We start from the raw sequence: 164,814 nt of genomic DNA, 5'->3' as shown, positions 1-164,814 counted from the left end.
GCTGACGCTCTAAAAGCATCGCTTGATTAAAAACTAGCTCCAACGCACGCCCTATAGCGCCGTCCTCTCCAGATAATAGTTCCAAAAGTTGGCTAGTTAGACTAATATCATCTTGTGGCTTAATCATTTTTTATTCTCTTTCATTATCCAAATAAAAGAGTAGAAAATGGTTGGCCACTCCGCCAATCAAAAATAATTTACAGAACTAATGATGCACTAACTCTTAAACCTAATTGAAAATGAGAAAAATATAAACGAATTTCTTCATAAAACACTTAAATTAATAGGTAGCGGTTTGCGTGTTGAGTTCAGTGGATTATGGTTAATTGAGGAAAACAGGTTACGCTGTGTTGACACATGGTATGAAAAGAACAAGCTTCTTATTGAATTTAATAAGAACATTTACAAACATGCGTTTAAATTTGGAGAAGGTTTTCCAGGAGTAGTCTGGAAAACAAAAAAAGCCTACTGTATCCCGAATTATTCAGATGACCCTGCATATCTTCGATCTAGATACGCAAAAGAGGCTGGATTAAACAGTGTTATGGGCATACCTATTAGTTATCAAAACAAAATTTTTGCCATCTTGGAGTTTTTCTGTCAGGACACTAGGCAACCTGATGCTGAATTATTAACCATGATGGATGACATAAGTAAAACTATAGGGAAATTTATTGTGCATACGAACGCAATGGAGCAAATACAACGTATTTCTCACTATGATTTATTAACAGAACTCTTAAATCGCCCTGCATTGGAAGATGAATTAAATAGCCTGATAGAAAAGGAAAAAACAAAATCAATCGGCGCTGTAGTAATTGATATTGATCGTTTTAAATTAATCAATGAAGCGCTAGGACATGAATTTGGTGACAAAATATTAAAATCAGTCGCAACAAGATTAATAGAGTCAATGGCTGACGGGAAAATTGGCATAGGTCGATTGGGGACTGACAAGTTTATCCTGTATTTCCCAGATGCAACGAGACAAAACACCTTTGAATATGCTCAAACAATTCAACGTATATTCAAAGCTCCATTTCAAGTTGACCAAGATACAATGCATTTGACGGTATGCATAGGAATTGCTACGTATCCAAAAGATGGATTGGACAGTAAATCATTAATAATAAATGCTGATTTAGCTGTGGCCAATGCGAAACAAGAACGAGGAAATAGAATTGGTTTTTTCACTAAAGAATTGCCTTTCTATGCTTCAGAAGCGATTGCTATGGTAGCCGACTTACGAGAAGCGATTAAGAGCGAGAATCAATTTATTTTGGAATACCAACCGCAAGTTGATTTAAAAACGGGTGATATTTGCGCTGTGGAAGCTTTAGTACGATGGCAGCATCCGACAAAAGGATTAATGTATCCTGATAAATTTATTCCGTTCGCAGAAAAAAATAATTTAATTATCCCTTTAAACGAACATATTTTGTATATGGTTTTTCAGCAAATTAGTTTACGGAAATTAAAAACTCCAGTATCTATCAATATTTCTGCGCAACAATTTGAAGATGGTTTCCATCTAGTGGAATTTCTTGAGTCGATGAGGAAAGAATTCACAGTCAATACAAAACAGATCGAGCTAGATGATATAGGCGCGGATTTTTGGACGAAAAAAAGGTATTTTTAAGAGCTATTCTTCTAATATAAGAGGAGAATAGAATGACCAAAAAGCGAAATTATTACACTGCATCAAAAAAATCAAAAATCGCACTTGCTGCAATTGAAGGGAAATTGACACAGGCCCAGTTAACCAGCGAATATGGCGTACATGCTACCCAAATTAAGGCTTGGAAGCAAACGGCATTACAAGCGATATCTGATGCGTTTTCCAACGCCCGAGACAAAGATAAACAAATACAAACAGAGCTTGTCGATGCCTTATATGAGGAAATTGGTCGGCTCCAAGCACAATTGTCTTGGTTAAAAAAAAAGTTTCCACCTGAGCCTAGATGACAAACGAAAGCTAATCGATGGTAGCGCTGAAATAACGATCCGAGAGCAGTGCATGCTACTCGGATTGAGCGTTTCCAGTTATTATTATAAAGCGTCTCCGATATCGGCAGAAGATGAGCGATTAATGGCGCTGCTGGACGAACATTATCTTCAATATCCATGTGAGGGTAAAATTAAGCGCGCACAGTGGCTATCAAAAGAAGTTGGTTATCCTGTTGGTAAACGTCGTATCAAGAGACTTATGGGGGTCATGGGGTTAGAAACCGTCTACCCAAAGCCAAATACAAGCGTTCCGAATAAAGAGTACACCGTGTATCCCTATCTATTGCGAGATATCGATATCACAAAGCCCGATCAAGTATGGGCGGCTGATATTACCTACGTTCGGATGAAAGGCAGCCACGTTTATTTGCTCGCCATTATGGATTGGTATAGTCGCTACGTGATTCAATGGGCGGTTTCACCAACGCTTGAGGCTGAATTCTGTGTGGAAGCACTTAGAAATGCTTTGTTGCAAGGACGATGTGAAATATTTAATACCGATCAGGGGGCTCAATTTACCTCAAATGATTGGATTAATACGCTAAAAACTCACAAAATCTCTATTAGTATGGATGGACGAGGCCGGTACCTAGACAATATTTTCATAGAGCGCTTATGGCGCAGTGTTAAGCAAGAAAAACTCTATCGGTATTCCTTTGAAACAATCGGTGAAGTTGAGCTGGCATTAACTGAATACTTTGATTATTATAACAACCGAAGACCGCATCAGTCTTTTGGATACATCACACCAGCGAGTATGTATTTGGGACATAACCAAAAAGCATGAGTTCCGTGTGTCATGGCTTACCCACAGGGTCCACAGGCCTATCCGAGACGATGAAAGCTCTCCTGGCCTATGGACTTGTGGATAAGCCATTCTGAGAGTGAGGTGATTAAACTAACAAACCGGGAATAGCTCTTATTTTTCCTGAATTTTGTTCCAGATCCCCGGACCTATTTAAAGAAATCACTGAAAACATGCTTATGGAAGATACAGAGCATAACATCGCTGTTTTAACAGCAATTCATCAGCTAGGATTTCAGATAGCAATTGATGATTTTGGTACCGGTTTTTCATCATTCAACTATCTTAACCGTTTACCGGTTCAAAAAATTAAAATAGACAGGATTTTTATTAGTGGAATACCTACTAATTTGAACAATGTTAAAATTGTAAAGGCAGTGATAGCACTTTCACATTCGCTTAATAAAACAATAGTGGCAGAAGGGGCGGAAACAAAAGAGGAAATTGAATATTTAAAGCAGGAAAATTGCGATATTGTTCAGGGGTTTTATTATTATAAACCCATGTCATTTGATGATTTGAAGGTCGTTTTAGCAAAAAACAAAAAACATTGAGCCTGATTTTTGGCAACATTCCAACCAAAGCCGGCTGTATGCAGACAGAAACATCAACGAAAGCCTATGAGCTAGTTTTTTTAAGATAGCAAGTCTTCAAAAAACCAATGAGTATATTAAGAGTCTTTTTGTGTATATTCCATTTAGCCAGGCAAAAAGCCCCGTAAAAACGGGGCCAATATATTATAAAAAAATATTACTTTAAAAATATAATTACTCAGCTGGTTTTTGAGCCTCATCTTGCTGTCCAGTTTGCTCGGCAGGTTTAGCAGGTTCTGCCGCTGGTCTAGCTTGCTCTTCAGCAGCTTTAGGTTGTGCAACAGCTTCATTGCCAACTTCAGGCTGCTTTGGTTTCTCTTCACCACCACAAGCCGTCAGTGCTAAACCCATTACACCAGCGGCTAGTAATATGGCCAATTTTTTCATTTTTTATCTCCCTATTTTTTGATTTTTTTAAAGAAGTTCCCTACATCAGTCTAGCAAATATTTTCAGTATTGGAAGGATTATCGTCTTACTTTATCATTTTAATCAACGTTTTGATATGCTGCTGCTTAGTACCTGACAAAAAACACCCGGGTCTGTTGCTTCTCGATCAATTTGAAAGCGGGTGAGAAAAATCAGCTATGTTAGGAGCGTCAACTCCCTTTTTTCAATGCCGAAATAACCCCAAACTGGGGTTACGCTCATGAAAATCGTGACTCTAGAATTGAGCAACAAGTTTCCCCTTTTTTAATTAAAAGCTATCAAGTCTAATGATGGGACACCTTGGCGCACATATCCTTACTGCTTCACTGAAATCCATAGTCAGCAATTGTTGGCTGGGCATCTTCGTTTCGCTGCAGGCTCAGGTCGGTTTGAGAGCGGGTCTGGTGAGGTGAAAAACCTAAAGCTCGCTCCCACACCTGAACTCAACCCTTGAAAAGGGTCAGGGCCAGCAGGGTCAGAGTCAAGGATCGATGGCAATATATCCTGAGTAGTATCCATAAGAAAGTCAACGGTCGGTATTCCTGTAGCTAAAAACCCTTCTAGCCAAGACAACTCATCCTCTGGTTGTTGGTTCAACAAATCCAGGTAAGGTGCAACGAGCTGATCGCCACTTTGCTCGGAACTCTTCCGCTCTATCAGACGATTTAAAATTTGCCCCCGTTGGATTCCGTTAACACCCAAAAGTGCCTCTCCTGTTAAGCCCAAAGAAAGCAAGAGCCTTTCATGCTGCACAATCTCCTCAATGTTTTTAGAGCCGCCAATATGCCCCACAATCTTGACAATGTCCTTGCTAGTAAACTGCAAGTCGCGAAGCGTTTTAAAATTCACCAGCACCGCACCTAGGTTTTTAGAGCCACCGATATGTCCCACAATTTTGACAATATCCTCGCCCGTGAACTGTAATGCGCGAAGTGCCTCAAAATGCTCTAGCACAGCGTTCAGGTTCTTAGAGCCGCCATCGTGACCCACCATCTTCAAAATGTCCTGGCCCGTGAACTGTAATGCGAGAAGCGCTTCAGAATGCGCCAACACTGCGTTCAAGTTTTTAGAGCCGCCCTGATGCGCCAAAATCTTGACAATATCTTCGACCTGGAACTGTAACGCGCAAAGCGCTTCAGAATGCGCCAACACCGCGTTCAGGTTTTTAGAGCCTCCGCCATGCCCCACAATTTTGACAATGTCCTTGCAGTTGAACTTCAATGCGCGAAGCGCTTTAAAATGCAATAGAACGGCGTTCAGGTTTTTAGAGCCGCCATCATGGGCTACGATTTTCAAAATTTGCTCGCCGGTGAAATGCCAATCGCGAAGCGTTTTCTCATGCTCAAGGAGCATTTCTATATTTTTCTCGCCGCCACTACGCGCAGCGACTCGCACGATCGTTTCATTAATATCAAGCTCCCAGCCAGTAATCATCTTTGTTAAAGAGGCGTAATTAGCTAACACCACATTAGCTACAGCAGAAGGTAGTTTTTTTTTAATAAACTTATTTGCTTGAACTAGAGTAAAGCCTGCTTTGACAAGCTGCTCAACGTCAGAAGGTCCACATTTTTGTTTTATCACATCAACTCCTGTTATATACCCGTAATCTTTCAAAATGCGTGTTTTTAGGCGCCTTTATTTTTTGTCCTGCCGCATTTTAAAAAGCGAGTAATGACTCATTCCCTTGCGAGTTTTTTAAAATGCGGCAGGGCGAAAAAGAAAAAGCATAAATCACGCATTTTGAAAGATTACGGGTATATACCCAATCTAGCCATTTAGGCTCCGCGTTGTGCCACAGGTTGCACACTTCCTCTGGTTATTTTAAAAGCAATGAACTCACCGAATTAATTAATAACCACGTGAATTGTTAAACCAAAAACTAACTTACAGACATGCAGCCATGCTGCTATTTCCTGGTAAACTTTATTACTTTGGGGAGGCTTTAAAAATTGCATAAGCCTGCGCTTGAAGCAGCCCATCGAATTCTCCTTACGAGCAAAGATAATACAAAACAATTTGTAGCATTACCGTGTAAAAAAGATGCGTTACTGACTTCAAAGATATCCTTTGTTAGAATCCAATCAAGTTTTTATAACCTACTTTGTCGATTATGTCATCCAACCACACCCCCATGATGCAACAATATTTACGGATTAAAGCGGATTATCCTGATATGTTGCTTTTTTATCGTATGGGCGATTTTTATGAGTTATTTTTTGATGATGCGAAACGAGCAGCAACGTTACTGGACTTAACCTTAACCCACCGCGGTCAGTCCGATGGTAAACCCATACCAATGGCAGGAGTTCCTTATCATGCTGTGGAGAATTATTTAGCTCGATTGCTCAAAAAAGGAGAATCCGTCGCCATTTGCGAACAAACCGGAGATCCGGCTACGAGCAAAGGTCCTGTTGAACGACAAGTCACTCGGATTATTACCCCTGGAACGGTGACGGATGAAGCGCTTTTAGAGTCGAAACGCGATCATTTGCTCTTAGCTATATATGAAAGCGAGCAACATTATGGGCTTGCCTGGGCTGATTTGAGCGGTGGCCGATTTCACTTGTCTCAATTAGATAATAAAGAGCAATTAATTGCTGAGCTAACCCGTTTAAATCCCGCTGAGATCTTATTACCTGAATCTAAAATCCACCACGATTTAGCAACAATCTTTACTGTAAAACAAAGGCCGATTTCTGATTTTGATTTAAGCCAAGCTGAAAAAAAAATAACACGGCAATTTTCAGGCCACTCCCTTAATGACTTGGGAAAAGCCGAATGCCCCAAAGCTCTTCCAGCAGCAGGCTGTCTCTTAAACTATTTGCACATCACCCAAAGACAAGCATTGCCCCATTTGAAAGCAATAACCATTGAGCGAACCTCAGATTTTCTGCAATTGGATGCCTCTACCCAAAAACATTTAGAATTGTTCGATACCCATCAAGAGCAACGCGATTTAAGTCTCCTTGCCCTTGTAGATAATACCGCGTCCGCGATGGGTAGTCGTTTACTAAAGCGCTGGCTTGGACGACCACTTCGTCAACATTCAGCCATTCTTAGACGCCAACAGGCGATTCATGATTTGCAGCAATCTAAGCAAGAAGGTGCCATTCACCATCTTCTCAAACAGATGTGTGATGTGGAACGAATTACAGCTAGAATTGGATTAAAATCCGCTCGACCACGAGATCTAGTTCTCTTAACAACAACGCTAGCCTTATTGCCTGAGTTGACTCAATTGCTAACCCACTGCCAATCTAATTTAATTACCCAATTACAAGCCGAATTAAACCCCTTACCAGACCTTCATGTCTTGCTACTTCAAGCCATCAATGAAAACCCTCCCATGCTGATTCGTGATGGCGGCGTCATTGCCAAAGGCTTTGATGAAGAGTTAGATGAATTGCGTGAATTAAGTGAGCACGCCACTGATAAGCTGTTGCAATTAGAACAAGAAGAAAAAAAACGTTCTGGCATTTCTGCATTGAAATTTGGTTACAATCGTGTCCATGGCTACTACATTGAGCTCAGTCGATTACAATCAAACAAGGTTCCAGATTATTATCAACGCAAGCAAACCTTAAAAAATGTTGAGCGATTTATCACGCCGGAATTAAAAACGTTTGAGGACAAAGTATTATCGGCGCAATCAAAAGCGTTGGCCCGTGAAAAATGGCTTTATGAGCATCTATTAGAATCCATTCAATCGTATCTATATCCGCTCCACAAAATAGCTCAAGCCATTGCAGAGTTGGATGTGTTGAATAATCTTTCCGAACGCGCGCAATCTTTAAGCTGGAATTCACCAAGCTTAACTGATAACCCTGGAATTCACATCAAGGCAGGAAGACACCCTGTAATTGAACAGTTATTACAAGAACGGTTCATTGCAAATGATTTGGAACTTGAACCTTCAAAACACGTTTTGTTGATTACCGGACCCAATATGGGCGGTAAATCAACGTATATGCGCCAAACCGCATTAATTGTACTCTTAGCTCATATTGGCAGCTATGTTCCTGCTGAGGCAGCCACCATAGGGCCAATTGATAAGATTTTTACACGCATTGGTGCCAGCGATGATCTAACCTCCGGTCGCTCAACGTTCATGGTTGAAATGACGGAAACTGCGCATATTTTAAATCATGCCACAAGCCAAAGCTTAGTTCTTATTGATGAAATTGGCCGTGGCACAAGCACCCATGATGGTATGGCGTTAGCGTATGCGTGTTGTGCTTATTTAGCAAACGACATTAAAGCCTACACATTATTTTCTACGCATTATTTTGAGCTAACCCATTTGCCTGAACAATTCCCTTCTATTCACAATCGGCATTTGCAAGCGTTGATGACTGAACAAGGCATTGCGTTTTTATACCGTGTAGAGCCTGGCCATGCCACGCAAAGCTATGGCCTTGAGGTTGCGGCCTTAGCAGGAATCCCCAAAGCGGTACTGACATTAGCGACCCAGCAATTGCAACAAGCAGAAAATCAAGTCAAACCGACTAAAGCCAGCAATAAGCCATCACTTGATTCAAGGATTGAAGCTCTACTCTTTGAAGTGGATGCCGATGCTCTTACCCCAAGAGCGGCATTAGAGTTGATTTATCGTTTAAAAGCGCTAAAGGCTGCTGATATAACGGAATAATGTTATAGTCATCTAAATCATGCTTGACAAAAACAAAGATTTAAAATTGATTAATAAATTTCTAATATACACGCTACTTATACTAGTCTGTTGGCTTATGGAAGCCTCAGCTTTTGCTGTGAAGTTAGACATTACAGGGGTCAAAAGTAACGTTCAACAAAACATTCAGACTCGTCTTTCTGAATTATATCGTAACGAATCAATAGCGCAGGATCCCGAAGAAGCCGTTCGAAAGCAAATTGAAAAAGCCATGTATCCGTATGGCTATTTCGCTCCTAGAATACGTGTTTTAGCCCGTTCTCATCAGTATCTAAGGGTTCATATTAACCCCGGACCTAAAATGAGAATAACAAGTCTATCGATTCAAGTTACTGGCGAAGGAGCGAACAATCCTGAGTTGTTAAAAGCGTTACAAGACCTCCCTATTAAACAAGGTCAACTTTTTTTAAGCCCCAAATACGATGAAGCAAAAGAGTCCTTATTAAGCGCGGCTGAACATGAAGGCTATCTTCATGCTACGTTTGAACAATCCGAAGTATTAATTGATCGTAAACAGTATACCACCCACATCACACTGGTATTTAACACAGGACCACAGTTTTATTTTGGTCAGGTTAAATTTGATCCCACGTATGTTAGCCCAGAGCTATTAAGACGCTATCTTCCTTTTCAACCAGGACAACCCTATTCAACAGAACAACTTCTAACCCTTGAATCGACTCTTTCAGCAAGCGGTTATTTTAGGTCCGTTGTGGTCAAGCCACAAATTGATTCGGATCGCACCGTACCCATTGATGTACATTTAGAACGGGTTCATCGTATTAATTATACGTTAGGTGTGGGTTATGGTACGGACACCGGGCCAAGAGGACGAGCAGCCTTACATGTGGTGCCAGTTAACCGGGCGGGCCATAAATTCAACGCCATTGCCCAAGGCTCTTTTAATGAAAACGCCTTATTAGCGCAATATGTGATTCCAGGAAAAAATCCCATCACCGATAATTACAACATCACAGGGAGTGTTTCAAATCTGGATTACTCTAGTGGTTACAGCAATTCGTTTCTATTCTCGCTCGCTCACCAACATATTAAAAAAAATCATCAAAGAGTCTTATCACTGAATGCTTTATCAGAACGGTTCAACTACACCGGCTTCCCTAAAACCACAAAATCCCTCTTCTATCCAAAAGCGGTGTTAACCTGGTCTCATACGACCGATCCCTTATTTACTCCAACGGGGTATAATATTACCCTCAATGGATTCATCGCTCCCAGCATCGGCCAAGCGACAATCGATGCAAAAGGCGCATTAACCATTGATGTCATACGAACCCGTTTGTATCTTCATGGCATTCAAGGGATCACTGGAATTAACAATATATATGAGTTGCCGGTATCGCTTGCCATGTTACTCGGTGGCGCTGAAAATTTAAAAGGTTATGGCTTTAACTCAATTGGTCCTGGCAAAATTATGACTTATGGTGGCGTTGAGGTACAAAAAGAATTCATTGATAAATGGTATCTGATTGGATTTTATGACGTGGGAGACGTATATAAGCCAACACCACAAGCAATGCAATATGACGCCGGGCCTGCTTTAATGTGGGTGTCTCCGATTGGACCCATTAAAGTTGGAGTAGCGTTTCCAATGACCAATCGTTTTAAACGCGTGCCAGGAAGGGATCCAAAACTGGTTATTAACATGGGGCCAGATATCTAATGATGCGATATTTAAAACAGTCAATATATATTTTGTTAAGTGTTTTTATCGCCTTCGTTGCTGTATTAGCCTTTTTCCTAGCAACTACCGCAGGACTTTATACGACCATTAAGCTGGTTGATGCGTTTATCCCTGGGCATTTAACCATTAAAAACCCCGAAGGACGTTTAATTGATCGGTTCTCTTTTCAGGAGTTAGTGTATGAAGATGATTCAAAACAAATCAAATTGGTACAAGGTCAAGTTAATCTAAAACCCCTGCCTTTAATCCGCCAAGCATTAACAATTAAACAACTCCATAGCGAGAAGCTCTTTATCAAAATCAAAGACACTTCTGAGGTGATCGAAGAAACGGCGGAAATTGACTTTGAATTTCCAAAGCTTCCGGTCGAGATTCATATCCATGATCTCACACTCGATGCCGTCGAAATTGAGCAGCTAGGCACAACTCGTATAATCAATCATATAAATTTGCAGGCAAAACTTAATAATCAACTGTGGTCCATTAACCATTTGGGAATCAAACATGTTGGGTTTTCATTTGATTTAAATGCTGAAATCCAGCCTAACCCCCCTTATCATACAATGGCTACTTTAACGATTTCAGAAGTTAAAAAACATAAACGAGCGCTGCAAGGGAACATTCAATTATCGGGTGATTGGTCTCGTTATCAGTGGAAAGGTCAGTTTTCTGGTCCCCTAAAAGGCAAGTTACAAGGTAACTTACAAAATGGGCATCAAATTCAATTAAACGCGCAATGGCAAAATGCCAAGTGGGCTTTAAATCCTAATTATGACTTACTCAGTAAAACAGGGTCTTTAGAAGTTACAGGAACCTGGCTTGATATGAATATTAAAGCCAACACTGCATTTGACCGTCCAATCACTGCGCAATTATCCCTAAGAACCCAAGTAAAACACCAAAAGGTTACAGCTCGCGGCGTTTTAAAAATGCCTCAAGGCAATATTATTAGTAATATTTCATTTGATCCCTCCGCTAAAACGCAGTTCTTTGGCGAAGTACTTTCAAAATCCCTTTCTTTTGAATCAGAAGATACTCCCATTTCTCATTTAGAATTCACAACCCACTTCTCGGGTAACTCATTTGCTTCTTTATCCTTAAACACATCTTTTTTAGCACAATATCAAGCGCATCTTTTACGTGGCGAGATCCAATATCAAAAAAACGCCTTTAACGGCAAAGTTTCACTCGGACCGAATGAACTCACGTTCAAGGGCAAAAGCCCCTATCAATGGGATGCTCACGCGTTACTTCCACAACCAGAGAGTTTGCATCCCGCTTTAACTGGACTCAATACCATCATCAAAGCCGATGCGAACATAACAGGGCCTCAAAATGGACAAATAGAACTAACTGTAAATCCAGGGAGTTATCGCGCTACCGATCAAGAACAGTTACCTTCAATATCTTTTGCTGGTGGCAAAATAACTGCTCAGTTAACGCCAAAGGGGTTATCTGGTGACGGCAAGCTAACTATTGATCGCAATAAACATATTAATCTTAACGTTTCGATGCCACAATACAGCTTAGTCAACCCCTACTCATCTAATCAGCCTATTCAAGGGGCTATTCATCTTAATATTGACTCTCTTCAATTCTTAAATGGAATAAGCCCCACCGTTGAAAAACTACATGGCCAGTTAACCATGAAATTAACCGCGTCAGGTACGCTTGGAAATCCGGCTCTTAAAGGACTCCTTAATCTGCAAAATGCTAGTGTTTACTTTCCCAATCTGGATGTCACCTACAATCCAGTCAATCTTGAGATTCAAACCGAGAATAATCAATGGAACTCAACCGGAAGCATTGTTTCCCAAGGTAATACCTTAACGGTAAACGGCCAAGGTCGGTTTTACCCAACGGTCATGGGAGAAGTTACTCTTAAAGGCGAAAACATTCCGGCCATGAATACCGCTGAATATTCCATCAATATTTCGCCTAACCTAATTATTCAGTTTGAGCCTAATGCGATCGCAATTAAAGGCTCGGTTTTAGTTCCCAACGCTGAAATAAAGCCCATTACCTTTAGCGATACGGTTAGTCTTACTGAAGACGCTGTGTTTGTAAGCCAAAAAAAGGAAACCACGCCGCTTACGATCACAACCGATATTAATTTGAACATGGGAGAAAATGTTCAATTAGATGTCAAAGGTTTAACCGGGAATTTAGTTGGAGGCATTCGAATTCAAAAGCTCCCTGGTTCCGATCCATTTGCCGTAGGAGAGCTTAGAGTTCGCGATGGAAAATACCAGGCTTACGGTCAAAACCTCACCATTAAAGAAGGACAATTAATTTTTACCGGGGGGTTGCTTACCAATCCTGGTATCCGAATCAGAGCCGTACGCTTTTTCAAAAACGCCAGCAGCTTCGCTCCTTCCAATGAAATGTTTGACTTTAGCACCGGAAATCTAGAGACCTTTGATTTAGGTGGCAAAGTTACTGTTGGGGTTGAGGTTACCGGACGAATTAATAATCCCAAGGTAAAACTGTTTTCAATTCCATCCAATCTATCGCAGGCCGATATTCTTTCCTTGATGATCTTAGGTAAGCCTGCTAGTCAAGCCAGCCAGTCCGGAGGACAATTGCTCTTAACGGCCATATCAGCGATGGATCTTGACTCAGGCACTAAGGGCGCGCAACTCATTAATCAGTTAAAAAACACGCTTGGATTTGACTTTAATTTGCAGCGCTCAGCCTCCTATGATCAAGCCACTAACGAGGTAAATCAGAGTACGGCTGTGGTCATTGGAAAATCTATCACCAAACGGTTGTATCTGAGTTATAATATGGGCTTATTTCAAAATGATGGTAATGTTTTAACCATTAAATATCTATTAAATCGGTACTTCAGCATTCAAATAAGCGCTGGCGATACTGGCAATGGCATTGATTTTCTATACAACCATACGAAGGATTAACATGACGTCTTATTCCATCCCTCTTCGCTTAAAACGCTTAAGACAATCTTCACCCATTCGTACGCTAGTCCGTGAAAACCACTTGCAGATAAGCCAACTCATCGCGCCTTTGTTTATTAGTGAAACGTTGCAGGTAAAACGCGAAATTAAATCCATGCCCGGTCATTACCAATTAAATTTAGCGTCGCTTTCAGAAGAAATCGAATCGTTGACTGACTTAGGAATTTCTGCAGTAATCTTGTTTGGCATCCCGGCCCACAAGGATGCCGAAGGAACCGCTTCGTTAGATATAAATGGCATTATTCCCCAGGCTATTAAAACCATTCGTCAAATCAATCCCAATATGATTATTATCGCCGATGCCTGTTTTTGTGAATACACTGATCATGGTCATTGTGGTGTTTTAAAACACGATCACATCGACAATGATAAAACCCTAGCGTTACTTGGCCAACAAGCGGTTTGCTTCGCCGAGGCAGGCGCCGACTGGATCGCCCCTAGCGGCATGGCCGATGGCATGGTCGGAGCTATTCGGCAAGCCTTGGATCAAGCAGGTCATTTTAATACAGCCATATTAAGTTATGCGGTGAAATACAACTCAAGTTTTTATGGTCCCTTTCGCGAGGCGGCTGAAGGCGCTCCACGATTTGGTGATCGCAAAACCTACCAAATGGACCCCGCCAATGGCTTAGAAGCCATCCGTGAAGCAACACTCGATCTCGAAGAAGGAGCTGATGTCTTAATGGTTAAGCCCGCTATGAATTATTTAGATGTTATTTTTCGACTCAAACAAACTTTCCCGGAAATTCCCCTTTGCGCCTATCAAGTCAGCGGTGAATTTTCTATGATAAAAGCCGCGGCAAAACTTGGCTTAATTGATGAAGAGCAAGCGATGTATGAAAGCTTAATCGCCATTAAGCGGGCTGGAGCCGACATGATCATTACCTATTTTGCCAAGGATATTGCTAGACTTTAAATCTTTTCCAAAACTTCTTGTAAATGCTTAACGGCATCGACTTCCATTGCCACCGTATGTTTAGGCGCGTTGGCAAAGGGCACAATAGCGCGTTTAAACCCGTGTTTTGCGGCTTCTTTTAAACGCTCTTGACCACTTTGTACCGGTCTTATCTCACCAGCTAATCCTACTTCACCAAAAATGATGGTTTTACTATCAAAGACGCGATTCCTTAAGCTTGAAACAATTGCGGCTAACAAGGCTAAATCGCTACCTGTTTCGGTGACTTTTACTCCACCAACCACATTGATGAATACATCTTGATCATAAGTTGCGATCCCCCCATGGCGATGCAATACGGCTAATAAAATCGCCAAGCGATTTTGCTCAAGCCCCGCCGTAACTCGCCTGGCTTGCGGGGCATGAGTTTGATCCACCAAAGCTTGGATTTCAACCAACATTGGGCGCGATCCCTCCCATGTCACCATGACTGCACTACCAGGAGTAGGTTCGGGTTGGCGGGATAGAAAAATTGCAGAGGGATTTGCCACTTCTTTAAGTCCGCGATCGGTCATTGCAAACACACCCAACTCATTGACTGCACCAAACCGATTCTTAATGGCTCTAATCACACGAAATCGGCTATCGCTTTGTCCTTCAAAATACAACACACAATCCACCATATGCTCTAAGACACGCGGGCCTGCCAAAGCCCCTTCTTTCGTTACATGTCCTACTAGAAATAAAGCTGTTTGTGTGGATTTTGCGAAACGAACCAATTGCGCTGCTGATTCGCGCACCTGGCTAACGCCACCTGGGGCGGATTGTATTAAGTCGGTAAAGATGGTTTGAATCGAATCAATTACCATCACTCGCGGCTTTTCTTTTTGAGCTTGTGCAATGATGGTTTCAACATTGGTTTCAGCTAATAGTCTTAATCCACCAAGCGGCAGTTGCAGGCGTTTCGCCCTTAAAGCAACCTGTTGCAATGACTCCTCGCCCGTCACATAAAGAATGGTTTGCTGTTGAGAAAGATTCGCTAACGTTTGCAACAATAATGTGGATTTGCCGATACCAGGGTCGCCCCCAATTAAGACCACCGAGCCATCGACTAATCCTCCACCCAAAACCCGATTCAACTCAGATAGCCCACAATCCATTCTAGATTCTCGATCCATGATCACATCTTCTACGAAAGTGACTTCGGAGCGTTGATTTGCATAATTGGCTATACGGCTATTTTTTCCAGCAGCAGGATGTATTTCTTCGACCAAGGCATTCCAAGCACCACATTGCGAGCACTGCCCTGCCCACTGCGAAAAATTAGCCCCACATTGATTGCAGGTATATTTAGTTTTTTGTTTCATTGTCGTTAAACGGATTTGTTGCGTTGCCTTATCATATACGCAAGATACTAAAGAATAAATTAAATCTACCCATTAAAATTTCCATGATAACGTTAGCTCCTCTCTCCACCACACACAGCGTAGGGAAAGGAAGCAAGGATGAAGGGCGTATTTTTTTATGATTCTTGCAACCTTAGACTATGCCAGTATAATGGCTTGATTTGTCCAAGAGAGAATGGCGATGACCAAGCCCACTCAGTTTGAAAAATCCTTATCTGAACTTCAAAAAATCGTCGCCCAGCTTGAACAAGGGGATTTAACGCTGGAAGAATCTTTAAAACAATTTGAAAAAGGCATCACTCTCGTAAAAAAATGCGAAGAGGCTTTAAATCAAGCCGAACAAAAAATTGAATCGCTTTCCGAGAGCAAAACGGCCACAAGTGATGAATCAAATGAATAAGCGTTCTCCATCCACTACCCGCGTCCTGAGCAAGGAAGCTAGCGATATATCAAGAAGCTTAGATCCCGCGGTCAAGCCGCCGGGAATCGGCTTGGAAAAATCCGTTATGAATGAGCAAACGCTGCAGGAATTAATCGCTCGTCATGAGACTATTTTAAACCGCGTTATCGAGCGAGCTGATATTCCGGCAACCAAAATCAAAGATGCGATTCGTTATTCTCTATTTCCCGGTGGAAAACGATTACGACCCATGCTGATTTATTTAGTTGGGACTATGATTCATGCTTCTTTGGATAGCTTAGATTACATCGCGGCTGCCATTGAAATCACTCATTGCTACTCATTAATCCATGATGACTTACCGGCCATGGATAACGATGATATTCGTCGCGGCAAGCCAAGTTGCCATTGTGCTTTTGATGAGGCCACAGCCATATTGGCAGGTGATGGTATGCAAGCCCTAGCCATTGAAATTCTATTCACCCACCTTCCAAGGCATTTATCTGAAAGCAAAACCATCATGATTGCAAAAGAGCTTGTAAAAGCCAGTGGACCCTCTGGAATGGTAAGTGGGCAAGCGTTGGATTTGACGGAGTTATCAAATCCCAACATTGATGAAATAAATCTTTCTCGTATTCATCAGTTAAAAACAGGCAAGCTAATCCGCGCTTGCGTATTAGCCGCTCTGGCGGCGGGAACACCCACCGCTGAGGAGGCTCGTGCTTTAGAAAGGTTTGCCAACCATTTTGGATTGTTGTTTCAAATGCAGGATGACTATTTGGATCGTTATCAAAGTAAAAACTTAGGCAAAGGACGCTCATCTGATTTGGCAAATAAAAAAGTTACTTATGCAACCTTATTTAAGCAGCACGATTTGATCCAAAAAATCAGCGAACACTACGATAAAACGTTTAATGCCCTGAGTTGTTTTGGTAATCGAGCAAAAACTATTTTGGGCATCTTACATGAGTTAAAGCAAAACATTAAATAATAGACGTAGTTGGAATTCCATTGTAATTTTTGATGTTGTCATAAGGTGATTTTATGAGTAGTTTTTATTTGAAGGGTTTAATTGCATTAACGACATTAGCCATTGCGACGATCGCTTTTCTTGCATTCTTAACAAGCACTTCAGTAGCGACAACCGCAGCGGTCACAACTGGTGCTTTGACGCTAACGGCAGGAATTGGAGCCAGTGTTGCAGTCGGGGCTTTAATACTAGTTCCTTTATTGTTGATTATTGGCGGCGTCTGCTTACTTCCTTGTTTATTTGGCAACAATCGTCATCATTACGTCCACACACACTCATATTCCGGTCCCAGTGTAAACGTCACTGGAAGTCGGTTTTTTCATCCCTACCCTGGTGGCTATCATTATCATAACGCAACTCCACATCATCACAGAGGCGACGCTCATCACAGCCATAAATTTACCCAAGTTTTCCCTTCTTCTCATGTTCATCATCATGACGCCCACCCAAGCGATGGAAGAGCTGGCCATTCTCACCAAGGTCCAAGTTCTGGCGTAAGAGTAAGATAAAGGATTTTTCTTTCGCTTGATCCATCTTTAAGCCCTTCGTAAGGAAGGGCTGTGAGGCGACTCAATGAGCGCTTTCAATTTCTTAAAAACCAGCCACCGACAAGGTCACACTCACGGGCACGTAATGTTCAATGATTTTTCGTCCTGTAAGAAGCAAAAAAATCTCTATACATGACAAAAAAATCTGTCATGCCCGCGCAAGCGGGCAACCATTCATAAAAATAAACCAATACCCAAGTCAAGCCACTGAGGATTGTTTTGCTCAATCAGGTATATTTTCCATTATCTGTTCCACTTTAAACAACACATGCCAATTGACTTAAATTGACAATGCGCGTAGCAAATAATGCGAGCAACATATTTACAAAACATGTCATTCTCGCCTTGTTCCAGCTAAAATACGTGTTTAAACTATCCTTCAATTCGCTAATTCACTCTATATACCCGTAATCTTTCAAAATGCGTGATTTATGCTTTTTCTTTTTCGCCCTGCCGCATTTTAAAAAACTCGCAAGGGAATGAGCCATTACTCGCTTTTTAAAATGCGGCAGGACAAAAAATAAAGGCGCTTAAAAACACGCATTTTGAAAGATTACGGGTATATAATCTCCTTTTGGCGATCGAGATTATATGATTTTTATTGTTTGTCAGCGAGTTACTTCTTCTTGACTCAGTGCCAAATCAGAAATGGTTGCCCGCCTTCGCGGACATGACAGATTTTTTGTCATGTACAGAGCAAAAAATTAAAAAATCCTTGACAGAAAAGGAAGTGCTCATTAAACTTCGATTCTCATTTTAGAGAGTATGTTCCAGTTCATTGGGGTTATAGCTCAGCTGGGAGAGCGCTTGCATGGCATGCAAGAGGTCGGCGGTTCGATCCCGCCTAGCTCCACCATCAGTATAATCTTGATGGATACGTTCCAGGTCCCCATCGTCTAGAGGCCTAGGACATCGCCCTTTCACGGCGGTAACAGGGGTTCGAATCCCCTTGGGGACGCCATTCATTGGCACATAACAAACGATGTTTTTTAAGCCAACGCTTTAAAAACATCCAATAAAGCTCCAGGTCCCCATCGTCTAGAGGCCTAGGACATCGCCCTTTCACGGCGGTAACAGGGGTTCGAATCCCCTTGGGGACGCCACTTCTCAATTTGTTAAATCCAATAAACACCACCCTACTGGCTAGAAACGTAGACTGTTTGCTTACGAACAAGGTAATACTTTACAGCGAGCTTAGATCTGGCTCCTGTAAACTCATGCCAACAGATGACCCTCGCTTTTTCTTCAATGCTTGGTCAAAACAATGGATAGTATAAAAGCCGCATTTTTGAAATATACCCGTAATCTTTCAAAATGCGTGTTTTTAGGCGCCTTTATTTTTTGTCCTGCCGCATTTTAAAAAGCGAGTAATGGCTCATTCCCTTGCGAGTTTTTTAAAATGCGGCAGGGCGAAAAAGAAAAAGCATAAATCACGCATTTTGAAAGATTACGGGTATATACCCATGATCGTTCAAAATGCGTGTTTTTAGGCGCCTTTATTTTTTGTCCTGTCGCATTTTAAAAAGCGAGTAATGGCTCATTCCCTTGTGAGCTTTTTAAAATGCGGCAGGGCGAAAAGAAACAGCATAAATCACGCATTTTGAAGTTGATTGGGTATAGAACTAAAGTCGCTCAAAAATTGTTCGCGTATTAAATCCAAATAATCGCTCATGCATTCGATACGCATATTCATCCGTCATATTGGCGATGTAATCGCACACTACGCGTAGTGCTTGCGCTTCGTCTTTTTGGTTGTTAAACAACATGCGGTTTTTGTTATCCAACAAACTGCTGGGGTTGGAGCTTATGGCTTCAAAAAGTCGTAATACAACCGTCTGACCGCCATATTCAAAGGTTCTGGCTTCTTGAGAATCAATGACATGCTCATAAATAAACTGCATCAAATAATCCAGCAACGCTCTCGCTTCTGGGTTTAAGATGATGTTGTACTTTAATACTGGGTTTTCAAAGTCCGAATGGGTTACTTGAAGTTTTGACTCAGTGATAAAGTAATTGACCATCTCGCCAATCACTTGCTTACGAATATACATTTCCGAATTAAATAATTCATCCAGAAGCTGAGAGATATTCTGCCCCAATGGGGTTTGGGACAATAATAATCGTAATTCATTCGTATCAAACTTACTGCGATCAATTAACCTCAAATGAATAGCGTCTTCTAAATCGTGAACCCCATAGGCAATATCGTCGGCAATATCCATCACCGAACAATCAAAGGAGTGATAGGCAGCCTTACCATGAGTATCGTGATTGGGCTTTTGACTGAGCGATTGAAACAAGATTTTATCGGAGCCAGAAAACGGCGATAACAGCCAATCCACTTCCTCCTGTTCACAATCAAAATACCCTTTGGGAGGCAGCCAATCGTTGATGCGGATCGTTTTCATGATAGATTCTTCAACGTGCGGCAGATGAGTGGCAACCACCGTAGATCGTCGAACAGGGTATTTCAATATACCTAATAAAGCGCGGCGAGTTAAATCAAGCCCGTAAGCGCCATAGCTGTTCTCTACTTTTGTTAATAAGCGAAGCGTTTGACCATTGCCTTCAAATCCACCGTGATTGCGCATTTTGTAATTTAAGGCCACCTCTCCCCCATGACCAAATGGAGGGTGGCCAATGTCGTGCAACAAACAAATGACGGTAATCAAATCATCATTAGGCAATAAACCGGAAAGAATAGTTTCCTGCTGATTGATGGTGAGGTTGCGGACTAAACTGCGGCCAATGGATGCCACTTCAAGAGAATGGGTTAAGCGCGTGCGATGGAAATCCCCTTCGTCGGTTCCTAGGATCTGAGTTTTACGCTGCAAGCGTCGAAACGCTGGGCAATGAATCACTCGAGTTCTATCACGCTCATAGGGATCACGATGATCACGGGTGCCCCGCTGGTTGGTTTGCCCGGAACGTCGATGTGTCCACATAAAATACCTTCAAAATAAATCCGCTAAAGAATCATTTTATTAAAAAAACTTCGATTACTAAAGTTTTAATGCAATCTGCAGATAAATTAGATAACTAAGAATAATAATGAAATACGGGAGCGATGTCATGAGGAGCAAGATTCGAGTCGTTACAGTAATTAGCGCCGTACTAATCTTAAATGCTTGTACATCTTATAACCCGCATGGATATATGAATTATCAAACCTATACATGGGGCGGAGAACCGCTGTATCCCGAAAGTTATGATGCAAGTTACACCTCTCGAGATTATGAGCAAGAGAAAAAACCAGTCGTTGTTCCAGAAACGTATCACGTGGGAGCTTATCACTCTCCGGCTCGGGCAAAAGACAGAGACCGCAACTGGGTACAGAGCCAAAGTCCTTCCAACTACACCATAGAACTGGCCGAGGGTGATAAGGCATCAAAAGTCGCCGGAACCTTAGTGAAAGCTCCTAAAACGGATCGACGAGCACAAATACGTTATGAACAAAATGGGACAACGCGTTATAAAGGGTTATACGGTAGCTATCCAACTTATGAAGCAGCCAAACAAGCACTTAATACACTCCCAGATGACGTGCGTGCAGGAGCTAAAATTGAGTCTTGGGGAAGTGTGCAGCGGGTTACAGAATAAGATTTGCTTAGGGACGTTTGGCCGAAAGAATTAATGAAACTTTAGCCAATCCCGCTGTATCAATGCGTTGCGCGTTAAATTGTTTAATGCTAAACGCATAGGTTTGATTCAATTGCTTAAGCCATTGAATGAATAATATAAAAGGAACCGACTCAAACGATAGCTGAATATCTCCCGCACTAAGTTGCTGGAGTTGATAAGGAAAAGGTTGAAACATAGGTATTTTTAGCTTTCTAGCAAGTAGAGATAGCAGTTGGGTATTTGTTAATGGCTGTTGTGGTTTAAGCTGGCTTTTTTGTCCACGGATCTGCTTCATCCAAGCTAAGGTTTCGCGTTTTTCTTTATGTTGTAACGATTTTTGCTCCAAAGCCGTATACAGTGGTGAGAAGATAATCAAATACATTAAATAAATAATCACCGCTGCAATACCGAGCACTAAGGCCACGCGGTCTCTTTCATTTAAGTTCTGCCAATAATGTTTCAACGTTTTAACTCCAAAGTAGCCATAACCTGTCCGTCTTGAGTAGAGGCTTGCGTCTGAGTGACTTTGATATTGGAATTTTGTAACACTTGCTGTAAGGATTCGAGCGCCTGAAAATCTTTACTGGTTAAAGTCACCATTAACGTTTGATTTTGAAATAGCAATTGTTGAATGGTAATACTTTGAGGATTATACGCATTGCCTAAGGTTGAAAGTAACACCCAGAAACGTTCACTTTCCTGTGCTCCGCGACCGGCTTTTAGCGATTGTTCTATTCGAAATCTTGGGCTTATTACTTGTTTCGCTTCAGGAAAAAATTCTTTATAAATTTGTTCAATGCCTTGATCGAACTGCTGAATTTTATGATTTAAAACCAATACCTTAGCAATATTGATTACCAAAACACTAAGCACCAAAACCCCTAGAAGACCAGCCGTGGCAATATACCAGAAGCGAGTTCGGTCTCGTTTCCCCCCTCGCTGAAACTCCCCTTGGCATAAATTAATGATTTTGGCATTGAGCAGACGCTTAGCGATCCACTCATGAGCCTTTTGATCAATCTGATTCGTTGGATGTTCAGCGGATAATTCGGGACTATCGTTAAAGACAAGTAATTCCGTCTCAGGATTATTAGCCAGATACACTCTTGAAAGCTCAAGACTTAATGCGCCTTTAAATTTAGAATCATTCACCAAAAGAACCTCTTTGGTAAAACAATGCTCACCGTTCTGAAGTGCGAACCAGTCGAGTGTAATCGCGTCAAATTTGATTTCAGATGATTCAAGTGTATCAATCGTAGCGGCTAAATACGCTTTATCAATCACCGCCACTAGATATATGTTGTGTTTATAATGCTGTCGATCAAATGCGAAATGAAGAGAAGTGACGTTTTGAGCCAGTTGTTCTTCAAGGGCGTAAGGAATGGCGGAACGAGCTTTACGTTCTCCTAGCCAAGGAAGGGGCACCTCATGCAAGCCACAGGTTTCTGTCGGGAGTACCACCAACGTGGTTGCTCCTGCCTGAAGTTCTTTAATTTTCTCTATGGTACGCGACGATAAAGGGGCAACAATATGCCCTTGGCTATCGAGCGTTACACTTAGGATCGTCTCCTCATTAGGATAACGAATAAACAGGAAACAGGTATTCATGAAATTCCTTATGCATAGGCGTAATCATGAATTTTATGCGCTGAAGCCCAATAATGTTTTAATTGCTGTGATAATAAATAGACCACCAATGCGTATTGTGGGCTAGTATTATAACGGGTAATTACGTAAAAATTTGGATAAGCAACCCAGAATACCTCACCTTCATCTGTATTTAGCTCAATTAGACCCGCTTTTTTAGGATTATTGGAGAAAGAGTGTTCAGGTTTAATGCCAACCGAAATCAATTTATTCAAATCATAATCAGCAGTCCTGCTGTTGGTACGAATCCCCTTATAACCACTTCCTTCAATTTTGGCAGGTTCTGCAACTTGATCGTTTAATTTCCAACCGTGCTTATGAAAATAATTAGCCACGCTGCCAATCACATCTTGATCATCATTGATTAAATCCCGTTTTCCATTGCCGGTGAAATCAACGGCATAGTATCGATAGCTGCTGGGCATAAATTGCGGTTTTCCAATGGCTCCCGCGTAAGACCCTTTAAACTCAGTTGGAGAAACGCCCTGTTCTTTGCAAAGAATTAAATACTCTTTTAATTCTTTCTTAAAGAATGGCGCACGCTTAGGGTAATTAAACGCGAGGGTTGTCAAAGCATCCAAGACACGATAGTTGCCTTGACGCTCACCATATAAGGTTTCAACGCCTATAATTGCCACAATAATGTGCGGAGGTACACCAAATTTCTGTTCGGCTTGTTCCAACGCTTTTTGATTGGCTTGCCAGAAGGCGATTCCCTTACGAACGCGTTCAGGTGTTAAAAATAAAGCTTTATACACATCCCAGCTTTTCTTTTCATAGGGCCGATTCATCGATTCAATAATTTGGGGCTGGAATTGTGCTTCTTTAAGCCATGTGACTAATTGCTGTCGATTAAATCCATCTTGCTTCACCATGGAATTAATAAATTGTTGCACTTCTTTTCGTTTAACCAGTGCCTCATCCGCCTGCGCTGAGTATGAAACAATGAGTAACCCAATCACAATCAATCGTCCAAGTATATACATGCGACATCCTTAAAAAACGGCCATTTTAGTCATTCAGACATTTTAACGTATTTGTAACGCCGAGACCACCTGGAGTCAGCATAAACGGATCTAAATGAACATTGTCGATTCAAAATGTCTACTTTCGGAGCTTTATGCGCGGAATCCAGTTTCAACATTTATTCAAGATCGTATGGATGCCGTGCACAAAGCACGGCAGGTGGGCAAAAGAAACCTTAATAATGTCTAAAAATTAGATGCGTTTATCCTGCACCTGGGGTTTTTACGTTTGATTTGGAGCGGTTTTGATATAAAATGGCTGAATTTATCAGCAGGTTTTCAATTGAGCGACTTAACGCATATTCGTAATTTTTCCATCATTGCACACATCGACCATGGCAAATCCACCTTGGCGGATCGTTTTATTCAACTTTGCGGTGGATTAACTGACCGTGAAATGGCAGCGCAAGTACTTGATTCCATGGATATTGAGCGGGAACGTGGGATTACTATTAAAGCGCAAAGTGTTTCATTGAACTACAAAGCGCGCAATGGTGAAACCTATCTCTTGAACTTCATTGATACCCCAGGACATGTGGACTTTAGCTATGAAGTGTCTCGCTCTTTGGCGGCTTGCGAAGGTGCCATATTAGTGGTTGATGCCGCACAAGGGGTCGAGGCGCAGACGGTTGCCGTTTGCTATACCGCCATCGACCAAAATCTAGAAGTCTTGCCCGTACTTAACAAAATTGATTTACCACAAGCCGAACCCGAGCGCGTGATTGAAGAAATTGAAAACATCATTGGCCTTGAAGCCAAAGATGCCATTAAAGTCAGTGCTAAGGTAGGCTTAGGGGTTGACGATGTTTTAGAAGCGCTAGTGCACCGAATTCCTCCACCAAAAGGCGATCCGGATGCGCCCTTGCAAGCGTTAATCATTGATTCATGGTTTGATAGCTATTTAGGCGTCGTGTCACTCGTTCGTATTGTCAACGGCTCGCTGCACAAAGGCGATAAAATGCATGTGATGTCAACGGGGCGAAATTATGATGTCGATGAAGTTGGTATATTCACCCCTAAACGAACCAAAAAAGAATGCCTGCAAACGGGGGAAGTGGGCTACGTGATTGCAGGGATTAAAGAAATACAAGGAGCGCCAGTCGGTGATACCTTAACTCTTGAGAAACCACGGGCTGAAAAAGCGCTACCTGGATTTCAGCGGATAAAGCCTCAAGTCTATGCGGGATTATTTCCCATCAGCGCCGATGATTTTGAAGCGTTTCGAGAAGCATTAGCTAAATTGAGCCTGAATGATGCCTCATTATTTTATGAACCTGAATCTTCTGAAGCACTTGGATTTGGCTTCCGATGTGGCTTTTTGGGCATGCTGCATATGGAAATCATTCAGGAGCGTTTGGAGCGTGAATATAATCTTGATTTGATCTCAACCGCTCCTACCGTGGTTTATCAGGTTGTCACAGCCAAAGGTGAACCCTTAATGATTGACAATCCCTCGCATTTGCCACCCTCACCGCAAATTAAGCAAATGCTAGAACCCATTGTTCGTGCGAACATCTTAGTGCCTCAAGATTATCTTGGACAAATTATTAGCTTATGCGTTGAACGCCGCGGTATACAAGTGAACATGACCTACACCGGTCGTCAGGTTTCAGTGGTGTATGATCTTCCGATGAGTGAAGTCGTCTCCGACTTCTTTGATCGTTTAAAATCGGTCAGTCGAGGATACGCTTCTTTAGACTACAATTTTATAAAATTTCAAGAAGCTGATCTCGTCAAAATGGATATATTAATCAATGGAGAGCGGGTTGATGCCCTTTCGGTAATTGTGCACCGCAGTGTGGCGCATACTCGGGGTAAAGTTCTGGCTGAGAAAATGCGTGAATTAATTCCACGACAAATGTTTGATGTAGCTATTCAAGCCGCTATTGGTAATCATATCATCGCTCGCCAGACCGTCAAAGCGTTACGAAAAAATGTAACCGCCAAATGCTACGGCGGTGACGTCACACGCAAGCGTAAGTTGCTTGAAAAACAAAAAGCCGGTAAAAAACGCATGAAACAAGTGGGTCAAGTTGAAATTCCACAAGAAGCGTTTATGGCCGTATTTCAAACGGATAGAAAAAAATAAGGTATATTCATGAATTTTGCACTGCTATTAGTTTCATTAACCCTGGTAACGGGGTTAATCGCTCTTGTGGATATTCTTTACTGGTCCAAAAAGCGAAAGCCCAATCTAAAGCAAGCTAAAATTATTGAGCTTTCACGATCATTTTTTCCAGTATTCCTTATAGTACTGTTACTGCGCTCTTTTATTATTGAACCGTTTCGAATACCTTCCGGATCGCTAGAACCAACCCTTATGGTGGGAGACTTTGTCGCGGTAAATAAATTCGCTTATGGATTACGTTTACCGGTTTTAGAAACCACAATATTGCCCATATCCAATCCGAAAACTGGCGACGTTGTTGTATTCCGTTGGCCGCCAAATCCTTCTTACGATTACATAAAACGCGTTATTGGTGTGCCTGGCGATAAAATCGTTTATCATAATAAAATGCTGACCATCAATGGTCGTGAAATGAAGCAAGACTTTGTAGAATACACCATGGATGAAAGCTCTGGAAAACCAGTAGCAAAATTTAAAGAGACATTAAACGGGATTGAGCATAATATTTTTGTCCGTCCAGATGTAAAACCGGTTGATTTTGAAGTTGAAGTGCCCGAAGGCTATTACTTTGTAATGGGTGACAATCGCGATGATAGTGCTGACAGCCGTTACTGGGGGTTTGTTGCGGATGAATATCTTCGCGGCAAAGCTTTTTTGGTATGGATGAGCTGGAACAGCAATACGGGCATGGTTCGTTGGTCAAAACTAGGCAGTATCATTCATTAATAACGAGGCGATATGAATAAACAATCAGGGATGTCTTTTCTTGGAATGTTGTTCACCATGGCGGTGGTCATTATTATTTTGGTCACATTAATGCGCATTGTGCCAGTTTACATTCAACATTATACGGTAATTAAATCAATAGAGATCTTAGACAAAATTCCTAAAACCGAATTTTCAGACGATGCCATGACGAATGCCAGTATTTTAAGGAAGAAATTGACGAATCAATTATATGTGAATGGGGTGGAGATTCCTGAAGATAAAATTCTGATTAAACCCAGCGGTGATGGACGTTATACTGTTGCCATTACTTATAAAGTCACGAAATCTCTTGTCGGGAATATGAGTCTTTTGTTCGATTTTGATCTATCCCGTGAGGTAACCATTGGTCGAGATTAACTTACAACCGTTGTGCAGAAAGTTAGGGTATAGCTTTAAAAACATTAGTCACCTTAAACAAGCCTTAACACATTGTAGTGCTGGCGCAGTCAATTATGAACGTCTGGAGTTTCTAGGCGACTCTATTTTAAGTTTTGTCATAGCCAATGCCTTATATAATAAATTTACGGATAAAAGCGAAGGGGAATTAAGCCGCTTGCGCGCTTATCTCGTAAAAGGAGAAATGTTGGCCGAAGTCGCTTTGGAAATCAACCTTGGCGATTATTTATACCTAGGCCAAGGAGAATTAAAAAGCGGTGGCTTTAGAAGAGCTTCAATTTTAGCCGACTCCTTAGAGGCCGTATTTGCGGCTGTTTTTTTAGATGGCGGAATGGAGCCTTGCCAAACTGTTATTTTGAATTTATTTAAGACACGTTTAGACGACGAAGGATTACATGATAATTTAAAAGATCCTAAAACGCAGTTGCAGGAATTTTTGCAAGCGAAAAAATTCCCTCTGCCTAATTACACCTTACTAAAAATTGAGGGCGAGGAACACAATCAAGTCTTTCATATACATTGTGAAATTCCCGACTTAAATCTCACTACGCTAGGCAAAGGCCCCAGTAGAAGAAAAGCAGAACAACGAGCGGCGAAAGAAGTATTAAAACTGGCCCGAAAAATGAGTAACTCTACTACCCGCTGATGCGCTGACAGAGACAGCGCTTATCCCACTGCCTCTGAATCCTGTTCAGCCTGTTCTCTTTGCGAGCCATCAATTCTCAATTCTAGCCACATGGCATTTAGCACAGCAAACGTACAAGCTAAGCCTGTACCTAATATCCATGAAAAGTACCACATAATATATTCTCCTAATAAGCCGATTCTTTATTTTCTAACAGCGTATCAGCCGTGACTTTACCCCTCAGAACACGATATACCCAAGAGGTGTACAGTAAAATAATCGGTAAAAAAATCACAGTCGCAATCAGCATAATAAACAAAGTCAAATGACTAGATGAGCTATCCCAAACCAATAAACTCTGAGAGGGATGTGAGGAAGAAGGCAAAATAAAGGGGAACATGCTCACACCAACCGTTGCAATAATCCCAAACACCGATACGCCGCTAAAGAAAAAAGCTATCCCCGAAAACCGAATCAATAGTGGCGCTAATAAGGCTCCAAGGATCCCGGCGATTGGGGCAGTTTGGGTAATAGGATACTGTTGGTAATTTGAAAACCAAGCATGCGATTTACGAATGGCCGATTTATACAGGGGGTTTGATGGACCTTCATGAAGAACCACGTTCGTTAGTGCGTAGCCATCGATACGAAAAAAGAGCCAAAGTCCACCGGCTACAAATAGAAGTACGGTTAATAAGGCACCCCCTCTCGCAGCAATGTTAGCTCTGCGTTGTAGATGACCTTCCGTTTTAAGATTTAAGTAAAACGCTCCATGCATAGCCAACATTGCAACCGATAAAAGACCACACAGCAGAGCAAAAGGGTTTAATAAACCAAAGAACGTCCCGGTATAAAAAGGACGTAATGTCAGATCAAAATGAAATGGCACGCCTTCTAAGACATTCCCTACCGCAACCCCAAAAATTAAGGAAGGAACTAACCCACCGATAAACAGTGAGTAATCCCATACATTTCGCCACACTCGACTCTCAAGTTTGGAACGATACTTAAATCCTACCGGTCGTAAAATTAGGGCTAACAAGATAACCAACATGGCCAAGTAAAACCCGGAAAACGATAATGCATATAAAGCAGGCCAAGCTGCAAAAATAGCTCCACCCCCTAAGATAAACCACACTTGATTTCCTTCCCATACCGGCCCAATGCTGTTGATCATAATGCGTCGTTCAGTATCGGTTTTGCCCAAAAAAGGTAACCACATCGCAACCCCTAGATCGAAACCATCCATAATGGCAAACCCAATAAGCAATACCCCTAACAGTACCCACCACACCACGCGTAATAATTCATAATCTATTGGCATAATTTTCTCCTAATGGGCGTAATTATCGGGGCCAAGACGAATGTATTTGACCATCAAGTAAACTTCCACAATGGCTAAGACGGTGTAGAAAATAATGAATCCTGCTAACGAGGTTAATACTTGCGCTCCTGTGACCGAGGACGTGCCGAGCATGGTCGGTAAAACGCCTTGTACAACCCATGGCTGACGTCCATACTCGGCAACAACCCAGCCTAGTTCAGCAGCAAGCCAAGGTAGCGGCAAGGACCAGAAAGCCAGGTGCAAATACCAGCGTGATGTATGAAGTTTGCGCTTAACCGATAAATAAAACCCAGAAGCAAACAATAAAATAAAAAAGAAACCACATGCCACCATGATGCGAAACGAGAAGAATAAAGGACTGACATGCGGCTTTAAATCGTTAGCCGCTTGATCAATTTGAGCTTCAGTTGCATCAGTTACGTTTTCTGTGTATTTTTTTAACAACAACCCATAGCCAAGGTATTTCTCATGCGCCTGAAAATCAGCTTTAGCTTGTGCATCATTCCTATCCTGTTGCAATCGAGTTAATGCATCATAAGCTAAAATGCCTTCACGAATACGTTCTTTGCCCTCAGCCACCAATTCGGTTATGCCCTCAAGCGGTTGATTAAAAGAGCGCGTTGCAATGATGCCCAGTGCATAAGGGACTTCAAGACCATAATTTGTAGACTTCGTTTTTTCATTGGGAATGCCAAATAAGGTTAAACCTGCTGGGGCTTTTTCGGTATGCCACATTGCTTCCATCGCAGCCAGTTTCATTTTTTGGTTATTATTGGCCACATAACCGCTTTCATCCCCAAGAACCACTACAGACAAAGCAGAAGCTAAACCAAAGGAAACGGCAACGGTCATTGAACGTTTTGCAAATGGAATATTTCGCCCTCTTAATAAAAAGTAAGCGCTGACTGCTAACACAAAAATAGCACCAGTCACATAGCCAGCACTAATCGTATGCACAAATTTAGCTTGTGCAACGGGATTAAACATCACGTCATAAAAACTAGTCACTTCCATTCGCATGGTTTCGAAGTCAAATTTTGCTCCGACTGGGTTTTGCATCCAACCATTCGCGATTAAAATCCATAACGCCGATAAGTTTGTGCCTAACGCCAGAAGCCAGGTACAACACATATGTTGAAACTTTGTTAATTTATCCCAGCCAAAAAAGAATAAGCCTACAAAGGTCGCTTCAAGAAAAAACGCCATCAACCCTTCAATCGCCAACGGTGCGCCAAACACATCACCAACGTAATGAGAGTAGTATGCCCAGTTCGTCCCAAACTGAAACTCCATCGTTAATCCAGTTGCAACGCCAAGCACAAAGTTGATACCAAATAGGACTCCCCAATATTTAACCATTTGCTTCCAGATTTCCCGCCCAGTCATCACATAAACGGTTTCCATAATGGCCAACAAGATCGACAGCCCCAGCGTTAATGGCACAAAAAGAAAATGATACAGAGCAGTTAATGCAAACTGCAGGCGGGATAAATCAACAACATCTATACCAGGAATCATAAATCACCTCTGTAAAAGGTTAAAAAAATCCTTGAAAATTGTTTGTGTCTAAATGATCCATTCAGGCACGACTGCTTGTCATTGCAAAACCATTCATGGCTAAAAGAGCTACGCTAATTCAAAGACGGTTATATTTATGAACTCTGCTCAGCAATACTAGGGTCGTTGTAAGCTCGGGCTTTAAGCATCCAACCTTGGGTGTCGATAGACTTATGCGTAGCCGGTTTAATACACACAAACCATAAGAGCATTAACAAAAAAAACTTAATAATGAGCGTGATTATAATATCTCGTTTTAGACAAGTCATATCAACCATCCAACATACAAGCGCTTGATTTTGAGTGAACAACTTGAAAGGAAACCGCCTAGTGCTCTAACAACTCCATCAATTCAAGCCATTCTTCTTCGGCTTCAGTCAGTTGCCGAACTAGTTTACCACGTTTTTCGGTTAATTCCTTTAAGCTAATGGCTTCGGAATTTAAATAAAGTGACGAATCAGCAAGTTTAATTTCTAACGTTTTAATTTCAGCTTGGTAAGATTCTATGGTTTGCTCTAATTTTTTTAATCGATTTTGCTGGCTTTTCTTTTCGCGATAATCTGAGCTTGGAGCCGTCTTCTGAATTTGGGCAGGAGTTGCCTGATTGAGCAACCATTGATGATAAGCATCAACATCTCCATCAAAAGGCTTAATGTTTTGGTCATAAACGAGATAAAAATCATCAACCGTGGTGCGTAAAAAATGGCGATCATGTGAGATCACAATAAGCGCGCCCTCATAACTTTGCAGAGCGATTTCAATGGCTGAGCGCATTTCCAAATCAAGGTGGTTGGTCGGTTCATCCAATAAGAGTAAGTTTGGACGTAACCACACTAGTTTCGCCAACGCCAATCGCGCCTTTTCACCCCCCGAAAAGTAATGGATTGGCGCTAAAGCCATGTCACCTACAAAATTAAATCCACCTAAAAAATCTCTAACCGTCTGCTCGCGAACATCTGGGGTTAATTGTAAGATTGTTTGCACGGGGCTTAGTGCGCAATCTAAATCTTCTAATTGATGTTGAGCAAAATAGCCGACCTGAAGATGAGGTGAACGTTCGATGCGTCCCGATTTTGGAGGTAGATCACCGGTTAAAGCTTTAATAAACGTTGATTTTCCTTCCCCATTTGGACCAAGCAACGCAAACCGATCCCCTGGATTTAGAGATAAGTTCACTTTGTTTAATATCAGACGTTTAGGATCATAACCAACGCTTGCATCCTCACAACGAATTAACGGTTTTCCAGCTTTAGGACAGGGGTAAAATTCAAACGTAAATGGCGAGTCGATTTGCGCTTTAGCGATGATGTCCATTTTTTCAATCGCTTTTAAACGGCTTTGCGCTTGCTTAGCTTTGGATGCCTTGGCTTTGAAGCGATTCACATAGTCCATCATGTGATTAATCTTAGTTTGTTGCTTTGTATAGGCCGCTTGCTGCAGCGCAATTGCTTCGGCGCGACTTCGTTCAAATCGGCTGTAATTTCCGGTGTACAGGGTCGCTCTTTGTTGATCAAAGTGGAGGATATGAGTGACCAATGCGTCTAAAAATTCTCGATCGTGTGAAATCACAATCACTGTTGCAGGACTTTGCTTTAGCCAACGTTCGAGCCAAAATATAGCTTCCATATCTAGGTGATTAGTCGGCTCATCAAGCAGTAATAGCTCAGCAGGTGTCATCAAACAACGAGCAAGGTTCAACCGCATTCGCCATCCACCTGAAAAGCTATTCACGCTAGATTGTTGCGCGGTTGTAGAAAATCCCAAGCCGGCTAAGATCGAGGCAGCCAGTGCAGGCTTGCTGTAAGCCCCAGTTTGTGACATGCGATCATGGCAAGCCACAATGGTTGCATCATCACCAGTATTTTCAGCGGCTGTTAGCTTCTTGAGCAACATTGCATACTCTAGATCGCCGGCTAAAACATAATCAACGGCAGAGCTTTCACTATCGGGAAGATCTTGAGAAAGATGGCTGATTCTTAACTGAGCATTTAGCTGACATTCACCCGCATCAGGGGTTAACTTTCCCAAAACCAAACTGAAAAAGCTGCTTTTCCCACAACCATTACGTCCCACCAAACCAACTTTTTGTTTTTCAAAAAGAGTAACGGTCGCCTGTTCCAATAAGATTTTATTGCCACGCGCCAGAGTCATTTGATTGAGGGTAAGCATGTTTTCACTGCGAACTATTTGAATAAAACTGAGCTAGTTTACCATATTACCCACCGCGAGATAAAATATTTTAAACATGACAACAACAGACCCCGCGGTCGCTGCCGCGAAGATTCGAGTCTCTGGAGTCGCTAAGATTCAGATCACTTATATTCTTGTTTGCTACCTTTTACGCCACATCACATTACATTTAGCGTTTGCAGCGTCCTCTAAAAGCTCTATTAATGGCCACGCGCGTTTTGATAAGCTGATTGGTTCTTCTTCCGAATACTCATCTTGATAGCCAGAGTTTTTAGGTTCATCTTCCTTATGAACTTCAATAGACTGTTTCAAACGATTTAAAGCTCCCTGTACATCCTCTGCCAAAATTGCGCCAGGTACTTCACCACTGTGCCCCATCATCTTGATTAATTTCACAGCCACATCACCAAACATGGTTATATTTTCATGCGCATCACAGCTAAAGGTTACCAACATCCTGCTCTCCTATAAATTAAGGGTTTGAATAATAAAAAATATCATGCTATTACAAAGATTAAAGAATAAAAATAGGAAGGAACTATGAAAGCAAACAAACGTCCAGTCGTTTTATGCTGTTTAACCGTCTTGCTTTCCAATAATGCCTTTACCCTACCCTTAACCCCTAGGGATGAACCTAAAGCCGATAGTTTTTACATTTGCTATGAAAAACGATGTCCAAATAATGTGACTATGACCCCAGTTGTAAAATATACCCGGTACAAATACATTGGTTGCGTCATTAGCCGCCTGCCTTGTCATTTGTATCATGGTGATAAATTTAATCCAAATCACGGTCCCTTAAAACAATTCCAATGGGTAAACAACTATCCAGACGCGTTAAATTCATTTTATCGGTGCGCCTATAGTTAACCAACCTAGAAAAAGTAATTTCAAAAAAAAAGCCCACAATGTGCGGGCAAACACTTTATTAAGGAATATCTATACCCATGATCGTTCAAAATGCATGATTTATGCTTTTTATTTTTCGTCCTGCCGCATTTTGAACGATCACGGGTATATAATACAATTTAGTTTTTCTTATTACCTGAATCCTGAACTTTACCGGTCTCTTGTGTTTTCTTTTGTTGTAGCATTTGCTGTTGTTTTTGCTCAATAATTTCCGAATATAAATAAATTTTGGCAAAACTTGCTCCAATACACTCCCCAAGCAACCGTCCCCATTTTGAGGCAGATTCCTGCGTCATCATATCCGGTAACTTATCATTATATTTTTTAATGCAAGCATCGGTTAAATCAGGAATTTCTTTAAGGCATTTATCATACGTGACTCCCATGTCCTTAAATCGGCCCGCAATGGAAGGATCTTCAAGAAATCCTTTACAAATTGGTTCGGGCACCACTTTTCTTACCTGTTCTAGCCATTGATCTTTTGGCATTTGGAGAGGTTGAACTTGCCCTGGAGCCTCGTAAGGAAGATTCTGCTTCGGCGGTGTTTGAGGGGCTTGATCATTGGCCGCAAGGGCTAAAGCAGGAAAAAGAATCATGCTCAGTCCGATTCCTTTGTAACAGTGAGTCAGTTTTGACATGGTATATTCCTTATTGTTGAGTGAGTACGATTTTTATACGAAATACAGAGTGACAATCTAACCTATCGTTTATTTTTTCAATTTCTTGATGACCTCTTCCAACGATTCAACTTCGCCTGAGTAATGAAAATAAATTCTTCGGTGCTCACAATCAATAATGCTTAATGCTTCTTGTGGCTTTCCATCTAATTGCTTAAATATCCAGTAAATCCCTTTAGACTCGGAATCATGTATGGTTTCAAGTACATCCAACATTCTATCTTCTTCGAACTCAAAGTGAGTACAGATAAGTCCGCCAGGTTCGCGAGATATTTTATAAGCAAAGTGTCTTTCTTTCATTCTCTTCTGCCAATTGATACCTTCTACGTAATGATATCGACCAGAAATAATAAAAGTTGAGATAAAAATGCAGTATTCTTACTAAATGGCAACAAGAGATCGTTAGCTGCAATCTCTAACAGCGTCTAGCTGTAATCCCTGCAAAGTATTACTCTGCAGAAGCTGCGCGTTCTTGAATTCGCTTCAAGGCAAGCTCCAATCGATTTATAACGCGCGACTTACCTAATAACGTTAAAGTCACATCAATGGATGGGGATGAGCTGTTTCCTGTAACCGCAACTCTTAACGGCTGAGCAATTTTACCCATACTAATATTATATTCAGCCGTGATGTCGTTAATGCATTGCTGCAAGGTATCTGGTTGCCAATCTGAGACGTGTTGCAAACATTCATACAACGCTTTAAGAGGCTCTAAAATAACAGGGCGTAAATGTTTTTTTACTGCCTCTTCATCATACTCAATACTGTCTTGATAAAAATAAAGGCTGGTTTCGCATATCTCAGCCAAAGTTTTGCACCGCTCTGCTTGGATAGAAACAAGCTTCGATAACTCCGGCCCTTTGGTCCAGTCAATATTGGCTTTCTCAAACTGCCATTGTAATGATTTTGCCACTTGCTCTGGCGCGTCAAATTTCTGGTAATGTTGGTTTAACCAATATAATTTTTCATAACTAAAACTTGCCGCCCCACGACTGACGTTCTTTAAATTAAACATTGCAATCATTTCATCAACGCTAAAAATTTCCTGATCGCCATGAGACCAGCCGAGTCGAACCAAATAATTCAGTAACGCATGAGGAAGCAGTCCTAGTTCTTTAAATTGCAACACGCTTACTGCCCCATGACGCTTTGATAGCCGTTTGCCATCGTCACCAAGGATCATTGGCAAATGGGCAAAAATAGGAATCGGGGCATTTAAAGCTTTAAATAAGTTAATTTGGCGCGGCGTATTATTAATGTGGTCGTCCCCGCGAATCACATGCGTGATCTCCATATCCCAATCATCCACGACCACGGCAAAGTTGTAGGTTGGATGACGATCGGATCGTAATAAAATTAGATCGTCGAGCTCACTGTTTTGAACTTGTATCTCACCATAAACTTGATCAGTAAAAGAAACTTCGCCTTCATGAGGATTTTTAAAGCGAACGACAAAGGGCTCGCCAGTATCAGGTAGATTTTGGTCACGGCAATGGCCGTCATAGCGTGGTTTTTCTTTGCGCTCAAGTTGCGCTTCTCTTAACGCTTCCAAGCGCTCCTTACTGCAATAACAACGGTAAGCCTTACCTTCATCCAACAGCTGTTGCAAAACATCCATGTAACGAGAGTAACGTTCGGTCTGATAAAAGGGCCCTTGGTCAGGAACTAGACCCAGCCAGTTCATGCCATCTAAAATGGCCTGAACAGACTCTTCAGTGGAACGCTCGCGATCGGTATCCTCAATTCTAAGAATAAATTCCCCTTGATGATGACGAGCATAAAGCCATGAAAACAATGCAGTTCTTACCCCACCAACATGTAGAAATCCAGTAGGACTTGGGGCGAATCGGGTTCGTACAACCATTTAAAGGGCTCCGTTGTAAGCTTTAAAAAATTAGAGGTATAATTCCAGGGAACAAAGTATAGCGTGACTTTGTAAGGGGCGCAAAGAAGCAGTGACTCAACAATAAGGAATTGCATTTGAAAAGCATTGGTATCAAATACCAGTTAAGAATTACCACCTTAATTCCAGTTATGGTGGTCGCCCTTTTGTTCGCTTTATTTTACAACGGCCAGTTTAGTCGTGATTTATCACAATATACCTCTCGTTTGGGTGAAGCTTATATCCGTCAATTGCTTCCAGCGGCGCAACTTGCACTACTAAGAGACGATAAACGCATTCTGCAAGGGCTGGTAGATGCCTCCACCATTAATCAAGAAGTTAAAGCCCTAGCTTTTTATAATGCTAAAGGACAACTCCTGGCCTATCGTGGGGGAAAACACTCTTTAAAGCATCCATTCAAACCTCCGGAATTCACAGGAGACTACATTGAAAGCAAACAGATTAATCCCTACAGCGTCAATTTCGTAGCCCCTATTACCTTACCTAAGTTCAATCTTTATTCATTTGCACCGTTTAAGGCACCGAGCAGCCCAATAGCATTCCAAGCTGATGATATTTTAGGTTGGCTTTCTATTGATATTGACACCCAAGCCACATTGATTAAACGCTACCAGATGTATATCGTCACCATCTTTATTACCCTGTTAGGCCTTTTAATTGGACTCAGTATTCATTATTTCCTCTCCAAACGAATTTACATTCCTATTGCTCGATTAAGACGAAGCATGAAGCAAATTTTAAGCAATGAATTTGAAACAGAGATTAAAACCATCAGCAAGGGGGAACTTGGGACAATCGAGCAAGGTTGCGCGCATCTCCAAAAGCAATATTTGATTATGGTCAATGACTTAAACCAATACATCGAAACGGCAACGCATGATTTGCAAAAAAATCTAGAACTTTTAGAAGAAAAAAATATCGAACTCTCTCTAGACAAAAAGAAAACTGAAGAAAAAAGCCGGCAAAAATCAGAATTTATTGCAAACATGAGCCATGAGATCCGTACTCCCATGAATGGAGTAATTGGATTTACCAACGTTTTATTAGAAAGTAAGTTAGATCCTTTACAATTAGATTATGTGAAAACTATAAAATCTTCTGCCCAGGATTTATTAGCGATCATTAATGATATTCTGGATTACTCCAAAATGGATGCTGGCAAGCTGCATCTAGATTGCATTCCTTTGGATTTACGGGCCTGTATTGATGAAGTATTCACCCTGCTTGCTCCAAATGCCCATAAAAAAGGCATTGATTTGATTCCATCGACAGACATCAGGGTCCCCAAAACCGTACTTGGAGACCCGCTGCGTTTAAAACAAATTGTTAATAATTTAGTGGCTAATGCTATAAAATTTACCGATCATGGCTATGTATTGGTACGAACTGTAATTGAGCATGAAACCGATCAGGACTATACCCTTTGTATTTCCGTAACGGATACTGGTATTGGTATTGCGGAAGCTGACCAAGCCACGTTGTTTAATGCGTTTAATCAAGCAGACACAACCATTACCAGACGTTTTGGCGGCTCTGGTCTTGGATTGGTCATCACCAAAAAATTAGCCGAGCACATGAATGGCCGGATTTCACTGACCAGCAAACCACACAAGGGTTCAACCTTTTCCGTTCATATTAAGCTTGCAAAATTAGCGGCGTATGAAATAGAAAAACATCAAATCCATCGCTTTGGAAATTTAAAGGTGATTTGCTTTGATGATAACCCGCTTCATTTAGAAGCCCTAAATAATGGCCTGGCGTTGTGGGGAATTAGGTGCGTGCTTGTAAACTCGTTCAATGAGCTAAGTCATGCGTTCAAAACCCACCAGGATTGCCATTTAGCCTTTGTGAATGTCAATCAAGGTTGTGAAAAGCAAGTCGCTGAGGTCATTCGCACTCAAAAAACCCCTACTGTTTTAATTTCAAAATGGCTGATTCCAGAATACGAGAAATGGGGGGCGAAAGCGTTTCTTTTCAAGCCTGCGAATATTCAAAAACTACATGATACGATTGAATCCGTGATTAATAAACCTTATCTAGAAGAACCCGAACTATGCCTTGGTTCAAATGAGCTTCACTCTTTACGAAAACAATTTAAAGACCGTGGACTAGAGCTACTGATTGCAGAAGATAATCCGGTTAATCGTAGGCTTTTGCATTCACTGCTTGGAGAAAATGCTACTATTGAATCGGTGAACGATGGGATCGAGGCCGTAACTCAGTGCGCTCAGCGAAGATATGATGTCATTTTACTTGACTTACAAATGCCAAACCTCAATGGGATTGACGCAGCCAGACGTATTCGTCAGCAATCAATGCTTAACAAACTTACTCCCATTATTTTAATCAGCGCCAACAATATTCTTAACAACGATGACTTACAAAAAGCAGGTATTAATCTTTGCTTACCAAAACCATTTGATGAAGGAATGTTATTGCATCATTTAATTGAAGTGGTGAATCAATCCAAAGCGACAGCCATTGACTGGTCAATTTGCCTCAAACGAGTCTCTGGCAATAAAGAATTAGCCGTTGAATTTCTGGAGAGATTCGTAAAAGATCTTGAACAAGAACGCATGGAATTTATACGGCTTAAAGCTGAAAATAATCTGCTAGGACTAGAGCGAGCAGCGCATAAACTTCATGGTGCCTGTTGTTTCTGTGGCGTCCCTCATTTGCAGCGACTCTCGGCACAACTTGAATTGTTTGCAAAAGAAACAAAACCAAGTCGCGTTTTTGAACAAACCTTTAGGCAGCTTATACAAGCCATTGATGCCGTTCTTGATGAGTATAATAATTTTTATCGAGCCTCAGAGGCCATTTGAGTGTACCTGATTACCTCCAGCTAGTTTTGTGGACAGCAAGATCTAGGCTTTAGTTTAGGCAGCGGCCCTAAAGTATCGCAAGGAGCGAATCTTTAGGGCCGCTGCCTAGGTAATCTTACGTTTTATAAAACAAATAGGGAACGATCATGTCCGTTAAAAATGCAATTTATGCGCAATCCGGTGGTGTCACTGCTGTCATCAACGCTTCAGCTTGTGGGGTCATTCAAACCGCTCGTCTTCACCCGGAACAAATCAGCAAAGTATTTGCTGCTAAAGATGGGATTATTGGCGCTTTAAATGAGGATTTAATTGATACCTCACTTGAAAGTGATGACGACATTGCCAAGCTAATGCATACCCCATCTGGTGCTTTTGGCTCCTGTCGTTACAAACTTAAAAATAAAAATGAGGAATTTGAACGTTTGCTTGAAGTATTTAAAGCGCATAATATTGGTTATTTTTTTTACAACGGCGGTGGCGATTCTCAGGATACAGCCAACAAAGTAGCGCAAATGAGTCAGGAAGCAAACTTCCCAGTGACGTGCATCGGCATTCCAAAAACCGTCGACAACGATTTGCCCTTTACCGATAACTGCCCTGGTTTTGGTTCGGTTGCGAAATACATAGCCATCTCTACTCTGGAAGCTGGAATGGATGTTGCCTCTATGGCCGCTACATCTACGAAGGTATTTATTTTGGAAGTTATGGGCCGACATGCCGGATGGATAGCAGCCGCTAGCGGACTTGCGGGCAAAAATGATAACGAACCGCCTCACATCATTTTATTTCCCGAAGTACCTTTTGAAGAAGAGCGCTTTATTAAAGCCGTCGATCAATCCGTTCAACAATTCGGTTATTGTGTAATTGTCGCCTCCGAAGGAATTCGCGATAAAAATGGGAAGTTTTTAAGCGAAGCGGCACTTCGTGACGCCTTCGGTCATGCGCAATTAGGTGGAGTAGCCCCGGTAATTGCTGATCTGATTCAAAGTAAACTTAACCTTAAATACCATTGGGCTGTCGCCGACTACCTCCAGCGTTCTGCACGTCATATCGCGTCAAGAGTCGATGTTGAACAAGCGTATGCGTTAGGAAAAGCAGCCGTTAAATTAGCGCTTGAGGGCCAAAATGCCATCATGCCCATTATTGTCAGAGAACAACATTGGCCCTACCTTTGGTCCATTGGTCAAGTGCCGCTTAACGATGTGGCTAACGTGGAAAAAGCAATGCCTGCTGAATACATCCGAGAAGACGGCTTTGGCATTACCGAGCGTTGTCGAGAGTATTTACTGCCCTTGATCCAAGGAGAAGCTTACCCTCCTTATGTCAGCGGCCTTCCAGATTATATCCGACTAAAAAATAAGCTGGTTGAAAAAAAACTGTAATTAAAAACCGCCCGAAGGCGGCTTTCAGTGTATTGCGTTATCGATTATCTGCAGTTAGCTGGGCGAAATCTATCGTTTAAGGTACCACCAGTACAAACCCAGGTCACTTCACCGTTGGCTTGTAACGTTGGGGTTAACACGATAGTTCCGTTTCCAGCAGCAGCAGTATACGTTACCGTAATGGCTGCTGTTCCATCGCCAGCAATGCCAATAGAAGTCACGTTTGCAGTAGCTGCGGGACTCACATAACCTGTTGCAGCTTGGGTCGCGGGTAATGCGTTGTTGGAGATAGCGGTTTCAGAAACGGCCAATTTTGCTGCTGAAGCCAAATTCAGTCCTTCTGTTACACGAGCACGGATTGTGTAATCTTGATATGCTGGAATTGCAACAGCAGCCAAAATACCCACGATCGCCACCACAATCATTAACTCAATTAATGTAAAACCTTGTTGTTTCATGACTTCATCCTCAAAAATTATAAACTCAGTAATATAAAAGCAAGTTCTATGCCAATGTTGTTATTATTAATTCACCATCCTTGATTACAGTGCAAGTATTAGGCCAACTCATTTTAATGCTTCGTCGTATAGTTATAAATTTTATTTATTATTCAAAAAGATAAACAATATAAAAAGCTTCCAAATGGTTTCATCACATTAAATCGTTTGATGTTTTAATAAATAATACGCTAGCCAAACTTGAGTGTTTTCATAGGCAATACTGTTCAATTTGGTCACATTATGACACTTGGGGTACACTATTAGATGTGTACGACTAGCGGCAGTTGATTGGGCGATAGCGTGTTTCCAAAGTTCCCCCAGTACAAATCCAATAAATATTATTAGTCGCATCTAAAGTAGGGAGAAAAATAATAGTTCCATCACCTGCCGCCGGGGTATAATCAATAATGACTGTACCGGAGCCATCATCAGCTATCGTGACAGATTCTACATTGTCTGTGGGCGCAGGACTAAGATAATTGGTTTCAGCTTGAGATAAAGGTAGGCGCCCATGAGTGGCAACCGTATCCGCAACCGCTAGTTGGGCCGCAGTAGCGAAAGCAAGCCCCTCGGTCACGCGAGCTCGCACAGTGTAATTTTGATAAACAGGAATAGCGATAACAGCCAGTATCGCAACAATTCCTAACACCACTAAAAGCTCAACAATGGTAAAGCCTCCTTGCTTCATCCATGCCCCTAATTTAGAATATATGTAGGTTTTTCCGATAGTTATCGGCCTTTAATTATTACATTGTCCATCAAGCTAACAAAAAACGCAACCAATCGTCAAACAGCAGCCTCCACCCCGAGAGTCCTGTGCACATAAGCTTTATCCGCCAGACCGATTTCGTAAATAAAACTTCTCTACTTGGCCTAACTTGTTCAAGCCACCCCATGCATTACTAGATAATCCAATAATTAACAATGCTTTTATTAAAGCACTCACTGTACGGTACGATTTTTGAAAACGTCGCTGCGCTCTCGCAACGACCTTTTCAAAAATCGTACCGTACAGAGAAAACACTATTAATACTGGCCAACAAACATGACAAATACCGCCTAAATGCGTATACTTTTATCATTATGAAAAAATCTTTATCCAACAATGAACAGAAAGCTAAGAATTCAAACCACATTGTCCGAAGCGCTTAAAGCCGATGCATTCATCATTGAAGATGAATCCCATCAGCATCGTGTTCCCCAAGGAGCAGAAACACACTTTAAAGTAACCGTTGTTTCTTCCTTGTTTGAAAATACAACGCGAGTGAATCGCCATCGGCTCATCAATACCTTACTTAAAGATGAGTTTGATAAAGGGTTGCATGCATTAAGCCTTCATTTATATACGCCAGAGGAATGGAATGCACGAGGCGAAGAAGTGAACCCCTCTCCTGCTTGTCGCGGAGGAAGCCGTCGTGAAACAATCTGAAGAAACTGGGTTTTGGCAAACCACGCTTTCACTCCCCAAAAAGGGCAGAGGCTTTCATTTGATCACCGATGATATTCGTTCAGCATTGGCAAATATGCCTGATGTGCAAGTCGGATTACTGAACATTTTTTTACAACATACCTCCGCATCGTTAACCATCAGTGAAAATACTTGCCGGGAAGTCAGGGAGGATTTAGAACAATTTTTCAACCGAATTGCACCAGATGGTTTACCACTCTATACCCATACCGTGGAAGGCGAAGATGACATGCCTGCCCATATCAAGAACGCGATGCTTGGCTCAAGCCTGACTATCCCGCTAAACAATAACTCCTTATGGTTGGGGCAATGGCAAGGCATCTATCTTTGCGAACATCGCAATCATGCTCCCGCACGCTCGCTTGTACTGACTGTACAAGGCCGTTAAGATTATGATCTAGCAGATGGAGAACGAGATTCGCTGCCAGTATTTTCTTCTGACTTAGGTCTAAACGTACCAATATGTGTGCCAACGGTATATAGATTTGTCAACAAATGTACTACATTAGCAGCAGGTGATGCAGAAGAACTAATAAGCGCCTGAACAGAACGACCAAATCCTGCAGAACTAGCTAATAAACTTAAAAAATCACGGACAGGTCCGTTTTCAGGGTCGCCTAATGCCGCTACTGCCAGAGTAGAAACAGACATTGCAAAACTTGCCTCAGCCCCACTGGCTTCGGGCTTTGTGAAATAATCATGAGCGGTTAAGATCATTGCAACTATATTAAGCAGCTGAGCTTGGGAACGAAACGAAGTTGGATTAAAAAATGCAAATGGGTTTTTCATATATATCCTGGATCGATGATCAATTAAAAATCATACAAGAAACTGTAAAAGCACCTTTTACCACGGCATGAATAAAATTAAAACCCCGTAACGTTTCAAGATATTAATTTCACTCAAAGGGTTCAATATTTGTCCATTATTATATACAATTGATTAATTTTTAATGTATAAAGAGTGTTTTTTGTACCGTTTACTAAGAAGAGTTTCGCCAACGATTCACTTTCCCATTGTTCACAATGATGACTCTCAGTCAAACCGATCTGTGACTTTACTCTATAGGCAGCATCACCATACCCCCATAACGACCACCAGTTTATTTGTTGGTCCATTTGGATACTACGGGATGCATTGGCGTGTACCAGGTACTTTTGGACCTCGTTTTGCTCAGCCCTGGCCAATGACTGCTGGAACAGTGGGACTAATTCAACCCCCCTCTCTCTCATTAACAAGGATTCCAACCTATCCATTTTACTTTTCAGCTCTAGGTATTCCACAAGCATTAACACACATACCAACAATAGGTTTAGCAGAATCCAGTCATGGTACCGAGAGCTTGGATGAAGAACTCTCTAGAGCCAGACCACTATCTGACTCAGGTACAGAAATAGCAGATTTCGATACAAACGCTCAAGTTTTAGAACAAGAAACGATACCTTCGCCGATCATTCCCTCAGGCACAAATGAAACGTTTGAGCATTCAGGATTGTTAGACACTATCCATGTTTTTTTAAATCAAAATGCAGCCATGTTATGGAAAGCGCTTGGCATTGGCATGATGGTAGTAGGAACGCTTATTTCTCTTGCCGGAGGAGCAATCATTACAGCCAGTGCGGGTACAGCCAGTGTTCCCGGAGTTATCATGGCCGGAGCTGGTGCGGGCATTGCAGCTGCTGGCCTTGGATTTTTTTGCATGGGTCGCGCAAAGAAAAATGACGATCTGCCCCAAGAAACCAACCCAAGCCCACAACCCGCATAAAATTCGTTGTAGTCCGGATGCCGCGATTCTGGCTATCGTCTTGCATCATACACTACTAGGCGCACATTGATTTTACCTTTATAATGAGTATCTTTTTGCCAGTTAGGATTTTGCGGTTATGAAAGCCTGGTCTTCAGAGAAAATTTCTGTTCTTGCTTTGGTTTTATTAATCACAGGCGCAATTGACAGCATCCGTAATTTACCAGCTACCGCGTTATTTGGTTCTTCTTTAATTTTCTTTTTTACGTTTTCAGCAATTGTCTTTCTTATTCCAGTCGCCTTAGTGGCAGCAGAGCTTTCCTCTACCTGGTCCGAAGAGGAAGGTGGGGTGTACAGTTGGGTTCGTCATGCGTTTGGAGAAAACTGGGCTTTTTTTACCATCTGGCTGCAATGGATTAACACTATGGTGTGGTATCCAACCATCTTATCGTTTATTGCAGGAACGCTTGCTTACCTCATTAATCCTGAATTAGCGCAGAATAAAGTCTATTTAATTACGGTAATTTTAATTACATTCTGGTCGCTTACAATCCTTGGTCTTGCTGGGTTACGCGCATCCGCAGCCTTTGCAAGCTTTTGTGCGATTGTTGGAATGATTATTCCGATGGGGTTTATTATTTTACTGGCGATTATTTGGGTGCTTCATGGTAATCCTATCGCGGTTGACTTAAGCCCTGGAAATTTAATTCCTCGTTGGCAAGATACTGATTCCTGGATTTCATTAACCGCCATCATGACCTCATTTTTAGGCATGGAACTGGCAGCCGTTCATGTTCGAAACGTCAATAACCCGCAGAAGAATTTTCCTAAAGCGATGTATTTTTCGGTAATTTTAATTTTAACCACCATGATTTTAGGCTCATTAGCCATTGCCTTCGTCTTACCGCATGCTGAAATCAGCTTAGTCCATGGCGTGATGCAAGCGTTTACCAACTTCTTTGCGGCCTATCATTTATCGGCATTAATGCCCTTAATGGTGATTTTGCTTCTGCTGGGTAGCCTGGGCAACATGGTCAACTGGATTATTTCACCTGCCAAAGGCTTGCTCATGGCTGCCGATCATGGCTTTTTCCCCAAGTGGTTGTATAAACTGAATAAACATGGCATTGCTTCTCGGATATTAGTCTTACAAGCTGTTTTGGTCACGGCTCTATGTAGCGGGTTTATGTTATTCTCCTCCGTAAATGCCATTTATTGGCTCTTTACCGCATTAAGCACCGAACTGTACATCTTAATGTATGTGTTAATGTTTCTAGCCGCCATTCATTTGAAGCATAAATACGCCGACATCCCAAGACCATTTTCCATACCAGGTGGTCGTATGGGTTATTACTTTACCTGCGTATTAGGATTAGTCGGATGTTGCATTACCTTAGTCATAGGATTTTACCCACCCGTCGAAAGCATGGATGTGGGAGGGGTAAGCCATTTTAGAGTAGTCTTTACCAGTGGCATCGTACTGATGATGCTTCCCGCGCTGTTATTGTATTCGCGAAAAGCATGGATTCATGGGCGAGTTAAGTTAATGGTTTAAAAAACAGAAACACGGTTCAATTATTGGGTAACTAATTGCTTAGCGAGGTCTAAATCTTCTTGGGTATTGATGTCTTGCAGGGGCTTGGTGCAAGCCGTTGCGACTTTGATGGGGTAGCCTAACCATAGGGCGCGTAATTGTTCTAACGCTTCGGCTGATTCTAGGGGGCAAACGGGATGTTGGACAAGCTCTAATAAAAATGAGGCGCGGTAAGCGTATAAGCCGATATGGCGATAATGCAAGGACAGATCAGTAGGATTATCCCGATTGGCAGGAATGGGGCTTCTTGAAAAATACAATGCATTGAAGTGCTGATCACGAACCACTTTTACCACATTGGGGTTATCGCGAGAAGTATTATCTTCAATTGGCCAGCATAATGTCGCCATAGGCGCATCCGATGTCGCCAAGGTTTCTGCGACTTGGGTAATCAGTTCCGGTGCTATAAAAGGCTCATCTCCTTGCACATTTACAATGATGTCATCCGGTTGAAACTCGCTTTTAGCAACCACTTCGGCAATGCGATCGGTACCAGACTGATGCGTGGGTTTTGTCATCTCAACCGCTGCATTAAAAGACTTAGCCAACGAAAAAAGAGCTTCATGATCAGTGGCTATTGTGAGGCTCTTGGGATTAGCTTTTAAGACTTGTCGATATACCCGCTCAAGAACCGTAAGGCCATTTAACTCCATCATGAGTTTGCCAGGTAACCTAGAGGACTGATGACGCGCAGGAATAATGGCATGAAAATCAAGGCTCATAATTCGTCTTTTTCCTCAAGCGTTAAGAGTCTCGCTTCGTGTTCAAGCATCACAGGAATTCCATCACGAATGGGATACGATAAGCGGTCAAAACGACAGATCAATTCTTCGTTTTTTAACAACAACTTGCCTTTGCAAACCGGGCAAACGAGAATTTCCAGTAATTTTTTATCCACGTGGTTCTCCATGAGTGACTTGGTTTCGAATATACACAGGCAACGCCTCTTCAGCACTGGCTGCTTTAACAAGACCAGATTGTACCAGATTTATCATTGCGATCGCATTAGGGTATACCAAGACCTTATCTTGGATAAGGCAGCGCACGTTATCCGGAAGTTCATCCCAATAGGTATTAAAGCCGACGCCTGCTAAGAGTGTAGGCTGTTCTTTGCTTAACCGAATGTGATGAGCGTTCGACACCTGCTCCTGGGCTTCATAAAATGGATCGTTGAACTCCCCCCAGTACAATTGATTCATGCGGGCATCTATGACCGCGAGAATAGGAGTGGTTGGAAATTGTGCGGCTGGGATTTGTGACGCTTCAAACGCAATGGCTGCGAGCGTGCTCACCGGATATAGGGGTAAATTTTGAGCATAGGCCAACGCTTTTGCTACGCTGCACGCGATGCGCAACCCGGTGAAACTCCCGGGTCCACGGCCAAAGATAATACCATCCAACTGATTAAACGCGATGCCTGCATCCTTCATCATTTCGTCAATCATGGGTAATAATAATTGAGCGTGCAGACGATGCGCATCCTGCTCTTTATGATAAATTTGGCCGTAAGCAGAAACGGCAACGGTTGCTTTTTCAGTCGAAGTATCGATTGCTAATAAATTCATGCGATTCTTAATTTTAATGGAGTTTTGATCTTGAGCTGCATTCAACGATCAACCCAGGGTTTCAGTGAACTCAATGACTTTGGTTTCCTCTCGTGTTTTTTGCATGTTTGGTAAACTCGCAAAAATTTTACGTCCATAGTCTCGTCCAGTTAACCGAGGATCTGCGATCATTAATACACCGCGATCAGCGCTATCGCGAATGAGTCGCCCCACCCCCTGTTTTAAGGCCAAAATGGCACTGGGTAATGATAACTCATCAAACGCCGATAAGCCTTGGGCTTTTAAGTACGCCATTTTACCACGCATTATTGGATCTGTGGGGCTGGCAAAGGGTAATTTATCAATGATCACGCATGATAAGGCCTCCCCTTTTACATCCACCCCTTCCCAAAAAGTAGCCGTGCCTAACAAAACCGCATTGCCCAACTCGCGAAATCGTGCCAAAAGAATCGGCTTAGCTTCTTCCCCTTGAATTAATAAAGGGTAAGTTAACAAAGGCTTTAAACGGCGAGCTACTTCATTTAATGCTTTATGGCTAGTAAATAAGAAAAAACAGCGGCCCTTACAGGCGTTAATCACCTTTAAGGCTTTTTCAAGTAACCGCTCATAATAGCGGTGATCTTTGGGATCAGGTAACCCACGAGGTAAGTAAAGTAACGCTTGTTCTGGAAAATTAAAAGGACTGGGTAGTTGTAAGGTGTTTGTATCTTGTAATCCTAACGGCCTAGTAAAACAATCAAACGAGGACGCCATAGTTAGCGTGGCTGAAGTAAAAACCCAACTGCTGGATTGTCGTTTTAATAAGGAAGAAAATGACTCTGCAATATCATACGGGGTTGCATTAAATACCAATGCCTGTTTAAAACGCTCAATCCAACGAATATCCGTGCGTTTAGGGCGTTCAAGAGAAACTAAACGCTGGCTAAGTTCCATTAAACGTTCTTTACAACGCATGAGTCCAGGCTCATCGGCTTGTTCTATACCCGAGAAGCAAGCTAGCCAATCGTTCATGAGTTGTTGAAGTTGTAGAAGGCCAGTTTTAAACTCTGACTTTTGCAGAGCTTTTTCCCATGGAATACGTTCTTCTTGTCCTGGAAGAGACATTAATAATTCATCGATGATTTTATCGAGTTGGAGACTCAATCGTTTTAAAGGCTGATTTGCTAAATCAAGAATTGGCCATTCCTTTATCACATCCTTCATTAACTCTTGAATCTGGCGGGTTCCTAAGCGTTCACCATAAAAATTTGAAGCGATCTCAGACAACTGATGTGCTTCATCAAAAATGACCACATCAACTCCCGGCAGTAATTCGCCAAATCCTTCTTCTTTAAGCCGTGAATCCGCAAAAAACAAATGGTGATTAATGACCACCAAATCAGCTTCTAGTGCTTTTTTTCTTGCTTTTACGAGATAACATGTTTGATACGCAGGGCATTCACTGCCTAAACAATTATCGCTGGTCGAGGTTACAAAAGGCCATACTGAAGAATCTTCTTTAATTTCTGGCAGTTCGCTTCGGATCCCTTCTGACAATTGACTCATCCGTTCTCGAATGAGTAAGATGTCTGCCACGCTTTGTTGACTAGCAAACTGGCCTTCCTCTGCATACAGTTCTGTGCGATAACGGCAAATGTAATTAGCACGCCCTTTGAGATTTTGCACACGCGCCGATAAGCCAAGCGCTCGAACAAGCATGGGCAAGTCTTTTTGAAACAATTGATCTTGTAATGTTTTGGTCGCAGTAGAAATCAGTGTTTTTTTACCGCTTAAAAGACAAGGAATGAGATAGGCAAAGGTTTTTCCTGTCCCGGTTCCTGCTTCGGCCACTAAAATGCCGTTAGACACAATCGCTTCTGCAATCGCTATAGCCAAATCACTTTGCTGCGGGCGAGCGACAAATCCTGGTATAGCCGTATAAAGACGACCCTTTTCAGCCAGTGCCCGCTCACAAAGTTGAACCAGATCGTCCGTGAGATCTTCTATTTCTTCCACTCTTTTTGTAAGTATTTTAATTTATCCTCAACGCCTTCCCATTGCCCCGCATCCTCTGGCGCTTCTTTTTTGGCCGTAATATTTGGCCATTGTTGTGCAAGCTCTGCATTAAGCGCTAGAAATTTTTGTTGTGAATCAGAAAGATCGTCTTCAGAAACAATCGCCTCCACAGGACACTCTGGCTCACATAGGGCACAATCAATGCACTCATCAGGGTGAATCACCAGAAAATTAGGCCCTTCATAAAAACAATCAACTGGACACACTTCGACACAATCGGTGTATTTGCATTTAATGCATTGCTCAGTCACCACAAACGTCATAGCAACCCCTCTACCACTTAAAAAAGATGCGGCTATTAAAGCATAGATCAATTCGACTCGCTAGCGTATGAGAGAAAAATTGTAGGGAGTAAAAATACAGCGCTACCCCACTATCTTAGTATGAATTGCCGTTGATCATTGTCCTCGATTAGTGAAGCTGGAGCGAAGATGTGCAGGAAAGTATCGCGCCCAGGTTCCTGGGTGCCAGATTTTTCTCACACCGAGGTGCTGCGAACTCGAGCACCGGGGTTTACATCAATAAATGAGGAGCACAGAGTAAAGCTGGAAGTAAGGTGTATGGAAAATATGGTGCCCAGGGCCGGAGTCGAACCGGCACGGGATTTAACTCCCGAGGGATTTTAAGTCCCTTGCGTCTACCTGTTTCGCCACCTGGGCATTGTTTTGGAGGCTGAGGCCGGAATCGAACCGGCGTACACGGCTTTGCAGGCCGCTGCATAACCACTCTGCCACACAGCCAGTTTAATAACGGGTTAAAAAAAAAGCGACCCTTCTTGTCGCTTTGATTGGAGCGGGAAACGAGATTCGAACTCGCGACCCCAACCTTGGCAAGGTTGTGCTCTACCACTGAGCTATTCCCGCGCATCTACGGGAGGCAATTTTACCGAAAAATGCTACCCTGTCAATAAAGAAATTCAATTTTTTTTAGTTAATGATGGCCAAGCGATCATTAGGTAAACGGTCATTGACCAAATCGTTAATATTGCTGACAAATATAACAAAATAAATCCGATCATGCCCCACCAGGATGTATTTGGGTGGAGGGCTAATAGCAATACAAGTGCTATCATTTGCATGACCGTTTTTACTTTTCCAATATAGCTCACTGCAACACTGGCGCGACTACCGACTTCAGCCATCCATTCTCGAAGTGCGGAAATAACGATTTCGCGGCCGACAATAATAATAGCCGGTAAAGTAATGTAGTTTAAATCTTTCGCCCCAACCAACAAGAGCAGACTAGTTGCAACAAGAAGCTTATCCGCAACGGGATCAAGAAACGCTCCAAACGGAGACATTTGCTCAAGTTTTCGCGCCAAATATCCATCTAACCAGTCAGTCACGCTTGCTAAGGCAAAAATTACAGCGGCTAATGCATGGGCCCAATCAAATGGCAAATAAAAGACAACGATAAACACTGGGATGAGCATAATACGCATCAGAGTTAATATATTTGGCAAACTGGTTATGTGACTCACAAACGACCTCTGTTTTATCTATTCCATCTTAAGCTGCAAGTATTCAGCCAATTGCTTATAATCGTCAAATACTTTCTCTGCGCCAGCGATTAACAATGCTTCAGCAACGTCTGGCTGATTATAAAAATTAACCCCCAGTGCGCGGACGTTTAAGGATTTCGCCATTTCAATGTCACTGACAGAGTCTCCTATCATCAACGTCTCTGCAGCAGTTGCGCCACAAACGTCCATAATCTCTTCTAACATCTGCGGACAAGGCTTAGCGGGAACCTGGCCTGCGGAACGGGTGATCGTAAAGTAGTGTTCAAGTCCACTCGCTTGCAAATCACGGTGCATGGATTGTTGTCCGCGATTGGTAGCAATGGCTAGATCGAGTCCTGCATTATGCATTGTGTTGAGAATATCCTGTGCTCCTGGGAGTAAATACACGTCCATAGAACGCATAGCCAACGATTCACGGATCGTTTCAAACAGCTGCTCGGATTGAACCGGTGAGATCTCTGGGAAAATTTTTTTAATGGCGATGACCAAACCATGCATTAGGTATTTACGGGCCTCACGCTCATTAACTTCCCCTAAGTTCATCCGTTTTGCTTCTTTGTTTAAAACATTCAGCACTTTGCCGAGTGTGTCGCCTAGGGTCCCTTCCCAATCGAACACAACCAAACGATAGGTGCTATTCATAAGACGGGGTGCTCCTTAATCGTAATGTAGTCAATGTCTCTTTGAATCGCTCGTCTAATTCTGCTTCAAAAACATGTTCTTTGTCTTTCAGATTAAATTGAATTGACCGTGCATGTAAATACAATCGTGAAGTTCGTTTTGTCACTGTATCCAAAGGAGGCTGGCCGCCATACTTATTATCACCGGCTATAGGATGGCCAAGATAAGCGCTATGAACGCGGATTTGATGCGTTCGGCCAGTCTTGGGATAAGCTTCAACCAAACACCCCTCATTAAAATTTTCGAGCAGTTTGAACTGGGTTTGGGAGGACTTGCCCGCCTCTTTAATGACAACCATTCGTTCGCCAGATTTCAATAAATTTTTTTCCAGGGGTTGATCAACCAAAATGTTTTTTTTCCCTGTCCAGGATTTATTTAACAAAGCCCAATACGTTTTTTTGACCTCACGCGCAGCCAGTGCCGCCTGAATTTCACGTAGTACGCTTCGCTTTTTTGCTAACACCAAACAACCGGATGTTTCTTTATCCAGACGATGTGCAAGTTCAATATAAGCCAAATCTGGACGGGAAGCCCTTAAGGCTTCAATCACTCCAAAACTGACGCCGCTTCCGCCGTGGACTGCAAGACCTGCTGGTTTATTAATCACTAACAACGCCTTATCTTCGTAAATAATGCTGTTCATCAATGTTTGATTTAATTTTTGCCCGACCTGCACTTCCTGAGGTACTGTCACTCTCACTGGCGGAACTCGGACTAAATCACCTGTTTCCAGTCTTGAAGCTGGTTTTGCCCGCTTTTTATTGATTCGAACTTCGCCATTACGGATTAAGCGGTAAATATGACTTTTAGGAACGCCTTTAAGAATGCGGAATAAATAATTATCTAGTCGCTGACCATTTTCCTCGACGCTGATTTCTTTGTAGTGAACACCACTCATTTAATAATAAACCTGTTTGCTGTATGTGATTTTTTTGTTATTATTATATATAGGGTCTATTGGCCCTATTGAGCAGATTAAAAATTAATCTGCGACAGAATTATAACGCATAAACGATTATTTAGTTTAGCGGCTGGCTAAAAAACCAGCCATTATACATTAAAATGCGCTTTCCTTAAGTATTGATAAAAGGAAGCCGCCCATTACCAGAGTCAAATTGAATACATACTCAACAGATACCCGCGCATGGAATCTATGCTATCAAACGAGCAGCAGACCTTACTACAAAAAGGCTGCATGCGCGCGGTCTGTTCAACAGAGTCTGTCTGCAAGTTGTTTAATTATGCGAAAAAATGGAACATCGCTAAAACAGCCTCAATTTGCGGTAAATAGACCGCTAACATTAACGAAACCCAGCGCTTTTTTAGAAAAGATACCCTTTTTTTCAGCGATTAAGCGGTTGGAAGACAAGATGTTGAATCTTGCACACCTATTCATCAAGACCAGTCGAAACAGCTTTTATTTCATGGCTCATTGTAGCAATAAGGCTACAACATCAAGTAAACCTATCGAACATGAAGCAAAACTGTTTCCGAACTGCTCCAGTGAATCTGCAGTCAGCCTCTCAAGGTTTTGGGCAACGCTTAAAAATAAATTCTCTGACCGAGTTGCTTTACCAGCAGCCACTTTGCCCTGATCATTAAACCGATCTAGGTTGCAAATATTCTGCAGTGGTAAGTACTAACAAGAGAATCCCTTTCAATATCATTACTTCTGGTCTGGCGCCCTATTATGGGGTTAGAGATGGAAAAAATGTTAATTAATGCAACGCAGTCGGAAGAAGTGCGCGTTGCTCTGGTTAAAGACAATGTATTATTTGATTTAGATATTGAATGTCCTTCTGAAGCGAAGAAAAAAGGAAACATCTATAAAGCTGTTGTCACCCGACGCGAACCAAGTCTTGATGCCGTATTTGTGGAATACGGGTCAAAAAGACAGGGATTCCTGCCGTTGAAAGAAATCGCTCCTGAATACCTTTCAAAACATCCCGATCAATTTGGTGACGAACGTCCACCGATTACTTCCCTCATTCGTGAAGGCCAAGAATTACTCATTCAGGTGGATAAAGAAGAACGTGGTAATAAAGGTGCTGCTTTAACCACCTATATCACGCTAGCCGGCTGCTATTTGGTGCTTATGCCCAATAGCCCGCGCTCAGGGGGAATTTCACGCCGGATTGAAGGCGATGATCGCAACGAACTCAAAGAAACATTAAATGCATTAGACATTGATGAGAGTATGGGCGTTATTATTCGCACTGCTGGTGTTGGCAAATGTCATGAAGAACTTCAAGCTGATCTAGATATGTTGAGAAATCAATGGCAAGCCATACAATATGCTTATCAAACACAACTGGCTCCTTGTCTGATTCATCAGGAAGGCGATGTCATCATTCGATCCATCCGCGATAACTTACGCAAGTCCATTAGTGAAATTATTATTGATGATCAAATATCGTTTGTTAAGGCAAAACAATACATCGAACAAGTCAAACCCGATTTTATTCATAACCTTAAGCTCTATAAAAGCACTATCCCTTTATTCAATTTCTATCAAATCGAAAGTCAAATTGAAACCGCTTATCAGCGTGAAGTGCTATTGCCTTCTGGGGGCGCTTTAGTTATTGATCGAACCGAAGCTCTAGTATCTATTGATATTAACTCAGCTAAAGCGACGAGCGGATCGGATATTGAAACAACCGCTTTAAACACAAATCTTGAAGCAGCCGATGAAATCGCTCGTCAGCTTCGTTTAAGAGATCTTGGGGGGCTTGTAGTCATCGATTTTATCGACATGAGCTCTTCAAAGCATCAGCGTGAAGTTGAAAAACGACTGCAAGAAGCACTAAAAGCTGACCGAGCCCGTATTCAAGTGGGGCGCATTTCCCGCTTTGGTCTTTTAGAAATGTCTCGTCAACGCTTACGTTTATCCCTTGGCGAAACCGCACAAGAAATTTGCCCACGCTGTGAAGGTCGTGGAACAGTTCGCAACATTCAATCGCACGGGTTATCGATTATTCGATTAATTGAAGAAGAAGCCTTAAAAGAAAAAACGGCTGAAATTCAAGTGCAACTGCCTCCTGATATGGCAACCTATTTAATTAATGAAAAACGTGATTTTATTCTTAATATTGAAAAGCGACATGGCGTTAATGTTGTCCTTATCTCAAACCTGCACCTTCAATCACCCCAATACAGTATTAATCGATTGAAAGAAGATAATGTTGGTAAACATAGAAAACCTAGCTACTCCCTGATTCAAAAACCAGAAGTTGAAATAATCCGAGCGGATGAGTCAACCCAAAGTCTAGTTGAGCCCGTGGTTAAGCCTTACACAGGACTAAACCCATCTAAGCAGAAAGAGTCTAGCATCTTACAACGTCTCTGGAATTACTTATTTTCTAATGCTGATGAAATGATTGCCGAGCCATCAGAGCAAAAATCTTACCCTCATCAGCGCAATAATACCGCTGCTAGCCCCCGTCCTGCTCCTCAGAGACGCACCCAAGGCGGGCAACAACAGCGACGAAGACGACAAAACGGCCAAGCCCAAGGCTCAAAGCGAAGCCAGCCAAGCGGTGGGCACCGCAACAAAGGCAATGCTGGACAACAGCATACACAGTCCAATAAGCCCGGCGGTCGCGTAGTTCCTCTTAAAGCCGATAGTACAAAAAAAAAAACTCAGAGCAACAAAGAGTCTGGTGAATAACAGCTAATGGATGCCGCTCTACTTAAGCGACATCATTACGAGCTAGTGGTAGCCTGGGTGAAGGCGATAGCCGTAACCCAGGATTTCAGTCTTACCATGACTTCCAGGATTACTCCTTCGGGCTACAAATTCGGCTGCCATCCTAGGCTTGACCATAGTCTCTCTGTATACGAAGATACACGATATTGAAATAGGCGATTTAAGCTTAAGTCTCGTCAAGGAACATACCTCTTAAACGCTCAACGAACCTAAAGGCTGCAACGAATTCGAATTATGCATCATTATTCACCTATCAACCTCACCATCACCCTGGCACCCTTTGTACTCGCCCTAGCCTTAGCCATGGATGTCTACGTGCCAGCTATTCCACTCTTAACAGAGTTATTTAAGGTCTCGGATAACATTATGCTTTTGACCTTAAGCTTGTTTATGCTCACGGCGGGCTTGATGCAATTAATCGTTGGACCTTTATCTGACAGCATTGGCCGCAAGAAAGTGGCTTACCTTGCCGCTTTATTGTTTTCCTTTGGTTGTATTCTCTGCGCTGCTGCAAATGGTCCTGGTTCATTAATTTTGGGAAGAATTGTGCAAGCCATTGGTAGTTGCGGGATGTTGGTGCTTGGCTTTACGATCGTTCGGGATTGTTTTAAAGGCGATGAAAGTGCGAAAGTGTATAGCTATTTAAACGGGATCATCTCATTTTCTCCAATGTTTGCGCCGTTTATTGGCAGTTATCTTGATATTTATTTAGGCTGGCGCTCAATATTTTTAAGCTTACTTCTGATTTCTTTGTTCTCCTTCATCGCGTTAAAATTTTTCTTAAAAGAAACATTACCCAGGGTAAGCCGCGTTTCTTTTTCTTTGCCGAATACAATGCGCCAATACCAGCGCATTTTTATGAATCCAACCTTTGCTATTTATAATTTGGCAACGTGCTTTGGCCTCGCTTATCTCTATTTATTCTGTGCTTTATCGCCTTACCTAATCATTCGGGATTTACATATCCCTGAAGCCCAGTATGGATTTTATTTTTTCTATATGGGCGTTTCATTTTTTATCGGTAGTGTGTTATGCAGTCAGATTGTTGAACGCGTTGGAATTTACTTGACGTGCTTGGTGGGCTTTATCATTACCTTAATCGGTGGATTATGGATGGCGATTTGGTCAATTTCCTCAGGCCTTACACTGGAAGGATTTATTTATCCGATGTTGCTGATTGGCATAGGCGGTACGTTTAGCATGGGATCCGGCCAGGGCGGATCTATGTGGCCATTTGGGGAGCATACAGGCACTGCAGCAGCACTTGGGGGAACATTACGATTTACCTTTGCATCGATTATAGGAATGATTGTGATCAACGATAATGTGGCAAGCACCCTGCCGTTGGGCTTACCTGCTATCCTCTTTAGCATAACCGGCTTGTTCTTGTTTATTATGTTTAAAGATCGCTTGCTTCCAAGAGCGACTTTGATGGATTGCAGCGATTTAACTTGAATGATTTAAAATTTTATCGTTCTTCCCGAGACTTTAGGCCGGTGGCGATTGGCGTTACGCCGATTTTAGGATTAATTCCGCAATCATCCAGCAACTTCAGCAGATTATTGCCTCGACGTGTTAATCGTTTTACACAGTAGATATCGAGATAACTGTCTAAGATATACTGATATTCTGGTAAAGTGAGAATGGTCAGAATTTTCTCGGCGCGCTCCAGATCTTTAGCCTTCGCATAATCGCAAGCTTGAAACAGAACCGCTCCAAGCATTGCAGCTAAGCTTGCTTTACGTACTGGATCGGAAAAATAAAAACGCTGAATGCATTCGTCTAGCGCTCGATCTTTATCCCATTCCACCCAGGATTCGTAAATAATGTTTGCATCCATGAAATTACCTGTTTCACCAGATTCTTCGGCTTGTAATAAAAAATAGGCAACAGGAACCACAGCCTGGATATTTGCCCATGAACAGTTTCCAGAAATTTGCGAACTCATTGGAAATTGTAATACCGGCATTAAGCCGAGCTGATGGTTTATGACTTGATGAAAATAGCCGCGACTTTGTTTTTTATAAAGAAATTCTCTAATAAAATGAATCGTAAATTCTTGCGGCTTTGTCATTTTATAAATATTGACGCTTCCTTCTTTTAAGCTGTTTTCACCTCGGTCAATTTTAGCCCACCAATGCTTATATTTTATAAAACTCATCGCATGACCACGGCTTGCCGCGGGCAAGATTAAGAAAGGAGATTGTATTAATTCTCCTAACTTCGTCATATCCTCTTGTGACAAGTTCACATGATGTTGAAGTGTTAATAACTCATCCGCGACAGCGAAAGCATCCATAACCTCATACAGATGATCAAAATGCTGGCGTAAGTGTTTGGTTGAAAAACTACTGGTGAAGCGGTGAAGAGAATCATGGATCACAGCCACGGTAAATTCAAGAATAAATCCCTCATAATCAAGCTCAACAAACTCTCCCTCGCCATTTACAATATCCACATCACCCTGTAATTCAAAGCGATGTCCTATCAATTTTGCCAAAATGAAGTCCAAAGCAAAATCCAGTTTCGCATGGTACTGATAAAGTAGATGCTTTAAATGATTTTGACCTCGAAGAATAGGATAGACTAATACCGGCAACCCTGAGTTAGTATAGGCATTAGGATTTGCCCCATGTTTTAATAACAGCAGCGTCATTTTTTCGTCATGATTATCAACGGCCCAATGCAATGCTGTTCGACCTGTAACATCAGGTTTATTGATATTAACGCCTCGGGCAATTAACTGTTCAGCAATATTGGCCTGGCGAGTAATTGCCGCTTCGATTAACGGTGTAAACCCATATTCATCAATGTCATCGAGCGACTCACCCTCACGTAGATAATGATCAAAATCAGGAACGCGGCAACTGATAATATCGTTTGCAATCGTCATTTAGGGACCCTGTGGTTTTGGCGCGCTCCCCATTTTAGGCATGTGACCTAAGCGCAATTGCTTTTCCAATTCCTGCTCACGACGTTGGTTATCAAATTCTCGACGAGCTTCGGTATTTAAAGGAGGTTCTGGATTTAAATTAGGATCAACGCCATCAAACCGTTGGCTATCAAGCCAAGGATTTTGCAAAATATTGTTTTGCAACTCGCCTTCTGGGGCATTATCATGATGGCGCTCCGCATGTTCGCGAGCATTAACACGCGCATGACGGCGGTGTCCTTGCTGCTCAAGAATTCGCCGTGATCGTTCCATGTCACGAGTTTCATCCACCAAATAGGACGTATCTCGCCCTTCTGGCTTTTCTTTGCCGCCAGAGCGACGGCCTTGACCAGAATATTCAGGTTTACTGATGGCTTCACCGTTCGCGCTTCTTTGGGGCTTACGTTCCGTCAAAATACGCTTGAATGAAGAGATTGATTTACGTTTACTCATATTTCCTATTATAAATCATAAATACTCGCGTTGCAGAATTTCAGCGATCTGTACAGCATTAGTAGCGGCACCCTTTCTAACATTATCGGCCACGACCCAAAGATTTAGACCACAAGGGTGAGAAATGTCTTCGCGAATACGGCCCACAAATACATCATCATGTTCAACGGCACTCGTTATGGGTGTAGGGTATTGTTGTTTTGCAATATTATCGACGACCACTACGCCAGGCGCTTTAGATAATATTGCTTTGGCCTCTTTAGCACTAAGAGGCGATTTTAACTCGAGGTGTATGGCTTCAGAATGTCCATACAACACAGGCACTCTAACGGTAGTAGGATTCACCATAATTTCGTTATCTTCGAAAATTTTACGAGTTTCCCATACCATTTTCATTTCTTCGCGGGTATATCCGTTCTCTTGGAATTCATCAATATGGGGCAGAACATTAAAAGCAATCTGTTGCTTGTATACAGTTGGTTTTTTAATCGGCCTACCATTGAGTAACTCTCCCATTTGAGAGACTAGCTCTTCGATGGCTTTTTTACCTGTCCCTGAAACGGCCTGATAAGTAGCCACATTGATTCGTACAATGCCTACTTTGTCATAGAGTGGCTTTAAAGCGACCACCATTTGAATGGTGGAGCAATTTGGATTAGCGATAATGCCGCGATTTTTATAATCAACAATTCGATGGGCATTTACCTCGGGAACCACGAGAGGGATATCGTCTTCATAACGAAAACAAGAGGTATTATCAATCACGACACATCCCGCTGCTGCAGCAATCGGCGCATACTCGGCTGAAACGGCACCACCAGCAGAAAATAAGGCGATGTCTGCGTCAGAAAAATCGAACTTGGCTAGGTCTTCTACGTCATAAGTTTCACCATTAAACTCAACGGTTTTTCCCGCTGAACGAGCACTGGCCAAGGGATAAAGGTGATCCACCGGAAATTGCCGCTCTTCCAATACTTTTAACATAGTCTCACCAACTGCCCCTGTGGCACCGACGATGGCAACGTTTAGTGTTCTACTCATAATTTCCTCTTAAAAAAATAATTACAAAATTTGTACTGTTTATAGATTCTGGGCCTTATGTCTCAAATAGTGATCCATTAACACCAGAGCCAACATGGCTTCGGCAATGGGAACGGCACGAAATCCAACACAAGGATCATGGCGGCCCTTGGTCACAACTTTAATTTCTTCACCCGACGTGGTCACTGATTTCCCAGGTATGATAATGCTGGAAGTGGGTTTAATGGCCATGCTAATGCGTATCGTTTGCCCTGTAGAAATCCCCCCTAAAATACCCCCGGCATGATTGCTTAAAAATCCTTCTCTAGCCAGCTCATCTCTATGTTCACTGCCTTTTTGCGATACGGCTGCAAATCCAGCACCAATCTCCACGCCTTTTACCGCATTTATCGACATCATTGCATAAGCAATCATAGCATCCAGTTTATCAAACACAGGATCGCCCAATCCAACGGGCACACCTCGAGCCATTAGGCCAACGCGAGCGCCTACTGAATCACCTTCCCTTCTCAGCTCATCGATGTAGGTTTCTAGATGAGCTACTTGTGATGAATTAGGGCAAAAGAAGGGATTTTCATAGACCGCTTTTTCATCCTCAAACGCAATCTTAAGTTCACCGAGTTGTTCTAAAAAGCCAATAATTTCAATTCCTAACACCTTTTTTAAATAGATACGTGCAATTGCTCCACCTGCAACTCGGGCTGCCGTTTCGCGAGCCGATGAACGTCCGCCTCCTCGGTAATCTCGATGACCATATTTATGATGATAGGTAAAATCAGCATGTCCTGGCCTAAAGGTGTCCTTAATGGCTTCATAATCCCGGCTGCGTTGATCTTCATTGCGAATCAAAAGAGCAATTGGCGTTCCTGTAGTTTTTCCTTCAAAAAGACCCGATAAAATTTCAACTTGGTCCGATTCGCGCCGTTGACTGGTGTACTTTGATTGTCCAGGTTTGCGTTTATCCAAATAAGGTTGAATATCGCTTGCTGCTAAGGTTACCCCCGGAGGACAGCCGTCTACCACGCAACCGATCGCCGGCCCATGGCTTTCTCCAAAGGTTGTTACTGTAAATAAAGTTCCGAAGGTATTACCACTCATTGAGTTCTCTTTATGGTAGTTTTAAGACCATTCCATTTGCATCAGTTGTTCTCGAGTCAGTAAAAAAACACCCTGTCCACCTGATTCAAATTCGAGCCAGGTAAAGGGAACATCTGGATAAGCCTCGATTAGTGCCTCTTCACTATTCCCCACTTCGACCACTAAGATTCCCTTATCATTTAGATAATCATGGGCCTGGCGAAGAATTTTTTCAACAATTGCTAAGCCATTATTTTCTGTCTCCAAAGCTAGATTTGGCTCGTGCAAATATTCGGCAGGCAAGGTTTGCATCTCCTCATAGCCTACATAAGGAGGATTGGTGACAATGATGTCGTAACGTTCCTTAGGAACATTACTGAAGCAATCCGATTGAATTAATATGAGTTGTTCTTCTAGCCCATGTTGCTCTCGATTAATTTCAGCGACTTCTAACGCTTGCTCAGAAATATCTACCGCATCGACTTGGGCATCTGGGAATGCATAGCAACAAGCGATAGCAATACAACCACTCCCGGTACACAAATCCAGTATGCGATCTACGCGGTTAACATCTATCCATGGTGAAAATTGATGCTTGATTAATTCCGCTATAGGCGAACGAGGGATAAGTACGCGCTCATCAACATAAAACGTTAAATCACAAAAATTCGCCTCTTGGGTCAAATATGGAACGGGGACGCGATCTAAGATACGTCGTTTGAGGCGTTCGGTTAATAGCCTTTTCTCATCTTCTGTTAACTTAGCAGGCAACAATTGTTCATGCCCATCATATGGGAGCGATAAGGTAGCTAAGATCAACGCCAGTATGTCATCCCAAGCATTATCTGTTCCATGGCCATAGTACAACCTTGCGGCATTCGCCTCTGAAATTCCGAACCGTAAGAAATCCAAAAGGGAATTCAATTCTTTAGTCGACTTTAAAAGAGAAGACATGGATACTCCTAAGTGTTACCACCGTGTATAATTATACTATTATGATTATTTTTTATTAGATAAATGGCTAACGATGGTTTAAGTGATGAGGAAAAAGCATTATTTAGGAACGAAATGCGTTCTGTAACGCCTTTGCAAAATAAACACAAACAGTTTGTAAAGTATAAAGAACCGTTGAGGTCTCGTCCAGAACCAGTTCAATATTCAACACACGATTTAAATCCCATTTATCTTTCCAGCGAATATTCTGAGCCTGTTTTTGCCGATACTCAATTAACTTATCGCCAGGCAGGATTGCCAATCAAACGATTTATACAATTAAAAAAGGGCCAAATACCACTCCAGGCACGTCTGGATTTACATGGGCAAAGCGTTGAACGTGCCGCTGAAGCACTACGGTCGTTTATAAGTGGTCAAACTTCTCAGGGAAATCGTTGTTTGTTAATCATTCATGGCAAAGGCGGACACCACGGTGAAGTACCGATTATTAAAAGTTACATTAATCATTGGTTAAAGCAGTTTCCTGAAGTATTGTCATTTCATAGCGCACTGCCACGTGATGGCGGTACTGGGGCCGTGTATGTATTGCTAAAGCGGACTCGCGATAATCTATACTCAAACCCAAAATAACTAAAAATCGGCTTAAAAGCGTCAGCGCTTCATTTAAGGAGAATTGCAAAGACATTTCCTTTTGAGAGACCTTTGCGGCTAAAGGTTCATATCAACATACGGGATTTGCTAAGAATTGCCTTCGTACCGGACAAAAAACCACTGAGCTAATACGTGCCCGTGCCCTTGCCCGGTTTTTAGCGAATTAAAAGATAAACTTAGCGCTTGCAGCAATATTAAACGCCTATTTTAACTGGAGCAAGTGCCGTATGCATTGTTTTGTTGGGATGTTGCTCTGTACATGACAAAAAACCGGTCATGCCCGCGCAGGCGGGCAACCATCCATTAAAATAATCCGATGCCAAATCAAGCTACTGGGGGTTGTTTTGCTCGATAAGGTTTATTTTCCATTGTCGGTTCCACTTCTTGATGCGTTTTTCTCTGGTTATTGCTTCGTAGTCATCAGAATGAATTTCATAATAAACCAAATGATGAACGTTGTACTTTTTAGTGAATCCTTCAGCCAAGCCTTCTCTGAAGGATTTTCGCAAAGATTGGGTTGATTTAAGCTGTATCAACAAAATTGGAATGTAATTAAAAATGCAATTCACGAACCGATCAAAAGGTTGATGCTTCAAACCATTTAAATTAAGTGCGAAACTCGTGTTTCTTTTTCTTGCTGCCACTTCATCTCGCGCAATTCCAATTTGCTTTTGAAATTTTGACCTGGGTAAAAGTAGTAGGTAACGTAGCCCGGAAGCAACGAAGCCGTAATCGGGCTACGAATTGTTTTATTATTCAGCGACGTAGTCTACAGCTATGATCTCATATTCTACGACACCACCTGGGGTTTTAACTTCAACGGTATCGTCAAGCTCTTTTCCAATTAATGCTCGGCCAATTGGCGAGCTGTATGAGATTTTATTGAGCTTTAAATCGGCTTCATCTTCACCAACGATTTGATAAATAATTTCTTCATCGGTTTTAACATGACATAGGCGAACTTTGGTTCCAAAAATGACTTTTCCGTTATTTGGCATTTTACTGACATCAATCACTTGTGCGTTGGATAGTTTCGCTTCAAGTTCTTGAATGCGCCCTTCAATAAAACTTTGTTGTTCGCGCGCGGCGTGATATTCCGCATTTTCTTTCAAATCACCATGAGCTCTTGCGGTCGCAATCGCTTCAATAATGCGCGGTCGCTCCACAGACTTTAATTTGTGTAATTCATTTTTGAGTGCTTCTGCACCTTTTAACGTCATAGGATGTTTTTGCATAATTACTCCATGAAAACAATATGCGCACCAAAGCGCTCAATGTTTGATAAATCTGAAATTTAAGTGTTTAGTGAAGGTCTTGTAATCGAGTAACGGTTTCACGATCTTCATACTTCATCGCCAAACAAGCAGCTTCGGCGCCTGAAAGCGTGGTGGTATAACTCACTTTGTGCTGGAGCGCATTACGACGAATGTCGAATGAATCCGCAATGGCTTGTTTACCTTCCGTTGTGTTCACAATAAAATCAATGTCATTATTCTTAATATAGTCCACTATATGCGGCCTACCCTCGGCGACTTTAAACACTCGTTTACAATTGATTCCTGCCGCTTGTAAAACCACAGCGGTTCCGCGAGTAGCGATAATATCAAAGCCCAAGGAAATTAAGCGTTTAGCAATTTCACCAATACGAGCCTTATCCGCTTCTCGGACTGAAAGAAACGCGCGACGGCGTTTTTTAATATTCACTCCTGCGCCCAGCTGAGCTTTAGCATACGCTTGTCCAAATCGTCTAGCAATCCCCATAACCTCCCCCGTTGATTTCATCTCTGGTCCAAGAATTGAGTCAACGCCTGAAAACTTGAGAAAAGGAAACACCGGTAACTTTATCGAGTAAAAGGAAGGCATCGGATAATGTTGTGTAATGCCTTGCTCTTTCAAAGATTGCCCAACTTTGCAGCGTGCAGCAATTTTCGCTAAAGACAAGCCAGTGGCTTTGGAAACAAAAGGTACGGTTCTAGAAGCACGCGGGTTTACTTCTAGCACGAAAATATCATCGGCTTGTATGGCAAACTGCGCGTTAATTAATCCAACAACTCCTAACTCCAATGCCAGTACTCGCAGTTGCTCAATTAAATCTTGTTGCACCACAACGCTTAAGCTAAAGGGCGGTAACGTACAGGCTGAATCGCCAGAATGTACGCCGGCCTGCTCAATATGTTCCATAATAGCGCCGACTAAGACGTCCTTACCATCACAAACCGCATCGATATCTACTTCAATAGCCTCATCTAAAAATTTATCCAGCAAGACAGGGGAATCGTTAGATACTTCCACAGCATGCGCTAAATAATGCCTTAGGTCGTCTTCCTGATACACCACTTCCATGGCACGCCCACCGAGCACATAAGAGGGCCGAACCACGAGCGGATAACCAATTTTATTGGCTAAGGTGATCGCTTCTTCTTCGCTAGTCACAGTACCATTTGCGGGTTGATGAAGGTTAAGTTTATGTACCACTTCTTGAAAACGCTTTCGATCTTCCGCCTTATCGATTGCGTCTGGGGAGGTTCCGATAATTTTGACCCCGTTGGCTTCCAGTTCACGAGCCAATTTCAAGGGCGTCTGGCCACCATAATGAACAATTACTCCTGCGGGGTTTTCAATATCCACAATCGCCAAGACATCTTCCAAAGTAACCGGCTCAAAATACAACCGATCAGAAGTATCAAAATCCGTTGAAACAGTCTCAGGATTACAATTCACCATGATCGTTTGAAATCCTGCTTCCCTTAAAGCCATAGCAGCATGAACACAGCAATAATCAAACTCAATTCCCTGCCCTATGCGATTAGGTCCTCCACCAAGGATGATTATTTTTTGTTTATCCTCATCAGGTTTGGCTTCACAAAACGTTTCATAGCAAGAATACAGATAAGCCGTTTCACTAGGAAACTCCCCTGCGCAAGAATCAATACGTTTATAAACAGGCACCACACCTAAAGATTTACGATGGGCTCGAACCTCAGATTCACGGCAATGCAGAAGATTGGCTAAATAGGCATCGGAAAATCCGCGACGTTTTAACTGCCGTAACGTTGCTTTATCCAACGCGTGCAAGGTATTGTCTTTCACTAAATGTTCATAGTGCACCAGCTCTTGAATTTGTGCCAAAAACCAAGGATCTATCTTTGACTCTTGATTAATTTCCTCTAACGTCATTCCTTTTCTAAACGCGTCCGCGATATACCAAAGTCGATCAGGCGTTGGTTCTCTTAAGTGTCCGCGCAACACAGCGTTATCTTGATGTTTGTGTAACGATTGCAATCCTGAGCGTCCAATCTCTAACCCACGAATCGCTTTTTGTAAGGATTCTTGAAATGTACTGCCAATCGCCATCACTTCACCAACCGACTTCATTTGGGTGGTAAGCGTTTTAGGAGTCTGAGGAAACTTATCAAAATTAAAGCGTGGTATTTTGGTGACCACATAATCAATGGAAGGTTCGAATGATGCAGGGGTTTTACCACCGGTGATTTCATTTGCTAATTCATCAAGCGTATAGCCTACAGCCAATAATGCCGCCACTTTTGCAATTGGAAATCCAGTGGCCTTAGACGCCAAAGCCGAGCTTCGTGATACTCTGGGATTCATTTCAACCACAAGCATCCGCCCGTCTTCAGGATTGACGGCGAATTGCACATTTGAGCCTCCTGTATCTACCCCAACTGCGCGCAGTACTTTAATGGCTGCATCACGCATGCGTTGATATTCTTTATCGGTTAGGGTTTGAGCTGGGGCTACGGTAATGGAATCACCCGTGTGAACCCCCATAGGATCGAAGTTCTCAATAGAGCAAACAATGATGCAATTATCGTTTTTATCGCGCACCACTTCCATTTCATACTCTTTCCAGCCCAACACGGATTCATCAAGGAGTAATTCATGGGTGGGAGATAGTTCTAAACCTTGCGCGCAAATCGCCTCAAATTCTTCACGGTTATACGCAATTCCGCCACCACTTCCACCCATGGTAAAAGAAGGGCGAATAATAGTAGGAAAACCAAGCTGTGCTTGAACCGATAACGCTTCTTCCATGCTGTGGGCGATTGCCGATCGCGGCATTTCTAATCCGATTTTCTTCATCAGTAATCGAAACTGTTCTCGGTCTTCCGCCTTATCAATGGCTTCCTTAGTAGCACCAATTAATTCAACGTTATACTTGGACAAAATACCTTCACGAACCAAATCTAAGGCACAGTTTAAAGCGGTTTGTCCCCCCATAGTTGGAAGCAACGCATCTGGACGTTCCTGTTCAATAACGCGTGCAACCTCAGGCCATAACACTGGTTCAATATAGGTGGCATCGGCCAGTTCAGGATCAGTCATAATGGTCGCAGGATTTGAGTTGACCAGAATGACGCGATACCCTTCTTTTTTTAATGCCCTGACTGCCTGCGTTCCTGAGTAATCGAATTCGCAGGCCTGACCAATGACAATAGGCCCCGCCCCTAGAACAAGTATGGATTGAATATCAGTTCGTTTTGGCATATTACAACAACATAAAAGTATAAATGATTAGGGACGTTCCATGGGCAATATCCCTAGCGGTTTTTAAATTAATAACGATAATGCTCCGGCTTAAATGGTCCATTGACATCAACACCGATATAACGAGCTTGTTCATCGGTTAATTTTGTCAGCGTTGCTCCAATACGTCCTAAGTGAAGTCGCGCAACCTTTTCATCAAGATGCTTTGGCAAAACATACACTTGATTGTCGTATTGCTCACTATGTTTGAACAACTCAATTTGAGCTAAGACTTGGTTCGTGAACGAAGCAGACATTACAAAGCTCGGATGACCGGTTGCACAACCTAAGTTAACCAGTCGCCCTTGTGCCAATACAATAATGCGCTTACCATCTGGGAAAATAACATGATCGACTTGCGGCTTGATGTTTTCCCATTGATACTGACGTAAACTTTCGATATCAATTTCAGAATCAAAATGGCCAATATTACATAATATCGCCTGGTTTTTCATTCTAACCATATGCTCATGGGCAACCACATGATAGTTTCCTGTCGCAGTGACCACAATATCCACTTTATCCGCCACATCATCCATAGTAACCACTGGGTAGCCTTCCATTGCAGCTTGAAGCGCGCAAATAGGATCAATTTCAGCCACCCAAACCACAGCTCCTTGACCTCTTAACGCTTGGGCACACCCTTTGCCAACATCACCATAGCCAAGAATTAATACCACTTTTCCAGCAATCATGACGTCTGTTGCACGCTTAATGCCGTCTAACAACGATTCGCGACATCCGTATAAGTTATCGAACTTGGATTTAGTGACTGAGTCGTTAACGTTAATGGCAGCGGTTTGTAATTCACCTTTTTTAGCCATGTCATACAGCCGCGCAACCCCGGTTGTGGTTTCTTCGGAGACCCCTTTAATTCCATCTAATAAATGCGCGTATTGTTCATGGATGATTTGAGTCAAATCGCCCCCGTCATCTAATAGCATATTGGGAACCCAACCATTTGGTCCTTTCAAGGTTTGCTCAACACACCACCAGTATTCGTCTTCCGTTTCTCCTTTCCAGGCAAAAACAGGAATTCCTAAAACAGCCATTGCAGCGGCGGCATGATCTTGCGTTGAAAAAATATTGCACGATGACCAACGCACTTCAGCGCCTAAGGCAATTAAGGTTTCAATAAGCACTGCCGTTTGGATGGTCATATGTAAGCAACCCGCAATTCGAGCGCCTTTTAACGGCTTATCACGGCCAAACTCTTCTCTTAACGCCATTAATCCTGGCATCTCAGTTTCAGCAATAGCAATTTCTTTACGACCCCAATCAGCTAATGATAGATCGGCTACTTTAAAATCTTCAGTTGCGGAGGTTTCGTTTACCAGTCTCATGCGATATCCTTTTATTTTTATTATTTACAACGCTTTTTTAAGTTCTTCGACCTTATCCAAACGCTCCCAAGGCAAACCGTCGCGACCATAATGACCATAAGCTGCGGTTTGGCGATAAATGGGACGCAACAGATTATGATGATCAATGATGCCTTGCGGCGTTAAATCGAAATGGGTATTGATTAAGTCAATAATCGTGGCTTCATCAAGTTTGCCTGTGCCAAATGTCTCAACATAAACGGATGTTGGCTCGACGACACCAATTGCGTACGAGACTTGAATCTCACACCGCTCAGCAATGCCTGCGGCCACAATATTTTTAGCCACATAGCGAGCCGCATAGGCCGCTGAGCGATCTACTTTTGAAGGATCTTTTCCGGAAAAACACCCACCACCGTGTCTTGCCATACCGCCATACGTATCCACAATAATTTTTCGGCCAGTTAAACCACAGTCACCTAGAGGCCCACCAATCACAAATCGCCCTGTTGGATTAATAAAATACCGAGTTTTGGAGGAAAGCCATTCTGCCGGTAATATCGGCTTTATGATTTCTTCTCGCACCGCTTCAATCAATTCTTTATGAGCTATATCCGCCGCATGTTGGGTTGAAAAAACGACGGTATTAACCCCCACAGGCTTTCCTTGTTCATAATTCAAGGTTAACTGACATTTCGCATCAGGACGTAACCATGGCAGTGCTCCATTTTTTCTAAGTTTAGCTTGTTGCATCATCAAACGATGAGCGTAGGCAATAGGAGCAGGCATATAAGCTTCGGTTTCAGAGCTGGCATAACCAAACATTAATCCTTGATCGCCCGCACCAAGTTTCTTCGTTTCCACGTTATCAACGCCTTGCGCAATGTCCGGTGACTGCTTGCCAATGGCCGATAATACAGCGCATGATTCCCAATCAAAGCCCATTTCAGAACTGTTGTAGCCAATATCTTTAATCACCGAACGTGTTATTTCTTCGACATCCACCCAGGCTTTGGTACTGATTTCGCCACCGACAAGCACCATGCCTGTTTTGACAAACGTTTCACAGGCAACACGTGAATTAGGATCTCGTGCAAGCAGTTCGTCCAAAATCGCATCAGAAATTTGATCGGCAATTTTATCTGGATGACCTTCCGAAACCGATTCGGAAGTGAAAACAAAAGAAGAACTCACAGCATTTACTCCTATTAACTAGCTCATTAGCTGAATAAACTGTTCAAAAATAACCTCGATATCGTGCGGGCCGGGGCCGGCTTCGGGGTGTCCCTGAAAACCAAAAGCGGGTTTCTTTCGATGTTTGATTCCTTGCAAACTTTGATCAAATAAAGAACGATGAGTCACTTGTAAGCAATCTGGCAATGTAGCTTCATCAATCATGAATCCATGATTTTGGCTAGTAATAAAGACTCGCTTAGTACCATTTGTTTCTATCACAGGGTGATTCGCACCGTGATGGCCAAATTTCATTTTGGTGGCGTTTGCTCCACAGGCTAAAGCTAAAATTTGAAAGCCAAGACAGATTCCGAATAAAGGAATTCCGGCGGCTAAAAACTCCTTAGTCGCATCAATCGCGTAATCGCACGCTTCTGGATCTCCAGGACCATTGGAAAGAAAGACCCCATCGGGTTCCATAGCTAATACTTCAGAGGCCGGTGTTTGCGCGGGAACTAAGGTAATATGACAGCCAAGATCATGAAGAATGCGAAGAATACTATGCTTAACCCCGAAATCGTAAGCAACGACATGAAAGTGTAAAGGTCGTGAATTTCTTGCCCAATCCCCTAACCCTTCATGCCAGCGCTCTTTCGTCTGCCGCGAGACTGTTTTGGCTAAATCAACCCCTTCTAACCCACTAAAAGATTGGGCTAACCTTTTTGCTTTATTCGTTTGATTGATATTCGTGCTAATACAAGCGCCAATAGCACCATGATCGCGCAATCTTAAGGTAAGCTCGCGCGTATCAATTCCAGCAATGGCAACAATTCCATGTTTATTTAACCATTCTGGCAATGAATATTGCGCACGGTAGTTACTCGGTAGAATACTACAATCTCGTATGACCAACCCACTCGCCCATACCCTGGAGGATTCCATATCGTCATTATTACAGCCGGCATTCCCCACATGAGCGCAGGTTAACGTAACAATTTGGCGAGCGTAAGAAGGATCGGTCAGCATCTCCTGGTAGCCGGTCATCGATGTATTGAACACCAACTCTCCGACACACTCCCCAGGAGCACCTATCGACGTTCCTTCGTAAACCGTCCCATCGGCAAGCACTAAAATAGCAGGTTTTGAAATCATCAACAGCACGCTTGGTAAAGAAAAATTCGCAAAATAGCCAATTGTAGCTCAGTGTCATAATAATGAAAACTATATTAAGGACAAAATCTCTGTACAGAGCGAAAAACTACAGAACGTTGTGTGCCTGTACCGGCTTGCAATTAGGCTTAAGTTTTAGTTGGCAATACAACATGCCAACGCACCACGGTTTATCCGCGGTATCTCGTTTAGTTGCTGATCGTTCGGAATTGCTGTCTTAAAATTTCATGTCTTCAAAAAATTTTTTGACTCCGTCAAACCATGAACTAGTGCGAGGAGAATGTTTTCCACCGTCTAAGGAGCTTTGAAATTGGGTCAATAAATCTTTTTGTTCTCTATTTAAACTAATCGGTGTTTCAACGGAAACCTTGCAAATTAAGTCACCAATGTCATGGCCACGCACGGATTTAATCCCCTTTCCTCGTAACCGGAATGCTTTTCCCGTTTGGGTTTCAGCAGGAATCTTGAGTGTTACTCGTCCATCTAAGGTTGGAACCTCAATCGAACCACCCAGAGCGGCAGTCACAAAGCTAATGGGCACTTCACAATGGAGGTTATTATCAATGCGCTCGAATAATTCATGTGGTTTAACTGCGACTTGGACGTATAAATCACCGCTTGGGCCTCCGTGAATTCCCGCCTCGCCTTCACCGCCTAAGCGAACACGATCCCCGTTATCAACACCCGCCGGTATTTTTACGGTTAAGGTTTTGCTTTCCCGCACGCGTCCTTGTCCATGACAAGACGAGCATGGCTCTGTAATCACTTGGCCTTCGCCATGACAACTTGGACACGTTTGTTGAATTGAGAAAAAGCCTTGCTGTATACGTACCTGGCCGATGCCATTACAGGTTTCACACGATTTAGGTTTGCTGCCTTGTTTAGCACCTGAACCATTACAGGTTGTGCAATTTGTGTGTCTGGGAACGGTGATTTCAATTTGTTTTCCGCGAGCTGCTTCCTCAAGCGTTAGCTGCACGTTAAATTGCAGATCCGATCCGCGTTGACCTCGAGAACGATGTTGCTGTCGACCGCCGGAAAATATGTTTTCAAAAATATCTTCAAAAACGTCCCCAAAACCACCAAAGCCACCAAATCCGCCGCCGCCCATAGAAGGATCCACGCCGGCGTGGCCATATTGATCATAAGCCGTACGTTTTTGCGGGTCAGACAACACAGCATAGGCTTTCTGAATTTCTTTAAACTTCTCCTCGGCTGCCTTGTCATTCGCGTTGCGATCAGGATGATACTTCATCGCTAATTTGCGATAAGCTTTTTTAATTTCAGCTTCACTAGCACTACGGCTAAGGCCGAGAAGTTCGTAATAATCCTGCTGTTGCATCTAAACCCACACTACATAAATTGATTAAAAAACCGCTTTGATTGTTTAATTATAACACAATCATCACCTGGCCTGAAGAGGATATTTCTGAAGCAGCGAAGTCGGGCTCTTAACCCGACCATGACTGATTAAGTGTTATTTTTTCTTATCTTCATCCACTTCTTCAAATTCCGCATCAACAACACCTTCTTCAGCTTTTGCGGATTCTTTTGCTTCGCCTTGCTCTGGTTGAGCCTCGGGTTGTCCTTCAGCTGATTTTTTCGCATAAACACGTTCAGCCATCTTTGAAGAAGCATTACTTAACACTTGCAACTTATCTTCAATCAAGACCTTATCATTTCCTTTCACCGCTTCCTTCAACTCATTGATTGCGGTTTCAATTTCTTTCTTCTCATCGTCACTTAATTCGCCTTCTAAATCTTTCAGCGATTTTTCGGCACTATGTATTAAGCTATCCGCCTGGTTACGAATTTCTGCAAGCTCTTTGAATTTCTTGTCCTCTTCAGAATGCGCTTCAGCGTCTTTAACCATAGCTTCGACTTCTTCATCGCTCAATCCACTGGATGCTTTAATCACAATGGATTGCGCTTTGCCGGTCGCTTTGTCTTTCGCAGAAACATTTAAGATTCCGTTAGCATCAATATCAAACGTCACTTCAATTTGCGGAACACCTCGGGGCGCTGGTGGGATATCCGTTAAATCGAAACGACCCAGGGATTTGTTGGCAGAAGCTTGCTCACGCTCCCCTTGTAAGACATGAACGGTAACGGCAGTTTGATTGTCGTCGGCTGTCGAGAAGACTTGATTCGCTTTCGTAGGAATCGTGGTGTTTTTCTCAATAAGCTTTGTCATGACACCACCCAACGTCTCAATTCCCAATGACAGAGGGGTCACGTCTAATAAAAGAATATCTTTAACATCTCCAGACAATACAGCCGCTTGAATTGCAGCACCCACCGCCACTGCTTCATCCGGATTTACGTCCTTGCGTGGTTCTTTACCAAAGAAATCTTGGACCGTTTTTTGCACTAAAGGCATACGGGTTTGACCACCGACCAAAATCACTTCATCGATCTCACCCACTGATTTTCCAGCATCTTTTAACGCGGTTTTGCAGGGCTCAATCGTGCGCTCAACTAATTTTTCAACCAATGATTCAAGTTTTGCACGAGTTAATTTAATATTTAAATGCTTAGGACCAGAAGCATCAGCGGTAATATAGGGCAGATTCACGTCGGTTTGTTGCGCCGAAGACAGTTCGATTTTTGCTTTTTCAGCGGCTTCTTTCAAACGCTGTAAAGCTAAAGGATCACTGTGTAAATCAATGCCGGTGTCTTTCTTAAATTCGGAAGCCAGGTACTCGATTAATGCCAAGTCAAAATCTTCACCACCTAAAAACGTATCCCCGTTGGTTGCTAGTACTTCAAACTGATGTTCGCCATCAACTTCGGCAATTTCAATGATAGAAATATCGAAGGTACCGCCACCTAAATCGTATACAGCGACAACAGAGTCACCACGTTTTTTGTCCATACCATAAGCAAGTGCTGCGGCGGTTGGCTCATTGATAATACGCTTAACTTCAAGACCTGCTATTTTTCCGGCGTCTTTCGTTGCCTGGCGCTGAGAGTCATTAAAATAAGCGGGTACAGTAATTACAGCTTCTTTGACTTCTTCACCCAAATAGTCCTCAGCCGTTTTCTTCATTTTTCGTAACACTTCGGCTGAAATTTGCGGTGGCGCTTTTTCTTGCCCTTTGACTTCAACCCAAGCATCGCCATTGTTCGCCTTAACGATCTTATAAGGCACCATTTTAATGTCTTTTTGAACGATAGGATCGTCGTACCGACGTCCGATCAAACGCTTAATCGCGTATAAGGTATTGTCAGGGTTGGTCACGGCCTGTCGCTTTGCAGCCTGACCCACTAAAATTTCATTATCACTGGTGTAGGCAACAATGGAGGGTGTGGTGCGATGACCTTCGCTGTTTTCGATCACTCGAGGTTTACCCCCTTCCATCACGGCGACGCATGAGTTCGTGGTACCTAAGTCGATTCCGATGATTTTTGCCATTTTACTATTGCTCCAATCTGTTCGTTAAAATCAATAATGTTTTTTATATGGGGCCTTAATTCTTAATTTCAAGCGGCCCAGACAATCATTTCCCTTTCGCAACAATGACCCGGGCGGGTCGAACGAGACGGTCGTTTAACTTGTAACCACGCTGGAATACAGCCAACACCGTATTTGGTTTAGCATCTGCAGATTCCTGCATGGACATTGCTTCGTGCAATTGAGGATCAAACGCTTCTCCTTGTGGATTAAGTTGCTCAACGCCATGTTTTTTTAGCACATCGAGGAATAATTTCATTGTTAATTCCAGTCCCTCGTGCATGGCGCTGTTTTTTTCCTGCTCGGCCAGCTGCAACGCTTGTTCTAAGCTATCCACCACGGGAATGAGCGAATCGACAAACTTTTCTAAGCCATAACGGTGGGCGTTTTCAACGTCTCGTTGAACACGACGGCGCACATTTTCAAGTTCAGCCATAGCTTTGACGGCCTTTTCCCAGTGTTCATGAGCTTGCTGTTCGGCTAAAGTCAGTTTTTCTTCAAGTTCTGAATAAGAGGGATGATCCAACGCACTACTACCAGTATCGGGGTGCTCAAGGTCGTCGATTAATTCTTCAATCTCATGTTCCACCGCTTCATGTTCAACTTGTTCGTCATGTTCCTCACGAACTTTTTTCCAATCTTTGGTTGTTTTTTCACCACTCATGTAAAGACTCCAGAACTCGTTTTTTTATCGTGTCCGGTTATATGTAGGGCCAGTTACCTAATATATCAAGTCCATTTTTAAAATTTTTTTATAACCCCAGTGCTTTATGGTATGATTATCGGCTTGTTGATTAATTATTTTGAACCGATTCCGATGCGTACTTGGTCCCCCACATCTTGGCTGCAATATGCTTATGAGCAAGCACCCACCTATTCTGATGAGGCGCAATTAGCCAAAGTTGTTGAGCAAATATCGCAATTGCCTCCATTAGTGAGCAGCGGGGAAATTAAAAAGTTAAGGCAATCCATTGCCAAAGCAGGCCGTGGCGAAGCGTTTATTTTGCAGGGTGGTGACTGTGCTGAGTCATTCAAAGATTGCCGCTCAGAGATCATCAGCAATAAACTTAAAATTTTACTGCAAATGAGCTTAGTATTGATTCATGGCATGCGAAAACCCATCATTCGGGTTGGCCGAATTGCTGGCCAATATGCTAAGCCTCGATCTTCTGATTTTGAAAGCGTCGATGGAATAACACTTCCTAGTTACCGTGGCGACTTAGTGAACTCACCTGAATTTACCGAACAAGCCCGTACACCCAATCCAAAGCTGATGCTGCAGGGTTATAGTTGTGCAGCCATAACTCTAAATTTTATCCGAGCGTTATTAGCCGGTGGTTTTGCTGATCTACACCACCCCCAACGCTGGGATCTTCGTTTTGTTGAGCATTCACCTCAAGCCGATGAATATCATGCAATTGTGCGTTCCATCGCCAATTCGCTCGACTTTCTAAATTCCATTGAAGGGTTGCAACACAGTCAACTCAGCAATGTGGATTTTTTCACCTCCCATGAAGCGTTGCATTTGCATTATGAACAAGCCTTAACCAGGCAATTACACGATGGCAAATGGTACAACTTATCCACTCACTTACCTTGGATTGGAATGCGCACTGCGAAGCCGGGTAGCTCTCACATTGAGTTTCTACGTGGCGTTGAAAATCCTGTAGGCATAAAAGTTGGCCCTTCGGCTACCCCCGAGTGGCTCGTGGACTTAATTACAACCTTAAACCCCAACCAAGAAGAAGGACGTCTGGTCTTAATCAGTCGAATGGGAGCCAAAGACATCGGCAAGCTACTTCCACCCCTCATTGAAGCGGCACAAACAACCCATATCCCAGTCACATGGTCTTGTGATCCCATGCATGGCAATACCGAATCCACCGAGTCCGGAGTTAAAACGCGTCATTTTGATAACATTTTAAGCGAATTGCAACAAGCCTTAAAAATCCATCAAGATTTAGACAGCCATCTTGGCGGCGTTCACTTTGAATTAACCGGAGAAAACGTTACGGAATGCATTGGAGGTGCCCGTGGTTTATCAGCGGCTGATTTAAACGATGCCTACCATACTTTAGTTGATCCTAGATTAAACTATGAGCAATCGCTCGAAATGGCCATTCAACTCAGTCGCCAATTTAGATCTGAATAAAAAGTACTAGGGTGTGTTCATATATACCCGTGATCGTTCAAAATGCGTGATTTATGCTTTTTCTTTTTCGCCCTGCCGCATTTTGAAAGATCACGGGCATAGGCGCAGGTTTTTGGATGAAAAAAGGTGTTTTTTAAGAGCTTGTTTGCAAAATGAAATTAAATTAATCCTTATGCTCTGAGTTATGGAGCATAGGGATTTTGATGCGAATCTCTCCCTTTATTTTTTTAACTGAGATCCAGCAGTCTCGTCATATTTAGCAACTTCTGAAACGGGAGGTTGGGAAGCAGTAGGAGTACCCAATAGATTTTGGAATAAACGAAACATTCCTTCAATGCGAGACATTGATCTCCCGCTTTTAGCAGATATCTCGCGTGCATGAGACTCTAGTACCCTCTTATGGAAAGGATTGCTTCTAGCATCCCATTCTATAAATGCGGTCATATCATGAAAATATGCTAGCTTTGCTTCAGATAGTGTAAGAATCTTCCCATGTTCATCTATTACCTTTTCAATAATTCTTTGAATTTCATCTTCTATTGCGCGCTGTTGTACAAGAGGGATTTTTTTAAACTGGTAAGCCAGGGTAATATGAAAAAAGGTGGGGACTTTACTAGACAGTCCCATATCTACGCCGATCTGTCTGATTTTTGCTTCTTGCTCTTCTGGTAATGACACTATAAGTTGAATAACACCTCGATTATGAACACCTTCGATTGTAATAATTGGTTTAATTTTATTCTGAGATAAACTTCCAACCAGTTTCTGGAAGCCCTTTAGCTGACTATCAACAAACGGATGCCAAACTCGGCTGCCAATTTCCTGCTCTGTATATAAATTTAAAGTGGTCATATGAAAGCTAGAAGCAGGCAAAACAGAAAAAAATTCTTTTATTTCAGTAGTTTTATTTAGTTCATTATAAAGCGTATCACAGAGTGATTTATTTGATGAGTAGCATAACGCAACCGTGGTTATACCTGGAAAAAGACCAAAGCGGCCATATTGATCAATTTTGTACAGGGAAGAAGCCATAGGCAAGCATCCAAAAACGGTCAAAAAGAAACATTGTACTACAATATAATTATAATATGTACATTATTAATGGGAATTATGCCGAAACTTATCGTTAGCCCTGCACAAGCCCTGCTGCTTTTAATGGATAAACATGAAAAAAATCCAGAAATGTTCACAAAACTAAAAAAGTGGTATCTATCGGGCGTTGAGCCAGCGCAACATGCTGAATTTAAAGAACTCTGCTCAACTCTATCATCGGGTCGCTTTGAGTATGAAGTTTCACCTTCACGCGATGTAATTAATGAAGACCCAACTAGAAGATATTTTGAAACCCACTTAGCACACAGGACTGTGCAACATGGTATTGATAGTATTGATGCAAAAAAACTAAGTGATCATGTTGGTAGGTTAAATAAACAATTAGATGGCGTGCGAAATAGCGGTGAGTCTAATCTAAAAGAGTATGATAGAGCATTACTAGGAGAATTTCTTGAATCTGACTCTGAGTTAATTAAAGAATATGGGAATTATATTGAGCGCATTGATAGTGGAGAGTTATTCAGTGAAATTAAGCCAGAAGCTAGAGATAAAGTAAAACTAATGGCACAAGCTTCTCTGCTTGGTGTTGCAAATGCAATATTTAATGGCAACTTACCTTTAGATATTTATGATACTGGTATGTATAGCCCAGAAAATAAAGGTAAGGTGATGAAAATAGGACAAGAATCAACGCGAAATCAACATATGGGTTTGATTAAAGGCCATATGGCCGTTCCCAGGGATAGCCTTGCCTATTCAGATAAAGAAGCTCCATTAATGAAGCCTTCTGATCAAGCTACCTATCAAGATGGCGCTGCGTGGGTTGAACATAATTTTGAAAAATTAGTGCACCCTTATTCCAATTCTATATCAGGAACAATGTTGTGCCAACTTAGAAACTTAGCCTTTTTTAAAGGAACTGACGCTGACAATTTTACCCGTTCACCTGATGAATTTATTGATTTTTCAAAAGTTTTTATAGGGACTATGCTATATGGCAGCGGCGGACATACTTTACATGAATTTTCAGCGCCTCTAGAAGTGCCCCTAATCGCTGAAACATTTAAAGACGTATCTAATGACAAGCCTGTAACAATGGACCGACTATTTATGGATGGCAATGAGCCCGCTTTTGATAAAGCACTCGAAGAAACAAGAAGATATAATCATCAAATCCTCGGAAGAGCTTTAGTCCACGATGAGTTAAGGCAGGCAGCAAAGAAATCTGCGCTTAGCCTAAGTAAAGCTATTAATGCTGATTTAGCAGCATTAAAAGACGACCATAAAGCTAGGATTGACCAGCAGGCTTTCAGTTTGTTTAGATTTACAGGTCATGCAAAATCTCAGATGATAAGTAAAGCATGCGTTAATGCAATGCGCGCAATAGATGATAATGATCCTGTTAAAGCAGTAGAAATTCTTTCTGAGTTAAAAACTGACTTTGAAAAAAAATTTGGTAAAACCGTGGCTTTTGGTCGCCCATCAAAAAGTTATGAAATGATTGAAAAATTAGAGCAAAAAATACAGGCTATGCATGATGAGAAGTTTGAGAAAGTTGATGAGATTAAGCCTTCAAGCATTTCCCCTCTTAAGCGCTAGGGTGATTGTTTAAGTATGAGTAGAAAAAATAATTCAGACTTGTATTGGTGCGTGAGAAGTTATAAAAAATCTTTTAAGTGTTCTGGAATACGTTGATCCAGCCAAAATTCAGGCACGCCTGGAATATTTCCGGAAATAAATCCAACATGCCCCCCCTTTTTACTCAGTTCAAGAATCACATCAGAGGACAATTCCTCGGAGTTTGGAATCACTTCTGGCGTCATAAACGGATCATCTAAGGCATGAATGATTAACGTTGGGGTATGAATCTTTTCTAAATATTGGCGAGAGCTCGCTTCACGATAATAAGCATGGACATTGGGAAAGCCATGTAACGGAGCTGTCACAAACTCATCAAACGTCCAAAAGCAATCGAATGAGTCGATATTCTGGACGCCAGGCGGCATTTCGTTTTTATAAAGCTGAATTTTTCGGTTTAAAATCCAACGCAATTCGCGAAGCAAATAGGTTTGATAAAAGCGTGATAAACCTTGGTTCATGCGATCGGCCGCCAACCTTAACTGAAAAGGAACCGATATCGCCACGCCCGTTTGAATATATGGCTGCTTTTCTTGTTCACCAAGCCATTTTAAAAGCACGTTTCCCCCCAAAGAAATACCAACGATCGCTTTTTTGGTGTTCGGTTCCCGGTCACATAAAATCTTAACAATATAATCGAGATCTTGGGTGTCTCCTGAGTGATAAGCACGGGGATAACGATTCGGTTCAGAACTGGCGCCGCGAAAGAGCATTAAAACAGCGCGCCATCCATGTTGATTACAGACTTGAAACAAATGAGAAACATAAGGCGATTGCAATCCTCCTCCAAGTCCATGGAGTAAAATTACTAAAGGCGCGTGAGCTTCTAATCCATGAATAGACCAAGCGAGATCAACGAAATCCCCATCCGGAAGCTCTATCCGCTCAATGTGATCCACTGCCGCCTTTCCCTTATGAGTTAAGGTCGAGAAAACCGTTTGGGCATGTGGGTTTGCTAACCACCACGCCGGTTTAAATAAGCTTTCCGTGATCATCACTTCCCTGTTGTATGATATTGGGGGCTATACTCCTGTACCGCCTCCACCATCGTCTTTACATGATGAGGTGGAATATCCGGTGTAATCCCATGCCCCAAATTAAACACATGGCCCGAGCCATGACCAAATGATGCTAATACCTCCTGTACTTGCTTTTCGATACAACTGGGTGTTGCTCTTAGCACTGCAGGATCAAGATTCCCTTGCAACGCCACACGATCCCCAACTTGCTTTCGAGCGAGTCCAATGTCTGTGGTCCAGTCTAATCCCAGCGCATCACAACCACTTTCAGCCATCTCAGTTAACCATTGTCCACCACCCTTGGTGAATACAATCACCGGTATATTTGGGTGCTCACGTTTTACATTACGCACAATTGTTTTCATGTATGTTAAAGAATAGTCCTGATAGTTTGGAGTTGTCAAAATTCCGCCCCAAGTGTCAAAAATCATTAACGCATTAACTCCGGCTTTAACTTGTTCTTTTAAGTAATCGCTCACCACGGTGCATAATTTCATCAACAACTGATGCATTACTTCTGGATGGCGATAAAGTAAGGTCAACGTTTGTTTAAAATCACGAGAACTGCCTCCTTCCACCATATAGCAAGCTAAGGTCCAAGGACTGCCAGAAAATCCAATCAACGGTAACGCTTCGGGCATTTCTTTACGAATTAACGCTACGGTTTCCATGACATAATCCAAATCATCTCCAGCTTGAATCATCGGAAGCTGGTCAATAGCTTTTGCAGTTTGTACGGGATGTTTAAAACAAGGGCCTTCCCCTTCTGCAAAGAACAGCCCAAGTCCCATTGCATCTGGAATGGTTAATATGTCAGAAAACAATATCGCCGCATCCAGCGGGAAACGACGCAAAGGCTGTAAAGTAACCTCACAGGCGAGCTTAGGATTTTTACACAAGCTTAAAAAATCCCCTGCTTTGGCCCGAACCTCACGATACTCAGGCAGGTATCGCCCAGCTTGGCGCATGATCCAAACTGGGGTACGTTCGACAGGCTTACGTTGCAAACTGCGGATAAATAACGATTGAGTAACATCAGACATCTTTAATTCGCTTTGTTAGAGAAGTTTAGAAGGCTTAAATTTTAACATGAATCCGCTTCTTGTATATTAACCAAGCACAGGCTAGGATCGCTTTTTTAAATTTAGGAATTGCAATGGATAAGCTGGAAATTAATGCCTTAAGCATTACAACTCATATTGGAATACATACATGGGAGCAAAAAATCTTACAGCAGGTGTTAATCGATTTATCATTTCCCATCGATTGCGCCTCTGCCCATGATGAAATAAAAAATACGATTGATTATGATCAAGTCTGTCAGCGGATCACAGATTTTGTCGAATCGAATTCATTCCATCTCATTGAAACCTTAGCTGAAAAAGTCGCCCAACTCATTAAAAATGAATTTAAAGTACCGCAACTGGCCATAAGAGTCAGCAAGCCAAGTGCTGTAAAAAATGCGACAAACGTTAGTGTGTTCATAGAGCGCTAAGACATCGACCTGGTGTGGCCATCCCAGGATCACCACTGAAAAAAGGCTTTTGCAAAAACGAATAGAGAATAATTTAAGAATAACCTACCACAGGAGTTTGTGAAGGTATATTGGCATCGTCATGAGATGGTTGGCTAGAGCGCGGTGAAGTGACATGAGCTGGTCTAGTTTCTATATCATCTTTACTTAATGAAGGGCTTAACCCGAGTTTAGTCATAGACCCATAACTATCATCAAAGCTTGGCGCGGGTTCTGGATGTGTAACGTTCATAAAAGACAACGATTGTTCTTTAATACGATAAGTGTTTAATAAAATTAAACTGCTCTGCACAATCATTAGGGCAGCGCCAACGGCTGGATTAATCATAAACCCAAAGGCAAGGAGCAACCCACCTGCAATCAACATCGTGGTTAGGTTATACCCGAAACTCATTAATAAATTTTGCTTGATGTGGTTCACAGTTTGTTTTGCTACGGTCAACGCGACTAAAACTCCTTTTAGCGATCCATTCTCAATGACAGCTCCTGCTTGTTCTTGCGCCACTCGGTGTCCAATATCATCCCCCGTGTTCAGTGCGATTCCAACATCACTCGCGGCTATAGCTGGCGCATCATTAGGCCCATCGCCAACCATGGCCACACAGTGGCCTTGTTTTTTTAAAGAACGAATAAAACTCATTTTAAGGTTTTTGTCCTCTGAACGTGAGCCACGAAGCCCTGCACTGACATTATCTTCAGAAATTCCTAATTCTTTAGCATATCGTTTTGCGGTCGATTCATCAGCACCCGTGCATAAACAAATCTGTTTACCTTGCTGTTTTAAATAATCAACAACAAAACGTGCATCTTTTCTTAGCGGATCAGCTAAATGAACCTGTCCAATGATCTTTCCATCTTTCGCAAGATAGACCAAGCTGTCGCCGACGTTTAATTCAGGATGAATCACATTGGTTCGAATATTCTTAGAAGCCAAAAGACTGTTACTTCCCAAAATGAAGTCACTACCGTTAATCGTTGCCATAATCCCAGGATTTTCGTGTCGTAAATTAGAGACTGTCAAGGTTTTATCCGGGACTATATTTTTTGAAGCGATGTATGTACGTATTGCATGAGCCACTGGATGAGGAGATTTTTTTTCTAAAAGCGCAAGATAAGCTAGAAACTCCTCTTCGGTAAGACCACTTTCTGGACGAATGTCCACAGACAAGACCTTCGGTTTGCCCTCCGTTAATGTGCCATGTAGATCAAACACTACGGTATCCACTTTGTCGGCAAGCTCTCCGATTTCCTCTATGATTTTAGTGCTTTTATATTCCACACCCTGTTTTGAAGCTTTGTTCATTCCAATTTTAACCGCTAAAGGAATAATCATCCCAAGCGTACAAGGGCATGCAGAGACCAAAACCGCAATAGCACATTGTATTGCCAGCGTTACGGGAAAAAAGCAGCTGATGATGATTAAAGAAAGTGCCGAAAGCAGTAAAACTGAAGGAATAAAATACTGTAATATTGTTTTGGCTATGGTCTGTAAAGGTTGTTTTTTCTTGGCTTCTTGAAGTTGCTCATCAAAACGAGCCAGATAAGAATCTGATGCTAGTGTTGTCACTTTCATTCGAAGTGGCTTAGAATCTGCCGCCAGGAACATGCCTGCCAGTAACTGTTCTTCTTTCCTAAGCAACCTAGGTAAGCGCGCCCCTGAATCTATCGTATCGTAAACTGAGGCTTCATCGGATAGCGCTAAACCGTCTACTGGGATGACTTCACCGGCTTTAATTTCAATGATATCACCTAACCGCACATCAGCAAGAAGTTTAAGCCTAGCCTCATCTTGCTCCACCACTCGAACGGTTCGTGGGGAATAGTCTTTAATACTGAGTTCTGAAATCACTGCCTGTTTAAGCGACTCTTCAATGGCAAGGCCTAAATGTCTAAACCCAAATATCATTAATCCCGCATCAAAAATCATAGGAAGCCACGGAAAGAAAAAGGCACTGATTGAAACAGCAAGCACGGTTAATGTGCTGATGGCAAACAAGGTGTTCATATTAAGCTCTCTGGACTTTGTGAACACTTTAAATGCGTTAGAATAGAATTCCCATCCAAGGTAGACGGTAAACAAGGTGCTTATCGAAGCAATTGCAATCAAGACAGGCAAGCCAAACGAAACACCCATTAAGGATAAGCTCATTAATAAAAGCCCGCTTACCGTGCCCAAAGCGCCTAACAACCAACGTTGCCACAAGTTTTTTTTAGGGGGTTTAGACAGTTGTACTTCTTGACATTGAAATCCTATTTCATCGAGCTTTAATATTACTTTTTGGCGAATAATACTTGGGTGATAGCGAGAATCTGCAACCACAATTAATTGCTTGGTGACTGGATCACATTGTACTGAAGTAATTTCATGAAGTGTTTTTAATGCGCGCTCAATCGTTGAAGAACAACTTCTGCATTTCATGCCTTCAACTGAAAATTCATAACGACATGCATCAGAAGGTTGGGATTTACTAGGTTCGGACATAAATAACCTTACTGCAAATTAGTTAAGCATCCATTTTTCGAATCATTCCCATAATGTTTTCAGTTCGTGCCACAGCCACTTGGGCTTTTTCCGCTAGCATGCGAGACTCATAAGGCCCAATAATGACACGATACCAGGTAATATTATCCCGTTTTACGGGAGTAATGACGGCATGAAAATCTTTCAAAATTAACGAGGCCTTCATCCGTTCAGCATCTTGCTTTACCTTAAAGGAAGCAATTTGAACATAAAATGAATCTTTTTTCTCACCTGACTTATTGATTGCTTTCGCTTGAGCAGAAACAGGCGGCGATGGCAATTGAACAGGAGTTTTATTAGCTAAAGTCTCTGGAGTTGTGGCAATTTGAGGAGTTTTTAATGGCTTGTGTTCACCTCTTACTGGGACTGCGGTATGTTCTTTAGCGAGTAACGTGTAAAATTCAAACTTAGGCTTAGGTAGCTCATGATGTTGCGCCATAACCGCTGTTGGCGTTTTATTTTGGTTAGGAAGTAAATGATGACCAAGCCAATCTTTAACCTGCTCGATGCTTACAAAAGAAGCGGTTAAATAACCACAGATGAAAGATGCCAAAATAAAACTTGCTGACCTGAAAAGGCCACTAGACTGGGTGGATCTTTTTTTTCTGCTGTATTCTTTTGCCATCTATTTTTCCACATAAACATACTGCATTACAGTTCAAACCTTTAGTGAAACGCTTCAATGCAATGCGCTAAATTACATGCTTTCTGGTGCAGATACCCCAAGAATAGCCATGCCGTTTTTAAGCACTTGTTGAACTGCTTTCAACAAACACAACCGTGCGCATCGCAGTTCCTTGGGCTCACAAAGTAACGGCACCGCGTTATAGTAACTATGTAACCCTGTAGCCAGTTCCCGTAAATAATACGCAAGTTGATGTGGCTCACAGACCCTAGCTGAAGCTTCAATGACCTCGGGGTAGCGACTAATTAATCCCATTAGATCAGACTCATGCACTTGAACCAATAAAGCAACATTGTCTAGTCCTTTTTCTTGGTCCCAGCTTAACCCTCGTTCTTCTAACTGCCTTAATACACTGCAAATCCGAGCGTGAGCGTATTGGATATAATACACTGGATTTTCATTAGATTGAGACTTGGCCAAATCCAGGTCAAAATCCATGTGTTGTTCTGGCTTACGCATCACATAAAAAAATCGGGCCGCATCATTACCGACTTCATTTCGCAACGCTCGTAAGGTCACAAAAGAACCACTGCGCGTTGACATTTGTAAGCGCTCGCCGCCGCGGTACAAAATTGCAAATTGTACGAGTAATACGTCTAACGCGCTTTCATCATGGCCTAATGCTGTCACTGCTGCACGGACGCGAGTGAGATAACCATGGTGGTCGGCGCCAAAGATATCAACAACTCGATCAAAGCCGCGATCATATTTATTCCAGTGATAAGCCACATCCGATGCAAAATAAGTCGTGTGGCCATTGGCACGGATTAACACACGATCTTTTTCGTCTCCAAACTTTGTTGCTTTAAACCAAAGAGCGCCAGCTTGTTCATAAGTATGACCTTGCTCCACCAAAGCTTGAATGCCTTTCGTAATAGAACCATCGTCCATTAATGACTGTTCTGAAAACCAGCGGTCATATTCGACCCCAAATTCAGCCAAGTCATCTTTGATATCCTGCAACACATAGTCAAGTGCCGCACTATGAAAGACCGCAAAACCAGACTCACCCAGAAGTTTTTGGGAGGATTTTATCATCGCGTCGATGTAGTGTTCCTTATCGCCACCTTGCGGCTCATCTGGGGGTAAATCAGTCACCAGTGCAAACCAGCTATGCACATAATCTAATTCATGAAGGTCTAACATATGACGTGCAATGTCTTTTACGTATTCACCTTTATAGCCGTTAGCTGGAAAGACGATGGGTTGTTCGGCTAGTTCGAGATAACGCAACCAAACGCTTACTGCTAAAATATTCATTTGGCGGCCCGCATCATTGACGTAATATTCGCGGCTAACGTTAAAACCTGCTGCACTTAAAAGATTCGCAAGCGTTGCGCCAAACGCAGCACTTCGGCCATGACCTACATGCAAAGGTCCGGTTGGATTCGCGGAAACATATTCTAAAATAACGTTTTGACCTTGGCCTAAGGTAGACTGTCCAAAACGCTCACCTTGCGATAAGATGGTCGCAATAATTTGTGCGCGCTCCGTGGCTTTCATAAAGAAATTAATAAAACCAGGGCCAGCAATTTCAATGCGCTCAACAAAGGGATGCTCTGGGATGCTCTTGACGATAAGTTCAGCCAATTGGCGAGGGGATTTTCCACTTGGTTTTGCTAAGACTAAAGCGAGATTAGAAGCATAATCTCCGTGGCTTTTATCTTTGGTACGCTCAACTTTGATCTCTACTAGTGTGTCTTTACGAATATTTCCAGACTGCTTCATGTCCTGAACGACATTAGCTAAAATCTCTTCAACCGTTGCTTTCATACCCATTATTCATCTATAAAAAAAGTAGTTATTATGCGCTTTTTTCTAACAGTTGCAAAGGACTTAATCCAGGATTTTACGCTTTAATCTGTTTAGATATCTTAGCATAGCTATTTTTAACATAACCATCTTGCGACAATAAAATGGCAATCGGCCTAGTCGCTTCAAAATGAGCGAAAATAATCATCATCATGACCGTAATAGGAACCGACAAAAACATGCCTAATATTCCCCAAATGGCCCCCCATAATCCTAATGCGAATAAAATTACCAACGGACTTAGATTTAATGATTTACTTAAATACTTTGGTTCAACAAAATTTCCAATTACAAACTGAACTACCACGATGCCAGAAGTTACAATGAAAAATGGCAACCAGGTTTTAAATTGAATTAATGCGAGCAATGCCGGAAAAGCGGTGGCAATGATCGCCCCAATGTTGGGAATGTAATTGAGGAAAAAAATGAGTAAGGCCCAAAATTCTGCGAAATCCAAACCCACTGATTTCATAATAATCCAGCTGGCTGTGGCAGTAATTAAGCTCATCAGCGTTTTTATTCCTAGATAAGTCTGAGTATCTTTGACAATATGAGAGATAATGCTATCCACCACTTGTCGATGTGCTGGCTGAGGAAATAACGCGTCTATTTTTTGCTTTAAAAAATGTTGCTCAATAAACAAAAACACGACATACAATCCAATCAAGACCGCTGATCCCATGATTGTTGTAAATACCCCATAAATATTAAGCAAAATTCCTTGTACGCTAAGATTTTTAAAATAATTATCAACACTGGCGAGCAATTTAATATGTAAGCCCGTATCAAACGAGTTAAGAATATGAGTCAGATTTTCCTGGTAACGCGAGGAGGCATAAATAACTTCATTGACGTTGTTGGTGATGATGTCGATTAAAATTTTAACTAGAATAATCACCACCACCAAAGACAGCACCATGCTGAACCAATACGGGAGCTTTGAACCAACTCGGGGAGTTCGTTGAATTGCGTTGTGGATGGTGTTTAATAAATTCCAAATAAAAATTGCAATGATTAAAGGAATTAATAATCCCCTACCCGCCATCAGTAGATAACCGGTAATCCAAACAATCAAAAGACCCGCTGCAATTGATAAAGTGCGATTCATTCCGCATAAACTCCATATAAAAAAATATTGTAATTATAGTTTGTTGCTTAAACCGATCCTGCTATTATTTTATTTTTTGTAATACTGCCATCATACCGTGCTGACATCCCCATGTGAAACATTACCCGGCGTAGGTCCTACACTCGCAGCAAAACTAGCCAAATGCGGGATTCATACTGTACAGGATTTGTTATTTCATCTCCCCTTTCGGTATCAGGATAGAACACGCATTACACCAATCCAAGATTTGCGCAAAGATCATTGGTGTGTCATATCTGGCCGAGTCTGTAAAACAGAAGTTAAGCATGGCAAGCGTATGATGCTTTATTGTTATGTTGAAGATAAAACGGGAGTGTTAAAGCTTCGCTTTTTTCATTTTAATAAGCAACAAATTAAAAATCTTAATGAAAGTCATACGTTGCGAGCGTTTGGTGAAGTTCGAGAATTCGCCAACCAACTCGAAATGATTCATCCTGAATATCAACTTCTAAATGAAGGCGAGCAGTGCCGAGTGGAAGAAAACTTAACTCCCATTTACCCATCAACCCAAGGGCTAACTCAAACCAGACTACGACAGCTCGTTAAAATGGCGCTTAACGCCTGCCATGAACATTTAGAACCCCTTGAATGGATGGATGAGGCGCTCTTAAATAAGCGTTTTATGATGCCAATCGGTCAAGCGATTCAATGCTTGCACACGCCCCCTCCGGATACTTCCATTTATGCTCTAGAAACCGGGAAACACCCCGCCTTAAAACGTCTCATATTTGATGAGCTTCTCGCACAACGGTTAAGCATGCAATTTGCACGCCAGCATCGTTTAAATCTAGTTGCCCCTGCACTTCTTACTAATCAAGAATACATGAATCAATTTTTAAACCTATTGCCGTTCTCGTTAACACAAGCACAACGAAGTGTGTATGATGAAATTCAACAAGACATGACGTTAACGAAACCCATGTTGCGACTGGTACAAGGAGACGTAGGAGCAGGAAAAACCGTAGTTGCTGCATTGGCTGCTTTGCAAGCTATCGCCAATGGGTTTCAAGTTGCTTTTATGGCGCCAACCGATATTCTTAGCGATCAACATAGCCAAAATCTAACACGCTGGTTCACCCAACTGGGATTATCAGTTAAACGACTAAGTGGCAAAATGAAAGCCCGTGAGCGAAAAGAAGCGTTACAAGCGCTTGCTAGCCATGATTGCCATTTAATTATTGGCACTCATGCCTTGTTCCAAGCGGAGGTGAATTTTGCCAAACTAGGCCTAATCATCATTGATGAACAACATCGCTTCGGTGTTGAACAAAGACTCGCTTTGCATCAAAAGGGTCAGCATGAACACTTCTGCCCACATCAATTGCTCATGACCGCCACCCCAATTCCGCGAACCTTAGCCATGACACAGTTTGCGCACATTGATTTATCCGTTCTTGATGAATTGCCCCCCGGAAGAACACCCGTTGTTACGGCAGTTCTGAACCAAAACAAGCGTCAACAAGTCATTGAGCGGCTCAAATCAGCCATTGCTGGAGGCAGACAAGCTTATTGGGTATGCACGCTTATTGAAGACTCTGAGAAATTGCAGTGCATGGCTGCAACCAATACAGCAGAAACACTGCAAACCTTGTTGCCAGAAGCAACCATTGGTCTTGTTCACGGCAGAATGAAACCAACAGAAAAAGATGCCATCATGGGCGCCTTCAAACGGGGTGAAATCGAATTACTGGTCGCAACCACTGTGATTGAAGTCGGCGTGGATGTTCCAAATGCCAGTTTAATGATTATTGAAAACGCAGAGCGACTGGGTTTATCGCAACTGCATCAATTGCGAGGCCGGGTTGGACGAGGAAATAATCAGTCCCACTGCCTGTTATTATATCAAGCGCCTTTGTCTCAAATAGGTCAGCAACGTTTAAAGCTCATGCGCGAAACAACCGATGGTTTTCTCATTGCAGAAAAAGATTTAGAACTTCGCGGCTCTGGAGAAGTTCTTGGAACTAGGCAAACGGGTTATCGGCAGTTTAAAGTGGCCGAATTCCCCAGAGATAAAGATATCCTTTCAACTCTTGCGCCAATAGCAAAACACCTTGTGGAACAAAATCCTGAAACCGCAACTCAGATCACTAAGCGATGGTTGGGATCTGTAGAAGGGTTTTTACGAAGTTAGAATTCACTACGCACTGCGCCATAAAGCTTGTACTTGATAGGAAACATTTCTAACCGTACAGAGATTTGAATCATCTGATTATACGTTCTGTGGATAACTTTCTAAACGCTGCTGCAAAATTATTCCTAACGAACCCATTGACTTTGATAACCAATTGATTATTAATGATATTATTAAAATTCGATAGGTCTCAACCCATCATATTATCCACAAATTCTGTGGATAATCCTGTGCACACCCTATGAAAATTTATTTTTTTCAACGTCTGGGGCGAAGCGTATTTCTGATCAATCCTTGGCTGAGATCTTGAAAACCGCTAGAATAATTAAAATTCTTCAATGAGCATATAGTGAAACACGACGAGCGTTATCAGCAAGCCCGAACAGTAACCCTCATTGGCGCCATTGTGAATGCTTTACTCGGTGTGTTTAAGGTTATTGGAGGAGTTGTCTACAACTCACATGCACTAGTCGCCGATGGAGTTCATTCCTTTTCAGATTTAGTCACCGACGTTATGGTGATCCTGGCATCAAAATATGGGAGCCAGGAGGCAGATGAATCTCACCCTTATGGCCATCAGCGTATTGAAACGGCGGCGACATTATTATTAGCGTTGTTTTTGATTCTAGCAGGCGTTGGCATAGCCTGGGATGCATTAATAGAAATAATAACAAAAACGCATGATCAACCTGAGTTCTTAGCCATCCCTATCGCCTTACTTTCCATTCTGGCGAATGAAGCGTTATTTCATTACACCTTAACAATAGGACATCGTATCCAATCGGATCTCATCACCGCCAACGCCTGGCATCATCGTTCAGATGCCGCATCCTCTATTGTGGTGTTGATTGCTTTAATCGGAAGCCTTGCTGGATTTACCTATCTTGACGCAGTAGCGGCGATTATTGTCGGTGCCATGATTATTAAAATGGGGCTTGATTATGGTTGGAATAGTGTAAAGGAATTAGTCGACACCGCCGTAGATCCCGAAACCCTTGAATCCATTCAAAATATAATCATTGGGGTCAATGGGGTTAAACGCATTCATCAATTGCGCAGTCGAATGATGGGAAAAGATATTCTGGTGGATGTGCATATTCTTGTAGCCCCTAAAATCTCAGTATCTGAAGGACATTTTATTGCTCAGCGAGTCCATAATACCCTGATTAGCCAATTGAAGGATGTGAAAGACGTGACGGTGCATGTCGATCCTGAGGACGATGAAACCGTTTGTCCTTCGATTCATTTACCTAATCGCCAAGCCATTGAACAGCGCTATTTAGTCCCCTGGCAAAAAGAATTTCCAGCGATTCAATCCTGGAAAATTCATTATTTAGATGGCAAATTAGAAATTGAATTGTGTTGTGAAGCTCAATTTGATAATTGGGATGCCTTAAAAAACCGTGTCCAACAAGATCTTAGACACAGCAAAGATTTTAGAAACATCAGTTTATTGAATAAAAAATACGACATTGATTTTTAACTGTATTCCTTTCTCCATGGCGTACAAAAATTCAATCGCTAGTATGAATGCCTTGTACCGGACAAAAAATACTTGCTAAATGCAGTTTGTGAAAATATTATTCATGATTCCTATATAACCGTGATCGTTCAAAATGCGTGTTTTTAGGTGCCTTTATTGTTTGTCCTGTCACATTTTAAAAAGCGAGTCATGGCTCATTCCCTTACGAGTTTTTTAAAATGCGGCAGGGCGAAAAAGAAACAGTATAAATCACGCATGTTGAACGATCACAGGTATAGATCAAGCATCACCCACTAATTTGTAAGCTATCTTGGAGTACCTAATATGGCTACCGCCTCTTTAAAGCTTTTTTTTGCTATTAGCATTTTTGCCGTCATTTTAATGGCGGGCTGGTATCCGCTAAAAAAACGTCTGTTAAAAGAAGAGCATTTTGACTTCCCGCTTGGTGAAACACTGGCCACTGGTGTGTTTTTAGGCGCAGCTTTAATGCACATGCTTCCAGAGTCCAACGAAATGTTTCTTAAGATGGGTTATCATTATCCTTATGCATACATTATAACCGGGTTGGTGTTTTTACTGTTCCTATGGTTTGAACACCTTGGCAAAGAACTTTACCACCATCATGATGCCGATCATCCAGCCTTTGCTTTGTTAGCCTGGCTTATGTTGTCTTTCCATTCTTTGGTGCTTGCCACAGCATTAGGCTTTAGCCATGAATATCCTGTGGTAATCATGTTGTTTTTAGCCATCATAACCCATAAATGGGCTGAAAGTTTTGCAATCGCGGTGCAACTAAGCAAAAGCAGCTTAAGTCCTCGCACTAGTGTCCTTTTCTTTTTGCTATTTGCGTTAATGACCCCGCTAGGAATTTTTATTGGCTGGTATTTTAATCAAGGGGTAGAAACCCATTCTTTAATTGATCCTATTCTCGTGGCTTTATCCGCTGGAACCTTTTTGTATTTGGGAACATTGCATGGCTTAGAACGTTGTGTCATGGTTGAACGCTGCTGCAATTTAGGGCATTTTAGTTTCGTGATCATCGGATTTTTATTAATGGCATCGGTTGCAGCTTATGTCTGAATTTATTCACCAAGATAGTCTTATCTTAGCGTCAGGCTCTGTATATCGACAAAAGCTGCTAAAGCAAACGGGTTTAACATTTGATGTTCATCCTTCAACGTTCGATGAGTCCGTATTAAAAAGCGCGTTTCAGGGGAAAGAATACGGCGAATTAGCGGTGCAACTTGCTCAAGAAAAGGGGTTGGATGTCAGTCAATCCTTTCCTGAAACAGGTGTTATTGCAGCGGATCAACTTTGCATCTGTGAAGAAATACTCATTAATAAGCCCATCACTCATGAGCGCGCACAAGCACAGTTAAATTTTTTAAGCGGGAAAACTCATCATTTACTCACTGCGGTCTGCATTGCCTATCAAAAAAAAATCGTATGGCAGCACCTCGAAGTGGTTGCCTTAACCATGCGTACCTTATCGCCTACGTTGATTGATCGGTATCTGAAACTCGAAAAACCCTATCAAAGCTGCGGCTCTTATCATTTTGAGGGGTTGGGAAAATGGCTATTTCATCACGTGTCTGGCGATGAAACAACCATTATAGGCTTGCCTGTTTTACCCTTACTGAATGGATTAATTGAGCAAGGGCTTGTCCGCTTCTAGCTGGGGACGCGAATATTTAAAGGTTCGGCTTTTGCACCCTCTTTGATGGCATCATATCCATCGCGGTGATTAGCAATGTAGGCTAAAGCCGACTCACTCACGCCTCAAGCATTACGACCGAATAAAACAATCAAAGTTATACTGAAATTATTTTTTTCCCACCCATATAGGGTTGTAACACTTCTGGAATTAAAATATTCCCATGCTTATCCTGGTAGTTTTCAAGAATAGCAACCAACGTTCTACCCACAGCTAGCCCTGAGCCATTTAACGTATGGACTAATTCCATTTGATCCGTTTCAGGATTACGAAAACGAGCCTGCATTCTACGAGCTTGGAACGATTCCATATTGCTACAAGAAGAAATTTCACGATAAGTATTCTGACTCGGCAACCAGACTTCTAGATCATACGTTTTAGCCGCGCTTGCCCCCATGTCTCCCGTACACAACGTCATGACCCGGTAGGGCAAATTTAATTGTTGTAAAACCGTTTCAGCATGCGAGGTTAATTGCTCTAATGCAAAGTAAGATTCATCTGGTTTAGTAACCCAAACCAATTCTACTTTCTCAAATTGGTGCTGCCGAATCATCCCTTTAGTGTCTTTACCATAAGAGCCGGCTTCACTACGAAAACAAGGTGAATGACATACATAACGTAGTGGTAGCTCATCTGCCGTTAGTATTTTGTTACGCACCGTATTCGTTACTGGTATTTCAGCGGTCGAAGTTAGATAATAGGATTGCTCTCCTGTGAGCTTAAATAAATCTTCTTCGAACTTAGGTAATTGTCCTGTTCCTCTTAAACTGTCTGAATTGACAATATAAGGAACATAAATTTCTATATAATTATGATTACGTGTATGAAGATCGAGCATGAATTGGCTTAAAGCTCTCTGTAACCTAGCCAGTTCGGAAGTTAATACAACAAAACGACTTCCTGTAATCTTAGCTGCTAGGCTAAAATCCATTAGGCCTAAGGCTTCTCCAAGTTCATCATGCGATTTAACCTCAAATTCAAACGTTGGGATATTCCCCCAGCGCCGAATTTCTACGTTATCCTCTTCATTCTTACCCTTAGGCACCGACTCATGAGGTATATTTGGTAGACTGAGATTAATGGCTTCTAACCGTTCTAAGACCTCATCTAAGGATTTTTTCTTTTCCTCTAACTCCGCACTAATCCGAGTGACTTCTTCGCGCATGATGGTAATATTTTCATTGCGCGCTTTAGCTTGCCCTATTGCTTTAGAACGAAGATTACGTTCATTTTGTAAAGCTTGTGTTGCGACTTGTAAGGATTTTCGTTGCTCTTCTAGGGATTTATAAGCGTCCACATCAAACGAAAATCCTCTGGCGGCTAATGCTTCTGCAACGTGTTCTGGATTTGTTCTTAACAAGTGAGGATCTAACATCTTAACTAACCTCTGCTAACCATTGTAAAATTCTTCCAGGCTCCAATTTTTCTTTAAAGGATTCGATTATCTTATCTACTCGAGCAGGTTCATCAAAAAATTCAAGCACCATGGGTAAATCAAAATGTAAATCAAGTAAACTGCTCTCGCGCGTTTTTCCGCCAAGTCCAAACCCTTTTACACCTCGATATATTGTAGCTCCTTTAATCTTTTGCTCATGAAGTTGATTAAACAATTCAGGCAATAGGCTTGATTCTTCACTGAGATATACCCGCGTCACTTTAACCTGCATTAGCTTCCTCCCATAATCCTTTCTAACTGAATGCCTAGAATCACTAGTAATAATGTTCCCAAATTATTGAGGACAATATTCAACAATGCGCTCACCCATTGTCCATTGTTATACAGCGCCCACGTTTCCCAGGCAAAGCTTGAAAATGTCGTATAAGATCCTAGGAAACCAATAACCAGAAACAACCGCCATTGCTCTGCGCCGAAAGCCATGCGTTCCATTAAATAGCTCATGGTAAACCCAATGAGAAATGACCCAAGACAGTTCACCAGCAAGGTACCATAGGGGTATTTAGCGCCTAAGATTATCTGTATCAGTGAGGCAGTAGCATATCGGGATATAGCGCCCAATGCACCTCCTAGAGCAACGGTAAGAGTGGCGAATAGCATGTTTATCTTACGATCCCACGGGTAGCTTTATGCAGGGCTTCAATCATTGGTTCTACCTCAATGCAATCTTCTCTTAAAGCTTGTAGCTCGGTAATTGCTTGGGCCACGGTTAATCCTTTACGAAAAATAATTTTGTAAGCACGCCTTAAGCAATCAATGGCTTCAGATGAAAACCCACGCCGTCTTAAACCCACGGTGTTAATTCCACACGCGGAAGTGGAAGGACCTGCAATCATGACATAGGGTACAACATCTTTAGTGACGTAGGTAGCTCGTGCAATAAAAGCATAGGAACCTACATGACAAAATTGATGCACAGCAGCATAAGCGCCAATGTTGGCGTAGTTTTCGACAATCACATGGCCAGATAGTGCCGAGTAATTGACCATGATGTTATGGTTACCGACCATACAATCATGACCAATATGGGTATAGGCCATCAGAAAATTATTATCTCCAATGCGGGTTAATCCCCCTCCCTTTACTGTTCCTCGACTAATCATGGAAAATTCACGGATAATATTATTATCCCCGATTTCCAAACGGGTGGGCTCCCCTTTATAGGTAATGTCTTGAGGTGCATCTCCAACAGACGCGAACTGAAAAATTTTATTATATTTGCCGATTACAGTGGGACCTTGAATCACCGCATGCGGCCCTATCCATGTGCCCTCACCAATTTCAACCCCGTCACCAATAATAGTTCCAGGCCCAACAGAAACACCCTCAGCTAATTTTGCTCCAGGATGAATAATAGCATGCTCACTAATCACGTTTAACTTCCTTCGCAGCACTCATTAGTTCTGCAGAGCAAACCACTTTGTCATCAACATAGGCCTCACCCTGCATACGCCAAAAATCTCTTTTTTGACCAATCAACTTAACCTCTAGTCGCAATTGATCACCGGGGACTACGATTTGTTTAAATTTCGCTTTATCAATGCCGGCAAAAAAATAAAGAAAATCATGTCCTTCGGATGGTGTACGAGACAGATTAGACAATATGGCGCTAGCTTGCGCTAAGGCTTCTAACATTAATACGCCAGGCATAATTGGATTGCCAGGGAAATGGCCGGGGAAAAAAGGTTCATTAATCGTAACGTTTTTCAACCCAACTAAATAATCAAATTCTTTATACTCTAAAACTCTATCCACTAAAATAAAGGGATAACGATGAGGTAATAAATCCAGTACTTTGGTGATATTAATAGGATCACTCATAAGAAAATTCTCACTAGTTATTTCTCAATAATGGGTGATTGTAAACTTTCCCTGTAATAGAAGCCAGGAGAAGAGAAATAAATCGCCCAGTAAAACTGGGCGTGGATTAGAATAGCTAAATTCGCTAATCGCTTATGCACTTCAAAAAAAATGTTACTTAATTTCTTTCATTACTTTCTCAGTAACATCTAGTTTGTCAGCACTGTAAGGTGCGGCATCCTTTTGTAAAACAATGTCATACTTATCGTTTTTAGCAATTTTTACAATTGCATCACGAATTTTATTGTAAAACGCTTCCATTTGCTCATTGTGAGCCGCGCTTAATTCCTGTTGATACTGTTGCCCTTCTCGTTCAAATTGTTGTTGAGCGGCCACGATTTTTCGCTCAAGGTCTTTGCGTTGTTTTTCACTCATCACGGCGCTTTCACGCTTAAATTTATCCATATCTTTTTTTAAGCTTTCCTCAGCAGCAACCAGCTTGTCTCTTCTTGGCTTAAATTCTTTTTCTAGCTTGCCTTGAATTTCTTTCATGTGGGGGGAGTTTTGCATGATTTTTTGTAAATCAACCACACCAATTTTGCTGCTATCCGCTATTGCAGGCACGCTAAGCACCGAACATAAAATGGCTAACAATAACCCAAGTCGCTTCATAATTTCACTCCATATTGAAAAATATATATACTATTGACCCAAATCACTTACCTAGGGCACGCCCTCGATATACCTTTTGAACTCGGAGAATATGTTACTTTTTATTCAGGGACACAACAACGATTAATTCACGCATTTTCACCTGATTCAATCCAATAAATGCTAGCACAATTATCAAGGGGATGCGATAACCCTTCCTCAACAGAACACTATTAGTGTCGCAGCTACCTTTCTTTAATCGAAATTTTATCGCTAGAAACTTGAGGATAACGTAAATTGAAATATCTGTTCTTCATCCGTTGGCTGCTTGTTCAAAGGTTTTGCAACGCTAAACGATAACGGACCAAAAGGAGACCGCCACTCTATCGCGATACCACTTGAATATCGTAGTGGACCTGAAGGTGTACCAGTTAATGCCGCAGGGGTATCTTTTGCAAACACATTTCCCGCATCGGCAAAAATACTGGTTCGAATGTTATCACGACTCAAAGGATAGGGAAGAATTAAACCAACACTTCCATTCACCAGTAAATTTGCACCTAAAGCATTCCCAAAATTGTCTTGAGGGCCTAAGGAGTAACTTTCATAACCACGAACCTGACCTGGTTGCGCGATACCACCGGCAAAGTAATTTTCAAAAAATGGCAAGCCTGTATCTCTTCTAAAGCCGTTACCATACCCAACGTTCCCTAAGAGAGTAAATATAAAACCGCGGGTGATTGGATAATACATCCTTGCTTGATAGGAGGCTTTATAATAATTAAGAGAGTGACCGTTTGCTGGTAATGACAACATCGCACCCGCCTGTTGGTTTATCCCTTTAGTGGGATATGGCATCTGATCATAAGAATTACGATTCCAACCTGTATTGAGCCGGATCTGACTAAAGTTACGACCATACAGGCTTACAAAATTTTGAACCTGCTGCACTCTACCAACCGATTGAATATTTAAACCTTGATACCCATAACCAAATTGGAGACTATCTCTGTCGCTCAAAAGCATGTTGTAATTTACTTCACCACCAAAACGATCCGAAGAATAGCTAGCCACATCGAGATGTTGAGGATCAACTTTCTGGAAATAGATGCTTACCCCACGTCCAACCCCGGTATTCGTATAAAACGGATTGTAATAATTGAACGAATAGTCCTGTCCCCAATAACTTGCATTAAAGGCCAGGCCAACCGTTCTTCCGGTTCCCATAAAATTATACTGATTAAAAGAAGCATTAAATTGAGGACCCGTAGTTCCATAACCTAATGATGCACTTGCTTCAGCGGAGGGTGCTTCTTCAACCGAGATATCTAAATCGACTTGATTATTAGCTCCTGGCACTGGCGTTGTTTTTACATCAATATTCTTTAGATAATTTAATAAACGCAACTGACGTTCAGATTCTTTAATATTATGTAACGATAAAAGCGCACCCTCGTCCTGTCGAATAATATTCCTGAGGACATAGTCACCTGTTTTTGTATTGCCGTGAAAATTTATACGACGAACATAAACATGGCGACCAGGATCCATCACAAAAGCAATAAACACGGTTTTGTTTTCTTCGTTAATTCGTGGTTCTGCATTGATGGCTGGAAAGCCATAACCTACATCTCCTAAGGCGGTTCCTATCGCTGAAATGCTCTGGGTTACTTTTTTACGCGAAAATACGGCGCCTTTTCGAACTTGAATTAACGAACGTAATTTTTCTTCGGGAAGAACTGTTTTACCGACAATCTCATAACCAGAGAAACGATATTGCGGCCCCTCCTCGATATGAATATTTATAAAAACGTCTTTCTTATCTGGAGATAATAGTACTTGGGATGAAATAATTTTGAACTTCAAATAGCCGCGATCTAAATAAAAAGAACGCAATGCTTCCAAAGAAGCATCCATCGCTGCCTTTGAATATTGATCTTTTTTGGTGAAGTAAGTGAACATATTGCTGCTGGATAACGCCGATTGCGACAATAGTTCAGCGTCTGAGTAATGCTGATTGCCAATAATTTTTATTTCTTTAATACGTGACACGCGACCCTCAGAGACAGTCACATTGATGGCTACGCGGTTTTCAGTAAGCGTGGTCACATTACTATCAATACGAGCGTTATATTTACCGCGTGCATTATAAGCCTGCTTTAACTCTTTCTCTAATCGCTCAAGCGAAGCGCGTTGATAAACATGGCCTTTAACGAGTCCGAGTTCTTTTAGAATCTCTTTCATTTTATCGCTGGGAATTTCTTTATTTCCCACCACATTTATCGAACCTATGGTAGCGCGTTCTACCACATTGACAATTAATGTATTGCCTTGGCGCTCAAGCACGACCGATTGAAAAAAGCCAGTGTCATATAAAGCGCGAATAATTTTAGGCGTCGATGGTGGGCCAACTTCTTCACCCACTTGCACAGGAATATAATTGAGAACCGTTCCAACGCTAACACGTTGTAATCCGGTAACTTTAATATCTCGTACAATAAAACTATCGGCACCAAAGGCTTGTGCAGATATAAATAGAGCGGCTGAACAACAGGCACTTAATACAAAATTCTTACTCATTTTATTCATTATTATTATTTAAATCCGGAACATCTTTGCCTGGCATTAACTATTGTTACCAGGTATTGGTGAACATGCGTTGTACCCAATCTCAAGTCAATTAACCCTTTTATAGGAAGTCATTGGCCGTGTCAAGAAAAGTACAACCTTCCCCTGCAATCCCTTCTATATGATTTCAGGAGTAAGGACAGAAAAATCTTACACCCACAAAACAAACTAGACGAGAAAAACAAATTAAAATCCAATTATCCCATTAATCTAGAAATATCATTGCTAAGCGCGATAACCATCAGCGCCATCAATAAAAACAGTCCGATATACATCCCTACCGATTTAACCTCTTCCGATAGAGGCTTCCCTCGAATTCCTTCGATGAGATAGTAAAGAAGATGCCCCCCATCCAATACTGGGATAGGCAGCAGATTTAACACAGCCAAACTAATACTAACTAGTGCTAAAAACGAAAGATAATAGGATAGGCCTCCTCGTGCTGACTCGCCGGCACCTTGTGCAATACCAACAGGGCCACTTAAACTCTGAATGGGAAGCTTTCCTATCGCTAAGCGTCCGAGAAGCGTGAACGTTGCACCCGTGAGCTCAAGCGTTTGACTAAATGATTTTTCTAGCGCATTAAGCGGCCCTTTTTGTTGGACTCTTAGCCAGTGTTCAGGCCAATCCACTTTTTTTGATTTTAAGCCTAGAAACCCCTCCTGTTCTCCCTGTCGTTCCGTTACTCCGACGGTTACTGAAATGGTTTGAGGCGTTTGGCCGCGCAGGACGCTTAATTGAATCGTCTGGTTTGGATGTTGTCGCACAAATTCAACCAACTCCAGCCAATCCGTAATTTCTTTTCCATTAATCGCGGTTATTTTATCCCCTACGCTAAGGGCCGCCTTGGAGGCTGGTGTATCCCGAACAATCTCGCCGACGACAGGGGGAATGCTAGGAACAAAGGGAACAATGCCGAGGCTATTCAAAAGATCAGGTTTTTTTATCCCCACTTCCCAATTTCTTAAAGGAAGGATTACTGTATTAAGCGCGCCATTATCAAGAGACTTTACTTTCAGCTTGATGGAGGCATCACTACCTAGATAAGGCATTATGGCGTATTGAAAATCACGCCAACTATCAATCTTTTCCTCGGCTAACGCTAAAATTTCATAATTAGACTCTAATCCAGCTTGAGCCGCAATACTTCCTGGCTTAACTTGCTCAATCATCGGAGCCAAAGATTTAAACCCAATCACCCACATTAACCATAAAGCAAAAAGAGCAAACAAAAAATTAAACAAAGGGCCGGCAATGACTACCGCTACCTTTTTCCATAAGGGCTTGTTATTAAATGCTAAATGACGTTCTTCTTCTGGAACCTCGCCTTCCGTTTCATCCAGCATTTTCACATAACCACCTAGAGGAAAAATTGACCAAGCGTATTCCGTTCCTTTTTTTCCCTTCCAACTGAAGAGTACCTTTCCAAACCCGAAGGAAAATCTAAGTACTTTTACACCACAAAGGCGAGCCACAATAAAATGACCATATTCATGCACTACGATAAGAATCAATAGCGCTAACATAAAATAAAATGCTGTCCACATACTAAAATCCTGTGGTGAGAAGATAAACTCCCCAAAAGAAAATGGGGGCGGCCGCGATTAAGCTGTCTAATCTGTCCAGTACACCGCCATGTCCTGGAAATACATGTCCTGTGTCTTTAACCTGACAACGGCGTTTTAATATACTGATGAATAAATCTCCTAGAACGGAAATGAGAGCGATAAAACCCGCTAATAAAAACCACGCCCAAGTGTTCTCGGGTTTAAAATATACATAGGCCACCAGAGCTACGCTCAATGATAAAAAAATTCCACCCATCAACCCTTCTATCGTTTTTCCAGGACTAACTTGTGGAATTAATTTTGTTTTTCCGAACGCTTTACCAATCAGATAGGCCCCCACATCTGCAGCCCATACCAAGCATAATAAGTAAACGATTAAATGCTTACCATTCGGTAAGAAATAAATTGCCGAAAGAGATGCGGCAAAGAGCGGAAGTAACAATAGACAAGCGCCACCAACGATTGAGGGATGCCCCCAGTATGTTTTAGATGCCGGAAAAGTCATCACGGCGATCAAAATTAAAAACCAAGCTCCTAATCCTACATACATCCAGTAATTAAACCACCAGAAAGAAATGCCAACCATGATCATTAATGCAACAATAAAAAATAATTTAATTACAACGGATTGAACCGGCATCAGCTGTAACCACTCCCACCCACCGATAATGATTAACGCGAGTAAGACTAGTCCAAGTATCCAGGGATAGGCGTAATAGATCGCGAATAAGACTAAAGGAATTAATATAATGGTTGTCAACAATCGTTGCTTAAACATGACTTTTGCCCGGTAATTGCTTTGAGATTTGACCGAATCTTCGTTCTCGTAAGCTGAAATCTTGTATTGCTTTTTCAAACTCCTCTTCCGAGAAGTCTGGCCAATGTACATCAGAAAAATACAATTCCGTGTAAGCCAATTGCCATAGGAAAAAATTACTGATTCGTTGCTCACCGCTCGTGCGAATCAATAGATCGGGATCACCTAACTCTCCCGTGGATAAACAGTTAGAAAAAAGCGTTTCATTAAACGCATCCAATGGAATCTTATCTCGAGAAATTTGCTCAAAAAGATGCTTGGCTGCTTGAAGAATATCCCATTTCCCACTGTAATTCATCGCCACGTTTAAAATCAGCTTATGATTATGACAAGTCAAGGTCTCAGAAGCCCGCATTTCTTGCTGCAATTCCTTGGAAAACTGCGATCGGTCGCCAATAAATCGTAAAGAAACGCCATGTTCATACAACGATTGAATTTCTTGTTTTAAGGCATGAATGAATAATTGCATTAAAAAATCAACTTCCTTCTCTGGTCGTTTCCAGTTTTCGGTGCTGAACGCAAACAGACTTAATACAGCAATGCCCTTAGCCAAACAAAATCGGATCGCAGATTTAACGGCGTCAATACCAGCACTATGGCCTTCAACACGGGGCAACCCATGGCGTTCAGCCCAGCGGCCATTTCCGTCCATTACAATTGCCACATGATTCGGAATGTTTTGCTTCAAAGCGAATACTTCTCTCATTAAATAAATGGCTCATAGTCTACCCTGTTTGTTTCAAAAGATTAAGCGTTAGTTAGGAACAAAATAACCATCAACGATTGAGTCCAGAATCGAAAGACTTTAGTATTAAAGCCTATTCAGTTTTATTTGGAGAAATTATGTCCCATAACGCCCCTCTTGTATTGCTAATCTTAGATGGCTGGGGTTATCGCGAAGAGGCTGAATTCAATGCTATAGCTAAAGCCTCTACCCCGCAGTGGGATCAATGGTGGAAGACTTCTCCTCACATGATGCTTGACGCCTCTGGTGAGTGCGTAGGCCTGCCCGATGCGCAAATGGGGAATTCCGAAGTAGGCCATATGCATATTGGCGCAGGAAGAATTATCTCGCAAGATTTCACACGCATTAATCAAGCCATTGAGTCGGGGCAGTTTGTTAAAAACCCGGTATTTAATCAAATGATTGATGATATGAAACAAACCGGCAAATCCATCCATGTGATGGGCCTTTTTTCACCGGGCGGTGTACATAGCCACGAACAGCATCTTTATGAGTTTATAAAACTCTGCAACGCTAAATCGTTTCATCGCGTTTACTTACACTTATTTTTGGATGGTCGAGATACACCTCCGCAGAGCGCGCTTAGTAGTTTTAAGAAGCTCGATCATTTATTAGAAGAGTATCCAGCAGCCTCTATTGCATCCATTAGCGGCCGATATTACGCAATGGATCGCGACCAACGCTGGCAACGAATTGACCCCGTTTACCAGCTTTTAACGCAAAATAAGAGCCAATATCACTTTGAATCGCCGGATAAAGCGTTGCACCACTTTTATGAGGAATCGATTTCTGATGAGTTTATCCCTCCAACCAAAATTGGTGAAGGGAAAACAATAGAGAGCGGCGATTCGGTATTTTTTTTCAATTTTAGATCCGATCGCGCTAGACAACTTTCACATGCCTTTTTGGATCAAGATTTTCAAGGGTTTGAGCGCGAAAGTCATCCGTCGTTAGCCCATTTTGTAAGCATGACTCGTTACAGTCGTAAGCTTCCAACGGAAAGCGCTTTCCCTCCCCCAGAGTTAACCAACACCCTTGGTGAAGTTCTAGCGAATCATGGCCTTAGCCAATTAAGGGTTGCTGAAACCGAAAAATACGCGCATGTCACTTTTTTTCTAAATGGTGGTTCTGAGCATGTCTACCCGCATGAGGAGCGGTTATTAATTCCTTCTCCTCAAGTAGCGACTTATGATTTGCAACCTGAAATGAGCGCTCCTGCAATAACCGATGCCGTTGTGAGCGCCATTATTAACCAAGAACATGATGTCATCATCTGCAATTATGCAAATGCCGATATGGTGGGACATACCGGCAACTTCGCTGCCACGATAAAAGCCATTGAATGTTTGGATCATTGTCTGGGGCGGATTGGGGACGCTCTTGAGCAGGTCAACGGAACATTATTAATTACCTCCGATCATGGCAATGCTGAACTCATGTTTGACACCATGGCTCAACAACCCCAAACGGCTCATACCAATTTACCCGTACCTTTAGTGTTCGTCGGAAGTGAATGGAGGTTTAACGTAGACCGTGGGAGCTTAATCGATATTGCCCCCACCATGCTAACGCTTCTTAATATTAGCCCCCCCGAAGAAATGACGGGGCACTCGTTAATGGTAAAAGACGATGAAACCTCCATTTAATTGGCTGTTCTTATGTGTTTTTTTTATGGTTCATTTAACCTATGCAGAACCTGCAACCATTTTGAAAACAAAAACTAGATTAAAGGCGCTGGAGCAAAAAATAACTCGCCTGGAACACTCCTTAAATCAAACCAAAGATAGAAAATCGTTACTCACCAAAGAGCTTGCTGCGACCGAAAAACAAATCAGCGCTTGCATTCATGACTTGAGTAAAACCAAAAAGCAAATAGATAAAAATATCGATAAGATCAATTTGTTAAATCATGAAATTAGCACCTTAAACCAACGGCTTAAAATGGAGCAAACACGTTTAGCCAATCAAGTGCGAACTCGCTATAAAATGGGGGAGTATCAGCCTTTAAAATGGATTTTAAATCAAGAAAATCCTTATGCTATTGGGCAGTTGCTTACCTATTATCAATATTTGATTCAAGCTCATCAACAAAGCATCACAAATGTTAATACCCTTCAGAATAAGTTACTCGCCAGCCAGAATGCCCTGAGTCAAGAACGACAAGAACAACAAGTCTTGGAAAAAAATCTAATTGCACGACAAGAGAAACTAGAAGCAGGCAAACTTTATCAAACTAAACTGATTAAAGACTTAAATCAGGATATTGATCATCAGCAGCATGCCTTAACGGATTTCCAAAAAGATAAAGAAAATCTCTCCCGCTTGCTTAAAGATTTAGCCCAAAGGAGTGCTGTTAAAGCGCAGACTGCTTTCGCACGCCATAAATTACCTTTTCCAGTCCCCGTATCGAGAAAGAAAATTAATCGCATCAACCAAGGTGTGATGTTTTACGCCAAAGAAGGACTGCCCGTAGATGCTGTGTATCCAGGGAAAGTCGTCTTTAGTGACTGGTTAAAAGGGTATGGATTGCTGATTATTATTGATCATGGTCGTGGGTATATGACCTTATACGCTCATAACCAAGCGTTATTCAAACAAACGGGTGAAAACGTTGAGCAAGGTGAACAGATAGCAACGGTTGGTCATAGCGGTGGACTTAAAGAAAACGGTCTATACTTTGAAGTAAGACACCGTGGAAAAGCAATTTCTCCACTAGATTGGTTGTCTTAATTGTTCTCTGGCCTGTTTTTGCAGCAGAAACAAGAATAACAACATCAGGGCAAATACCGGCAAGAGACGCCGTGATTGCAAGGAGAATATTTATGTCGGCAAAAAAACTAATATCAACTACTATGGCAGGCTTGCTTGCAGTCGCCGTTGTGTTTCCGATTCCAGTTTTGGCAGAAGCCAATGATGGCCAACGCATTCCTATGGAAGAAGTTCAGCGTTTTTCCAATGCGATTAGCCAAATCAAAAAATACTATGTTAAACAAACGGATGATAAAGAACTGTTTGATAACGCGATACGAGGCATGTTGACCGGTCTGGATCCACACTCTACCTACCTGAATGAAGATGATTTTAAAGAATTACAAACGGCGACCAATGGCGAGTTTGGCGGTTTAGGTATTGAAGTTACCCTAGAAGGTGGTGTGGTTAAAGTGGTTACCCCCCTGGTTGATACCCCTGCCTTTAAAGCAGGAATTAAAGCGGGTGATTACATCATTAAGCTGGGTGACAAATCTGTGCAAGGCATGGAATTAAAAGACGCTGTTCAGATTATGCGTGGGAAACCAGGCAGCACCATTGATATTACTATACTTAGAAAAGGTGAAAACAAACCTCTGAACTTTACATTGGTTCGTGAACAAATTCTGGTTAAAAGCGTAAAAAGCCAATTATTAGATAAACAATTTGGTTATATTCGCCTAACACAATTTCAAGCGTTGACCAGCAAAGATATGCTCAATGCGATCGCGCAGTTAAAACAGGAATCAGGCGGTAAGCTACAAGGATTAGTCTTAGATCTCCGTAACAATCCAGGAGGATTATTAGATTCTGCGATTCAGATTTCGGATGCATTTATTCATAATGATAAATCGGGGGAAGAAGAGAAAATTGTGTATACGGAGGGACGTTTACCCGGTACTCAATTCACCGCTTTAGCCAACCCAGGTGATATATTAGATAATGCGCCCATGGTCGTACTGATTAACAATGGCTCCGCTTCTGCTTCAGAAATTGTAGCCGGAGCGCTTAAGGATAATAAGCGAGCTATTATACTGGGTACGCAAAGTTTTGGAAAAGGTTCCGTGCAAACGGTTTTACCTTTGGACGAAAAGCGCGGCATTAAATTAACCACCGCACTTTATTATACCCCTTCAGGCACTTCAATACAGGCCAAAGGCATAACGCCTGATATTATTGTTGAAGAGGTATCCATTCCTAAAGCGGAAAACGAGGTTAAATTCACTGGGTTTACTGAAGCCGATTTAAATGGCCATTTACTCAACAATACTGAGGCAAAAGATAAGGATAAGAAGAAAGATAAGGATACATTATCCATCTCAGGACCTATTGCTCAAACTGACCAAAATTTGATTCACGATGATTATCAATTATATGCCGCATTGACCATTCTGAAAGGACTGGCGGTTGCTCAGCGGTAAATCATCTAGGCGTTGCTGTCAGCAACGCCTAGTATTAAATTAGATTAAGGTAATCCCGGTCGCTGCAAATAAGTCAGAAATTTCCAGGTGTTAAAGCGACTGATGTCTCGAGCACGTTTGCTACGAATTCGTCTATGCGTTCTTTTAAACCATCATCGGCAATAAGGTTTTCCGTAGTTAGCTGGGTTCGGGTGTATGGATTTGTAGAATGATCCGACAACCATCTTTCAATTGCATGTCGATCATATCTTTGTTGAGGAAAATTTCGATCGTAAACAGGTTCTGTCATTATTTGGTGAGTAATTGCACAGATAAACTCTTCCGGAATGTCTAAATTAGTATTTCCAGCTAATTTTGATGAATTTCGAAAATCCTCAGGGTCGGGTAAGCTTAGAAGGGGTTCTTGACGACACCACCAATGATAAGGGTCTTCCCATGCCGTTTGTTGAGAACGAAAAAATGGCTCTTGATGTTCTCGCCACGGTCTATCATTTTGCATGTTTTGGAAAAACTGATGAAAATTGTTTTGTGACCCTATGAGGGGTATATTTTGTGACCCCATGAATCGTATATACAGTTCTCTTGTAGTCGGCAACTCTAAATTGCTTCTATCAAAGCTTAGTAAGTCGACAGTATTACTAATGTCAAGCGGTACTATTTGTATATTATTAGGAGTTTCTAAATCTAAGAGGAGATTATAATCTGGTGTAGCTCTTCCAATCAATCTATGCCAAAGTCGACGCAAAAAGCTAAAAAATCTTGATAACCTGGAGCGAGGTGAAGCATCTTCTCTCATAAATTACCTGTCTTGTTAAATGATTGGATTGCTAGTATACCATAAAATCATTTATTGCACGGTAAGTATTTTGTTTTTGCAATTCTATTTGTCACTAACATGGGCAAAGACCGTTATTTATCTAATGCGACTGGCTCAGTAATTGGCGCAACCCTATCTCTTATAAAAAATGGAGAATTTTTATATTTTCTAAAAATTAATTCTTTCATAATGAATGGGAAGACAACTAAGACGTCTATTAATCCTATGAGTTGCGATAGTTTTGAAAGGAATTTCAGATCTTTTTATATTTTCCCTAAAGCGACATCTTGTTTAATTTATAGCTAAGATACTCAACGCCTGGAGATATTCTTCTTCTCATTTAATTGATGATCCTGGATTAGGGTTTGTGAAAAGAAGCGTGCCATATCGCTTATTTCTAGTAGCTTTATTCTTGCATTATTCCAATTAAGCTCCACTTGTGCAGCAGCTTGTTCCCTCTGATTCACTAAAAAAAGAGTGCTGTCTCCTGCATTGAATTTTTTGGTTTCCGCAGTTTGTAGTTGCCGTGCTAAGTTTAATTCTTGTTCGAGCAGCGTTACTTGTTGATGATAAAGAGTTATACCAACAAACAATTTAGATAATTCGTTTTTTAACTGCTCAAATAAAAAATTTTTTTCGGCATGAATTTGTTGAAGCTCGCTTTGAGCGCTAATCACTTTTCCTTTCGCTTCATTTCGATACAAAGGAAGCTTAAATGAAAGACCAACCATTGCCGCTTGGGGAATTAACAAAGGATCCCCTCCGCTACCATATTGCTTAAAGGCAGATACGGTTGCATCTAAGTTTGGAAGAAGTTCATTTTGTGCCAAGCCCAATTTGAGTTGGACTATTTTTGCATACGCTTGCAACCGCTTCATAGCCGGGTGTTTTTTTAATTCTGCAAAAATTTGCGATTGAATTAATGATCGATGCGGTAAGAATGCTGGTAGTTTACTGTCAAGTGGTAGTTGGGGTTTACCTCTATTATCGCGATAATAGAGCGATAATTGAATTGCCGCTTGTTTGAAGATCATTTGCCCTTGATTGCGTAATTGTTCTCGCTGAATAATCTGTTGCCTATTTTCAGCAATTGCAAGTTTCGGCAAATCACCCTCATTCGCTCTTTTTTCAATTGCTTCTTGGCGCAATCGCGCTAATTGTAAAAGCTGATTGTACATTTGTAGCTGTAAACCCGCTTCGACCCACTGCCAATAAGCTTTGACTGTTTCTTGGTAAATATTAATTTTGGTCACTTCGGCATCGAATTTTTTTACACAAATAGATTCTTCTTTAGTAAATAATCCTGCCCGTTCCTTATCGATTAATCGATCACGTAACAGTGGAAATAACACACCTGCTCTGTATTCACCCCCAGAGTTTGTTAAATAGTTTTGATAATATATTGGCCAATCTCCTTGCCCATTTCTGTATCCTGCAAACAGCTTTAAACCATTATAGAGTGTTGGAACCGTTAGTTCCGTATCACCATAGTTGTTAATATATCCTCCAACAGGCTGGGAACGAGCCAAGGCGTTTAAAGAAGGATCAAATCGACCTACGGCATTAATATAATCGCCTTCTGCTTTATTGATTTTCAGAAAGGCGATTTTTATCTTTGGATAATAACAATTAACACTTTCTAACACGTCTTCAAGGCTTAAGTAATTGGATTGCTGAGAAAAACAAGCTGTAGGAATAGAAAATAATAGAATTATCCTTATAAAATGCACTGAAATACGCATTATGCAGCCTTCTGTTGAAAAGCGCTCTCTGGTGGAAACCCATTAAATTGACGCCATAGTTCATACCATAAAGGAACTTCTCCTAACTGGATCCAGCCATGCACTCTTACCCCTTGCCTTAAAAATCTTGGTTGAGGCCATGGTTCATCAGGTAAAATAACCACACGAAAATAACCCTGTCCGTTATCGGTAGGATCAATAAAAGAAACTCTTCCACCAAAGGTTCCAACCGCAATTTCTGGCCACCCGCGAAATTGGATTGCAGGCCAGCCCTCAAATTGCAAGCGCGCTTTTTGATTAAGTCTGACAAAAGGAATATCGTTCCCATCAACCCAAAGAGCCACAGCGCGAGATTGCGTGTCAGGTATGATTTCGGCCAAAACATCCCCTTGTTTGACCAACACACTGTGCTCCCCGGTGAGCCGTTTGAATATCGTACCGGCTACGTGCGCATCAACCAGTTGTGACTTCTGCCGAGCAATCCGTATATCAATCTTTACTTTATCAATCTTAGCCTGTGCTAATTGATTTTGATGTTTAGCATACTCAATTTGAGCGAGTTCATATTGACGTTTTGAATTAATCCCTTCCTCGTACAATTTTTTCTGTCGTTCAAGATTGGCTTTCGCAGCCGCCACTCCTTTCTCTGCGACTTCAATGCGAAGCAGTAGGGCTCTTCTTTCCATCTCCAAACGGCGCAATAGCTCTGGATCAATATCAGTAATATCAACGATTGGATCGCCTGGTTTTACAGTCATCCCTTCGTCAACATACCATTTTTTGATCCGACCTGTGATAGGAGAATTAACCGTATGCTGTCTTTCCGTAGGGGAAAATGCAATCACCCGACCATTTCCCAAAGCAAACTGCTGCCAGGGGGTAAAACCTAAAAACCCAGCCATTAACACGAGTAAAATAAAAAGAATCTTTATAATATTTTTAGGTTTTGGCAATTTCCCGATCATTTTTGCTGCATACAATTTCATTCTGGAATCACCCAATGATTGGTTATCTGCTTAAACTCTTTCTTTTGGCTCACAATGATTAAAATCGTTTGTTCTAGCTCCTTGAGACGATCCATGATTTTATCCAGTTGTTCATCATTAAATACATCAAGGGCGCGATCGATTACAAGCAACTGCGGCTTAAACAATAATGCGCGAACGATCATCAATTGAGTTAATTCATAGAGTGAGAACACCGTTTTCCACTCATAAACCACGGTCTTTAAGCCATTCGGTTGATGCATGACTTTCTCAAGAAGATTAAATTGTTTTAATTCTTCTAGAATCTTTTTATTGGGCGTGTTTTTATGTCCTAGGAGCAAATTGTCATATATCGTGCCGGCAAACCATTCAGGTTGTGCTACAAGCATACTGACTTGACGCATCGCAATTCGGTGAGTTTGTGAACAAAACGTCTGGTTAACATAAAACTGATATTTGGTTTCCTCTCTAAACCCAAAGAGTTCTCTTGTAAATATTTGACAACGATCTGGGTTCGCGGAGAAAACTAATAAAGGCTTTTCAGGGGTTGCTTCGGCAATTGTTTTATCTGGGTTTCTGATTTCAAGAGTTTGGATAGGTACATAGATTTCACTAAGATTCTTGTCCACTTGTTCAACCGGAAGATTAACAACCGATTCAATTTTGCTTTCCGAGGCAATCATGTCGTAAAAGCTTTCTAATAAAGTACCAAAGCGTTTAAAGCTATAAATTAAAGCGCCGAGTACAATTTCAGCGGCTGCAAGCTGACCCAAACTTAGCTGATCATTTACGACTAGATAGCCCCCAACGCCTAATAATAAACTGCTGACCAAGGCGGATAATAGATTAAATCCAATTTGGTGTTTCACCAATTGTTTAAAATGTAAATTCCTAGCTTTTAAAAATGAAACCAGTCGTTTGTCGGTTTGTTGAGTGGCAAAACGGTGATAAAGATTAAAGCGAAATAAAAATCGGTTGATTAAAATTTCTTCTAACCACGCGCCTAAATTATGTTTTTCATCGCATTCTTTTTTAGCGCTTTCAATTGCTTTGCGATAAGGAACAAGAATTACAAGTAAAATTCCTAAAATGACAATAGCATCAAAGGCAAGAAACATCGGATGATAGATTAGCAACAGGATTAAACCAAAAAACACTTGCAAAGAAAGATTAATGCCATAAATCAGTAGATTAGCGAGTGATTTTTTGATAGTAACAATTTCGAAAAATCGATTTACTAATTCAGGGCCATGATGGGCAGAAAAGTTACTTAAAGACAAATGATTATATTGATTTGTAAGATTTAAACTGATCTTGACCATTAATTTTTGCTGAATAACCTCTGCTATGATTATTTGCCAAACATTCAAGGCGCCTAACGCCAACATAAAAATAAATACGATGATGCTTAATGTAAATACAGGTCTAAGTAACTTACCAAAGGCAATTAAGTTAATGAGTGTTTGCGCTGCAACAGGAATGGTCAATGATAATAAACTAGCAAGCAAGCTGATTATCATAATGGACATAACTGTTGAGTGATCTAAGACCTCTCTTATTGATCCTATTTCTTCTTTAATCATTCCTTTTCATCTCGTTAGAAACATTAGTGTTTTAGTTTTTTCAATATAAAATATTCAAGCGATTCCACGGCCTTATTACTCTCATTTTTTTTCAATAAAGATATTTGTATATTATTCAAAGGAGGTAGAAAACTAAAATCGAGTCGGTCAAGATAGTTAGGAATTAAACTTCGCTGAATAGCCGTAATTCCTAATCCAGCCCTGACCGCTGCCATTTTGCCCGCATAACTTGGACTACTGTATACAAGACGCCAATCCATGCCATATTGATCTAACGAATCAATTACATTACCACGATACACGCAAGGTGAAGGCGAAAGTATTAAAGGAATTAAGGTGTTCTGGTCTAAACTGGGTAAAAGATCTTTTTTCCCAACCCATTCCACCGGTTCATCCCAAACAATGACTTTATCACTAATATCATAGTCTTGATTCATTTTTATAAGAATTAAATCAAATTCACCTTTTTTATAGCGTTCAATTAAATTTAGCGTTAGATCGCATTGAACGTTTAACATCACACGTGGATGAAGACTTGTAAATTCAAGCAAAACATCAGATAACATCGTGCTTGCAAAATCTTCAGGCAATCCAAACCTTAGCTCCCCATGCAATTCTGGGGCTTTAAAACGATCTAGGGATTCACGATGCAATTCATAGATTCGTTTTGCATATCCTAAAAATAGCTCCCCATCGGTGGTTAGTGACAACTCACGACCACGGTTAAATAAAGATTTATCCAGCATGTTTTCGAGTTTGGCTATCTGTTGACTGACGGCGGATTGAGTTCGCCCTATTCGAAGAGCGGCTTTAGTAAAGCTTTGGGTTTCTGCTACTGCTAAAAAGCATTGTAAGGTGACTGTGTCTAGACTCATTAGAAATCCTAATAATGCGAATAAATATTTTTAATTTTACTTATATCTAAATTGCTAATATATTTCGATTCTAATATAAATTCTTCTAATGGGGAATAGTGTGGAAATTGGTTTATATACATTACTGATTTTGCTTATTGGCAGCCCTTGCAGCTCTTTTCTTATTCATCTATTGTTTTCTCGCCCGACTTCTCGTGGCTTGACCTCGGGAGCCAGGAATCTTACAACATCGCTAGATCCTGCGGCCAACTTGCGGGAAGTATGCAGGGAGAAAGTGGTTACAAGTGAATTTGATGCAGCAAGCCTCTCGAGTTTTTTAATAGGCATCGGCTTTATTTCAAGTGTATTACTTTTCATTAAAAACTTAGGATCCAATTCTATACATTTCTTTTTCTTTCACTTAACGACCTTAAATAGTTTGCTGTGTACGCTAATTTTATTTGTAAGTTTTATCGTCCATCGATTTTCAATTCGATATATGTCAGGGGATCGGTTCTATCGTCGTTATTTTTTTATTCTTTCAGCAATGACCTTAAGTGCCATGTCTTGGGTGCTGGTAGATAATATTTTCCTCTTCTGGATGGGATGGTCATTAAGCAATATTTTTCTAGTCATGCTTATGATTCACAAAGGGGAATGGGAAGCGGCGAAACAGTCAGGCTACTTGACGTTAAAAACGTTAATGTTTGGTTCGCTTTGTCTAATTTTGGCAATGATCCTATTGTATTCAGTGAATGATTCAGCCTCATTTGAATTTTTAACTAGCGCCAATCAGGATCATTCCTTTATCGTCAGTTTATCCCTGACCCTTATTTTATTCACAGCGCTTGCCCAATCAGCCGTATGGCCTTTTCATCGCTGGCTCATCAGTTCGTTAAACTCACCAACTCCAGTCTCTGCTTTGATGCATGCAGGACTTGTGAATGGTGGGGGCATTTTAATTGTTAAATTTGCACCTTTATTTTTTGTCAATGAAACGTTATTAACCGTTCTTTTTCTTCTCGGTGCGATTTCTACTGTTCTTGGAAATATATGGAAATTAATTCAAACCGATATTAAGCGTATGCTGGCTTGCTCAACTATGTCTCAAATGGGGTTTATGATTATGCAATGCGCACTAGGGTTGTTTTCCGCAGCAATTACCCACCTTTGCTGGCATGGCTTATTTAAAGCGTACCTCTTTTTAAGCTCAGGCTCTGCCATTACTCAAGCTAAGACTGGAGTGACGGGAAAAGAAAATCATTTATTCTCAATTTTATTATCCGTAGCAGGTGGCCTACTAGCGATGTATGCGTTTGCTCTCATAACCGCTAAGCCTATCTTTTCTCTAGAGCCAACGACTTTTCTTTTAGCGTTTGCCTTTATATCGGGCGCACAAATTAATCTAACGTTGCAACGTCGTATTCAAAGCGTTCTAAAATATAGTTTCGTTTTACCCGTTAGCTTTCTTTCGGGAATGTTATATGGAAAAAGCGTTTCATTAATTGAATCCATCCTGCCAAATTTGAATGCAGCCCCGATCACAACTTTAAATAGCTTACATTTAATCACCTTAGTGTTATTTATAATGATCTGGTTTGCGTTCAACGTTGGCTTCGTCAATAAAATTAAAGATTCAAATGCATGGGCTAGGTTTTACATGATGATGCTCAATCAAAGCCAGCCTCATCCCAAAACGATTACCACAATCCGTAATACTTATCAGTTTTGATCCATTTTAGGAGATCTTATGAACCAAGAAGCAATAAAAGTCACTCAGACTCAACAAAAAACCACAGACTTTAAAGTAAACAATGAGCAAATAGAAATTCAAGCGCTCGTACAAAATTGTGCTCAATTGATTACTCCTGTATGGCCTTTAGAAACCTTTATCGCATGTAATCCGTTGCATGGATTTGAGTCAATGCCATTTGAGGAAGCGATTATATGCAGTGATGCGTTATTAAAGAAATCAGCCGATAACGAACACTTGAAAACCGTCAATCTACAAGTGATTAAGTGGTGCGGCGCATTTCTTGATGTGGGTCAAGGCACAATCAATTTACCACATCGTGAAAAAGGGTTTTACTTCGGTTTTTTGAAATTAGCGCCTTTTGACAAACAGCTTCATCAGAATCAAAACGACCTGAAAGATTGGTTATTAGCCTTACCCGGAAGCCCAGAACTTGCTATCAAGCGCTGCTTAGATGATCTACACGTGGCTGAAGATGAGCATGAATCGTTTATCAAGGAATCCCTATTTCATTTGCCTGGTTGGGCTGGATTTGTCAAATGGCGAAGCGAAAGGAAAAGTGATGCTGATACCCAATCAAAACCAGTAAATTTAACAGAATTTTTGGCTGTTAGGTTGATTATTACTCGTTTACTATGGCCTAATGCCGCTCAAAAAAAAAAGTAAACAATAATTTTTTAGCCAAGCAGATTGTTCAAACGCTAAAAAGAAACGAAGATGATTACAGACGAAATCTGGTACAAGCTCTTTTGCCTGAATTAGAAAAAACAACTCCTAATCTTAACAGACCCGATGCACAATTCGTTTTTTGCATTGATGTTCGTTCTGAACCCTTTCGTCGCGCAATTGAAGCACAAGGAAATTATGAAACATTGGGGTTTGCAGGATTTTTTGGATTGCCTATTCGTGTTAAAGATTATCACACAGGCAAAATTAAAGACTCCTGTCCGGTCTTGTTAAAGCCGCGTTTTAATATTGAAGAAAAACCCGTTCCTTCTTATTCAGGGTATGTTGAGGAGCATCAAACAATCAAAGGTATTTATAATGCTCTTAAAACGATTTATCAAGAGCTGAAATACAATTTTTCAACTCCTTTTGCCCTGGCGGAATCATTAGGCATTTGGTGCGGGATCACCATGCTTTTAAAATCGATAACGTCATCATCTCCTCTCGCTAGTGCATTATCCAAAACCATGAACCCAACGATCGCAACCGAACCTTGTTGCGAAGTTAGTGGACATGACTTGGGACAAGGTATCTCTTTAAATGAACAAATCATTTACGCTGATATCATTTTAAGACTCATGGGGCTGACAGAAAATTTTGCAAAAGTTATTGTTCTATGCGGCCATGGAAGCTCTACTCAAAATAACCCCTATGCTTCTGCATTAGACTGTGGAGCCTGCGGCGGCAATCACGGTGGTGTCAATGCGAAATTGTTAGCCCAGATCTTAAATAAACAAGTCGTCCGTCAAACGCTTCAAGAAAAAGGAATTCATATTCCATTAGATACGGTATTTTTGGGCGCTCAACATGATACCACTACCGATTCCGTAAGTATTTATCATACGGATAAAGATCAATCCAATTACCCAGAACTTCTAGATCAATTAATGAGCGATTTAGAACAGGCCAAATCAAAAAATCATATTGAACGAGGACAGCATTTAAATGGTTTTAATACACCTGAAACCATTGAACGTAGAAGTATTGACTGGTCAGAAACAAGACCCGAGTGGGGGCTTGCAAAAAATGCTGCGTTTATTATCGCGCCACGTTACTTAACGAAAAACACCAACCTTAAGGGTCGTTGTTTTTTACATTCATACCGTTGGGATCAAGATACTGATGGCTCCTTGCTAGAGACCATATTAACCGCGCCCATGGTGGTTGCTCAATGGATAAATACTCAATACTTGTTTTCAACCATCGATAACATAATGTATGGAAGTGGCAGTAAAATTACGCATAACATCACCGGTAAAATTGGAGTTATGCAAGGGAATGGCAGTGATCTCATGCATGGACTACCGCTACAGTCAGTCATGTTCGATGATAAGACTCCCTATCATTCCCCACAGCGCTTGTTAACGATTGTTTATGCAAATCGCATGACGGTTAGCGATATTATTAATAAGCAATCCATTTTAAAAACCTTGTTTTTTAACGAATGGGTACATTTGGTGGTGATCGATCCGTTAGACAATTTACCTTATAAATTGTGCACCGATGGTGAATGGAGTTTAGCTATTTAACTGGAGACATGATGAGTGTAATCAAAGTTCAGGATAAAAAAGAGTTGGTCGTCAAACTTCATCCTGTAAAAAAGATTGAAGTGATTGTTTATGGAGAACATGAATCGATGGTGGTTTCGATGATGAAAGAAGCGAAGATACAAGGATATACCTTGATCCGGAATATATCAGGCCAAGGACATCACGGTTTTCATGAAGGAAAAATATTTTTTAACGATAAAGCATCCCTCGTCATGTTTATCGCCGTAGCATCCGAATCCGCAATCTCTACCATCGCGCTTGGTTTAAAAACTTTGTTTCAAAAAAACTCAGGCGTGATGTTTGTTTCAGATGTCTCTGTCGCAAGGATTGATTATTTTTCATAAGTATCTTTTGGGAGCTTAAGATATGGACTATAAAAATAAAAAGGTATTACTCGCATCCAAGCATAAAAAAGAGCAGGCCATATCGGATGTTTTTTTAAACAAGTTAGGGTGCGAAATTCATGTGGAAGCATTTGATACCGATCAATTCGGTACGTTTACAGGTGAAATTCCCAGAGCGACTTCTCCTTATGAGACTTGTGTATTAAAAGCCAATAAAGGAGCAGAAGTTCATGGGTATGATTTAAGTCTCGCAAGCGAAGGAAGTTTTGGCCCGCATCCGTTTATCCCTTTTATTGCTTGCGATCATGAAATAATGGTATTCGTTGACCGAAAAAATAAATGGACGATTGCTGAACAACTAACTACCGAGAAAACAAACTATAAAATGATCATCATTGATAGAAACACTGAATTAAATGATTTTATCGATCAAGTAGGGTTTCCAAGTCATGCACTCACCCTGCAAACAAACCACTCCAAGACTGTTATCGCAAAAGGCATAAATGATATTAACCTGTTAAATACAGCACTACGCAAAGGGTTTAAACACGAAAAAAAATTATTACTTGCAACAGACATGCGAGCTATGGTTAATCCAACCAGAATGAAGGCGATTAAAACCCTAGCGCATAAACTCTCAGAAAGAATTGCAACTACCTGTCCGAAATGCCAAACGCCTGGGTTTGGTTTTAAAGAAACCACAGGAAATTTACCGTGTAGTTTATGCGCATCTCCTACCTCTTTTTATCAGAAAGAAATTTTGGCTTGTATTCAATGTGATTTTAAGCATTCTCAACCGCGTAAAGATGGCTTGGAAAGCGCGGATCCTACTTATTGTAAATTCTGTAATCCCTAGAGTTAAAAAATGAATCGTATTATTTCAAATCTCGATATCGCGGTTGATGAACTTTTTAAAGGCCATTTGTTAGCCATTCCTACCGAAACGGTTTATGGGTTAGCCGCCGATGCAACTAACAGTGAAGCCGTGAAAAGCGTTTTTTCAACCAAATCAAGACCGATTAATCATCCACTGATTATGCACATTGGTGAAGGCTGGGAGATCGAGCAATGGGTATCTCAAGTACCGCACTATGCAAAAAAATTAATGGAATTATTTTGGCCCGGACCGTTGACCTTAATCTTTGACTTAAATCCTGATAGTAAGATTAGTGAGTTCGTCACAGGAGGACAAAAAACCATTGCCATTCGATGTCCTGATCATCCGTTAACGTTGAAATTACTCGATCAATTTGGCAAACCGATGGTTGCTCCCTCTGCAAACCCATTTGGTAAAGTAAGTCCCACAAACCCAGAACATGTACTTAAAGACTTCCCCAATCATTCTTTTTATATCTTAGACGGGGGCCGTTGTGAATTAGGAATTGAATCCACCATTTTGGATGCCACCCAAAATGAGCGCTGCCAAATTGTACGCGAAGGCCTTCTCAATGTTGATCATTTAAGTGAATTCAAACATTACCTTGTTCCATTTAGAAACACTAAACGTTTCAGAGCGCCAGGACATTTAAACACCCACTATCAACCCCAAAAACCTGCGTTCTACATCAATAAAATTAATACTATTAATTCAATCGTTGGTCTTTACCCTAACTGCTTTCTTCTTCATTTTTCAACGCTTGATTGTTCTATAAACGGACTACATTACCAATTTTCAAGCTCAGTAAAGGATTCTGCTTATGAGTTTTATCATAGCTTAAGAATTGCCGATGAATCAAAGGCAGATACTATCATTCTTGAGTTGCCTCCAGAGTTACCAGAGTGGAAAGCGTTGCGAGATAAGATACTAAAAGCAAGCCAAGAGTTATGAGCAAAGACACGAATATTGAACTCCGGGAATTTTTAATAAATACGTGTCGTTGTGAAGCACCCCTAGAATACTGTTATAAGAAAGCAGGATATCCGATTGACCTAAAATCCAATTGGAGGGTTCATTCGCGATCGAGAACACGAATTCAAAATGCACGAGTTCAAGTAGGGTCGTTTTAATTGCAAGAATTAATGAGTGAGCTAAATTTCCTCCTGGAAGGAATTGTAAAGCCAGTTTTAAGCCAACAGGACCGATGATTAATTTAATTTTACCCGCGTTATCATAGATTTGATCACCTACCAGGGAGGTTTCGCCTAAACAATAATATTCTCCCAACCTCTGTGTCTCAGTCAATTTCACCCAATCTGGGATACATTCCTTAATTTCCAGTTCAATTCCTGGCAAAATTCCCCGGCACATTCTTGTAAAATGCCCAAGACTTCCTTTCTGAGCGTAGTCAATCAGAGCACCAGGGCTTTGGGCCAGATAATTTTCTTCTACGCCATAAATCATTCCAATTTGATGTTCAAATCGAAACGCTTGCCAAGCTAAATATAGCAGTGCGTAAGACCTATGACTTAAACCATCAAGAAAGGCTCGCAAGCAATCACTCCCCTCACGCTCTTTTAAACATAATTCATTAAAATAAGTTGGTAGAGGAGAATCAACGCCATATAAGCCCATAAATTGACAAGCAATAATCAGCTCATTGGATTCTTCACGGACCTCAGCCACATCTCGCTCAGGGAATATTAAGGAAGGCGTTGCCTTCAGAATGAGCTTTTTCTGTGAAATGCGGGTTAATTCTTTATCGGGGGGGGATGTTTTAAATTGTGACAAAAGCGTATGAAAAAAATCATCTGATAACAATCCTCTATCATCCATTTGGCCCCCAAAGAAAAATCTGGCCAGAAGGTTTAAGTTCAATCTTTATTTCTAAAGAAAGGTTCATGGGTTTAAAATACTGTAAAAAATCGTACAACTGTTTCCCCAAAAGAACAACCTCCCCTAACCTTACTCCTTGCTCAGAACCCATTAGTAAGGTACATGTAATGCCTTTTTGCAATAGACCACTTTTAAAACGATTAAACGGATAGAAATCGATTGACATAATGCTATTGATAATAGGACTCGCTATATTACGCCCATCATGTAACAACAACATTCGCTTTAAAAATGACACCGATTTAAAACGTTCTAAATCTGCGTTTAGCGTTGCTAAAATACTGGGCACGAGCTGATAATTTAAGGTTGATCTTTGGTATTGACACGGTCTTGTGATATTGCTTGCCTGCAACTGTAAAGAAACTCGCTTATCATTTACATATAAATCATTCACATGAAGATAGTGATTTGGATAATGCCCATTATAAGCCCAGGCTTCATAACTTACACATTGGATGTTTTTTAATGTCCCAGAAAAAACAAACTTACTCTGAATAACGTCCTGCCGTTCGTTCATTTGCAGCAAGCGATAATAGTTTCCTTCAGGTTCTATCGAACCTGCACGATAAAGATCTTGCAACACAATTCGAGACGCGTTGTGTTTGCTTATGGCAATAGCGTTTTTTATCGCGTAGAGCTGCTTACTCATAACCCGCTCCTGGCTCAGCACAATAGGATACTCACTATGCTCATTTCGATACTGGATAGGCTCGCCAGAAGTTAAAAATAAGTTGATGGCTGGAACGCAATGTAGTTTAAATAGATCAGGCTGAAGACGTAAGGCAATGGGGGTGAAACATTCAATCTCCACCGTAAAAAATGGATCATAAAACGCTTGTTGACGAAGATTAAGCGTTACAAACCGCCCCCCTTCAGGAAAATGAAAATAGCGACGAAGGGAATGAAACGGATGCGGATGATTCTCAAACAACAACGCCCCAGATTTGCTTTCCTCCCTACCCTCTTTAATAACATGTTGGCCTCCAAGGTCGATCATCTTACCAGAAGCGCTACTCAAACTTACACAGCGCACTTGTGTGGTTAAATAATAATACCACTCACACGCCAGCGAATCCTGGTCATGAATATATAACGTTATGCAATCGATGTTTAATTCCGAAAGAGAAACCCCGTCGTTAATTTTAAACGATAGCTTAAGCCGATGATCACAAAGCTCAACGTCGTACAATTGCACGGGATGAATGTCGATTGCAGCGATTGTCTGAAATTCGCAAGACGTCTCTTCTTCACCGACTGGATTAGACACAAGCTTAACCCCTGCAGGCAATTTCTCCGAGCGCGTTAAACGATGATGAGGGCTGGTAAATTGAACAATGGTCATTGAAGGTTGTGGGGTTAAATAATCTGGAGCGAGCTGCCTTAAAACCGACTCACCAACATGATTAACTCCTATGTCAATTTGTTGTTTTACACGCGCGGTTAAATAGGCGCACCCTTCCAACAAACGCTCAATATGTGGGTCTCTCTCTTGTAAGGTATCCAGGTGTAATTTGGCAGCCTCATGAGGATAAGACTTGGCAAAGTATTGCATCGATTCATTTAAAAGTTGCAGTTCATTTTGAAAATAATCCTGGAGGCTCTTGCTCATCATTCGTTCCCGATCTTAATCGCTCCATTGTTTAAAAGCCTAGCCTCAAAATTTATCGCATTCTTTTGCATTAAATCGGCTTGTAACGATACTTGTAATACACAGTGTTGAACATCGTTTTTTATTTCTATAACGGTTAAAGAATTAACCCTCGGCTCAAAACGCTCTATTAGAGTTTTCAAATCGTCTATAAACCTTTTTTGGGTCTCTGCAAAAACTTGATGAACAGGGTATTCCGATAATCCATAATCGGGCATATGAATAAGACTTCCTTGACGCGTATTCAAAAGATATTGAATGTGACTTAAAATCGATTCTTCGATACTGCATGGTTTTCCTAGCAGTCGGTGAATTAAATCCGTCATGATTCATTTCCAAACTGGCCAGAAACCTGTTTAAAAAATGAACTAATTAAACAGGTTTCAGTGCCGCATCAACTTCGTACTAACCAGGTATCGGAATGTTCGATATTACCATCATGATGTTTGAGGGTAATTTTGCCGAACCGTAAGTCGATAATATCCTCATGGACATGCGCATCATTTTGGTGATCTTTGGTATGTAATAACTGCTGTCGGTAAGACACCACTTTTACATCATCAAGGACGTGAACAAAATATTCATCTTCTTTTCCATTTTCATTAATGCGATACCATTTAATGGTCATTTGTTTGAGTGTTTTACCGTCGCACGCGGCTTTAAATAAAATCGGACTTGTTGGATCATAGGGTTTAGTGATGGTCACCGTGTCGTGCTGGCGTGTGCCGTTCGTAGAACCATTAAATTTATCAACAGGCATCGATACGCCATATTTAAACTGGAATATTTCAACACTTCCTTCTCGTTCTTTAACCTTACATTCTCCCTTCACTTCATTACCCTGATCATCAACAATCCACACATAGGCTGGACTTGCCATAACATATCTCCTTATTGTTTCCTATTAAACGATTGAACCAGCAAACGCCGTTCATAATGTTCTTGCTTGTTCGATTATCTCAACCCAATCAAGAGTCATTGGCGGTTGGAATCTGACCTACCACTGAAAGCTTCACATCCATGCCCTCAACTTGAAAGTGAGGAACTGCATATAAATTAATACGGTAGTAACCTGGGTGCTCAGGCAGTTCTTCAACCATGACTTGTCCATCACGAAGAGGATGTGTCGCTGCCAATTCAGGTCCAGGATTATTCATTTTAGTAATCAGTGTTTTTAGCCATTGATTCAACTGCTCTTCCTGCTCACTGCGGCTGAGCGAGGAGCCGATATTTTCCCGTTGCATGACTTTAAGATAATGCGCAATTCGAGCACTTAAAAATATATAGGGCAAACGAGCATTAATTCGGCTATTCGAAGACGCCTGTTTGTCGAGATAACTCATCGGTTTCTGGGCTGAATTAGCCGAAAAAAAGCAGGCGTAATCGCTATTTTTGTAATAAGACAAAGGGATAAAACCAAGGTTAGCAAAGGTCAGTTCTCTTGTTTCTGGGATCATGACCTCACATGGAATTTTGGTCTGTAACCCTTGACCAAGGTTATATTGGTGCAGAGGAAGATGGTCAACTTTACCCCCAGACTCAGGCCCACGGATATTCACACACCAGCCATACTTTCTAAAACTTTCACCTAAATTCGCCGCAAACGCAAAGCTTGCTCGACCCCATAAATACTGGTCAGCGGATGAGGTTACAGATTCATTATATTGAAATCGTTTGACGGGGTTATTTTCTCCATAGGGTAAACGAAGCAAAAATCGTGGTAACGTTAATCCAATGTAACGCGCATCTTCGGAGTCACGAAACGAATTCCAACGAATGTATTCCGCCCGATCCATATAGCCAACTAAGTCTTCAATTTCAATGACGTCTTGTAAAGATGATTTATTAAAAAAAGAGCCTCCAACTGAACCTATAAAAGGACAATGGGCAACAGCTGCGACTTTGGAAATCTGACGTAAAAGAGACAAATCTATGGCAGATGCATCAAATTCATAAGGAGAAATCATCGCCGTAAAAGGCTCTCCCCCTGGGGTATCATATTCACGCTCGTAAACTTGTTTATATAAGCCAGATTGGGAGGTGTCGGAAACGTCTTCGAAATCTTCAATCAGGGCTTGTTTATCAACATCCAACAGCTCAATCTTAATATTGGCAGTAAAATCGGTTCGATCCACGACGTGTTTTAAACTCATCCACAGCGATTCAAGTTCTTGAAATGTTGTATGGTGAAGTATTTCATCGAGCTGTGCCGATAGCATTTCATCAATTTTACTGATGTATTGATCCAACAGTACTTTATCCACTCGTTCAATGAGCGTACCTTGTTCAACAGCCATGGATAAAAATACTTGCAAGGATGCGGCTAAACGTTCATTGAACTGTTTATTCGCTAGTTGTTCAGCCCGGGTAAAATGCGTTAAATCAAGCGACTCAGTAAACGGTTCGACTTCAGCTATGTGACACAACTGTTGATAAGAAGAAAGCACACTCGTGCCTTGAGATTGTTGAAGGTTCGTTTCCATAGATTCTCCGACTACTCACAGTTTATTTCGATGGATTTGCTCAGGTAATCTTTCCCTATCCGGTGTATTCCTATTCTTGGCGGGTATCGCTAGAGAGGAGAGATAAGAGTTTTTGCGATTCTTCCGAATCCTGCATAATTTTTTCTAGCGCTTTTCGAAAGGCTTGGTTATCAATCACAGATGACTTCAAGTCTTTTAATAAATTACGCATCGCCATTAAGCGCTGCAATTGAGGAACCTGCTCAACGATTTGTTCAGGTTTAAAATCATTCAATGATTTGATTTCCAGCGCAATATTCAGATCATCTTGATGTTCATTAAGACGATTGTTGACCGATAACTTTAATTTGGGGGAAAGCGTTGCAAGAATGTGATTAAAATTTTGCTTATTAATAGGAATTCGTTCACGCCGTGAAATTGGACCGCTGGCCTGACCATGACTAAAATCGCCAAGCATTAATAATTTCATGGGGAGTTCTTTTTTTGATTTAGATCCATTTGTTTCAACATCGAGGGTGATGTTCACACGAGCCGTTGGAATTTCGTGCTGATAACTTTTAGACATACGTCGCTCCATCATCGGTTGGCTTGTTTTTCCTTAATGCGATGGAGATTACCTTAAATCAAAAAAATATGCACGTATTTTTTAAACTTTTTCTCTGTACGGTACGACGTTTTCAAAAACCATACCGTACAGAGAAATAGTAGGACAAATAATTTCTTTATACCAAGTTAGCGAGAAAGGAATAACCATCTAACCTTTCTTTACAAATTAAAACGCACTGTAAGAAGTTCTGACTTACTTTAAACCTCAATTATCTTGCTTAAAGATTCTATCGGCACAATAATTTTAAAATATTCATCTGACTTTTAGCCGTGCAAGCAAGTTGAAGATAAAAATACGCCCACAGGCAAGGTTACCTACTGATTTGGCCAAACATGTCGACCAAAAAAACATGTCGTCCAAAAATTGACCGATCGTCAAATTTATGGTACTGTTCTCATTGACTCAACGGAATTATTTAGGCAAATGGAATATAATATGAAATAATTTTTGTACCCCTTAATCTCTTTCGCTTATTATGCACGTTCTTAAATCATTACTATACAGTTTGCTGCTTTTTCCTTGTCTATTAAAAGCGGATGTACTGCAACATTTTGACGCCATCAAATCCGACCCCAATGCGCTTTATGCATTTTTTAAGTCTATGCCGAAAGGGGGGGAGTTGCATTATCATCTAGCTGGTGGTGCTTATCCTGAGACCATGATAACCCTGGCTGGCAAACACCAATATTGTCTAAATCAATCTAATTTTTCAGTTAAAAAAACGAAAGCCGCTTGCTATGATGTCAGCATGGATAAGGTCATGAACCAAACGGAGCTTTATGATGCCACAATCCGTGCCTGGTCCATGAAAAACTTTATCCCAACGGCCAGCGAATCCGGCCATGATCACTTTTTTGAGACCTTCCCCAAATTTCTTGAGATCGTCTCTGATTTTAGGCCTCAACTATTAGCCGAAGTGATGCAACGCGCGATTGATCAAAATGAACTTTATTTAGAAATCATGATATTGCCAGACAACGCGCGTTCAACAGAATTTGGGCGCATTGCCGCGAAACATTCCTCATTGGATGAAAAAAGAAAGGCTTTGCTAGCGGATAAGGATTTTAACGCCAATGTAACCTTAATTGTATCCGAGACGACTCGTATCTTAAAGGAAGCCAAAAAAGAACTAAACTGCGACCAAGATCCAACAAAACCAGTTTGTAACCTTACCGTGAAGTTTCAATATTATACCTTACGAGAGCAACCTTTAGACAATTTATTTGCCCAAGCGTTGAGTGGTTTTGAAGCTGCATCAAACTCCAGTGATTTAGTTGGCATTAATCTTGTCCAAGCAGAAGATGGTATTACTTCCTTACGCGACTATGGTAAACAAATGACCATCTTTAACTACTTTCATGAACATTATCCCAAGGTGCACATCGCATTGCATGCCGGGGAATTAGCCCCTGAAGTCGTAAAGCATGAAGACTTACGGTTTCACATTCACGACGCTATTTTTATCGGACAAGCAGAGCGAATAGGTCATGGGGTAGATATAACTTATGAAAATAATGCTAAAGATCTTGTGAAGTATATGGCAAAAAAATCCGTTCCTGTAGAAATTAATTTAACCAGTAACCAAAAGATACTAGACATTTATGGTAAATCTCATCCTTTGAATTTATACCTTCACCATCAAGTTCCTGTCGTGCTATCTACTGATGATGAAGGCATTTTACGAACCAATTTAACTCGCGAGTACGTTAAAGCAGTTATCGATCACGGTCTCAATTACCCAACGCTCAAAACCATTACTCGTAATGCATTAACCTATAGCTTTTTACCAGGCCAAAGCTTGTGGGAAAACTCTCGTAGGGGATTAAAGGTCAAAGCGTGTCAGAACTTGGATAGTCCAAACTGCAAATCTTTTATCAAAGGCAATGAGAAAGCCCGTTTGCAATGGACCTTGGAGAAAAAGTTAATCGCTTTCGAGAAGCGATTTAAATAATCATGTATCAGTACACTTCGTACAGCCGGAAGATGAAAGCCATTGATGACTTTATGTGGATCACGTATCATCATAGTTTCTAAATGATTTCTGCGACGTTTAACAGGACTTACTATTGGGAGTTACATCATGATTGCCGAACCCTATTCGGCCTCGCTTGTAAGCCGATTTGCAGTTCCTAAGAAGCATCGTGTTCCTCAAGGTTATTATCGTTCAAAATTATTTATTGCTTCTTCAGCAACTAACCCCATTATAGCTGCAGCAGGACCTATTTTCTCTTTGCTTGAGCGGCTTTGTGTCACTCAAACCTTACCCCCTATCGAAGAGATTCGCATGAATATTGAACATGAGGTTCAATCATTTCACAGCTGTCTTCTAGGTCAAGAATACTCCAATGAATTAATCATTATTGCTCAATACCTTTTGTGTGCAACGATTGATGAATTGCTCGGAAAAAATTACCTACGGATGTATGGCTCCCCTGCGGAGTTTAAAGCGTTTACCCCATCTGATTTGGATGACGAAGGACCACAGAAACGGTTCTTTAAAATCACGGTTTACCTAAAAGATCATGCTAGCCAATATTTGGACTTGTTAGAACTTGCTTACTATTGCTTAATTGCTGGATTTGAGGGTGAGTATCATTTAAAACCCGATGGTAGACAGGCCTTGGATAATTTAATTGAAGAAATATACCAAGCGATTCAAATACACCGTGTTCATAAACCCTTACATTTATTTAAAGAACAAAGTCAATCCAGCACCACCTCTTCACACCGAAAATCCATCCTTACCACCGGGATCTTAGCGGTTGGTGTTTTGATTACGGTTTATTTATTTAGCAATATTCTTCTGGAACATAAAGCAAAAAATGTAATTAAAGGACATACTTTATTGGCTAGTTTGGAACATTAATGGATCAATCATTACTCGCATTATGTAATGCTCTGAAAAAACTTTTTGCGCAATTAAAGCCGCAATTACAACCACAGAGCCGGGGAGTTTCGTTTACGTTGGTGACTGGGAAAATGTCGCAAGGAAAATCAACCCTTCTGCGCCAGAGTAATCTCGAGCACATCAGCGTGGACTCATACATTTCATCAGAGATTTATTATAATCAAAACGGAGTTATGGTTGAACTGGATGAAAACTGGCTTAACCAGAGCAAGCACTTGTTACAGAACACCTTAAAGCAATTAAACCGTTGTCATCGTCAGTTTAAAATAAACGGGATTCTTCTTTGTGTTGATATTAACGAGCTCTTTAATAACTCTCCCGATCATCTTGCTGAAGTTAGCCATCGCCATGCCCAACTCCTTCGAAGGTTTGAGTCTAGTTTAGATTACTCTGTTAGTTTAGCTGTTTTATTTACCAAACTAGATAACTTGGCGGGTTTTTGTGAGTTTTATCAAAACGAACATAGCAATGAGTTGGCCAAACCTCTCGGATTTTCGTTGTTTAAGCCTACCGGTCAAAGTCCACTTTTAAATCAGTTTCGTGAGCAATTTGATGATTTAATTGAACGAGTAAATCAACAAGTCATTTCAAAAGTACACCCAGTACGTTCAAGCCTAAAGCGCACCCTAATTCGGGAGTTTCCCTTACAATTAAGCAGTATGAAACTCCCTATCCAACGATTTCTACAAGCGATTTCACTGCAATCCTTCCAAGTTAAAGCAATTTATTTAACCAGTGCCGAACAAGGTGGTTTAAGCCAAGATCGCCTAAACAATAAAATAAAACATGAATATTCGCTAACGGTACAAGATCAGCATCATCAATCAGTCAATTATCGCCCCTACTTTGTGGATGGTGCGTTGTTGGCTTTTCAAAACCAAACCAAACAAATGATTGCGGTTCATTATTCCTCAACCTGGTCAAAGGGCATACTTCTTGGAACAACCGCACTTACTCTCTTATGGGTTGGGTACAATCACATCACCTCCTCCAATGTACTGGACGAGGTCAGTAAAGAACTCTTGATGTTTGAAGCTATGGCTCGCGAACCTGAGAATCACTCCCCTGCAGTGTTTCATCTCGCCAATGCTTCCAATGCCCTGGATCATATTTCTGTGAATACTTTCTCTCTTCCTACGGTACAATTTTTAAAAACGAAACTAAAAGAAAACACACAGCAACGAATACTAGCAAATTTTCTTCCAGCTTTATTAAATGAAATAGAAATGGAGATGTTGAATCCTCAGGGTTCTAATGCCAACCGTTATCAAGCGTTAAAAATTTACATCATGCTTTCTGATCCAAACAAATATTTATTTACGGAGGTAAGAAGCTGGTTCAAACGTAAATGGAGTAGCATGCCACGCGAACAACGCAATAAAAAGATGGCTTTACTTCAACAAGTATTGCGTGAGCCAATGCAACCCATCATGATCAACCCGCAACTCGTTAGCGATACGCGAAATTATCTAAACGCTTTACCTCCGAGTTATTTATTTTATTCATTAGCTAAAGAGCATTTTTCACAACAAATGAGCCCGATTGTTTTTGAAGGATTTCAAGTATCTAGTAATGAATTGCCTTTTTACCTCACGAAACTGGGCTTTGCAGAAACCATTCAGCAGCTACCTAATATTATTCAAACCTTACAACAGGAACGTTGGGTGCTAAGTCGAAGCGACATCACCGCATTGGGCAATACCATTCAACAAGCTTACTGCTATGAATACATCACTTGGTGGCAGAATTTTATTAATCACACGCAGCCATTACATTTTCAAGACTATCAACAAGCCCATCAACTAACCAAAATATTGCAGCAAACCAACTCGCTACCTCAACTTATTACATTTATACAACAACAAACAAGTCCAGACTATGGGGATAATTCAAGCTTATTTAATCAAGAGATTGCAAGCCAATTTACCCAGCTGAATTTATTAGGACAGACCGCATTAAATGAATTGTCGTCTAATCTAAGTGAACTAGAAACGTTCCTCAATACCCTATCCCTAATTAATGATCAAGGTAAAACGGCATTTACGCTATCTAGAGCACGATTTAGTGGAGATACCTTAGCGAACCCTTTAAGCGCTCTCTTTAATCGTGCAAACCATCTGCCAGAACCCGTCTCGAACTGGGCAAACCAAATAGCAGGAGAATTATGGTATTTGTTAATTCGAGATAGCAGAAATTACATCAATCAACAATGGCAATCAACCGTATTCAGTTATTATAAAAATCAAATTGAAGCCAGATTTCCATTTGATCCCACGCAAGAAAATGAAGTTAATTTAAGTGATTTTGAGCGTTTTTTTGCCACCCATGGTTTGCTAAATCAGTTTATTGATGCTTACGTTAAACCATTTTTAGACACTTCCAGTGCCCAGTGGCAACCGAAAGAATTAAATAATTATGTTCTTCCCATTCCCTCAGAAACGCTTGATGAATTAATGCGAACGAATGTAATTACAAATATGTTCTTTCCTTCACAAGGCGAGCAATGTCAAATCGAATTCAGTTTACAAAAAATTGGTCTTGATCCGGTAGTAGCTGACTTACAACTTAGTATTGGAAACTTGCGGTTAAGAGATAATCAAAATACAGACTCCTTCGCGCGTTTTTACTGGCCTCTAAATAATGCCACCTTAGCGCTCAACACCATTGAAGGAGAGCATTATGAGCTAGATGAAGTAGGAATTTGGGGATTTTTCAGGATGCTGCAAAAAGTCAACGTCTTGGTCGACGAGCAAGATAGTTCTAGATTACAAATACTATTTGAACTTAACGGAAATTCGGGTCGATACGTTTTAAAAACCAATAATCAAATTAATCCCTTTATCCCTGGAATTTTGAATGGATTCAAGTTACCAGAGTTTATTGCTTAGCATCGTGAAATACTAGCCACTAAAAGAAAGCAGCCTGCAATTTCGCCTTAGATACCCTTGATCGTTCAAAAGCTGTTTTTTAGGCGCCTTTATGTTATGTCGCGCCGCATTTTAAAAAACGAGTAATGGCTCATTCGCTTGCGACTTTTTTAAAATGCGAGAGGGCGAATAGGAAAAAGCATAAAACACGAATCTTGAACGATCACGGAGGCAGGGGAGTAATGGAACTCACATTCCGCAGTAAACTTGGTAATTCTCACAATTTGTTTTTAGCCAACAAAATTTGATCATTTATTGACTATCAAATAGCGCACAACTAGGCAACGGATGAGTCCATATACGTTGCCTAGTTATACCCATGAACGTTTTGTCTTTTAAGCAATAAATAATTAAGTTACTGCGGAATGTGGGATGGAACGACCCAAGCCCCGTATACGGGCAAGGATCTGCCGATATTGCTTACAATCGAGCAAGTACTTTGCCTTGGGACTCTCAACGTTGGATGTCCATAGAAGTTGCCACCCAATTATGAGTGAACTTTAGCAGGTAAGCTCTTACTGCCAGGATCTTTAGCATAAGCAGCTAAAATATCTTCTACCAGCTCTTCTACCACGCTCATTTGACCCTCTTCCTCAATAAAACCGCCTTCTTCTTTCAACGCATCCAGTCGTACAGAAAGTTCCTTAGTAACAGTACCGCTAGGAAAAAGTGTTGCTAGGAAGCGACGTGTTTCAGATGGTCCAATATGACGGTAAAGTTGATTTCGTACGGCAGCATCTTCAGCAGTGGTACTAAATGCCCACAATTCAATAGGGCCAAGAGTAAGCGTTAATAATTGAACATTCACACCTAGTTTCGTAGCAAACTGTGCAAGAAATGTAGCTCCGCCTTGTCGTGGACCGTGAACCCGTGTTCGTAAAGCTGTTTTCGCAGTTTCGGAGAGTCCAAAAATCCGAGTGGTCTTTTCAATCGCTTGTGAGGGTCCCGCATCCATAATATAAATTGATGTTGCAAAATCAATCATTACAGGGTCAAAGTCCTCAACCGACTGAGACAGCAATGAGATCTGAACTTTCCACTTACGACCTTCACGCATGTCAATAATGACTTGATCACGCACAGCAGCGGATTTTGACGTTCGATGAAACTCATCATAAACAATTCGTTTTGGATCTTCGCGAATTTCGGCAACGCGATCTTTATGATAAGTACGGTATTGTTCTGGAATGTTGGTTAAACTTTCTTCAGTTAAATAATAATGACGTGCCAATACGTAGCGAGCGAGCATATACATCACGGCTGTTTGGCGATCCGCTGCATCCCCTCCGCTCTTAGCGACTTCATCTAAATCTAGAGATACGACTCTAGCATCTCCAATATCAAACGCGGTGATCCGTGATAGAATTGGGTATTCACGTACAGCGCCAGATATCATACGCGAAAAAGAACTGATTAAAGACTCTCCGGTTGGCGCTGTAACTTTTCCATATAAATCTTCAATCGAAGGTGTTCTACAGATGGACGCTGCATCGGCAAGAAGTGGCATGGCATACCGTTGGGCAAGCATTGCTTCATGAACAAATCCAGCGGAATACAACGCATCTGTGACTTCCCACCAAGTTGTCTTAGAATCGCGTACAAAGCCTATTTCTTCCAAAATACTGTCTATAAATTCTTCAACCCCGTGAGCATAGGGCGTTGGATTAAATTCATCAGAGAAACTCTTATAAAGCTCGTCTACGACCATCCCATTCAGGTCCGCCATACCATCATAAGCCCGTTCAGCACCTAAAGGAGTGGTCAACAAGGTTAAAAAGTTCACTAAAAACGAACGCTCTAGGGCGGTCGGAAAACGACATCCAAGTTGCGTATCAAAAGGGTTTATAGAATACTCAGGAGACATTCTTAAGCGATGATAGGCAACATAGTGTCGTTTTGCAGAAGGCAATGCTTCTCTCAATAATGAAATTAACCCGCTACTGGAAGGGCCAATATCAATAATGGCAATTCTTGGCAAGCGCGTAATTCCACCAGATAAGCACAATGCTAAGTTTTGAGCATTCGATAAGACCGATTTACCAGAACCAGGTCGCGCATACACTAAATCAATCCAGGTGGTTTGCTGGTTGGAACCAGGTTGATACGGCCAAGGCTTGCCATCTGGTGACCGATACATTAATGCACCGGTCTGCCAGGGGGATGCAGGTCGAGTGATAGGAAGCATTGCTACCACATCCGATAAAGGCGCAACCGAAGGAACGGCAGGATTTTGCAACGTAGTGGCTAGCATGCTTGCGGCAAATCCCGCAAAAGGATCCCCACATATCTCGGAAACGTCGGTCGAACCCCAGCCCTCTACCGCTTTTACTAACTCAGAACTACGACGACGCAATAGCGGGATATTTCCTTCTGGAGCCCAAGTGGATACCACCACGCGTAAGCGAATAAGCGCTTCATCCGTATTGATCTGCAGATATTTTAATAAGTTTACAGAATCACTGATTAATCGATTTTGGGCCGATGAAAAACTTAAAATAGCAGCGAGAAGTCCCTTTAATTTGACAGTTTCTAATCCTTCGCTTTCTAGGAGAAAAGAAATGCGCCATGGAACATGGGTCGGTAAAATTCTGGAAAAGAGTGTTAAAAAAGGTCTGATATCTTTCGGAAATAAATCAATGTAAACACAGGAAAAGAGCTTATCCCCAACTTGAACGGTTCTGCGATCTATGATTTCCGCATCACGGGGTATAACTTGTTTGGCGAGGGAAGGCCATAATAAATCAGAAGGATCCCCTTCAAAATTATTGAGCTCACGCACACGAATCATATCCCCAGGAAGCGTAGCTTGCCAATCGTGTGAGGTGAATTCAGGGTCAGCGGTCATGCGAATGGCGCGAACGGCCTCATGAACATCCATTAATGAAACCATAATATTCAGGGAGTCTAAATCGTTCATTACGGCGCGTACATAAGCACTATGAGTATCTCGAAGTTCTGGTATTGCTGCGTATATGGTCTGTGTGTTTTTGAATGAAGGTGCTTTTTTCTCCTGGATCATTTTGAGCTTCGCTTTATTTGCAGCTTTTAATTGATCTTTTGGGAGATTAAACGGCCGAGTATATAATACAAAATAAGTGCGCTCCTCTGCACAGTACTGTGCTAAATAATTAACCCGTTCATTAAAAAGATCATCAAGATTTAACTCTAGGCGCTTAGCGGTTGCTTCTGCCGGGGCATAGATATCTTTAATCACTTTTTTGATATTTTGCTTATCGTGGCTAAAATACACTTGTAGCGCATGCCCGGGTCGCCCCATCGCTGTTTGCAGAGCGTTGGTCAATCCTTCAACTAAGCGCTCAAATTCATCCGCGCCAACCAAGGCAGTGATACCCTCGACCTGAAGAATTGAAAGCAATGAACCATCATGATTTACTAATACGGTAGGACTATCTGCTGTTTCCAATTCGCAATAAGATTCAGTCGTTTGTTTTAGAGACGTGCTTAGCCAGGCAAAGAAGGTATCCACGCCCTCAAAAAAAGAATCCGCCCATTTCCCCATGCCTAAATCCTCTTTAAATTTTTACCTCTCAATAACCCCTAGTATTGCATATTTACTTCTTGGGTTGGAGCAACTTTATTTTTCTGAAATTTCTTCTAGAGCACTTGCTGCCCAATGTTCAATTTGTTTACGAAATTTTGCCCTTGATGGCAATAAACAAATGTTCTTAAAAATTTTCGATGAAGTATCATCATCATAATGACCTGAGTCAATCATTAAATGTCCTATAATAGCAGGATCACTTGTTCCTTCTCCAAATTTTTCTTCCACCATTTGAGAACGAAACTTTAGACTACGATACAGCGTTTGCGCGGTATTTTTATATCCTGTGTCATTGGTAATGGCGCAAAACAACACATGACAAAAACTATTGAGTTCCTCCTGAGTTAGCTCTGGAAGATAAATTAATGTACCTCCGCCATATCCACCCACTCCGACAGATTCAATAAAGAAGCATTGTGAACAAAAACAACATGCAGTGGCCATATTGGATAAGCGATTATTGGCATAATTTCCATCAAGGTTAATTACTTCTTGGTACATTCTTGCTTGAAAACCACAAAATTGACAAGTATAGCGATCACGTTGCAACACTTTTTGCTCATAGGACTTGAATCGCGGATCTGCTTTTCTAGCTGAATAGAGTCGCCAGGAGCCGGGACTTGCGGTTAGTTTTAATTCTTGCTTACCAGTCATTCAATCAGCTCACCGATGAATATCTATTTATTGAGTGTTTGGGAACATTCCCGTTGTTAACATAAAAAACCCCAGAACACACGATTCTGGGGAAGATACTCCATATTATTTAAACACAGTACCACCAGGGCCTGCTGTTGTTGCTCCCTGACCAAACATGGTACCTCCTGCAACACCTAGAATCGTTGGTAAGAATAACAAGGCTGCGGCAATAAATACTAAAGCAATTGGAGTGCCAATTGGAATTTGAGTCGGATTATCTTTATGTTGTTTAAACTTCATAATCGCACCGATTGAAAATCCTAAGCCTGCCAAATAAGAACTCGCAGTAATTAATTTAGCTAGGTTTTCAAATGATTTTAAAATCTGCGAAGCCATAGCACCAACGGTTGTAGCTGCAGCCATGGCATCACCTGATGCGATCAATAAACCAATAGGTACCAAGCATAAAATACCAAATTTAAACATGCTTGAAGAATTGATCTTAAACTTCACTTTCTACCCCCTAAAATAAAATCGTCACAATAACGATTTTTAACACATACAAACAACTATTATTATCTTAAGTATAACAAATTATGGCATTATTTTTTATGCCAACATTATAGATAATTCCCTCAATGAGGTCATTCTTAAGAGAATATCATTCCGGTTGGGCCAGCAACCGTTCCACCGCCAAACATGGTACCGCCGGCAACTTTTAATAATGTGGGAAGGAATAATAATGCACCAGCTATGCATACTAGAGCAATAGGTGTGCCAATAGGTATCTGCGTTGGATTATCTTTATGTTGTTTAAATTTCATTATAGCACCAATTGCAAACCCTAGGCCGGCAAGGTAAGAAGTTCCCGTGATTAATTTGGCTATATCACTGAATGAATCACTAATTTGTTTAGCCATCGCTCCTACGGAAGTTGCAGCCGCGAGAACCTGTTCCGTAAAAAATACTAAGGCGATACACAAAATAAAATGATAAACTCCCCACTGTAACAATTTCCCTTGCATACCTTTAATCATTGCCACTCTCCCTTGTTTAGTAATCATTAATTATAAAACCTTAACCATACAATGTATTATTAATAATTTGAATTGTTCCTACAATATTCATCGCAAGAATCCCACCAAAAACATGCATTAACCCTTTGCCCGTTCCTCCAGGAGGTTGACCTTGAGCAGCGGAACGGGCGACCAAGACCCACCCACGAATAAACGCTATCAAACCGATGGTCTGAATCAGCATCGATAATGGTCGTCCAACCGCACTATTGGGACCAAATAAAGCATCTAATGTGTTATTACTACTATTAACTGGCGCATAAGCTAACACGTTCGTATAACCAAATGCTGTATTTAGAAGCATTTGAAATGCTGTAGGTATAAACAAAAAGATCCCAGCAACAAATATATACATGACTGGTTCTTTAATGCTTGTATGGCTAGACATCATTGTTCGTGCTTCACCATAAACTTTAAGGGTGTAAATCGCTTTAAAGGCGAAGCTAAGCCCAATTAAATAAGCAGCACCTGTTAGTAAACGATCAACTGGCTCTAAGTTTTTGGCAATATTTGTTAAAATATCGACTTGGCCTGAAATCCAGCTGGCTATATTCATATCAGCCATTGCTACCTCAACTGTCGTCTTGACTGAACCTAATTATTTGACCAGAACTGGTCATGACCCTTCCTTGATGTGGATCAATCAGTTTTACTAAACCATATCCAGGTATAGTCGAACCTTCTCTAACAGTAAGTGTAGTCCCATTTGTACAAATTAACCACGCCCTACCTGGGATCAATGCTTGGACATAACATTTAGGAGTAGGCTTTACAACACGCCTTACCACCTTACGAACTGGTTTAGGTTTTGTACGTAGTCGTTGAATATCTTGCGATTGCTCTTCAATCTTTTCATTCAGGGTAGAAATTAGCTGATTGAGTTGAGCAATCTGTGATGCCATTTGGTTCACACTCGAGCTCACTCCTGTCATTTGATTGCTAATGGAATTCACATCTGAACGCAGTGTTTGCTGGCTAACCTCCATTGCCGATAATTTTTGATTTACCTCGACTGAATCATCTGTAGGTGGAGCTGCAGCGATTGGTTGAACGACAGCAGGTTGTGGAGGCGTTGGCGCTTGCTTTATGACTTGAGCTGGCTTTTGCGGGGGCTTTACTGTCTCTTTTTTTCCAGCAAAAAATGAATCCAAGAACTTGTAAATAACCATCGCAAGAATAATCAAAGCGATGGCTATAAGGGCATTACGTTTTACATTTCTGGGAGCGGCCACTCCTGTACGGCCTTGAGCACCCATAGGCGACGTATAAATATCCTCTTCTTCAACTGACTTAGGACTTCCAGTATCTAAGTCGCTGAACTGATACTCATCATCATATTGATCATTATCTGCCATGTTTTACCTGCTCATTCAATTAGATTGATGTAACATCCTGTGTAAACAAGACTCCAATGCCTGTGCCAGCACAGATGCTGACCGTGGTTGGGCGATTAAATTGCTGTTGTGCAACCTGGCCCCAGGTTTTGCCAAGAGTGGCCAAACCAATAACCGCGTTTTCCAGAATTGAACGTCCAATTCCGCTTTGAATCGTCGTCGTTTGCACCCCGCCCGTACCCCCAATTTGAATCGTTGTATTTGCAGACTGAAACGCATTCCCAAACCCCTCTAAGAAAGTCGAGGCAAATAATGCACCATAACGCTGTAAGTAATGATGGTTTGTATAGGTGGACAACGCCGTACGAGCCGTATTTGGGTCAATAGCATAAGCGCTAATGCCGGTAGTATGGGGAGCGCCAGGTACGGACATGGTATTAAAATTAATAACCATCTTATCGGCATTATTAGGCAAGGTGAAACTTCCAATAAGCTTTGTGCCCTTTAATTTACCTGAAACAATTGTCGCCAAAATTGGACTGGGTTCATCACTGTTAATCGAAGTATCTAGAACAGCAAACATAACATCACCCGTTTTAATTACGGCGTGTTGAGCATGTCCATGTGAAGCGCCAGGTGCCGTTGGTACTGACGGAATAGCGGCTGTTCCTGGTCCTGCCGCGCCGCCTGGCGCTGGAGAAGGTGGTGGACTTCCCTCAACAAAGACTTGAGTAGAAACTGATTTCCATGATTGTAGTGCTTCATTTGCAGCACTAATCATAAGCGATTGACGCTCCTGCAACTTCTGCTGATACCGTTGATCCGCCATTTGGCTTTGCTGCCTTTGCAGCAATTGTTGCAACTGCTGCTGATTTGCGGTGGCTTGTGCAGCAGTTGCGGTGCCTCCCACAGTAGGGATCCCTGAAACCTGTGAAATCTCAGGAGATGGTGTTTGAATATCGGGTAATCCTGCTACATCCGTTGGTGCAGGAGTAACCCCTGCGTCCCGTAACTGCTGATCGCTAAACCCAGCATTTTTTAGCTGCGATGCAGTAAAGCCAGCATTTTTTAATTCTTTTGCAGAATAACCGGCTGCCTTAAGGTCAGCTGCACTAAAGCCCGCATCTTTAAGCTGGTCCGCTGTAAATCCAGCATCCTTTAGTTGGGCAGGGCTAAAGCCCGCAGCTTTGAGGTCAGCGGCACTGAATCCTGCATCTTTTAACTGCGCGGCACTAAATCCTGCGTCCTTAAGATCTTGAGCTGAAAAGCCTGCGTCTTTTAATTCTTTGGCAGAAAATCCAGCGTTTTTCAATTCTGCTGCGGTAAATCCTGCGTCCTTTAATTCCGCAGCAGTATATCCTGCAGCTTTTAATTGTGCTGCTGTATAACCTGCTTCCTTCATCGCTTTTGCACTGCATCCTAAGGTTTGTTTAATCGTGGCCGCAGAAACCCCCATTGCTCTCGCAGCTTTTAATGAAGCCACACTGCAATCTGAGGCTCTACCTGCAGCAATTGCACCCGCCGGGTTTAATCCAGCTTGATTCAATTGTTGCGGAGTAAACCCTGCATCCAGTAGTTGCTGGGGAGTGAACCCAGCGTTCGCAAGATCTTTGGCTGAATAACCAGCAGCTTTTAATGCTGCGGCGCTACAACCGTTCAATTTTTCAATGCGTGCGGCGGAGACTCCTTTATCATAAAGTTCTTTTAATTTTGTGGGATCACATCCAGCATTGCGAATCGCTTGATCCGTCACTCCGTCCGCGGCGTTAACTTGATCCGGAGTGAATCCAGCCTCAAGTGACTGCCTTGGAGTAAAGCCCGCATCAGCCAATTGCTTAGCATCAAAACCAGCAGCCTTCAATGCTTGGGCACTACAACCATTAAGATCTCGAATACGTTTTGCTGAAACCCCTTGGGCACGCAATACTTTTAGCTTGGCCGGATCGCAACCGGCGGCTTCTATAGCATCATTACTGACTGCAGGTTGAGCCTCTTCCGCAGCAGCTACCTCAGCAGGAGTGAAACCAGCATCAAGCAACTGTTGCGGGGTAAATCCAGCTTGAGCCAATTGCTTAGCATTAAAGCCAGCCGCTTTTAAGGCAGCAGCGCTACAACCATTTAATTCTTTTATCCTCTGGGCTGAAACTCCAGCTTCCATCAATTGATGAAGTTTCGTAGGATCGCATCCTGCGGCTCTAATTGTATCATCGTTAATTCCGGCAGCTTTAATTTGTTCAGGTGTAACCCCTGCATTCGCCAGATCTTGATCGGTAAATCCAGCCGCTTTTAATGCATCAGCGCTACAACCAGCATCTTTACGGATCAATTTGGCACTTACACCTGCTAAACGCTCTCGTTTTAATGCCTCTATATTACAACCTGCTGCTTTGACATCCTGAGCCGTCATCCCCGGTGGAAGTTCATTTTCAGCTTGATCAATTTGTCCTGGAGAATAACCTGCCTGTGCGAGTTGTTGCGGCGTATACCCAGCATCAAGTAAATCCCGAGCTGAATACCCTGCGGCTTTTAATTGATCCGGGGTAAATCCAGCGTTTTTTAAGTCGGCGGCTGAGAATCCTGCGTTTTTTAAATCAGCGGCGGTATATCCTGCAGCTTTTAACTGCGCCGCACTACAACCGCTTATCCGTCGAATTGCTGCTGCAGAAACACCGGCTTGGCGTAATTTGCTGAGCGCATCCGCACTACAGCCAGCTTTTCTGACATCGGCTGCAGTAATACCATTTGGTAAACCTTCTGCTTTTGATATTTCTTCTGGGGAAAATCCAGCCCCTTTTAATTCTCCGTCTGAAAAGCCTGCATCTTTTAATTGCTGGGCGGTGAAGCCAGCATTTTTTAATTCACACGCATCAAAATCGCAAGCTCTTAATCGACTTGCGCTGAATCCAGCATTTTTTAATTGGGTTGCATTAAAACCAGACGCTCGCAACTCTTTGCAGTTACAAACCTGTTGTAAGTCATTCAGAGCATAACCATTTTCTTTAAGCTGTACGCAAGTACAAGCCTCTTTCAAGTCGGTTAAAGAAGCGCCCTGATTGACTGCGTTTTCAACAGCGGATTTGCTACAGTTGGCATCTTTTAGCGACTGTAACCAAGCGCCCTTCTGTGGACCTGCGACATCTTCTAACGCCAGTGTTGAAAAACCGACACCACCCTCTCCTTGTTGTGGTCCTACTGCTTGTACTCCGGTTCCAAAGGCTTGCGTTCGAATAATTGTAGGGATTGCGCTACCACCAGTTTTTGCGGCAGTTTGAGCTTGCTCAACATTTTGTTGAGCCTGCAACGCAGCATATTGTGCGGTAGGATCAATAGATCCGGGTACAGATTGAATATCGGCAGCTCCGGGGGCGATAGCGGTCTTCCCAGGAATGCGACCAGGAGAGGTCGCGGTAGTAAACCGAATCACGCCCACCAGAACAGCAATAATGAGAACTATAGCCGTAAAAATTATAATGACTCGAGTTCGGGTATTTGTGAACAACGCCTTAAGATTTTCTTTTTTTCCTGCCATGTTGTTATAGCCCTTCTACCTTGAGTTGCATTACTTTTCCATGCCAAGAAACCAGAAGAACTGGCGACTTTTGCATTTCATAGGCATGCATTCCATCCGCGCTGGTCATGATTCCAATCCAACCGGGAGACAATATCGTTAAGTTGGTTCGTATATACATTTTTTCGTTTAAAAGCCAAGCTCTAGCATCTCCACCACTCACGGTCAAGCGAGTACTTCCAGGAGGAGGAACCCCATCGAGAACATGCAATAATACGTCATTCGCAGAGGGGGGTAATCCAATCTCAGCTGTAGGTGTTTTAGCGTTTGGACCATATCCCTGTACTCGTAAATCTACACGGTAATCCACCGCTTTTTGTCCAGGAATTAAAGTTAGCATTACCGGTGTATTTAATCCTCTTAACCGAACTGCTAAATTCCCATAGGTATATAATTTGGTGGACTGAATCATGAGGGTATTGCTCGTCTTATCCCACTGGATATTAAACGCAGTCGGATCGCCTAAATCATAAGCGCTGATTGGCCATGGAGCACCTGTTGAATCCAAAAAGACCAGTGACGATACAAACCCTTGTGCCAAGCGAATGACCGGCGGTGTTGAGCCGGGAGAAAGATTAACAATCTGCGAGGTTGCAGTAGGTTTAGGAGGAGTTCCTGCCGGAGACTCTTTAGCGTACTCTTGAGTATGATACATTTGCTTGAGACGTATGATTTCTTCTGGAGAGAGTGGGAACAGTTGCTGCGTCATGCCTTCATAAGCCAGTTTATCCAATGTTTCATTATCAGTAGGACTAACGGTTACGGGTGCAGCGATCGCATTCTTTTCTTCTTGAGCTGGCCCTTCAGGCTTTTTTTGAGCTGCATCTTGTTTTTGAGAGGCATCTGCATCTTTAGTACCTGGGTCGGCTGCCAACCTTTTTTGAAGCATTCGTAACTGTTCGAGCGCTTGTTGGGCGGATTCTCCCTGCTGAGCAAAAACCATCGCACCAATCCCTAAACATGCAAGAACTAATGTGAAACGAATTAGAATTGATGGTTTCATGCTCATCCACCCACCTCACCGCTAGCTGGCCCAACAACAAATTGAGAAATACCAATCCCTCTGGGTGAATTTAAAGTGGAAACGCGTGTGATAAGCATCGTCACCACATTGTTTTGCTGCGTAAATTCACTAGCACTTTGATAGGTGACTAAAATCGGCATTTGAACACGCCAAGAATAGCGATCGTTTAATACCCCTTTTTGAAGAATAATTGGAGCCCGGGTTGCAACGGCTGACACAATCAATTTTTTAGCTTTGACCGCTTCCAAGTTGTTCGAATCTTGAAGTGCATTCAAAAACTGCGTCCAGCCATTAGCAGTAAAGAATCCAGACGCTGCTTGCAACTCACTGCGATAGTTCACAAAGTTATATGAGAAAGCAGCAATGGCAGCTTGGTTAGCCCATTGCAGTACAGCAGAGTCAGACTGATTGGGTTCATTTAACGGAAATAAAGGTGTAATTCGGCCATTAATGCTGGTAGCGAAGTATTTGGGTGCCGGAGGGTGCGTAATGATATAAAACAGAATGGAGCCAAACACTACATTCGCAAGCATTGAAATTAATAAAATAAAAATAACTTTTCTTTGCCCGTCACGATAGAAGGCATTTCTCATTGAAACAGCTGTTAAAGCATCCTCAGCCATAATATCCTCGTTATTGCGGTATGACCTTTGAGTCATTGGTGTCATTTTCAGGATCGCTAGCCAGTAGCGCATCAGATGTATAATTCGGTTCATCCAATGGCGTAAGCTCTACAGGCGGTGCAATACCATTTGTTGCATAAAAATTGCGCTCGGGTTGGTGAAAATAAGTGTAGTAAATTCCTGTGCCTAATAAAACATTGAGTGCAGAAGAAAAAAATAACGCTGTACCCGCATTACGATACGTGATCACATAAAAACGTTTTGATCGTTTTATTGCATCCCATGTTCCGCGACTCATTTCATCTCCATATTAGGCAACTTCATCCCGAAAGGTAATCTCAATCCTTGAATTAATAGACTGATCTCCTTTCATTGCAAGCGCAAGAATAGGTTTATCACTGCCAAGCCCATGTGTAAAGATAAAACGACTATCGATATTCTGCGACCAAAGGTAATCAGCTATTGCATGAGATCGCGCTGTTGTGAGCGCTAGATCCCTTTGGGGTGAAACGCATTTTCCAGTGAAGGCATTTACATTCACAGCCACTTTACGAAATTGCTTCAAGTAACAAGCCACATCGTTTAGTAACCCATAGGATTCCCAATGAACTCTTGGTGAGTTATTTGCAAAAACGGCGGCAGCTGGAATACTTATTAAATAATTCTGCCCAATTGTAATTACCTTAACCCCTTGATTTTCTAAGCGCTTTTTCATCATTAATCGATGAGGATCCGAGGCTCCGGCTACTTTATAGGGAACGGCTGGAGGAGTATTATCCCCTTTTTTATAATGTCCGCAACCTATTACTAGGAATGACAAAAAGGAGACCGCTATCCAGTTTGAGCAGTTAACAAAAGTGATTTGCAATCGACTCAAGGTAATCCCCATAACAATTGATAAATAATCTTACAAACCCCTATTAACGATTAAAACTACCAATAAAAATTTTCAAATTAGCACAACTAGCCCAAGCTTTTATTCAGAGTTAGATTTTCCCTGCTTTTAAACTAGAAAACCTATAATTGGGGTTCTTATGAAATAAAAACATACAAATCATCTTGTTACAAGCAGTACTTTAAAATTTTCCCCATTGGTGTCGAAAATTCTGCCATACCTGCATAGATGTAAACATACTAAGAGCGTAGTTAGGATTCGCGTTAAGAATTAGTCCATGCCATTTCGCTAAGTATCGCGTTTAAGTTTCGCTGTTTTTAGACTGCTCCCACGCCTTGGCAAGACTTTCAGATAATGATTTCACGATATCGGCTAATTCATTTGCTGTAATAGTATCTCGTTCTTCAGATGGATAATTAGTTGCAGCTTGAAAATCTTTGATTAATTCATTGGCGATACTACCGGCTAACTTATCTTTTTCACCACTTAACCGTTCGATATTCATCATATAATCGCGAGTAACATTGATGTTTAATAAAGGCATAGAAAAACGTTCCACATCAGAGACTAACAGTTTCGGCGCATGTTCCGGCTGCTGTAACTTAGTAAAGATCGTCAGGACTCCTGGAGTTTCTTCTTCAAGAATTTCTTCCACAGCTTCGGGTTCGTTATGCCCATGAAATGCCAACAGTGCTGAGACTCCACGTTCGATTGGCTCTTCAATAGAAGATTCTCGTAACGTTTTGCTAATTAGTGCGATTTCTTCCGTATAGGCTTCCTTGTTAATTGAAATATCGCCAGATTCAAGGATTTTATGAAAACCAGTCAGCTGCTTATGAAGTTTTTGGAGATAGTCATCTGGTGGTTCTTCTACTTTTACAAATTGATTAATTTTAAGATGCTTAACAGGTTTGGGGTTAGCATAAAACATGCGTGCGCGTACAATTTTAGATTTAAAGAAAATATGCGCTTCTCCTTCAGATTGCTCTTTCAAATCTAACAAATCAATGCGAGCCCGCTTTTCAAAAGATGAGCTTTTCGTATCCATATAGCTGTTGGCTATGCTGGTTTCTTTAGTCTGGAATGAATCGACTTTAGTAACATACGCCTCACCGGCTGTTTTAGTAAAAAAGTCCCAAGTTTCAACAGGATCTTCCAATTTCATACAAATTTTAATATTAGTGTTAGCTCCAATTGAAGCGGCTTCTTCTTTTGAGGCTTTTTGAAACGCTGGAAGATCTTGCCCAGCAAATATTGCTGAAAACCCTAAAGAACGAGCCTGGGCAGGTACCACAGCAAAGCCTTGGACGGCATAATAACCATATTCATCAAGTACGCAGATATATGGGGTGGGAGCATTGGTGGGTTTTCGTTCAATAACATCGCGATAATCGCCTTCAACTTCTTCACCAAGGCCCGCTGCCATCATTGCTTTTAAAGAAGAAACAATAATTTTTCCTAAGTTCGCCAATTCATCAGGAGATTTTTCTAAAGCAGGTAACAACACCACTAAAATCCGACGGTTTAAGACAACATCTTTGAAATCAACTTCAGCAAGGTTTGTTCGCACAATGTGACCGTAAGTATCAGCGAGCGAGGAAAAAGCACGAACAAGCTGCATGGTGATAAATCCATGTTGCTCTAAAACCTGAGATACTTGTTTGCCTTTCTTCTCCTTATTATATCCTGGCAAAGTGGTTAAGTAATTTCGTAAGGGATCAGTAACCACCTTAGGAATAGATTCAATGTTAACGCTTTCTTGATCGTCACGTGGAAATATTTTATCAATTACAATTGTTTCAAGACGCTGTAAATCAAAGTAGTTTCGAATGGTATCGGCATCTAAGAGGATTGCTCCTTCATCGCGCATGTAGACTAATAAGCGCATCAGCGCTTCTACGAATGCGATTGCACGACCTTTCCACATATCGCCATCGGAAGACTGACTAGCGCCTCCCATTAAACTCACCACGAGCTGAGTAAGCATACTGGATGAGCCTTGACAGAAAGGATTTAAGGTATTGGATAATCGGCGTTCCTGAGGACCAATAATATCTCGGGCACCGGTCATAAAATTGACTAAAAGAAGATCATCCTCACGTCCCATGCTTCTAACCATCGAAAATATTTTGGCATAAAGCGAGTTATCCCCTTTCCCATCTACATAAATGAAGCCGCTCCCTTGCACAAGCGCATTAAAAGCAATTGATACCAGGGTTTCGGTTTTACCACTTCCGGTTGACCCAAATATAAGTGCGTGAGTACGCATATCATCGTTGGTAAACCAAAGCTCTTCGTTGGTTTTAGTGTCATTACCAAAAAATGCGATTCCGCGTGAGACATTGGGTGTTTTTATGCCAGGCTTTAAATCGTTATAATCTTTAACATGAGCGGTTTTTGGTAAACGAAATGGCAATGTCTGCTTACGTGTGTAGGTATACAAAAAAGCCAAAACACCAAACGCCAGCAAGAATATCGCGACTTCAGAGAAGTAGTATAAAATAGCCGCCAGTGAAATTAGGACAATCGATACATTAGAGGGATCACTGAAAAAGTCGCTAATTCGCTGCCCAATTGTTCGGGTATCCCGCAATAGCTGGGTGGGATCGATTTCGTGACGAGAATCTATGCCGCGCATCATGGCTCTAACTCCTGCATCTCTTTGGGCGTTAATTTCACTTCTTTGATCGCAATCTCCAGCGCTTTAATCGCCTCATCGATCATCGGGACTAACGATCGGCGCCCCATGGCCTTTTCTGCTTTCCAATGCGCAAAAGGCCCAGCAACCTCGACATAGGGCGTTTGTCGGCCTATGCAATTCAGCATGTACCATAATCGACGGTCAACAGGCTTTAACCACAAAAACTCTGAACTAGGGACAACTCCATCGTCACGAGCATTTTGTATAAGAGAGGCCATTACTGTTAAAAGATAGGCATGGCGTGCCGTAATGTGTTGTGCTGCTTCCGAGTTTTGATATTTTCTAAGAACACTATTAGCAATATTATAATCTGGTTTGCCTTGTGCGTATGATTTGTTAATGGAATCCAAAATCATAGTTGCTGAATCACGATCGCGATTAATTCTCGCTAAAAATACTGCTGCTAAAGCTCGCACATGTGGAGGGCATCGTTCAAACCCATCCCAATATGGACCAAGTTGCATTGTAAACACCCGTTTAGCATCCGCTTTTCGCAAGCCAGCAGTCATCTCCTGACCAGGTATAGGCTTATCTAGAAGAATATCGTCCTTTTTTAATAGTTGGTTTTTTCTTGCAAACTCCATGGGGGATAAAGCCATTGCCCAAGGGCCGGCGTTAATATCAACGTCAACAAGATTTTCTTTTACAACAGGCATAATAGCAGGCCAATTGTATTGCTCCTGCTTTCTTAGCATGTTCATGTTATAGGTTTTTCGAAATTTCAAGGTTACATTGGAAGTATAAAGTACATAAGCCAATATCGCTAAGATCACAATGATTGGGTAGCGAACATAATTTCCTACATTACGCGCCAGCTCAACCATTTGTCCCCATTCAACCGATTTTGGATCAAGCGTTTGCATTAAATAAATCTCATTGGCTAAGGTTTGTGAGCCAACAAAAAAATTCACTAATCGAGCCTGAAGGATATTTAAATGAAATACAAAAGAAACAATATATTGGTGCCCAACTTGCCAGACTACAAAAGCCGTCAAGATAATTAACACCATGATCCAAACTGGAGCCATGGAGTTATCGCCACTGGATTGTTGTTGCGCTTGTTGTGCCATCGATTACTGAAATAAGAATGGTTTAGTTAAGTATATACCCAAGATACTTCAAAATGCGACTTTTATGCGGATACTTTTTCCGCATAAAAGTCGCATTTTGAAGTATCTTGGGTATAGCCCCCCAAAGATGTTTTGCTATATTTCAGCAGGGACAACCACTCGATTTGAGTGTCCTAAGTAGGTAAGGTTAGGCAGAGAAATAACGGACAGGGAATCAAACCACTCAGGAAGATTCGTTAGAGTTAATCTTCACTAAACGGCCACCGAGATATTTGTATATCCCAGAAACATGGACAAAACGATTAATATTTTCAACTTTAATCGCCTTATCTTTTAAAGATAAAAGAGGTTTACCTAGCCTATCTGTTGGAACTTTATCAGGATGAACCGGCAAGATATCGTCTTTATTAATATAGATAGAGACATACGCTTCATTATTTTGATTTTCTTTAGTTCGAATCACTTCTTTAACGTCTTGTTCATTCACATAAATTGGGCGAGATATAATTTGCCGAGGTAAATTAGCGAGTATATGTGTCCATGATTGGATGTTGCTCCCTGTAGAAGAATAAAGTGCGATGAAAATTTCTCTTTGTCCGCTTCTTAAAGCAATGCGATTTGCCAAATTTGAGGCAATCTTGTCTTCTTGATTAGAAAAACGACTTTGATCGGCAAATTTATCTCTTAATTCCCGTAAGTTTTTACCAATGACCCGCAAAAAGCTAGACTCTTCCCAAGGGCCTTCTTTGATAGCGTTGTCTAAAGCTTCTAAAATTGCTTTGGATTGGTCTTCTGTAATTTCATCTTTCATAAAAATTTAATTCATTACCCCCACCATTTAGGCTGTAAGTCTTCTCCATTGAATAAAAGCAATGAGTCTAATACTAACTGCTACCATTACTATGATATTAGACTCCGTGTGAGGTTTTCTCGAGTGTGAGGAATAATAGCATTTTTTTTTAGCTAGAACATTATGAATATAATGTTATTATGGCATTGGCATTTTTTGCCACCCCAAGGGTAATCTTAATTAAATATTCATCGATGTGGTTGATTTAGGAGAGGGTTTTTCCAATACCTCTTCCAGACGAGAAACTAGGGTTTCCAATACATCTACAGCCTTGTTAGTGGCTTCAGATGGACGAACATCAATCATCCTCTCAACGCTATCAAGATTACGCTTTATAGGTTCTATGATTCCATCTTTTACATCTCGATGCGTAGTAATGGTAGGTCCTCCTGTTTCAGAATTTCCTTGTGCAAAATATCCAAACTGTCGAAGTACGGAGGCCATGATTAACTCCTAAAACATACATGCTTGTAGAATAACAGATTTTACCTTAAAGAAACCTTAAGAAGGTTCATTTTAAATAACGATTCTACTTCCATGTAACACATTAGCCGGGAAAATTACTAATCATACATTAACTCATCTAACGGTGTATAATCCCGACTTGGCCCTCCTTGGATCAACTCATTTACTACATCCGTCATACATAATAAACGTAACACATTTGGTGTTACCTCATCAAATATTACACGCGTACCGAGTAAAGCATTTTCCGCATCATCAAACGTCAGGCCCAATCCATACCCTAAACATAAAGAACAAAGCTGATCAGCACGTCTAGCAATTGCTGGTAATAAACCTGTGGATGAAAATACTTCTTCAAAACTAACAAAACGATCATTTAAATAAAACTTTGCATTCATGCTCGCCGCAATCAGCGCCATACTTTTACTGATATCGGTTTTCATTCATTGCCACCATGGCTGAGCTGATTTAACGGGACCTGCAAAAAAAGTCCTTAACCAACGCAAAAATACAGGGACCGTAAATCCATAGTGTTCAATAATGCCAAAAAATATGGCGGACACAATGACTAGAACCCCAGTCCAAATACGTATATGCATTAAAAATAAAAAAATTGGAAATGCCGCTCGAGCATCTACAATAAAAAAACGCGCACTACGGGCAGAATCGCGCCAATGAGCTGACGGGGAAAATCCAGCCATGTTAATTTAATTCCTAAGAATTGCCTTACTTAAAGTATATCGTTCCATAATCACAATGCAAGTGTTACAACTCACCAGGGCTGTCCCATCAAAATGACGTCTTTGCGAACGAAGTGAAGCAATCCAGGACGATGTGCATTAAAAGCATCGAACTGGATTGCTTCGCCATGGCTCGCAACAACGCGTTTTGAGTTAGAAAGGGTCAACTATGCTTATAAGTGCACATAAATTTATGGTGGGACAGCCGTGTACAACTCACCAAGAGGTTGCTTCATTAAAATAGTTTTTAATGCACATTAAAAGTACCCGCGAGGAAGGGGCGTTATTTTCCTGCACAAATAACTTATCGTGGCTGGTTCTCTTTCTCTGGTTTTTTGCCGAGGCAAGCCGTTAAAATTGCCGTCATGGCTAAAGACTCAGGCTCATATTTAGGAGGCGTTTCTTTTTCAGGGTGTGGGGATTGGGCCTCAAGTAACTCGTCTTTTGAAGATTGATTACAATGCAGGTCGTTTCCTGGTTCTTTTTTCGAGCCAAGTAAATCTTGCATACGATTGTATGATGTCACCGTAGCGTTTTTCATACAACACCCAGTTAAATAAGCTTATTAAAAATTATAACTAAAAAATATTAAGATTTTATTAAGCCAAATCTTTGTGAATCTTTTTTTCATAATTTGAACCAGCTCACGTTTTCTATACTGAATCTGTTATTCTGAATTGTCTCTATGTTCATTAAAATAGTAATCTCTGTCCATTATATACACGCACAAGGGCGCGGGCACGCATTAATTCAGTGGTGTTTTGTTCGGTACGAAGACCTTTGTTTATTAACACTTGCTTCCATAAATCTCCTGTAATAAAGTACAACCCTATGATTTTTAACACTACCTGTCTATGAAAAGTTTTTGCATCGCGTTCGCGATAGCAGGCTTGGCATTTGGTGCAACGCTTTTTCCGCACCAAGTCCCGATAATTATCAACTGGATAAATAACTTAGGTTATATAGCCCCTGTTTTTTTTCTTTTTTTATATTGTGTTGCCACTTTATTTTTTTTGCCAACGATGGTGGTGACTTTAGCTGGTGGAGCGTTGTTCGGGCCTGCATTAGGGACCATATTCAATGTGATTGGAGCGACCATAGGTGCTGCTATGGCGTTTGCCATAAGTCGTTACTGGCTCAGTGACTGGGTACATTCAAAACAAAACAAGCATGTAAACCAACTTATTCAGGGAGTAGAGCGGCGAGGATGGCAATTTGTGGCGTTTCTAAGACTCGTACCCATAGTTCCATTTAATTTAGTGAACTACGGATTAGGACTAACTCGAATAAAATTTAGTCACTATGTCTTAAGCACTTTTATTTTCCTTATTCCACTCGAAATCATCTCGACTTATTTTGGATACGCAGGCATAGATTTTCTGGCAAAATCCGGCGTCTTATACAAACGAATTTTTTTGGGCCTTATCATTATCTTAGCCCTGGCTTACCTTCTCTTTTACCATTGTAAACAAAAACGCTCCAAGCGCTAGAAGTGCTCTGAATCGGCTGATATAAGCGCCTGGAGTTCGAGCATCATGGGGTTCCTTATATTAAACGATTGTCCATCAAATCGTTGGATGGGCATTAGTAAAACTAATGCGTTTGTCACAAATAAAGCTTCGGCGTTTTGAAGCAACGAGCGAGAAAGCAAGCCCTCAACGTATTTTATGTTGCATATTGTGGCTATTTGAATAAGTCTGGCTCTGATGATACCAGCCAGTAAACCACAGTTAAGCGAAGGCGTGTATAAGACGTCATTGTGTATGGCAAAAATATTTGCGACCGTGGTTTCTGTGGCAAAACCTTCGGTATTAAAAAACAATACATCCTCTGCGCCGCTTGTTTTAGCTAAACGCTGGGCCTGGATAGCCTCTAAATAATTAATCGATTTGTAGTGATAGATAGGATTTTTGGAGTCTCTTACCCAAGGAGCAGAGATGAGAGTAATCGCGTTGGACTGCTGGGGCAACGTAAATGCATTAAACCATAAGTTTGAATCCAATGCCTTGGCACTTAATCCGCGCTCAGCCCCACCGCTTGTTAAGATAACTTTCACCCCACCCTGTTCTAAATTGGCGTCGGTAATACAAGCTTGAAGTTCTTTTTTCCATTCATTTTGGGAAAGTTCAAAAGGAATGTTAAGGAACTCGGCTGCTTGACGCATCCTCTGCCAGTGCAAAAAGGAATAACGAGGTTGCTTTCTTTCAATTCTTATGGTTTCAAATATCCCCTCCCCTAACATTAAGCGGTGGGCTGAGAATTTGGAATGTTTTATAATGATGGGATTGGGCATAAATAAATTTAACGCTTATCAGAAGTACGCTATATAGCGTACTTCTGAACACCGCGAATTGATTACCGTCAACTGTAAAAAACAGTCTAATAGTCTAGAAAATCATCGAGTTCTTCACGCAGACGTTTCTCCTCTAACAAATTTTCCAAACGTCTGCGCGCATCGGATGTTGAGCCAATACGGCTATCTAGGATAAGTTCATCGGCTTCGACAAACTCATCTTCTGCCAGTAACTCTTTTTCTTCATCTTCATCGTATAAATTACTCATGCTATCCTCTCGAAAGTTAAAATAGCAATTAAACTTCGCTGCTGATTCATGCTTATCAGAGTCGCGAAACCTTAAACTAGGGGGTATTCCCCTAGGTATTCCCATAAACAATCGTTACAGGCGAAGCGTATATACCTTAAATTTTACGATTTGCCTAGTTTTTTTAAAAAAAATTAATGCGAAAAGACCGACTTGGGCCAAAAAAAGGATTTCTCTTGCAATATGAAATATATCTTTGTGATAATCAAGAAAAATAAGTTCCACAGCAATTCGTGCTTCCGAACAGATCACTCATGGCGGGATTACTCAGCAAAATAAATATCGCTTCACCTTGCTATGAACACTCTTTATATTATGAGCAACCAATCAAAAGCCGAACTTAGAAAAGAATTAAAAAAATTGCGGAATCTTTTACCTAAAGATGAGCAAGATAAACGTTCTCATCAGATTTGCAGCCAGGTTAAACATCTAGCCGCATTTAAGCGGGCAACGAACATCGCGTTATACAACGCTATTTCGGGAGAGGTTAACCTAGATGAACTTTGGCAATTTGCTCAACATCAAAATAAAACGTGTTACTTTCCTGTCTTACAACCTGATTTAACACTAGCTTTTCTTCCAGCGGATACCAGGACAAAATGGGTTAAAAATCGTTTTAATATTAATGAACCAATCATTGACTTGGCTTATCAAGCCAAGCCTGAAGAGCTGGATATAATTTTTATGCCATTACTTGGATTTGATGAACGTGGCACTCGCCTAGGGATGGGAGCGGGATATTACGATCGAACCCTATCCCAAAAGGAACTGCAACTTACTGCAGGAGTTGCCTTTGAGACTCAAAAAGTAGAATTTATACAACCTGATCCTTGGGATATCCCCTTGGCAGTTGTAATCACTGAACAAAAAATTTATTGGAGCGAACCATGACCCAATATTGGTTAATGAAATCAGAACCTTCTTGTTTTAGCATAGATGACCTAAAAGCATCTCCCAATCAAACATCGGCTTGGGATGGCGTACGAAATTATCAAGCCCGTAATTTTATGCGGGATGATATGAACATTGGCGATCTTGTGTTTTTTTATCACTCAAATTGCAATCCTCCCGGGATTGCAGGGATTGCTAAAGTTATCAGTAACGCCTATCCGGATCATACGGCCTTTGACCCAAACAGCGAGCATCCCGATGTGAATAGTACGCCCGATAATCCGAGATGGTTTATGGTGGATGTGCAATTTAAAGAAAAATTTCCAAAACTCATTTCATTAAATGAGCTAAAAAAACATCCTGAGCTTCAAGGGATGACTTTACTACGCAAGGGCAACCGCCTCTCAGTCATGCCAGTAGGCTCTAACGAGTGGGATTTTATCATGCAACGATTAGCAGCGTCCTAGGTTAATGCGTCTTTATCGACCTCGCCGGTTCGAACTCGGACTACGTGCTGTAGATCATAGACAAATAGTTTGCCGTCACCAATTTTACCCGTATACGCGGACTTACAGATTGCATCGATGGCGGCTTCAATCATATCGTCTGGCAACGCCAATTCAATTTTAATTTTGGGCAAAAAATCAACCACATACTCTGCACCGCGGTACAACTCGGTATGTCCTTTTTGACGACCAAATCCTCTGGTTTCTGAGATGGTAATCCCAGGAACACCAATTTCCATTAACGCCTCATGAACATCGTCTAATTTGAACGGTTTAATAATAGCCATAATCATTTTCATAGCATCAACTCAACAAAGGTAATTTGAAATCCCATAGCCGTTAACAGTGAACTCTGCTAGACTTTCAATAAAGTCAAAACGGTATAGGGAGCAGTCATGTTTGAACCAAAAGATTTCGATGAATTAGCCAAAAAACTCTACGCAGCTTTGCCAAGCAGCTTACAGGAAGTAGAAAAGGATATCCAACAGAAGTTTCAAGAAATCTTAAAATCGGCTTTTAAACGACTGGATCTAGTAACACGCGAAGAATTTGATGTGCAAGTTAAAGTTTTGTTGCGTACTCGCGAGAAAGTAGAAGCTCTACAAAAACAAATTGACGTGCTTTCGAAAAAAAAATCTAAATAGTGTTCTCATTGTTACCTTGATCGTTCAAAATGCGAGTTTTTAGGCGCCTTTATTTTTTGGCCTGTCGCATTTTAAAAAGCGAGTAATGGCTCATTCCCCTGCGAGTTTTTTTAAATGCGGCAAGGCGAAAAAATTGATAGCGAAAATCCAGTATCTTCAGGTGGAATGGGTATAAATTTTACTGTACTCATATATTTTGATTCGTTAGAATGCCAATGGTCCAACCAGGGAAGCAGAGAATCATTATGAATCTAGCCATTACCAAAACCCGCAGCGCATTAGGCATCCATGCGCAGTCCGTCTCCGTAGAAGTTCATTTATCAAACGGGCTACCATCCTTCACGATTGTCGGGCTGCCTGAAACGGCGGTTAAAGAAAGTAAAGATCGCGTACGAAGCGCAATACTCACGAGCCATTTCGAATTTCCTTATCGTAAAATTACTGTGAATCTTGCGCCTGCGGATTTGCCTAAAAGTGGAAGCGGTTTTGATCTGCCAATCGCTATTGGCATCCTGGCCGCTTCAGGGCAATTACCCCTTGATAAATTGGACTCTCATGAATTCATAGCTGAATTAGCGCTTAACGGATGCCTCAGAGGCGTTTCAGGTATTATACCTATTGTTTTAGCAAGCAAACGTGAGCATCAGCAGTTAATTATTGCTGAGTCTAATGCTGAAGAAGCTTCATTAGCCAACAAAAGCAATGTATTAGCGGCTAATAATCTTCGAGAAGTATGTAGTTATTTGTGCCAAAGTACCGCGTTAATGGAACTACCAGCAAGACCGGTGATCACGCGCGATGATGCTCAAATCGATTGGTCAGAAATCAAAGGCCAGGAGCATGCTAAGAACGCATTAGAAATCGCTGCTTGCGGAGGGCATAGTATTTTATTAAGCGGCCCACCTGGAAGTGGGAAAACCATGCTGGCTTCTAGATTTAGTACTTTACTGCCGGAGCTATCAGAAGATGAAGCTCTGGAATGCGCAGCTATTCGTTCAATTCGCGGTAAGCTATCTAATTACATCCACTGGCGCCAGCCCCCTTTTCGCGCACCGCATCATACTGCTTCGCCAGTAGCCCTCGTTGGCGGCGGGAACCCACCTAAACCTGGAGAAATTTCATTAGCGCATCATGGTGTTTTGTTTCTAGACGAGCTGCCAGAATATCATCGTCATGTATTAGAAACCTTAAGAGAACCCTTAGAGTCAGGCCATATTTGTATTTCAAGAGCGGCATGCCAAATGGAGTTTCCAGCACAATTTCAACTGATTGCTGCTATGAATCCCTGTCCATGCGGCCATTGGGGTAATCCTAAAGGAAATTGCCTTTGCAGCCCTGAACGTATTAATCGCTATTTAGCAAAACTGTCTGGCCCTTTGCTCGACCGCATTGATATGCAACTGACTGTCCAAGCATTAAGTGAAGAAGAACTCATTAAACCCAATCAAAATCCATCAGGACTAAGTGTCAAGATTCGTGAAAAGGTAGCGTTGATTCGAGAGAAGCAACTTAAACGACAAGGATGTATTAACGCGAAATTATCTGCAAAAGATTGTGAAACCGTCTGCGCTCTGGGCGATCAAGAACAAGCCTTTTTAACTCAGGCGTTGAGTCAATTAAAGCTTTCTGCAAGAGCGTTCCATCGCTTATTGAAAGTCTCTAGAACCATTGCTGATAGACGCAATTCGGAGGCGGTTCTTCTGCAAGACTTGCAACTGGCCTTGTCTTTTAAACAAACGTTGGTCACTACCTAGGCGGCCATGATGAGAATAAGAATGATGAATCGTTATTGGGTATAATTTTAGTCTCAGTATAATACCGCTTGTAAAATGGCCATACGCGCAAAAATACCATTTTGAACTTGTTTAAAAATAAATGACTGTGGGCCATCCGCCACTTCATTATCAATTTCAACCCCGCGATTCATTGGTCCTGGGTGCATGACCATTGCATCGGGTTTAGCCAGTTTTAATGCGCTTGGAGTCAGCGCAAAATGCTTGCGGTATTCGGCTACATCTAGATTTTCTTCTGCGTTTAACCGTTCTTGCTGCACACGAAGACACATAATCACATCCGCATCTTGCAATCCATCTTTGAGTGAAGTGGTAACTCGTCCAAAGTGAGTTGCTCTGGGCTGCCATAGTTCAGGCGCAATCAATGACAACTCGCCTACCCCCAAAAGGGAACAAAGGCATTGAAATGAGTTGGCAACTCGCGAATGAAGAATATCCCCAACTACCGCTATCTTTAATTGGCTCAAATCAGGCTTATGCTCAACAATGGTGACCATATCTAAAATCGCTTGACTCGGATGCGCGTGTTGACCATCTCCGGCGTTGATGATATGAACGTGTTTTGGCATTTTAGAAGCTAAATCCTGCGGTAATCCATCTTGAGAATGTCGAACAATAAAAACAGAAATACCCATTGCAGATAACGTTTTGACCGTGTCTACAATTGCCTCTCCTTTGCGCTCTGAAGAACGTTGCAAATCCAAATTAATGACGGGTATTTTTAAGTGGTTTGCCGCCAGTTCAAAGCTCACTTGCGTGCGAGTACTGTTTTCATAAAATAAATTCGCGGCTGTAAATTGCGAATAAGAAGGATATGTGCCATTTTTCTTAAAATTTAAAGCATTTTGAATTAAAGATTCCGCATCGTGCCGAGATAACTGACTGATTTCAAGAAAATGTTGCATGCGTTTGTTCTCTGCAGAAAATGTTACAATATTTTATGCGATGAATATAATTTGTCTATAAAACACTTCATATGTGAGAAAAAATCACTAGGGGCTGTTGACAACTCATCCCGCCGCCCTACGTGCCGCGGCTTGTCCGCGGCATCCAAACGATGCTCAGTATGACGCCTGCGTTTAAATTATTTGGTAATTCATTGATTAAGAGGTGCAAACTCATATTATAACGGTCCTAACCAGTCATAAAACGAGTTTGTGATGCCAAAAATTATGCTCAGTGACGAGCTATGGTCAAAGCTGAGGAATGTTATGCTACAACAAAGGATTTATGACAAGCCTAATCTACGAATGATCATTGAAGGCATGTTATATCGTATGCGTGTTGGCTGCCCATGGCGAGACCTACCAGCAGAATTTGGATGCTGGAATTCAATTTACCAGCAGTTTAACCGTTGGTCGATAAAAAACAAATTGATGAAAATTTTTTAAAGGACTTGTGCAAGAGCCAGATCTTGAATGGGAATTCATTGATGGTAGTATTGTTCGTGCTCATCAACACAGTACAGGTGCTTGCAGTGTCGAAAACGAGGCCATCGGTAAATCCAGAGGCGGGAACACAACCAAAATTCACATGGCCGTTGATTCATATGAATTACCCATTGAATTTCAACTGACAGGAGGTGAAGTGCATGATGCAAAAGGCGCTCCGGAATTGATTTTAAAGTTACCAAGATCTGCTTATGTCATTGCCGACAAGGGCTATGATAGCGAAGATATTCGTGAACAAATCAGAGAAAAAGGTGCCGTAGCTAATATCCCATGAAAACAGAACTCTAGAACTGGTAATGCAGATATTGACTGGCGTTTATACAAATATCGGCATTTGGTAGAAAATGTGTTTGCACGTCTTAAACATTTTCGAGCCGTTGCGACACGATATGATAAATTGAAACGCAACTATGCTTCGGTGATTGCGATGGCCTGTTCCTGCATGTGGCTATCTATGTAATGACGATATCTAGTGATATTATTCCTGTGAGTCCAATATTAAACAAGGAAGCGGGATGAAATCATTTTACGTTTATGTCATGGCAAGCAAGCGTAATGGGACCCTTTACGTTGGCTCCACCGTCGATTTGATCAAGCGTGTTTGGGAACATAAAAATAAGATCGCTCCCAGTTTTACAGCCATGTATAATATAAACATATTGGTCTTTTATGAGGCGCACCAACGCTATGTTGAGGCTGCTAGACGTGAAAAACGTTTCAAAAATTGGCCGCGTCAATGGAAAATAAATATTATCGAGCAAGTAAATTCAGAATGGCGTGATTTATACGAAGATATTTGCCGTTAAGCAAGATCGTTTGGATGCCGCGGACAAGCCGCGGCACGTAGAGAGGTGGGATGAATTGTCAACAGCCCCTAGGATTTTAGATTTTTGTCCTTACTAAACTGAATACAAGGAGCGTATAATATGTTCAAAACAAGCCTTCGCAATATTTTATTATTGACTTGCTTTATATTCATTACCCAAACTTATGCTGCCCCCACTCAATATATTAATGTTGCCTCCGCTAGCAATATATCTTTAGTGATAAAAAAGATTGCAAAGCAATATGAGAGGGAAACTAATAATAAAATTAAAGTTTATTCTGATGCCTCAGAAAAACTATACAAAAATATTCTTAACCATGCGGCAATTGATATATTTATTCCTGCAAATAATCAATATGCTGATCGGCTTATACAATCAAACCTAGCCGACTCGAAAAATATCGAAACAATCGCTCGAGGTGTGTTGGTTTTATGGGCGCCTAATACTAATATACAAAACGCAGACATAAAAGAATTTTTGCATAAATATTCCAAAACCTTAGTGATGTCTAACCCGGATCATGCACCATTTGGCTTTGCAGCCAAAGAGGTATTAAATAAATTAAACGTATGGCAGAATTTACAACCAAATCTAATTATAGCTGATAATGCTCATGATGCTCTTATAACAATCATCGACGGCAAAGCAGATGCAGGCTTTGTTAGCAAAGCTCAACTAATCCACTTAAAAGAGCAATCCAATGTTCCTAACCAAAAATCGGTTTTGATTGTCCCTCAAAATCTATACACACCGATTACCCAGAAGGTGATTTTATTGAATCAAGGAAGTAAAAATCCAGCAGCAAAATCATTCTATGACTACTTGACTTCCCCTTCTGCACAAAAAATATTACAGCAGTATGATCTTGCAGCGTAATAAAGAGCACATAGAATAGAGTTTCAGGAAGTCTCTTCCAATACAAAATGAGCCTGAAAAAAGGGTGAAAAAGAAGAAAAAAGGACTAAACCAGATGATGTCGCCCAAACTGTTGCGGTTTTTAAGGTTTTCTTCACCCAGGCAAAGAGCTCATCCAATAGGGGGCTTGCTTTTTCAAGTCTGAATGCCTGACGTTGTTCAGGGTTGAGCCCCATCGCTTTGGCTTGTTTTTCAATAGCGTAGATTTTTTAATATAGGCAAAGGCTTAATTGACTTTTACCTGTCGTTTTAGCGATTTTAACGAGCTCAGCAAAAGAAAGGTTACACGCATATTTAGGTCGGATGTGAGCAATAACTTTGATGCTAGCTGGAATGACTTCCAACTGCTCACTGACTTCTTCACCAGTTCTCTTTTTTCACAGCCGTATTCGCACTGCCCTTCTGAAGGCTCAACATCATGGATGATTTCTTCACGAGGCAAGTGCTGCTTAGCTCGTAAACTCGCTAAGCGGCACTAAATTCCGAGACGACACACATTAGAAAACGTATTTACAAGAAAAGGCACTAGACTTTACGTGCCCCTAGGATGTGCAAAGAAGGAAACGTTAAGAATGTTGCAACCATTGCTCTAAAATAATGCAGGCAGCGATGCTGTCAATTTCTGCCTGGCTCAACTTACGATACCCCCCTTTTTCAAATAAATAAGCTCGCGCTTCTTTGGTTGATAGCCGTTCATCTTCAAGATAAACGGGCAGGGAAAAACGTTTGTTTAGTTGCTTAGCAAATCGGCGGCTTGCAGCGGTTGTGTATAGTTCTTCGTTATCGATGGTTTTGGGCAATCCTACAATCAAAGCGTTAGGCCGCCATTGATTGATTAATAATTCGAGTTTTATCCAATCAGGATTGCCTTGTGTGGCAGGTAATGTAGGCAAAGGTGAAGCGCTGGCCGTTAACCGCTGACCAACCGCCACTCCAATTCGTTTAAAACCAAAATCAAAACCAAGAAAAACGCCTTCAGGCATGACCAGAACCAGACGTTAATAGTCTCATATCAACCCCAATGCTTGCTCCTGCATAAAGCCAGCGATCTTCAAACGGTACATCATACACAATTTCGGGATTAAAGGGGCAAACCAGCCACACATTATCAAGCATTTCTTGTTCCAATTGATTCTCATTCCATAAGGTATAACCCAAGGTCACTAGAACATCCTTAGGACCATGGTCATCAGCAATGGCTCGAATAATATCATTCGAGGTGGTGACCGTCACGTCGTCTCGTAGAGAAAGACTTGAACGCCAATGACCAAAGGGTCTATGGATAACAAATCCTCTATCGGGTTGGATGGGCCCACCATACAACAAAGGCATATCGTTTTGCTCATTTTTCTTGGCCTCAATATGCAATTGATCGAATACAAATCCCAATGGAAACTCTAATGGACGATTAATAATTAGGCCTACCGATCCTTGTACGTGATGTTCACAAACGTACACCACTGACTTTTTGAAATTTGGATCATTCAATGAAGGCATAGCAATCAACAAGTGATTTGCTAATGAAGTATTTATAGTCATGACTATGCCTCCTGTATTTTTATCTTCTATTAATAAGTATATACCACTGAGAGAAATCGATTTTGGTATGAAAAATTAGCGGGGCATATACCCGTGATCTTTCAAAATGCGTGTTTTTAGTGCCTTTATTTTTTGTCCTGTTGCATTTTAAAAAGCGAGTAATGGCTCATTCCCTTGCGAGTTTTTTAAAATGCGGCAGGGCGAAAAAGAAAAAGCATCAATCACACATTTTGAAAAATCACGGGTATATTTATAATGAGGCTAGCGGTAAGATGATAAGAAAGAGCATCCTCTACGAAAAAAGGATACAAAGTGGATTCTATTCAGTTAAAACCAAGTGATATTTTCATTTTAAGGGCCTGGGAATTCGATGAACTGTTGTGGTTAATTATTGGCATCAGTATCATTTTATTTTTGTTTACTTTATACATTTGGGATAGAACCCAAAAGCGCCATACCATCTTACGAAATTACCCTATCATTGGCCATTTTCGATATATTGGTGAGTTTTTAGGGGAGTATTTAAGACAGTATCTTTTCGCCGGCGACCGTGAGGAATTGCCATTCAATCGAGCCGAGCGAAGTTGGGTTTATCGTGCGGCTAAAAATGTCGACACCACCGTTGGATTTGGGTCAACTCGTCCCTTACACAATACCGGTGACGTTTATTTCGTGAGTGCTCCTTTTCCGCCGCTTGCTCGCGATGAGGCGGCTATTCGACCGATCACAATAGGACCGTATTGTGAAACACCTTACACCTCGACTCATATATATAATATTTCCGCTATGAGCTATGGGTCGATTTCAAAACCCGCCATTTTAGCGTTATCCAAAGGTGCTAAAATGGCGGGGTGTTGGCTTAATACGGGGGAAGGAGGAGTATCTCCTTATCATCTAGAATATGGCTGTGATTTGGTCGCGCAGATTGGTACAGCAAAGTATGGTTTTAGGGACGCCAATGGTCTTTTATCCGATGAAAAATTAAAATTTTGGGCCGAAAAAGATTCTATCAAAATGTTTGAAATTAAACTGAGTCAAGGGGCCAAACCCGGAAAAGGCGGGATCTTGCCTGCGGTTAAAGTAAGTAAAGAAGTCGCTGAAATTCGCGGTATCCCTGAAGGAGTAGATTCAATTAGTCCTAATCGACATGTCGATATCAGCAATGTTGAAGAACTATTAGATCAAATCCAGCACATTCGTGACATCACTGGCAAACCAGTGGGCTGTAAATTTGTCCTCGGAAGTTATGATTGGGTACACGATTTATGCTTAGCGATTCACAAACGAGGCATTACGCATGCCCCTGATTTCATCTCACTCGATAGCGCCGATGGAGGGACGGGGGCATCACCTCAAGGACTCATGGATTATATGGGCATCCCGATCCAAGAATCGTTGCCAAGGCTCGTGGATATTTTGGTACTCTATAATCTACGCGATAGAATCAAAATTATTGCCAGTGGGAAATTAATCACGCCGGCCGAAGTAGCTTGGGCATTGTGTGCTGGCGCTGATTTCGTAAATTCTGCTCGTGGCTTCATGTTTGCCTTAGGCTGCATTCAAGCGATGAAATGTCACAATAATACCTGTCCTACAGGCATTACAACGCACGATCCTCGCTTGCAACGCGGTTTAGTTAGTAAAAATAAAGCCATGCGGGTTTATAATTATGCCAACAATATGGCACATGAAATTGCCATTCTTTGCCATTCTTGCGGGGTAGATGAACCACGACAGCTTCAGCGATCTCATGCCAGAATTGTCCGTGAAGACGGTTTTTCCGTTTCACTGGCTGAGATATTCCCAGATCAAGAGCCATTGGAAGAATATAAATAACTGAAGCAACAAACAAACCAGCATCGAGCTTTGCAGCCGAATAAAAACAAGGAATAGGTCATGAAAATGCAAGGAAAGTTATCATCAATATTTTGGAAAGGGTTGTTTACTTTACTTCCTTTGTATTTAACGCTCTATTTTTTCTTCTGGTTATTGAAAAACATTGAAATTACATTTGGCGAAGCCTTGAAATTAATTTTGGGAGGCTTTTACTTTCCTGGTATGGGATTAATTGCCGCCCTAGTTTTAGTGTTTACCTTTGGGCTTCTGCTTCAAATCTATATTACTCGCTATATTAACGACTTGTTAAACCGATTTATCAGTAAATTACCTGTTATTGGTGAGATTTACGACTCATTACAATCAATTGTTAAGTATTTAACCAAGCCTTCCACCCCTGGAGGAGAAGAAGTGGTCATGGTTGAATTTGAAGAACTAAATTTTAGAATGCTTGGCATTGTAACTCGAAAAGAATTTGACAATGCGCCAAAGGGGATAGGTAAAGAGGGTTGGATTTCTGTTTATCTCCCTATGAGTTATCAGCTTGGCGGGTTTACGGTGTACGTGCCGGAACGTTGCGTCACCAAGGTTAATTTAAGCTCTAAACAAGCCCTGAAATGGGCTTTAATCGGTGGAATTAAGAAATAAATCCAGATTTTCAGCTAAAATTAAAGTAATCGCTAACGTTATCAATAGGACAATGGAATGATTACAGCAAAGGACAAAATTGCAAATCCAGTTAAGTTTTACACAACCCCTAGAGAGGTGGAGTTAGACGATGAGTTAAGTGTGGATGAAAAAATAAAAGTACTAACCAACTGGCTGGATGATATAAATTTGCGAATTACTGCTGAAAGTGAAAACATGCCAGCTCATGAAGAAACTCGTTTCTATATGGCGGAGGTTGAGCGCTTGTTGCATAAATATCAACACTTACAAGCAGAGAAAAAAAGCTAGGACTGTTGACAATTCATCCCGCCGCCCTACGTGATGCGGTTTGTTCGCGGCATCCAAACGATCGTACTTAAGGGCAAATATCTTCGTGTAAATCACGCCATGCAGAATTTACTTGCTCGATAATATTTATTTTCCATTGAAGCCGCGAATTTTTGAAACGTTTTTCTCGTCTAGAAGCTTCAGCATAACATTTCGTGTCGCAACAGCTCGAAAATCAACTGCAAGGCTTTAATGTATGGGTTTTTGAGATAATTTATTCCGGACAAAATATTTGTCCTGTTTGGATCCCGTAAACGCTTCTTCGGTAAGAACGAGCCACTTTTTGACCTGATACTGGCTCATAGCCAGGACAATAATCGGCATAGGCCTCAACAGAGTCCTCAAGCAATGCAGGAGAAACCGCGTTTAACCTTAATTTTTTTGGCATCTCTAGGCAAGCAGATCTTACAAATCCCTCCACTGCACTATTTACAATGGCTGGAGCAGAGCCATGTTTGATAAAATCTCTATTCATAATTCCTGTAGTAAGGGTAAAAGATCCTCCTTCTTTAACCTTGTCTATGCCCGCCAAAACCAATTGAATTTGACCAAAAAACTTCTGTTGTAAGCTTTCATGATAGTCTGTCACTCGCATGTCAGTTAGGTGCTTTAAAACCACCCCTCTTGAAGCAACGCATACGACAGCATCTAATTCCAGATTTACCTTATCATACATCGCATTGATAGAATCAACAGAGTTTAAATCTACATGTAGGTCACCTTGTGAATAACTTGCTGTAACTATATCTGTATCCCGCCTCAGTTCTTGAGTTACATACTTCCCGATGGTTCCATAAGCACCAACAATTAATACTCTCATTTATCTTCCCTCTCTTAAAGCTTACCTTTAACATCGATTTTTCATTACTTGAGACTAAACGGCAATGTATATGTTGTATTTTTGGGACAAAAATGTCTATTGAAGCTACTAATCTCTAACCACTCAGCTGAGCATTGTTAGTGATTAGCAGTTAATATTGAACTACTTCAATTTTGTATCTGCATAATAAGTCATTGCTTGCTGCAAAAACGCCACCATGTCTTTATGATAGCCTTGGTAAAATGAAGAAAACTCATTGTATTCTCCATACATTGAAGCTAAACCTTTGTAAGTTTCCCGATTAGGTGTCCAGTACTCGCATACCCAATCATAATGCTTTGCGATTAGCTGCTGAACTTCAGTACTTTGAGCTGGCATTTGCTTTTTTACGCATTCTGCCAATTTAGCGGTTATCTCATTGCACTGCTTATGAAGATCTTCTTTTTGCTGTTTTGTATGGTTGGTTACTTTCTTCCAAGACTCATCAAGAGTCTCTTGGCTAACTCCTCTAGCAGTAAGATAGTCTTCATAAACTTGTTGCTTTTCAGCATCAAACCCTGAAAATAACTCTTTATCACGCATGATTATTTTACCTCTGCAATGTTGAATTGTAGCCTGACAGTTTTCTACCAGATCTTGAAGGTACTTGATTTTTTCTGTCAGTTTATTTCTATTACCAACAAGGGTATCGATTTGTGCATAGTCATCACAATTAAGTATCGTTTTGATATCATCAAGACTTAGACCTAGTGCTTTAAAGAATAAGATTTGTTTTAAATCAACTAATTGACTCTTCTTATAATAACGATATTGATTTTGTCCTATAGCCATTACACTTCAAAATCCGAAATTAGGTTCACTGACAATTTGAAATTTATCAGTGAGCCTAGCTCTCAATAATTTCTTTTTACGCCCAATTTGTTTGAAGAAAGTAGTTATGGCTT

149 protein-coding genes, 6 tRNA genes and 6 pseudogenes are annotated in these 164,814 nt (G+C 41.5%); 59 read left to right on the top strand and 102 right to left on the bottom strand.

What is annotated here, in order from left to right:
* A pseudogene (locus E1O47_RS12675) lies at window positions 1-127 on the bottom strand (IS256 family transposase); the annotation flags it as partial.
* A 105-nt stretch (window positions 128-232) separates the two neighbouring features.
* Here E1O47_RS12675 and E1O47_RS01530 point away from each other — a divergent pair.
* The 4 genes from E1O47_RS01530 (at window position 233) to E1O47_RS01515 (ending at window position 3,366) form a co-directional block, all read left to right on the top strand.
* Window positions 233-1,639 (top strand): diguanylate cyclase domain-containing protein, encoded by a 1,407-nt coding sequence (locus tag E1O47_RS01530; RefSeq protein WP_341272521.1) that lies wholly within the window; start codon window positions 233-235, stop codon window positions 1,637-1,639.
* Window positions 1,640-1,671: 32 nt separating this feature from the next.
* Window positions 1,672-1,965, top strand: coding sequence for a hypothetical protein (locus E1O47_RS01525; protein WP_133129500.1), 294 nt, complete (start codon window positions 1,672-1,674; stop codon window positions 1,963-1,965).
* A gap of 52 nt (window positions 1,966-2,017) precedes the next feature.
* The gene (locus tag E1O47_RS01520; protein WP_242601955.1) at window positions 2,018-2,794 is read left to right on the top strand and encodes an IS3 family transposase; all 777 of its coding nucleotides are present in this window, start codon (window positions 2,018-2,020) and stop codon (window positions 2,792-2,794) included.
* Between the two features lie 125 nt (window positions 2,795-2,919).
* The gene (locus E1O47_RS01515; protein ID WP_341272520.1) at window positions 2,920-3,366 is read left to right on the top strand and encodes an EAL domain-containing protein; all 447 of its coding nucleotides are present in this window, start codon (window positions 2,920-2,922) and stop codon (window positions 3,364-3,366) included.
* A gap of 213 nt (window positions 3,367-3,579) precedes the next feature.
* Here the strand turns inward: E1O47_RS01515 and E1O47_RS01510 are convergent, their stop codons facing one another.
* Both E1O47_RS01510 and E1O47_RS01505 read right to left on the bottom strand, forming a co-directional pair.
* Window positions 3,580-3,792 carry an alpha-fetoprotein enhancer-binding protein gene (locus E1O47_RS01510; RefSeq protein WP_133129497.1) on the bottom strand — a complete coding sequence of 71 codons (213 nt, stop codon included), beginning with the start codon at window positions 3,790-3,792 and terminating at the stop codon, window positions 3,580-3,582.
* Window positions 3,793-4,171: 379 nt separating this feature from the next.
* Window positions 4,172-5,413 carry a TAL effector repeat-containing protein gene (locus E1O47_RS01505; RefSeq protein WP_133129496.1) on the bottom strand — a complete coding sequence of 414 codons (1,242 nt, stop codon included), beginning with the start codon at window positions 5,411-5,413 and terminating at the stop codon, window positions 4,172-4,174.
* Between the two features lie 529 nt (window positions 5,414-5,942).
* Between E1O47_RS01505 and mutS the strand changes: the two genes are divergently transcribed.
* The 4 genes from mutS to hemB all read left to right on the top strand — a co-directional run bounded on the left by mutS (window position 5,943) and on the right by hemB (window position 14,115).
* Complete coding sequence (gene mutS, locus E1O47_RS01500; RefSeq protein ID WP_133129495.1) at window positions 5,943-8,480, top strand: DNA mismatch repair protein MutS; 2,538 nt, start codon at window positions 5,943-5,945, stop codon at window positions 8,478-8,480.
* A 97-nt stretch (window positions 8,481-8,577) separates the two neighbouring features.
* The gene (locus E1O47_RS01495) at window positions 8,578-10,200 is read left to right on the top strand and encodes an autotransporter assembly complex protein TamA (RefSeq protein WP_242601954.1); all 1,623 of its coding nucleotides are present in this window, start codon (window positions 8,578-8,580) and stop codon (window positions 10,198-10,200) included.
* The gene (locus tag E1O47_RS01490; RefSeq protein ID WP_133129493.1) at window positions 10,200-13,139 is read left to right on the top strand and encodes a translocation/assembly module TamB domain-containing protein; all 2,940 of its coding nucleotides are present in this window, start codon (window positions 10,200-10,202) and stop codon (window positions 13,137-13,139) included. The genes E1O47_RS01495 and E1O47_RS01490 overlap by 1 nt, the downstream gene beginning before the upstream one ends.
* A 1-nt stretch (window position 13,140) precedes the next feature.
* Window positions 13,141-14,115, top strand: a complete 975-nt coding sequence (gene hemB / locus E1O47_RS01485) for a porphobilinogen synthase (RefSeq protein ID WP_133129492.1) — start codon at window positions 13,141-13,143, stop codon at window positions 14,113-14,115.
* Here hemB and radA read toward each other — a convergent pair.
* Complete coding sequence (gene radA, locus E1O47_RS01480; protein ID WP_133129491.1) at window positions 14,112-15,461, bottom strand: DNA repair protein RadA; 1,350 nt, start codon at window positions 15,459-15,461, stop codon at window positions 14,112-14,114. The genes hemB and radA overlap by 4 nt on opposite strands.
* Window positions 15,462-15,681: 220 nt before the next feature.
* On the opposite strand from radA, the gene E1O47_RS01475 reads away from it, so the two are divergent.
* The 3 genes from E1O47_RS01475 to E1O47_RS01465 all read left to right on the top strand — a co-directional run bounded on the left by E1O47_RS01475 (window position 15,682) and on the right by E1O47_RS01465 (window position 17,439).
* Window positions 15,682-15,900: an exodeoxyribonuclease VII small subunit gene (locus E1O47_RS01475; RefSeq protein WP_207384274.1), complete on the top strand. Its 219-nt coding sequence runs from the start codon at window positions 15,682-15,684 to the stop codon at window positions 15,898-15,900.
* A gap of 106 nt (window positions 15,901-16,006) precedes the next feature.
* Window positions 16,007-16,891, top strand: a complete 885-nt coding sequence (locus E1O47_RS01470; RefSeq protein WP_133129511.1) for a polyprenyl synthetase family protein — start codon at window positions 16,007-16,009, stop codon at window positions 16,889-16,891.
* A gap of 53 nt (window positions 16,892-16,944) precedes the next feature.
* Window positions 16,945-17,439: a hypothetical protein gene (locus E1O47_RS01465; protein ID WP_133129489.1), complete on the top strand. Its 495-nt coding sequence runs from the start codon at window positions 16,945-16,947 to the stop codon at window positions 17,437-17,439.
* Between the two features lie 305 nt (window positions 17,440-17,744).
* On the opposite strand, the pseudogene E1O47_RS12670 reads toward E1O47_RS01465, so the two are convergent.
* Window positions 17,745-17,870: pseudogene (locus tag E1O47_RS12670) on the bottom strand (IS4 family transposase); the annotation flags it as partial.
* Between the two features lie 388 nt (window positions 17,871-18,258).
* Here E1O47_RS12670 and E1O47_RS01455 point away from each other — a divergent pair.
* From E1O47_RS01455 to E1O47_RS01445, 3 genes are all read left to right on the top strand, one after another.
* A tRNA-Ala gene (locus E1O47_RS01455) sits at window positions 18,259-18,334 on the top strand.
* A 29-nt stretch (window positions 18,335-18,363) separates the two neighbouring features.
* Window positions 18,364-18,439, top strand: a tRNA-Glu gene (locus E1O47_RS01450).
* A 66-nt stretch (window positions 18,440-18,505) separates the two neighbouring features.
* Window positions 18,506-18,581: transfer RNA gene (locus tag E1O47_RS01445), tRNA-Glu, on the top strand.
* Window positions 18,582-19,100: 519 nt separating this feature from the next.
* Here E1O47_RS01445 and E1O47_RS01440 read toward each other — a convergent pair.
* Complete coding sequence (locus tag E1O47_RS01440) at window positions 19,101-20,423, bottom strand: anti-phage deoxyguanosine triphosphatase (protein WP_133129488.1); 1,323 nt, start codon at window positions 20,421-20,423, stop codon at window positions 19,101-19,103.
* Between the two features lie 127 nt (window positions 20,424-20,550).
* Between E1O47_RS01440 and E1O47_RS01435 the strand changes: the two genes are divergently transcribed.
* Window positions 20,551-21,078 (top strand): SPOR domain-containing protein, encoded by a 528-nt coding sequence (locus E1O47_RS01435; RefSeq protein ID WP_242601953.1) that lies wholly within the window; start codon window positions 20,551-20,553, stop codon window positions 21,076-21,078.
* Between the two features lie 7 nt (window positions 21,079-21,085).
* On the opposite strand, the gene gspM is transcribed toward E1O47_RS01435, so the two are convergent.
* From gspM to mltB, 3 genes are read right to left on the bottom strand one after another with little or no spacing between them, the layout of a single operon-like run.
* Window positions 21,086-21,562 (bottom strand): type II secretion system protein GspM, encoded by a 477-nt coding sequence (gene gspM, locus E1O47_RS01430; RefSeq protein ID WP_165475013.1) that lies wholly within the window; start codon window positions 21,560-21,562, stop codon window positions 21,086-21,088.
* Window positions 21,559-22,707 carry a type II secretion system protein GspL gene (gene gspL / locus E1O47_RS01425; protein WP_133129486.1) on the bottom strand — a complete coding sequence of 383 codons (1,149 nt, stop codon included), beginning with the start codon at window positions 22,705-22,707 and terminating at the stop codon, window positions 21,559-21,561. Before gspL ends, gspM begins: the two co-directional genes overlap by 4 nt.
* 8 nt (window positions 22,708-22,715) lie before the next feature.
* A complete protein-coding gene (gene mltB, locus E1O47_RS01420; RefSeq protein ID WP_133129485.1) occupies window positions 22,716-23,732 on the bottom strand; it encodes a lytic murein transglycosylase B in 1,017 nt (338 codons plus the stop codon).
* A gap of 322 nt (window positions 23,733-24,054) precedes the next feature.
* On the opposite strand from mltB, the gene lepA reads away from it, so the two are divergent.
* The 4 genes from lepA to rnc are packed head-to-tail and all read left to right on the top strand — an operon-like array spanning window position 24,055 to window position 27,709.
* Complete coding sequence (lepA, locus tag E1O47_RS01415) at window positions 24,055-25,860, top strand: translation elongation factor 4 (RefSeq protein ID WP_133129484.1); 1,806 nt, start codon at window positions 24,055-24,057, stop codon at window positions 25,858-25,860.
* Window positions 25,861-25,869: 9 nt separating this feature from the next.
* Window positions 25,870-26,625, top strand: coding sequence for a signal peptidase I (gene lepB, locus E1O47_RS01410; protein WP_133129483.1), 756 nt, complete (start codon window positions 25,870-25,872; stop codon window positions 26,623-26,625).
* 12 nt (window positions 26,626-26,637) lie between these two features.
* Complete coding sequence (locus tag E1O47_RS01405) at window positions 26,638-27,024, top strand: DUF4845 domain-containing protein (RefSeq protein ID WP_133129482.1); 387 nt, start codon at window positions 26,638-26,640, stop codon at window positions 27,022-27,024.
* Window positions 27,011-27,709: a ribonuclease III gene (gene rnc / locus E1O47_RS01400; protein ID WP_207384273.1), complete on the top strand. Its 699-nt coding sequence runs from the start codon at window positions 27,011-27,013 to the stop codon at window positions 27,707-27,709. Before E1O47_RS01405 ends, rnc begins: the two co-directional genes overlap by 14 nt.
* A gap of 20 nt (window positions 27,710-27,729) precedes the next feature.
* Here the strand turns inward: rnc and cydX are convergent, their stop codons facing one another.
* The 6 genes from cydX to E1O47_RS01375 all read right to left on the bottom strand — a co-directional run bounded on the left by cydX (window position 27,730) and on the right by E1O47_RS01375 (window position 33,236).
* On the bottom strand, window positions 27,730-27,867 hold the full coding sequence (gene cydX, locus E1O47_RS01395) for a cytochrome bd-I oxidase subunit CydX (protein ID WP_207384276.1): 138 nt from the start codon (window positions 27,865-27,867) through the stop codon (window positions 27,730-27,732).
* 8 nt (window positions 27,868-27,875) lie between these two features.
* The gene (gene cydB, locus E1O47_RS01390; protein ID WP_133129480.1) at window positions 27,876-29,012 is read right to left on the bottom strand and encodes a cytochrome d ubiquinol oxidase subunit II; all 1,137 of its coding nucleotides are present in this window, start codon (window positions 29,010-29,012) and stop codon (window positions 27,876-27,878) included.
* Between the two features lie 9 nt (window positions 29,013-29,021).
* Entirely contained in the window at window positions 29,022-30,551 is a 1,530-nt protein-coding gene (locus E1O47_RS01385; protein ID WP_133129479.1) for a cytochrome ubiquinol oxidase subunit I, read from the bottom strand.
* 134 nt (window positions 30,552-30,685) lie between these two features.
* Window positions 30,686-30,859, bottom strand: coding sequence for a cytochrome oxidase putative small subunit CydP (gene cydP, locus E1O47_RS12665; RefSeq protein ID WP_423202745.1), 174 nt, complete (start codon window positions 30,857-30,859; stop codon window positions 30,686-30,688).
* 58 nt (window positions 30,860-30,917) lie between these two features.
* Window positions 30,918-32,759: an ABC-F family ATP-binding cassette domain-containing protein gene (locus E1O47_RS01380; RefSeq protein WP_133129478.1), complete on the bottom strand. Its 1,842-nt coding sequence runs from the start codon at window positions 32,757-32,759 to the stop codon at window positions 30,918-30,920.
* A gap of 162 nt (window positions 32,760-32,921) precedes the next feature.
* Entirely contained in the window at window positions 32,922-33,236 is a 315-nt protein-coding gene (locus E1O47_RS01375) for a DUF1840 domain-containing protein (protein WP_133129477.1), read from the bottom strand.
* Between the two features lie 84 nt (window positions 33,237-33,320).
* Between E1O47_RS01375 and E1O47_RS01370 the strand changes: the two genes are divergently transcribed.
* A complete protein-coding gene (locus E1O47_RS01370; protein WP_133129476.1) occupies window positions 33,321-33,650 on the top strand; it encodes a hypothetical protein in 330 nt (109 codons plus the stop codon).
* Between the two features lie 158 nt (window positions 33,651-33,808).
* On the opposite strand, the gene E1O47_RS01365 is transcribed toward E1O47_RS01370, so the two are convergent.
* From E1O47_RS01365 to gltX, 3 genes are all read right to left on the bottom strand, one after another.
* On the bottom strand, window positions 33,809-34,327 hold the full coding sequence (locus tag E1O47_RS01365) for a hypothetical protein (protein ID WP_133129475.1): 519 nt from the start codon (window positions 34,325-34,327) through the stop codon (window positions 33,809-33,811).
* Between the two features lie 69 nt (window positions 34,328-34,396).
* Window positions 34,397-34,666 (bottom strand): hypothetical protein, encoded by a 270-nt coding sequence (locus tag E1O47_RS01360; RefSeq protein ID WP_133129474.1) that lies wholly within the window; start codon window positions 34,664-34,666, stop codon window positions 34,397-34,399.
* 148 nt (window positions 34,667-34,814) lie between these two features.
* Window positions 34,815-36,230, bottom strand: a complete 1,416-nt coding sequence (gene gltX / locus E1O47_RS01355; RefSeq protein ID WP_133129473.1) for a glutamate--tRNA ligase — start codon at window positions 36,228-36,230, stop codon at window positions 34,815-34,817.
* 116 nt (window positions 36,231-36,346) lie between these two features.
* Here gltX and letS point away from each other — a divergent pair, with 116 nt between their 5' ends.
* Both letS and E1O47_RS01345 read left to right on the top strand, forming a co-directional pair.
* Window positions 36,347-39,094: a two-component system sensor histidine kinase LetS gene (gene letS / locus E1O47_RS01350; protein ID WP_133129472.1), complete on the top strand. Its 2,748-nt coding sequence runs from the start codon at window positions 36,347-36,349 to the stop codon at window positions 39,092-39,094.
* 146 nt (window positions 39,095-39,240) lie between these two features.
* A complete protein-coding gene (locus tag E1O47_RS01345) occupies window positions 39,241-40,476 on the top strand; it encodes a 6-phosphofructokinase (protein ID WP_133129471.1) in 1,236 nt (411 codons plus the stop codon).
* 44 nt (window positions 40,477-40,520) lie between these two features.
* On the opposite strand, the gene E1O47_RS01340 is transcribed toward E1O47_RS01345, so the two are convergent.
* Both E1O47_RS01340 and E1O47_RS01335 read right to left on the bottom strand, forming a co-directional pair.
* Window positions 40,521-40,934 (bottom strand): pilin, encoded by a 414-nt coding sequence (locus tag E1O47_RS01340; protein ID WP_133129470.1) that lies wholly within the window; start codon window positions 40,932-40,934, stop codon window positions 40,521-40,523.
* A 316-nt stretch (window positions 40,935-41,250) separates the two neighbouring features.
* Complete coding sequence (locus E1O47_RS01335) at window positions 41,251-41,664, bottom strand: pilin (RefSeq protein ID WP_133129469.1); 414 nt, start codon at window positions 41,662-41,664, stop codon at window positions 41,251-41,253.
* 417 nt (window positions 41,665-42,081) lie between these two features.
* On the opposite strand from E1O47_RS01335, the gene E1O47_RS01330 reads away from it, so the two are divergent.
* Both E1O47_RS01330 and E1O47_RS01325 read left to right on the top strand, forming a co-directional pair.
* Window positions 42,082-42,405 carry a BolA family protein gene (locus E1O47_RS01330; protein WP_133129468.1) on the top strand — a complete coding sequence of 108 codons (324 nt, stop codon included), beginning with the start codon at window positions 42,082-42,084 and terminating at the stop codon, window positions 42,403-42,405.
* Window positions 42,392-42,832, top strand: coding sequence for a secondary thiamine-phosphate synthase enzyme YjbQ (locus E1O47_RS01325; RefSeq protein WP_133129467.1), 441 nt, complete (start codon window positions 42,392-42,394; stop codon window positions 42,830-42,832). The genes E1O47_RS01330 and E1O47_RS01325 overlap by 14 nt, the downstream gene beginning before the upstream one ends.
* A gap of 2 nt (window positions 42,833-42,834) precedes the next feature.
* Here E1O47_RS01325 and E1O47_RS01320 read toward each other — a convergent pair whose 3' ends face one another.
* Window positions 42,835-43,233, bottom strand: a complete 399-nt coding sequence (locus E1O47_RS01320) for a hypothetical protein (RefSeq protein WP_133129466.1) — start codon at window positions 43,231-43,233, stop codon at window positions 42,835-42,837.
* Between the two features lie 343 nt (window positions 43,234-43,576).
* Here E1O47_RS01320 and E1O47_RS01315 point away from each other — a divergent pair, with 343 nt between their 5' ends.
* Both E1O47_RS01315 and E1O47_RS01310 read left to right on the top strand, forming a co-directional pair.
* A complete protein-coding gene (locus E1O47_RS01315; protein ID WP_133129465.1) occupies window positions 43,577-44,209 on the top strand; it encodes a hypothetical protein in 633 nt (210 codons plus the stop codon).
* Between the two features lie 118 nt (window positions 44,210-44,327).
* On the top strand, window positions 44,328-45,743 hold the full coding sequence (locus E1O47_RS01310; protein WP_133129464.1) for an APC family permease: 1,416 nt from the start codon (window positions 44,328-44,330) through the stop codon (window positions 45,741-45,743).
* A 20-nt stretch (window positions 45,744-45,763) separates the two neighbouring features.
* Here E1O47_RS01310 and kdsB read toward each other — a convergent pair whose 3' ends face one another.
* The 11 genes from kdsB to E1O47_RS01255 all read right to left on the bottom strand — a co-directional run bounded on the left by kdsB (window position 45,764) and on the right by E1O47_RS01255 (window position 52,503).
* The gene (gene kdsB / locus E1O47_RS01305) at window positions 45,764-46,504 is read right to left on the bottom strand and encodes a 3-deoxy-manno-octulosonate cytidylyltransferase (protein WP_133129463.1); all 741 of its coding nucleotides are present in this window, start codon (window positions 46,502-46,504) and stop codon (window positions 45,764-45,766) included.
* The gene (locus tag E1O47_RS01300) at window positions 46,501-46,680 is read right to left on the bottom strand and encodes a Trm112 family protein (RefSeq protein ID WP_133129462.1); all 180 of its coding nucleotides are present in this window, start codon (window positions 46,678-46,680) and stop codon (window positions 46,501-46,503) included. Before E1O47_RS01300 ends, kdsB begins: the two co-directional genes overlap by 4 nt.
* Window positions 46,673-47,347 (bottom strand): tRNA (adenosine(37)-N6)-threonylcarbamoyltransferase complex dimerization subunit type 1 TsaB, encoded by a 675-nt coding sequence (tsaB, locus tag E1O47_RS01295; RefSeq protein ID WP_133129461.1) that lies wholly within the window; start codon window positions 47,345-47,347, stop codon window positions 46,673-46,675. The genes E1O47_RS01300 and tsaB overlap by 8 nt, the downstream gene beginning before the upstream one ends.
* Window positions 47,348-47,395: 48 nt before the next feature.
* Window positions 47,396-49,342 carry a DNA repair helicase YoaA gene (gene yoaA, locus E1O47_RS01290; protein ID WP_479724349.1) on the bottom strand — a complete coding sequence of 649 codons (1,947 nt, stop codon included), beginning with the start codon at window positions 49,340-49,342 and terminating at the stop codon, window positions 47,396-47,398.
* On the bottom strand, window positions 49,330-49,665 hold the full coding sequence (fdxA, locus tag E1O47_RS01285) for a ferredoxin FdxA (RefSeq protein ID WP_133129507.1): 336 nt from the start codon (window positions 49,663-49,665) through the stop codon (window positions 49,330-49,332). Before fdxA ends, yoaA begins: the two co-directional genes overlap by 13 nt.
* 307 nt (window positions 49,666-49,972) lie before the next feature.
* A tRNA-Leu gene (locus E1O47_RS01280) sits at window positions 49,973-50,061 on the bottom strand.
* 7 nt (window positions 50,062-50,068) lie between these two features.
* Window positions 50,069-50,142 (bottom strand) — tRNA-Cys (locus E1O47_RS01275).
* A gap of 48 nt (window positions 50,143-50,190) precedes the next feature.
* Window positions 50,191-50,265, bottom strand: a tRNA-Gly gene (locus E1O47_RS01270).
* A gap of 53 nt (window positions 50,266-50,318) precedes the next feature.
* Window positions 50,319-50,882 carry a CDP-diacylglycerol--glycerol-3-phosphate 3-phosphatidyltransferase gene (gene pgsA / locus E1O47_RS01265; protein ID WP_133129460.1) on the bottom strand — a complete coding sequence of 188 codons (564 nt, stop codon included), beginning with the start codon at window positions 50,880-50,882 and terminating at the stop codon, window positions 50,319-50,321.
* Between the two features lie 18 nt (window positions 50,883-50,900).
* A complete protein-coding gene (locus E1O47_RS01260) occupies window positions 50,901-51,566 on the bottom strand; it encodes an HAD family hydrolase (RefSeq protein ID WP_133129459.1) in 666 nt (221 codons plus the stop codon).
* Window positions 51,559-52,503 carry an RluA family pseudouridine synthase gene (locus E1O47_RS01255; RefSeq protein WP_133129458.1) on the bottom strand — a complete coding sequence of 315 codons (945 nt, stop codon included), beginning with the start codon at window positions 52,501-52,503 and terminating at the stop codon, window positions 51,559-51,561. Before E1O47_RS01255 ends, E1O47_RS01260 begins: the two co-directional genes overlap by 8 nt.
* Window positions 52,504-53,307: 804 nt before the next feature.
* On the opposite strand from E1O47_RS01255, the gene E1O47_RS01250 reads away from it, so the two are divergent.
* Window positions 53,308-55,272: an Rne/Rng family ribonuclease gene (locus tag E1O47_RS01250; protein WP_165475012.1), complete on the top strand. Its 1,965-nt coding sequence runs from the start codon at window positions 53,308-53,310 to the stop codon at window positions 55,270-55,272.
* 273 nt (window positions 55,273-55,545) lie between these two features.
* Window positions 55,546-56,766: a multidrug effflux MFS transporter gene (locus E1O47_RS01245; RefSeq protein ID WP_133129456.1), complete on the top strand. Its 1,221-nt coding sequence runs from the start codon at window positions 55,546-55,548 to the stop codon at window positions 56,764-56,766.
* A gap of 13 nt (window positions 56,767-56,779) precedes the next feature.
* On the opposite strand, the gene ankH is transcribed toward E1O47_RS01245, so the two are convergent.
* From ankH to prmB, 5 genes and pseudogenes are all read right to left on the bottom strand, one after another.
* Entirely contained in the window at window positions 56,780-58,204 is a 1,425-nt protein-coding gene (gene ankH, locus E1O47_RS01240; RefSeq protein ID WP_133129455.1) for a Dot/Icm T4SS effector AnkH/LegA3, read from the bottom strand.
* Window positions 58,205-58,537, bottom strand: a pseudogene (locus tag E1O47_RS01235) (Smr/MutS family protein); the annotation flags it as partial.
* A gap of 174 nt (window positions 58,538-58,711) precedes the next feature.
* Window positions 58,712-59,737: an aspartate-semialdehyde dehydrogenase gene (locus E1O47_RS01230; protein WP_133129454.1), complete on the bottom strand. Its 1,026-nt coding sequence runs from the start codon at window positions 59,735-59,737 to the stop codon at window positions 58,712-58,714.
* Between the two features lie 39 nt (window positions 59,738-59,776).
* A complete protein-coding gene (aroC, locus tag E1O47_RS01225) occupies window positions 59,777-60,835 on the bottom strand; it encodes a chorismate synthase (RefSeq protein ID WP_133129453.1) in 1,059 nt (352 codons plus the stop codon).
* Window positions 60,836-60,856: 21 nt separating this feature from the next.
* Window positions 60,857-61,768: a 50S ribosomal protein L3 N(5)-glutamine methyltransferase gene (gene prmB / locus E1O47_RS01220; protein ID WP_133129452.1), complete on the bottom strand. Its 912-nt coding sequence runs from the start codon at window positions 61,766-61,768 to the stop codon at window positions 60,857-60,859.
* A 114-nt stretch (window positions 61,769-61,882) separates the two neighbouring features.
* On the opposite strand from prmB, the gene E1O47_RS01215 reads away from it, so the two are divergent.
* Window positions 61,883-62,398 carry a Smr/MutS family protein gene (locus E1O47_RS01215; RefSeq protein ID WP_341272519.1) on the top strand — a complete coding sequence of 172 codons (516 nt, stop codon included), beginning with the start codon at window positions 61,883-61,885 and terminating at the stop codon, window positions 62,396-62,398.
* A gap of 350 nt (window positions 62,399-62,748) precedes the next feature.
* Here E1O47_RS01215 and E1O47_RS12460 read toward each other — a convergent pair whose 3' ends face one another.
* The 9 genes from E1O47_RS12460 to grpE form a co-directional block, all read right to left on the bottom strand.
* The gene (locus E1O47_RS12460) at window positions 62,749-62,988 is read right to left on the bottom strand and encodes a GIY-YIG nuclease family protein (RefSeq protein WP_423202744.1); all 240 of its coding nucleotides are present in this window, start codon (window positions 62,986-62,988) and stop codon (window positions 62,749-62,751) included.
* 183 nt (window positions 62,989-63,171) lie between these two features.
* On the bottom strand, window positions 63,172-63,654 hold the full coding sequence (gene greA / locus E1O47_RS01205; RefSeq protein WP_133129450.1) for a transcription elongation factor GreA: 483 nt from the start codon (window positions 63,652-63,654) through the stop codon (window positions 63,172-63,174).
* A gap of 67 nt (window positions 63,655-63,721) precedes the next feature.
* Window positions 63,722-66,925 (bottom strand): carbamoyl-phosphate synthase large subunit, encoded by a 3,204-nt coding sequence (gene carB, locus E1O47_RS01200; RefSeq protein WP_133129449.1) that lies wholly within the window; start codon window positions 66,923-66,925, stop codon window positions 63,722-63,724.
* Between the two features lie 68 nt (window positions 66,926-66,993).
* Window positions 66,994-68,307 (bottom strand): adenosylhomocysteinase, encoded by a 1,314-nt coding sequence (ahcY, locus tag E1O47_RS01195; RefSeq protein WP_133129448.1) that lies wholly within the window; start codon window positions 68,305-68,307, stop codon window positions 66,994-66,996.
* Window positions 68,308-68,331: 24 nt separating this feature from the next.
* A complete protein-coding gene (metK, locus tag E1O47_RS01190) occupies window positions 68,332-69,480 on the bottom strand; it encodes a methionine adenosyltransferase (protein ID WP_133129447.1) in 1,149 nt (382 codons plus the stop codon).
* An 18-nt stretch (window positions 69,481-69,498) separates the two neighbouring features.
* Window positions 69,499-70,611: a glutamine-hydrolyzing carbamoyl-phosphate synthase small subunit gene (gene carA, locus E1O47_RS01185; protein WP_133129446.1), complete on the bottom strand. Its 1,113-nt coding sequence runs from the start codon at window positions 70,609-70,611 to the stop codon at window positions 69,499-69,501.
* 235 nt (window positions 70,612-70,846) lie between these two features.
* Window positions 70,847-71,971 (bottom strand): molecular chaperone DnaJ, encoded by a 1,125-nt coding sequence (gene dnaJ / locus E1O47_RS01180; protein ID WP_133129445.1) that lies wholly within the window; start codon window positions 71,969-71,971, stop codon window positions 70,847-70,849.
* 135 nt (window positions 71,972-72,106) lie between these two features.
* Entirely contained in the window at window positions 72,107-74,044 is a 1,938-nt protein-coding gene (dnaK, locus tag E1O47_RS01175) for a molecular chaperone DnaK (protein WP_133129444.1), read from the bottom strand.
* A gap of 85 nt (window positions 74,045-74,129) precedes the next feature.
* The gene (gene grpE / locus E1O47_RS01170; protein ID WP_133129443.1) at window positions 74,130-74,747 is read right to left on the bottom strand and encodes a nucleotide exchange factor GrpE; all 618 of its coding nucleotides are present in this window, start codon (window positions 74,745-74,747) and stop codon (window positions 74,130-74,132) included.
* 153 nt (window positions 74,748-74,900) lie between these two features.
* Here grpE and E1O47_RS01165 point away from each other — a divergent pair, with 153 nt between their 5' ends.
* The gene (locus E1O47_RS01165; RefSeq protein ID WP_133129506.1) at window positions 74,901-76,235 is read left to right on the top strand and encodes a 3-deoxy-7-phosphoheptulonate synthase class II; all 1,335 of its coding nucleotides are present in this window, start codon (window positions 74,901-74,903) and stop codon (window positions 76,233-76,235) included.
* A 219-nt stretch (window positions 76,236-76,454) separates the two neighbouring features.
* Here E1O47_RS01165 and E1O47_RS01160 read toward each other — a convergent pair whose 3' ends face one another.
* A complete protein-coding gene (locus tag E1O47_RS01160) occupies window positions 76,455-77,267 on the bottom strand; it encodes a DUF1868 domain-containing protein (protein ID WP_133129442.1) in 813 nt (270 codons plus the stop codon).
* A 78-nt stretch (window positions 77,268-77,345) separates the two neighbouring features.
* Between E1O47_RS01160 and E1O47_RS01155 the strand changes: the two genes are divergently transcribed.
* On the top strand, window positions 77,346-78,887 hold the full coding sequence (locus E1O47_RS01155) for a hypothetical protein (protein ID WP_133129441.1): 1,542 nt from the start codon (window positions 77,346-77,348) through the stop codon (window positions 78,885-78,887).
* A 59-nt stretch (window positions 78,888-78,946) separates the two neighbouring features.
* On the opposite strand, the gene E1O47_RS01150 is transcribed toward E1O47_RS01155, so the two are convergent.
* Both E1O47_RS01150 and hemE read right to left on the bottom strand, forming a co-directional pair.
* A complete protein-coding gene (locus E1O47_RS01150; protein ID WP_133129440.1) occupies window positions 78,947-79,921 on the bottom strand; it encodes a hydrolase in 975 nt (324 codons plus the stop codon).
* On the bottom strand, window positions 79,921-80,988 hold the full coding sequence (hemE, locus tag E1O47_RS01145; RefSeq protein WP_133129439.1) for a uroporphyrinogen decarboxylase: 1,068 nt from the start codon (window positions 80,986-80,988) through the stop codon (window positions 79,921-79,923). The genes E1O47_RS01150 and hemE overlap by 1 nt, the downstream gene beginning before the upstream one ends.
* A gap of 113 nt (window positions 80,989-81,101) precedes the next feature.
* On the opposite strand from hemE, the gene folB reads away from it, so the two are divergent.
* Window positions 81,102-81,440, top strand: a complete 339-nt coding sequence (gene folB, locus E1O47_RS01140) for a dihydroneopterin aldolase (RefSeq protein WP_133129438.1) — start codon at window positions 81,102-81,104, stop codon at window positions 81,438-81,440.
* 73 nt (window positions 81,441-81,513) lie between these two features.
* Here the strand turns inward: folB and E1O47_RS01135 are convergent, their stop codons facing one another.
* The 4 genes from E1O47_RS01135 to E1O47_RS01120 form a co-directional block, all read right to left on the bottom strand.
* Complete coding sequence (locus tag E1O47_RS01135) at window positions 81,514-83,961, bottom strand: heavy metal translocating P-type ATPase (RefSeq protein WP_133129437.1); 2,448 nt, start codon at window positions 83,959-83,961, stop codon at window positions 81,514-81,516.
* 22 nt (window positions 83,962-83,983) lie between these two features.
* Window positions 83,984-84,553: an SPOR domain-containing protein gene (locus E1O47_RS01130; RefSeq protein ID WP_165475011.1), complete on the bottom strand. Its 570-nt coding sequence runs from the start codon at window positions 84,551-84,553 to the stop codon at window positions 83,984-83,986.
* 144 nt (window positions 84,554-84,697) lie between these two features.
* Window positions 84,698-86,458, bottom strand: coding sequence for an arginine--tRNA ligase (gene argS, locus E1O47_RS01125; protein ID WP_133129435.1), 1,761 nt, complete (start codon window positions 86,456-86,458; stop codon window positions 84,698-84,700).
* A gap of 76 nt (window positions 86,459-86,534) precedes the next feature.
* The gene (locus tag E1O47_RS01120; RefSeq protein ID WP_133129434.1) at window positions 86,535-87,605 is read right to left on the bottom strand and encodes an AI-2E family transporter; all 1,071 of its coding nucleotides are present in this window, start codon (window positions 87,603-87,605) and stop codon (window positions 86,535-86,537) included.
* Window positions 87,606-87,702: 97 nt separating this feature from the next.
* Between E1O47_RS01120 and recG the strand changes: the two genes are divergently transcribed.
* The 4 genes from recG (at window position 87,703) to E1O47_RS01100 (ending at window position 92,933) form a co-directional block, all read left to right on the top strand.
* The gene (gene recG / locus E1O47_RS01115) at window positions 87,703-89,775 is read left to right on the top strand and encodes an ATP-dependent DNA helicase RecG (protein ID WP_133129433.1); all 2,073 of its coding nucleotides are present in this window, start codon (window positions 87,703-87,705) and stop codon (window positions 89,773-89,775) included.
* Between the two features lie 346 nt (window positions 89,776-90,121).
* Window positions 90,122-91,258: a cation diffusion facilitator family transporter gene (locus E1O47_RS01110; RefSeq protein ID WP_133129432.1), complete on the top strand. Its 1,137-nt coding sequence runs from the start codon at window positions 90,122-90,124 to the stop codon at window positions 91,256-91,258.
* A 324-nt stretch (window positions 91,259-91,582) separates the two neighbouring features.
* Entirely contained in the window at window positions 91,583-92,338 is a 756-nt protein-coding gene (locus tag E1O47_RS01105; RefSeq protein WP_133129431.1) for a ZIP family metal transporter, read from the top strand.
* Entirely contained in the window at window positions 92,331-92,933 is a 603-nt protein-coding gene (locus E1O47_RS01100) for a Maf family protein (protein ID WP_133129430.1), read from the top strand. The genes E1O47_RS01105 and E1O47_RS01100 overlap by 8 nt, the downstream gene beginning before the upstream one ends.
* Before the next feature lie 136 nt (window positions 92,934-93,069).
* On the opposite strand, the gene serS is transcribed toward E1O47_RS01100, so the two are convergent.
* From serS to E1O47_RS01050, 10 genes are all read right to left on the bottom strand, one after another.
* Window positions 93,070-94,347 (bottom strand): serine--tRNA ligase, encoded by a 1,278-nt coding sequence (serS, locus tag E1O47_RS01095; RefSeq protein ID WP_133129429.1) that lies wholly within the window; start codon window positions 94,345-94,347, stop codon window positions 93,070-93,072.
* A 1-nt stretch (window position 94,348) separates the two neighbouring features.
* Window positions 94,349-94,639: a DUF190 domain-containing protein gene (locus tag E1O47_RS01090; protein ID WP_133129428.1), complete on the bottom strand. Its 291-nt coding sequence runs from the start codon at window positions 94,637-94,639 to the stop codon at window positions 94,349-94,351.
* Window positions 94,639-95,028, bottom strand: a complete 390-nt coding sequence (gene crcB / locus E1O47_RS01085; RefSeq protein WP_133129427.1) for a fluoride efflux transporter CrcB — start codon at window positions 95,026-95,028, stop codon at window positions 94,639-94,641. Before crcB ends, E1O47_RS01090 begins: the two co-directional genes overlap by 1 nt.
* Before the next feature lie 2 nt (window positions 95,029-95,030).
* Window positions 95,031-95,801 carry an acyl-ACP--UDP-N-acetylglucosamine O-acyltransferase gene (lpxA, locus tag E1O47_RS01080; protein WP_133129426.1) on the bottom strand — a complete coding sequence of 257 codons (771 nt, stop codon included), beginning with the start codon at window positions 95,799-95,801 and terminating at the stop codon, window positions 95,031-95,033.
* Window positions 95,794-96,249 carry a 3-hydroxyacyl-ACP dehydratase FabZ gene (fabZ, locus tag E1O47_RS01075; protein ID WP_133129425.1) on the bottom strand — a complete coding sequence of 152 codons (456 nt, stop codon included), beginning with the start codon at window positions 96,247-96,249 and terminating at the stop codon, window positions 95,794-95,796. Before fabZ ends, lpxA begins: the two co-directional genes overlap by 8 nt.
* 153 nt (window positions 96,250-96,402) lie before the next feature.
* Window positions 96,403-96,900 carry an OmpH/Skp family outer membrane protein gene (locus tag E1O47_RS01070; RefSeq protein ID WP_133129424.1) on the bottom strand — a complete coding sequence of 166 codons (498 nt, stop codon included), beginning with the start codon at window positions 96,898-96,900 and terminating at the stop codon, window positions 96,403-96,405.
* A 252-nt stretch (window positions 96,901-97,152) separates the two neighbouring features.
* Entirely contained in the window at window positions 97,153-99,468 is a 2,316-nt protein-coding gene (bamA, locus tag E1O47_RS01065; RefSeq protein WP_133129423.1) for an outer membrane protein assembly factor BamA, read from the bottom strand.
* A 236-nt stretch (window positions 99,469-99,704) separates the two neighbouring features.
* Window positions 99,705-101,054 carry an RIP metalloprotease RseP gene (rseP, locus tag E1O47_RS01060; protein ID WP_133129422.1) on the bottom strand — a complete coding sequence of 450 codons (1,350 nt, stop codon included), beginning with the start codon at window positions 101,052-101,054 and terminating at the stop codon, window positions 99,705-99,707.
* A 1-nt stretch (window position 101,055) separates the two neighbouring features.
* Window positions 101,056-101,853 (bottom strand): phosphatidate cytidylyltransferase, encoded by a 798-nt coding sequence (locus E1O47_RS01055; RefSeq protein WP_133129421.1) that lies wholly within the window; start codon window positions 101,851-101,853, stop codon window positions 101,056-101,058.
* On the bottom strand, window positions 101,846-102,580 hold the full coding sequence (locus E1O47_RS01050) for an isoprenyl transferase (RefSeq protein WP_242601957.1): 735 nt from the start codon (window positions 102,578-102,580) through the stop codon (window positions 101,846-101,848). Before E1O47_RS01050 ends, E1O47_RS01055 begins: the two co-directional genes overlap by 8 nt.
* Before the next feature lie 155 nt (window positions 102,581-102,735).
* On the opposite strand from E1O47_RS01050, the gene gpmI reads away from it, so the two are divergent.
* From gpmI to E1O47_RS01035, 3 genes are all read left to right on the top strand, one after another.
* Window positions 102,736-104,283: a 2,3-bisphosphoglycerate-independent phosphoglycerate mutase gene (gpmI, locus tag E1O47_RS01045; RefSeq protein WP_133129419.1), complete on the top strand. Its 1,548-nt coding sequence runs from the start codon at window positions 102,736-102,738 to the stop codon at window positions 104,281-104,283.
* Complete coding sequence (locus tag E1O47_RS01040; RefSeq protein WP_242601950.1) at window positions 104,267-105,367, top strand: murein hydrolase activator EnvC family protein; 1,101 nt, start codon at window positions 104,267-104,269, stop codon at window positions 105,365-105,367. Before gpmI ends, E1O47_RS01040 begins: the two co-directional genes overlap by 17 nt.
* A 92-nt stretch (window positions 105,368-105,459) precedes the next feature.
* Entirely contained in the window at window positions 105,460-106,806 is a 1,347-nt protein-coding gene (locus E1O47_RS01035) for a S41 family peptidase (protein WP_133129418.1), read from the top strand.
* Window positions 106,807-106,879: 73 nt separating this feature from the next.
* Here E1O47_RS01035 and E1O47_RS01030 read toward each other — a convergent pair whose 3' ends face one another.
* From E1O47_RS01030 to E1O47_RS01010, 5 genes are all read right to left on the bottom strand, one after another.
* Entirely contained in the window at window positions 106,880-107,602 is a 723-nt protein-coding gene (locus E1O47_RS01030) for a U-box domain-containing protein (protein ID WP_133129417.1), read from the bottom strand.
* A gap of 332 nt (window positions 107,603-107,934) precedes the next feature.
* Window positions 107,935-109,365, bottom strand: a complete 1,431-nt coding sequence (locus E1O47_RS01025) for a TolC family protein (protein ID WP_133129416.1) — start codon at window positions 109,363-109,365, stop codon at window positions 107,935-107,937.
* Window positions 109,365-110,351: an HlyD family secretion protein gene (locus E1O47_RS01020; RefSeq protein WP_133129415.1), complete on the bottom strand. Its 987-nt coding sequence runs from the start codon at window positions 110,349-110,351 to the stop codon at window positions 109,365-109,367. Before E1O47_RS01020 ends, E1O47_RS01025 begins: the two co-directional genes overlap by 1 nt.
* The gene (locus tag E1O47_RS01015) at window positions 110,348-111,934 is read right to left on the bottom strand and encodes an ABC transporter transmembrane domain-containing protein (protein WP_133129414.1); all 1,587 of its coding nucleotides are present in this window, start codon (window positions 111,932-111,934) and stop codon (window positions 110,348-110,350) included. Before E1O47_RS01015 ends, E1O47_RS01020 begins: the two co-directional genes overlap by 4 nt.
* Before the next feature lie 23 nt (window positions 111,935-111,957).
* A complete protein-coding gene (locus E1O47_RS01010) occupies window positions 111,958-112,809 on the bottom strand; it encodes a LysR substrate-binding domain-containing protein (protein ID WP_133129413.1) in 852 nt (283 codons plus the stop codon).
* Between the two features lie 100 nt (window positions 112,810-112,909).
* Between E1O47_RS01010 and E1O47_RS01005 the strand changes: the two genes are divergently transcribed.
* From E1O47_RS01005 to E1O47_RS00985, 6 genes are all read left to right on the top strand, one after another.
* A complete protein-coding gene (locus tag E1O47_RS01005; protein ID WP_165475010.1) occupies window positions 112,910-114,520 on the top strand; it encodes a proton-conducting transporter transmembrane domain-containing protein in 1,611 nt (536 codons plus the stop codon).
* 18 nt (window positions 114,521-114,538) lie between these two features.
* Window positions 114,539-115,207: a putative inorganic carbon transporter subunit DabA gene (locus tag E1O47_RS12580; RefSeq protein WP_278025349.1), complete on the top strand. Its 669-nt coding sequence runs from the start codon at window positions 114,539-114,541 to the stop codon at window positions 115,205-115,207.
* An 83-nt stretch (window positions 115,208-115,290) separates the two neighbouring features.
* Window positions 115,291-116,796, top strand: a complete 1,506-nt coding sequence (locus E1O47_RS01000) for a putative inorganic carbon transporter subunit DabA (protein WP_278025348.1) — start codon at window positions 115,291-115,293, stop codon at window positions 116,794-116,796.
* Window positions 116,797-116,807: 11 nt separating this feature from the next.
* Window positions 116,808-117,161, top strand: a complete 354-nt coding sequence (locus E1O47_RS00995; RefSeq protein ID WP_133129411.1) for a DUF190 domain-containing protein — start codon at window positions 116,808-116,810, stop codon at window positions 117,159-117,161.
* A gap of 22 nt (window positions 117,162-117,183) precedes the next feature.
* Window positions 117,184-118,017, top strand: coding sequence for a DUF6671 family protein (locus E1O47_RS00990; protein WP_133129410.1), 834 nt, complete (start codon window positions 117,184-117,186; stop codon window positions 118,015-118,017).
* A 9-nt stretch (window positions 118,018-118,026) separates the two neighbouring features.
* Window positions 118,027-118,989, top strand: a complete 963-nt coding sequence (locus E1O47_RS00985; protein WP_133129409.1) for an L-threonylcarbamoyladenylate synthase — start codon at window positions 118,027-118,029, stop codon at window positions 118,987-118,989.
* Here E1O47_RS00985 and E1O47_RS00980 read toward each other — a convergent pair.
* From E1O47_RS00980 to tssB, 6 genes are all read right to left on the bottom strand, one after another.
* A complete protein-coding gene (locus E1O47_RS00980) occupies window positions 118,984-119,874 on the bottom strand; it encodes a type VI secretion system baseplate subunit TssG (protein WP_133129408.1) in 891 nt (296 codons plus the stop codon). The two genes, E1O47_RS00985 and E1O47_RS00980, sit on opposite strands and share 6 nt — an antisense overlap.
* Window positions 119,867-121,543, bottom strand: a complete 1,677-nt coding sequence (tssF, locus tag E1O47_RS00975) for a type VI secretion system baseplate subunit TssF (RefSeq protein ID WP_165475009.1) — start codon at window positions 121,541-121,543, stop codon at window positions 119,867-119,869. Before tssF ends, E1O47_RS00980 begins: the two co-directional genes overlap by 8 nt.
* A complete protein-coding gene (gene tssE, locus E1O47_RS00970; RefSeq protein ID WP_133129406.1) occupies window positions 121,543-121,908 on the bottom strand; it encodes a type VI secretion system baseplate subunit TssE in 366 nt (121 codons plus the stop codon). The genes tssF and tssE overlap by 1 nt, the downstream gene beginning before the upstream one ends.
* 68 nt (window positions 121,909-121,976) lie before the next feature.
* Window positions 121,977-122,462, bottom strand: coding sequence for a type VI secretion system tube protein TssD (gene tssD / locus E1O47_RS00965; RefSeq protein WP_133129405.1), 486 nt, complete (start codon window positions 122,460-122,462; stop codon window positions 121,977-121,979).
* Between the two features lie 88 nt (window positions 122,463-122,550).
* Window positions 122,551-124,065, bottom strand: a complete 1,515-nt coding sequence (gene tssC / locus E1O47_RS00960; RefSeq protein ID WP_133129404.1) for a type VI secretion system contractile sheath large subunit — start codon at window positions 124,063-124,065, stop codon at window positions 122,551-122,553.
* A 70-nt stretch (window positions 124,066-124,135) separates the two neighbouring features.
* A complete protein-coding gene (gene tssB / locus E1O47_RS00955; protein WP_133129403.1) occupies window positions 124,136-124,630 on the bottom strand; it encodes a type VI secretion system contractile sheath small subunit in 495 nt (164 codons plus the stop codon).
* Window positions 124,631-125,147: 517 nt separating this feature from the next.
* Between tssB and E1O47_RS00950 the strand changes: the two genes are divergently transcribed.
* The 3 genes from E1O47_RS00950 (at window position 125,148) to icmF (ending at window position 130,468) form a co-directional block, all read left to right on the top strand.
* Window positions 125,148-126,623 carry an adenosine deaminase family protein gene (locus tag E1O47_RS00950; protein ID WP_133129402.1) on the top strand — a complete coding sequence of 492 codons (1,476 nt, stop codon included), beginning with the start codon at window positions 125,148-125,150 and terminating at the stop codon, window positions 126,621-126,623.
* Window positions 126,624-126,752: 129 nt separating this feature from the next.
* Complete coding sequence (gene icmH / locus E1O47_RS00945; RefSeq protein WP_133129401.1) at window positions 126,753-127,538, top strand: type IVB secretion system protein IcmH/DotU; 786 nt, start codon at window positions 126,753-126,755, stop codon at window positions 127,536-127,538.
* Entirely contained in the window at window positions 127,538-130,468 is a 2,931-nt protein-coding gene (gene icmF, locus E1O47_RS00940; protein WP_133129400.1) for a type IVB secretion system protein IcmF, read from the top strand. The genes icmH and icmF overlap by 1 nt, the downstream gene beginning before the upstream one ends.
* Window positions 130,469-130,994: 526 nt before the next feature.
* Here icmF and E1O47_RS00935 read toward each other — a convergent pair.
* From E1O47_RS00935 to E1O47_RS00850, 18 genes and pseudogenes are all read right to left on the bottom strand, one after another.
* On the bottom strand, window positions 130,995-134,027 hold the full coding sequence (locus E1O47_RS00935) for a type IV secretion protein IcmB (RefSeq protein WP_133129399.1): 3,033 nt from the start codon (window positions 134,025-134,027) through the stop codon (window positions 130,995-130,997).
* A 75-nt stretch (window positions 134,028-134,102) separates the two neighbouring features.
* Window positions 134,103-134,723: a type IVB secretion system protein IcmJDotN gene (icmJ, locus tag E1O47_RS00930; protein WP_133129398.1), complete on the bottom strand. Its 621-nt coding sequence runs from the start codon at window positions 134,721-134,723 to the stop codon at window positions 134,103-134,105.
* Window positions 134,724-134,828: 105 nt separating this feature from the next.
* A complete protein-coding gene (locus E1O47_RS00925) occupies window positions 134,829-135,191 on the bottom strand; it encodes a type IV secretion protein IcmD (RefSeq protein ID WP_423202747.1) in 363 nt (120 codons plus the stop codon).
* A 164-nt stretch (window positions 135,192-135,355) separates the two neighbouring features.
* Window positions 135,356-135,742 carry a type IV secretion protein IcmD gene (locus E1O47_RS00920; protein ID WP_423202743.1) on the bottom strand — a complete coding sequence of 129 codons (387 nt, stop codon included), beginning with the start codon at window positions 135,740-135,742 and terminating at the stop codon, window positions 135,356-135,358.
* Between the two features lie 40 nt (window positions 135,743-135,782).
* A complete protein-coding gene (locus tag E1O47_RS00915; RefSeq protein WP_133129397.1) occupies window positions 135,783-136,346 on the bottom strand; it encodes a type IV secretion protein IcmC in 564 nt (187 codons plus the stop codon).
* Window positions 136,347-136,353: 7 nt separating this feature from the next.
* On the bottom strand, window positions 136,354-137,136 hold the full coding sequence (gene icmG, locus E1O47_RS00910; RefSeq protein ID WP_133129396.1) for a type IVB secretion system protein IcmG/DotF: 783 nt from the start codon (window positions 137,134-137,136) through the stop codon (window positions 136,354-136,356).
* A 19-nt stretch (window positions 137,137-137,155) separates the two neighbouring features.
* Window positions 137,156-140,644, bottom strand: coding sequence for a type IVB secretion system protein DotG/IcmE (gene dotG / locus E1O47_RS00905; protein ID WP_133129395.1), 3,489 nt, complete (start codon window positions 140,642-140,644; stop codon window positions 137,156-137,158).
* A gap of 4 nt (window positions 140,645-140,648) precedes the next feature.
* Window positions 140,649-141,464 (bottom strand): annotated as a pseudogene (locus E1O47_RS00900) (DotH/IcmK family type IV secretion protein); the annotation flags it as partial.
* Between the two features lie 224 nt (window positions 141,465-141,688).
* Window positions 141,689-142,330, bottom strand: coding sequence for a type IVB secretion system apparatus protein IcmL/DotI (locus E1O47_RS00895; protein WP_133129393.1), 642 nt, complete (start codon window positions 142,328-142,330; stop codon window positions 141,689-141,691).
* A gap of 10 nt (window positions 142,331-142,340) precedes the next feature.
* Window positions 142,341-142,628 carry a type IVB secretion system protein IcmM/DotJ gene (icmM, locus tag E1O47_RS00890; protein WP_133129392.1) on the bottom strand — a complete coding sequence of 96 codons (288 nt, stop codon included), beginning with the start codon at window positions 142,626-142,628 and terminating at the stop codon, window positions 142,341-142,343.
* Window positions 142,629-142,640: 12 nt separating this feature from the next.
* Window positions 142,641-143,207, bottom strand: a complete 567-nt coding sequence (gene icmN / locus E1O47_RS00885; RefSeq protein ID WP_242601949.1) for a type IVB secretion system protein IcmN/DotK — start codon at window positions 143,205-143,207, stop codon at window positions 142,641-142,643.
* A gap of 319 nt (window positions 143,208-143,526) precedes the next feature.
* The gene (locus E1O47_RS00880; protein ID WP_133129390.1) at window positions 143,527-145,866 is read right to left on the bottom strand and encodes a TraM recognition domain-containing protein; all 2,340 of its coding nucleotides are present in this window, start codon (window positions 145,864-145,866) and stop codon (window positions 143,527-143,529) included.
* Entirely contained in the window at window positions 145,863-146,996 is a 1,134-nt protein-coding gene (gene icmP / locus E1O47_RS00875; protein ID WP_133129389.1) for a type IVB secretion system coupling complex protein DotM/IcmP, read from the bottom strand. Before icmP ends, E1O47_RS00880 begins: the two co-directional genes overlap by 4 nt.
* Before the next feature lie 223 nt (window positions 146,997-147,219).
* Window positions 147,220-147,807 carry a Dot/Icm secretion system protein IcmQ gene (gene icmQ / locus E1O47_RS00870; RefSeq protein WP_133129388.1) on the bottom strand — a complete coding sequence of 196 codons (588 nt, stop codon included), beginning with the start codon at window positions 147,805-147,807 and terminating at the stop codon, window positions 147,220-147,222.
* A gap of 219 nt (window positions 147,808-148,026) precedes the next feature.
* Window positions 148,027-148,290: a hypothetical protein gene (locus E1O47_RS00865; RefSeq protein ID WP_133129387.1), complete on the bottom strand. Its 264-nt coding sequence runs from the start codon at window positions 148,288-148,290 to the stop codon at window positions 148,027-148,029.
* Window positions 148,291-148,409: 119 nt separating this feature from the next.
* Window positions 148,410-148,754, bottom strand: a complete 345-nt coding sequence (locus E1O47_RS00860) for a type IV secretion IcmS family protein (protein ID WP_133129386.1) — start codon at window positions 148,752-148,754, stop codon at window positions 148,410-148,412.
* Window positions 148,755-149,012: an IcmT/TraK family protein gene (gene icmT / locus E1O47_RS00855; protein ID WP_133129385.1), complete on the bottom strand. Its 258-nt coding sequence runs from the start codon at window positions 149,010-149,012 to the stop codon at window positions 148,755-148,757. It lies immediately after the preceding gene.
* 343 nt (window positions 149,013-149,355) lie between these two features.
* Window positions 149,356-149,592, bottom strand: a complete 237-nt coding sequence (locus tag E1O47_RS00850; RefSeq protein WP_133129384.1) for a hypothetical protein — start codon at window positions 149,590-149,592, stop codon at window positions 149,356-149,358.
* 313 nt (window positions 149,593-149,905) lie between these two features.
* Here E1O47_RS00850 and E1O47_RS00845 point away from each other — a divergent pair, with 313 nt between their 5' ends.
* Window positions 149,906-150,541, top strand: coding sequence for a TVP38/TMEM64 family protein (locus tag E1O47_RS00845; protein WP_133129383.1), 636 nt, complete (start codon window positions 149,906-149,908; stop codon window positions 150,539-150,541).
* Here E1O47_RS00845 and E1O47_RS00840 read toward each other — a convergent pair.
* Together E1O47_RS00840 and E1O47_RS00835 are read right to left on the bottom strand one after the other, a co-directional pair.
* Window positions 150,538-151,293: an aminotransferase class IV gene (locus E1O47_RS00840; protein ID WP_242601956.1), complete on the bottom strand. Its 756-nt coding sequence runs from the start codon at window positions 151,291-151,293 to the stop codon at window positions 150,538-150,540. The genes E1O47_RS00845 and E1O47_RS00840 overlap by 4 nt on opposite strands.
* A gap of 137 nt (window positions 151,294-151,430) precedes the next feature.
* On the bottom strand, window positions 151,431-151,613 hold the full coding sequence (locus E1O47_RS00835; RefSeq protein WP_133129381.1) for a PA3496 family putative envelope integrity protein: 183 nt from the start codon (window positions 151,611-151,613) through the stop codon (window positions 151,431-151,433).
* A 354-nt stretch (window positions 151,614-151,967) separates the two neighbouring features.
* Here E1O47_RS00835 and E1O47_RS00830 point away from each other — a divergent pair, with 354 nt between their 5' ends.
* Window positions 151,968-152,543, top strand: coding sequence for a 5-formyltetrahydrofolate cyclo-ligase (locus tag E1O47_RS00830; protein ID WP_165475008.1), 576 nt, complete (start codon window positions 151,968-151,970; stop codon window positions 152,541-152,543).
* The gene (locus tag E1O47_RS00825) at window positions 152,540-153,010 is read left to right on the top strand and encodes an EVE domain-containing protein (RefSeq protein ID WP_133129379.1); all 471 of its coding nucleotides are present in this window, start codon (window positions 152,540-152,542) and stop codon (window positions 153,008-153,010) included. Before E1O47_RS00830 ends, E1O47_RS00825 begins: the two co-directional genes overlap by 4 nt.
* On the opposite strand, the gene E1O47_RS00820 is transcribed toward E1O47_RS00825, so the two are convergent.
* Window positions 153,007-153,348 (bottom strand): P-II family nitrogen regulator, encoded by a 342-nt coding sequence (locus E1O47_RS00820; protein WP_133129378.1) that lies wholly within the window; start codon window positions 153,346-153,348, stop codon window positions 153,007-153,009. The genes E1O47_RS00825 and E1O47_RS00820 overlap by 4 nt on opposite strands.
* 96 nt (window positions 153,349-153,444) lie before the next feature.
* Between E1O47_RS00820 and E1O47_RS00815 the strand changes: the two genes are divergently transcribed.
* Both E1O47_RS00815 and E1O47_RS00810 read left to right on the top strand, forming a co-directional pair.
* On the top strand, window positions 153,445-153,693 hold the full coding sequence (locus E1O47_RS00815) for an accessory factor UbiK family protein (protein ID WP_133129377.1): 249 nt from the start codon (window positions 153,445-153,447) through the stop codon (window positions 153,691-153,693).
* A gap of 245 nt (window positions 153,694-153,938) precedes the next feature.
* Window positions 153,939-155,447 carry a YifB family Mg chelatase-like AAA ATPase gene (locus E1O47_RS00810; protein ID WP_133129376.1) on the top strand — a complete coding sequence of 503 codons (1,509 nt, stop codon included), beginning with the start codon at window positions 153,939-153,941 and terminating at the stop codon, window positions 155,445-155,447.
* A 53-nt stretch (window positions 155,448-155,500) separates the two neighbouring features.
* Here E1O47_RS00810 and E1O47_RS00805 read toward each other — a convergent pair whose 3' ends face one another.
* Complete coding sequence (locus tag E1O47_RS00805; protein WP_133129375.1) at window positions 155,501-156,391, bottom strand: aspartate carbamoyltransferase catalytic subunit; 891 nt, start codon at window positions 156,389-156,391, stop codon at window positions 155,501-155,503.
* Between the two features lie 255 nt (window positions 156,392-156,646).
* Here E1O47_RS00805 and E1O47_RS00800 point away from each other — a divergent pair.
* The 3 genes and pseudogenes from E1O47_RS00800 (at window position 156,647) to modA (ending at window position 158,640) form a co-directional block, all read left to right on the top strand.
* A pseudogene (locus E1O47_RS00800) lies at window positions 156,647-157,397 on the top strand (IS5 family transposase).
* 55 nt (window positions 157,398-157,452) lie between these two features.
* Complete coding sequence (locus E1O47_RS00795; protein WP_133129374.1) at window positions 157,453-157,743, top strand: GIY-YIG nuclease family protein; 291 nt, start codon at window positions 157,453-157,455, stop codon at window positions 157,741-157,743.
* Window positions 157,744-157,863: 120 nt separating this feature from the next.
* The gene (gene modA / locus E1O47_RS00790; RefSeq protein WP_133129373.1) at window positions 157,864-158,640 is read left to right on the top strand and encodes a molybdate ABC transporter substrate-binding protein; all 777 of its coding nucleotides are present in this window, start codon (window positions 157,864-157,866) and stop codon (window positions 158,638-158,640) included.
* 23 nt (window positions 158,641-158,663) lie between these two features.
* Here modA and E1O47_RS12660 read toward each other — a convergent pair whose 3' ends face one another.
* The 4 genes and pseudogenes from E1O47_RS12660 to E1O47_RS00775 form a co-directional block, all read right to left on the bottom strand.
* Window positions 158,664-158,876, bottom strand: coding sequence for a hypothetical protein (locus E1O47_RS12660; RefSeq protein ID WP_423202746.1), 213 nt, complete (start codon window positions 158,874-158,876; stop codon window positions 158,664-158,666).
* An 87-nt stretch (window positions 158,877-158,963) separates the two neighbouring features.
* Window positions 158,964-159,121, bottom strand: a pseudogene (locus E1O47_RS12655) (IS66 family transposase zinc-finger binding domain-containing protein); the annotation flags it as partial.
* Window positions 159,122-159,245: 124 nt separating this feature from the next.
* A complete protein-coding gene (gene ruvX / locus E1O47_RS00780; RefSeq protein WP_133129372.1) occupies window positions 159,246-159,662 on the bottom strand; it encodes a Holliday junction resolvase RuvX in 417 nt (138 codons plus the stop codon).
* Window positions 159,655-160,218, bottom strand: coding sequence for a YqgE/AlgH family protein (locus E1O47_RS00775; RefSeq protein WP_133129371.1), 564 nt, complete (start codon window positions 160,216-160,218; stop codon window positions 159,655-159,657). The genes ruvX and E1O47_RS00775 overlap by 8 nt, the downstream gene beginning before the upstream one ends.
* A 312-nt stretch (window positions 160,219-160,530) precedes the next feature.
* Here E1O47_RS00775 and E1O47_RS00770 point away from each other — a divergent pair, with 312 nt between their 5' ends.
* The 3 genes from E1O47_RS00770 to E1O47_RS00760 are packed head-to-tail and all read left to right on the top strand — an operon-like array spanning window position 160,531 to window position 163,011.
* Window positions 160,531-162,054, top strand: coding sequence for an FMN-binding glutamate synthase family protein (locus tag E1O47_RS00770; RefSeq protein ID WP_242601948.1), 1,524 nt, complete (start codon window positions 160,531-160,533; stop codon window positions 162,052-162,054).
* 60 nt (window positions 162,055-162,114) lie between these two features.
* A complete protein-coding gene (locus tag E1O47_RS00765) occupies window positions 162,115-162,702 on the top strand; it encodes a DUF502 domain-containing protein (protein ID WP_133129370.1) in 588 nt (195 codons plus the stop codon).
* 57 nt (window positions 162,703-162,759) lie between these two features.
* Complete coding sequence (locus E1O47_RS00760; RefSeq protein WP_133129369.1) at window positions 162,760-163,011, top strand: hypothetical protein; 252 nt, start codon at window positions 162,760-162,762, stop codon at window positions 163,009-163,011.
* Between the two features lie 253 nt (window positions 163,012-163,264).
* Here the strand turns inward: E1O47_RS00760 and E1O47_RS00750 are convergent, their stop codons facing one another.
* Both E1O47_RS00750 and E1O47_RS00745 read right to left on the bottom strand, forming a co-directional pair.
* Entirely contained in the window at window positions 163,265-163,870 is a 606-nt protein-coding gene (locus tag E1O47_RS00750) for a short chain dehydrogenase (protein WP_133129368.1), read from the bottom strand.
* 162 nt (window positions 163,871-164,032) lie between these two features.
* On the bottom strand, window positions 164,033-164,701 hold the full coding sequence (locus E1O47_RS00745; protein ID WP_133129367.1) for a MerR family transcriptional regulator: 669 nt from the start codon (window positions 164,699-164,701) through the stop codon (window positions 164,033-164,035).
* Window positions 164,702-164,814 lie beyond the last annotated feature (113 nt).

Source organism: Legionella yabuuchiae, from assembly GCF_900640115.1.
Taxonomy (GTDB): Bacteria; Pseudomonadota; Gammaproteobacteria; order Legionellales; family Legionellaceae; genus Legionella_A; species Legionella_A yabuuchiae.
This window is presented reverse-complemented; position numbering and strand designations above follow the sequence as displayed.

What these genes read in the sequence shown, in the direction of transcription:
- E1O47_RS01525 (WP_133129500.1), top strand. Translation starts at nt 1,672, where the DNA reads ATGACCAAAAAGCGAAATTATTACACTGCATCAAAAAAATCAAAAATC.
- E1O47_RS01520 (WP_242601955.1), top strand. Translation starts at nt 2,018, where the DNA reads ATGCTACTCGGATTGAGCGTTTCCAGTTATTATTATAAAGCGTCTCCG.
- E1O47_RS01510 (WP_133129497.1), bottom strand. Translation starts at nt 3,792, where the DNA reads ATGAAAAAATTGGCCATATTACTAGCCGCTGGTGTAATGGGTTTAGCA.
- mutS (WP_133129495.1), top strand. Translation starts at nt 5,943, where the DNA reads ATGTCATCCAACCACACCCCCATGATGCAACAATATTTACGGATTAAA.
- E1O47_RS01495 (WP_242601954.1), top strand. Translation starts at nt 8,578, where the DNA reads ATGGAAGCCTCAGCTTTTGCTGTGAAGTTAGACATTACAGGGGTCAAA.
- E1O47_RS01490 (WP_133129493.1), top strand. Translation starts at nt 10,200, where the DNA reads ATGATGCGATATTTAAAACAGTCAATATATATTTTGTTAAGTGTTTTT.
- hemB (WP_133129492.1), top strand. Translation starts at nt 13,141, where the DNA reads ATGACGTCTTATTCCATCCCTCTTCGCTTAAAACGCTTAAGACAATCT.
- radA (WP_133129491.1), bottom strand. Translation starts at nt 15,461, where the DNA reads ATGAAACAAAAAACTAAATATACCTGCAATCAATGTGGGGCTAATTTT.
- E1O47_RS01475 (WP_207384274.1), top strand. Translation starts at nt 15,682, where the DNA reads ATGACCAAGCCCACTCAGTTTGAAAAATCCTTATCTGAACTTCAAAAA.
- E1O47_RS01470 (WP_133129511.1), top strand. Translation starts at nt 16,007, where the DNA reads ATGAATGAGCAAACGCTGCAGGAATTAATCGCTCGTCATGAGACTATT.
- E1O47_RS01465 (WP_133129489.1), top strand. Translation starts at nt 16,945, where the DNA reads ATGAGTAGTTTTTATTTGAAGGGTTTAATTGCATTAACGACATTAGCC.
- E1O47_RS01440 (WP_133129488.1), bottom strand. Translation starts at nt 20,423, where the DNA reads ATGTGGACACATCGACGTTCCGGGCAAACCAACCAGCGGGGCACCCGT.
- E1O47_RS01435 (WP_242601953.1), top strand. Translation starts at nt 20,551, where the DNA reads ATGAGGAGCAAGATTCGAGTCGTTACAGTAATTAGCGCCGTACTAATC.
- gspL (WP_133129486.1), bottom strand. Translation starts at nt 22,707, where the DNA reads ATGAATACCTGTTTCCTGTTTATTCGTTATCCTAATGAGGAGACGATC.
- mltB (WP_133129485.1), bottom strand. Translation starts at nt 23,732, where the DNA reads ATGTATATACTTGGACGATTGATTGTGATTGGGTTACTCATTGTTTCA.
- lepB (WP_133129483.1), top strand. Translation starts at nt 25,870, where the DNA reads ATGAATTTTGCACTGCTATTAGTTTCATTAACCCTGGTAACGGGGTTA.
- E1O47_RS01405 (WP_133129482.1), top strand. Translation starts at nt 26,638, where the DNA reads ATGAATAAACAATCAGGGATGTCTTTTCTTGGAATGTTGTTCACCATG.
- cydB (WP_133129480.1), bottom strand. Translation starts at nt 29,012, where the DNA reads ATGCCAATAGATTATGAATTATTACGCGTGGTGTGGTGGGTACTGTTA.
- E1O47_RS01385 (WP_133129479.1), bottom strand. Translation starts at nt 30,551, where the DNA reads ATGATTCCTGGTATAGATGTTGTTGATTTATCCCGCCTGCAGTTTGCA.
- cydP (WP_423202745.1), bottom strand. Translation starts at nt 30,859, where the DNA reads ATGACTTGTCTAAAACGAGATATTATAATCACGCTCATTATTAAGTTT.
- E1O47_RS01380 (WP_133129478.1), bottom strand. Translation starts at nt 32,759, where the DNA reads ATGCTTACCCTCAATCAAATGACTCTGGCGCGTGGCAATAAAATCTTA.
- E1O47_RS01375 (WP_133129477.1), bottom strand. Translation starts at nt 33,236, where the DNA reads ATGTTGGTAACCTTTAGCTGTGATGCGCATGAAAATATAACCATGTTT.
- E1O47_RS01370 (WP_133129476.1), top strand. Translation starts at nt 33,321, where the DNA reads ATGAAAGCAAACAAACGTCCAGTCGTTTTATGCTGTTTAACCGTCTTG.
- E1O47_RS01365 (WP_133129475.1), bottom strand. Translation starts at nt 34,327, where the DNA reads ATGTCAAAACTGACTCACTGTTACAAAGGAATCGGACTGAGCATGATT.
- E1O47_RS01360 (WP_133129474.1), bottom strand. Translation starts at nt 34,666, where the DNA reads ATGAAAGAAAGACACTTTGCTTATAAAATATCTCGCGAACCTGGCGGA.
- gltX (WP_133129473.1), bottom strand. Translation starts at nt 36,230, where the DNA reads ATGGTTGTACGAACCCGATTCGCCCCAAGTCCTACTGGATTTCTACAT.
- E1O47_RS01345 (WP_133129471.1), top strand. Translation starts at nt 39,241, where the DNA reads ATGTCCGTTAAAAATGCAATTTATGCGCAATCCGGTGGTGTCACTGCT.
- E1O47_RS01340 (WP_133129470.1), bottom strand. Translation starts at nt 40,934, where the DNA reads ATGAAACAACAAGGTTTTACATTAATTGAGTTAATGATTGTGGTGGCG.
- E1O47_RS01335 (WP_133129469.1), bottom strand. Translation starts at nt 41,664, where the DNA reads ATGAAGCAAGGAGGCTTTACCATTGTTGAGCTTTTAGTGGTGTTAGGA.
- E1O47_RS01330 (WP_133129468.1), top strand. Translation starts at nt 42,082, where the DNA reads ATGAACAGAAAGCTAAGAATTCAAACCACATTGTCCGAAGCGCTTAAA.
- E1O47_RS01320 (WP_133129466.1), bottom strand. Translation starts at nt 43,233, where the DNA reads ATGAAAAACCCATTTGCATTTTTTAATCCAACTTCGTTTCGTTCCCAA.
- E1O47_RS01315 (WP_133129465.1), top strand. Translation starts at nt 43,577, where the DNA reads ATGCATTGGCGTGTACCAGGTACTTTTGGACCTCGTTTTGCTCAGCCC.
- E1O47_RS01310 (WP_133129464.1), top strand. Translation starts at nt 44,328, where the DNA reads ATGAAAGCCTGGTCTTCAGAGAAAATTTCTGTTCTTGCTTTGGTTTTA.
- kdsB (WP_133129463.1), bottom strand. Translation starts at nt 46,504, where the DNA reads ATGAGCCTTGATTTTCATGCCATTATTCCTGCGCGTCATCAGTCCTCT.
- tsaB (WP_133129461.1), bottom strand. Translation starts at nt 47,347, where the DNA reads ATGAATTTATTAGCAATCGATACTTCGACTGAAAAAGCAACCGTTGCC.
- fdxA (WP_133129507.1), bottom strand. Translation starts at nt 49,665, where the DNA reads ATGACGTTTGTGGTGACTGAGCAATGCATTAAATGCAAATACACCGAT.
- E1O47_RS01260 (WP_133129459.1), bottom strand. Translation starts at nt 51,566, where the DNA reads ATGAATAGCACCTATCGTTTGGTTGTGTTCGATTGGGAAGGGACCCTA.
- E1O47_RS01255 (WP_133129458.1), bottom strand. Translation starts at nt 52,503, where the DNA reads ATGAGTGGTGTTCACTACAAAGAAATCAGCGTCGAGGAAAATGGTCAG.
- E1O47_RS01250 (WP_165475012.1), top strand. Translation starts at nt 53,308, where the DNA reads ATGGAAAAAATGTTAATTAATGCAACGCAGTCGGAAGAAGTGCGCGTT.
- E1O47_RS01245 (WP_133129456.1), top strand. Translation starts at nt 55,546, where the DNA reads ATGCATCATTATTCACCTATCAACCTCACCATCACCCTGGCACCCTTT.
- ankH (WP_133129455.1), bottom strand. Translation starts at nt 58,204, where the DNA reads ATGACGATTGCAAACGATATTATCAGTTGCCGCGTTCCTGATTTTGAT.
- E1O47_RS01230 (WP_133129454.1), bottom strand. Translation starts at nt 59,737, where the DNA reads ATGAGTAGAACACTAAACGTTGCCATCGTCGGTGCCACAGGGGCAGTT.
- aroC (WP_133129453.1), bottom strand. Translation starts at nt 60,835, where the DNA reads ATGAGTGGTAATACCTTCGGAACTTTATTTACAGTAACAACCTTTGGA.
- prmB (WP_133129452.1), bottom strand. Translation starts at nt 61,768, where the DNA reads ATGTCTTCTCTTTTAAAGTCGACTAAAGAATTGAATTCCCTTTTGGAT.
- E1O47_RS01215 (WP_341272519.1), top strand. Translation starts at nt 61,883, where the DNA reads ATGCGTTCTGTAACGCCTTTGCAAAATAAACACAAACAGTTTGTAAAG.
- greA (WP_133129450.1), bottom strand. Translation starts at nt 63,654, where the DNA reads ATGCAAAAACATCCTATGACGTTAAAAGGTGCAGAAGCACTCAAAAAT.
- carB (WP_133129449.1), bottom strand. Translation starts at nt 66,925, where the DNA reads ATGCCAAAACGAACTGATATTCAATCCATACTTGTTCTAGGGGCGGGG.
- ahcY (WP_133129448.1), bottom strand. Translation starts at nt 68,307, where the DNA reads ATGAGACTGGTAAACGAAACCTCCGCAACTGAAGATTTTAAAGTAGCC.
- carA (WP_133129446.1), bottom strand. Translation starts at nt 70,611, where the DNA reads ATGATTTCAAAACCTGCTATTTTAGTGCTTGCCGATGGGACGGTTTAC.
- dnaJ (WP_133129445.1), bottom strand. Translation starts at nt 71,971, where the DNA reads ATGCAACAGCAGGATTATTACGAACTTCTCGGCCTTAGCCGTAGTGCT.
- dnaK (WP_133129444.1), bottom strand. Translation starts at nt 74,044, where the DNA reads ATGGCAAAAATCATCGGAATCGACTTAGGTACCACGAACTCATGCGTC.
- grpE (WP_133129443.1), bottom strand. Translation starts at nt 74,747, where the DNA reads ATGAGTGGTGAAAAAACAACCAAAGATTGGAAAAAAGTTCGTGAGGAA.
- E1O47_RS01165 (WP_133129506.1), top strand. Translation starts at nt 74,901, where the DNA reads ATGCGTACTTGGTCCCCCACATCTTGGCTGCAATATGCTTATGAGCAA.
- E1O47_RS01160 (WP_133129442.1), bottom strand. Translation starts at nt 77,267, where the DNA reads ATGGCTTCTTCCCTGTACAAAATTGATCAATATGGCCGCTTTGGTCTT.
- E1O47_RS01155 (WP_133129441.1), top strand. Translation starts at nt 77,346, where the DNA reads ATGCCGAAACTTATCGTTAGCCCTGCACAAGCCCTGCTGCTTTTAATG.
- E1O47_RS01150 (WP_133129440.1), bottom strand. Translation starts at nt 79,921, where the DNA reads ATGATCACGGAAAGCTTATTTAAACCGGCGTGGTGGTTAGCAAACCCA.
- hemE (WP_133129439.1), bottom strand. Translation starts at nt 80,988, where the DNA reads ATGTCTGATGTTACTCAATCGTTATTTATCCGCAGTTTGCAACGTAAG.
- folB (WP_133129438.1), top strand. Translation starts at nt 81,102, where the DNA reads ATGGATAAGCTGGAAATTAATGCCTTAAGCATTACAACTCATATTGGA.
- E1O47_RS01135 (WP_133129437.1), bottom strand. Translation starts at nt 83,961, where the DNA reads ATGTCCGAACCTAGTAAATCCCAACCTTCTGATGCATGTCGTTATGAA.
- argS (WP_133129435.1), bottom strand. Translation starts at nt 86,458, where the DNA reads ATGAAAGCAACGGTTGAAGAGATTTTAGCTAATGTCGTTCAGGACATG.
- E1O47_RS01120 (WP_133129434.1), bottom strand. Translation starts at nt 87,605, where the DNA reads ATGAATCGCACTTTATCAATTGCAGCGGGTCTTTTGATTGTTTGGATT.
- E1O47_RS01105 (WP_133129431.1), top strand. Translation starts at nt 91,583, where the DNA reads ATGGCTACCGCCTCTTTAAAGCTTTTTTTTGCTATTAGCATTTTTGCC.
- E1O47_RS01100 (WP_133129430.1), top strand. Translation starts at nt 92,331, where the DNA reads ATGTCTGAATTTATTCACCAAGATAGTCTTATCTTAGCGTCAGGCTCT.
- serS (WP_133129429.1), bottom strand. Translation starts at nt 94,347, where the DNA reads ATGTTAGATCCTCACTTGTTAAGAACAAATCCAGAACACGTTGCAGAA.
- E1O47_RS01090 (WP_133129428.1), bottom strand. Translation starts at nt 94,639, where the DNA reads ATGCAGGTTAAAGTGACGCGGGTATATCTCAGTGAAGAATCAAGCCTA.
- crcB (WP_133129427.1), bottom strand. Translation starts at nt 95,028, where the DNA reads ATGCTATTCGCCACTCTTACCGTTGCTCTAGGAGGTGCATTGGGCGCT.
- fabZ (WP_133129425.1), bottom strand. Translation starts at nt 96,249, where the DNA reads ATGAGTGATCCTATTAATATCACCAAAGTACTGGATTTATTACCTCAT.
- E1O47_RS01070 (WP_133129424.1), bottom strand. Translation starts at nt 96,900, where the DNA reads ATGAAGCGACTTGGGTTATTGTTAGCCATTTTATGTTCGGTGCTTAGC.
- bamA (WP_133129423.1), bottom strand. Translation starts at nt 99,468, where the DNA reads ATGAATAAAATGAGTAAGAATTTTGTATTAAGTGCCTGTTGTTCAGCC.
- rseP (WP_133129422.1), bottom strand. Translation starts at nt 101,054, where the DNA reads ATGTGGACAGCATTTTATTTTATGTTAGCGCTATTGATTCTTATCGTA.
- E1O47_RS01055 (WP_133129421.1), bottom strand. Translation starts at nt 101,853, where the DNA reads ATGTTTAAGCAACGATTGTTGACAACCATTATATTAATTCCTTTAGTC.
- gpmI (WP_133129419.1), top strand. Translation starts at nt 102,736, where the DNA reads ATGTCCCATAACGCCCCTCTTGTATTGCTAATCTTAGATGGCTGGGGT.
- E1O47_RS01040 (WP_242601950.1), top strand. Translation starts at nt 104,267, where the DNA reads ATGAAACCTCCATTTAATTGGCTGTTCTTATGTGTTTTTTTTATGGTT.
- E1O47_RS01035 (WP_133129418.1), top strand. Translation starts at nt 105,460, where the DNA reads ATGTCGGCAAAAAAACTAATATCAACTACTATGGCAGGCTTGCTTGCA.
- E1O47_RS01030 (WP_133129417.1), bottom strand. Translation starts at nt 107,602, where the DNA reads ATGAGAGAAGATGCTTCACCTCGCTCCAGGTTATCAAGATTTTTTAGC.
- E1O47_RS01025 (WP_133129416.1), bottom strand. Translation starts at nt 109,365, where the DNA reads ATGCGTATTTCAGTGCATTTTATAAGGATAATTCTATTATTTTCTATT.
- E1O47_RS01020 (WP_133129415.1), bottom strand. Translation starts at nt 110,351, where the DNA reads ATGAAATTGTATGCAGCAAAAATGATCGGGAAATTGCCAAAACCTAAA.
- E1O47_RS01015 (WP_133129414.1), bottom strand. Translation starts at nt 111,934, where the DNA reads ATGATTAAAGAAGAAATAGGATCAATAAGAGAGGTCTTAGATCACTCA.
- E1O47_RS01010 (WP_133129413.1), bottom strand. Translation starts at nt 112,809, where the DNA reads ATGAGTCTAGACACAGTCACCTTACAATGCTTTTTAGCAGTAGCAGAA.
- E1O47_RS12580 (WP_278025349.1), top strand. Translation starts at nt 114,539, where the DNA reads ATGAACCAAGAAGCAATAAAAGTCACTCAGACTCAACAAAAAACCACA.
- E1O47_RS00995 (WP_133129411.1), top strand. Translation starts at nt 116,808, where the DNA reads ATGAGTGTAATCAAAGTTCAGGATAAAAAAGAGTTGGTCGTCAAACTT.
- E1O47_RS00990 (WP_133129410.1), top strand. Translation starts at nt 117,184, where the DNA reads ATGGACTATAAAAATAAAAAGGTATTACTCGCATCCAAGCATAAAAAA.
- E1O47_RS00985 (WP_133129409.1), top strand. Translation starts at nt 118,027, where the DNA reads ATGAATCGTATTATTTCAAATCTCGATATCGCGGTTGATGAACTTTTT.
- E1O47_RS00980 (WP_133129408.1), bottom strand. Translation starts at nt 119,874, where the DNA reads ATGGATGATAGAGGATTGTTATCAGATGATTTTTTTCATACGCTTTTG.
- tssF (WP_165475009.1), bottom strand. Translation starts at nt 121,543, where the DNA reads ATGAGCAAGAGCCTCCAGGATTATTTTCAAAATGAACTGCAACTTTTA.
- tssE (WP_133129406.1), bottom strand. Translation starts at nt 121,908, where the DNA reads ATGACGGATTTAATTCACCGACTGCTAGGAAAACCATGCAGTATCGAA.
- tssD (WP_133129405.1), bottom strand. Translation starts at nt 122,462, where the DNA reads ATGGCAAGTCCAGCCTATGTGTGGATTGTTGATGATCAGGGTAATGAA.
- tssC (WP_133129404.1), bottom strand. Translation starts at nt 124,065, where the DNA reads ATGGAAACGAACCTTCAACAATCTCAAGGCACGAGTGTGCTTTCTTCT.
- tssB (WP_133129403.1), bottom strand. Translation starts at nt 124,630, where the DNA reads ATGTCTAAAAGTTATCAGCACGAAATTCCAACGGCTCGTGTGAACATC.
- E1O47_RS00950 (WP_133129402.1), top strand. Translation starts at nt 125,148, where the DNA reads ATGCACGTTCTTAAATCATTACTATACAGTTTGCTGCTTTTTCCTTGT.
- icmH (WP_133129401.1), top strand. Translation starts at nt 126,753, where the DNA reads ATGATTGCCGAACCCTATTCGGCCTCGCTTGTAAGCCGATTTGCAGTT.
- icmF (WP_133129400.1), top strand. Translation starts at nt 127,538, where the DNA reads ATGGATCAATCATTACTCGCATTATGTAATGCTCTGAAAAAACTTTTT.
- E1O47_RS00935 (WP_133129399.1), bottom strand. Translation starts at nt 134,027, where the DNA reads ATGGGGAAATGGGCGGATTCTTTTTTTGAGGGCGTGGATACCTTCTTT.
- icmJ (WP_133129398.1), bottom strand. Translation starts at nt 134,723, where the DNA reads ATGACTGGTAAGCAAGAATTAAAACTAACCGCAAGTCCCGGCTCCTGG.
- E1O47_RS00925 (WP_423202747.1), bottom strand. Translation starts at nt 135,191, where the DNA reads ATGTTTAAATTTGGTATTTTATGCTTGGTACCTATTGGTTTATTGATC.
- E1O47_RS00920 (WP_423202743.1), bottom strand. Translation starts at nt 135,742, where the DNA reads ATGATTAAAGGTATGCAAGGGAAATTGTTACAGTGGGGAGTTTATCAT.
- E1O47_RS00915 (WP_133129397.1), bottom strand. Translation starts at nt 136,346, where the DNA reads ATGGCTGATATGAATATAGCCAGCTGGATTTCAGGCCAAGTCGATATT.
- icmG (WP_133129396.1), bottom strand. Translation starts at nt 137,136, where the DNA reads ATGGCAGATAATGATCAATATGATGATGAGTATCAGTTCAGCGACTTA.
- dotG (WP_133129395.1), bottom strand. Translation starts at nt 140,644, where the DNA reads ATGGCAGGAAAAAAAGAAAATCTTAAGGCGTTGTTCACAAATACCCGA.
- E1O47_RS00895 (WP_133129393.1), bottom strand. Translation starts at nt 142,330, where the DNA reads ATGGCTGAGGATGCTTTAACAGCTGTTTCAATGAGAAATGCCTTCTAT.
- icmM (WP_133129392.1), bottom strand. Translation starts at nt 142,628, where the DNA reads ATGAGTCGCGGAACATGGGATGCAATAAAACGATCAAAACGTTTTTAT.
- E1O47_RS00880 (WP_133129390.1), bottom strand. Translation starts at nt 145,866, where the DNA reads ATGATGCGCGGCATAGATTCTCGTCACGAAATCGATCCCACCCAGCTA.
- icmP (WP_133129389.1), bottom strand. Translation starts at nt 146,996, where the DNA reads ATGGCACAACAAGCGCAACAACAATCCAGTGGCGATAACTCCATGGCT.
- icmQ (WP_133129388.1), bottom strand. Translation starts at nt 147,807, where the DNA reads ATGAAAGATGAAATTACAGAAGACCAATCCAAAGCAATTTTAGAAGCT.
- E1O47_RS00865 (WP_133129387.1), bottom strand. Translation starts at nt 148,290, where the DNA reads ATGGCCTCCGTACTTCGACAGTTTGGATATTTTGCACAAGGAAATTCT.
- E1O47_RS00860 (WP_133129386.1), bottom strand. Translation starts at nt 148,754, where the DNA reads ATGAAAACCGATATCAGTAAAAGTATGGCGCTGATTGCGGCGAGCATG.
- icmT (WP_133129385.1), bottom strand. Translation starts at nt 149,012, where the DNA reads ATGGCTGGATTTTCCCCGTCAGCTCATTGGCGCGATTCTGCCCGTAGT.
- E1O47_RS00850 (WP_133129384.1), bottom strand. Translation starts at nt 149,592, where the DNA reads ATGAAAAACGCTACGGTGACATCATACAATCGTATGCAAGATTTACTT.
- E1O47_RS00845 (WP_133129383.1), top strand. Translation starts at nt 149,906, where the DNA reads ATGAAAAGTTTTTGCATCGCGTTCGCGATAGCAGGCTTGGCATTTGGT.
- E1O47_RS00840 (WP_242601956.1), bottom strand. Translation starts at nt 151,293, where the DNA reads ATGTTAGGGGAGGGGATATTTGAAACCATAAGAATTGAAAGAAAGCAA.
- E1O47_RS00835 (WP_133129381.1), bottom strand. Translation starts at nt 151,613, where the DNA reads ATGAGTAATTTATACGATGAAGATGAAGAAAAAGAGTTACTGGCAGAA.
- E1O47_RS00830 (WP_165475008.1), top strand. Translation starts at nt 151,968, where the DNA reads ATGAGCAACCAATCAAAAGCCGAACTTAGAAAAGAATTAAAAAAATTG.
- E1O47_RS00825 (WP_133129379.1), top strand. Translation starts at nt 152,540, where the DNA reads ATGACCCAATATTGGTTAATGAAATCAGAACCTTCTTGTTTTAGCATA.
- E1O47_RS00820 (WP_133129378.1), bottom strand. Translation starts at nt 153,348, where the DNA reads ATGAAAATGATTATGGCTATTATTAAACCGTTCAAATTAGACGATGTT.
- E1O47_RS00815 (WP_133129377.1), top strand. Translation starts at nt 153,445, where the DNA reads ATGTTTGAACCAAAAGATTTCGATGAATTAGCCAAAAAACTCTACGCA.
- E1O47_RS00810 (WP_133129376.1), top strand. Translation starts at nt 153,939, where the DNA reads ATGAATCTAGCCATTACCAAAACCCGCAGCGCATTAGGCATCCATGCG.
- E1O47_RS00805 (WP_133129375.1), bottom strand. Translation starts at nt 156,391, where the DNA reads ATGCAACATTTTCTTGAAATCAGTCAGTTATCTCGGCACGATGCGGAA.
- E1O47_RS00795 (WP_133129374.1), top strand. Translation starts at nt 157,453, where the DNA reads ATGAAATCATTTTACGTTTATGTCATGGCAAGCAAGCGTAATGGGACC.
- modA (WP_133129373.1), top strand. Translation starts at nt 157,864, where the DNA reads ATGTTCAAAACAAGCCTTCGCAATATTTTATTATTGACTTGCTTTATA.
- ruvX (WP_133129372.1), bottom strand. Translation starts at nt 159,662, where the DNA reads ATGCCTGAAGGCGTTTTTCTTGGTTTTGATTTTGGTTTTAAACGAATT.
- E1O47_RS00775 (WP_133129371.1), bottom strand. Translation starts at nt 160,218, where the DNA reads ATGACTATAAATACTTCATTAGCAAATCACTTGTTGATTGCTATGCCT.
- E1O47_RS00765 (WP_133129370.1), top strand. Translation starts at nt 162,115, where the DNA reads ATGAAAATGCAAGGAAAGTTATCATCAATATTTTGGAAAGGGTTGTTT.
- E1O47_RS00760 (WP_133129369.1), top strand. Translation starts at nt 162,760, where the DNA reads ATGATTACAGCAAAGGACAAAATTGCAAATCCAGTTAAGTTTTACACA.
- E1O47_RS00750 (WP_133129368.1), bottom strand. Translation starts at nt 163,870, where the DNA reads ATGAGAGTATTAATTGTTGGTGCTTATGGAACCATCGGGAAGTATGTA.
- E1O47_RS00745 (WP_133129367.1), bottom strand. Translation starts at nt 164,701, where the DNA reads ATGGCTATAGGACAAAATCAATATCGTTATTATAAGAAGAGTCAATTA.